Origin of the sequence: Mucilaginibacter kameinonensis, assembly GCF_003675385.1 — a bacterium.
Lineage (GTDB): Bacteria > Bacteroidota > Bacteroidia > Sphingobacteriales > Sphingobacteriaceae > Mucilaginibacter > Mucilaginibacter kameinonensis.
This window is the reverse complement of sequence record NZ_RCWZ01000001.1, coordinates 1,094,164-1,324,849: the sequence shown is the minus strand read 5'-3', so window position 1 is coordinate 1,324,849 and position 230,686 is coordinate 1,094,164. Positions and strand designations below refer to the sequence as shown.

The following is a 230,686-nucleotide window of genomic DNA, read 5'->3' as shown; positions in this document are numbered from 1 at the left end:
ATTTTTACGAGGTTGTAATCGGCATGCAGAAAAAAGTAGTTTTTACTTGTGGGCTGCTGCGGCACATAACTGCGGCGAAGTTCGTACAGGTCAAGCGCTTTATGGCAGGCTTTCAAAAAGCGGTCTAAAGGCACTGGTTTCACCAGGTAATCAACCACGTCAAGCTCAAAGCCCTCTACCGCGAATTTCTCATAAGCGGTCACAAAAATCACCATAGGCTTATGCGTAAGGCTCCGGATAAGTTGTAACCCGTTAATGCCGGGCATATATATATCGCTGAAAATAAGGTCTATTTGTTCTTTTTGCATAGCTAAGATTGCCTCGCCTGCGTTACGGCACCGTGCTACTATCTGTATGGTGTTCACGTGCTTCAGGTTATCTTCCAGCAGATCGAGCGCCAGCGGCTCATCATCAATTATTAAACATCGCATCATTTAAGTTCCAATTGCAGCATAACTATATATGCCTGCTCGTTTTTGTTGATATATAAGTTATGTTTACCGGGATACAGCAGTTCCAGTCTGCGTTTAACATTGGCCAGGCCAATACCTGAGGCATTATCCTTATTGGTTTCGGTGGCATTGTATACATTCTGCACGCTGAAGCGCAGGTTTTTTTCATCGCTAAACAGGGTAATAGCTATAGCTGGCTTCTCAATATCTCCCGTGCCATGCTTAAAAGCGTTTTCTACAAATGGGATCAGCAGCATAGGTTCAATAGATTTTTCGGGGGCTTTAATATCCGAGCTGAAGCTGACTTTCACCTGATCACGAAAACGGAGTTGCTGTAGTTCGATATAGCTGCGGAGATAGTCTTCCTTTTGATGTAGCGTAACCCTTTCGGCATCGGTTACATAAAGCATATAGCGGAGCAGCTTGGAAAGCTGGATAAGCGTAGGCTCCACCGCGGATGGGTTTAAACGGGAAAGTGCTACAGCGCTGTTAATCACATTAAAAATAAAATGCGGACTGATCTGCGAACGTAAAAAGGCCAACTCAGATATCAGCGAAGCATTATCGATATCTTTTTTCTTGTTGATAGCCTTAAACTGATCTGCCAGGTAATGATACGCGAAACTACCGGCGGTGATGGACAACAACGGAAAAATAACCAGATAAGGGCCCTGCGGCCGGTGATGCTGGCCCATCCACGGAAAATGCGGTACCGGAAAAAAGTGTCGTACCTCCATGAGTATTACATTGAATACTACAAATGATGCTATCAGCGCGAAGAAATATAGCCAGATATTGCTTTTTAAGATTTTGGGGATGAGGAAAAACGCATTAAGATAAAACTCAGCGGCCAGCACAAAATTAAAACTAATGATATGGCCCAGAGAAAAGGCCGGCTGTGGAAAACCACGCATATCCGGTCTGGAAATGATGGGCGTAAAAATGATCAGCGCCCAAAACAGTAGATGGATACAAATTTCTATGATCAGCGCCGGTTTTATCCTTTTTAACATATCATGCTAAGGTAGCCCCATTTTAAACCCGCATTCAATGTAATAGACGAGGGGGCAAAATGTGCCGACGAAAGTACAGTATCCGTTGCGTGGAAACCTAATTTTTGGCATGCTTTAACGCATATTTAACATCTATTAACATTTAAAGCCAGTTGATTGAAAGCAAGTACGTTTGCTGTGTAAAAGCAGCCAGATTTTCCGTTAAATTTGTTCATCAATTAATTACCTATGTCAATTACAAAACCTATTCTCCGGATTTTTGATTACGATAAGGCCATCGAGTTTTATATTACCTGGCTTGGCTTTAAAACCGATTGGGAGCACAAACCTGAGGGTGTGCCGGTATACATCCAGATTTCCCTGCGTGATGTGGTACTTTACCTGTCCGAACACCATGGCGATGCAAGTCCCGGGAGCCACATAGCCATTGATGATTTTACCGAGCTGAGGGATTATCATGCCCATCTCATCGCCAAAAAATACAAATACAATCGCCCCGGTTTGGAAGTACCCGAATGGAACGATAAGGCAATCATGATGACAGTTCATGATCCGTTTGGTAACAGGTTAACTTTTAGTGAGGAGTTAAAGGGATAAGATAAAAGCACCCAAAAATGAAGGCCCGAAATAAGTTTAGTTTATTTCGGGCCTTTGTCATATTGAGGGATTTTGATTAGTTATAGAAAGTCCACGATACACCAAACTTCAGGATGGCATCCTGTTGAGGGTAGCGGTTAACCGTGTAATAACCCTTGCTCCACGCGCGCTGATTAATATAATCATAAGCAAGAAACAGGTTGGTACGCTGTAGGGTAGCCTTAAAGTAAACACCAAATATAGGGTACGATGAAAAGGTTACGTTAGCTCCGTTGTAAAACTGGCCTAAGCCGGGTGCATATGAAGGTGCAACGTATTCTGTATTATACCTGCCGTTTAAACCAAAGCTGGCATTTAATACGTTAAGTAAAACCTTGTTAATGTACAGGTTGCTGTAGGCATATACTTCGGGTGTGCGAAGCGTGTTTTGATAATCGGTTTTTTGGTATACCACATAGTTATCAAAATGCAGGCTCCGGTAACTGAAATTTTTACCCAGACTTATTTTTAACAGGTTAATGGAGCTGTTAAGCTGTGCCGGACGCACATCACTACCACCATTTGGCGCAGTGAAATACAGGTAATTGCTAATTAAAAAGTATTCGGCTTTTAAATCAATCTGCAAGGCATCATTAATGTAGTTAAATGATGCGCTGGTAGTTTTTTGATTGCTGAAATCGTTATGGAAAATATAATGGTTGGAGATCCAATTATTATATACCAATGGCGGCGAACTGTTTTGTGAGTAAGCCTCTAAAATGATCTTGCCGGTTTTATTACCGCCTGCCAGGGTAAGTTTGGCATCGTAAAGATAATTGCCAAAATCGCGGCCCTGCGCAATCTGCCTGAAATCGGCATCAAGGGCAATCCGATCGCTGAAACGATAACCCAGTTTGGCCTTCAGCGTAATATCCTGGAAAGTATTGTGCTGCACCTTATCCTGGTGTATGTATTTTACCCCGTACTCGTTAAGCGTAGTATCGCTAACATATTGGTTGTATGAGTAAAAATCATGTACGAGCCCAAGGTCAAGTTTTAGCTCGTTCTTTACAAACTTTACCGATTTACTGCGGAGGTAAAAACTGTACGAAAACTCATTCTGAATATGCGTCAGCACTGTCGAATCGCGCGAGCGGTTATTGCTGTAGTAATAATCGGGGAATACATTATAGGTATCAACACCGCTTTGTTTATAAAGATACCTGCTGTTGGATATATGCAGGGTATGTGATACGCGTTGGGTAGGGAGGATCTTTGAATTATCCTTACCCTTGTTTAGGCTGTCTATCCGCCCTAAATAATAAAACTGCTTAATGTAAAGCCCTTTATCGTTCCAGTTTTCGTAGCTGTAAGGCAAACGCACCGCCGCCCTGTCTTTCGCGAAGGCATTGTTTACGTTAGTACTCGTAAATACCGAATCGTTGAGGATACTGCCGGTTTCCGGTGCTTTGAGGTTGTTGAACAACAGGTTGGCCAGCAGATTATAGCGCTTGCTTTTTGATTCGTACCAGGTAAAAATAGAGGCGTTAAGGTCGCTTACGTTTTGGCCCAATACGTTGTTGTAATTGTAAAACCCTTTCGATCCATTGAAATTCAGGTTAAAACCGAAGTTCCAGTTGGGTTTGATGTTTTGCGTATGCAGGATATTAAACAACTGAATGGCCGAACCTCCGAAAGCATTATACAAGGTAAGCCTGGTAAAGGGCACCCGCGTATTATAGTAGTTGATGTCCTGCGGCTTAAGCGCGTAAATATCAAGCGCGTGCAAACCGAGGTCGAAGCCTATGGTGCGGCTGGGTTCAAAAAGCAAAGGCCGTTGCGACAAACCAATATTACCCAAATGTATCCTCGGACTACGAGGATCAATCAGCGGGCTGTAGATTTCAAAGTTGGTAATACCAGTATCAATCTTGAACAGTTGTGTACTGTCGTTCAGCAAACGCTCATTGGTAACGCGGATAAATTTGGAACTGAAAACTACCGAATCCTTTTTGTTTTCTTCCTTACGCCTCAAGCTGTCCAGTAGCTGATCGTCGGTCATCTGTTTTTCCTGACGGCGCGCGGTATCACGGGTAGGCAGGTTGCGCGGATTGGTACGGGTACCATACTGCGCAAAAGCAGCCTGCACCGACAGGCACATCAGTAATAAAAAAATATATTTGAGCTTTTGGCGCATTAATTACCGGCTATCAGTTCTTTAAGTATCAGGGTCATTTTGGGTTCGGCTTCCTGCGCAATAGCAATGATTTCCTCAAGGGTTATTGGCTTAAGCACTTCAGGGAAACCTTCATCAGTCAACACTGAAATAGCAAAGGTTGGGATGCCCATGTGATTGGCAACAATAACTTCGGGTACGGTGCTCATACCAACGGCATCGCCACCTATAATGCGCAGATATTTATATTCGGCACGGGTTTCCAGGTTAGGACCCGTTACCGCTACGTAAACGCCTTTATGGCAGGTTATCTTATTTTTTTTGGCGATGGCCAAACCTTTTTCAATCATGTCATGACGGTAAGGTTCGCTCATATCCGGGAAACGCGGGCCAAGCTCTTCATAATTGCGGCCAACCAGCGGGTTTTGAGGCTGCAGATTAATGTGATCTTCAATGATCATCAGGTCGCCTTTTTTGAAATCGGGATTAAGCGAACCGCTGGCGTTTGATACGTACAGGGTTTTAATGCCCAGGTATTTCATTACCCTAACCGGGAAGGTGATCTGTTGCATGTTGTAGCCTTCGTAATAATGTAGACGGCCCTGCATAGCAACAACCTTAACGCCTGCAAGCGTACCAAAAATTAGCTTGCCTGAGTGAAACTCTAATGTTGAGATAGGAAAATCAGGAATGTTTGAATACATCAGTTGTTTTTCAACTTCAATTTCCTTTACCAGGCCGCCAAGGCCGGTGCCCAAAATTATACCTACTTCAGGTTCAAAGTCGCCTATCTTGTTTTTGATATACCGGGCGGTGCCTTCAATATTGTCTAACATATGTTTGTATTAATTCGTCAAATTGTTGTTGCCCGTTATTTAAAAAACTAATGCCTATGGGCAGCACCCAAACGGGCAGTTTTTTAACCATCGGAAGCAGGTCCTGTTCCCCTAAACGTTGCGCATCCTTTTCTGTTGTGATGATCACTTTTTTTTGTGAGGAGCAGGCCGAAAAATCATCGGCAAGTTTACTGATATTTTTTAAGCTAAAACGGTGATGGTCGGGATAATTATGATGTATAACCAGTTGTGTTTGCTTTTTGAGATGTGCCAGTAATGGTTTGGGATTAGCTATACCTGTGAGCAGAAAAACGGTGGTTTGGCTGTCGATGGTGTTGACGGTCGTTACGCCATCCAGAGTTTGGGCCGGCAGGTAGTTTATTGTTGTAAAAAATAGCGACTGGTGCGGATACGGTTTGATGCGTTTAATTACACGGCCCTGATCCAGATCGGTTAATGAAGCAGGGCATTTACTGATGATGATAACATCGGCCCTTTTACGGCCGCCAAATGACTCGCGCAGGTTGCCGGCCGGAAGCAGGAAATGAGGTTCGTTAACCCGACTGTAATCAAAAAGCAAAATGCTCATGCCCGGTTCAAGCGCGCGGTGCTGGTAAGCATCATCTAAAATAATAACATCATGATTGTCTTTCAGCTGCTCTACACCATCCACTCGTTTTTCGCAAACGGCTACATCAATATCCAGAAATTTATGTTTGAACTGTGCCGGCTCGTCGCCAATGTCCGAGGCTTTGCTTTCGGCAGTCGCCATTAAAAAACCTTTTGTTGCGCGACCATAACCCCGGCTAAGCGTGGCAATTTTATAACTGTTTTTTAGTAGCCTAATCAGATACTCGGTCATCGGGCTTTTTCCTGCCCCGCCAACGTCGAGGTTGCCTACTACAATCACCGGCATATCAAATCCGATACTTTTAAAAATGCCCCGGTTATAGCACCAGTTACGGATACCCACAATAAGGCCATAAATAAGCGAAAACGGAATTAAAAGCCAGCGCAGGAATTTCATATATGGTATTTCTCAGCCCGTCATTGTTTTGTTGCTTATAATGACGTTCTTCTTTGTTTATTTCTGAAGAACAACAAAGTTACTATTTGAAGCTGATTTATAGAAGTTACTGTTTAATTGAAGGACTGCAGTTTTTTCGGATAGGCATAATGAAAAGTGCATTAATCCGTTTGAAGCGAAATGACCTTTACCTTATGGAGCCGCTTCAAAATATTCAACTTACTTTCAAATGTCCTAAAACACTAAATGATCTTTCACCCTGTAACAGCGACTGGTATTGCGCCGGCTGTAACAGGATAATTATGGATTTTAGAGGAATGGAGGAATCGCGGATCCTGGACTCGCTGAACAATGGCGATAAAATACACTGTGGCATTTTTGATGCCCAAAGGATAGCCTATACACCTCAATCCAAATGGTACCGCTGGCTTTCGGCCGCATTAATAGCATTAGGACTAAATACTTTAAATAACCGCGTTTTTGCTCAGCAGAAAGTCGCTACTTCGGGTAGCGATACTACCGCTGCTAAACAAAAGGCAACAGCCGATTCTTCAGTTAACCAGGTTACCCTGGGGATATTTCTGGTTTCTGCCCAACCCGAATACCCTGGTGGGATAACCCGGTTTTATGATCGTCTCCAATCAAATTTGCACAAGGTGTCGGTCAAGGAAGCTGTCACTACCGTTGTTAAGTTTACGATAGAAAGAGATGGTACCCCGGTTAACGCCAGGCTTGTAACAAGTGGCAATGCCAAAGTAGATAAGCAATTAGTACAGCTTATCAAGACATCTTACAGATGGAAACCAGGGGTGATAAACGGGCGTCCGGTAGTTACAGATTACAACTGCACAGTTAAAGTGAACCCAAACGGAAAGTTTGATATTAATGTTGAGCAGGTAAGCCAGACAGGATCCCGGTAGTAATCAATCTATCACCCCAAACTGCTTTAAATGATGCGTAAAATGCTTACCATGCCATATGATCCATTCGTTATAATCCAGTGGACCGAAACCGCCGTGGATCACTTTAACATCATGCGTGTTGAAATGCCTGTCGAAGGTATCCAGCTCTTTCATTAATTGATTAATGGCCGTTTCCAGATCGGGGTAGGTTAACGCATCCGGCAATTCTTCCAGGATAATATTGCGTGGCATTTCATTATTGGTATAAATGCCGTTTTGCTTACGTGTGGCGGTGTTTTCGTGTGGCCCGTCCCAGGTTGGTATTCTAACGCCGTTGGTATATTGAACCTGTGTGATCAGATGTTCGATCATTTGCTGGGGCGTCATTTTACCCCAAAGTGGCTTAGCCTGTGCATCCAGGTTAAGCAATAGGCGATATAATACTTTGCGGTTTGTGATATCAACAAAATGGTTCATGTGCTACGCAAGTTTTTGTAAATATAGAAAACATAGTTTTGAGTAGTACTCGCACCTGAAACGAATGGTTGCCCGTTGTTTTAAAATTTGTATTTTCATTTTTTAAGATCGCGCATCTCATGAAATATAAATTCACCCTGTTGTTGCTGTTGTTTGCAGCATCTGCCTTTGCTCAAACCGATGGTAAACTCACTGCCAAACTTAATGATGCCGTAAAAGATTTTCACGGCCAGGTTGGCATTTATGTGCATAACCTTAAAACCGGCAAAACTGCTGAGATCAATGCCGATACCCTGTTCCCTACAGCAAGCATGATCAAGGTAAGTATTCAATGCGGGGTGATGGATAAGATAGAAAAGGGCGAACTGAAATATAACCAAAAACTGGTTTACCGCGATTCGCTGCTTTACGCAGGTGAAGACATACTGGGATCTTTTAAAGATAAAGACACCGTACAGCTAAGCAAAGTGGCTATGCTCATGATCACCATGAGCGATAACACCGCAAGCCTTTGGCTGCAAAAGCTGGTGGGGAGTGAATATATTAACAATTGGCTCGATCAAAATGGTTTTAAGGTGATGCGCGTAAATTCAAGGGCGCCGGGCCGTGAAGCTATGCGCAAAATATACGGTTGGGGCGTAAGTACTCCGCGCGAAATGTGTAGGCTGTTCACCCTGATTCGTGAAGGAAAAGCTGTTAGTGCTGCGGCCAGCGAACGGATGTACCGCAACATGGGGCGTATTTACTGGGATGAGCATGCGCTTTCGCAGATACCGCCTTATGTACATGCGATATCCAAACAGGGCGCGGTTGATGAGTCCCGCTCAGAAACGGTATTGGTTAATGCCCCGCATGGTGATTATGTGTTTTCGATCATCACCAATCATAACAAAGATACCAGCTGGACGCCCAACAATGAAGCAGGCCTGCTGATCAAAAAAGTATCGGCCCTGCTATGGCATTATTTTGAGCCTGCTGATAAGTGGCAGCCTGCCGATGGGGTGGATAAGTTTATGCTGAATGAATAGACTTTATTACTTGTTGCTATATCTCATTTGCTTCCCGCTATTGCTGAATAAGTACCAGAGAGTCCCGGGGGAATTGCGATGATGTAAAAAATATATTTTAGATGGTGTACGGGACGGCGTTAGTGATAGGAGTCGGTATCCGCTACTATCCCTAACGCAGTGTCTGAATCGGAATTCATGGAATTTATGAACTGCCGGAATGCTTAGCAAATTCAATAAATTCCAATAATTCGTTTAATTCGAGTTCAGACAAAAATCCAGGCCCTCCAAAAAAATCCGTCAAATCCAGGTTCAGACAAAATCCGAACTCAAAAATCCCAAATCCGAAATTACTCCCTGAACTCTCCCTCACTCTTCGCAATCACAATAGTAGCCACGCCATTGCCTATCACGTTGGTAATAGCCCGTGCTTCTGACATAAACCTGTCAACGCCGATCAGTATCGCCAGGCCTTCAACCGGAATTATTTTGATGGCGGTAAGCGTACTGGTGAGTACAATAAAGCCACTGCCGGTAACGCCTGCTGCTCCTTTGGAGGTGATCATCAGTATACCGATAATGGTTAGCTCCTGCCCTAAAGAAAGCGGAATGTTAAACACCTGCGCCAAAAATATCACGCACATGGACAGGTAAATGGTAGTACCATCCAAATTAAAAGAATACCCGGTAGGGATCACCAGTCCCACTACCGATTTGGAGCAGCCAAACTTTTCCATCTTCTCCATCATGGCCGGTAATGCCGACTCGGACGAAGATGTGCCCAGCACAATCAATATCTCCTGCCTGATGTATTTGAGATACTCCCAAAGACTGAATTTGAACAGCCTGCAAATGATATTCAATATCACAAAAATAAACAGGAACATGGTCAGGTAAACCGAGCCCATCAGCAGGGCCAACGGCTTAAGTGTTTGTATGCCGTATTTGCTCACCGTAAAAGCCATTCCTGCGAAAGCACCAATCGGGGCTACCTTCATCACTATTTTCATGATGTTAAAAAACACTTTCGAGAGCTTGTCAAACAGTTGGATTACGGTTTGCCCGGTTTCACCCATCTTACTCAGGCCAAAACCAAATAATATGGCAAAAAACAGGATCTGCAAAATATCGCCTTTGGCAAAAGCGTCAAACATATTTGAAGGGACTATATGTGCTATAAAATCGCCCCAATGCATTTCGGCGGCAGCTTTTTCGTATACTGCTAATTTGGTGGTGTCCATTTTGGCGGCATGGTTTTCAAACCCGGCACCTGGCTTAATGATATTGGCCACCGTTACGCCTATGATAAGCGCGAAGGTGGTCACAATCTCAAAATAAAGCAATGCCTTACCGCCTACCCTGCCAACCTTTTTCATATCGCTCATACCGGCAATACCCAGTACAATAGTTAAAAATATGATAGGCGCAATCAGCATGGTAATAAGGCTGATAAATGTCTTGCTGATCAGATCGGCAGTGGGAGCAAAACCTTTGACATAAAGACCGGCAACAACCCCAAGGGCGATAGCGATAAGTACCTGGAAAGTTAAGTTTGATAAGAGGCGTTTCATGGTTTATCTCCCGACAACCTAAAGGGGTAGCTACGGGTTAGTGCAGCAATATAGCAAGTTAATTTTCGCCTACAAAAAAGCCCCGTACCGAAAAACCGGCACAGGGCATGAACTTATTTGGCTGAAAGGTCTTTTTTATTAAGCCGGTGTTGATGTACCGGTTAACAAATCAACTAAGAATGTCTTGTTAAGGAAGGTGAGTTTAGCTTTGTGGTTACCTAGGAATGTAATGGTACCGCTGTAATCCCAGCCTCCACCATTTGTTTTACCTTCCGAATGGAAGGTTGCAGTACCGCTGGTGATATCAAAGTTATCATCGCCATGTATATAAAGGTTTTTGAACACATAAGTGTTGTGAACCCTGCTGAAGGTTTTGTACCTCGGGTATTCATTATCGGCGTAGGCTTTCATAGGGCCCTCCATCGAGAAATTGGAATTATTGGTGTTAACACCCCTTACCTTATACTTTTGAACAATGTTATACACGTAAGAGAAACCTGGCCCGCTACCTACGGTATTTAACGAATCAATTGAATCATAACCAACTGTTTTATCATTCTCGCATACAAAGTAGTATTGAACACCACCTGTTTTAGTTGCCTTTAAGGTATCACCCTGGTTAAATACATAATTCAGGGCTGTATCTACATAAAAACCGCAGCTATAGGTACTTTGTACTTTAACTTTAGATGATGAATTGATTGAAGGAGCAACGCCGTCTTTAACGCTTGAACCACCAAATGAACCTGCTAATGATTTGGCAAGGTTATCTGCAATTGCCGAGCTGGCTACGTTATCGCTTGCTTTTACGTTTGAAGTATCGGGTTTTACAGCTGCTGATTTAGTACAGGCAGAATAAAGAACAGCCACACCTGCCAGGAAAGGGAGTAAGCCGCGTAGATTTAATTTCATAAATGTGATATAAGATTTAAGTTTAGAGCCTTTTCGCTCTATTTTGGCAACAAGCATACCATTGCCAAAATAACTTTTGCAAAACCTCTCATTTTACGCTTTCATCCTGATTATCTGACAGAAGCGAAAAACAAACTCAGCTTTACAGGCTCTTATAGCATCTTAAAATAAAGCCGTTCTTATCTAAATTCCCCGCTTTGAGGAATAAAAACGGGGAACTAATTCCCCAATCCGGCAATTATTAAAAACTATGCCACCTTATTTCTAAATGGGGCTTTTAATACCTATAGAAAAGTACTACACATAAAAAAAGCCCTGCATCCTATTCGAAGAAGCAGGGCTTTTTTATTTTTTTAACTTGGTTTAGTTTACTTCGCCGGTCATCAGGTCGGCTGTATAAACTGTACCCTCGATAGTGATTTTGGCTTTGTGACCACCTAAAAAGGTTATTGTTCCTTTATAGTTCCAGGTATTTTTGCCGATATTTCCTTTACTTGCGAAAGTGGCGCTACCGCTTAAAATAAAATCAGGGTCTTTAGTAGGATCAACAACAATCGATTTAAAATTATAATTAAACGTACCTTCAACATTTGGATTATCGGTTGTTGGCTTAGTATAATCAACTTTAGCATAATAATTCACCGGACCATCAAACGAATATTGCGCATGTGCAACACCCGGATTAAGGCTTCTCAGCGTCAGGTTTTCGCCCATTTTTAAAAGCAATTTATATTCGCCGCTTACCATAGTCATGTTTAAGCTGTCGTTAGCCGTAACACCTGATGGAATGCCGTTGGTACAGGTAAGCTCATACTTAACCTTGGCCCAGATATCAAGTTTAGAGGTATCACTTTCATCTAAATTAAGCGAAATGGTAGTATCTTTTTTAGCGCCACACTCCGGTTTTGGATCAACCGATTGTACTTTGATCTTCCCTTTTTTGTTCAGGGATAGGTCGGTTGGCATACTTAAACCGTTCTTGAAATCGAAGCCGCCATTTTCAGGATTAAAAATACCAACAAGGCTTTGTGCAATTTGCACACTGGCCTCTTTTTTACTTACGGTACTTTGATTAGCAGGCGCCATATTAAGCTTATGGCACGAGGTGTAAATAGCAATAATGCCAGCAAGCAGCAATACTATAATTTTGTAGTTGTGTTTCATGTTTAGGATTTTACGGGTGCAAATTTAACTTATTATCAATTAATTAAAGAAATTTTGAAAATATTTAAGGGTAGAAGGGTTATAATCTCGTTTACATCCGCTTGTACGAAATGGCAGTGCAAAAGGTTAGCCGACGTCGCGGAGTGCAATACCGGTTAAAATACATAATTGTGCAACCATCGCGTATATCTACTCACCCCGACATCGCTACGCTTGTCACCCCTCTCTACGCAAGCGTAAAGAGGGGATCTTGTTTTTTATTTTCTTTTCCCTCTTTGCGGCGAAGCCGGAGAGAGGGTGGTCCAGCGTAGCGTAGACCGGGTGAGTAAACTATACGGCATGCCGTTTCTACTTCAAGGCCTTATCATTACTCTTAACAACCCACATACAATCACGCCTTTCTGCACACAATTCCTGCAACTAATCCATTAATAACTACTAAACTAATAGGGAAATGCTTAATTTCGCAACCTCATACGCGTAAAAAATCAAATGGACTACCAATTTAAAGAGATAGAGCAAAAATGGCAGCAGTTTTGGGCACAAAACCAAACCTTCAAAGCCGAAGACAAAAGCAGTAAACCCAAGTATTATGTGCTGGATATGTTCCCTTACCCATCAGGGGCTGGTCTGCATGTTGGGCACCCGCTGGGCTATATCGCTTCAGATATTTTTGCACGCTACAAACGTTTAAAAGGCTTTAACGTGTTGCACCCAATGGGCTATGACAGCTTTGGCCTACCGGCCGAGCAATACGCCATTCAAACCGGCCAGCATCCTGCTATAACTACCGAAGATAATATTGCAACCTACCGCCGCCAGCTTGATCAGATCGGCTTTTCGTTCGACTGGAGCCGCGAGGTACGTACCAGCTCGCCTGATTATTATAAATGGACGCAGTGGATCTTTATGCAGTTGTTTAATAGCTGGTATAATAAAGATGCCGACAAAGGCCAGTCAATTGATAAACTGGTTGCCCATTTTGAAAGCAATGGTTCGGCTGGTATCAATGCCGTTTGTGATGATGAAATTTTAAGTTTTACTGCCAGTGAATGGAAAGCGTTCAGCAATCAGCAACAGCAGGACGAACTGTTAAAATACCGCCTTACTTACCTGCGCGAAAGCACCGTAAACTGGTGCCCGGCCCTTGGTACGGTATTGGCAAACGACGAGGTAAAAGACGGCTTTAGCGAGCGCGGTGGCTACCCTGTTGAGCAAAAGAAAATGACCCAATGGAGCATGCGCATTACCGCCTATGCCGAAAGGTTATTGCAAGGCCTGGACACTATTGACTGGCCGGAACCTTTGAAAGAAATGCAAAGGAACTGGATTGGTAAAAGTACCGGAGCAAGTGTTAAATTCCCGATAGACAAATCTGGTCATAACGCCGCTTTGGATACCGATTTCATCGAAGTATTTACAACAAGGGTTGATACTATTTTCGGTGTTACTTTCCTGGTAATTGCCCCTGAGCATGAACTGGTAGCTTCATTAACCACAGCCGGGCAAAAGGCCGATATCGAAGCATACATCGCGCAAACCAAAAAGAAATCGGAACTGGACAGGATGGCTGATGCCAAGACTGTATCTGGCGCGTTTACCGGCAGCTATGTGCTTAATCCACTGAACGGTCAGCAAATTCCTATCTGGATTGCTGACTACGTATTGGCTGGTTACGGAACCGGGGCGGTTATGGCAGTACCATCGGGCGATCAGCGCGATTTCCTGTTTGCCAAACATTTTAATTTGCCGGTAGTACAAATCCTCGATATTCAAAATATCGAAACTGAAGCCGACCCAACTAAAGAAGGTGCTTACGTAAATTCCGACTTTATCAACGGCCTGGCCTATAAAGAAGCTACAGCAACTGTGGTTGCCAAACTGGAAGAGATTAACGCCGGTAAAGCCAAAGTTAACTTCAGGATGCGCGATGCCATTTTTGGTCGTCAACGTTATTGGGGCGAACCGGTTCCGGTTTACTTTAAAGATGGATTGCCGTATTTAATTGATGAAAGTCACCTGCCATTGTTACTGCCTGAAATTGACAAGTATCTCCCTACCGAAACCGGCGAACCACCACTGGGCCGTGCCGAAGATTGGAAATACGAAGGCGGTTTGGCTTATGAACTAAGCACCATGCCGGGCTGGGCAGGTTCGAGCTGGTACTGGTACCGTTATATGGATGCCCAAAATGATAAAGAGTTTGCATCGCGCGAGGCTATTGAATACTGGAAAGACGTTGACCTTTACATCGGTGGCAGCGAACATGCTACCGGGCACCTGTTATACAGCCGTTTCTGGAACAAGTTTTTGAAGGATCTTGACCTTGTTGTTGAAGAAGAGCCTTTCAAAAAACTAATTAACCAGGGCATGATCCAGGGCCGCAGTAACTTTGTTTACAGGTTGATTGATGAAGAAGGTCGCGGAACTAATACTTTAGTATCACACGGTTTAATTAAACAATATAAAACCTCGCCAATCCACGTTGATGTTAACATTGTAGAGAATGAAGTCCTGAACATCGAGAAATTTAAACAATGGCGTCCGGAATTTGCCGATGCCGAGTTTATACTCGAAGGCGGTAAATACATCTGTGGTGTAGAGGTTGAAAAAATGTCGAAATCTAAGTTCAACGTAGTAAACCCGGATGACATCATCGGCCGTTTTGGTGCCGATACTTTGCGCATGTATGAGATGTTCTTAGGTCCGTTGGAGCAGAGCAAGCCATGGAATACCAATGGTATCGAGGGTGTGTTCAAATTCCTGCGTAAATTCTGGAGGTTATTCCATAATGATGCCTGGGAGTTTGGTGTAAGCGATGCCGCGCCGTCAAAAGCCGAGTTGAAATCATTACATAAGATCATTAAAAAAGTGGAGGAAGATGTTGAGCGTTTTTCGTTCAATACATCGGTTTCAAGCTTTATGATCGCGGTTAATGAATTAACCGATCTGAAATGCAACAACCGCGCTATTTTACAGGATATGGTGATCATCCTGTCATCGTACGCACCACATATTTGTGAGGAACTATGGTCACTGTTAGGTAATGCCGATGGTACTTTATCATACGCGCCGTTCCCTAAGTTCAATGCAGAGTATTTGGTTGAGGATGAGTTTGCTTACCCAATCTCTATCAATGGCAAAATGAAAATGAACCTGAGCATCTCGTTAAGCCTTGATGTTAAAGAAATAGAAGCAACCGTTTTAGCTAACGCCGATGTACAAAAATACCTGGACGGCAAAACCCCTAAAAAACTGATTGTGGTTAAAGGCCGCATCGTTAATATGGTGGTTTAGTCGCCCCCTCCGCCCCCCTAAAGGGGGTACTTTAAAATTTTAAGCCCCGGTATCGCTCTGCGATGCCGGGGCTTTTTTGTGGCCTGTCACCCTGAGCCTGTCGAAGGGTCACGCGCAGAGGCCTGCCCGCCATGCTTCGACGCGCGCAGCATGACAAAACTTTTCATATTGGATCCTACTACTTCTTCTTCGGCAATTTAACCAACCCCGATCTGTACAGATCAATTGCCTCATTCAAAATAAACCGGATGGTATCAACGGGCAAATCATCTTCGGGATTAAAAATCATGATCTTGATCCGGGCGCGATCTTCAAATGTCAAATCGGGATGATGTAAGTGTTTACCCTCAACCATACCTAAAAATGGCCACTGCTTTTTGGAGTGCATCCACAAATAGCAAAACATTTTGCCTTTATAATAAAAGAAAGGCATGTTATATTTCCATTCGGCGGTGATATCCGCATCAAACGACAGGATAATATCGCGCAGGGCTAACAGGCAACTCCGGTTGGGTTCTTCTTTGGTGAGGTAAAATTGATCTATTGGGGTGAGCATCTACTTGAGAATATAGAGTATCTGTATTATTTTTCAAACTTTGATCCCAGATAAAAAATTAATGCACCTAATATTAGAACCCCGGCCATTTCAAAAAAACCATAAGCCCCGTAGGTTACTTTTCCCGAACCACCAAACCTTCCGTAAAGCGTGCCACCTGTCGAACTCCCGGTACAAATTGAATAGATCCCCATCCCGATCAATAGAACGATTGTGAATATGAAAATAGTTTTAAATTGTTGTACCAGTTTGCTCTTGTATTTTTCTTCGGATTTCATTCTCCACCAATTTACTAAAAATTAATGGTGAAGGAAGTTAGCTTCCCCCTACTATTAATTTGACATTCCCCTATCCCACCTTCAATTGCAAAATCCCTATCTTTGCGGCAACATAAATTACCCATCTATGCTTAAAGGATTTTTTAATGTTCCTGCACCGGTAAATGAACCCGTATTAAATTACGGTCCGCGGAGTTTGGAGCGTGTGGCGCTTAAAGCAGCTCTTGAGGCTGGTCGCGCCCAACAAATCGACATACCTATGTACATTGGCGGCAAAGAAGTACATACCAACACCAAGTTGGAGATCCGTCCGCCGCATGATCATAAACATTTATTGGCTACCTTCAGCGAAGGTGACGCGAGCCATGTTACAGCCGCTATTGACGCTGCCCTTACAGCCAAAGCCGACTGGGAAAACCTGGCCTGGGAACAACGCGCTGCCATATTCCTGAAAGCTGCTGAGCTTATCGCCGGACCATACCGCGCCGAGATCAATGCAGCTACCATGCTTGGCCAGTCAAAAAACGCGTACCAGGCCGAGATCGATTCGGCTTGTGAGCTGATCGACTTTCTGCGTTTCAACGTAGAGTACATGACCGAGATCTACAAACAACAGCCGCCTGTATCAGGCAAAGGTGTTTGGAACCGTGTAGAGCAACGCCCGCTGGAAGGTTTCGTGTTCGCGCTCACCCCATTTAACTTTACCGCTATTGCAGGCAACCTGCCTGCATCAGCTGCCATGATGGGCAACGTAGTAGTTTGGAAACCTGCTTACCCACAGATCTATGCCGCTAACGTGATCATGAAGATCTTTAAAGAAGCCGGCGTACCCGATGGCGTTATCAACCTGATTTATGTTGATGGCCCTGTTGCAGGCGAGGTGATCTTTAACCACCCTGATTTTGCAGGTATCCACTTTACCGGTTCAACCAAAGTATTCCAGAATATCTGGCAAACTATCGGTACCAATATCCACAAATACAAAACCTACCCACGTATTGTAGGCGAAACCGGTGGTAAAGACTTTGTACTTGCCCACCCAAGCGCCAATGCCGAAGTGGTAAGCACTGCACTTGTTCGTGGCGCATTTGAATACCAGGGACAAAAATGTTCGGCTGCTTCAAGGGCTTATATCCCGGCTTCATTATGGCCTGCGGTTAAAGAAAACATGCAGCGTGATATTACATCGTTTAAAATAGGTCCGGTAGAGGATTTTGAAAACTTTGTAAATGCCGTTATCACCGAAGTATCGTTTGATAAGCTGGCTAAATACATTGATGCTGCCAAAGCCGACGAGGGCGTTGAAATTGTTGCCGGCGGTAACTATGATAAAACCCAGGGCTGGTTTATTGAGCCAACTGTATTAAAAGTTGAGGATCCGTATTACGTAACCATGTGCGAGGAGCTTTTTGGCCCCGTATTAACTGTTTACGTTTACGAAGACGATAAATTTGATGAGATTCTTGACATTGTAGATAAAACTTCAATCTACGCGCTTACCGGCTCAATTATTTCGCAGGATAGATATGCTATCGAGAAAGCTACTACCCGTTTACGTAACGCGGCAGGTAACTTCTATATTAATGATAAACCTACAGGAGCAGTAGTTGGTCAGCAGCCATTTGGCGGCGCAAGGGGATCAGGCACTAATGATAAAGCCGGATCGATGATCAACCTGTTACGCTGGGTATCACCACGCACCATCAAAGAAACCTTTGATCCGCCAAAAGATTACAGGTATCCGTTTTTGGCTAAGGAGGTGTAGTTTTAGATCATAGATAATGGTTCATGGTTCATAGCTTAACAGCAATGTACCATGAACCATTTTTATTTAAAGCGGTTGAGGCTATGATCTATGAACCATCAACCATGAACTATTCTTTATTTAAATTTAAACACAGCATCCATCTTCTCGTTGCTGGATGTGCTTACCTTCATATCGTTTATAACACCTGTGCTCAGGCTGTAAACCCAACCGTGTACTGAAAGGTCCTGACCGTTTTTCCAGGCGTTTTGTACTATGGATGTTTTGCAAAGGTTGTTTACGTTTTCTATTACATTCAGCTCAACCAGGCGGTTACTGCGCTCGGTTTCATCGACAATGGCGTCAAGCTCATCGGCATGTAAACGGTAAACGTCTTTAATGTGGCGCAGCCAGTTATCAATCAGGCCGAACTGGTTGTTACCCATAGCGGCATTAACACCACCACAGCCGTAGTGACCGGTAACAATCACATGTTTTACTTTCAATACATTCACGGCATAGTCAAGCACGCTCAGCATGTTCATATCCGAGTGGATAACCATGTTGGCAATGTTACGGTGCACGAAGATCTCGCCCGGAGCGGTGTTGGTGATCTGGTTGGCAGGTACACGACTATCGGCGCAGCCAATCCATAATACCGGTGGTTTTTGACCGTTAGCAAGCTTGTCAAAATATTCAGGATCTTCGGCTAAAGCGCCTTCAATAAACTTTTTGTTTCCTTCCAGTAAGCCTTCGTAGGTGATGTGACTGGTGTCATGAATTTGAGAACTCATAATTTTTTAAGATTGATGTTTTAAGATGCGGTTTGGCGTTTGCCCGATGCAAACATACGGCTTAGTTTATGCAAAGCAAGCGGCGAAACGTCATAATACATGATGGTGAGCAAAATAACCGGGATAAAATAAAAAATGGCAAACTCGTAAAGGTTAAATAAATAACCGCCCGCCAATCCGCCAAACAGGTAAAAGCCAAGTACAGTAAACCTAACCAATATTTTATTACCTGCTGTTTCGGTGTTTTTTGTACGGGGATGAAACCACTCGGCAACCTCACTGCCCAGGTCGGTAAACAAACCGGTTAAATGACTGGATTTGATCAACCCACCCGAAATGTTAGAAACCAAACTATTCTGTAATCCCATCGAAAACAACGTAGCGCTGATCACAATCTCGCGTTCCAGTTGCGTTTCTTGATAAAAATTGTGACCATATATAGCCACCGCAAGTAAAATAATAGCCTCAATAATCATCGGCGTAGAGTTGGCCTTCCAGCGGCTTTTATCGTCGAACGAGCGGATGATAAAACTGGATACAAAAGCACCGGCGAAGAACATCATCAGCCAAACCACAAAAATGATCATCTGGTGATAGTTTTGCTCAACAATGTGCTTGGCAAGGTTGGCTACATGCCCGGTGATGTTTGACGTAAAGGCCAGAAAAGCCAGCATTCCCGCCACGTTGGTAACCCCGGCCACAAACGCGGTTGATGAGGCCAGCATCAGGTTTTCTTTCAGCGTACGTTGTTCTTTTACAGCTTTAAGCATAAATATTTCGCGGCAGAGGTTTCAGTTAAAATTACAAAAAACTTAACCGCGTTTATACTTGCTTGTTTGATGTTACGGATAATACTTTAAACGAAATGGGAATACTTTTTTTTCAACTCCCCTCTTGAGAGGGGGAGCTATAGGAAAGAGCGGTGGCAGGGGTGTGTTTCGTCGGCAAGTCATTAACCTCATTACGAAACACACCCCTCCCCCCTCTCAAGAGGGGAATCGCGCGATCCCAACCTTTTTTACGCTGCCATCCATTAATTTAAAGAATATCTTCGCCGAAGACACAAAAAAATCCCGGCCACTTCCTAAGTACCGGGATCAACTTAACAATCAAACCTCCCTTCGCCCCTTACAGCGTCGGAAGCCCTAATCAAATTGTATTTTAGTGTGCAGCCACCTCTTCAGTAGCAAACTCGTACACATAGCCTAAGTTATGCGGGCTGCTGCTGGTAACCTGCTGGTCTTTAACCAGGCCGCTGGCCAGGTCAATTACCCAGCCATGCACTTCAAGGTCATGACGTTCTTTCCAGGCGTTTTGAATAATGGTGGTTTTGCACAGGTTATAAACCTGCTCGCTCACATTCAGTTCAACCAGGCGTTTAACACGGTCGGCTTCGTCAGCAATAGCGTCAAGCTCTTTGGCGTGTAAACGGTAAACATCTTTAATGTGGCGCAGCCAGTTATCAATCAAACCAAACTGTTTGTTGCTCATAGCGGCAGCAACACCACCACAACCGTAGTGACCGGCTACAATAACGTGTTTTACTTTAAGCACATTCACGGCATAGTCAAGCACGCTCAGCATGTTCATGTCCGAGTGTACGCATACGTTGGCAATGTTGCGATGTACAAACACCTCGCCTGGTTTGGTGCCGGTTACCTCGTTTGCAGGTACGCGGCTGTCTGAGCAGCCTATCCACAGCACTTCCGGGCTTTGACCTTTGGCCAGGGTGGTGAAAAACTCGCTGTCTTCGGCCAGTTTGCGCTCAACCCAGGCAGCGTTATTTTTAATTAAATTGTTATAGCTGTTTGCCTGGGCCAGTTTAATATTGTTGATATCTATTACGGCTTTGCCGTTTGTATTTTCTTGTGTTGACATTGTCTTTTAAATTTAGTTGGGGTTATAAACCATTTCTTTCAAAGGAGGTACATCGTACTTCTCTTTTACTTCGTTCAATTGCACTATGATGCCCTTTGTATAGGCATTGTGCTTATAATTGTGGATGATCTCCAGCACATCAGGATCAATATACCTTGAGCTTGATCCGTCAATCACCACTTCGGCGCCTTGCGGTAAACTGGTAAGCGTTACCTGTATGGCAGCCTTATTCAGGAAGGATACTTCCTCGGCAAGCTTAATTCTGATAACTTTTTTGCTGCCGTTTTTCTCCAGATGATAGAAATAAGGGTTACGCAGATTAGTACGCAGAATATAAAAGATCCCCACCAGCATACCTATGCCTACACCAATAAGCAAATCGGTCATAACAACGGCTACTATGGTAACTACGAAAGGGATAAACTGGCTCAAGCCCTGATGCCACATGTGCTTGAAAAGGCTTATACGAGCCAGTTTATACCCAGTCATCAGCAGGATCGCTGCCAGACACGACAGCGGGATATGGTTAATTAAAGACGGTATTGCCAATAATGCAACCAATAAGAATATACCATGTATGATAGCGCTCATTTTAGTACGCGCACCGGCATTTACGTTTGCCGATGAACGAACGATAACCGCGGTCATGGGTAAGCCGCCAAGCATACCGCTCACTATATTGCCCGCACCTTGAGCAAGTAGTTCGCGGTTTGTTGGCGATATGCGTTTAATAGGATCTATTTTATCTACAGCCTCAAGGCTTAACAAGGTTTCCAGGCTGGCCACAATGGCAATGGTGGCAGCCGTTATCCAAACCTGTTTGTTGCCTATCTGGCTAAAATCCGGCGATTTAAACAGCCCGAAAAATTCGGCACTGCTGTTTACCAGCGGAATACGTACAAACTGCTTATCAAGCAAGGCAAGGCCTGTTCCCGAAAAGGCAAGACTTAAGCCTATGCCAGCCAGTACTACCAATAAAGGAGCAGGAACTACGGCCAATTTCTTAAACCTTGGCCAGTAGATCATAAATGCCAAAGAAACCAGGGCTATGATCACCGCGCCGTAATTGATGCGGGCAAAGGCCCGCGTTATACCCGAAAAAGTATTATGGTCGTCAACCTGGCTAAAGCCTTCATCACCTTCAAAATCGGCATCATAGCCAACCGCGTGCGGAAACTGCTTCATGATCAAAATGATCCCGATGGCCGCAAGCATTCCCTCAATAACTGATGACGGGAAGTAATTGGCGATAGTGCCGGCTTTAATTATACCCAGTATAATCTGGAAAGCACCGGCAATCACCAGGGCCAGCAAAAAGGTTTCGTAAGCACCTAATGATGTAATTCCGTTAAGTACAATTACTGTTAAACCAGCCGCCGGACCGGCAACGCTCAATTGCGAACCGCTAAGCGTACCCACCACTATACCGCCAATGATACCTGTTAACAGACCGGCAAAAAGTGGCGCGCCCGATGCCAGCGCTATACCTAAACACAGCGGCAATGCCACCAGGAATACTACAAGACTTGACGGAATGTCCCTTTTTAAGTTTTTGGACAAAAAATATTTTTTCAGGTTGAGATTGCCCATAGCAGACTCACCTTGCTTGATTTGCATAAGAATGAAAGATTGAGTAAAATTTTAAAATGAATTAAAAAGCATTGCTATCCGGATAGGGAAGTATCCGGTTAAATTCATCTTATGCGTTTGGCGGGGGCGTAGGGACTACAGGGTGATATACCTGTTTATATAATGCGTTTTCCTGGTTATGGAGAACCTTGGATTCGGTAATGAAGGTGATGAAGTTGATGGCGTGGAAATCATACGCATCGAAGGTCTTTTTCTCCTTCATCAAGTCTTTTTCCGGACTGTCCTTTTCAGTTTTGCTTTCCTGCTCTAACTGAAGGATCACCGCGCTTACAGTTTTGTTATCAAGACATGAAAACAAGGGAGCAAGCGAAATGCCCATCTTTATTACAAAGACGGTCATGAACAGCGCCACTACCCATATTTTATTATTCCTGATCTTCATCAATACAAATATATAAAAATCCGTTGTTAAACCATCGGCTTAACTAAGCAAAAGCTATTCTTACAATACAATTACCGTTTTTTAACAATTATTAACACATGCAAAAAACTAAAGCTTTATGACATAGACGCTAAAAACGAAGCCCTGTTACAAATTAAGAATCTTTTTCCGGCATAGGTGTTGAGCTACCGCCCAATGTCATTAAGTTAAGAGATTGACAGGCTGCACCAGAGGTGCAAAAGGTTTGTAGCAGTAAGATATACCTGATTTTTAGTGTGCCATAGGTACACAACTCCGGTGTTCCGTACCTATGGCACGGTTGTTTTTGGGTATATTATTGCTACAAACCTTTACCCCCTCTGGGGATTTCCTTTAACTTAATGCCATTGAGCTACCGCCAGAGCCGAGGTTGCTGTTTACACAGTAAAATATCTTATTTGTTTACTTTTGGGCTTTCATTTACCAAATTCGAAATCGAACATCCGAAATTAAAAATGTCAGAAGTATCTATAGAGCAAATTCGTCCGGAACTTACCTGGAGACTGAGGCAGCGCGTTTTGTATCCAGAAAGCAAACTTTATGAAATGGAAATGGATGAGGATAACCACGGCTATCACTTTGCTGCGTTTAAGGATAACAATATTATAGCGGTGATATCTCTTTTTGATAAAGGTACCGATTGGCAGTTCAGGAAATTTGCTGTTGACGAAACCATGCAGAACATGGGAATAGGCCGCCTGGTATTACAACATATAACCGACTTTGCCACAACAAACGGCGGCACCCGCTTGTGGTGCAATGCAAGGCTGTCTGCCATTAACTTTTATCTTAAAGCGGGCTTTAGCCACACCGGCAACCTATTTTCAAAAAACGGATTCGATTACGAGATCCTCGAAAAACCGCTTACTCCTGCTCAAGAGACGGAATAATGGCGTTTGCCCGGAAGTTTTGTTGTTTTTCGTTCGATAACTTCGCTGCCTTGAGGGCTTCTTCAATATCGCCCTGCGCTTCGTATAATACAGCAAGGTTATAGGCCGCATGGCTGGCCAGCTTCAGGTCGGGCCCATCAATAATGGGGTTCAGTATTTTAAAGGCTTCATGATACCGCTTCGCGACCATGTGGTTAATAGCTGCTTTCAGGCTGTCGTTATCAGCATAAAGCGGTCGCTGATTAGTTAAGGTAGATGGCAAATAATCCTTAATAGCGTCAATAGCCGCGTTCCCTGCCGATTGGTTTATTGCCTGCCCATTTCCCTTTACCGTAGGATGCACTATCAAAGCTGCCAATATACCGTAATAACGGCTCTCCGAATGATAATCTTTTGCTTTACCTCTCAATATCTTAAAGTAATTGCCATCGCTTTCATACAGCGTAAATTTCACGTTAACCACCGTAGTATATACTTCCATGGTGTCAACAAGCTCCATGGGTATATCAGCACTTAGCGAATCAAGGGTTAAAACGTAATTGGCACTGTACTTTTCGGCAAGCTTTTTTACCGGTGTAGTATCGGCAGATAAATTGGCAGAATCGGCAAGTACGGTTGTTTGAATATGCGGCAGCATATCAAGTTGTTTGGCGGCCATTGCAATAGCGCTGTAGGAGCCGCCTTTTAACACATTGCGTTTACGCTTATTTTTATTCGCTACCGAATCAACCGTAAACCGGTTTGCCACTACAACCCTGGTTTCGTCATGTCCCAGTTCCAGTTTTGGAGCATAGTTAACCGGCACGGTAAGTTGATAATCGACACCGCAGGATGCCAAACCCAGGGCGGCAAGCGCACAAATGATTAATAAAGTTTTCAAGGTATTTGTAATAAGGTTGGTTTAGGTTTGGGCGCTTTATTCTTTCATCAAATCAACTATAATGGCTTTAGCATAATCATTAGGTTGTTTTTGATTGGATACTTTGGCCACATCAAGCGCGGCTTCAATATCACCCTGGGCTTCATACACTACCGCGAGGTTGTAAGCAGCCCTGCTGGCAAGCTTCAGGTCGGGCCCATCAATAAGCGGGTTCAGGATCTGGAAAGCCTTATCAAACTTTCCGGCTTTGATCAGCTCGACCGAACTGCTTAACTGATCGCCGTTGGCATAAAGCGGCCTGTCGTGGTAATCGGTATATGGCAAATAATCCTTAAGTGCATCTAAAGCCGAATTTCGGATGGCGTCAAATAGTGGCCCACCGTGGGCAAGTAAACTTGATGCGCTTCCGTAGGAGTTATTATCATATAACTCGCCTTCGCCATTTAGCTTTTTAGAGTAAAGGCCGTTTGCTTCGTAAAGGGTAAAGCTTGTAGTGATAACCGTTGCACGGTAAACAGATGGCACACCGTTATAATTGTCTTGTTTCCATTTGGTTTCACCTTTAAAATCCTCAAAAGCCAGCACATAAGCAGCTTTGTATTTTTTAGCCAAAAACTTAACAGAATCGGTATTGGCGGTAAAATTAACCGAATCTACCAGTCTAACTACTTTTACACCCGGCAGAGCGTGCAATTGAATGGCAGCATTATTAATAGCGGTATAAGCAGCGGCTTTAAACGTAGCCAATACACGCTTGCCCCGGTTACGGGTTGAATCGGGCATATAATGATTAACAACCACTATAGTTGTCCTTCCCCTGCTAAAATTCAGTTTCGGAGCATAATCAACCGGAACATTTACATATTGAGGAACACTGCACGCGGCTAAAAAGCAAGCAGCAAATAAGATACAAGTAAGCCTGAATAGTTTCACTTTATTAAAAATTAAATATCGCGGAAAGGTATAACATAAGCATGAAAGCATTATGAAATAACCGGTCATTTTTGTATCAAAACAAACCAGCGTCTTTATTGTGACTAAATATTTTCAAAAACGTTTAATGTCAATCGTACATATTTAATACTCAGTTTATATCCGTCTTAATTTTAGCGCAATGTCACGAGCTTTATTATATTTGCTGTATTACACTTAGTTTGACATCAATCCGACATGGCTAAAAAGAAATCTGACGCCCCACAGCATACTTCTGTTGTAAATGAAACTTCACTCGCGTTTTTCGAAAAATATATCAACAACCCCTCGCCTACCGGCTTTGAGTGGAAAGGCCAGGAGCTTTGGCTTGAATACCTGAAACCTTATATCGATACACATTATGTTGATAACTACGGCACAGCGGTTGGTATCATTAACCCTAAGGCCGATTATAAAGTAGTTATTGAAGCCCATGCCGATGAAATTTCGTGGTTTGTAAACTACATTACCAACGATGGTTTAATATATGTTATCCGTAACGGTGGTTCAGATCATCAGATAGCTCCTTCAAAGCGTGTAAACATCCATACTGATAATGGCGTAGTTAAAGCCGTTTTCGGCTGGCCGGCTATCCATACCCGCCTGGGTGGCGATAAAGAAGAGGCCCCAACACTAAAAAACATCTTTTTAGATTGCGGGTGTACTTCAAAAGAAGAGGTTGAAAAACTGGGCATCCACGTAGGTTGCGTAATTACCTATGAGGATGAGTTTATGGTGCTTAACGACCGCTATTATGTCGGCCGCGCGCTTGATAACCGTGCAGGCGGCTTCATGATTGCCGAAGTAGCCCGTTTGCTAAAAGAAAACAATGTAAAACTACCTTTTGGCCTATATATAGTTAATGCAGTACAGGAAGAGATTGGTTTACGTGGTGCCGAAATGATTGCCCATAAAATTAAACCTAATGTGGCTATCGTTACCGATGTTACGCATGATACGCAAACGCCAATGATCAATAAAATTACCCAGGGCGATCTGGCCTGTGGTAAAGGCCCGGTAGTATCATACGCCCCTGCTGTACAAAACAACCTGAATAAATTATTGATTGAAAGCGCCCAAAAAGCGGGTATTCCATTCCAGCGCCAGGCGTCATCACGTTCAACAGGTACCGATACCGATGCTTTTGCGTATTCAAATGACGGCGTTCCGTCGGCATTAATCTCATTGCCTCTACGTTATATGCATACCACTGTAGAGATGATCCACAAGGAAGATGTTGACAATGTGATCCGTTTGATATACGAATCGCTGTTAAACATACAGGCAGGTCAGGACTTCAGGTATATCAAATAACAAAAAGTTAATATAACCCGTAAAACAATTCGGGCTAATATTCATTTCTCTCATAAAAAATTAAAACGCAACCCAAATATTAAAAATCCCCAAGAATCTACTATGAAGCCAACTTTATTGATACTCGCGGCAGGTATGGCCAGCCGTTACGGAAGCATGAAGCAAGTTGACGGTTTTGGCCCCAATGGCGAAACCATTATTGATTATTCAATTTACGACGCCATTAAAGCCGGCTTTGGTAAAGTAACCTTTATCATCCGCGAAGAGTTTGCCGATAGCTTTAAAGCTATTTTTGAGCCAAAACTGGCTGGCCGTGTTGAAACAGATTATGTATTTCAAAGTTTTGACCTTAAACCATTTGGTATTGATAAACAAATAGAACGCGCTAAACCATGGGGAACTGCCCATGCGGTACTTGCAGCACGCAACCAGGTTAACGAGCCTTTTTGTGTAATTAATGCTGATGACTACTATGGTTATGACGCATTTGAAAAAATGGCTAAATTCTTAACCACCGAAGTTAAAGACGACCTGTATTCGCTGGTAGGATACCAGATTGACCGTACACTTTCTGATTACGGTTCGGTATCACGCGGTGTATGTAAAGTTGATGATGCCGGCAACATGGTTGAAATTAACGAGCGTACCGAAGTTTATTTTAAAGAAGATGGCAGCGTAGCTTATAAAGACGCGACCGGCGAGCACCCGCTTCCTAACGATACCCGCGTATCAATGAACTTCTGGGGCTTTACTCCAGCTATCTTTAAACAAAGCGAGCAAATGTTTGTAGACTTTGTTGCCGCTAACGAAAATAACCCTAAATCAGAGTTCTTTATTCCGTTGGCTGCCGATAAACTGATTAAAGATGGTACAGCTGCATTTAAAGTGATCCCTACAGGTTCAAAATGGTTCGGTGTTACTTACAAAGAAGATAAGCCTATTGTTCAAAAAAGCATTTCTGATCTTGTAGCTAACGGCGTTTACCCTGAAAAACTTTGGGACTAAATATTTTACTACTTAAAACAAAAGCTCCCGTCGGTAACCGAACGGGAGCTTTTTTTATTGATATGCTTAATTAAAAATTAGTCCTGGTAAATAAAGAATGTTTTTTGATCGTTTTCTTCGTATACGTGCAGGTTTTTCTTAACTACCTGGTTGCCTGTTTTAACTTCCATAGTATAATCGCCATCTTCAAGTTCGGTTAAAACATAACCTCTTTCAACATCAGTTTTGGTTGATACTACATCTTTCAGCAACAACTCGTTATGTTTGCCATAAACACGTACAAATGAACGGCCGGCATCTGATTTCGCGATAGTTAGTTTAACACCACGATCGTGGTCAAGTGCGCGGAAAGATACTACCTCTTTAGCTTTTGGGGTTACATCGGCTGCTTTAGCGGCTGTAGTAGCAAAAACACCTGCAGTTAATAAGAAGAATAATGCTGATAATTTTATTGAAGTTTTCATGATTTTGAGCTTTTAAGTATGTTAAATATTTTGTGTTTGTTATTTTCAATGATCAAATGAACAACATTAATTTTAACTGCTAAAAAGTGTTATACCAGCGCTTTATAAATATAGACCAATCACAAAAAGCAATCGGCAAACGCTTAAAACGCATTAATTATCAATATTTTACGAGTTGGTCGAAAATTAAGGGGAGTTGATCGGTCAGATTAACCGATTGGTCGGGCTAAAGCAATAACAGGTTATTTAAAAACATCATGCACCTTCAGGTTTATGCTTGCAGCCCCTAATATCAACATCGCTAATATTATTAAAGGCACGGCAAGTGCATAACCATCTGATTCAGTTCTTTGATGTTCATCTTCCCATGATTTAGTGGAAGTACAAAAAATGCCCAAGCATAATGCTACGCCAATCAAAACATAATGATCATTATTAAAAATAATCCCGTTGGCATTATAAGTTCTCTTACTGATGAAGCACAGTACAAATAAATCCCGGATAAGATTGAAACTTAAAAACAACATTGCGGCAGCAATACTTTTCGCAAGGTTTGATGCGCCTTGCGAGTCGGCGCCCCTTTTTGTTCTGCTTAGTGTGTATATCGGTAATAGTATATCTTGAAGTAACTTCATTAAATAACCTTAGCGCTGTTAAAAGTAAGCAAGCAAACTCACATTTTACAAAACCAGCCCAACCAAACAACGTTGCTTTTAAGTATCCTATCTATCCGGGTACACCACAGGCATGAATTTTCAAATAGCAGGTAACGTACAGGGCTTCAAACAACAGGATGGCATATTAATCATTAAAACCGCCGAAGCCGAAGCGAGGGTTTACATCTACAGCCCAACCATTATCCGGGTAAACATCAGCAAAAACTTCGATCCGGCAGATACATCCTTCGCTGTGATCAGGCAACCGCAGCCCGATTTTGATTTTGATGAATCCTCTGCCAATATTGATATAACCACGTCGGCATTAAAGCTTAGCATCCAGAAATCACCGTTGAGGTTTAATTTTTTTACTGTCGATGGCATTTCACTTAGTGAAGATGATGCCCGCTTCGGCACCAACTGGCAGGGCGAACGGGTAACCTGCTATCGTCGAATGTTCGAAGGCGAAAGATTTATCGGGCTTGGCGAAAAAACCGGCAACCTTGACAGGCGCGGTTCTGCTTACGTAAACTGGAATACCGATGCGCCCAACCATACCCCCGAATCTGATCCGCTTTATAAAACCTTTCCGTTTTTCATAGGGCTACACAGCGGCCTCACCTACGGCCTCTTTCTCGACAATACCTATAAAAGTTATTTCGATTTCGGTGCATCTACAGATGAGGAAACAAGCTGGTTTGGTGCCGACGGTGGTGATTTGAATTATTATTTCTTCGGAGCGCAGGGAGTTGCCAAAATTATTGAGGATTATACCTGGCTTACCGGCCGGATGGAAATGCCGCCGCTCTGGAGCCTGGGTTATCAGCAATGCCGATGGAGCTATATGAGCGCCGATGAGGTGTTGAACATAGCCCAAACCTTCCGTAAAAAACAAATCCCTGCCGATGTCATGTATTGCGATATCGACTATATGGACGATTTCAAGATCTTCACCTGGAATAAAAAGACTTTCCCTAAACCCAAGCAAATGCTGGATCAGCTAAAAGCTATGCACTTCAGACTGGTTACCATTGTTGATCCGGGTATTAAGGTAGAAGAGGATTACAAAGAATATGATGAGGGCATTGAACAAGATTATTTTGCCAAATACCCCGATGGCGAAAACTATACCGGTTACGTTTGGCCCGGTCGCTGCCATTTTCCAGATTTTTTCAGGGAAGATGTCCGCGAGTGGTGGGGTGCAGCCTTTACCGCGCTTACCAATCCCGGCGTTGAAGGTTTTTGGAACGATATGAACGAACCTGCCGCATGGGGGCAAAACATTCCGTGGATAGTAAAATTTGGTGATAAGTTTATGCCGGAGGTACGCAACGCCTACGGCATGCAAATGGCCCGTGCAACTTATGATGGCACAAGGAAGATCCTGGGCAACAAACGACCATTTGTATTAACCCGTGCCGCTTATTCAGGCACACAACGTTATTCAGCTGTGTGGACAGGTGATAACACTGCCACCGACGCCCATATGCTATTAGGCCCCCGGTTGGTGAACAGTTTAGGGATTACAGGTATGGCTTTTGTCGGTGTGGATATTGGCGGTTTCAGCGGCAACCCTACGCCCGAGCTGATGGTGCGCTGGAATTCGTTGGGTACGTATACTCCTATGTTCCGCAATCATGCCATACAGGGCAGCAAAATGCGTGAGCCATGGGAATGGGGTGTAGACAATGAGCAGATCATCAAAAAAGATATCGAGCAGCGGTATATACTCCTGCCCTATTTGTATAGCAGCTTTTACCAATCAACCCAAACCGGTTTGCCGGTAAACCGCACATTGGCTATTGAGCATACAACCGATGAAAACATTTTTGACGAACGCTTTCAAAATGAATTTATGTTTGGCGATGCCATGCTGATTGTCCCGGTAGAGAGTACTAAACTTAATGAAGATGTTTACCTGCCTAAAGGTTCCTGGTACCGGCTAAGCAATGACAGATTTTATGATGGCGAACAAGTAGTGAATGTGTCGACCCCGCTGACAGATTTGCCCGTGTTTGTAAAAGCAGGCGGCATTATCCCAATGCAAAGTGTTGTGCAAAGCACCAATGAACCCGGAGATGGCATATTGCAGATCCACATCTGGAATGGAAACGAACCTAATAGCTTCGTTTACTATGAAGATGATGGTGTCTCGTATGATTATGAACAGGGTAGTTATTATAAACGCGTTATCAGTTTCAACTCCGTAGAAAAAAGCATCGGTTTATCGGCGGTTGAGGGGGCATTTAAATCGCGGTTTATGCAGTTGAAATTTGTTTTGCATGGGTTTGAGGGAGTTAAGTTGAAAGATGGGGTAATGAGGAATGAAAGCGGAGATATTGAGGTGAGGTTAAACGCCGACTAAAACTCATAGCGTCATTGCTGTAAGGTACGAAGCAACCCCAAGAGGCAGAGAGGCGATGCAAGTCCGCGCTGTACAGTCGGAGATTGCTTCGTACCTCGCAATGACGTGTAAATGGAAGATTTATCTCACAAAAAAAGCCCGGTGTGGAATTAACCAAACCGGGCTTTATACTATAGAAATAAAACTTATTATTTCACTTCTTCAAAATCAACGTCTGTAACGGTGTCAGAGTTATCCTGCGCACCGGCACCTGGGTTGCCATCACCTGGCTGACCTTGAGCACCTTCGGCAGAAGCTTTGTACATATCTTCAGATGCAGCAGTCCAGGCAGTGTTAAGCTCGGTTTGTGCAGCTTCGATAGCGTCAAAGTTTTTAGCTGAATAAGCTTCTTTCAATTTAGCTAAACCAGCTTCGATTGGAGCTTTTTTATCAGCAGGGATCTTATCGCCGTACTCTTTCAATTGTTTTTCTGTCGAGAAGATCAGGGCATCGGCAGCGTTCAGTTTTTCAACTTCTTCTTTTGCCTTTTTGTCAGCATCAGCGTTTGCTTCAGCTTCGTCTTTCATCTTTTTGATCTCGGCATCAGTTAAACCTGAAGAAGCTTCGATACGGATTTTTTGCTCTTTACCTGTAGCTTTATCTTTTGCAGATACGTGCAGGATACCGTTAGCATCAATATCGAAAGTAACTTCGATTTGTGGTACGCCACGAGGTGCTGGTGGAATACCATCCAGGTGGAAACGACCTATAGTACGGTTACCCGCAGCCATTGGGCGCTCACCTTGTAATATGTGGATCTCAACTGATGGCTGGCTGTCGCTGGCGGTTGAGAAAGTTTCAGATTTTTTAGTAGGGATAGTAGTGTTTGACTCGATCAATTTAGTCATTACACCACCCATAGTTTCGATACCTAATGAAAGTGGGGTAACGTCAAGTAATAACACGTCTTTAACCTCACCTGTTAATACACCACCTTGAATAGCAGCACCGATAGCCACAACTTCATCTGGGTTAACACCTTTTGAAGGAGCTTTACCAAAGAATTTTTGTACAGCTTCCTGGATAGCAGGGATACGGGTTGAACCACCTACCAGGATCACTTCGTCGATATCAGAAGTGCTTAAACCAGCGTTTTTCAAAGCCGATTTACAAGGCTCGATAGTACGTTTGATCAAAGTATCAGCTAATTGCTCAAATTTAGCACGGGTTAAAGTTTTAACTAAGTGCTTAGGCATGCCATCAACAGCAGTGATGTATGGCAGGTTGATTTCAGTTTGTGCTGAACTTGATAACTCAATTTTAGCTTTCTCGGCCGATTCTTTTAAACGTTGTAAAGCCATTGGATCTTTACGCAGATCAATACCTTCGTCGCTTTTAAATTCTTCTGCCAACCAGTCAATAATTACCTGGTCAAAGTCGTCACCACCTAAGTGAGTATCACCGTCAGTTGATTTTACTTCGAAAACACCATCGCCCAACTCCAGGATAGATACGTCATGCGTACCACCACCGCAGTCAAACACAGCAATTTTCATATCCTTGTGCGCTTTATCAAAACCGTAAGCCAAAGCAGCAGCTGTAGGCTCGTTAATGATACGGCGTACTTTTAAACCAGCAATTTCACCGGCCTCTTTAGTAGCCTGGCGCTGAGCATCGTTAAAGTAAGCAGGAACGGTAATAACCGCTTCAGTTACTTCGGTACCTAAGAAATCTTCAGCAGTTTTCTTCATTTTTTGAAGAATCATGGCCGAAATTTCTTGCGGGGTATATTTACGGTCGCCAATTTCAACACGTGGGGTGTTGTTGTCGCCTTTAACTACTTTATAAGGTACACGTGCCGCTTCACTTGTAACTTCACTAAACTGGTTACCCATAAAGCGTTTGATTGACGAAATGGTTTTTGTAGGGTTAGTGATAGCCTGACGTTTTGCAGGATCACCAACTTTACGTTCGCCATTATCAATAAAAGCCACTACAGACGGCGTAGTACGTTTACCCTCGCTGTTAGCTATAACTACAGGCTCGTTACCTTCCATTACAGCAACGCAGGAGTTAGTTGTTCCTAAGTCGATTCCAATTATTTTAGACATATATGATTGTTTTTCTTTTTTGATTTATTGTTTACTTACCACCGCTATTTATCAATGCGTGTGCCAATATGCCAATGGCAGTAAAAATCGCCTCTAATTGTCAGTTTGTGAACAAGGCGGCAGGATAGCTTACTTTACGGTGACAGGTTGGCAGAAATTGCGAGGCGAAAGGTAAAAGGCGAAAGGTAAAAGGTTATCCACGGTTTGCTAATTGTCAGTTTATCCCTTAATTTGAAACGCGCAATTATAACACCGCTATGAAATATATCAGGGAAGGCAATAACAAGTTTGGAACCGTGCTTTACACCATCGATGGCAGCTACGTACGGAAAGGCCAGGGCCGGTTTGGCGACATCTTATATACCATAGACGGCAAAATAGTAAAAAAGGGACAAGGGATGTTTGGCGATGTAGTTTGCAATATCGACGATAACCTGATCAGGAAAGGTCGTACCCTTTTTGGCGATGTGCTCTATAATATCGATGGCAATTTTGTACGCGAAGGGCGCAGCCGGTTTAATGATATTAAATTTTATATTGATGAGTGATCTGAACCTGAATTAAAGATTTTTTAGAATTTGCTTAGCATTCGATCAATTCTTTAATTCGTTTAATTCGAGTTCAGACAATCGCAAAAAACCTTACTTTTATACGCATAAAATAACCGCCTCTGTTACTTAACAAACCCAACAGGCTCATCACATTGCCTGGAATTGCATAACAAACAGCCACATTCCTATTGGCTGTACATTCACTTTTAAAAAGCGAACTGATTTTTTATTGTTATTTAATTCCAAACAATCCATGTTTTTTATTCAATCGCAACGGTTACAAATGATACCGTTAACACGCGCGCAATTACTATTACTTAAGCAGGATCGTAAACTGCTGGAACTGTCATTAGGCTTAAACCCTTCTGCTATGCTAATCGATCCATTATATATCAAAGAAATCGACGACGCCTTCGATAATTTCTGGCTACCTAATACCCTTGCTTTTCCCGACAAACATCACTGGTATACGGACTGGGAAATCGTTCTTAAAAGCACTAACACCGTTATCGGAGGGATGGGCTTCGCCGGATATCCTAATGAAACAGGAGAAGCGGAAATAGGCTATATGATCGATGCTAACCAGCATAACAATGGATTTGCTACCGAAGCGTTGAAATTGCTATCGCAATGGGCCTTTACTCATGATTTTGTACAGGCCATCATCGTACATACTTATGCCGATAACTTTCCATCGCGAAGGATCCTGGATAAATGCGGCTTTAGTTTGATTAATGATGTTGAGGGCCTCTTAACTTATCAATTAAAAAAATAGGTAAACAAAAAAGACTTACGGTTAATCCACAACAGATACCGTAAGTCTTTATAGCCCTAATACGTGTATTTAATTATTTTGAAGCGTTGATAAGTGGTGTTTGATCATAGTAAGCTATCTCAACAGCTATTTTCCCGGCCTTATTAAATTCATCAAACTGCACCAAATGAAATTTAGCAGTCTTCTTTGTCTTTTTGTTTACTGTAGTTATCGTCCACCACGATTGCACGGTAAAAGGGTCTTTATCATATTGAAGACCATCGGGGTAACCTACTTTAACAATTTTGATGTCTCCCCAGTCTTTAGCTATAGCAGCCCAGCCCTTTTTTTGATCGGCAAGAGAAATCTTCTTTGGACTCGTCGGGTCGTAAAATATAGCCGTGTCAGCGTATAATTTCGCCAGGCCGGCCCAATCCTGCTTAATAAACAGATCGTTTGATTTGTTAACAATGGTGATATATGGATGTTCCTTGTAAATGATGCCGTTTTTCTTTGGGGCTTGGGCCCATGTACTACCTGCTAAAAGTACCAAAAGCACGATCAAAAGATTTTTCATTGTTTTAGGATTTAAGGGTTAAACTTGATTACATTACCTCTTAAATTTAACTACAATAAATCAAAAAACACCAACTAATAAACTGATTATTAGAAATTTATACAAAAACTGTAAAGTTTCAAACAATGAAACTTCTGTAAGCAGGAGAACATTAAAACAATACCAGGAGTTAAAAATTCAGTAAAAAACATCCGGGCTGAAAAAACATACATTTACATTCCCTGTTCAAAACAAACTGCTTACAGATAAAAGAGCCTGATTAAAACAAAAGCGGCCCGCTCAATGAGCAGGCCGCTTTTAGTATCTGTTAAGATGAATAATTAATTATTCGCCTTTTTCAGCATTTTCTTCGTTTTCAGAAGGTGCAGGTGCTTCAGCAGCTGGTTCTTCTTTAACGTCTTCAACTACTACAGCTTCTTCTGCGGCTACAGGAGCAGCAGTTTTAGCTTTCGCGCCAGAACCACCACGACGACGGGTTGATTTCTTAGCAGGAGCAGCAGCGTCAGCACCGTAAACAGTGTTGTAATCAACAAGTTCAATGATTGCCATTTCAGCGTTATCGCCTAAACGGTTTTCTAACTTGATGATACGGGTGTAACCACCTGGGCGGTTAGCAATTTTCTCAGCAACTTCGCGGAAAAGGATTGAAGTAGCATCTTTATCCTGAAGGTAGCTAAATACTGTACGACGAGAATGCGTAGTATCGTTTTTTGATTTTGTTAAAAGTGGCTCAACATAACCGCGTAAAACTTTTGCTTTTGCTAATGTTGTAGTGATACGCTTGTGTAAAATAAGCGAAGTTGCCATGTTAGCCAGCATCGCTTTGCGGTGGCTGGTAGTACGGCCTAAGTGATTGTTTTTGTTTCCGTGTCTCATTGTTTTATATATTTCACGTGCATACCGTTGGGCGATAGGCTCAAGCCCTCGGAATTATGCTTTCGCTTAATTAATATTCATTTAAAAAAGAAAGGTTTGAAATAAGACTAATCTCTTATCTCAAACCTCTAATCTCTTATTATTCTTCGTCTAACTTAAATTTAGACAGGTTCATACCAAAAGATAAGCCTTTTGATTTAACCAGGTCTTGGATTTCAGTTAACGATTTTTTACCAAAGTTCCTGAATTTTAACATGTCAGCAACATCGTACGATACCAGATCAGCAAGGCTGCGGATATCAGCAGCTTTAAGGCAGTTAAGGGCACGTACAGAAAGGTCAAGATCAACCAATTCGGTTTTAAGGATCTTGCGCATGTGCAGGATCTCTTCGTCAACCTCTTTAGTTTCTTCTTTAGCCTGTGCTTCAAGCATCATGTTTTCATCGCTGAACAGCATAAAGTGCTGGATCAGGATTTTAGCTGCTTCTTTCAAAGCATCTTCAGGATGGATAGAACCATCGGTAGCAATATCCAATACTAATTTTTCATAGTCGGTTTTTTGCTCAACACGATAGTTTTCGATGGTATATTTTACGTTTTTGATCGGGGTATAGATCGAATCGATAGCTATAACACCAACGTTAGCGTCAGGATTTTTATTTTCCTCGCTTGGTACGTAACCACGGCCTTTACCTACAGTAAGCTCAACTTCAAGCGTTACCGATGGGTCCATGTTGCAAAGTACCAAATCAGGATTTAATACAGTAAAGTTGTTAGAGAATTTGGTGATATCTCCAGCTTTAAATGCATCCTGGCCATTTACAATAACAAATATTTTCTCGCTGTCGCCAGACTCTCCTGTTTTCTTAAAACGAACTTGTTTAAGGTTCAGGATGATCTCGGTTACGTCTTCAACAACACCTTTGATGGTTGAAAATTCATGCGTTACTCCCGAAAAACGTACAGAAGTGATAGCAAAACCCTCAAGTGATGAAAGTAAGATACGACGCAGAGCATTACCAATGGTTACACCAAAACCTGGTTCTAACGGACGAAATTCAAACGTACCATCAAAATCATTTGCTTTTTGCATGATAACCTTGTCTGGTTTTTGAAATGCTAAAATTGCCATTTATATCCTTTATTTATTGTTTACTAATTAATAGATCTGAGATTTGAGATATTAGGTTCAGGACATTTTTACATGCCCGTATTCAACTATCTGGTACCTAAGAACATTCTTATAATTGATTTGTTTACGTATGTAACCAGAAATGAGATTTGAGAAAAAATCCCAAATCTCACATCTAATATCCAATATCTTATTATTTTGAGTACAACTCGACGATCAGGTTTTCCTTGATGTTTTCAGGAATCTCATCGCGGTTAGGATAGTTAAGGAATTTACCTGTAAGGTTATTCGCATCCCACTCTAACCAGCTGTATTTGTTGATTCTTCTTCCGGCTACTGAAGTAGTGATAGCTTCTAATGATTTAGATTTCTCACGTACTGCAACCACGTCACCAGCTTTTAATGCATAAGAAGCGATGTTTACAACAGCACCGTTAACAGTGATGTGTTTGTGGTTAACCAATTGGCGTGCTGCCGAACGTGTAGGAGCAATACCTAAACGGAAAACAGCGTTATCTAAACGTGCTTCCAAGAATTTCAACAGGTTTTCGCCTGTGATGCCTTCTTTAGCAGATGCACGGTGAAATAAGTTTTCGAACTGACGCTCTAATACACCGTAAGTGTATTTTACTTTTTGTTTCTCTTGCAACTGAGTTGAATACTCTGATTGCTTTCCACGGCGTTTTGATGCGCCATGTTGGCCCGGTGGGTAGTTTTTACGTTCTAACGCTTTGTCCGGACCGAAGATCGGCTCACGGAAACGACGGGCAATTTTGGATTTCGGTCCTGTATATCTGGCCATTTTTGTGTGTTCTTAAAGTATCAAACAACCTGTAGTTGCTGAATCTTAGCTTTAAAAAATATGTTAATTAAACTCTTCTTCTTTTTGAAGGACGGCAACCGTTGTGCGGAAGCGGTGTAATATCTTTAATCGTAGTTACTTCGATACCCGCAGTTTGCAAAGTACGGATAGCTGACTCACGACCAGCACCAGGGCCTTTTACAAATACTTCAACTTTACGTAAACCTAAGTCATAAGCAACTTTACCGCAATCAGCAGCAGCCTGACCGGCAGCGTAAGGAGTATTTTTCTTTGAACCTTTAAAACCCATTTTACCAGCAGATGACCATGAAATTGCCTGGCCGGTTTTGTTGGTAAGGGTAATGATGATGTTGTTAAAAGTAGCATTGATGTGTGCTTCGCCAACTGGCTCAACAATTACAATGCGTTTTTTGGTAACTTTTTTAGCTTTAGCCATTTTTTTAATTTTTGAATTAATGAATTACTGAATTAGCGAATAATTCGGACTCATTAATTATAATTTTCAAATGAGGTATTCCTGGCGATCTAAAAGCGACAACTACTCACCGCTCTTTGCTCACCAATCACTTACTACTTAGTAGCTTTTTTCTTGTTAGCAACTGTTTTACGTTTACCTTTACGGGTACGTGAGTTGTTTTTAGTACGCTGACCACGTAATGGTAAACCTTTACGGTGACGTGTACCACGGTAGCAACCAATATCCATCAAACGTTTAATGTTAAGCTGTACTTCTGAACGTAAAGCACCTTCAACTTTAATTTGCTCGTTGATGATACCACGTATAGCAGCTAATTGCTCATCGGTCCAGTCTTGTACTTTAATATTTACGTCGATGCCAGCTTCAGCTAAAATTCTTTGAGCTGTTGAACGGCCGATACCGTAAATGTAAGTAAGTCCGATTTCTCCTCTTTTATTCTTTGGTAAATCAATACCTGAAATCCTTGCCATATTTCTTGTAGTTTATTGAGTTATCGAATCATTGAATTATCGAATCGCTATCATCAGTAATTCAACATTCTCCAATTCAGTAATTGTTATTAGCCCTGGCGTTGTTTAAACTTCGGGTTCTTTTTGTTAATAACGTAAAGTTTCCCGTTACGGCGGATGATCTTGCAATCAGCGCTGCGCTTTTTGATGGATGCTCTAACTTTCATCTTTTTATTTATATCTATAGGTTATTCTACCCTTTGTTAAATCGTATGGGCTCATTTCCAATTTCACCCTGTCGCCAGGAAGAATTTTAATGTAGTGCATACGCATTTTGCCCGATATGTGCGCTATAATCTCATGACCATTTTCAAGTTCAACCCTGAACATTGCATTCGACAATGCCTCTCTAATTGTACCGTCTTGCTCAATCGAAGATTGTTTAGCCATATTTTGTTGATTATTACTTAATTATCCGCCCTAAAACCGGGATGCAAAATTAATAAAAAATTATTTAATTATTATTTTTTTCTTTTAAAACATTTTCTACGTAATCAAACGTCGATAAAATGTCTGGAGTACCTTTGCGTACCGCTACAGTATGCTCATAATGCGCCGAAGGTTTCTTATCAGAAGTTGAAACTGTCCAGCCATCATCCCAGAATTTAACACCGGCACGGCCAGCATTGATCATCGGTTCGATAGCTATCACCATTCCTTCTTCCAATTTGATACCTGCACCACGTTTGCCATAGTTAGGCACTTCCGGCTTCTCGTGCAGCTTTAACCCTACACCATGGCCTACAAGTTCCTTCACCACACCAAATCCGTTCTTTTCGGCATGCTCCTGTACAGCGTAACCAATATCACCAATACGCATACCCACAACCGCTTTCTCAACGCCCAGTTTTAAGCACTCCTGCGTAACACGCATGAGTTTTTTAACCTGGTCGCTTACTTCACCAATAGCAAAGGTATAAGCCGAATCGCCGTAGTATTTATTTAAAATAACACCACAATCAACTGATACCAGGTCGCCCTCGGTTAAAACGTGCGAGCCAGGAAAGCCATGTACAACCTGATCATTCAGGGAGATACACAGGGAGTAAGGAAATCCGTGATAGTTTAAAAAGGCAGGAACACCGCCGTTATCCCGTATAAAGGTTTCGGCAAGCTTATCCAGTTCAATTGTTTTAACACCCGGAGCGATAACCTTGGCTATCTCTCCGAGTGTTTTAGAAACAAGTAAAGAACTTTCTCTTATGAGTTCTATCTCTTCGACAGACTTATAATGGATTTTTGACATTACTAATTAAATCGCTGTCGGACTGGTACCGGCAGCGGCAGGCATAGCTGTACGTCCCTTAATACGTCCGGTTTTCATTAAACCATCATAATGGCGCATCAACAAATGACTTTCTATTTGCTGTAATGTATCCAGCACAACACCTACCAGGATAATCAGCGATGTACCGCCGAAGAACCTTGCAAATATTGGAGATACACCAACCAAACTGGCCAAAGCCGGGATGATTGCTATAATAGCCAGGAATACAGATCCTGGTAAAGTTATCCTTGAAATTACGCCATCAATAAACTCGGCAGTAGTACGGCCTGGTTTGATGCCCGGAATAAAGCCACCGTTTTTCTTCATATCATCTGCCATTTGGTTAGGGTTAACCGTAATAGCAGTGTAGAAGTAAGTGAACAGGATAATCAGGATACCAAACAACAGGTTATGCTCCCATGAGTTATAATTAGCCAAAGCTATCAGTATACCATTTGATGATACGTTAGGGAAAAACTGCGATACTGTTTGCGGGATAAACATTAATGCCTGAGCAAATATGATTGGCATTACACCGGCAGCATTTACCTTTAAAGGTATATACTGACGCACGCCGCCATATTGTTTGTTACCCACAATACGTTTAGCGTATTGTACCGAAATTTTACGGGTTCCCTGTACTATCAGTATAGTAAACATTACTACGCCAATAAGCGCTACAATCTCAACAATGAACGCGATCAAACCACCGGCACCACCATTACGCGAAATGAACTCGGTAGTAAAAGCGCCCGGTAACTGAGCAATGATACCAACCATGATGATCAGTGATATACCGTTACCGATACCTTTATCAGTAATCTTTTCACCTAACCACATTACGAATAATGTGCCTGCAGTTAACACGAAAGTGTTAAGGAAGATAAAGGTGAACGGATCAGCAATAGTCCTTGCATCAGCAGCAACCTGCGATTTAAGGTAACCTATAGCTTGTAAAAAGGTAATACCTATTGTTAAATAGCGGGTCCATTGGTTTAGCTTGTTGCGTCCGCTTTCACCTTCTTTTTGCAATTTGGTAAAATACGGAACGGCAATACCCAGCAGTTGCACCACAATTGAAGCCGAAATGTAAGGCATAACACCTAACGCGAAAATAGAGGAACGTGAAAACGAACCTCCCGCAAACATATTCAGCAATCCTACTAATCCTTCTGCCTTTTGGGTTGATGCTATCGCAGCGTTAACGCCGGGTAAAACAACGAATGAGCCTACACGATATATTAAAAGAAATAAGAGTGTGTTAGTAATACGCACTCTCAGATCTTCGATTTTCCAGATATTGGATAATGTGGTGAAAAATTTCTTCATCGAAATTATAACTTAACTATGGTACCACCTGCAGCTTCAATAGCTTTTTGAGCTGTAGCAGTAAATGCATGTGCTTTAACTTCTAATTTGGCAGTAAGCTCACCACGGCCCAGGATCTTAACCAGGTCGTTACGTGATGCTAAACCGTGCTCTTTCAAAGTATCAAAATCAACACTTGTAAGCGAGAATTTTGTTACTAATTCCTGAAGTACATCAAGGTTTACACCTGTGTACTCAACACGGTTAGGGTTTTTAAAGCCTACCTTTGGCACACGGCGCTGTAAAGGCATCTGACCGCCTTCAAAGCCTACCTTGGTGCTGGTACCTGAACGTGAACCGGCGCCTTTGTGGCCACGGGTTGACGTACCGCCACGGCCAGAACCTGTACCACGGCCAATTCTTTTTCTATTTTTGGTTGAACCTTCTGCAGGTTTTAAATTACTTAAATTCATGATATTAAATATTTTCAACCGCTACCAGGTGGTTCACTTTCCTAACCATCCCAACTATAGCAGGTGTAGCCTCAACTTCCACACTGTGGTTAATTTTACGCAAGCCTAAAGCCTCGATTGTTTTTTTCTGGCGTTCCGTTCTGTCGATCACGCTCTTAATCTGTGTTATTTTGATCTTAGCCATGACTGATTATCCGTTAAATACTTTACCTAAACTAATACCGCGCTGTTGTGCTACTGTATTTGCATCACGTAACTGGGCTAATGCCGATACGGTTGCTTTTACCACGTTGTGCGGGTTTGATGAACCTTTTGATTTTGCCAATACGTTGTGTACACCTGCCGACTCTAATACGGCACGCATAGCACCACCTGCAATTACACCGGTACCGTTAGCTGCTGGTTTAATGAAAACAAAACCACCGCTAAATTTACCAATTTGCTCATGAGGTACAGTTCCGTTAATGATTGGAACTTTTACCAGGTTCTTTTTAGCATCATCAATGCCTTTAGCAATAGCTTCAGTTACCTCTTTAGCTTTACCTAAACCGTAACCTACAACACCGTTTTCATCACCTACTACTACGATAGCAGAGAAGCTGAAAGTACGGCCACCTTTGGTTACTTTGGCAACACGCTGTATGCTTACCAAGCGGTCTTTTAATTCGATCTCGCTTGTTTTTACTCTTTTTATGTTGATTGTTGACATTTCTCTTTTCGATTAAAAGTTTAAACCACCTTCACGTGCACCTTCAGCCAATGACTTAACACGGCCATGGTACAGGTAACCGTTCCTGTCGAAAACCACATCTTTAATACCTGCGGCAATAGCTTTTGAAGCTACTAATTTACCTACAGCTGTTGACTGATCTGATTTTGTACCTTCAGCGGCAAAATCTTTTGATAAAGATGATGCTGAAACTAAAGTTTTACCGGTTACATCGTCAATGATCTGCGCATAAATACCTTTATTACTTCTAAATACTGACAGGCGAGGACGCTCTGACGATCCTGAAAGGCGTTTTCTGATGCCTTTTTTAATCCTGTCTCTTCTTGATAGTTTAGCTCCCATGACGATTATTTTTTAGATGCTGATTTACCTGCTTTTCTTCTTAAAATCTCGCCCTGGAACTTGATACCTTTACCTTTGTAAGGCTCTGGAGCACGTAATGAACGGATTTTAGCTGCTACCTGACCAATTAACTGTTTGTCAATTGACTCAAGGATGATGGTTGGGTTTTTACCCTTATCAGCAGTGGTTGTAACTTTAATTTCTTGTGGCAATTCAAATACATAGTGGTGAGAGAAACCCAACACTAAATCTAATGTATTGCCTGTATTGGTAGCACGGTAACCTACACCCACTAATTCCTGGGTTACTTTGTAACCTTCGGTTACACCAATTACCATGTTATTTAAAAGCGCGCGGTATAAACCATGTAACGCTTTGTGACGTTTTTGATCAGACGGGCGTTGAACCAGTAACTGACCGTCTTCCTGTGCAATAGTGATATCGCTATCAATTGCCTGTTGCAACTGGCCTTTAGGACCTTTTACGGTAACAACATTATCTGCTGCAACTGTAACGGTTACTCCTTGTGGCAGTGCTATCGGTGCTTTTCCTACTCTTGACATTGCTTAAATTTCTTCGATTAATAAACGTAGCATAAAACCTCACCACCAACATTTTGCTGACGAGCTTCTTTATCAGACATAACGCCTTTAGAAGTTGACAGGATGGCGATACCTAAACCATTTAGTACACGTGGCATGTTTTCCATACCTGCGTATTTCCTCAAACCTGGTTTGCTGATGCGCGAAATGCTGCGGATAGCAGAAATTTTAGTTATCGGGTGGTATTTCAAAGCAACTTTGATAGTGCCCTGAGGACCGTTTTCCTCAAACTTGTAATTTGCAATGTAACCTTTGTCGAAAAGCACCTTAGTGATTTCCTTCTTCAGATTTGATGCAGGAATTTCAACAACCCGGTGGTTGGCTTTAATAGCATTCCTTACTCTTGTAAGATAATCTGCGATTGGATCTGTATTCATTTTATTGTGTTATGATGGTGGTTTCCTTTAGGTAACATCCCTAACGACCTTCCATCGGTTAATTCATGAGATTAGAGATTAGAGATAAGAGGTTAGCGAACCTAATCACTAACCTCAAATCTCTAATCTCTAAATATTTAGCTGCTTACCAGCTTGCTTTTTTCACTCCCGGGATCTTGCCTTCAAGAGCCATTTCACGGAATGTAACACGTGAAATGCCAAACTGACGCATATAACCACGAGGGCGGCCGGTTAATTTGCAACGGTTGTGCAATTTTACCGGTGATGATGCTTTTGGTAATTTATCTAAAGCAGCGTAATCGCCAGCTTCTTTTAAAGCAGCTCTTTTTTCAGCGTATTTAGCTACTAATTTTGCGCGCTTTACTTCACGTGCTTTTACACCTTCTTTAGCCATTGCTATTTTGATTTTTAAATGGTAAACCAAATTGTTTCAACAACTCCAATGCTTCAACATCGTTTGTTGCGGAGGTTACAAAGGTAATATCCATACCTTGGATTTTATTGATTTTATCAATATTTATCTCAGGGAAGATAATTTGCTCAGTAATACCTAATGTATAGTTGCCTCTTCCGTCAAAACCTTTATCGTTGATGCCTTTGAAGTCACGGATACGTGGCAGGGCAACAGCGATTAAACGATCCAAAAACTCATACATTGTGTTGTCACGCAGGGTAACACGTACACCAACCGGCATATTTTTACGCAATTTAAAGTTTGAGATATCTTTTTTAGATTTTGAAGATACTGCCTGCTGACCAGTAATGGTAGTTAACTCAGTGATGGTGTTTTCGATCAATTTCTTGTCGGTAGTAGCACCACCTACACCCTGGTTAATGGCAATTTTCTGCAATTTAGGAACCTGCATTACGCTTTTGTACTGAAATTTATCTTTCAGTGCGGTGCGGATTTCTTCCTTGTATTTTGATTTTAATCTTGGTACGTAAGTCATTACTTAATTTCCTCCCCTGATTTTTTTGCTACCCTTACTAATTTGCCGGCTTCGTTCTTTTTACGGCCAACACGGGTTGTATTACCTGTTTTAGGATCAACCAGCATTAGGTTTGAAATATGTATAGCAGCTTCTTGTTTAACAATTCCGCCGTTAGGGTTAGCAGCATTAGGTTTAGTATGTTTAGATACCATATTGGCACCTTCAACAATAGCCCTGTTTTTATCTACCAAAACCTCAACGATTTTGCCTTGTGATCCTTTTGAATCGCCGGCGATAACTTTAACCAGGTCGCCTTTACGGATCTTTAATTTTACTTTCTTTTCCATGTTACAATACCTCCGGTGCTAATGATACAATTTTCATAAATTGTTTCTCGCGCAGTTCCCTTGCAACAGGGCCAAAGATACGTGTACCTCTTGGCTCGTCCTGGTTGTTTAACAACACAGCTGCGTTATCGTCGAAACGGATATATGAACCGTCTTTTCTGCGGATCTCTTTTTTAGTGCGCACAACTACGGCCTTTGATACGGTACCTTTTTTCACGTTACCTGATGGTAAAGCGCTTTTTACGGTAACCACAATTTTATCGCCGATTGATGCATACCTTTTGCCGGTACCACCCAACACACGGATCACTAAAACTTCTTTAGCGCCGCTATTGTCGGCTACTGTTAATCTTGATTCCTGTTGTACCATCTTATTTAGCCCTTTCTAAAATTTCAACTAATCGCCAGTTTTTGGTTTTGCTCAGCGGGCGGGTTTCCATGATCAATACTGTATCGCCTACGCCACAAGTATTGTTTTCATCATGAGCCTTGAATTTGGTAGTTTTCTTTACGAATTTACCATAGATAGGGTGTTTCACCTTACGCTCAACGGCCACAACAATAGATTTTTCCATCTTATTGCTTACTACAAGGCCGGTACGTGTTTTTCTTAAATTTCTTTCCATTTTTACTAATGTTTAAAAAATTAATTCTTTTCAGAAGCGGCCGCCGCTTTACGTTTTGTTAATTCAGTATTTAACTGAGCAATTCCTTTGCGTACTTTGGTTATACGGGACGGGTTCTCAATAGCTGAAACTGCGTGAGCAAATTTCAATTTGGTAAGGGTAGCCCTTTCCTCGCTGATTTTAGCAACAATCTCTTCAGTTGATAGGCCCAAAATTTCTGAGTTCTTCATTTTTCTTTGTTATTTGTTGTCTGTTGGCAAGTTTAAACGTTGTATCGTTTTATTAATGATGGGTGAAATTCGGCATCAACTTCACAACATTAAAACTTTACAACTTTTCAACTAACTCCTCAATTTATGCTTCTACGTAATCCCTACGTACAATAAATTTAGTTTGCACTGGTAATTTCTGTGCTGCAAGGCGTAAAGCCTCTTTAGCAACTTCCAAAGGCACACCTTCGGCTTCAAAAATGATCCTTCCGGGGCGTACTACCGCAACCCAGTATTCAGGAGCACCTTTACCTTTACCCATACGTACCTCTGCAGGTTTCTTGGTTACAGGTTTGTCAGGAAATATCCTGATCCAAACCTGTCCTTCACGTTTCATAAAACGTGTTACAGCGATACGTGCAGCCTCGATCTGACGGCTGGTGATCCATGCCGCTTCGAGTGATTTAACACCAAAAGATCCGAATGAAAGTTCAGCACCACGGGTGGCTAAACCTTTCATCCTGCCTTTTTGCATCTTTCTGAACTTCGTTCTTTTTGGCTGTAGCATTTTCTTAAGCTTTTATATCGTTATTCGATATTTGTCTTGTACTTTAATTATTATCTCTTACCTGGGCCACCTGGGCGGTTTCCACCTTGTCCACCCGGACGGTTTCCACCTGGCCTGTTGTTACCACCACCACGGCGGTCGCCACCTGGTTTCCTGTCGCCACGACGCTCACCGCCGCGCTCGCCGCCTCTTTCGTTACCACGGCCACCAAAGCCTGGCGCACCGCCTTCTGGCCTGCCACCTTTGCCGCTTGCGCTGCTGGTACCGCCAATGTTTGGAGAAAGATCGCGTTTGCCATAAACCTCGCCTTTGCAGATCCAAACTTTAACACCTATTTTACCATAGGTAGTTAATGCTTCTGCTAATGCGTAGTCAATGTCAGCACGGAAAGTGTGCAAAGGAATCCTGCCTTCTTTATATTGCTCGCTACGTGCCATCTCAGCGCCACCTAAACGGCCTGAAGTCATTACCTTGATACCTTCTGCACCCATACGCATGGTTGCAGCAATTGTGGTTTTCATGGCACGACGGAAAGAGATACGTGCTTCTAATTGTTTTGCAATGCCTTCTGCTACTAATTGTGCGTCAAGCTCAGGACGTTTGATTTCGAAAATGTTGATCTGAACTTCCTTTTTAGTAAGTTTTTTCAACTCTTCTTTGATCTTGTCAACTTCCTGACCGCCTTTACCGATCACAATACCCGGACGGGCAGTGTGGATAGTTACGGTAATGCGTTTTAAAGTACGCTCGATAACTACTTTAGATACACCACCTTTAGCAATACGAGCTGAAAGGTATTTGCGGATTTTTTCGTCCTCAACTAATTTGTCGGAGTAGTTGTTACCACCGAACCAGTTAGAATCCCAACCTCTGATGATTCCTAACCTGTTACCTATTGGATGTGCTTTCTGTCCCATTTCAAATTAATTGTTTTCGTTTTTACTATCCACAACAAGTGTTACGTGGTTTGAGCGTTTGCGGATACGGTATCCCCTTCCTTGCGGAGCAGGGCGTAACCTTTTTAACTGACGGCCACCGCCTACAGATACTTCCTTAACAAAAAGGTTGCTGTCTTCAACACGTTTGCCTTCGTTTTTTGCTTCCCAGTTTTTGATGGCTGATAACAAAAGTTTCTCTACACGAATAGCAGCTTCTTTGTTAGTAAATTTTAATATGTATAACGCTTTCTCAACGTTTTCACCGCGGATCAAGTCAACCACCAAACGCATTTTACGTGGTGAAGTTGGGCAGTCCTGTAACTTAGCAACAGAAGCGCCACCTATCACAGCTTTAGCAGCTTCTTTTTGTTGCCTGATTAGTACAGACTTTTTAATTTTTGTTGTTGCTTCCATTGCCTGTTATTTTTTCTTTTCTGCGTGTCCGCGGAATGTACGGGTTGGTGCAAACTCTCCCAGCTTGTGACCAACCATGTTTTCTGTTACGTACACAGGGATAAACTTGTTACCGTTGTGTACAGCGAATGTATGACCAACGAAATCAGGAGAGATCATGGAACGACGTGACCATGTTTTTACAACTGATTTTTTATTTGCATCATTCAGCACCATAACTTTCTTATCTAAGTTATGATCGATGTAAGGTCCTTTTTTTATTGAACGAGCCATTATTTCTTCCTTCTTTCAATGATGTAACGATCCGATGTTTTCTTCTTGTCACGAGTTTTATAGCCTTTAGCCAATAAACCTTTACGTGAACGTGGGTGACCACCTGAGGCACGGCCTTCACCACCACCCATAGGGTGATCTACCGGGTTCATAGCTACACCACGTACCCTTGGCCTGCGGCCTAACCAACGGTTACGGCCTGCTTTACCTAACACCGCGTTTGCTCTCTCGCCATTTGAAACGGTACCGATAGTTGCCAAGCAAGTTGACAAGATCATACGTGTTTCGCCTGAAGGCAATTTGATGATAGCATATTTACCATCGCGTGCTGAAAGTTGAGCGTAAGTACCAGCGCTGCGGGCAATAACACCGCCCTGACCTGGGTTTAACTCAATATTGTGGATGATAGAACCTAACGGGATGCTTTTCAAAGGAAGGGTATTACCAACCTCAGGAGCAACGCTCTCGCCAGATAAAACTACCGTACCAACTGTTAAGCCTTCCGGTGCTATCATATAACGTTTTTCGCCATCAGCAAAATGCAATAATGCTATACGTGATGAACGGTTAGGATCATACTCGATAGTTGCAACTTTTGCGGGGATGTCAAATTTATTACGTTTGAAATCAATGATCCTGTATGCTTGTTTATGACCACCACCTAAATAGCGCATAGTCATTTTACCGCTGTTGTTACGACCGCCCGATTTTTTGTTAGATGCTACAACCAACGATTTTTCAGGAACGTTTGTTGTGATATCTGAATTAGATACATCAACTCTGAAGCGGGTGCCCGGGGTAACCGGTTTAAATCTCTTTACTGCCATGTCTTAATTATATATTGCTGTAAAAATCAATTACTTCTCCGTCCTTCAACGTAATGATCGCCTTCTTGTAAGTAGCTGAACGGCCTTGAACGGCGCCTGCTTTAGTATTGCGAGTTTTTAGTTTGCCGACGTATTTCATGGTGTTTACCGCTGTAACGTTAACACCGTACATTGCCTCAATGGCACTTTTAATCTGAATTTTGTTAGCCCTGTGATCAACTTTGAAAGCATAACGGTTAAGCTTGTCAGTTAACTGAGTAACTTTTTCAGTAAGTAGGGGTTGTTTTAAAATTTCCATAATTACTTAGCTAATGCTTCCTCCAAAGTTTTAACAGCACCTGTAGTAAGCAACAGTTTACCAGCGTTTAACACATCATAAGTGTTAAGCTGCTCAACTGAAATTACTTTGCTTTTTTTCAGGTTTCTGCTTGATAAATACACATTGTTATTTTCAGCGCCTGCTACTACTAATAATGTTTTATCATTAGTAACATTCAAATCGGCCTCCAACTTAATGTAGTTTTTAGTTTTGATGCTATCAAAATTAAAATCCTCTAACACTAAAATGTTGTTATCTTTTGCTTTGTATGATAAAGCAGAGTTACGGGCCAGTGATTTAAGCTTTTTATTTAATTTGAAGCTGTAATCGCGTGGTTGCGGGCCGAATACACGGCCACCACCGTTAAATAATGGTGATTTAATACCACCGGCACGGGCACCGCCTGTACCTTTTTGCTTATATAGCTTGCGGGTTGAACCTGCAATCTCATTACGCTGTTTTGATTTGTGTGTACCCTGACGTTGGTTAGCAAGATATTGCTTAACATCAAGATAGATAGCGTGATCATTTGGCTCAATACCGAAAATCGACTCAGGAAGCTGCACCTTGGCACCTGTTTGTTTACCTGATACGTTTAATACGTTAACTTCCATCTTATTTATCCACTATTACGAATGAACCCTTAGCTCCGGGGATGGAACCTTTAACTACTAACAGATTCTGCTCAGCGAAAACCTTAACTACTTCAAGGTTTTGTACTTTAACGCGAGCGTTTCCGGTTTGACCTGCCATGCGCATACCTTTAAATACACGTGATGGCCATGATGACGCACCCAAAGAACCTGGCGCACGTAAACGGTTGTGCTGACCGTGAGTTTGCATACCCACACCGCCAAAACCGTGACGTTTTACCACACCCTGAAAACCTTTACCTTTTGAGGTACCTACCACATCAACAAAATCTCCCGCAGCAAAAATCTCGACAGTAACGGTGTCGCCTAATGATTTTTGATCTTCGAAAGTTTTGAATTCAACCAATTTACGCTTTGGAGCGGTGTTGGCTTTCTGGAAGTGTCCTTTTAAAGGGGCAGAAGTGTTTTTTTCCTTTTTGTCGCCATACGCTAACTGAACAGCAGCGTACCCGTCTGCATCCACAGACTTAACTTGTGTTACCACGCAAGGGCCAGCTTCGATTACTGTACAAGGAATGTTCTTCCCTGTCTCGTCGAAAATGCTGGTCATTCCTACTTTTTTACCAATAATTCCTGACATTTTTTTAATTGTTTTTGTGCCCATCGAAGCAGTAGGGCTTCGTTCAAGGCATATTTCTCCCCCGAAAGGGACGGCAAAGATAGAAACTTTGTATTAATTATCAAATAGTTAGTAAGTTATTTTTTTATAATTTTTGCATCCACGTTTTAACATATGTTTGAAAGGTATGTCGCTAAGCATTAGCCGCTTTAATTTTTTGACTTTTTAGGTCGGTTTTGAAGCGGTTGCATCAGCACTGCCGGGTTCGCGGCGTAAAACTGACGAGGGGCCGGGGAAATTTTTTAAGATCTGCTACAATTTACCGGCAATTATCATGGACTATCGCCGGCATTATCTAATTTAGAAAACGCTGTTTATCACTACAGCATAAAATGCTATTATTTTATTGAGCCCGCGACATAAGCTCTAACGAATCTTTAAGCCGCTTCGTTTGCATATTATCAAGCAATTGATCTCGGTGTAAAAGGGCATACTGCAGCCTGGCATCCATCTCCGCCAGACTGATCTCGCCTGCCCAGATCCGGTCATGGAACTCCCTGAATCCGGGTTTGGGCATGTTAAAATCAATTATCCTGTCCTGCGTTTTACCCACCAGCATAAACACAATGAAGTAAAACAGATGCAGTAACTGCCTCATTAAAAAAAAGCGGGCTTGCTGATACTCGCTTGCTTCCTCACCAAAATATGCTTTTAAAAAAGCGGCCTCATCTTCGTCGCTTCTGACTACGAAATTAGCGGCAATAGCCAGGTCAACATAACGGTCGTTCAAAAAGGCGGCTTCCCAGTCAACCAGCCATACCCTTTCGCCATCAAATAATGTATTTTCGGGTTTAAGATCATTGTGACAGGCTACCAGGTCTTCAGCATTTCGAGGGTATATGTCTTTGATTTTTTTATAAAGATCAAAAACGCTGGCAGTCATATCAGCAGGCATTATTTCGGCCGTCTGAAATTTTTCAATAAACTCCCCTATTTTATCAATATAATCCATCCGGAACGGAAAAGGCGGTAACGCGTGCAATTTCCTGAGCAAGGCCGGGATTTTTACTTTAGCGTCATTCAGTTCAAAAGGCTTGGCTGCGATAAAATCCGTAATTGCAATCCTGTCGCCCACACTGGTATACCAAACATAAGGTGCTATCCCGACATCGGCTGCCGCTTTCATACAGGCATACTCATTTGCCGGATCGGCCATGGCATCAGTACGGGTAATGATACGGAGCAAATACGGCTTGCCGAGCACTGTCATTTTAAAAACCAGCGCCGAGGAGAGCCCCGCGGTGAGCTCACGAAGGTCATCAAATTCATGTACGCCAAAAGTTACCTGTAAGGCGTGGCTAACAGCTGCTTTTTTGTTTTCCGGGATCATAAAATATTGGGATAAATGAGGTTTATTAACCAAATGTATATGCCCGTTTGTACTTAAAACAGCTTTTTGAAGTATATTTTTTTAAGCGAAATTTATTGAAACTTTTTGCGTTAACCTTTTATAAAGTGAGGAGCCGGATACGCAAACCCGCTTTTAAATAAGGTTTATTTGCCCGGTGAAACCTAACCCGATTTATTTTTTAGGTGTTATAATAAGCGCTATCAAAAACACTAAACTGCCTAACCCAAATGCCAAAAACACCGAAAACAGTTTGTCCTTTCTGACATCGTCAAGCGAAATATCGGTTGGTAAAAAAATCACAGGTTGTGCGTCATTTAAACTATCCTTTGAACGCACCGCCGCGATGTAGTTTTCGCTTTCAGCTGGCTCAAGCCTGACAAGGTATTTAAAATCATAAAGATTTTTATTTTGTAAATTCAGCTTGCCCTCCTCAATTGCTGCCCTATATTGTTCATCTTTTTCAGGCTGCGGCGACTTGTTGTCTATAACCGCAGGGTATTCGGCCCCCAGCCAGGCTATTCCTGACTTTTCGGTATTCGCAATCCCTGCTGCTCCGCTATTGTCAAAAAGCGGAGTCACCGCGAAAATATTAATAGCGAGATAATCATGACGCTTACCGCTAACCTTAACCGTTGTTTTAAAACGGGTAAACTGCTTATCGATATAAAAATTCTTTAGCTGATAATAATAATCAGGTGGATAGTCATTAAACTGGCTTACATGGTCAAGTACTATGAGCTTTGCAGTTACAGCCTTAATATAACTTTGAATGGGGATACACGGCGCAACCATAGCTCCCCAGGCCATAAACAAACTTGACATTAAAGCTGGGCTTGTATTGCTAAAGCGTTTAAAACGAGGCAGGAGCAATGCTAAAACAAACACGAGCATAAGCACCATCGGACTGCCAATATCATCCCTGAGGTTGAGGATTTTGAGCCTGACACATATTAACCAGAATAAAAACGAGTAAGTACTTATAGCCAGTACTGCTATAGGCAAAAAAGGAATAAATAAAAATTTAATCCGGCTAACAATTTGGTTCATGACAAGGCCTTCTGTTAATTCACAAAGCTAATATATCATATTAACCACATTTAACAGCGCCCTTTCAGCAGCCTCATTTTATCAGTTTGTAACTACCGAACTTGTTGGCGCCTCATCGGCATGCGAAAATGAGCGGGTGAAGCCAGCCTTGTAGTAGGATAACTTATCTGTTCGGTTTTGTGCTTTTAAACTCTGATACATCCCCAGCATCGACCAGCCGTTGCCCGGGTTACGTTCCAGGTCTTCGCGATAAACCTGTTCGGCCTGCGGGTTGTAATCTGTTTTAAGGAGATAAGCTCCCATAAATTGCCGCGCCGGAAGTGGCCATTCGGCAGGTTCAGAGTAGATCATGTTATCTTCAACCGCGATTGCTTTTTTAAACGCGGCCATACCGTCATCAAACTTATTCCGACCAAGCAAAATGGCACCATCCAGTATATTTTCGGCAACGGTTGCACCATCCAAAGCAGTATTAAATGGGATATGCCGCTGTTTCAGCGATGGTTCATCCAACCGGCTGCGCAATAATGCCAACTGGGCAACTGCCGAATCCTGCTTGCCGGTATAAAGAAAAGCCAATCCACGCGAAAAATGGTACAGCACACGGGCATAGGCCCATTGGGTGTTGGGGCCGACGCTATCGTTCAGCAACTCATGCCATTTGCCAAGGCGCACCATGGTAATCACAGGCATCATGTAAAGATATTGCGCGTAAGTATCCCCGGCCGAAGGTTTTACCGCATTGCGGCAGCGTTGTGCAGCTTCCATCCCACGCCCGTACATGGCGCCGTTAAAGGCGCAAAGCGTTTCAACCGCGTAAAAGTGCGAGTTGATTTTTGTGAGCTTTAAGTTTTTCTCCATGTCCGAATACACAACAATGCATTTGGCAGCTTTTTCATTGGCATCTACCCCCTGAAAATACAAGCCATTACGCTGGTATACATGGCTGGACATATGTACCATGTGCCCTATACCGGGGAACAGCTTTTTTAAAGCCCCCGCATTGGCCAGCGCGACACCGGGGTTACGGGAAGCCTCGGTTAAGTGGATATAATAATGCAGCGCCGCGGGGTGATCGGGATTGGTAGTCAAAACGCCTCTGCACAGCGTAACCAGTTCGGCTGTCCACGGTTTGTCGGTACCATCGGGCACCCAAAAATCCCAGGGATGAATAAGCATTACAGCATCAATGTATAGCATTTTAAGGTCGGCATCGGCTTGGTAGGTCTGCATCAGCTTTTTCATGCCCTGGGCATAGGCTTCGTTGTCGCTGGCCTTAGTACCAGCATCCGGGTAGCGCTGGTTCATCACCTCGATTAACGCCTTCTCTTTTTCAGGAGCATTCCCGGCAGTGGCATTCATTTGTTTTAAAACAGCCGGTAAACCTGCGGGTGCAACATAAGGACCACCCGCATTATAATAAGGCCCCAGGCTTAAGGCCTGTCCCCAATAGGTCATGGCAGCCGAAGGATCAAAACGCGATGCCTCTTTAAATGAAGCAAAGGCCTCTTTCATGTGGTAACTATAGTACATGGTTAAACCCTGGTTAAAATAAAACCGGGCACTGTCGTTACCGGTAGTTATCGCATAGCTGTGATGTCCCCACCCGGGCAGGCGTTGGATAAATTTGCCATTCCTGGTTGTATCCACCTCTCCCACTATACCCGATCCGCACATTACCGGCGTTGAAGATTTTATGGCACGCGGCACCGCCGTTCTTTTACCCTGAAACGCGAACAAATACGTAGCAAATAACACTACAGGAAATACGAATAACAGCGATACCTTTTTCATCTTCGGCTATTTTAAATGAGAAATGAGGAACCGGGAGGCTATAATTGATTGGTTAAGAAAATTTACTCTAATATAAGGTATTATGGGGAGATTTGGATAGGGGAATAAATTATCACTCTCAATAATAACAAGATCGGTCGAGCGGTAACTTCAGTATTAAAGAATATATAATCCAGTGAAAACACCTATTGCGAATTATTGGAAATAACAGTAAGTTAGTAAGTCAAATCTAAAAATTACAAGGTACTTCATGTGTCCTATACCTAACTTTAATCACAATAATGTGTTACCACCTCATTTAGGTAATCCAACACATCCAAGTCATTTATCTCCTTATGAATGTACTATTTTAGAATTCTGTGAGCATTTCGCTACATCTCAAAAGAGGATTGAAATATTGAAAGGCTTTGTAGCGTTTAGACAACAGCTGACTAAAACTGGAATTTTAAACGGATTTCAATGGCTTGATGGAAGCTTTTTAGAAAACATTGAAATAAGTGGAAAACGAGACCCTCAGGATTTGGATTTAGTAACTTTCTATAGCGGCATTGATAGTCCTCAATACAAGGATATTAAACAAATCTTTCCTGAGTTTTCAAGTCCTACTTTGTCTAAAGAAAATTATCAATTGGATCACTACATTGTAGACTTTTCCTACTCCCCGGTAGTAACGATTGAAATGACGAGATATTGGGTACAGTTATTTACACATAATAGAGATGGTATTTGGAAAGGAATTTTACATATACCACTTAACACAAACAACTTTGACCAAAATGCGCTTGACTATTTAAATGAATTAGCAGTATGAGTTCATTTAGAATTATAGAAAGTATCAAGGCTCAAATTGTCGACACTGAAAGACTTTTTGAATTGGTTAAAGACCATCCCGCAATGGCCGATAGCTTGCGTGAAAAACTTATTGCTCTAAAAGCACAACTTGAACGATTCCCAAAAGAAATGATCGAACCTAAAATCCGACTCTTATTCAGCGGTAGCGCAATTAGAGGATCATTGGGAATCAAATCATCTTTTGTTGGTAAAACAGTAAAACCTTTCCAAGAAATGATTAAAACCCAATCCGCTTTGGTACGTTTTGGAAACGTCGCAAAACGGGGGCAAGCTAAGCGAAGTATCAGTACAGAATTGTTTATTACTTCCTTGCCCATCGGATCATTTGGAGTAGAATTAAGTAAATTAGAAAGTGAAGATTTATTTGCTGAGCATGATGTAGCCCATGCTATGCAACAAATTATGGGTTTGGTCAAAAACACATCTGAAAGTGATGTAACTTTCGAAGAGGCGATTAAAAGGGTTCCTAAAAGAAATCTTACAAATTTGAAAAAATTCTTAAAGGAAATAGCTGACGAGCACTCCTTTCTTAAAATGGAATCAGGTGATCTATCACTGGAATTGTCTGCACTTGATGTTAAGGACGCCTATGATCGTGTTTCTGCAACTGTAGACGTCGAAAGTGAAGTTTTTATTGAAGGCATTTTCAGAGGAATACTTCTTGATTCTGGAAAATTTGAAGCGCAGGATTTCGATGGCAATAAAATTTCAGGTTTTATTAGTGAAGAGCTTGGGGAGGATGAACTTATACAATTCGATCAAGAGTTTTTGAATAAGGAATGTAAGATTCACTTAAAGGAAGTAAAAACCAAATTTATAACGGGAAATGAAAATACAGACTATGAATTACTTGGAATAAATAATTTATGAAGCAACAATAATTTGGCTTGTCTTCACCAGTAAACAAGCCACAATAACGACACTCAAAGTAATAATCACGCTAAACACGTTTATGGATATCCACCTTTTAAAAGAGTTGCTAATCCCGATATCAACTGCTATAACTTTATTAACGATATCTACAAGTTCAATAATTGGAATTCTGGCATATCGTCTAAACCTGCGAGCTGAAGTAAGACTAAAAGAAAGCGCAAAGGCTGAAATAGACGCAAAATTGCTTGGAGTAATGATAAATTTAATTGGCAAGGCTAACGGCAGAAATGGCTATGAAGTTTCTCATGATGTTATAAAAAAAATTTTAGATTCTAAAACACTTTTGGAAACTGATTTTTTAAATCAAGAAAGCTTAAATAATCTTAATTTATCAATTCATAATCTCGCCATAATTAGCTTACCAGTTGGCTCTGCAGAACAAAACTTCGCAACCCAAGCAATTGGTGAACTGGGATATCAACATGAGTTTTTGAGAGGGATATCCCTTACAACATTGACGGAGTTAAAAAGAATTGAAACATTGACAATTCTTTGCGAAGAGCTTATTAACAAAATAAATAGTCAGTAATCTTCATATTCTTCCACCGGTCGAAGTTTAGCGATAGCGTAACTTCGTCCTAAAATAAGTTAAGCTTCCAGCTTAACCAGCCTTGCGTTATTGGCTATTTACTGACACCATGCTGTCAGTGTTCAATTTTCAAAAAACAGGGTGTTCAACTTTTGAGTAAGTAATTTCATAACAAACTGGCTATCAACAACCACACGTTCACAACAGCGAATAAACGCTTTTGCAAATTTCATAAACGGCTGACTATCAACAACAATAAAAATCAAAAAAACAACAAGTGTTCACACTTTAAAAAATTGAACACTTGATAATCAATCCGAAATCCAACATCCGAAATCCCAAATCAAAATTATTCCATCATCAACCTGCGGATCAGCTCCGCACTTTGGGCTTTCCCCTCTTCAAGCCGGTGGCTGAAAAAAGCCTGGGTATCATTAAAGTGTTTTTTATAACCCTCCATATCGCCATACCCAATAATGGCCGACCATTCCCTTACCGCCGAATGGAATTCCAGATCATCGCCACGGATGGTTTTATCATACAGGGCAGTTTCCAATGATTCTTCCAGCAGTTCTTCGTTCTTAAAAAGGTATTCGGCAATACCTAAACGCAGGCGGAAAGGCGGGGTTTGGCAAATGAGGTTATCATACGGGTTAACACCAAGATGGTACCAGGCATCAACCATGCTCAGGATACTCAGGTGCGAGTTTGGCTTTTGATGATCGGCATGTTGCGAGAGCGAAAACTCCTTCATCACCGTATCATTGAGCATAATAGGTTTGCGGCTTTCGTGGAACACAAAATCGCGCGCACGGTAAAGGCGCTGCTTAAACGCGTCAGCTTCCTCTTTGATCATCAGCTTAAACAATTCCGATTCCGATTCGGCATAACGCTTCACCTGCTGACGGGCATAAGGGTTAAGAATAGCCAACCCGGCGTAAACGTGTGCCTTGTAGCTGAATATACGCAGGGTGGTCAGGATCTTGACATTATCAATACCACCTATATATGAGGCATTTTCCCAGGGAAAAAATCCGGCAGATTTCCAGGCTGTGCCCATGCTTTCAAAACCAACATGGGTTACCGCCTGCGTATCGGCAACGATACGGTCGTGCTCGTGGTAATCAGCAATTTCAACTATGTTGCTGCCAATAGCCGTAAACAAATCATACATCCGTTGGTAAGCATCGGGTGTTGAGCGGTGCGGGATCAGAATCAGCGTTTGCCCCGCGGGTTCAAAACCGGGGCCGTGCATACCATGAAAAGTAACTATCTGGGCGTCGGCAGGCAGGTGTTTTTCAAAGGTGGCAATCTCAGGGTGTTTAACCGAAGTTTGCCCGGCTACAATGGCGCCGTACTTGGTTGAAGGGCCAAATTCGGCCACTACACGCTCCATACTTTCGGCCTCAACCGAATAGATAATCAGGTCGTTGATCCGCGCCACATCGCTGCCATGATCCATAACAGTAATGCCAAAAGGCGCGAGTTCTGCTTCAAGTTTTTCGCGGTTGGCGGGCAGGTCGCAGCCCGAAACTGTGTAACCTGCTTTGGCGAAAGCCTTCGCGTACAGACGGCCCATATCGCCCAAACCAATAATACCTATATTCATGCCGCTAATATAACTATGAGTAGGTTAATTACGTACGAAAGCTTATTTTAGCCTCAAAATAGCAGTATGTATATAATAAAAACCGTATATATCCTGTTTTGTTAATAGCATATACCTAATTTTACACTTGATGAACAAGCATTTACTACTTACGATAACGGTTTTAATAGCGATGATAACGGGCAGTGTTACAGCAACCTTTGCTCAGGACACTACTGCCAAAAAGAAACCCGCTACTTTAAAGCCTAATGCTATTCCGCCCATTGTAAAATCGAGCCCGGCAGCGCTTAAAAATCCGGCAGTAACGCCTCCGGCATCTGCAAGGCCTACTTATTACGCACAGCCAAGGGCAACAGCTGCCGACTCGGCCCTGCAAAAAGATAAAAGCCTTAATGGCCAGTATCAATATCTGCTCAGCAAATTATACCACTATCAGCAACCATTGGTTGCCGCCCTGTGGAAAAACATGAAAGATACCCTTAATACCGAGCGACGTCAACTTAAAGAAGCAAAAGCCAGTCTTGCCGAACAGGGTAAAAATGTTGAAAACCTTAAATCAGATGCCAATAACAAAGAACAGGCCCTGAACGAATCAAATGCTAAGCGCGATGAGATCAGCCTGCTGGGTATTCCGTTTACCAAGGCAACCTACAACCTGGTGATGTGGGGTTTGGTTATTGTTTTTGGTGTTGTTGCCGTTATAGTAATAGCCCGCTCAGGTGCGCATAGCCGTGAAGCCAAATACCGCATCAAACTTTACGAAGAGCTTGACGAAGAATACAAAGCCTTCAAGGCCAAAGCCAACGAAAAAGAAAAGAAACTTGCCCGCGAACTCCAAACCGAACGCAACAAACTTGACGAGCTTTTAGGCAGAGGATAGTTTGATTTCGGAATTATACCCCCATGTTATTGCGTAGCGTGGCAATCGCGAACTGCACAGAGTTGCTCTGCATCCGTGCGATTGCTTCGTCGTTCCTCCTCACAATCACATAATTTGATCATACTTTATGCCCAACACCAATCTACTTTCCCTCATAACCCAACTACGTTCTGTTGCTGATACCGGCCTGTTGTACGCCAAAAACGAATATGATATTGAACGCTACCAGGAACTGCAGCACCTAAGCACTAAAATGTTTGAGGAGGTTAGCGGCTACGGCACCGAAACCATTAACCTGTTGTTCCACAAGCTGCAGATTACCCTACCGCCAAAGTTGATTTAAGGGGTATCCTGCTTTCGCCGGATAATAAGATCCTGCTGGCCCGTGAAAGTGGTGATGGCAAATGGTCATTACCAGGCGGTTGGGGCGATATTGGCTATACGCCCAAAGAAACCATTATTAAAGAGTTTTGGGAAGAAACCGGTCTGCAGGTAACTACCGACAGGTTACTGGCTGTATTTGATAAAAAAATGCACCCACACCCACCGCAGCCTTTTTATGTATATAAAATGGTATTTTACTGCAAAGCTGTTACTACCAAGATCAATAAAGGTTTTGACGTGCTGGATGTGCAGTATTTTGATATCGATAACCTGCCCCCACTATCAGAAGACCGTATCCTGAAAAGCCAGATCGAACTGCTTTATCAAAAGATCATCAATAACGATATCAGCGTTTGGGCTGATTGATTGAGCCATTAACAAAAAACGTCATTGCGAGGTACGAAGCAATCCCCGATCAGCAGAGCCTCTCTGTATAGTTTGGGATTGCTTCGTACCTCGCAATGACGCTTTCAATAATGTATTAGCTTTTTTGAATCAAGCAGCGCCCAAAAACTATTCTTTCAAATCGGGCAAAGTACGTTTATCCGCAGGTAAAGCCTGGTATTTTTTATACGAATCGTTGATGTAAACTGCCAGCGAAGGTCCGTTGTTGTTTTTGATGAACGCGTATGATGGCCTGTAAAGGGTCATGAAATTCTCCAGTTCCTGGCCGCGCAGCGGGATAATGCTTTGCACGTAGTTCATGGTGAATACTTCGTCAACATGACGTTCTTCCTCTTCATGCTTAAAATATTTTTTCAAACGGCGGGCATCCTTGGCTTCCTTGCTAAACCACGAGGTAGGCGACAGCGGATACACTTTGGCACGGGTGTATACTTCCGGATATTCTTTATGTGCATCAAATGCTTCACGTTTGGCGCTGATGTTAACCTGCCTCAACGCGATGGTCTGGGCAACCAGTTCTATTTTCTTGTTGGTAAAATCGGTAACATATAAGGTATCTGATACATATCCCGGAGAACTGAATACCAGTGTATGTCCCGTTTCGGTGCGGATGCTGAAATTACCTTTACTATCGGTAAGCGTCATTTGCCTGTTCTGGTTGTCGCGCACAAAAACATCGCCCAATTTGTTGTTCTTGCCCGATTCAACAACGGTGCCCTTTACAGTGGTCTGGGCGTTTACAGTACAGGCTAAAAATAGTAATGCAGATAATATAAGGTATTGGTATTTCATAGTAGATTATTTGTGCTGTAAATTAAACTTATTTTTTGTTCCAAAGGTTTTCAATTTAACACTTTTTCACCCCTGCCTTATCTTAAATGACAAAAACCTGAATCGCCGCTACAATATGGTACAAAAAAAACGCTCCATCAAATTGATGGAGCGGATGGCAATTCATTATTGTTGTATTATGTCCCGGTATCTTTTTACTCAGGATTTAGGTTAATATCGGTTTACTTTAAAATCAGAGATACCGCCACTCATGTGTATCAGGATCCTGTTTTTAGCGGCATCAAAGCCATCGGTTTCGTAGTCGTTATCACTCTTTTTACTAAAGCCTGCAAACTCATTTGAAGAGAGGCCGGTATTGGATGTGATACGGCAGGCAGCGTCTTTCGGAACGCTTATAATAACCTCAGATGCACCGGTTGAAACCTCTACATTTGTGCTTCCAACAGGGGCTCCGAGCTTCACATCAAATGATGCTGCTCCGCCCTTTAAAGATAAGGTTTTTATTTTGAATTTCGAAAGATCAAAATTTAAATCTGTAGCACCTGTAGTTACGTCAATATCCCACACCGGATTTGTGTTTAGTTTGATGTCGGCTTTATTATTTTTACGATCGTTTGAATCGAAATGAAAACCTTTATTATTCTTCAAATTAAGGTTAAGCACATATACCGAATCATCTTTACTGTGGTTAAAAGTATATTTACCGTAAAGCTCCTGCGTTTGGGCACTGAATAAATCGGCAGTACTGTCGGCTAAATTATATATGGTACCACCACCGCTGATGTTAAGGCGCGCATGCTTAATATCGGCAGAATATGTTTCCCTAAAAGTTTTATCGCCGCCAATTTTTACTACACCCTGGTCGGTGTTAGTGGTATCACTGTCGTCATCGTCGTTATCATCATTATAATCGTCGCTGTGAAAGGTCCAGGCGTTTGGCCAAAAGTGGTAGCGTTTACCAAAGTTGCCAAATACCAGCAGGGCAAAGCAGCCAATTACTACCGCAAGTTTCAGGATAGTAGCCAACGGCGACCGGTTGCCCGCAAACACCAGGCTGATACCGCCCATAATTAAAAATATAGGCCACAGGTACAGGATGTTCATCCAGTCGAAATTTATTACGTGGAAGTTATCCAGCAGGAATACTACTCCCAACAACACCAGGATAGCACCTGGCACAAGTTTATCGCTTTTCATAATATTATATAGTTGGAGGTGTATCTTTAGTTTCTGTCTCGTCTTTAGTAGGTTCTGCCTCTGGAACATCAGTTACCTCGTTAGCATGCCAGTTTTGTTTTTCCCAGGGCTGTTTCTTTGCTCCGGAAACAATAAGTGCTATGCCGGCACCTACCAGCATTACAGGCCAAAGGTTTTCAAAATCCCAATCGGGCATCAGGTCAAGCTCGTTAAGCAGGAACACCGAACCCAAAAGGATCATGGCCACGCCAAATATCAGACCCACTGTTGAAGCCTGTTTTTTAGGCGGATTTACAAATGGCGGAGGATTAAAAGGCTGGCCGCCAAATTTAGGATCATTCATAAAAGGATTATCCTGTGGTGGCACCCTATAGTCAACACCCGGCGTAAAATTGTAGCCTTTTTTTGGCAGCACTATCCACAATACTATATATATAGGTAAGCTAAAGCCTTTCAAAATAAGCGTTACTAAAAATATCGCCCTGATAACTGCTACGTCCGTGCCGAAATGCTCGGCAAGGCCCGCGCAAACACCGCCTATTACCTTTCGGTGTTCATCGCGATGAAGTTTCTTTTCCATAATTTATGTTCGTTTATGTTTAAAGTTGATTTATCATAACTGGCCCGGCGCAGGTTTGATGATGATTTCGTCAACATTGGCCCCGGTGCTCATCCTGTAAATATTGATGATTGCCGATGCTATGTCTTCGGGCAGCACCATGGTATCTTTATCCACCACCGCGTCTTTCCATGAATCCGTTAACGTTGATCCGGGTATTACGGCGGTAACTTTTACACCATGCTCCTGCATCTCGAGCCTCATTACTCTTGTTAGACCTAACAGCGCATATTTTGTTACAGTATAACTACCGGCTTGTGGTACAGGATTTATAGCAGCTACCGAACATATATTAAAGAAGTGCCCTTTACCCGCATTTGCCATGGTTCTGCCAAAATAACGGTATAGCTCATAGGCGGGCATCAGGTTAGTATTCATTTGGATCTGGAGGGTATCCTCGGTATCATCCAATATACTTGAATGGATATACGTTCCCAGATTATTAACCACAACGTCAATAAAACCGAACTCAGCCTCGGCCGCGGCGGCAAATCTGAACAATTCAGCCTTTTTGCTGCCATCGGCTTTCATAGCAAAAACCTTCACTCCCGGATCAATTTGTTCTAACTCATCTTTAAAAGTTAATAATTCTTGCTCATTCCGCGAACAAATTGCCACGTTTAATCCTTCATTAGCAAAAGCAATTGCGATTGAGCGGCCCATGCCTTTAGTTGAACCGGTGATGAGTACGTTTTTCATATTGTTTAAATTAATTTTTATAGTTACTGAAGCTTTATGCCCGCAATTTACGTAAGCAGAATAATTGAAGCGCTTATAAAATTGAATTTAAATGACTTGTTTTAACACCTGACCATTTAGGCTTAAAGGTAAAAAGCGTATTTTTAACCGATTTTTTATACATCTGCATGTTTCATAGCTTAGGAAAATATATACTCTTACTGCGTTTAAGTTTCAGGAAACCCGAAAAATTCAGTGTATACTGGGCCGAGATCATGCGAGAGATGGTTTCGGTGGGTATTGGCTCTCTGGGCATTGTTGCTATCATTTCGCTTTTTATTGGCGCGGTAGCTACCATCCAGACCGCCTTCCAGCTTATCAGCGATTTCATCCCGAAAACAGTAGTAGGCGGCATTACCCGCGATTCAACCATACTGGAATTTAGTCCAACCATATCGGCACTGGTACTGGCCGGCCGTGTAGGTTCGGCCATGGCATCGCAAATTGGTACCATGCGCGTTACCGAACAGATAGACGCGCTGGAGATCATGGGCGTAAATGCGCCGGGATATTTGATATCACCAAAAATTATTGCAGGAGTTACCATGATCCCTTTGCTGGTTATCGTATCTGTAGGATTAGGGTTAACCGGTGGCTATATTGCCTGCTGGGCTTCAAATGATGTATCAACCAATGATTACCTCAGAGGGCTTACTGATGGATTTAACCCTGTAATCGCGACGGTTTGCGCCGTTAAAGCCATATCTTTTGGCTTTGTGATTACATCAATATGCTCGTACCAGGGTTTTTATGTTAACGGCGGATCACTTGAGGTTGGCCAATCGGCAACACGCGGAGTTGTGTGGAGCTGTATCATGATCCTATTCTGTGACCTTATCATTTCACGCCTGTTACTATGATCGAAATACAAGACGTATATAAAACCTTTGGTGAAAACGAAGTACTGAAGGGTATCACCGCAACTTTCCAGCCCGGAAAAAACAATCTGATCATCGGCGGTTCCGGTTCCGGTAAAACCACTTTACTTAAGTGTATAGTAGGCCTGCATGAACCAACTAAGGGAGAGGTGATTTTTGACGGCGAGAATTTTACGCACATGAATTTTGAGCAACGTGTACCTATCCGTACTCAAATAGGTATGCTGTTCCAAAACTCGGCGCTTTTTGACTCCATGACTGTTGAGCAAAATATCATGTTTCCGCTTAACCTGTTTACAGATCAATCAAAAAGTGAAAAGCAAGACCGTGCCAACTTTTGCCTGGAACGGGTTAACCTTGCAGGTAAAAATAAATTATACCCTTCCGAATTATCTGGCGGTATGAAAAAGCGTGTTGGTATTGCCCGCGCCATTTCCATGCAGCCTAAATATTTATTTGTTGATGAACCTAACTCAGGCCTCGACCCGGTAACGTCTATCCTGATAGATGAACTGATTTCCGAGCTTACACAGGAATACAGCATTACAACCGTAGTAGTAACTCACGATATGAACTCGGTAATGGGTATTGGTGATCATATTATTTTCCTGCACCAGGGCAAAAAATGGTGGGAAGGCTCAAATAAAGAAATAGCCAAAACCGATAACAAAGAACTTAACAACTTTGTATTTGCCAGTCCGTTTATGCGGGCAGCGAAGGCCTCTTTATAGTTGGCAGTTTTCAGTGGCAGTAAGCAGTATGTGCAGAGTTATCTGCATGTATTTATAATAACTATATTTGCAACCAATTTATTGACTGGGGCGTGCAAACTGCCAACAGCATACTGCAAACTGAATAAGAATGATCCAACTACTTACCCCAACGCACTGGAAAGATTACGAACTGATTGATTGCGGCGATTTTGAAAAGCTGGAACGCTTTGGGAACACCATATTAATCCGCCCTGAACCACAGGCGGTTTGGAACAAAACCCTGCCCGCTTCTGAATGGCAGCGTTTACACCATATTAAATTTAAAGGCCGCTCGGCAACTACCGGCGAGTGGGTAAAAAAAGATCTTAAAACTCCCGACCGCTGGCATATCGAATACAAAAATAAAGAAGCTGCCATTAAATTCAGGCTGGGCCTTACCTCGTTTAAGCATGTGGGGATCTTCCCCGAACAGGCTGTAAACTGGGATTATATCAGCCAAAATGTAAAACGCTTTAAAACACCCGAGCCCAAAGTACTTAACCTGTTTGCCTATACTGGCGGTGCTTCCTTAATTGGAAGGGCGGCGGGTGCCGATACCACCCACGTTGATTCGATAAAACAAGTGGTAACCTGGGCCAATGAAAACCAGGAAATCTCAGGCCTTAAAGATATACGCTGGGTAGTTGAAGATGCTTTGAAGTTTGTTAAACGCGAATTAAAACGTGGCAAAAAATATAACGGCATCATCCTCGATCCGCCTGCTTACGGCAACGGCCCTAATGGCGAGAAATGGAAACTGGAAGATAACATCACGGAAATGATGCGTGACGTAACCCAATTGCTCGACCCTGAAGAGCACTTCCTGATCCTGAATACTTACTCCCTTGGCTTCTCATCTGTAATAGTTGAAAACCTCATTAAAAGTTCGTTCCCGCAGGTGCAAAACCTCGAAATTGGCGAGCTTTACCTGCAGGCCACAGCCGGGCCAAAACTGCCTTTAGGGGTTTTTGGAAAGTTTCATAAAATTAAAAGTAATTAATTTCCAATATCTATCTTTGGCCGCAACCGAACCAACACAATTGCTGCTATATAAGTGGCTGGGAATTAATTTAATTAAACACGCCTTACATACACCTGCATTATATTGAACGTTAAAAAAATGAAATTAAAAACGCTTGTACTATCCGCTACATTTATGGCGTCGGCAGCTTTGCTTTTAAACAGCTGCTCACAAAATGGCAACAGTGCCAAAACCGACGGTAAAAAAACCGCCGCTGCAGTTAAAGGTGATTCGGCCCAGGCTGAAGCAGCAGATACCTTAAGCGTTAAAAAATCCACCTACCCTCCTATCGATAAAAAACTGTACGATTCGTTGATGAAATTCAACGCGCACGGTGATACTACCGGCAGGTGGCCTGTTAAAAATACGCCTTATCCAATTGGCGGCGCTATTTTGCCGTTTAAACGTGTGGTTGCTTATTACGGTAACTTATACTCAAAAAGAATGGGCATTTTGGGCGAATTGCCTCCAAACGAAATGCTTGCCAAATTAAAAGGCGAAGTAAAACACTGGGAGAAAGCCGATCCTAAAACTCCTGTTCAGCCTGCATTGCATTACATTGCGGTAGTTGCACAAGGCGATGGTGGTAAAGACGGCAAGTTCCGCTACCGTATGCCATTTAAGCAAATTGACAGTGTATTGGTGTTGGCTAAAAAAGCACATGCTATCGTTTTCTTAGATGTGCAGGTTGCTTTAAGTAATATCCGTGCTGAGTTGCCATTACTTGAAAAATACCTTGAATTGCCACAGGTACATTTTGGTATGGACCCAGAGTTTTCGATGAAAGACGGAACCCATCCGGGCAAAAAGATAGGTACTTATGATGCTGATGATATTAACTATGTATCAGATTACCTTGCCAAAATCGTTAAGAAAAACGGCTTACCGCCAAAAATCCTGATAGTGCACCGTTTTACTAAAAAAATGGTGACCAACTACAAGAGCATCAAATTACACCCGGAAATTCAGTTGGTAATGAACATGGACGGCTGGGGCGAACCAGACCTGAAAACCGGTACTTACCGCTACTTCATTAACCAGGAGCCGGTGCAGTTTACAGGCTTTAAATTGTTCTACAAAAATGATATCAAAAAACCACCTCACCACATGTTAACCCCTGAGGAGGTTTTATCAAGGTACAAACCATACCCGATTTATATCCAATATCAATAAGTCGAGAGTCTTAAGCTCTAAGTCTTAAGTCAGAAGTGAAAAGTCCTGAGTAAGTAATAAATTTATTTACCCGGGACTTTTGCATTTAAAGCTATATTTTCGATGATGAACTAAAAAGACGTCATTGACTTCTATATTTTAGAAAAAGAATTATGATTAAATGGGGCATTATTGGCTGCGGGCGTATAGCGCACAGATTTATGCAGGGTTTTGTTGCTGTTGATGGTGTGGAACTTGTAGCATCATACTCTCGCAGGCCTGAAACTGTTGATGCCTTTGTATCGCTATATGGAGGTATCGCTTGTCGGAGTATTGAAGAGTTGCTTGCAAGCGATATCGACGCTGTTTATATAGCTACCTTACCTGATAGTCATGCCGCTTACAGCATTGCAGCCCTTAAAGCAGGCAAGCACGTGCTTTGCGAAAAACCGGTTACCGTAAACCTTGCCGAACTGGAAGAGGTACTTGCCGTTGCCCAGCAAACAGGCCTGCTTTTTATGGAAGGTATGAAACCTCCATTTTACCCATTATATAGCAAACTGAAGGAATACCTGGTTAATGATCCCATCGGGCCAGTGGGATATGTTCGCGCAGGATCTGCCGTGGCCGATTGCCCGCCTGGCCATCCAAATTATAATCTGGACCTTGTTGGCGGTAGCCTGATGGGAATTGCTATTTATGAAGCTTTTTTAGCGCTCGACTGGCTTGGCCCTATGCAGGATATTCAAACTATGGGCAGGTTTGGCGAAACAGGAATTGATATGTTTGCCATTTTCCAAACACTGCATCAAAATGGTTACGCGCAATTATATTGTGGCTTTGATATGCACGGCAAGGGCGATGCGCTTATAGTAGGTACATTAGGACATATTACCATTCATAAAAACTGGTGGAACCCGGCAAAGGCAACTATCAGCTACCTCGACGGCCGCACGGTACAGCTTGATGAACCATTCACAGCCGGAGGATTAAACTATGAGATCATCCATTTTTGCGAACTCATAAAACAAGGCCAAACCGAAAGCCCAATACTCCCGCATGAACTATCCCGGCAAATGATAGCGATGATAGATCAGGCCCGGGAACAAATAGGATTGAAATATCCGGCGGAGAAATAAATATCTTCAACTCTGTTGTAGTAACAAAATTAGAAGACTTACGAAGTTTTAAAAACTTCGTAAGTCTGGATTCTAAAAATATCTATCTTTCTGCGCGGTAGCTAAGAATCTTCTTTCACTGGCGCAAGTTTTGTGCGATGGCCCGGACAGAGCTAACTTGTGCCTTCTTCGCCATACAAATTAGTAGAGGAATAAAGCACAAGTCAACCACACACAGACCCAGGCTCAAGACTTGCGCTAAAAATACCCGGGGTAAATCCGAAATTGAAATTCCGAAATTCGAAATACTAATTACAACTTAGCCGAGTTTAACACTGGGTTTTGGCTGGCGTTTACCTGATATGTGTAGATGGCATTTTGCTCATCCACTTCAACAATGCGATAACCTTTATAATCAGTACCCCAATCGCCGCCAATGTGCGAGTCGAAAAAGTGAGGCAATTTATCAGTGTATCGCACACCATCCAACAGATGATCATGGCCGTGAAATACCGCTTTTATGTTAGGATAAGCGTGTAACAACTGGATAGTTTCGGGGCAGTCAACAAATACATCATTCTTAACCCATTTGGTAGGCGGAATGTGCAGCACAACAAAAACGATCTTCTTATCAGTAAATTTATCTAACGATGCTTTAAGGAAGGCATTATTGGGGCAGGTATAGATACCCTTAGTATCAGCTGTGTGGGCCAATACAAAAGCGATATCACCAAATTCTACCGTGTATTTATCCTCGTAGCCGAAAGCGTTTTTCCAAACTGTGGCATCGGCAAAGTCATGATTACCGGGGATGGTATGGTAAGGAACGTTCAGTTTATCAAGGTATTTGGCTTTGATCTCCGGGAGCAGATCCGGACGGTTGTGCACCAGGTCGCCGTTTACAATCACAAAATCCAGGTGGTTTTTGCTATGGTCCTCGTTAAGCCATTTAATCATGTTGCCGGTATGCAAGGCGAAATCAGTTTCCGGCTGACCGTAATGAATATCAGATGCCAAAGCAAATCTTAATTTTAGTTTGGCTTTGGTAGCGCGGCTGTACCGGTTATTTTCGGCAGCAAAACTGTTAACGGCAGGTAAAAGACTTAAGGCGGCAACACCTGTTAAGGCAGTGCCAAAAAATTCGCGGCGCGAGGTCATAGGCTATTATTTTATTGCAAAGGTAGCCCCACCGTGTTAAATGAAAGTTAAGAATAAGCATAAATGTCATTGCGAGGAACGAAGCAATCGCATGCTATACAGGGCGACTTTGCTTCCGTGCGATTGCCACGCTTCGCTCGCAATGACATGATTTATACTTACACTTATTTTACCTCAATCCCTTTTCCTTCAAAAATTTCACCAACGCTGCCGGATGATCTGTTTGTAAACCTTTCAAACCAGTAGCAAGGGCTTTGTTCCAATCCGCCGGACCTTCGCCTGCACTTTGGATATCAGGCCAGACCGGGATGTGGTACTCCCCTGCTAATGCTACCATATCAGTGGTATATTGGTTATAAGATCCGTCAAGGATATCGGGATGGTACTGTTCAATGAAATTTTTCATACCGGCAGTATTTTTAACACTATCCGGCAGGCTTAACATCAGCGGCATTTTAGGAGCGGCTTTACGCCAGCCTGTAAACTGGGAAGCGCTGTTAATATAAATCAAAATCTGCTTTTCCATACCATATTCTTTGATCATCTGATAAGCCTGTTCAGGATCGGCAGCTTTAAAATCAAGATAGATATCTATCCTGTTTTTGCACACCTGCAGGATTTGCTTAAAAGTTGGGATGCGGTATACTTCTTTGCTTGTTGTATCCTTACTCTTTACCTTCAACTGCAATAGCCCGGCGAGTGTAAAATCCTTCAGCTGACCTTTACCATCTGTCATGCGGTTAATGCTGCCGTCGTGCATGCTAACCAGCTCGCCATCTTTTGTGGTACGCAGGTCTATCTCCACATAATCGGCTTCATTTTTTATCGCCTCTTTGTATGCCTCTATAGTATTTTCAGGATAAATGACATGATCGCCACGATGAGCGGCAACAATAAATTTATGCTTCGAAACAGGTGCTGGATTTGGCTGCCATCCATCGCCGGGAAGCAGCCATAGTAAACCCAAAATTGTTAATAGTTGAAAACGCATCGTATTTTATTTTTTTCCGGTAACACTGCCAATAGCATCACCCACTTCATGACCTGCAGCAGCCTTAAAATCAAAGCCTAATAAATTCGCGATAGTTTGGGCCAGTTGTTTATGATAAGTTGTTTCGCCTTGTTTCATTTCGCCTGATGCCGGGGTATCCGGACCAATAACGGCAAACCAGGTTTGTTCTGAATGTACCACGTCCGATCCGTGATCGTGCCATTTTTTCATCGGCTCGTCGCCCCTGCCGTGATCGCAGGTGATTATCAATGTGGTTTTGTTTTTATAAGCGGGCTCTGATTGTATGTAATCCCAAAGCTGTTTTATAAAACCATCTTCCTGTTTAATACGGTCAAGATAAAATCCGTAATTGCCTGCGTGCGCCAAATCATCTGGTTCATCAAATGAAAGGTACAGGGCACGTGGCTTGTACTGCATCATATAGTTTTTGGCAAACTCAAACGTCAGGAAATCGATCCGGGTTGAATCGCTGATATAACGCGGAGCCTCTAACTGTAGTTCATTCAGATGTTTCAGGCGGTCATTCATACCTGCAACTTCCAGCGGCATAAAGCCCGCGTTAACCAAAATATTGGCGCGCTTCGGGCTCAGGATCTGCGAAAAACGCTCCCAGGATGCAAATGCTGCTACCTTGTTTTCAAAGCCTTTTTGTTTGTTCAAAAACTCAAGCACGTTCATGTTTGGGTTATAGATGCCATCATTGGTGTTCATCCTCTTATCGGGAAAACCAGTAAATATTTCATTGTAGCCCGGGTATGAAAAATGATAAGGATTGGCCACTTCATCTTTACTACCTAAATCGCGGTTGCCGTAAAGCTGACCTTTCTCTACTAAAGTACTCCAAAAGAAAGGCATCAGCAGTTTACGACGGTCTGCAGACGCATCTGTCCAGAAATTTTTACGGGCAGCGTTTTTATCTTGAGTATCTTTTGAATTGATAATAGCCGAATCGGCACCACGGAAAACTTCCTGCCAACGTAGCCCGTCGATAGTAACGATAACTACATTTTGTGTTTTGTGCTGGGCATATAATGCCGAAAAACACAAGACGAACAAGGTAAATAAAATAGCTTTTTTCATAGTTGTTGTATTTAACGATAAAGGCCCCTGATTAGCGGGGCCTTTATGTAGATTAATTAAAACGTATAAGCTGAGATTATTTAAGCAACCACATAACACCATTAATGTCATCGCTGCCACCAAATTGAGCGGTTAACGCAGCGTTATAATTTGTAGCATTAACAGTACGCTCTGATTGAGGATACTCAAAACGTTTAGGGATACGGCTACTATTACCTGTACCCGGACCAGTAGTAAAGGTTGGCACACCGGTACGACGGTAGTTGAAATAAGCCTCTAAGCCAGAGTGACGGAACATAGCAAGATATTTCTGTTGCAGGATCTGGGTTAAACCAGTAGCACCGGTAGCATATTTCACACCAGCCTGAGCGTAGTAAGCATCCCAGTCAACATTAATAGTGTAAGTTTCGTAGTTGGTTGGTTTTGAAGGGCTGGCATCAGAACCGGTTGGTTTGTAGAAATAAGCAGTAAATGCCGCTTTACCAACTGGGATAGAATATGCCTGGAATGAAGCCTGGATACCTTTAGTATAATAGGTTTCGGCATTACCGCTTGCCCAACCGAGGTTTAAGCCTTCGGCAATGTTAAACATTAACTCAGGATAACCAATCTGGATGCTTGGCTCACCGGTATAGGTTGAGTAGTAACGTTTCCTGTTCAGGAATGAGTATTTCTGCAGGGTAGCGTTATTGTACATCACACCAAGGTCTAAGCCCGGATCGGCACCAATGAACGAAGAAAATGCTGTTGGGCTTTGTTTAAGGTCATCAACATTATAACGTGCAGGCTCAGCAGTTACAAATACACGTGGATCTTGCAATTGAGTAAGTAAACCAATATATGTTGCTGAAGTATTTTGCCTTGAACCGTTCTGACCAAAGTTATCAGGGTTTTGAGGATAATAGTTACTTGGGGCAACAAAAGTATATTGCAGGTTATCATCATTGCTACCCATCAAAGGATATTTGGTTGGGTTACCGATGATGTTGGCAAACTGAGCTTTAACATCAATATCAGCTGTTTTTTTGCTTAGCTCAATAAGCAACCTTACCCTAAAGGTATTTACCACTTTTTGCCATCTTGCAAGGTCATTACCTAAATAAATATCATTTGATAACGCTGCACCAACACCGGTACCACCAGATGATGGGTTAGCGATCAAAGCGCTCATATCGGCGTTGGCTGACTCAAGCCATGCTAAACACTGTACCATAACATCTTTTTGCGCATCATATTTTGGAGTAAGGTTATCCAAACCTTTCAATGCATCGGTCATTGGGATATCTCCTTCTTCCAGGCTCATTTTACTAAAGAAGTAAGCCCTGAAAAATTTGCCTACAGCTTCGTAAGGGTTTACAGCGGCACCACCGGTTGCCGCGGCACGTTGCTCCATTACCAACACGTTTTTTAACGCGTTGTAATAATTGTCGCCACCATTGGCAAAACCATCATAACGGTTATTGCCATAATAGTCATAGTTATAAAGGTAATACTGACCGTAGATCTCATTGCTTGACTGCGGCAGGTCGGCCATTTTGTTTAATATACCGTTGAACAATAGCGAAGCCGGTACTGTACTTGGTACGTTTGTGTTTTTTGTAAGATCCTCGAAACTTTTCTTACAGCCGGTAGTGGTTGCAAGTACAAGTGCGGGTAATACAAGAGCTTTTAATATCTTTTTCATGATCGTCTTTCGGTTTGGTTAGAATGATACATTTAAGTTGAAACCATAACTACGTACTGTAGGCGACTGCAATACAGTTGAAGAAGTAGCATAGTTATACTGATCTAAATCCACATCCTTGAAGCGTTTGTCTCCGTAGAAGTATAAAAGGTTACGGCCATAAACTGATACCGAAGCCTTTTTGATGAATGATTTATCAAGCCATGCTTTAGGGAAATCATAGCCAACTGTTACTTCACGAAGTTTTGAGAAGGTTTTGCTCATGAGGTTTGACTCATCAACATTGTAGTACTTACTTACATAATCCTGTACCAATACAGTTTGCTTGTTAGGAGCATATTGCAAAGCACCGTAGTTGGTGATTTTACCAGTAGCAGGGTCATAGTTTACAGCCGCACCGTTTGATACGGTTACACCTTCGCCTACGTAGCTGCCGTTATAGCCTGCCTTACCAAAGTTTTGCCAGTCTTTATAACGGGCATCACCCAAAGCGCCTGTAGCAGTTTCGATGTTTGAACCACCACGCATGGTTTTGTTGTGCATATAGTCTATGATCACACCACCAACCGAGCCATCAAACTGGAAACCGAAATTGATGTTTTTGTAATGTAGTTTGTTGGCAAAGCTCCACTGGTATTTTGCATTTTCATTACCTAAATACTGAGGAACCGGTAATGCTAATGGTTTACCTGCAGCATCATTGATGATTTGACCTTGAGGAGTTCTTGCAAAAGCGGTACCGTATAATTTATCTACGCGGTCGCCTTTTTTGAAGAAAGTTTGGTAAGTCTGCTGGTTTGGAGGTAACTCTTCGTAAATATCTTTAAATGTAGATACGTTAAGCAAAACATTCCAGCCAAAACCACCAAGGTTTTTGATAGGAGTACCTTCTAATGAAAACTCGTAACCGGTTTTCTTGGTTTTTAAAGCATTAAGGTATAAAGTTGTGTAACCGGTAGCGGTTGATATTGAGTTAGCCAAAATCTGTGGACCGTCAATGTATTGGAACGTTGTGGCTGATAAACCTAAACGGTTTTGCAGGAATTTAATATCGAAACCTTCTTCGTAGTTAACACGGGTTGAGGTTTTGATGTTTGGCTGATATAAAAAGTCAGAAGCAGAAGCTGCCGGCTGGCTGTTATATGGTTTACTGGTTAAGTAGAACGGATTAAGCTGATAGCTTGGGCCGTTATAAGGTGAGTTATAAGTACTACCGTAACCAAGCGGGTTTAAGAATAACGGGTTTGAATTTGGATTGCTGGTAGTTGTTGAACCGCCGTAAACCGAAATAGCGTTAAACGGAGCGGGGCCAATTGTTGCGCTTGAAGCATCGGCTTTTACGGTTGAGTAAGATGCCCTTGCTTTTAAGAATGAAATAACTTCAGGCAGTTTAACGTAATCAGAGATCACGGTTGCTGCTGATAAACTTGGATAGTAATAAGTAGTTACGTTTTGGAAAGCCGATGATTTATCGATACGGCCGGTGCTTGATAAGGTAGCATATTTACCAAATGTAGCGTCAATTGAGTAGTAACCGCTTAATACACGTTCTTGTGATGAGAAGTTGGTTGACTGTACAGCATTTTTTGAGTTGCTGAAAGCATAAACTTCAGGTACGTTCAAATAATCTGTCGAAGTCCAGCTTGAGTTATAGTTAAAGCTGCGCAGGTTTGAACCAACTAAACCTGATAAGTTCACAAAGTTTTTGATCGTATAGTTGTAGTTAACAAATAACTCGGTGTTGTTATCAAACAAGTTACGGCGGTCTTCGCGGTAATCGCCCTGGTTACCTTCACGACCGTAAGGGTGGGCCGAAAATGGCAGGTCTTCAGTACGTAGGATATTATAGGTATCAATTTGCGAACGTAAAGTAACGTTTAAGTTATCGTTGATCTTGAAGTTACCTGACAAATAACCGTAAATATCATTTTTGTAATGACCACGGGTCCATTTTTCAGTTAACAGGTAAGGGTTGTGGTAACGGGTGTACTCAGCAAATACCGATTGTACGCCTTCTTTACCTGGCTGCCAGATGGCTTTGATATCAGGTGCGTTGATATTCCAATCGGCACCAGTCCATACAGCAATGTTATAAATGATACTGTTAGGACCGTACTGTACGTCTGGGAAGTTATCAGTTGATTGTCTGTTGAAATCAACGTTTGCCTCAAATTTCCAACGTTTTGACGGAGTGAACTGACCGTAGAAGTTAGCGTTGGCTATATCAAGGTATTGAGAAGGGATATAGCTTGTTTGGTGTTGTTGTGAAACCGAAAAACGGGTTACATAAGTTTCACCAACCGAACCTAATGAAATGTTGTTATTGGTTTGGTAACCAGTTTTCAAAAAGTTTTTCAGGTTGTCTTTACCGCGTGCAACCCATGGAGTACCCTGGCGTACGCCATTAACAATAGGGCTATCATACTGAGGGATCAGCTGGCCTGCAAAGTAAGGGCCCCAAACGTCGTAATCGCTATCAACACCACCTGGTGCGCCACCTTTACCATCAACGAAGGTATAAAAGGTGTTTTCGCCTGGACCAAATGAGTTTTGAGTACGAGGGAAAGCAAGGAAACCGGTATTCATAACGGTACTGCTGTTTATATCAACAGTTAGGCCTCTTTTGTTCTTCTCGCCTTTTTTGGTAGTGATCAAAATCGCACCGTTTTGTGCACGGCTACCGTAAAGTGCCGCAGCTGATGGGCCTTTCAACACGGTGTAAGTTTCAATGTCATCAGGGCTGATGTTATAAGTATCAGTATTAATAGGGAAACCATCTACTACATATAAAGTAACTGAATTACCCCTGATCAATACAGAAGGATTACCCAGTAACTCGGCAGATGGGCCTACCGATAAACCGGCTACTTTACCTGTTAAACCTGTAATAGGGTTAGGGTCACGGGCAGTAGTAACATCGGCGCCGCTTACCGATTGCGTTGAGTAACCAATGCGGCGGGTTTCTTTCTTAACACCTAACGCGGTTACAACAACCTCGTTCAGTGCTTTGCTGTCGCCAATCATGCTTACGTTTACAGTTGTTTTGTTATCAACCACTACATAAACAGGGGCATAACCAACAAACGAGTAAATAAGTGTTTGACCGGCAGTTGCAGTAATGCTGTAACGGCCTTCAATATCAGTAACAGTGCCTTTGTTTTGTTCTTTGATCTTTACACTTACGCCCGGCAGTGGCAGGTGTTTGTCATCGGTAACAGTACCGCTTATTTTGGTTTGTCCGAATAAGATAGATGGAGCTACGCAAAATAATAAAACCGTTATTACGGCTCTTAATCTCTGGTAAATCTTGTTCATCTGCTAAAGTTTAAGGGTGAAATATTTGAGTTTTTCATACAGCAATACTAAACTTTGTTTATTATTAGTAAACCAATTTAATATTAAGCTATACTTAACTTGATGTTCACCCTGTGTTAAGCAGGCGATTTTTGTAACAAACAGGTTATATATTAATCACAAAAACTTAATATGTTATTTATTCATTTACCACTTGCAGATGTGCGAGGGCCATTGCTTTTAAGTGATCTATATTATTTACAGGCACGTGTGTCTCTTTTGCTATGTCATCCCAGTAGCGTAACCTGATGATAAGCTCTGCATCCTGGTTCAGTTCAAACTCGGCAGCTTCCTCAGCGGTCATCACACCGCCCTGAAATTCGAGGGTTGCTTTGCTGGCATCAGATAAACGGTTATAATATTCGGGGTATTTGTAGGTGAGGTATCTTTTGGCAATTACATGGCCTTGTACCAGGTTAGCAACCCTTTCAGAAAAACCACGCTCAAGCAGGTAGTCGGCACCGAGGCGTTCATGATCAACATTGCCCATGCCATCCATGCTGCCCGCTTCTTCGGCATCGGCACAAAGATGGCCTATGTCGTGGAAAAATGCGGCAAGCACCACTTCGTCGTCATAGCCTTCAGCTTCGGCCAGGGCAGCTGCCTGCGACATATGTTCCAGTTGGGAAACAGGCTCTCCTATATAATCGGCATCGCCAAATTTTTCGTATAATGAAAATACTTCATCAACCACAGCTTTCGGATTATATTGAGATGGTGCCATACTCTTAAAATTTTCAGGTGCAAATAAACAGGATAAAGGTTATTAAAATATTAAATGTTTGTGAATTATAGGCACATGTACTTACATTTAAGAATTTGTTAACACTGTTAATAATCAGTCATTAACTTGAACTAAAGCGATTTTTGTTCGTAAAAAGAAAGTACCGGTATATAGTGGTAACAAAAAAATCATTTTGGATAACTACACCTATTAATTACTTTGCGCAGCGAATAACCTGCTATAACAATACAGATAATGGAAGAAGACATACTGATACAGATCAGTAACCGGATAAAAGAACGCCGCCGCGACAAAAATATAACCGTACAGGAACTTGCCGTAAGGGCCAACGTAAGTAAAGGCCTCATTTCACAAATTGAAAACAGCCGTACCATCCCCTCGCTCATTGTATTGATAGATATTATTAAAGCTCTGGAAATAGATCTGAACGAGTTTTTTAAAGACATGCGTTCAAAAAGCGATCACATGCCTGTTTTGGTAAAACGTAAACACGAATATGATCACTTTGAAAAAGAGCATGCCGATGGTTTTCATTATCAGCGCATTTTTACGCAATCAATAAGTCAAAGTACTGTTGATATAGTAATACTTGAGCTCGAGCCCGACGCCACACGACCGCTTGTTGAAACCGAAGCATTTGAATACAAATATATATTATCGGGTACGATAGCCTACCAGTTTAACGACGATGTTATAACCCTTAATCAGGGCGACAGCATGCTCTTTGACGGTCGGATTCCTCATACCCCAAAAAACACAGGCAACATCACAGCCAGCATGCTGGTTGTCTATTTTTTTGAGGAGAAGAAGTAGGGTGGTGAATAGTTAATTAGGTTGATTAAGTGAATGGTTTTCAAGCATAGAACTTGTAAGTATAACTATCTAAAATTTCTTATTTACATGCAAAACCAACTACTCACCTAATCAACCCAATCAACCAATACATCCTCCCCTTAACCAAACCTTAACACTAATTTAGTTTAATCTTAATAAAAAAAGTTTAGTATTGCTAAACAATTATATTTATTTTTATGAGCATAAAATTAGTGTTAGCTGTATGAAACTGATTGAAAATTTACGTGCAAAAGTAGCCCAATGGCCCTATGCATTAATTTCAGTTCTGGCAGCGGTTTCGGCTTTCGGAACGTATACTTCCATGTATGCATTTCGTAAAGCGTTTGCAGCGGCTACTTTTACAGGTCATGAATATTTTCATGTAGATTATAAGGTTTGGTTAGTTATAGCCCAGGTTATAGGCTATATGAGCAGTAAGTTTTACGGCATAAAATTTATAGCCGAAGTAAACAGCAAAACCCGTGCACGCTACATTTTAACGCTGATAGGCATTGCCTGGGCAGCCCTCCTTGCGTTTGCCTTTGTGCCAGCCCCCTGGAATATCGCCTTTCTTTTTATTAACGGCTTCCCCTTGGGCCTCATCTGGGGCCTGGTGTTCGGTTACCTTGAAGGTCGCCGCTCAACTGAATTTATGGCATCCGTATTATCTATCAGCCTCATTTTCGCGTCGGGCTTTGTAAAAACAACCGGGCGTACTTTAATCAGCAGCTTTCATGTAAATGAGTATTATATGCCTTTTTTTACCGGGGCTGTATTTGCATTACCGTTGCTGTTTTTCGTAGGTTGTATGGAACTCATCCCCCAGCCTACTGCCGAGGATAAACGTTTACGAGCCGAACGCACACCAATGAATGCCGCCGAACGTAAACAATTCATCATCCGTTTTTTGCCGGGCATTATTCTTACTCTCATTGTTTATGTACTGCTTACCATTATGCGTGATGTACGCGATAATTTTGAGGTAGAGATCTGGGCCAGTCTGGGCATTAAGGATAACAGTATTTTTACTACTACCGATATTAAAATCTCATTGGTAGTACTTGTAGCTATGAGCTTGCTTATCCTGGTACGCAAAAACTTAAGGGCTTTTAGTATTATTCACTTAATGATTATTGCCGGCTGTGTACTGGTAGGTATATCAACCATCATGTTTACGTTTAAATGGATAAGCCCAACTTTATGGATGACCTGCGTTGGCCTCGGCCTTTACCTGGGCTACGTACCCTACAATGCCATATTTTTTGAACGAATGATAGCATCGTTCCACTATAAAAGCAACGTAGGCTTTATCATGTACGTTGCCGATTCGATGGGTTACCTGGGCAGCGTAAGCATTTTATTGGTAAAAGAACTTGGTCGCCCAACCATAAGCTGGGGAACCTTTTTTCAGGAAGGTGTAATGATAGTGGCCCTGGTTGGCGGTATTTGCGGCATTTTATCGCTCGTGTACTTTTTACAAAGTGCCGCACGTGATAAAAAAAAGTTAAGTGAAGACGAAGACAATCAGGAGCAGCTGAATTTTCACACGATAAGTCCACAGTCGTGAGTTCAAAGTCAAAAAAATGACCAACGACACAATGACCTAATGAAATAATATAATGAACAATAACAAAAGTGCAATCATCATTGGCGCAGGTATAGTAGGTTTAGCTACTGCCCGTGCGCTGGCCGTTCGTGGCTATAAAGTAACCGTATTTGAGCGTAATGAACGTGCCGTGGGCGCTTCCATCCGTAACTTTGGTATGGTATGGCCCATTGGCCAGGCTACCGGACCAATGTACGAACGCGCCATGCTATCAAAAAGCATCTGGAAAACAGTTTGTGCCGAAGCCGGGATCTGGCATGATGAAGTTGGCTCGTTACACCTTGCCTATCACGATGATGAATTGCAGGCAATTGAGGAATATGTTGAGGTAAATCACAAATACCGTGATTGCGCGGTACTTGATCCCGGTGCTACCGTACACAAATCATCCGCAGTAAATACCGACGGATTAAAAGGCGCGTTGTGGAGCAGTGATGAAATGATCATTGAATCGCGGGTAGCTGTTGGGCAGGTAGCTCAATACCTTGCCGAAAAGTTTGGTGTTGAATTTCACTGGAACACCGCCATCAGCCGTATCGAGCACCCTAAAGTAAGCTCAGGCACCCAAAGCTGGGAAGCCGACGAGATCTACGTTTGCAGCGGCGCAGATTTTGAAACATTATACCCGGAGTTATTTGCACAAACCCAGATCACCAAATGCAAGCTACAAATGATGCGTTTAGTTACCCAGCCCGATGAATGGCGCATTGGCCCGTCATTATGCGGTGGCTTGTCCATGATCCACTATCCTGGCTTTCAGGCAGCGGCGTCATTACCGGCCTTGCGTAAACGCTATGAAGAGCAATATGCTACTCACCTGAAATGGGGGATCCACGTAATGGTATCACAAAATGGCAGCGGCGAACTTACCATCGGCGATTCGCACGAATATGGCCTCGTTCATGATCCTTTCGACAAAGAATTTATTAATAATTTAATAATCGAATACTTACATACGTTCGCCAATTTTAAAGACTGGAAACTGCTGCAGTCATGGCACGGCATCTATCCTAAAATGACCAACGGCGCATCCGAGTTAATTGTAGATATTGAACCGGGAGTAACCGTTATTAACGGTCTGGGAGGTAACGGTATGACATTATCATTTGGCCTTTGCGAACAAGTAATAGCGCAGCGGAAAGATAATTAGATCATAGTTGATAGTTCATGGATCATAGATTTTAAAAACTTTGCTATATCTTGAAGGCCTAAAAACAACTGGGATTTGCTGATCATCACCCAGTGACCAAAAACTAAAAACACCATGATCTATCATCCATAGGCCATGAACTAAATAAAAAATACACATGTCTGATTCAAGGAGAGATTTTCTTAAAAAAGCGGCATTATTAACCGGTGCAGCCGGTTTAGCCAGCGTTTTACCCGAATCCATTCAAAAAGCGATGGCCATAAACCCGGCTCCGGGCAGCACCTATATGGATGCAGAGCACATCGTGATACTGATGCAGGAAAACCGCTCGTTTGACCATACGTACGGGATGCTTAAAGGGGTACGAGGTTATAACGATCCACGGGCTATTGATCTGCCTAACAAAAACAAGGTTTGGCTGCAATCAAACAAAAAAGGCGAAACTTACGTTCCTTTCCATCTTGATATCAAAAATACCAAAGCAACCTGGATGAGCTCATTGCCGCATTCATGGGGCAACCAGGTTAATGCCCGCAACGACGGTAAGTTTGACCAATGGCTTAATGTTAAACGCAACAGTATTAAGGAATACTCCAACATGCCTTTAACCATGGGTTTCCACAATCGTGAGGACATCCCATTTTACTATGCCCTGGCCGATGCCTTTACTGTTTGTGATCAAAACTTTTGCTCTTCCTTAACAGGCACTAACCCAAACAGGTTATATTTCTGGAGTGGTACCATCCGCGCCGAGCAGCATGAAAATTCGCTCGCCCACGTTTGGAATGATGATATGGATTATGGTACTCTAAACTGGGCCACCTTCCCCGAGCGTTTGGAAGATCATAACATATCATGGAAACATTACCAGAATGAAATTGCCATTGATACCGGTTTAGAGGGCGAAGAAGATCCGTGGTTATCTAACTTCCAGGATAATCCGCTGGAGTTTTTTGGCCAGTACAACATTAAATTGTACGATAAACACATAGCCCATCTGCAAAAAAAATCAACTGTTTTGCCAGATGAGATAGCTGCCGTAGAAAAGCAAATTGCTGCTTTGCCTGCCGGCGATGCGCATATAGACCATTTGCAAAAACAGCTTAAGCAAAAACAGCACGACCTCGAAAACACCAAAAAAGATATGGCAAGCCTTGATCCTAACAAGTTTGCCGGCCTGTCGCAGCGCGAAAAAAACTTGCACCAAAAAGGTTTTGTAACCAATACTAATGATCCGCATTATCGTACGCTGAGCCCGTTAAAATACAATGATGAAGGTACCGAGCGCGAAGTTTTAGTCCCCAAAGGCGACGTGCTGCACCAGTTCCGTGCGGATGTAAAGAGCGGTCAGTTACCTACAGTAAGCTGGCTATCGGCTCCCGAACATTTTTCTGACCACCCAAGCTCGGCCTGGTATGGTGCATGGTATGTATCCGAAGTGTTAGACATCCTCACACAAAACCCTGATGTTTGGAAAAAAACAGTTTTCATTTTAGCTTATGATGAAAATGATGGCTATTTCGATCACGTTCCGCCATTTACCGCTCCAAATCCCCATAAACCGGGTACGGGTAAAGTATCGGCCGGAATAGACCCAAGCGTTGAGTTTGTTACTTTAGAGCAGGAAAAAGCCCGCAATAACTTCCCCGAAGTGTTTGACCGCGAAAGCCCAATAGGTTTAGGTTTCCGTGTTCCGCTTGTAATCGCTTCGCCATGGAGCCGCGGCGGCTGGGTTAACTCTGAAGTGTTTGACCATACCTCGACACTGCAATTTTTAGAGAGCTTTTTAAGCCACAAAACAGGCAAAAAAGTAACCGAACCCAACATAAGCGAATGGCGCCGTACGGTTTGTGGTGACCTTTCAAGCGTTTTCCGTCCGTATAACGGTGAGAAGATCGAAAACCCAGAGTTTGTTGCAAGGGAAGCATTCTTAGAAAGCATCCACAAAGCGCAATTCAAAAAACTTCCGTCAGATTATAAACTGCTTACTGTCGATGAGATTGCGCAGATCAATAAAGATCCGCATTCATCGCCATACATGCCACAGCAGGAAAAAGGTATCAAACCATCGTCTGCCCTGCCTTATCAACTTTATGCCGATGGTAAACTGAGCGCCGATAAAAAATCATTCGAGATCAAATTTACAGCGAGTAACAAGTCGTTTGGTTCAAAAGCATTAGGCTCGCCATTCAACGTATATGCCCCAGGCAAATACGCGACTATGAATGATCCTCAGAAAATGGAAGACCTGCGCACCTGGGCCTATACCGTTAAAGCCGGTGATACCCTTGCAGATGTTTGGCCTTTACATGAATTTGAGAATGGCGAATATCATTTGCGTACCTATGGCCCTAACGGTTTCTTCCGCGAATACCAGGGTAATGCTGCTGATCCGCTGGTGGATGTTGTTTGTGAATATGAGCAGGTTAACGGTAAATTAACGGGTAACGTTAGTTTGAAGCTTACCAACCATACCAGCAAAGCACAGACTATTGCAATAACAGATCATGGCTACAAAACCGGCGATCATAAAGTTGCTGTAAAAGCAGGAGCAAGCACAACCATTGCCCTGAACCTAAGCAAAAGTCATGGCTGGTATGATTTCAGTACAAAGATTGATGGCTTTGAAAAATTTGCCAAACGCTTTGCCGGTCGCGTAGAAACAGGTAAATCAAGTTTCAGCGATCCTTTAATGGGTAAAGCATTAGCATAATAGCTAAAACAATATATAAAGCACAAAGCCGGGCTCATGAGCCCGGCTTTGTGCTTTATACGCAGTTCGAAGTCAGAGACCGCTGTCCGAAGTCTCCTGACTTCGGACGACTATGCCTGTAGTTTGCAACTACAGAATTAAAAAATGAAACCTGCCTACGCCTGTAGTTACAAACTACAGGCATAAGGATTCGAGGTCAAAGACCTCGAATAGCGATAATAGCTATAGATCTCCAATGGCAATTAGCCCAACTTTCCGCTTTACCGGCATTTATGAATTGCCGATGACATTGATTTATAGTTAACTATTGCAATTAATAAAACAACATCATACATTTGTGTAATCAGTTACATAATTAGTTACTTACCATTATGGAATTTTTTAATAAAGTAGGAAAGATGGCTATAGGTAGCCGGCTCAGGATGCTAACAGAAACCGTTGGTGAAGACGCGGCAAGGATCTACAACTTATATCATATCGATTTTCAGCCTAAATGGTTCCCGGTTTTTTATGTGTTGCAGGATGGCGGAGAATTTACCATTACATCAATTGCCAAAGAGATTGGGCACTCCCACCCTTCTGTAAGTAAAATCATTGCCGAAATGGTGAAGAACGGCTTTGTTGTAGAGAAAAAAGATAAAACCGATGGTCGCCGCAATATGGTAAGCCTTTCGGCCAAAGGACTTGATGCCGCTGTAAAAATCAAAGACCAATATGCTGATGTTACCGGCGCCGTAGAAGAAATCCTGTCACAAGCCAATCACGACTTGTGGAAAGCTATTGAAGAATGGGAATATCTGCTCGAACAAAAATCATTATTACGCAGGGTGCAGGAACATCAAAAGATCAGGGAAAGCAACAAAGTGCAGATAGTTCCCTACGAGCCACGCTACGCCGAAGCTTTTAAAGCATTGAATGAAGAATGGATCTCCAAATACTTTAAAATGGAAGAAGCCGATTATAAAGCCCTTGATAATGCCGATAGTTATATCATCAATAACGGCGGCCTTATACTGGTTGCTCTTTATAACAACGAACCTGTTGGTGTATGTGCATTGTTAAAAATGGACGATCCGGATTATGATTTTGAACTTGCTAAAATGGCCGTATCGCCAAAAGCCCAGGGAAAAAACATAGGCTTTTTATTAGGGCAGGCTATTATTGACAAAGCAAAAGCTCTTGGTGGCCACAAGCTTTACCTGGAAAGTAATACTATTTTAAAACCGGCTATCAGCCTTTATCATAAACTGGGCTTTGTTAAAGTAGCGGGCAGGCCATCACCTTACGAACGTGCCAATATTCAAATGGAACTTAAGCTAAAATAATTGCCGTTTAAACAATATGAACCAGGTAAAAATAGCTATCGTAATTAAAGACCAACTGGCAGCGTGGCAAAAGCTTAACGTTACTGCATTTTTAGCCAGCTCAGTTGCAATTGCTCATCCCGACACACATGGTGCCGAACTCATCACAGCTTCAGGAAATAATTATATGCCCTTTATGAAATACCCCGTGCTTGTTTATAAGGCAGACACCGGCGCTCAGCTACAGCGGGCCTTTAACCGGGCTAAAGAAAGAGGGCTTCACATCGGCATTTATACCCAGGGATTGTTCGCGACAAAAACCGAAACGGACAATCTCTCGGAAATAGCCCGCCACACCGATGCAGACCTTGATCTGGTTGGAATTGTTGTATATGGCGAAAGCAAGAAGGTTGATAAAGCACTGGACGGGCTCCAGCTTCATGACTAAGATTGAGCCCCTTTCCTTTAAATTGCGCATTGCCTTCAGCAATAGATATATTAACTATTGTATAACAATTGTGAATAAAATTAACAAACAGTTTACTTTATTCTTTGTTTATTGCAATTGAAACTTAAACACTATATCTATATGAAGCACAAACAACTCCTGCTCAGCCTATTAACCATAGCTGGTTTAGTCACGGGCTTTAATGCCAATGCACAATTTGGAAGCTTACTGCAAAAAGCAAAAGACAAAGCCGCTCAAAAAGCCAGCGATGCTTTTGATAAAAAAACCTCATCACCATCATCTTCTTCATCCTCATCATCTACTTCAGGCGCACCTAAAAGCAATAAGGTAATCATTAATTCGGGATTTGATTTTGTTTCGGGTGATACCGTATTATTTGCCGAAGACTTTTCTGCGATTCCGGTAGGCTCATCGGCCAAAACGTTTAAAACCAACGGATCGGCCACGATAGTTTCTGTTGGCGGCGAAAGCGGCAAATGGCTGGCCCTTGCAGATAACGCTACCTACAAATTCACCAAACAGCTTTTTTATCCAAGACACTTCACTGTTGAATTTGATATCCTTGCGGCTGCAGATAAAATAAGCGATATCTACCCGGTAAATTTTGGCTTTGTAACTGATAACAGCGTTCGCGATTACATCAGCAGTGGCGGCGCTTACGTTGCCCTTAAATATTATAACAATGATGATGTATCTATAAACAGCGAGTTCCTGAGTAAATACCTCAACAGCACCTTTGATTTAACCACGTTTACTAACCGCAAAATGCACGTTTCATTAGTGGTTGACGGTGACCGTATGGTGGTTTATCTTGATCAAACCAAACTGGCAGATACCATGGCCTTTATGCCCACAACAGCAAAAAACCTATACATAAGCGCCCCAATGCAATACAAAAACGGATCAAAAGTATTGGTGAGCAATTTCAAGATCATGGGCTTTAAAAAGGTTTAAATTTGCCTATCCGAATTGAGACTTACGAAGTTTCAAAACTATGTAAATAAGAAGCGTCATTGCGAGGAACGAAGCAATCCCAAACTATACAGGGCGGACCTGCTAATCGGGGATTGCTTCGTTCCTCGCAATGACGCTTTTTTTATGCTGCGTTCTTATACTATTTAGCTGTCAACACCAACGTTTTACTTTGTAAACCATCAGCCGATGCAGTTAAAGTTATTGTACCGGCTTTCTCTTTAGCCTGAACAATTGCAAGCGCAAGGCCATGGAACGCCTTGCGATAATCGGCCTTGAACGGATCATGACTAACAGGATCGCCGTTATCAACACTTGCGATAAAGCCTTCGCCGTTAATTTTGAAACTTACTTTATTATCGGCATCGGGTACCACATTACCGTCTTTGTCTAATATTTTCACGGTAACAAATGACAGGTCCTTACCATCGGCTTTAATTTGTGAACGATCTGCAATCAGTTCAATTTTAGCAGGAGCGCCGGCGGTATGAATTTCGCGCGTTAGAACTGTCTTGCCATTTTTACGTGATACAGCCTTAAGCGTTCCCGGCTCAAATTTCACACGCCACATTACGTGCAGGTCATCACCTTTTTTCTTTTGGATCCCTACCGATTTACCGTTCAGGTAAAGCTCAACTTCATCGGCATTGTTGTAATATGCCCAGATATCGATCATTTTACCCGGCTCCCAGTTCCAGTGAGGGAAAATATGCAGTACAGGTGTGTTTGTCCACTCGCTTTGATACATATAGTAAACATCCTTAGGGAAACCCGCTAAGTCGATAATACCGAAGTATGAACTGCGCGATGGCCATGAATATGGGGTTGGTTCGCCAAGGTAATCAAAGCCTGTCCAGATGTACATTCCCGAAAGGAAATCATACTTTTTCATGATCTTCCAGGTCATTTCATGTGTTGAGCCCCAGGGTGGTCGGGTGTTATCATATGCCGAAACATTGTTGCCCTCTTTTACAAAAGGTTTATCCCAGCTGGTAGGCCATACGCGGATGCTGTCTGATGGCATTTCATAATATCCCCTTGTTTCTAAGCCCGAAGTAGTTTCGGTAGCGATGAATTTTTTGCCTGGATAGCGGTTGTGAAATTTGGCATAATCAAATTCGTGATAATTATAGCCAATCAGGTCGATAGCGCCGGATTTAACAATTTTGTTGGTAGTATCCGGGCGATCATTAGCCGTAGTAATCGGACGGGTTTTATCCAAACTGTGAACAATAGCCGCCAATTCGGGAGCAATACGCAGCGCGCTGGTATCCGCTTGCTGAGGAATTTCGTTACCGATACTCCAGATCATAACGCTGGGGTGATTACGGTCGCGTTTGATCTGATCTTCCAAATCGCGTTTATGCCATTCTTTAAAAAACAGGTGATAATCGTAAGTAGCTTTTTTCCACTCCCAGCAATCAAATGCTTCATCCATCACAATAAAGCCCATTTTATCGCACAGGTCAAGCAGTTCGGGTGCCGGAGGATTGTGCGATGTACGGATGCCGTTACAACCCATTGCTTTCAGCATTTGTAACTGGCGCTCAAGGGCGCGATTGTTTAAAGCAGCACCAAGGCTACCCAGATCATGGTGATCACATACGCCCAGGATCTTCATCGGTTTGCCATTCAGGCTGAAACCTTTATCCGCGTCAAAGTTAAAATAGCGGATGCCTACTGTAGTAGTATACTCGTCTAATACTGTTTTACCTTCAAGCAACTGGGTAACGGCCCTGTATAGATAAGGTTTATCAACCGACCAGAGCACCGGATTTTTAACAGTAAGTGTATGAGTCACTGTTAGCGCCGCGTCTTTGCTTTTTGCTCCAGATAAAGCTTCGCCGGCTAATGATACCGGTTTGCCGGCAGCATCATAAAGTTTAGTGCTTATCTGTAGTCCGGGTGCTGTTTGGTAATTATGCAATTGCACCTGCACATTTACTTTGGCAGACGTGTTGCTCACATCAGTTGTAGTTACATAAGTACCCCAATGATCAATAGCGGTTTTGTTGGTAGTCACCAGCCATACATTACGATAAATACCCGAACCCGAATACCAGCGCGAGTTTGGCTGTACCGAGTTATCAACCTTAACCGCGATAACGTTATTACCGCCAAAATTTAAGTAAGGCGTAAGTTCATACCTGAACGAGATATAACCGTTTGGCCTGAAGCCAAGGTGATGACCATTGATCCAAACATCACTTTTTTGATATACGCCATCAAAATCAATATAAACCAGTTTACCTTTTGATGAAGCCGGAACAGTAAATGTTTTGCGGTACCACCCTATACCACCGGGCAAAGCACCACCTTCGGGCGTGGCGGGGTTATCCTTTGAAAACGTACCTTCAATGCTCCAGTCGTGCGGGAGGTTTAACGTGCGCCATTTGCTATCGTCAAGCGTTGTTTTTTCGCCGTTTTCAACAGCACCAAGATTGAAGCGCCAGCTTTTATCAAAATCAAGCTTTTGGCGGGTTTGGGCAAAAGGTTTCAGGGCGGCCAGCATCAGCAGAGCAAGCAGGCACGCGCGCAGGTAAACCTTAGCACCATGGGGTTTTATTGATGACATAATATCAGTTTGTATTAATTGTATTTTCGACACTAAATTATAAATAATAGCCAAAAAGGAAAGGAATATAAAATAAACATGTTGAATTTTCATTTCTTGTATCCGTTGGTGATGGTGACAGAAGCAAAAAGCGGGATCTGTGCGATTCGCCTCTTGGGAGGGGTGTAGGAGTGTGTTTCTGCTTTGATAAGCTAATCGAGAGGGGAATTAAAAACATTAACTTAATTTAAGTGCAGCCACCAATAACCATTGAAATCTAAAAACACGAATAAATCCTCTATTTCCTGATACTATACTCAATAACATTTCGTTTGAAAGATCGATGAAAGCAATTTCCTTTATCATGTTAATTTTTATGGTGCTCATTTCCACTATACCAGGGAAAGCCGCGCCTATGAATAACGTGTCAAAAAATTGCTGCCATCATATGGCTAATATGCCTCAGAAACAACATAGTCAGCAAAAAGGGTGTGATGGAGGCATGTGCATGACTATGCTTTCATGTAATAATTGTTGCTTTTTAAAGGTTGAACCTGTAAAAGCAGAAGCTGCTGTGGTTAACATTGATAACGATGTTGCTTTGCCTTACCTCATAGGTAATTTATCCGATTACACAGACATCTGCTGGAACCCTCCGAAAGCTTAATAAAAAGACATCTGCCTATTTCCAATAGTGTATCTTTTTATTAAAAATTCAATTTAAAAATCATGAAAAAGTTTCTTTTCATCACCACTGTGATGCTGTTTACTATATGTAATATTTCGTTTGCCAACACGCCTTGCTGCAATAACAAAATGAACCATTGCACCAAATGTGCAAAGTCATGCACCAGGCCAACGTGTTTAGACAACTGCAGCAAATCATGCAAAGCCTCGGGCGATTGCAATAAAATCTGCAGCAAATAAAAAAACGGCCCCGATTTTCATCGGGGCCGTTTTTTTATTTATTCTATTAATGAACCCTATCGGTTTTATATACTACCAGCGGGCCATCTATAACATCAGTTATTTGTTGACTGAATAACTGAAAATGTTCGCGTTTAACATGCTCATCAAGCCCATCTTGACTGGCCCAGGTTTCGTGAAAAATAAACTGGGTTTCGTCTGTTGTTGATTGATACAGCTCGTATTGCAAACAGGCTTCTTCCTGGCGGGATGCTGCTACCAGCTTATCCAAAAACTCTTTCATTTGGGCGGTAGTGCCCGCCTTACACTTCACTAAGGCTGTTAAGTAAATTTTCATGGCTTGGGTTGTTTTGGGTAAATAGTTTGTTTAAATGTTCCTGGTAGCGTTGCAGGTTCTCCTCTATATTAGCGTTTTTCATTACGTCATAAAAGTGGATGCTGTCTAATTGCTGCATGCCGGTAAAAGCGTTCATCCGATGAAAACCAAACATCGGCCCTTCATCAACACTGTGTTCATTAAAAAATTCGCCGGGCAGCGTGAAAGCAGTAACGGGCGCATTCCACGAGGTGGTAAGCATATATTTTTTACCATGCATTAACCCACCGGTACCGTAGTTAATACCTGGGTTTTCGGCTGTACGGCCATCGCTGCGGTAAATACCGTTTTGGTAACCGGCAGTAAAAACCTCATCTATATATTTTTTTAAAGCATGCGGTACCTGGAACCACCAAACCGGGGTATGGTAAATAATGATATCGGCCCATTTATAGTTTTCGGCTTCCTGCATAGCATCGTACTCATGATTAACATCGGTTGAGCGTACTTCAAAATCAGGATGTTCTGTAAAGTATTGTACTGTTGTATCTAATAATGTTTTGTTAAACTTTCCACCGGAGTGACCGAAGATCTGTCCGCCGTTTATTACAAATATGTTCTTCATTTATTTTCGTGTTTTAATTTTTGTCAAAATTACGGTCCAATAATCTACTATTAAAATAGTATAATTTATACTTTTGTATTATAATTATAATAGATTAGCTATGGTTAATTTTGAATGGTTCCGCACGTTTAAAGCGATATATGAAACCGGTTCGCTAACCGGGGCGGCCGAGGCCTTGTTTATCTCCCAGCCGGGGGTGAGCCTGCATTTAAGCTCATTGGAAAGTTATGTAGGCTATAAACTGTTTGATCGAACGTCGCGCAAAATGGTATCTACCGAGCGGGGCAAGATCCTGTACAATTATATCCAGGAGTCTATCAGCAAACTGGAAGAAGCCGAGCGGCATTTCCATAAAAGCACCGAAAAGGATGTGCCTACCATAAGTATAGGTATGTGCTTTGAAACTTTTCAGTTTACGCTTGAATCCTATCTGCCTACGCTGCCTTTTAATGTAATCATCAAATTTGGCGAATACCCCGAAATGCTGGCCGACCTGGACGGTGGTATCCTCGACATGATTGTAACTCCTCATAAAGGCGACTATAAAGGCCTGGAGTATAAACCGTTTTTTAAAGAACGGATAGTAGTGCTGGCCGGGGCGCAAACCCCAACCGAAGAGTTTAATGAATTACTAAAAACTAAAAACCTTAATCAGATCCAAACCTGGCTTAAGGCACAAACCTGGTACGGTTCATCGGGCGATATGGAACACCTGCGGCGCTTTTGGCATATCAACTTTGGCAAACGCCCCGATTTTAAGCCCAACTTTATTGTGCCTAATATGGGCTCCATTATCCGCTGCCTGAGCGATGGTAAAGGCATAGCGGTGATCCCGGACTTTCTTTCCAAAAAGGAACGCGATAGCGGTAATATCAAATTGCTTTGGGAAGGGTATAATAAGATAGAGAATACGCTATATTTCGGCACACGCAAAAAATCAATTTACGCAGAGCAGGTGGGCATGATCCAGGAAATTTTTGAGCGGGAAATGGTGTGATGAGTTAAAAACTTAAATCATGTCATTGCGAGGAGGAACGACGAAGCAATCGCATGCTATACAGAGCGGCCCTGCTCCCGTGCGGTTGCACGCTTCGCTCGCAATGACATGATTTTGCTTAACAGCACACCTCAGTTAATCTGATAGTTGATTATACCACTGGTGTCACCGTAAAAATGCTGGTATAATATTTACGGTAGGCAAACAACAGAAATACCTGTAAAATTATAACGGCAGATCCAACGGGAACACCCGCCGGTGCCAAAATGACATGAAATAGGAAAATATTAAGCGAAATAGGCAGTAGCACCAATACAAATAACGCGGTAAAGCGATTAATGAGCAGGAAAAAACCGCTTGTTATTTCTATCACCTTCATGTACTGAAAAAAATAGCCCGAACCAAACAATCCACCGCTAAAAGCTTGTGCCTTATCGGTCATGGGTGGCTGGGCCATATGCAGAAACTGGAAAAAGAAGTTTAAACCAAACACCACGAAGATGAGGCCCAGCAAAAGGCGGGCAATTAATGCTGCAATTTTCATAACTAATAGGTTTAATATAAGGTTAAACACTAAGTTTAGTAATTTAATTGACATATTCAAATCGCCCTCATAACTAACCGTTTAAACAGGCATTACTTTTGACTAAACGGGATATATGAACATTCAAAAAATAACTTTCGGCAACGGTTGCTTTTGGTGCACCGAAGCCGTTTTCCAATCGCTTAAAGGTGTAACATCAGTAACTTCAGGCTATATGGGTGGTAAAATTGCAAACCCAACTTATGAGCAGGTTTGCACAGGCGCTACCGGCCATGCCGAAGTGATCCACCTGGAATATGATGCCGATGTGATTTCATTTGATGAACTGTTGCTGGTTTTCTTTAAAACCCATAACCCAACAACGCTAAACCGTCAGGGTAATGATGTGGGCACACAATACCGTTCGGCTATTTTCTATTACAATGATGAGCAAAAACAAGCTTCAGAAGCAATGATCAAAACGCTTACCAACGAGCACGTTTTTGACTATCCGATTGTTACCGAAATAACCCCGGCAACTGATTTTTACAGCGCCGAGGATTATCATCAGAACTATTTCAACGATAATCCTAACAAGTCATACTGCGCGTTTGTTATCCAGCCAAAACTCAATAAATTTGCCAAGGAGTTTAAGGATAAAATAAAACCGGAGTTGTTATAAAGAGGCATGTTATGCTGAGCTTGTCGAAGCATAGTTGTAGGCCCTACCGCACGGGTCTTCGATAAGCTCAGACTGACATCACCTTTAATCAACCATCATGAAAAAAAGCTACAGCTATTTACTTTCAGGCCTGTTATTATTCAGCGCCTGCTCATCAGTTAAAAAAACTACCGGTTCAAATACCAGTATTACTAATGACGGTAAAATTTGGGCTTCATTATGGCAACAACGCGCGGCAGAATACAAGGCATTGTGCTTCCAGGCTTATAATATAGCCAGGCTTAGGGTTGATGAGGGCATTAAAAATCCCGGCGATAAACCGCTGGCCATTGTTACCGACATTGACGAAACCTTACTGGATAACAGTCCTTACGACGCACACCGCGCCCTGCAAAATTTAGATTACAGCGACGCCACCTGGAAACAGTGGACAGATAAAGCCATAGCCGATACCGTACCTGGTGCACCCGCCTTTTTCAAATACGCGGCATCAAAAGGTATCACTATATTTTACATCACCAACCGTAACGAAAACGAGCGGGCGAGTACTTTAAAAAATTTACAACTGTACAGCTTGCCTTTTGCCGATGATGAGCATTTGCTGCTGAAAACCTCGTCTTCAAGCAAAGAGGCACGAAGGCTTAATGTTTTAAAAACACATCAAATCCTGCTGCTCTGCGGTGATAACCTGCCCGATTTTGATATGTTGTATGATAATCACCCCACTGAGGATAGCAGAATAACAACCACACAAAGATTGCAAAAGGAGTTTGGCAGCCGGTATATTGTTATTCCCAACCCCTCATATGGCGATTTTGAAGGTGCGCTGTTTCAATTTAATTACAAGCTTACCCCTGCTCAAAAAGATTCTGTTATCCGGGCTAAGATCAAATCTGATCAATAAGGCGGGGTTCATTTAAGTGTTGATGGGTGACAGCTATGGGGTTAGGTGGTATAACTTAGTTGTATGCAATTACGTATATTTACACAATTATACCTTCGGGGCTTAATTATTTTAGTCGGCTAAAAGCTTTTTACTTAGTTTAATAAAATAATTAAATGTTTGGATGGTGTCATAATGTTGTGGCAAAATGTGCATAAAACGCAAATAAATTGCAAATTTGCATACTGCATTATTCAGTTAACCCCCTGTTTAACTATGAGTGATAGAACTATTCTGGTTTGGTTTAGAAATGACTTGCGCATAAATGATAACGAAATTTTGTTAGAAGCTGTTCGCAAGGCTGATAAAGTACTGCCGGTTTATTGTTTCGATCCTTATTATTTTCAGCCAACATCAGGTGGCGCTCCAAAAACAGGGAGTTTCCGGGCAAGGTTTTTATTGGAAGCCGTTGCCGATCTCCGGAAAAATTTACAGGGCTTTGGTGCCGAACTTATTATCCGCATTGGTACCCCTTCTGATGTGATCCCGCAGCTCGCCGAAGAATATCACGTAAATGAGGTTTACCATCACCGTGAAGTGGCTTATGAAGAAACCAACATTTCTGAAGAGGTTGAAGCGGCCCTGTGGAAAATGAGGCTTAACCTCAAGCATTTTATCGGCCATACCATGTACCATAAGGAAGATCTTCCTTTCCCGATAAAAGATATTCCCGACAGTTTCGCGGTTTTTAAAAAGAAAGTAGAGCGCGACAGCAATGTTCGTTCATGTGTTCCAACTCCTGACCATATCAGCGTTCCTGAAATTGCAGATGCCGGCGAATTGCCAACTTTGCAGCAGTTAGGCTTAACCGAACCGGTTGATGATCCCCGTGCTGCCGAATATTTCCAGGGAGGTGAAACTGCCGCACTGGTACAAATGCATAAGTACTTTTCGCAACTTGATATCGCTATAAAGCAAAAAAATGGCCGTAATGGTACCGAGTTTTCTTCAAAACTTTCTCCATGGCTTTCTATAGGCTGTATATCGCCTCGCCAGGTTTACTGGGAAATTCAGAAGTATGGCAGCAATGGCAACCTGTTAAAGCTTGAATTGCTCTGGCGCGATTATTTCAGGTTCATGTTTAAAAAGCACGGGCAAAAATTCATCAAAGCTAAAGACGAAGTACAAGACCTTGCACCCGATGCAGAGCTACTGCTCCAGAAATGGAAAAATGGCGAAACAGGCGTGCCGCTGATAGATGCCGCCATGCACGAGCTTAACGCTACCGGTTTTATCTGCAATCAAAACCGCCAGGTAGTTGCCGGCTATCTTGTAAATACCCTCAAGGCCGACTGGACCCAGGGCGCTGCTTATTTTGAAGAAAAGCTGATTGATTACTCGCCGGCCAGCAACTGGGGCAACTGGGCATTTATTGCCGGTGTTAATGATGCCAAGGAAAGCAAATACGCCATTGCCACCAAGCTTCCCAAAGAGCTTGAAGCCAAAACCGATTTTGTTAATACCTGGCAACCTTCGTCTATAGATGAGGCAGGAGACCTGGTTAGCGCCTAAATATTATCCCATCAAAATATTTTCTATCTGAAGCAAAACAACAAGCCATAATTTGAGTTTTCACCCCAAAAGATAAAATAAGCCCAATAGTGGTTAAATTTCTTTACAATTAATTATGAAGTATATAGGGGTATATGCTTACTTTTGTACCGTTTTAAAGACAATTTCACATGGATCGTCTCAATTATATAAATAGCGGAAACGCTGCCTACATATCTTCCCTATACGAACAGTACAAACAGGAACCGGAATCAGTCGATTACGGATGGCAAAAATTCTTTGAAGGATTTGATTTTGGTAAAGACACTGACGCCTCTGCCGCAATTGCGCCGTCTGCTGTTGGTGAAGCTACTCCCGAACATTTCTTAAAGGAGATCAACGTATTAAACATGATAGATGGTTACCGCTCGCGCGGGCATTTGTTTGCAAAAACAAACCCAGTTCGCGAACGCCGCCATTATTTCCCAGGCAAAGAGCTTGAAACTTTTGGTTTAAGCGATGCCGACCTTGACACCGTTTTTAACGCCGGTGTTGAAGTTGGCTTAGGCGCGGCCAAATTGCGCGATATCCGCCAGCTGCTTGAGGACACTTACTGCCGTTCAATAGGTACGGAATATAAATACATCCGTAACCCTATTAAAATAAAATGGTTTGAAGAACGGATGGAAAGCCGTCGCAATACCCCTTCTTTCACCCTTGATGAAAAGAAGGAAATGTTGAGCAAACTAAACGAAGCTGTAACTTTCGAAAACTTTTTAGGTACCAAATTCCTTGGTCAAAAACGTTTCTCGTTAGAAGGCGCGGAAGCACTGATTCCTTCAATGGACTCGGTAATTAAAAAAGGTGCCGATTTGGGTATCGAAGAGTTCATCATTGGTATGGCACACCGCGGTCGTTTGAACGTGTTGACCAATATCATGGAGAAAACCTATAAAGAGGTATTCTCGGAGTTTGAAGGTAAAAACTACGATTCAGAATCACCATTTGGTGGTGACGTTAAATACCATTTAGGTTTTTCAACCGATGTGCATACCAAAAGCGGCAAAAAAGTTCACCTGAGCCTTTGCCCTAACCCGTCACACCTGGAGGCTGTTGATCCGGTTGTTGAGGGTATTACCCGTTCAAAAATCGACTTTAAATATGGCGGCGACCATTCAAAGATCGCTCCGATCCTGATCCATGGCGATGCTTCAATTGCCGGTCAGGGTATCGTATATGAAGTTTTACAAATGGAAAAACTGGATGGCTACCGCACTGGTGGCACCATTCACCTGGTTATCAACAACCAGATAGGTTTTACCACTAACTATAAAGACGCGCGTTCAAGTACTTACTGTACTGATGTTGCCAAAACTGTGCTTTCGCCGGTTTTCCACGTAAATGGTGACGATGTTGAAGCTTTGGCTTACGTTGTAAACCTGGCTATGGAATACAGGCAGGTATTTAATGAGGATGTTTTTATCGATATCCTTTGCTATCGCCGCTATGGCCACAATGAAGCTGATGAGCCTAAATTCACACAGCCATTGTTGTACAAAGCTATCGATGCCCATCCAAACCCGCTTAAAATCTACAATCAAAAACTGATTGATGAAGGCAGCATTAATGGCGAATACCTGAAAGGCATCGAAAAAGCCTTTAAAGATGAGTTACAGCAAAAACTTGACGAAGTAAAATCAGAAGAAAGGTTTACCGATACCATCGCCATGTTTGAAGGCGCGTGGAGCGGTTTACACCTGGCAAGTCATAAAGAACTGGTAAGAGGCGTTGATACTTCGGTTCCTGAAGAAACCCTCTTAGAGATCGGTAATAAACTAACTGTGCTGCCACCTAATAAAGAGTTTTTCAAAAAAATTGAAAAACTGTTTGAAGACCGTAGCGCAATGGTAAACAAAACCAAAGTATTTGACTGGGCTATGGGCGAGTTGCTTGCCTATGGTACCTTGTTAAAAGAAGGTTATCCTATCAGGCTGAGTGGGGAGGACGTAAAACGTGGTACCTTCTCGCATCGCCATGCGGTATTAACGCTGGTTGATTCGGAGGATGAATTTACCCCGCTTGCTGCCATTAACCCGGAAGCCAAACTAAGCATCTACAACTCTTTATTATCTGAGTACGGTGTTTTAGGTTTCGAATACGGGTACGCCCTTGCAAACCCAACCGCTTTAACCATCTGGGAAGCCCAGTTCGGCGACTTCTTTAACGGTGCACAAATTATTGTTGACCAGTATATTGCCAGCGCCGAAACTAAATGGCAGCGTGGTAATGGTTTGGTAATGTTATTGCCGCACGGTTATGAAGGTCAGGGTCCTGAGCACTCTTCTGCACGTGTTGAGCGTTTTATGGAGCTTTGTGCCGATGATAATATCCAGGTAGCTAACTGTACTACTCCTGCCAACTTCTTCCATATTTTGCGCAGGCAAATGCACCGCGATTTCCGCAAGCCGCTGATCATCTTTACACCAAAAAGCTTGCTGCGCAGCCCTAAATGCGTATCGCCAATTGAAGACTTTACCAATGGTAAATTCCACGAGCTTATTGATGATACTTATGTTGATCCTAAAAAGGTGAAACGCGTATTGCTATGTACCGGTAAAGTATATTACGATTTGTTAGATAAACAACAGGCCGATAACCGTAAGGATGTAGCTATTGTACGTGTTGAGCAGCTTTATCCAACCCCGGTTACCCAAATCCTTAAAGTTAAAGCCAAATACGAAAAGGCTGAATTTATCTGGGTACAGGAAGAGCCTGAAAACATGGGTGCATGGCCTTACATTTGCCGCAAATTCCACAATGATAAATTGATTAACCTGAGCGTGATTTCAAGAATCGAGGGTAGCAGTACCGCGACCGGTTTTGCTAAACAGCACGCCGCTCAGCAGTTGTACATCGTGTCAAAAGCTTTTGAAGCACCTGCCGGTAAAACAGTTAAAGAATCAGTAAAAAAAACAACAAAGAAAATGGCTGATGCCGGTGCTGATTGATCAGTCAATAAGCATCCCGACATAATCCATTAAAAAATATAAAATCTACAAACTACAATATGAGCTTAGCGATTAAGGTGCCTACCGTAGGCGAATCAATTACTGAAGTAACCCTTGCAAGCTGGAAAAAGAAAGACGGAGACCATGTAGAAATGGACGAAGTTATTGCCGAGCTGGAATCAGACAAGGCTACTTTTGAGCTTACTGCCGAAAAAGCCGGTACTTTAAAAATCGTTGCCAATGAAGGCGATGTATTAGCCATTGGCGCCGTTGTTGCCAATATTGAAGATGGTGGCGCGCAAGCTGCTGCTCCGGCCGCACAACCACAGGCAGAAGTTGTAGCCAATGCACCTGCTCCGGCACCAGTTGCCGCCGAGCCTGTTGCTGCTGCCCCTGCTTCGTCAGGTGCATCAGTTGAAATTAAAGTACCTCCGGTTGGTGAATCTATCACTGAGGTTACTTTATCACGCTGGATCAAAAAAGACGGTGAAGCGGTTGCTATGGATGAAGCTATTGCCGAACTGGAATCAGATAAAGCTACATTTGAACTTACCGCAGAAAAAGCAGGTACATTAAAAACTATTGCTAAAGAGGGTGATGTATTGCCTATTGGTGCCGTAGTTTGTACTATTGAAGGCGCAGGCGCTTCTGCTCCTGCAGCTACCCCGGTTACTCCTGCAGTAGTTAGCGCTGCTGATGAATCACCTCGTGGTGGTGCAGCTGCCGAAAGTGCTAAAACTTACGCTTCAGGTACGCCATCACCTGCCGCTGCTAAAATATTAGCCGAAAAAGGTGTTGATCCAAAATCAGTATCAGGTTCAGGTGTTGACGGCCGTATTACTAAAGGCGATGCCCTTGGTGCGCAGGCCCCTGCAGCCAAACCAGCTGCTCCCGCTGCTCAACCTGCTGCCGCTCCGGTTGCAACCTCTACAGGTGGTGCAAGGGACGAAAAACGTGAAAAAATGACCTCGCTGCGTAAAACCGTTGCTAAACGTTTGGTATCGGTTAAAAATGAAACTGCTATGCTTACTACCTTCAACGAGGTTGATATGCAGCCGATCATGGAATTACGCGCTAAATACAAAGATAAATTCAAAGAGAAACACAATGTGGGCTTAGGCTTCATGTCGTTCTTTACCAAAGCGGTTACCGAAGCTTTGAAAGACTGGCCTGCTGTTGGTGCCCGTATTGAAGGTGAAGAGATTGTTTACAGCAATTTTGCTGATATCTCTATCGCTGTTTCTGCGCCTAAAGGTTTGGTTGTACCGGTTATCCGTAACGCTGATAGCATGAGTCTTGCCGAAATTGAAAAGGCCATTGTGGTACTTGCAGGTAAAGCCCGTGAAAACAAACTGACCATCCCTGAAATGACAGGTGGTACATTCACTATCACTAACGGTGGTGTATTCGGTTCAATGTTATCTACACCTATCATCAACGCGCCTCAATCGGCAATTTTAGGCATGCACAATATTATCGAGCGCCCGGTAGCTGTAAACGGACAGGTGGTTATCCGCCCAATGATGTATCTTGCGCTGTCATACGATCACCGCATCATTGACGGTCGCGAGTCAGTAAGCTTCCTGGTTAGGGTTAAACAATTATTGGAAGATCCTGCAAGGTTGTTGTTAGGCGTTTAATATAACCTTCAACGGATATAAATAAGAAAGCCCGGCAAAACGTCGGGCTTTCTTGTTTTCATACATGGCATTGTTAGTTCAAACAAAAAAGCTCCCGATGGTTAACCGGGAGCCCTTCATTTATTTACTTAGTGATCAGGTTGTATAACTCATCAAGCTTAGGGGTAAGCACGATCTCTATTCGCCTGTTCTTCGCACGGGCTTCGTCAGTAGCAGTAGCATCTATCGGCTGAAACTCGCTCTTACCTGTCGCGGTAAGCCTGTGCGGATCAACACCTTCTGTTTCGGTCAAGTAGCGGGTTACCGAAGTAGCACGTAAAACGCTCAGGTCCCAGTTATCTTTGATCTGGCCAAGGTTTTTCACCTTCTTATCATCGGTATGGCCTTCTACCGCCATATTGATATCAGCTTCCTTATTAACTACTGCGGCAAGCTGTTTCAATGCTGCCTTTCCTTTATCATCAATAATAATACTTCCCGAAGGGAACAATAACTTATCAGCTAATGACACATAAACCTTGCCATTTCTGATATCTACGGTTAATCCACTTTGCTGAAAGCCGTAAAGAGCTTTCTGTAATTTGTCTCGCAGGGCGTTGGTAGCCTCGTCACGTTTCTTTAAAATGTCTTCCACTTCCTTTAAACGTGCTTCGCGTTTTTTCAAATCGGCGGCCAATCTTGTGGTCTGAGCGGCCAATTCGTTAGCTTTTGACGATGTTGCATCAAGGTTACTGTTTAACACGCTGTTGTTTTTACGCAGATCGTTAAGCTGCCTGTGCAGGCGCGCCGTATCTGATTGCAGTTGTGCAACCTGTCCTTCTAAATTTGATGTACGTGTGGCTAATGAATCGCGTTCGGCAACAAGTGTTTTGTATGCTTTTGGCGACATGACCTTACATGAGTACATTGTTACACACACAGCAGCGGCTAAAATGCTATATCTAATTTTCATAGTACGTTGGGGTTTTAATATATTATTACGCAAGCGCGTTCTTCAAAAACACATTAAGCGGATGGATCCTGCTGCACATATCAATGATAATTTTCTCCGATCCAGCCTGAGTCAAATCCTTATCCGTAAGCTTATGCCAACCCACAAAGCTTTTAAGCTTTATAAGATCGAGATTCTCATTATCGGCTTCATATCCCTTCGGCAGTGATTTTAGTTGCTCCTGTGCCCTGAAATCACCAAAGAGCTTAACAAAGTCCTTGTCATCTATGATCTTTTTCAAATCGGCCGCATTATAATCAATTTCCTGGCGAATAGCTTTCAAATGCGGAGCTTCTGGCATCCAGTATCCGCCGCCAATAAATGAATTGCCGGGCTGGATATGCAGGTAGTACTCAACGCCGCCGCCCTTTAAGCCGGACGTTGGAAAACTTACCCCGAAATTATTTTTATACGGCGCTTTATTTTTACTGAAACGGATATCGCGGTAAATACGCATCACGCACTTTTTGGCATCAAGGTTTTCATCCATGCCTGCTTCTATTTTACGCACACCTTCAAGTATGGTTGTTGTAAAATCAATTACATTTTCGCGGGCTTTTTCATAACGCTCTTTATTGGCAGCAAACCACTCCCGACTGTTATGCTCCGCGAGATCTTTTAAAAAATCAAGACTTTCCTGGTATATCATCAGCATCTAAATAGCTTTGGTAATGTATTTTGGGTGATAACCAATACAACAAAAACACACGCGAATATCTGAAATTTACCGGAGCAAGCGCAAAGCAGCCTAAAATTATAGCGCCAAGGTATAACCAGGGCGAATCCTGGTTATGGGTTAAAAGATAGGTAAGCCATGCTATGCCTAACGCTTCGCCAACATTTAATGCGTAACTCACATACATGGCGGCGTAAAAGTAACCCGGTTCTATCTCAAAGAAAAGGTCACAATGCGGGCAGTTAAGATTTATTTTATTGGAGAAACTGTAAGGGCTACCCTTAAACATATCGCCCCGCCTGCAGCGGGGGCATTTACATTTAAGCATAGCCCATGACTTTGGTGTTTGAGACACGTGGAAGTATCTTATAAGATTATGACAGCGCCCATTACAGGGTCGCGATCTTTGTATTAATTCAGATTGAGTTTTTCGGGGCGCATTTCAAGCTTAACATCTTTACGACGGTATTTTTTATACCAGATGTAGCCACCTAATGCAACCGCAAAGTAAGGTGCACCCAATAAAAACAGGATGCCGTTATTTAATCCCCTTGTTTTTGAGCTACCGCTTTGCGCGTTGGTTTCAACTGTTGCAGCACACTGCGCGCATTGGGCTTTTACCGGCTCGCGCGCAATAAGCATAAGGCCAAGGGCCATTACAAAAAGGATAACTTTAAAACCTTGTTTCATAGGTACAAATTTAACTAATTATAAATTAAAAATGATAAAACGGGCGGATCATTAAGTAAACCACCACGCCGCTTGCAGTAACATATAACCATATCGGGAATGCCCAGCGTACCAGCTTACGGTGCTTTTCAACCTGCATTTGCAGGCCGCGGTGAAAGCTCAATAATATTAACGGTAAAACGGCCGCGGCAAGTATAATATGAGGTGTCAAAATAGACAAATACACCGTCCGCAAAGAACCTGCCGAAGCCCGTTCTGCTTCCGATAATACGCCGTCACCATTGATATCACCATAAATAATTTCATTACGCATCAGGTAATGAAACAGGATGTACGATAACAGGAAAAGCGACGACAGGCAGAACGTAAGAATGTTAAGACGCTTATGTAAGGTTATATTACCTTGTTTGATTTGATACAATGATAAAAGCAGCAACACTGTACAGGTGCCATTAAGCACCGCGTTAAGCATTGGCAAATACGGAGTAAATGCGGGGGCAACTGCCGGACCGGGAATGAGGTGTCGGTTGAGTAAAACAACAACCGCTATTACAAATATGGTAACACCCGCAACAAAGCGGATTATAAATTTATCGCTCATAGTTAATTAATATAGGGGCTTATCAACTTTACGCAGCTCTTCGGCTATCAACACTTTAATCTCGTCGTTAAGGCGGTTAACCTCGGGGGTTACAGCAGCCTTGTAGTACCCTCTGATGCGATGTTCCTGATCAATCAGTACAAAGTCATCGCTATAAACAAAGTCGTTACCGGCTCTTGCAGCGTTAACAAAAAGACCATTGCGCGCAAAACTGTAAACAGATGAGGTATCGCCACTACACATTAGCCAGCGGTTTGATTCGGGCTTAAATGTCTGCAGGTATTTATCGAGTACTTCCCGGGTGTCACGTTCCGGATCAACAGTAATGGTCAAAAAATAAACCATCTTGTTTTTATAGTAAGTACCTACCAGCCAGCTCATGTTTTTATTGATGGTTTGGCAAACCGTTGGGCAGTTGGCGTAAAAAAAGTTTACTACAAAGATCTTTCCTTTTAGGGTGGATAAGGTAACCGGTTTACCTTCCTGGTCGGTAAGTTTAAAATCAGGAATGGTGTGGTAAATGGTATCCGGGATATACTTACCGTGAAACTTATGGCCTGTTTTAGCAACCTCCTTGGGGCCGAAAACAGCGAGGGGTTTGTACCTGTTTTTACCCTTTGCGGTAAGTAAATAATATAAAAATCCTGGTACTGCTAAGATGAGTACCAGGATCATAATCTTTTTTAAGATGGAAGCCTTGTTCATTAGAACCTTAAGTCAACCCAGTGGTGGCTTTCGTTTGTAAGTACCAGGATTAAACCGATTATAAATATAATTGGGATTACTAAAGAAAGGATCAACCCCATTTTTTCGAACTTCAAGTGCATAAAGTATGCAACTATATAAAATGCTTTAAACAAAGTTAAAACAATATATACAGGGTTAGCATATTTCAAAAGCTCTGGGTGACTTGGAACTATAGCAAGCGCAATAATAAACTCAATACAAGTAATAAAGGTTAATATACCGGCTACTTGCCATATACGCTTTTTGCTCATTGATTCGTGCTCACCATCGTGGTGAACTTCGTGCGATTCTGCTGACATATGTAAATGTTTTTAAACTAAGTAAAAGAATGTAAATACGAATACCCAAACAAGGTCTACAAAGTGCCAGTATAAACCAACTTTTTCAACCATTAAATAACTGCCGCGTTTTTCGTATGTGCCCATTAACACGTTAACCGTGATGATAATGTTAATAATAACACCTGTAAATACGTGGAATCCGTGGAATCCCGTGATGGTAAAAAACAGGTTAGCAAACTCCTGAGAAGTCATATGCTGCACAGCCTCGGTACCACCCGTGAATAACTTTTTAAGCTCTTCTGCAGGAGGAACACTTCCCCACCAGAAACCTTCGTGATGTAAATGGCCCCACTCCAACGCCTGACAGCCAAGGAACATGAAACCACCAATAACCGTAGCTATCATCCAGCCTACTACCTCGCTCTTAGCGTTACGGTGACCAGCCTCAACAGCTAATACCATGGTAACAGAGCTTGCGATGAGGATGAAGGTCATTAAACCCACAAACACCAGTGGTGCACCGTGATCAACTAATCCCGGTACTGATTGAAAAACCTTATCAGCACCTGGCCATACGCTTGCACTGAAACGTAATGAACCATAAGCTATCAATAATGATGAAAAGGTGAACGCATCCGAAAGGAGGAAAAACCACATCATTATTTTTCCGTACTCCACGTTGAACGGGGATCTTCCTCCCGACCAGGGCGAAGTTTTTACTTCGTCAATTTGTGAAACTGTTGTACTCATCTGTACTAATCTATGGGTGTATTAATTATGATTCAAAAGTAAAAAAACATACAGATAAATCCATATAATATCGAGAAAATGCCAGAAAATGGAGGTTAATTCCATCTTAAACATATTCCGTACCTGAGGGATATTACGGTATGTACCTATAAGTGTATTTATTAGCAATAACAGCGCCGCAAAAATGTGAACCAAATGCGCGCCAACAAAAACGTAAACAAACGAACGTGAAGCATTAGGATCAACAAAATAGATCTGCATTTTGTAGGTTAACACGTAGCAGGCATAGATTTGTAAGGCAAAAAATGCCAAACCTAAACCCAACGTGATCCATAAATACAGTTTTTGTTTATCAAACTGCAATGCCTTTGCTGCCCTTGAGGCCAAAAACAACGTACCGCTGCTTAATACAATAACAATAGTGCTATACAAAAACGACTGAGGCATGATCACATTTAAACCGTGGCCGCTGCCGCCGGCATAAACAATAAAACCACTGGTAAATGCAGCAAAAAGCATAAACGATGTGAATATGAAAATCCACATGTTAAACTTCTTGGCACCCAGGTTAAGCCTGTCGTTATCTTGTTCCATCCTTGCCATCATCTCACTTAACTATAAAATCTACTAAAAACATTATCTGAACTACCGGCAGGTAAAAAAACGAGCCGAACATTAATTTGCGGGCCTCAGGTATTTGCCTGGTACGCAACAGCATGAACGATTGGTACAAAAATATCAGGCTGCATATCAGCGATACGCCCCCTACCCAGTAACCTCCGTAACCATAAATGGTTGGCAACAAGCTCACAGGTACTAATACAATGGCAAATATAAACGTAATTACCGCACTTGTTAAATCTCTTTTACCCGATGGCAGTAACCTAAAACCAGCCAGCTTATAATCATCATCCAAAACCCAGGCAATAGCCCAGAAATGAACAAACTGCCAGATAAACTGAATCGAAAATAAGATTATCGCGATCTCATCTATCCTGCCGTGTACCTGCGCAGCCACATAACCGATAAGCGGTGGTAAAGCGCCAGGAATAGCACCAACAAAAACCGCTATCGGCGATTTGCGTTTCAGCGGCGTATAGGCAAAGGCGTACAATAATATCGAGAACACCGACAATAAACCCGTCAACAGGTTTAAACTGCCCAACAGGTATGTACCTGCCATGCCCATGCCCAAACCTAATACCAATGCCTGACCAGTAGTCATTTTTCCGGAAGGAATTGGACGGTCCATAGTGCGCTTCATCAGCTTATCCAGATCTTTTTCGATGATCTCGTTAAAAGCATTAGCAGCTGATGTAACCAGGAAACCACCAATAATTAGTTTTATCCAATCAATCCAAACGATATGCCCGTTTGCACGGCTTCCGATTAAAAATGATATTGATGCCGAAAACACCACCAAAGAGGTTAGCCTCGTTTTAATTAGTTTTGAAAAATCAGCCCATTTCATTTGCTTATCTCCCTACCCTTAACACCTTGAAATAAATTCAAAAGCAAATAAAATTGTGCCCCAAATATTAAACTCGCCAATACAATATGTGCGGCCTGGGCAACCGGCGGCAAAGCGAGGTATGATAATAAGATCCCGGTTACTATTTGCAACGTGATCATTAAAAATGTAAAGCTCATCAACTGCTGTTGAATAGAATGCCTGTTAAAGCCTTTGCGGATCAAAACAAATAAAGCCACGTTAAGCACCAATACCAGGATTGCAATATCCCTGTGGTGCTGAAATATCTCGCCGGCGTTAATGATCCAATCTTTGCGGTAACCTCCCTGAAAATGGTTAGCAACCGCATCTATCTTCTCCCTAACTTCAGTACCGAATGCGATCTGCAGGATACTTACAAAAACTGCTGTAAGTGTTATGATGTAAACCAAAGGCGTTGAACCCGCAGTTTTCTTTCCGGAGATCTTAGCAATATGATAAGTATAAATACAAATCGCTAAAATGGCCAGGGCTAAAAGCATATGTACAGTAACTATCCAGGCTACTAAATTGGTAGATACCACAATTGAGCCTAACCAGGCCTGAAATCCGACCAAAACAAGATTGAATATGCTCAGGATAGCAATCCTTTTATCTGTTTTCCAATAGCTAAAAGAAAATACAACCGAAAGCAACAGGAAAAAACCGGATAACGCACCAACTAAACGGTTGATATATTCCGTCCAGGTTTTACCTGCGTTAAAATCTTCAGGGACAAGGATAGAACGGTCTTCGCGGATACGTTTAGCCAAGTCGCTATAGCCAAACACATCAAGTGTTTTGGCAAAACGCTGGTTTTTCTCCAGGCGTTTGGCAACATATTTTTGCTTGTAATCTTTTGGGAGATCGCTTATATCAGTTGGTGGGATATACCTTCCGAAACATTTTGGCCAGTCGGGGCATCCCATACCTGAACCTGAGCTACGTACAACACCACCGGCAAGAATCAAAACAAACAGCAGAACAATGGTTGTAATATTGATCTTTTGAAACCTATTTTTTGCGGCTGTGCTCATCTAAAATATTTCTAAAAATTTAGGGTACCTGCCAAGCCGGAAGTTCCAAGTAGTAAGTTCTCAGTTGTTAAACTTCGTACTTAAAACTTCCGACTTAAGACTTAACTGGTACCCTAAAAGATCAGATAAGTATTAAAATTATTTTACTTGTTCGTTTGCTTTCAGCGTACTTGTAAACTTGTTCAGTTCTTCTAAACCTGCAGGATTATCTTCAAAATCGTGAGGTACGTTTGAGCTCATTGTTTGCGAGTAAGGAACAGTTTGAGGGATGTAATCCTCTTCTGCACCCGGTTTGCTGTAATCATATGGCCAACGGTAAACAGTTGGAATTTCGCCTGGCCAGTTGCCATGCAGGTGCTCAACAGGAGTAGTCCACTCTAAAGTATTTGACTCCCATGGATTTTGAGTTGCTTTCCGTCCTTTGAAGATTGATACAAAGAAGTTATAAAGGAAACCAAACTGTGTAAGTGCGGCGATAATAGCAGCCCAGGTAACAAAGGTGTTAATGGTTAACCATTTTTGCATTGAAGCAAACTCGGTGAAAGCATAGTACCTACGTGGCACACCGTCAAGACCCATAAAGTGCATTGGGAAGAATACCAGGTAAGCACAGATAAATGTTAACCAGAAGTGCAGGTAACCTAATTTCTCGTCCATCATACGGCCGAACATTTTAGGGAACCAGTGGTAAACACCGGCAAGCATACCAAATATAGCTGCAGAACCCATTACTAAGTGGAAGTGAGCCACCACGAAATAAGTATCATGTAAGTTGATATCTAATGCAGCGTTACCCAGGAAGATACCTGTTAAACCACCAGAGATGAAGAACGACACCATACCGATAGCGAACAACATAGCAGGTGTAAACCTGATGTTACCGCGCCAAAGTGTAGCTAACCAGTTGAACGTTTTCACCGCCGATGGTACTGCGATGATTAATGTAGTAATCATGAACACACCACCCAGGAACGGGTTCATACCGGTAACAAACATGTGGTGGCCCCATACGATGAACGACAATACTGTAATACCGATCAAAGAGTAAACCATCGCATGGTAACCGAAAATAGGTTTACGTGAATTTACCGACATGATCTCAGACGAGATACCCATCGCAGGCATAATTACGATATATACTTCCGGGTGACCTAAGAACCAGAATAAGTGCTGGAACAGGATCGGGCTACCACCTTCAAATGGTTGCTGTACGCCGTTCAATACGATATCAGATAAATAGAAGCTGGTACCAACGCTACGGTCAAATATCAACAATACTACACCGGCAACTAAAACCGGGAATGCAAGGATACCTAAGATAGCTGTAAGGAATAATGCCCAGATAGTTAAAGGCATTTTCCAAAGGTCCATACCTTTTGTACGCATGTTTAATACGGTACTTACGTAGTTGATACCACCCATTAATGATGATGCTACGAACAATACCATACTGATTAACCATAAGGTCATACCTTCGCCAGAGCCCGGCATTGCTTTAGGCAATGCAGATAATGGCGGGTAAATTGTCCAACCACCACTGGCAGGGCCTTTTTGTACAAAGAATGACGACAGCATGATAACGCTGGCTAAAAAGAAGAACCAGTATGAAAGCATGTTCATGAAAGGCGAAGCCATATCACGTGCACCTACCTGCAATGGAATTAATAAGTTGGCAAAAGTACCGCTCAAGCCGGCAGTTAATACGAAGAATACCATGATGGTACCGTGAATGGTAACCAAAGCCAGGTAAAAATCGGGGCTGATACGACCGTTAGGAGCAAAACGACCTAACAGGGTAGTTAACAGTGGGAATGTTTTATCAGGGTAAGCAAGTTGGATCCTAAACAGGATTGACAAAATCATTGCGATAACCGCCATAGTAATACCTGTGATCAGGAATTGCTTGGCAATCATCTTGTGGTCCATGCTAAATACATATTTAGACAGGAATGATTGGTCATGGTGATGTTCGTGACCGTGTTCGTCGTGGTGTGTTCCTGCGTGGTCGTGAACTGCTAATGTTGACATATCTATCTTTCTTATCTTTATTAATTATTTAACGCTATCCTATTTGTTGAAGCACCGCTCTGCTCGCTGTTTGCTGTTGCAAAATGAAGCTCTTTTCTTAAAGCGTCATTCAGGTAAGGCTTTTGCCTTGACAGCCATGACTGATATTCGGCTTCGGTAACAACACGTACAACTTTTTGCATGTTGTAGTGGCTTCCACCGCATATTTTGTTGCAGTAAAGGGTATATTCAAATTTAGGATCGTCCAATTTAGTCCGCATTTGAGCGGTAGTAATAGTTGGGGTAAATTTAAAGAAGGTTGGCAAGCCAGGTACAGCGTTCAATTGAACCCTGAAGTAAGGCATGTAAACACTATGGATCACGTCCTGAGCAAGGATATTCAACCTGATTGATTTATTAACCGGCAGATACATCGTATCAACCTTTAAATCATCAAAGCTACTTTTCTTTTTGAAGTTAACACCCAGGTTATTTGCACCTGTAACCAAACGGAAATCTTTAGGGCCTAATACACCATCTTTACCAGGGTAACGTAGTTCCCAGGCAAACTGGTGACCGGTTACGTCGATGTTGATATCATCCTTAAGGTTTTCGCTGTTCATGATCTTCTGCCAGGTAAAGAAACCAAATACTACCAGGATGGTAAGAACGATAGCCGGAGCAATTGTCCAAACTTTCTCGATGGTGTTATTGTGAGGCAAGAAGTGCGCACGACGTTTATCAGAGTGACGGTACCGGAACAGGAATGTAAACAGCAAGATCTGGGTAACGAAAAATACTATCATCGTTAAAACAGTAGTGACAGTAAACATCTCATCTATTTTAACACCGTGAGCTGAAGCAGCTTCTGGTAAAGTCATGCTGCCTTGTTCGGTAAATGACCAGTAAGAACCATAAAGACCAGCAAGAAGGAAGATGATACAGATCACCGCCATGATGTTGTTCCATTTGATACCTTTTTTACCTTGCATTTTCAGGGTAAGGTCATATATCTTAAGGATTTTGCCAACAATAGCAATACCTAAACAGATCAGGAAAAATATAGCTACATAATATGCTACCCCGGTCCAGTCAACCTTAGGGGCTTCCTCCTGTGCCGCACCTGCGGCCGCAGTTTGCGCCATCAGCAGGTTTGTGCCCAGGAGCATAAACGCAGCGAAGAACGATAGTAATTTTTTAGAATTTATTAGTTTTCTGAATCCCATTTTAGTAAGCTGTTTGGTATTCTGTATTTTGGTGCAAATGTAATAATTATTATATGTGATGATGAAGGCTTTCCTGCAAGAACGGGTGTTTTTTAGGAACAAGCGACTTGAACTTGGTTAAAGCAGTCATCGCTGTGAAAGTAAATAAACCACCGAAACCTACGAATACGCCTATCTCAATCGGGCCAATTTCAGTTAACCATGATGAAGTTGGGCCAACTGTACCAGGCATGATCATCATAAAGTAATCTAACCAGTGACCAACGATCAGGATGATACACATAATCTCAACTGTACGGTAAATACGTTTAGAGTCACGTGACATCAATACCAATAACGGAGTAAGGAAGTTAACAACAATGTTAATCCAGAACCATGGCTTAAACTCTGGCTCCCAACGTTTAAAGAAGTAAACAGTTTCTTCAGGCATGTTAGCGTAGTAGATCAGCAAGAACTGAGCAAACCATACATAAGTCCAGAAGATAGAGAAACCGAAGATAAATTTGGTTAAGCTATGCATATGGTCTTCACTAACCCATTCAAAATAACCGATACGTTTCAACCTGATCAATGTAAGGGTGATAACCGATAAACCGCTTACCCACATGGCAGCAAAGTTATACCAGCCAAACATTGTCGAAAACCACTCAGCTTCTAATGACATGATAGTATCAAAAGCGTAGATAGGAGTAGTAAAACCAAAGATCACCAGGAATAGGCATGACATGTTAAAGCTCTTTTTGTAGTAGAACATACCGCCCAGATCATCTTCAGCTTCTGAATATTTAGCTAATAAACGACCGAAGATGCAATATGAACCAAGGAAACAGATCAAACGGATCACAAATCCTACTTTGTTCATGTAACCTGCTTTACCAGCGATGATAGCATTATAGTTTTCGCTGTGAGGATCAGTAACGCCAACAGCAGCCCAAATTTTATATAAGTAAGGGGCAACAACCTGCTTACCTTCTTCGTTGGTTACTGTATGTGTTAATGAAAACCCTGCAATTACAACTAAAATAAGCGTAACTGCTGCAATCGGCAAAACTTTACCGAAAGCCTGTGGGATCCTGATCATTGATGCAGACCAACCTGCCTGAGCTGCATATTGTACGGCGCAAAAGAAAATACCGCACATACAAACCGCTGCAAAGTAGTAGGTCATCAGCAATAGGTTGGCAAAAGTACGCTCGGTGTAGCCAAGCGCGAAGCCACCAAGTATGGCAACCAAACCAATCACGATGCATATTAAGCTCCATGTTTTGGCTTTGCCGACAAATTCGTATTGCCCGTCAAAATTATTATGAGTCTTCATTAATATCTTTTTCTTATAAGGTTTGTAAATGGTGAACATACATGATCACTTTCCAGCGTTCTTCGGGAGCAAGCTGAGAAGCGTATGAACCCATAGCATTTACACCGTAAGTAATGGTATGATAAATTTTACCGTCTGTAAGGTCTTTCATGTTACCACCGCGTGATGACTGGCCTTTTGAATATGATGGAGGAGCCGGATAACCGTGCTGAACCACCAATCCGTCACCCTGTCCGTTAACACCATGGCAAGGAGAGCAGAAATGCTCAAACAAAATCTTACCATCAGCGTAGTTAGCCTGGGTTTGCGCCAGTACAGTTTTAACCTCAACGCTGGCTAATTCATAACCTTCTTTGGTATTTGGATAATCAAATTTGGTAAAGCCAACCGGGATTGTTCCGGCAGGTGGCAACTGAGCCGTTTTACCATCTTTGAAATTGTTATTTTTTTGATCCGGATCGTATGCTAAATGCTCGTACATATTAGGTGCATACTCCCAACCGGTACTCCTTTTATCTTTGCACGATGTAAAAATTATCGAAGCAGCGATAACGGTAACTATTGTTCCTAATATTTTAATTTTATTCATAGCTAACATATTTTCTGTCGTTATGCTTCACTTCTGTAGCACCCGCTTCTTTTAGTAAATTAGTTATATCCTCGTGTGGAATGTTTCCTTTAGCGTTAATGGCAATTACAAACTTGTCATCTGTCGCTCTTAAATCCATTACCCTTGGCGTACGGCCCGGGAACAGGTGTGACGCGAAGAAGAACGTAAATGTCATACCAAAAGAAGTCCATAATACCGTCCACTCAAATGTAACCGGGATAAAATCGGGGATAGCGAAAAAGTTTTTACCACCGATGTTAATAGGCCAGTCATGAACAAGCATATAATACACCATTGAGAACATGATCGTGCCACCTAAACAGCCGAACATAAATGCTGCATAACCAAGACGCGAATCCTTAATGTTCAGTTTAGCCTCGATACCGTGGATAGGCATAGGGGTGTAAACATCATAAATTGGTACGCTGTTTTTTTGCAGCTTATCAATCCCGTGCATCATTTCATCGGGATCATCAAAAACGCCTAATATATATTTAGTGCTACTCATTATAGTATTATGCTTTTAAGTATTCAGACTGGTTAACACTATCAAATTTCTCAAGTGAAGCGATGTAGAACTCAGCCTCAGCCGGTTCAACATGACCTTCGTCCATAAGTTTCTTCTTAGCTTGCTCGCTTGAGCTTTTCAGCAACAGCTTCACCTCGGCCATAGCCACTGAAGGTAATACCCTGATAAACAACAGGAACATGGTAAAGAATACACCTATTGAACCGATGAACACGCTCACGTCAACCCAGGTTGGATAAAACATAGCCCAGCTTGATGGTATAAAGTCACGGTGCAATGAGGTAACGATAATTACGAAACGCTCAAACCACATACCGATGTTAACCACGATTGACAATACCCACGACAACGGAATGTTGGTACGGATCTTTTTGAACCAGAACAGCTGTGGAGTAATTACGTTACAGGTCATCATGCTCCAGTAAGCCCACCAGTACGGACCGGCAATACGGTTTGCGAAAGCATATTGCTCGTACTCGTTTTGTGAGTAGAACGCGATGAACAACTCTGTTAAGTAAGCCACACCTACTATCGAACCGGTTAACATGATGATCTTGTTCATCGATTCGATGTGGAACATGGTGATGTAGTTTTCAAGTCCTAATACTTTACGTGCGATAAGCAACAGGGTTTGCACCATGGCAAAACCAGAGAAGATCGCACCGGCAACGAAGTATGGAGGGAAGATGGTGGTGTGCCATCCTGGTTCCAACGAAGTTGCAAAGTCCATGGATACAATGGTGTGTACCGAAAGTACCAGTGGGGTTGAAACGCCTGCCAGGATCAATGATACTGTTTCAAAACGCTGCCAGGTTTTTACTGAACCTGTCCAGCCGAATGACAATACCGAATAGATGCGGCGGCGAAGACCTTGTGCACGGTCACGTATAGTAGCGATATCAGGCAATAAACCAGTATACCAGAACACTAATGAAACCGAGAAGTATGTTGAAATCGCGAATACGTCCCAGATAAGTGGTGAGTTCCAGTTTACCCATAATGAACCGTACTGGTTTGGTAACGGTAATGAATAAACAGCCATCCATGGACGACCCATGTGAGCGGCGATATAAGTAGCCGCACAAATTACCGCGAAGATTGTCATCGCCTCGGCCGAGCGGTTAATGGAGTTACGCCAGTTTTGACGGAACAGTAACAATACCGCAGAGATAAGCGTACCGGCGTGACCGATACCTACCCACCATACGAAACCGGTAATGTCCCAAGCCCATCCTACTGTTTTGTTCAGGCCCCACTCACCAAGACCGAACCAGAAAGTCCAGCTGATCGCGAAAACCCAAAGTGAGGCGCCAAGCGAAGCCACACTAAAACCGATCCACCAGGCTTTACCCGGCATATTTTCTACAGGGCGTAATACATCATTCGTAATTTGTCCATACGTGATGTCTTTACCCGTAATTAACGGTTCCCTTATTATTGATTCACTATGAGATGCCATATATCTTAATCTCTGTATATAAAAATTTATGCCTGAGCTTCAGTTTCTATTATATTTCTAACTTTTGTCTGGTAACCGATACCTGGTTGTACGTTAAGTTCTTCAAGCACGTAGTAAGTTCTTTCACTTGCAAGTGCTTTTGAAACTTCAGAGTTAGGATCATTCCTGTTACCGAACACGATAGCGTTGGCAGAACATGTTTGCTGACAAGCCATTTTGATTTCGCCGTCTTTAAGCGGGCGTTTTTCAATTTTAGCTTTCAGTTTACCAGCCTGGATACGTTGGATACACATTGAGCATTTTTCCATAACACCACGGAAACGTGTAACCACGTCTGGGTTAAGTACTAATTGTGTATGCTCACCTTGCAGGTAGTTATCAAAACGTGCATCGTTCCAGTAGTTGAACCAGTTAAAGCGACGTACTTTGAACGGACAGTTGTTAGCGCAATAACGTGTACCTACGCAACGGTTGTAAGCCATGTGGTTTAAACCTTCTGATGAGTGAACGGTAGCTAATACCGGGCACACAGTTTCACAAGGTGCGTGATCACAGTGCTGGCAAAGCATTGGCTGGTGAACAACCGATACATTGTCAAAGTTATCAAGCTTATCAATTTCCTTTTCTTTAGTAACCGCTTCTTCGCTGTTACCGTGGTCATTGTAGCTATAGTAGCGGTCGATACGGATCCAATGCATTTCACGACGACGTGAAACCTCATCTTTACCTACAACCGGGATGTTATTTTCTGCAGAACATGCAACCACACAGGCACCGCAACCGGTACAAGCGTTAAGGTCGATAGCCATTACCCAGTCATAAACAGGGCGGTCATGGTTATCCCAAAGTGATTCGGCATTGTAATCTTTACGGCCATGCTCGTTACCGCTACCTGCTGCAGGGTTCTTTTTGTATTCAACAAAAGTAGCCTCGCGGATCACGCTCCTGCCCTCATATGAGTGGTGGGTTTGTGTTTGAGCAAGCGGCGATTTGTAACCAGCCGATTTGAAAGTAGCTACCGCAGCAGTTTGGAAAGTACCATTGCTTAAGCTAAAGAATGGGAAAGCGTTTTTACCAACGTTGTTACCAACCGGACCAGCATTTGTACGGCCGTAACCTACAGCTACTGATAAAGTGCCTTGAGTTTGACCTGGCTGAGCCAATACCGGCAACTCAACTGAATAACCGTTAGCATCAATTTTTATCACGTCACCTTCTTCCAGTTTCAATTTCTTCATATCAGAAATTGACATGGCAGCGAAGTTATCCCAGGTAACTTTTGAAACCGGGTCAGGAAGCTCTTGTAACCAAGGATTGTTACCACGTTTACCGTCGCCGATAGCCTGGCTTACATAAAGCTGTAACTCAAATTTGTCGCCATCAGCAGCAACTGCTTTGCTTTGAGTTAATATTTTTTGAGTTACACCAGCAAGGTCAAGGCTAAAGCTGTAAGCACCTGCTGCTGCAGGAGTAGCTACAACCATACCTGCTTGTAATAATGCTTCCCAGCCTTTTTGACCAGACAAGCCGCCTTTTGCTAACAAGCCTGAATCCCAGGTTTTGCGAACGTAGGTGTAGTAATCTTTTATAGGATTTTCCATCCAGGCCAGTAAGCTATGCTCAGCCTGACGGGTGTTGTAAACCGGGTTAATAGCCGGCTGAATTACAGTATAGTAACCTTCAACGGCGTTAGCATCGCCCCATGACTCAAGGTAATGGTGGTTTGGCGCGTTAACGGTAGCCAATAAAGCTGTTTCGTCAGCATGATCGGCAAATGATACCGATAAACGAACGTTTTTAAGAGCAGCTTTGAATTCATCAGCTTTGTAGTAATCGTAAGCAGGGTTAGCGTTCAGGAATAATACCGCGCCAACATCACCACGTTTTACTTCGTTTACAAACTCAACAAATGCAGCATCGTTACCAGCGTATTGTTTTGATGGGTTATCAAGATCAATAGTAGTACCGTAGCTACCCAATAAAGAGTTGATGGCGTTTACCAATACTTGTGTAGCAACATCATTTGAACCGGAAACTACCAAGGCTTTACCTTTAGCAGCAACTAATTCTTTAGCAGCTAACATAATAGCGGTATCAACTTTTTTGCTGCCGGTTGCTTTTGAACCTGGCAAAGTAGTACCTGCAATAGCATTGTATAAGTTGATCAATGCAACACCAATTTCAGATGGTTTGGTAGTGATACGGGCATCGGCGTTAGTACCGGTCATGCTCATACCAGTTTCAAACTGAATGTGGCGGGACATTTTTTTGTTAGCAAGTGATTTGCTGTTACGGTTAGATACGTACTGACGTGTAAATTCTTCGCCAGAGATCCAGGTACCTAAGAAATCAGCACCAAAGCTTACAATTACATCGGCTTTATCAAAGTTGTAGTGCGGCAATACTGCTTTACCAAAACTGTTTTGATTGGCCTGGATGATACCTGTATATGATACAGTATCGTAATTGATATGTTTAGTAGTAGGGTATTTAGCTGTGAACTCAGCAATAACTGCTAAAGTTGAAGGGCTGTACACAGTTGAAGTAACCAAACGGATACCTTTACCTGAAGCGGCAACCGCGGCAAGCTCTTTCTTAATGTAAGCGTCTGTTTCTTCCCAGCCGGCCTCAACGCCTTTAATACGAGGGCCCTGCAAACGGTTTATATCATAAAGGTCAAGTACAGAAGCCTGGGCCTGTGCACTTAAACCACCTTTTGAAAATAAATCGTTAGGGTTACCTTCAACTTTGATAGGACGACCTTCGCGGGTTTTAACCAGAATAGCCTGACCTTCATAGCTTGAAGTATAATAGTTAGCCACGCCCGGTGTAACCTCTTCAGGCTTAATCAGGTATGGAATTGATTTATGCACAGGTACTTTTTGACAAGCCGCCAATGTAACTGCACCAACACCAAAGCCAAGCGCCTTTAAAAAGTCGCGACGTGGAGTTTTAGATGACAAACCAGATCCGCTAAGCACTTCCTCGATAGGAATTGGCTCTGCAAATTCGTTCTTATTTTTCTCAACAAATTCTGGTGTTCTGTTTAGTTCTTCTAAACCTTTCCAGTATTTTTTATTGCTGTCCATTTAAGCTGTATAAACTGTAATGCTAAAATTCTTTTTATTAATAGTGACACTTACCGCACTCGATACCACCTAAAACGGCGGCCGTAACTTTCTCACCTTTCTTGATCTTATCGTGTGCAGCCAGGATGCTGTCATAGTAAGCATTGCCTTTACCGTTAACTTCGGTACGTTTGTGGCACTGGATACACCATTTCATGGTAAGCGGAGAGTATTGGTAAACCTCTTTCATTTCCTGTACCGGACCGTGGCACTGCTGACATTTAATACCGCCAACTTTTACGTGTTGAGAGTGGTTAAAGTAAGCTAAGTCAGGCAGGTTGTGGATACGTACCCACTGGATTGGTTTAGCCTGGGTGCTGTCATACTTCTGTGTTTTGGGATCGTAACCCAAAGCGTCATAGATCTTGTGTATCTCTTCCGACTCAGTTTTAACAACTTTGTGGCAATTCATACATACGTTCAATGATGGGATAGAAGCATTTTTTGACTTGTATGCACCTGAGTGACAATACTGGCAATCAATTTTCATGATACCGGCGTGCAACTCGTGTGAGTATTTAATTGGTTGTACCGGCTGGTAGCCCTGGTGTACGTTGGTGTTCCATAAAGAAACCCAACCCCAGCTGCACATAGCAACAGTACCTGCAACCAATATAAAGAATACCAGTTTTTTGTTTTTAAGGATCTTGGCGATGAACTCTTTTTTAGCATCAACCGCAACAGCGCCATCTGCAGTAACTTCGTCCTCGATAACAAGGTCTTTGTTTTTAAGCAGGATACGCTCTAATGAACCTACTACCCTGTTTAATACCAGGATAACGATGAAAGCGATAACGATGATACCGATCAAACCGAAAACAACCATATCACTTGGTCCGCTTTCAACTTTGGCGTCAGGAGCAGCAGCACCGGCAGCTGGCTTAGCCTGATCTTCTTTCCATGTGTTACGAACGTAGGTAATAATGTTACCAACATCGGCATCGCTAAGGTCAGCGAATACGGTCATACCCGACTGGTTGTACTCATTGTAAATTTTGAGTGCCTTAGGGTTTTTAGCAGCAATTAATGCCTGGTTGTTCTGAATCCACTGGATAAGATATTTATCATCAGTTTCTTCAGTAAGTTGCGGGCCTAATGCCGGACCAATTAAGCGGCTTTCGATTTTGTGACAGGTAGTACATTTTGACTTGAAAATGGCCTCGCCTTTAGCAGCGTCAGTCTGCGCGTACGCATTAGATAAACTCCAAAAAGCAAACCCGGCAATCAGTAAAACCGACCTTGAGAATTGTTTAAGAATCAATGAGAAACTTCTCATACAGTGTATTTATGCTAAATAATTTTTATATTAATGATGGAAACTGTTGTAAGATGTATGTTTCATCGGATAATTACAGGCACAAAAGTATAATTTTATACACTATCGGTGACACATAAATGACACCAACCTATAATTTATAATCGTTCTAAATAGACAAAAAACCGCGTTTAAACGCTGCTAAATGCATATTAATGTCATTTGACATTTTTTTGGAATAATTACAATCCAACTTTAATTATAAAATTTTATCTATTGTTTTAGTAACCAGGCAAAAATAAGTGGTGCAACAATGGTTGCGTCGCTCTCTACTATAAACTTAGGGGTATGGATGTCAAGCTTGCCCCAGGTTATTTTTTCGTTAGGTACAGCGCCTGAATACGAACCATATGATGTGGTTGAATCAGAGATTTGGCAGAAGTAGCTCCAGAAAGGAACATCATGCATCTCCATATCCTGGTAAAGCATAGGTACAACACAAATCGGGAAGTCGCCCGCTATACCGCCACCAATCTGGAAAAAGCCGATGCCTTTGCCCGATGAATTTTTAGTATACCAGTCGGCCAGCCATGCCATGTATTCGATACCGCTTTTCATGGTTGATGCTTTAAGCTCGCCTTTAATTACGTATGAAGCAAAGATGTTGCCCATGGTTGAGTCTTCCCATCCCGGTACAACAATTGGCAGGTTCTTTTCGGCAGCAGCCAGCATCCATGAGTTTTTAGGATCTATCTCATAGTATTGCTCCAGCTCGCCGCTTAATAATATTTTGTACATGTACTCATGCGGAAAATAACGCTCGCCGCTGTCATCAGCATCTTTCCAGATCTTGTGGATATGTTTTTGCAAACGACGGAAAGCTTCTTCTTCCGGGATACAGGTATCAGTAACACGGTTGTAATGGTTTTCAAGCAGGTCCCACTCTTCCTGAGGGCTCAGGTCGCGGTAGTTAGGTACCCTTTTGTAATGCGAGTGCGCTACAAGGTTCATGATATCCTCTTCAAGGTTGGCACCTGTACATGATATGATAGCAATTTTATCCTGGCGAATCATCTCGGCCAGCGAAATACCCAGCTCGGCTGTACTCATGGCACCAGCTAAGGTTACCATCATTTTACCGCCTTCTTCAAGGTGTGTTTCATAGCCTTTAGCTGCATCCATTAATGCCGCGGCGTTAAAGTGCAGATAATTTCTTTCAATAAACTGCGAAATAGGTCCTCTTGTAGTGCTCATAATATTTCAATAAAATTTCTGCGCAAAAGTAGACATTTTAGTTAAATTGAATTTTAAATGAAACTTTATCTTTTTATAACTATTTCGTTCTGAAATTGTCATCCCTTCCCCCCTACCCTCATCCTTATATTGTCATCCTAATTTTAAAATATTGTTGGCAGAACCTTATACGCCAAAATGGGTTATATTAGCCACCGTAAACACCTATGAAAAAACTCGTTACCTTATTGCTTTTGTGCGCTATTTCAACCGGTGCCTTTTCGCAGATATCCCGTGTTGTAAAGCGGATGTATTTTGATAAAGATACCACACGCAAAAGCAGCTTCGTTATATTACCCGTTTTAAGCTCGGCCCCCGAAACCGGCCTTGAAGTTGGCGGCGCCGGATTGCTTTCTTTTTACACCGATACATCCAAACTCAATACCCGCGTATCTAATGTTTTTGCCTACGCTACTATAACCACCAAAGGCCAAAGCCGTTTAAGCCTTACCAGCAGCTACTGGACTCCGGGCAACACCTATCACCTTACGGCAGGCGTGAGTTACATCAACTTCCCGTTTGATTTTTATGGCATTGGTAATAATACCTTAAAGACCAACTCTGACAGGATTGGTCAAAAACGCTTCAAAGTAAACTTTGCCGGCGAAAAAAAGATCACCGATAATTTATACGCAGGGATAAACGCCGGTGCATGGGACTACCATTTCAGTGATGACGATAAAACCGGGATCTTTTATACCGATCCGCGTGTTGAAAATCGCGGAGGCGGGCCAAGTGTATATATAGGTCCTACCATTACATTTGATAACAGGAACAATAACACTTACACCACCAAAGGCCTTATTATAGGCGCCTATTTCCAGGCTATACATGGTATGTTTGGGAATAACGATTATAAGGGAGGTTTCTTTAATATTGAATATTCGCAGTTTTTTTTACTTGCACCTAAATGGGTGCTTGGCCTTGATGTGCAGGAACAAAGCCTTACCGGTTCTGCTTCGCCATTTTATTTACTGCCCGATCTGGGTAGCGACGAACTGATGCGGGGTTATTATAACGGCCGTTTCCGCGACCGCAACATGATAGCCGGACAAGCCGAACTGCGCTACCGCCTAAGCAATCGTATAGGCTTTGCAGGCTTTGTGGGCACCGGCGAGGTTTTTAAAAACAGCTTCAGTTCTTCGGAACTAAAACCAAACTACGGAGGTGGCCTCCGTTACTTTTTTGATGTTCAAAAAGGCCTCGCTGTCCGTGTAGATTATGGTGTAGGTCAGAAGATCCCTAACGAAAAAAGATTAACCGGATTTTATATTGGATTGGGGCAGTCGTTTTAATCTTTGAGTTTATGGTTGATGGTTCATAGCTCATGGCATAATACCCTATCATAAATGAATTGAGTGGGCTTCGACCATCAACTATGATCTATGAACTATAAGCTATCAATACCTCACCTTAAAATCCTCTTTACTCATCCCCGGTTTAAAAAACACCATCCCGATAAAATACAGATCGATAGTAGCCCTAACCTGTTGATTTAATTTAAGCTGCTCCCATGATTGTTTGGTTGCTGCGTTGCGATGGATGTTTGCAAATATTACAACGGTATCGTCATGAACAGATGGCATAACCTTTTCAAGAAAACTGGCAGCGTTCTGTTTCAAGGCATCTGCCAGGATCATGTCAGCCTTGCGGATGCCAGATGTTGCTGATGATATGCTTTGGACTTCGGGGTTAGCTTGTTTGATAACAAATGCTGAGATGTAATCCTCTGTATCAGCTAACAATACTGTTTGTGGTTTAAAGTAAACAGCAAACCGATAAAGCAAACGGTAAAATTTCAAGGGTAGTGTATTTATCACACTCTTGTCAGAATGTTGTTTCCGGCAGATTTCTTTGATATCACGGTACACTTTTTGGGAAGTATAATCGTAAATAACCGTATCAATCAGCTTGTAAACAAATGGAGAGTGTATGCCATGCCTGTTGTTGGCCAAAAAACGGTGCCGCAGGTAACTAAGCCCATACCTTATATTATACATCGCTGTAAAAATAGAAAAGGTTTAGTATTTTAGCATTACAGTGTATGATAAATCCAACTGAAGTTAATTCATTGATCCGCCTGCTGGATGATCCGGACAGCGGCATTTATGAACATGTGTATAACAAATTGTTTTCATATGGAGCCGAAGCTATCAGCTATCTTGAGTCGGCTTTTGAACAGGCTTTTGACCCTATTTTACAGGAGCGTATTGCCAATCTGGTACACGAGATCCAGTTCAGCAGCCTTAAAAACGACCTGAAACTCTGGAACCAAAGCGGCGCGTTTGATCTGCTGCAAGGTATCCTGATCATTAACCGCTACCAATACCCTGATCTTGATGAGCAAAAGATCATCAACCAGATAGAGGCCATTAAGCGTGATATCTGGCTGCAAATGATGAACGAGGCCAGTCCGAAAGAGCAGATCAAGCTCATTAACCATGTATTTTACAACATCTACGGTTTCAGCGGCAACACCTCCAATCACCTCGACCCGCAAAACAGCTACCTGAGCCAGGTATTGGAAACCAAAAAGGGCAATCAGATTTCGTTAGCCATCATTTATTCTATCATAGCGCAAAAACTGGATATTCCCGTATATGGCGTAAACCTGCCGCAACATTTCATCCTGGCCTATCTGGATGAAAGTATGCAAAGCGAATTTGAAAGCGGCATCCTGTTTTACATCAACGCTTTTAACAAAGGTTTCCTGTTTGGCCGGCGCGATGTGGATATGTTCCTGAAGCAGCTTAACCTCAAATTTGATAAGCAATTTTACGAGCCCTGCTCCAACACCGATATCATTAAACGTGTACTCCGCAACCTCATTAGCGCCTATGAAAATCTTGGCTCTGCCGATAAGGTAAGAGAATTGAATGAATTGCTGGAGATAATGGATGCCCCCCCCGCCCCCTAAAGGGGGTGCTTTTGATTTGCGCCGCGTTGTGATTTTCAACTATCGTTCCCCCTTTAGGGGGTTAGGGGGCTTCATCACACGAGGAACCGGTTTCATCCCATTTATTTATTCAGTAGTATTGTGCATTATACCTTGCGGGCATAATTCAAAACACTATGAACGATCTGTTTAAAAAAAACCTGAATCTTGGCAAAATTGAATTTTGGGCCGCAACCACCATTTATGTTTTTGCACTTATACTGCTGCTAACCAAAGTTGCCGACAGTAACTATAAAGAAATATGGACCCCATACAGGTACATGTTCAACAATTATCACCTGCATTATTCGTACTCTAAATTTTATTTTTTTCCGGAGGTATTCAGGTATACGGGCTACTATGGTGCCTTTTTACTCTGGAACTTTGTTATCATTCCGGCCTTAGCCGAAAAACGGCGCGTTGTCTGGCACATCATTTTAGGCTTGGCCCTCCTTACTGCGCTTTGGGGCTTGTTCGGCATAACCGATACCTGGCTAAAGGGCTACCTGTTTTACCACAAGTCTCCAGATTATGTATATAACCTTGTTTTCAAAACAAATGTGCTGTATGCTTTATGGGTGATGATGATGCTTACTTTTTACAGCATGATCAAGTATTCCGCAAATTTCCTGTTAAGTAACGTAGATAAAATACAAGCCAAATACCGTGTGCTTACCCACGATTGTATTATAGCGATTGTGATTTGCATGATCGTTGCCTTTATGATGGCGCTTGCCGATTTCCCGGTTGAGTTGATCACTACTTTCGTAATTATAGCACCGGTAGCCATAGGTATTTATGCCTTGTCTTTCTACAGTTTAATACCGCAAACGCTGGCCAAAAATCGTGGCATCTTTAACTACCTGCTTAAAACTGCGGGTGTTATGTTGCTGGTCAGCATCCCAATTGGCATTTTAACAAGCCTGATATTTGAATCATCAGAGCCTACATTTATTGTTGGCGGTTTTAATTGCGGTATACAACTGCTTATTACCGGCCCTTTTGCCTGGATAGTTTACAAACGCAAAATGGCCGGCAACCAGGAAATCACCTATTTAAAAACCGCCCTCGGCCGTTCAACAGCAGATCTGGACTTCCTTCGCTCACAAATTAATCCGCATTTCCTGTTTAACGCGTTGAATACTTTGTATGGTACCGCCCTGCAGGAAAATGCCGAACGCACCGCTGAAGGTGTGCAGCGCCTTGGCGATATGATGCGCTTTATGCTACAGGAGAACATGCAGGAAAAGATACTGCTGGTACGCGAAATCGATTACCTGAATAACTACATCGCCCTGCAAACGTTGCGTACCCAAACATCACCAGATATCAGCATTGTACTGCAGATTGAAGAACATGTAAACGCCCTGCAAATTGCCCCCATGCTGCTAATCCCTTTTATCGAAAATGCCTTTAAACACGGCATCAGTCTGCGCCAACCATCGCATATCAATATCAGTCTGCAAACTAAAGAAAACACGCTTTACTTTGATGTGCATAATAGCATCCACCCAAAAGTGTTTAACGATACCGAAAAATACAACAACGGCATTGGCCTGGAAAATGTGAAACAACGGCTGATTCTCCTGTACCCTAACAAACATGAGCTGGTGATCCGCGAAAGCGCCAGGGATTTTTTCATACATTTAACCATACAACTACAATAAGCTTTGATTACCGCCATAGCCATTGATGATGAACCGATAGCGCTTGATGTGATTCGCTCGCATGCCGCCAAGGTGCCATTTCTTGACCTGAAAGCCGAGTTTACTGATGCCTTTAAAGCCATGGATTACCTGCAGCGCGAACAGGTAGACCTGCTGTTCCTCGATATTAAGATGCCCGATATTTCGGGCATCGACCTGTTAACGTGCCTCAACAAAAAACCGCTGGTTATATTCACCACCGCCTACACTGAACATGCTGTAACCAGTTTCGAGCTCGACGCGGTTGACTACTTATTAAAACCCTTCGCGCTTACCCGGTTTATAAAAGCCTGCAATAAAGCCTACGAGCTTTACAATTTCAGGAACACTGCCGATGTTAAGGATTACATTTTCCTGAAAACCGGTTACGACCAGGTGCGCGTTAATTTTGATGAGATCTATCATCTGGAAGCCACTGGCAATTATGTTAATTTTATGCTGAAAGATAGCAAGGTGGTAACCCGAATGACCATTACCGAAGTGGAAAGCCTACTCCCTGCCGAAAAATTTATCAGGATCCATCGGTCGTTTATTGCCGCTGTAAGTAAAATTGATAAGATAGAACGTCACCAGGTAACGATTAATGGCTTTATGCTGCCCGTGGGCGGAGCTTACGTGCAGAATCTGGGGATGATTAAATAATATATTCGCTTACACTTGCATCAGATTTACGAAGTTTTAAAAACTTCATAAATCTTAAATATACCCGGCAATCATTACCTTTAGTTCATGCAACAACGTGAACTTATCATCAGCAATTATGTAAAGGCCTATAACAATTTTGATGTTGAAGGCATGCTTAAAGATCTTGCCCCAACTGTAAAGTTTGAAAACGTATCAAACGGCGATGTAAACATGGAGCTTGATGGTATTGAAGCGTTCAGGAACCAGGCTGAACAGGCTGTAAGACTTTTTGAGCGCCGCGAGCAAATTATCCGGTCATTTAAGCATACCGGCAGCAAAACCGAAATAGAAATTGATTACAACGACATTATAGCCATCGACCTGCCGAACGGCTTAAAGAAAGGTGATGAGATGAACCTGAAAGGGCATTCAATTTTTACTTTTGAGGGAGATAAGATTGTCGGGATAATGGATATTAGTTGAAATAAATATAAATAAAACTAATGTCACGCAAATCCGCCCTGTTTTTTGTAGTTATTAGAAAGCAAAAACAAATAACTCGAATTAGATGTCATTGCGAGGAGCAAAACGGGGAATGAGCTCCGGGAGCGACGCGGCAATCGCATGCTATATAGAGCAATCACGCTTCCGTGCGATTGCTTCGTGCCTCGCAATGACATGTTTTAATATTTTTCAACTCTACTCCACCACCAGCTTCTTCAGCGTTATTCCAATGGTAGCCGTTTTCCTTTTAACCGCGGCCCCGTAGCTAAAAGCAATCTTATACATCTTTTTTGATTTGATCCAGTTGACAAACTTAGGGTCGCATACTGGGTTCAGTTTATAAACATATTGCTCGGGCTGGGGCTTAACCTCAGACACCGCTATGTAGATAGAACCGGGCGTTTTGCAATCTGCCGGAGCGTCAGTATCCCCCAGCTGATCGGCTACGAGATATACCGCAATATTCAGCGTTTTATGATCGGTATATACATAACGCTTTTGCAGGTTATTTAAAACGTAGGTAAGGTCCTGATTGGATACGTTTTTGAATTTGATAGATTGGGCAATAACATTAAAGCAGGCACCGGCAATGAGTAACACTGCTAACAGTATTCTTTTCAACATAAAATGATCATTAAGGTCGAACTTTGCGCTTTTTGAAAAAAGACTGTTTACCTCAACAATAAAATAGGCTGTACTGTTTTATTACACAGCTAATTCTTATTTAAACTATCTTCTATGAGTTTAATAGCCTCAGCATTACCACCTTCCTTGGCCGCCGACAACACGCTATTGCCATCCTTGTCTTTAAAATGAATATCAGCGCCACTTTTTAACAAGTAGCTAATAACAGCAACATTGCCTTTATTTGCGGCATACATTAAAGCGGTGCTTCCAAACCAGTCTTTCCAATCAACTTCTGCTTTATGATCTACCAAAAGCTTAACCATTTTGGGCTGATCCTTTTGAACGGAAAGTATCAACAAACTCATTTCAAAATTCATTGCCTTATGCTTGAAATTCACATCGGCCCCTTTATTAATCAAAGTTTCGGCTAATGTTGTATCATTTACATTTACCGCCTTATAAAGTTGCTCATTAATTGTTTGGGCTTTTACATAAATGGCAGATAAAGTGAAAGCCCCCAGCAGGATAAATTTTTTCATAAATAAATTATTTTCCGCTTAAAAAGCCATTCTCTTCCAGCCATGAGGCTGCCCATTCAAACCATTTGCCTTTGTTTTTAGAATTATTCATTCCAAAACCATGGCCACCTTCCTGAAAAAGGTGCATCTCGGCCTTTACTTTGTTTTTTAACAGGGCGTCATAAAATAACAGGCTGTTTTGTACCGGCACTACGGTATCATCCTCTGCATGTACCAAAAATGTAGGCGGGGTATTAGCAGTTACCTGTTTTTCGTTCGAGTACAGCTCAAGCTGCGCTGCTGATGGGCTTTTACCGATCAGGTTTTCCCTTGAACCAACGTGGGCGTACTCGCCGAAAGAAATTACGGGATAGATCAGCATCATAAAATCAGGACGTACGCTGATGTTTTCTTTATCTTCAATAACCGGTTTATCAAAATGAGTTCCTTCGGTTGATGCCAGGTGCCCGCCTGCTGAAAAACCAATAATCCCTATTTTTGACGGATTGATATTCCACTCTGCCGCGTTTTTGCGCACAGTATAAATAGCCATTTGCGCGTCCTGCAGCGGACCGATTGATTTATCGGCCATGATATCGTCGCTTGGTAAACGGTATTTTAACACAAATGCAGTTACGCCAATTTCCGCAAATGCCCGTGCTATCGCCTTGCCTTCGTGATCAGAGGCCAATCCGGAATAACCACCACCCGGGCAAACAACAATAGCAGCGCCGTTTGCCTTACCTTTTTCTGGCAGGTAGGGCGTAAGTGTTGGTTCTGTCACCATTGAGATCCAGCTTTTGTCGTCAGTTTTTTCGACATAAGTTGCCGGAGCTTTTTTTGAATTGGGAACGCCCTTTGGATAAAGCGGCATCGGTTTTTCCTGCGCGAAGGAAGCAAAAGTTATGGCTGTCAATGCAAAGGCTGATAAAATGGTTTTCATATCTATTAAAGGCAAATTGGATCTGTCCAAAATACAATTAATCTCCCTAAAACAAAAAACGGAGTATCATTTCTGATAGCTCCGTTTTTTTTATAAAATATCGTCATCCTGAACTTGTTTCAGGATCCCACGTGCCAGTTGTAAACCATGCAGTCTGCTCAGCTTGCCTATGAGATGCCGAAATAAATTCGGCATGACCTTGCTTTTATTTCCATTTTAACTCTTCGGTCCGCCAAATTCCATGAGGTAGGCTTTCAGGAAGTCATCAAGATCGCCGTCAAGTACTGCTGCGGCGTTTGAGGTTTCATGATCTGTACGCAAGTCTTTAACCAACTTATATGGGTGTAAAACGTAGTTACGGATCTGTGAGCCCCATTCAATTTTCTTTTTATTGCCTTCAATGGCGTTGGTTAGCTCCATACGTTTGCGCATCTCAATTTCATATAATTGGGATTTCAGCAAGCGGATAGCGTTATCCTTATTTTGCAGTTGCGAGCGCGACTCCTGATTTTTGATAATGATACCTGAAGGCTTGTGATACAAACGAACGGCGGTTTCTACCTTGTTCACGTTCTGGCCACCCGCACCTCCCGACCGGAAAGTTTCAAACTCGATATCGGCAGGGTTTATTTCAATTTCAATGGTATCATCAACCAAAGGATAAACGTATACCGAAGCAAATGAAGTGTGGCGTTTAGCGTTGGCATCAAACGGCGATACACGCACTAAACGGTGTACACCGTTTTCGCCTTTCAGATAGCCGTATGCAAATTCACCTTCCAGCTGCAGGGTAACGGTTTTTACGCCGGCTACGTCACCTTCCTGGTAATCCTGTTCGGTTACTTTATAGCCGTTCTTTTCGCCCCACATAATGTACATACGCATGAGCATGCCCGCCCAGTCGCAGCTTTCGGTACCGCCGGCGCCGGCCGTGATCTGTAACACCGCGTTAAGCTGATCCTCTTCGGCCGAAAGCATGTTTTTAAATTCAAGCTCCTCAACCGCTTTTATAGCTGCATTATATTGCTCCTGCATTTCGGCTTCGGTAGCATCGCCTCCCTGGTAAAATTCAAAAAGTACGCCGGCGTCATCAACAACAGCTACTACTTTCTGAAAAGCATCTGTCCATACTTTTTTTACCTTGATGGATGCGAGTACCTTTTCGGCCTCTTTAGGATGGTCCCAGAAATGCGGGCCGATGGTTATTTCCTGTTCTTCTTGTAATAGTTCCAGCTTCTTATCAATGTCAAAGATGCCTCCTCAGGGAAGTTACTCTATCCCTTAAATCCTGAACTTGTTCTTTAGTCATACGGCAAATATATGTAATTTGAAAAATTGCTATAAATAAAAAGGCCTGCAAATTGTTCAGCAATCAGCAGGCCCATTCATTAGGCAGATGTAATAGTATGTTAGGCAACCATCAGGTCTTTCACAAGTGGGTTCAGATCGGTACGGTTACCGTTCAGCTTAGTAAGCATAGTGCCCAATGCAAATTCTTTGGCTTCGCCGCTTTTGGTTTCTTTAACCAACTCGTTCATCACAGTTGGAATTAAAGCCTTGGCAGCAGCTAAAGCATGTGCAGGATCAATGCCATAAAAATTGTTAAGCTTGTTAGCAAAACTATTGGTAATGCTCGATACTAATGAATTGTTGTAACTACCCGAAAACTGAAAGTACTTTATAAGTTCCTTAACCTTGCCGCTTTCAAGCTGGCCTTTTAATACTTCAATGATTGAACTTGAAGCTTCATTAATCACTGCCTCATGATGTTTAGCAGGGATCACCGGGTTGTTGATAACGGCCGTCCCGGCGTTATCTTTTACAAGCAAAAACAGTTTCTCAAACATAGTAATACGTGCTTTTAAAGTAAATTTACAAAATGATGATAAATACCTCATTTGATTACCATCGACACAAATATATTAAATAAAAATTTTAAACTTCAAAATATATTTGTAATTCCTTTGTAATTCTCATAATTTTTCGGTGTAAACTAAACACTATCCCAGCCGTGTTTAAACAACACTAAGACAGACAATTATTTTATTTAATAACCACCTTACAATTAACTTTTTACTTTTGTCAAAAAACAAAACAATTATGCTGCCAACTACCGATTTTACAACAACCCAGGCTTACAAATACCTAACAGATCATTACATTGATATTGTAGCAAAAAGCCTGAAGGAAATGTTTGACGCTGATGACCAGCGCTTTAATAAATTCTCGATTCAGTTTGAGGATATATTACTGGATTACTCAAAGAACCGTATCGACGATGAAACCATCGCCTTATTGATACAGTTGGCCAAAGAGTGTTCATTAAAAGAGGCGATAGATGCCATGTATTCGGGCGAAAAAATCAACGTTACAGAAGGCCGACCGGTACTGCACATCGCATTGCGTAACCGCAGCAACACGCCAATTTATGTTGATGGCAAAGATGTTATGCCAGATGTAAATAAAGTGCTTGACCAAATGAAATCTTTCAGCGAAGCCATCATTTCGGGCGAGTGGAAAGGCTATACCGGCAAAGCTATTACCGACGTTGTTAACATTGGTATCGGTGGTTCTGACCTTGGCCCGGTAATGGTTACCGAAGCATTAAAAGCATACAAAAATCATTTAAACCTTCACTTTGTAAGCAACGTGGATGGTACTCATATAGTTGAAACCCTAAAAGCGGTTGATCCTGAAACCACTTTGTTCCTGGTGGCTTCAAAAACTTTTACTACCCAGGAAACTATGGGTAACGCCCACAGCGCACGCGATTGGTTCCTGGCCAGCGGCGCTACTGAAGCTGATGTGGCTAAACACTTCGCGGCCCTTTCAACCAACGCGGCTGCGGTTGAAAAATTCGGTATAGACACCAAAAACATGTTTGAGTTTTGGGATTGGGTAGGTGGTCGTTACTCTTTATGGAGTGCTATCGGTTTATCAATTGCCCTGAGCATTGGTTTTGAAAACTTTGCCGACTTACTTGCCGGCGCACACGCTACAGATAATCACTTTAAATCTGCCGAATTTGATCAGAACATACCGGTTATTATGGGTTTGATAGGCATCTGGTACAATAACTTCTTTGAGGCAGAAACCAATGTAATTTTGCCTTATGATCAATATCTGCACCGTTTCTCTGCTTATTTCCAGCAGGGCGATATGGAAAGTAATGGTAAACATGTTGATCGTAATGGTAAAGATGTTGACTACTCAACCGGCCCAATCATTTGGGGCGAGCCTGGTACAAACGGTCAGCACGCGTTTTATCAGTTGATTCACCAGGGCACTAAACTGATCCCTGCCGACTTTATTGCTCCGGCACAATCACACAATCCGCTTGGTGAGCACCATAACATGCTGCTTTCAAACTTCTTCGCCCAAACCGAAGCTTTAATGAACGGTAAAACCGAAGAGGTAGTTATTGAAGAGCTTAAAGCAGCCGGAAAATCTGAAGAGGAAATTGCCAAAATTGCTCCGTTCAAAGTATTTGAAGGTAATCGTCCAACAAACTCATTCCTGATTAAAAAGATCACTCCATATACTTTGGGTGCGCTGATAGCTGCATATGAGCACAAAATCTTTACCCAGGGTATTATCTGGAATATTTACAGCTTTGACCAATGGGGTGTTGAGCTTGGTAAGCAACTTGCCGGCAAAATCCTTCCTGAATTGAAAGATGACGCCCAGATCAGCAGCCACGATTCATCAACCAATGGCTTAATCAATCAGTATAAAGCCTGGAGGTAAGCCCCCGTTCCCTAAAGGGGAGTTTTATAATCTTAAACAAGAAACGCCCGGAAAATCTGGGCGTTTCTTGTTTATTTAAAAATTCAAACTTACAGCAGAAGCTTTTCTGAAGATTTCGGCTAAAGCCGGTTATCTGCCTCCATTTTATTCCGTTGGTTAAAACCAACGGCAATGAATTTTAGCAACCCGCCAAGCAGTTCCTTCCGCGCGAGTAAAAGCAGGTATACAAATCAAAAGAGTTTTCATGATTGCCGTTGGTTTTAACCAACGGATCAGATCATCAACAATCAAGTGGCTTTAGCCAAAATAAACTATACCTTTATTACAAAACACAATTAACTTTAAAGCCATGTCATTTGTAAAAATCTGGATTCATTTAGTTTTCGCTACAAAAGACAGGCAGCCATTGCTTGTGCAAAATGTAAGATATCAGGTACACAAACACATCATGGAAAACTGCAAAGAGAAAGGAATATTCTTACAGGCCATCAATGGCTATACGGATCATATTCATTGCCTGATTTCTTTAGGTAAAGATCAAAATATTGCCAAAATAAGTCAGCTAATTAAAGGCGAGTCCTCTCTTTGGATAAACAAAATGAAGTTAATTGATAAGCAATTCAGTTGGCAGGACGATTACTTTGCAGTATCGGTAAGTGAATCACAAGTATCAACTGTCATTAGATATATTAACAACCAGGAAAATCACCACCAAAAGAAATCATTCACTGAAGAGGCTGAAGAATTTATGACCCGATATGGCTGGCATTACATCAATAATTAAACATCAAACGCCCGGAAAATCCGGGCGTTTGGCATTATCAAAATTCTTTCAACTTGTAATTCCCCCTTTAGGGGGTTAGGGGGCTTACGGCACCGGTACAAATTTAACCTGGTACAGGTGCGGCCATTTTTTGCCAGTTACAAACAGGCGCTGACCTTTTGCATCCCAGGCTATGCCGTTTAATACATTGTTGTTCCAATCCCTGTCCTGCGGACGGCTGGCTACCGGGTAGATCTCTTTCATATCTACAATTTGCTCCACAGCGCCGGTTTTAGGATTGATCACCAGTATACTATCAGTTTGATAAACGTTGGCGTATATTTTACCATTGATGTATTCTAACTCGTTGATAGAATCAATCTGTTGCTTGTCATCACATACATCAACGTGGCCAATTGGGCGATAGTTGTTTTTATCCAGGAACCAAAGGCGATTGGTGCTATCGTCCATATACAGTTTATTACCATCAAAGCACATTCCCCAACCTTCAGGGCCAACATTGTTGGTAAAGTTATTGAGTAGTTTCAGCGTGTTCTTATCATAAACAAAGCCAACTTTCTCTTTGTAAGTAAGCTGCACTACTTTATCGCCAACAACCGCGATCCCTTCGCCAAAGTATTTTTTATCAAGTTTGGTTTCCTGTAAAACCTTGCCCGTGTTTAAATCTACTTTACGAATTGCCGAATGTTCGTAATCTCCAATGCTTTCATATAAAACGCCGTCGACGTATTGCAGCCCTTCGGTATAAGCAGCTGTATCGTGCGGGAAAACCTTCTCCACTTTATAAGTGTACCTGGCAGGCGCTTTAGCCGCCAGTAACAGGATATTGGTTGTTACCTCATTACTTTTACCGGCTTCATAAACTTTAGCAGTGATCATCCTGATGCCTAAGCCAATGGTGTCTGTCTTGAGGCTGATACCTGAAGTATCTTTACTGGAAGCAATCTTTGCCGAATCGAGCAGGTAAACTACCGAATCAACTTTACTGCCTGCAGGATAATGTACTTTAATATCAATTTTATCACCGGCTTTGTAGTTAGTACCCGCGTCGGGGCTTATGGTGTAGTCTGTAGCCGCGCTATCAGATTTGTGTTTACAGCTGTAAGCCAAAGCCGTTAAGGCAAGGGCGGCAAAAAATAGCTTTAATTTATTGTTATTCATAAGTGTTATGTGGCCGAAGGCCAAAACGCATCTTCTATATGGTTTAGTATATAATTTCCGCTACGGTTAAACAAAATGGCAATGATATCAAACCGCACTTCGCCCTGGTGGTTCATGAGGTAGATATATTCATCGGCGGCTTCGGCCAGGAGTTTTTGTTTACGGTTATCAACAAAATCTTCAGGTTCGCCAAAACCATTGCCCGTGCGGGTTTTAACTTCGGTAAATATAATAACCTTGTCTTTATAAGCAATAATATCTATCTCGGCTTTTCCGTAAGTCCAGTTTTCGTCCAGGATTTCGTAGCCTGCTTTCTCGAGGTGGGTTTTGGCTAATGCTTCGCCGGTGCGGCCAAGTTCAAGGTGTTGAGCCATTATTTGATGATTACGGAGCCCAAAAAGTCGGATATAGATTTTTCTACTTTTTTCATACGCATATACTGGTTAAGCAGTATCTCCTGGTCGGCCTCACTGTCGGCTTTTTGAAGTTGCGAGCGCAGGTCTTCCAACATCTTGCCAACCTTATGCTTTTTGAGGTGAAAGATAGCACCAAGGATAGTGGCTTTCATATTCACCTGCTCATCATTCACGGTAATCCTGTGCATTTCGTACCAGTTTTCGCTGAGCGAGTACTTGCTGGCCAGCATATTGATGGTTAAATCAACTATGCCTTTATCTTTATGATGGATAAAATAGTTGTCATCAGGCAGCACGCCGTTTTCAACTTCGCGGCGGTAAATTTCTGTAATCTGCTTACAAACCGGGTGTTCAAAAGCAACATCGCTTAACTCGGCTATAATGAAAGGACCTATATAAGTATTGGCAATGCCATCCCAATCAATCATGCGGCCGCCATAATGTAGCAACAAACGCACAATTTCCTTTTCCTGAAAAGCATCATCCTTAGCAACAGCCGGAGCTTCCAGTTCAACAGGCTCGTCAAAAAAATGAGGCTCGTCGGGCATTTCCGCAAACCTGTTATTTTGCTGCTGCCGTTGCTGCTCCTCCTTTTTAGCCTTGGCCGCGCGCATTTTGTTAAGCTCGGATAAAAGGGCGCGCTCATCTATTTGCAACAAACCGCTACACTCTTTGATAAATACCGATGCCTTGATGCTATCCGGGATCTTGGCGATACTTTCAACCACCTCGCGGATCACGTCGGCTTTTTTTATCGGATCATTTGCAACCTCTTTAAGCAGGATCTGGGTTTTATAGAGGATGAAATCCTTTTTATTTTCCTCGATATGCTTTTTGAAGGCACTTGACCCTTTTGATTGCACAAACGAGTCGGGGTCGTGCCCATCAGGGAACAATACAACCTTTACATTAAGGCCTTCTTCCAGGATCATATCCAAACCACGTAACGAGGCTTTGATCCCGGCAGCATCGCCATCATATAATATGGTAATGTTTTTGGTGAAACGGGCAATAAGCTTGATCTGTTCGGTTGTAAGGGATGTACCTGAGGAGGCCACCACGTTTTCAACCCCGGCCTGGTGCACCGAAAGTACGTCGGCATAACCCTCTACCAGGTAGCAGTTATCCTGCTCACGGATGGCTTTTTTTGCAAAATACAGCCCGTAAAGTACGTTTGATTTATGGTAGATCTCGGATTCGGGCGAGTTAACGTATTTCGCTACGTTTTTATCTTTTTTGAGCGTACGACCGCCAAAACCGATTACCCGGCCCGTAAAACTGTGAATCGGGAACATTACCCGACCACGGTACCTATCATACAAAGCACCATTATCCCGCTTTACCGACAGACCGCTTTCAACCAGAAACGGTTCTTTGTAACCTTCGCGTAGAGCTTTACCTGTAAAGGCTTCCCATTGATCGGGCGAGTAGCCCAACTCAAATTTCTTTATGGTTTCGGCGGTGAAGCCGCGTTCTTTAAAATAGCTCAAACCAATACTTTGCCCCTCTTCAGTTTCCAGCATGGTTTCATGGAAAAACTTAGCGGCAAAAGCCGATACGATCATCAAACTTTCCCGGCGAAGTTCTTCCTCACGATTTTCCGGCGCTTCAACGGTTTCTTCTACCTCAATACCGTATTTCTTGGCCAGCCACTTCAGGGCTTCGGGGTAGCTGAACTTTTCCAGTTCCATCAAAAATGTAACTGCCGAGCCACCTTTACCTGTCGAGAAATCTTTGAAAATACCTTTAGCAGGCGACACCGTAAACGATGGGGTACGCTCATTGGCAAAAGGCGAAAGACCTACATAGTTGGCGCCACGTTTTTTTAACTGCACAAATTCCCCTATCACCTCCACAATGTCGGTGGCTTCCATAATACGGTCGATAGTGGATTTTTGAATCATGCGTTAACTGCAAATGTAAGGAAGATAGATCGTTGCCCGTAATTCGAAAACGTTAAAATACGGTTTTGTTTGATAACGAGCGGTTTAAAATTCAATCTCTATGGGCGGCAAGTTTACCGTTTTATGCTTTGAGTAAGATCCTGAGGTATACGCCAATTTCATTATTGCTACGACAGGGGTTAACAGGGTTAACACAAATTCAATAATATCAAATTAAAACACTTATTATCAGTAAATTAAAAAGAAACAGGGGTAACGTTAAATATGGCTAAAATATCAGAAAGATGATAAAACTATACTCCCGCGCATTGATAATAGCGACCTAAGCGTACAGATTATATCAAAACAGATAGGATATAGGTTTATTTGCAATACGCTTAAACCTTTAAACCATGGCATTAGCTTTTTTAACCCGTGGCTTTAAAAAAGTTACGGCTATTCCGCCCAAAACAATTACACTACCAATGATCTCGTTAAAACCTAAACGCTCCTTCAATAAAAATGCGGCCAGCAAGCCCGCAAAAACCGTTTGACTTAACAACGCGATGGATACTTTGGTTGATTCGAGGTAGCGTAATGAATAATTAATAGTGAGCCAACCCGCTAACTGGCAAATCAGGCCCATACCTATAAAACACAGCCATACCTTTAATGAAAGATGAATAATGTCATTATGCATATATCCATTTATCACCAGTAAAAAAACACTGGCGCTAAGCATGCTGTAAAACATAAAGCTAAACACATCAATACCCGTCATTATATTTTTGGTGATCATGATATAAGTAGCATAAAAAAAGCTGGCCAGCATAGCTAATAATATGCCTGCGTTTAGCTCCATGTGTAGTATATGTTCATAACCCACCAATATTACCATACCGGTAATGGCTATAAATGTGCCTATCCAGAATAGCAGCCCCGACCGCTTTCTTAAAAACAGGAAACTCATCAGCCCAACCCAAACCGGGGCCAAGTTGGCAATCAGCGTTGAAACGGTAGCACTGATTTTTAGTAAGGAAATATTCCAAACGGCAATATCCATCGCAAAAACCATTCCTGCGGCTATTGATATAAGCAACTGCTTTTTATCTACCTTAAGTTTCTTTTTAATTATACAAAAAGGCGCAAGGCAGATCCAGGCTACGAATACCCTATAAAACGCCGAACCTATAGGTGATACCCCGGCAAGCTTTACAAATATTGGCGAGAAAGAGATACATAAAATGCCAATAATGAGACTTAACCTGGGGTTCATGGGCAGTAAATTTAAATGCGGGGCAAACTTACTGAATGCCTGTATAATATGCCCCTATTTTTAAATATCTTTATATCTCCTGTACAATTAGTTAACCTGTCATCAGCAAAGCAATGAGAAATCACTGGTTTATGTTAGCCATGGCCGTGGCCCTGCTTGTTTCGGCATGTAAAAAGAAAGATTGCTGCGTCATTCCCGTTACACCTGATTTTATGCTTGCACAAAAAAACAATATGGCATGGGAGGCTATCCCGGCAGGTTCAAATACATTGGGAGATACCATTACCGTATCGGCCAAAAGCAACACTTCAGGCGAGGAAGAAGAGGTTGGTTTTAAGTTTGTATTTGATGGTGTTGGCTATTACACGCTCAAGGCAAACGAAAATTATTACCAAATTAAAAAATCAGGTACGTTAACCGCTAAATACGTTGCCGATCCAACTCACCTTAGTTCAATAACTATAATTTCATATAATCAAACCAATAAAATACTACAGGGATTTTTTGAGCTAAGGTTCCTGAAAGTGAGTGATATCACACCTGAAAGCCATCAGGATAAGGTATCCTTTAGCGAAGGTAAGTTTAAAGTCACATTCAAATATTAACTTTTGTATTACTGTAACTTAGCTTACTTATCATTCGTATTAGTTGTAAATTTGTTTTATGAAAAAAGCTCTATTATTAATCGCCTCAGTATCATTCATGTTACTGGCTGGCTGTCAAAAAAATGGCGTAGCGCCTGCACAAGACAGTGCTACTGCTAAAAAAAGCATCCTTAATCAGTCATTGAATAAAGGCAAAGACACAATTATGGTTGGCAGCAAGGCGACTCCAAGCTTACGTCGTGACACCATTATGGTATCAGGTCAATAAGCTTCAGAAAAAGAAATAGCCGGGAGCCTGATATGCTCCCGGTTGTGTTTCCCCCGCACATCTTTTTCTTCCATCTCCCCTTCCCTTAATAATTTGCCTCGTTCCGCTCCTGTCCCTCGCTGTGTTTTTTAGCTGATGTTTCAAAGTAAGCTTTGATAATTAATTGTATTTTTGCGACTCTAAAAATTATACAGTTTTATACAGAATTACAATTTATGAGTCAGCGAACTAAGATCAAAGCATTGCTGCAAAGCCAGCAAACCGAAATTGATGTAACAGTTAAAGGATGGGTGCGCGCATTCCGTTCAAATCGTTTTATTGCTTTGAATGATGGCTCAACTAATAATAATATCCAGATTGTTGTCGATTTTGAAAACACCGACCCAGCTTTGCTTAAACGCATTACCGTTGGTGCAGCGCTAAGCGTTCAGGGCAAACTGATTGCCTCTTTAGGTAAAGGTCAAACTGTTGAAGTTGTAGCAAGTGAGATTGAAATTTTAGGCGACAGCGATCCTGAAAAATATCCTATCCAACCAAAAAAACATAGCCTGGAGTTTTTGCGCGAACATGCTCACCTGCGTTTCCGCACCAGCACCTTTGGCGCTATTTTCAGGGTGCGCAACAGTCTGGCATTCGCGGTGCACCAGTTTTTCCAGGAGCGCGGGTTTGTTTACCTGCATACACCGGTAATAACCGCTTCAGACGCAGAAGGTGCGGGCGAAACATTCCACGTTACCAACTTTGACCTGGATAACATCCCGAAAACCGAAACAGGGGAGATAGATTTCAAACAGGACTTTTTTGGCCGTGCCACTAACTTAACCGTATCCGGTCAGCTGGAAGGTGAACTTGGCGCTATGGCCCTGAGCGATATTTATACCTTCGGCCCAACTTTCCGAGCCGAAAATTCAAACACAACCCGTCACCTTGCCGAGTTTTGGATGATTGAGCCCGAAGTTGCGTTTAACGACCTGGTTGACAACATGGACCTTGCAGAGGACATGCTGAAATACGTGATCAAATATGCATTGGATAAAAATGCCGATGACATTGAGTTTTTAACCCAGCGTTTAACCGAGGAAGAAAAAACTAAACCGCAAAACGAGCGTTCGGAAATGTCATTGCTTGAAAAACTGCAATTTTGCTTAAATAACGATTTTGAACGCCTTACTTATACTGAAGCTATCGACATCCTGAAGGAATCAACCCCAAACAAAAAGAAAAAGTTTGTTTACCCGATTGAAGGCTGGGGCACCGATCTCCAGAGCGAGCATGAGCGTTACCTGGTTGAAAAACACTTCAAAAAACCGGTGATCCTGACAGATTATCCGAAGGAGATCAAAGCCTTTTATATGCGCCAGAACGATGACGGTAAAACCGTGCGTGCCATGGACATCCTGTTCCCGGGTATCGGCGAAATTGTTGGTGGTTCTCAGCGTGAAGAGCGTTTAGACAAACTGGAGCAACGCATGAACGAAATGGGCATCCCTACCGAAGAACTTTGGTGGTACCTGGATACCCGTCGTTTTGGTTCTTGCCCGCATGCCGGCTTTGGTTTAGGATTTGAGCGTTTGGTGCTGTTTGTTACCGGTATGGGCAACATTCGTGATGTGATCCCATTCCCAAGGTTCCCTAAAAACGCGGAATTTTAACCGTTGATTATTTTTTGATTTTTATAATTACGCTGATTATTGCAAGGGCGTAACACTATATTTAGGCTGTCGTTAAACGACAGCCTTTTTTGTTATAGCTTATGCCGTCACAGATCTTACTTGCTACCCATATTAATGCCCCCATTGAAAAAGTATTTGACATTGCCCGTAATATCGATGTACATGTAGAATCAACCAAACACACCGGCGAGCAAGCTATTGCCGGGCGTACAAGCGGCCTCATTGAACTTGGCGAAAGCGTTACCTGGCGGGCAAAACATTTCGGTATATGGCAAAACCTCACTTCTAAAATCACCGAAATGGAATATCCCAGTCATTTTACGGATATCATGGTTGAGGGCGCATTCAAAAGTTTTACGCATGAGCATTATTTTTACCCCATCCTTAACCAAACCATGATGCGGGATATTTTTACGTTTGAATCGCCGGGCGGGATCTTAGGAGATCTTGTGAACGGACTTTTTCTTTCAAACTACATGACGAGGTTGTTGCTGAAAAGAAATGAAGTGATCAAACAGGTTGCTGAAGCCCCCCAGCCCCCTAAAGGGAGAGCTTAACTACTTTAGCCTACTACGGGCAACTGTTTAAAAATCCATATATTGAGCATTCAATGATCAGACAATTTAACACCTTACCGAAATCATGACTTTCAACGCTGATATTCTTATACATCCGGGATTGGGTAATTCAGGCCCTCAACACTGGCAAAGCATTTGGGAAAAGCAGTTCAATTTCACCCGTGTTGAACAACAGGATTGGGAAACCCCGGTTTGCAGCGATTGGGTAAAAACTTTGAACGACTATGTAAAACGCTACGATCCGTCAAACGTAATTTTAGTTGGTCACAGTCTGGCTTGCGCTGCCATAGCCTATTGGGCCAGGCAATACAATATCGGGATAAAGGGCGCATTACTGGTTGCACCGAGTGATACCGAAGCGGATAGCTATCCAACCGGTACAAGTGGCTTTACGCCGATGCCTTTAGGAAAACTGCCATTCAAATCTATAACAGTGATTAGCAACAATGATTTCTACGTAACCCCGGAACGGGCCCACCTATTTGCAGACAGTTGGGGGAGTGAAGTTGTGAATATTGGTGACGCCGGCCATATCAATGCGTCAGCAAACTATGGCGACTGGAATAAAGGGCTGGATTTATTGAAAAAACTGGATACGGGATACTAATTCATAACGTCAGCTGAAGCCATGCTTAGCTACGGACTTTAAACCTGCGACAGCGATAATTACCTTCCCTCATCCGCACACCTGAAATTTGCACATCTGCACATTTAAATCCCCGTCAAACCAGTGTAAACATCAACTCGTAAAACATTATATCGCTCCAAATTGTCGTATCTTTATATAGATTAAAACATCGGATTGAGCTCATCAACCGGTGAAATTAAAACCAATCGGAGTAATCAAAATATATGGAGTACAATCAATTAACGCCCGAAGAAGAAAGGGTAATATTATACAAAGGCACCGAACGTCCGTTCACAGGTTCGTTGCTTAACAACAAGGCACAGGGCTTATACGTTTGCAAACGTTGCGACTCGCCGCTGTACCGTTCGGAAGATAAATTTGAATCGTTTTGCGGCTGGCCAAGCTTTGATGATGAAATTCCAGGAGCTGTTCGCCGTGAGACAGATGCGGATGGCCGGAGGGTTGAAATCTTATGCGCGAATTGTGGTGCCCACCTGGGCCACGTGTTTGAAGGGGAGTACATGACAGCTAAAAACACACGCCACTGCGTGAACTCGGTATCGATGAAATTTGTTCCGCTTGAGGACGTAAAATAAATCGTAAAACTTTGAGGAATACGCCCGTAAGTTGATGACTTACGGGCGTATTTGTTTTCCACATTTTCACAGGATGTGTAATTTATTTTACAATTTTAATTTTGATACTTTCACACAGCAAAAGCATTTCACAATTGGCAATAATTGTCGGTAAAACGTCAAGTAATTTACAATGTTAAATTATCGTAATCTGCAAGTTTCGAAGGCATTAATTTATAGCTGTGATTTTAACCCCCTCTTTTCAAGTTCATTAATTTTTAGTGTTAATAACTCCCATACACATAAGTGTTGATAACTCGGCTATTTGTGAAAAACTATCATTCACAAGTACACAACTCAAACATTAACTTTGCTCAACAAGTAATAAAAAAGGCATTCAGCCGGCAGCCCGACGCACTCGTCAATCCCTAATTAAACAATTGGCTGTCAGAAAGTTACAGAACATAATTGCTAAGGAGCAATCCGATGGCATCAACAATGTAAGGCTTTATCAAAAAGTAAGGCCCGCTTTCGTGTCTGAATACCTCAACTGAAGGAAAATATAAAAAAGGTAAACGTTTATGAGTTTGGAAAACGAATTATTACTACGGGAAAACAAGGACCGGTTTGTTATCCTTCCCATCAAGTATCCCAAAATCTGGGAGATGTACAAAAAAGCGGAAGCCAGCTTCTGGACAGCCGAAGAGATCGATCTTTCGGACGACCTTAAACACTGGGAAAATCTTAATTCGGGCGAAAAACATTTCATTTCACACATCCTTGCATTTTTTGCAGCAAGTGACGGTATCGTGAACGAAAACCTGGCGGTAAACTTCATGAGTGAAGTGCAATTGCCTGAGGCTCGTTGCTTTTACGGTTTCCAGATCATGATGGAGAACATTCACTCTGAAACTTACGCCCTGCTGATAGACACCTACGTGAAAGATCCGGCCGAAAAAGATCGTCTTTTCCATGCCATTGAAACTGTACCATGTGTAGGCAAAAAAGCCGAGTGGGCATTAAAATGGATCAACAACGGCAACTTTGCCGAGCGCTTGGTTGCATTTGCGGCTGTTGAAGGCATTTTCTTTTCAGGTAGCTTTTGCTCTATATTCTGGCTTAAAAAACGTGGCTTAATGCCAGGCCTTACTTTCAGCAATGAGTTGATCTCGCGCGATGAAGGCTCACACTGCGAATTTGCCTGTTTATTATATAGCATGCTTGAAAACAAACTTCCGCAAGAGCAGGTTACCAAGATCATTACCGATGCGGTTGAGATAGAAAAAGAATTTGTAACCGACGCGTTGCCGGTTAACCTGATAGGCATGAACGCCAAACTGATGAGCCAATACATTGAATTTGTGGCCGACAGATGGCTGAGCGAACTGGGTTACGATAAATATTATAACGCGACCAACCCATTCGATTTCATGGAAATGATCTCGTTGCAGGGAAAAACCAACTTCTTTGAAAAACGCGTAGGCGACTATCAAAAAAGTGGTGTACTGAACGCATCGGCCGAAAGCAAAAGCTTTTCACTTGATGATGATTTTTAGGTTTGGAGATTAGAGGTTAGGCTTTACTCCAATATCAGGCAATCCTCAAATCAGGAAAATCAAGGTTCAGGTTCAAGAAAATAATCAAATCACAATAATATTAACTAAAAAAGCTTCGCTTTTAACGGGGCAAAAGGAGGGGGAAAATGTTCGTAATAAAAAGAGACGGTAGAAGAGAGTCCGTAAAATTTGACAAGATCACAGCACGTATTGAAAAACTGTGCTATGGGTTTCAGTTAGTTGACCCTATTGATGTGGCTAAAAAGGTAATTGAAGGTTTATTTGATGGCGTAACCACCTCCGAGCTGGATAACCTGGCTGCCGAAACCGCCGCTTCATTAACCACCAAGCATCCTGATTATGCTTTGCTGGCTTCGCGTATAGCGGTATCAAACCTGCACAAAAACACCATCAAATCGTTTTCTGAAACCATGCGCCTCCTGCATGAATACGTTGACAAGAAAACCGGTAAAGATGCCTCACTTATTGCTGATGATGTTTGGGAAGTGATCCAGGAAAACGCTGAGTTACTTGATAGCACCATCATTTATGACCGCGACTTTGGTTTCGATTACTTCGGCTTTAAAACCCTTGAAAAATCGTACCTGTTAAAAATAGACGGTAAAATTGCTGAGCGTCCTCAACATTTGTTTATGCGTGTATCGGTAGGCATCCACAAGCACGATATTGAAAGCGCTATTAAAACATACCATTTAATGAGCGAGCGTTGGTTTACACATGCTACACCAACCCTGTTCAATGCTGGTACACCAAAACCACAAATGTCGTCATGCTTCCTGTTAACCATGAAAGATGACAGCATTGAAGGTATTTATGATACTTTGAAACAAACCGCTAAAATTTCGCAAAGCGCGGGTGGTATCGGTTTAAGCATCCACAATGTAAGGGCTACGGGTTCATACATCAGCGGCACTAACGGTACCAGCAATGGTATTATCCCAATGCTGCGTGTATTTAATGATACTGCACGTTATGTAGATCAGGGTGGTGGTAAACGTAAAGGCGCTTTCGCTGTTTACTTAGAGCCATGGCATGCCGATATCTTCGAATTCCTTGACCTGCGTAAAAACCACGGTAAAGAAGAAATGCGTGCCCGCGACTTGTTCTATGCCCTTTGGGTATCTGACCTGTTCATGCAACGCGTTGAAGCTAATGAAGATTGGAGCTTATTTTGCCCGCACGAAGCACCAGGCTTAGCCGATTGCTGGGGTAAAGAATTTGAAGAGCTTTACACCAAATACGAAAAAGAAGGCCGTCAGCGCCGCACTGTAAAAGCACAAGAGCTATGGTTTGCAGTACTTGACGCTCAGGTTGAAACCGGTACACCATACTTATTATATAAAGATGCTGCCAACGGTAAATCAAACCAGCAAAACTTAGGTACCATTAAAAGCTCAAACCTTTGCACCGAGATCATCGAGTATACCGATGCAAACGAAGTAGCGGTTTGTAACCTGGCTTCATTAGCGTTGCCACGTTACATCAACAACGGTGCTTTTGACCATGATAAACTATACGAAGTAACTTACCAGGCTACCGTAAACCTTAACAGGATCATTGATGGTAACTACTACCCTGTTAAAGAAGCCGAGTATTCAAACTTACGTCACCGTCCTATCGGCTTAGGTGTACAAGGTTTGGCCGATACTTTCATCCAGCTACGTATGCCGTTTGAAAGCGACGAAGCTAAAAAACTGAACATTGAGATTTTTGAAACCATCTACTTTGCAGCAATGACAGCTTCAAAAGATATGGCTATAAAAGATGGCGCTTACGAAACGTTCAAAGGCTCACCACTGTCACAAGGTAAATTCCAGTTTGACCTATGGGGTGTAAAACCGGAAAGCGGTCGTTGGGATTGGGAAAACCTGCGTTTAGATGTAATGAACCATGGCGTACGTAACTCATTGTTAGTTGCGCCTATGCCAACAGCGTCAACATCACAGATATTAGGCAACAACGAATGCTTTGAGCCATATACCTCAAACATTTACACCCGTCGTGTATTAAGCGGTGAGTTCATCGTAGTGAACAAATACTTATTACGTGACCTGGTTAACCTTGGCTTGTGGAGCACCAGCATGAAAGACAAGATCATCAGCGCTAACGGTTCAATCCAGGAAATTCCTGAGATCCCTGCTGATATCAAAGCATTGTACAAAACTGTTTGGGAAATCAAAATGCGTAGCATCATTGATATGGCTGCCGACAGGGGCGCGTACATTTGCCAGTCGCAATCTCTGAACTTGTTCATCAACTCGCCAAACGCTTCTAAGCTAACTTCAATGCACTTCTATGCATGGAAAAAAGGTTTGAAAACAGGTATGTACTACCTGCGTACACAGGCAGCTTCGCAAGCGGTTAAATTTACCGTTGAAAACCAGGGTGGTAAAAACATGGATCCGGTTATCCCAGCCGTTGTTGACGCCGTTGCCGACGAAATTCCTGCAGGCCCAACCTGCTCAATGGAAGAAGGCTGCGTGACTTGCTCTGCGTAAGTTTTTAGTCGGAAGTCCGAGGTCGGAAAGTCCGTAAGATAATTTTGAAGCCCATAGACTACGGTTTATGGGTTTTTTTCGTTTAGTTCATGGATCATAGTTATAGGTGCACTTTATTTATGACACTTACATTTTATAATTGCCGGTACCATTATCTATTTTTGCCCTACTCATGATCTATGAACCATAGGCCATGAACTCAAACAAAGAAATGCCCAAACACGAGATCATCCGTTGCGAACGTTGCGAAACACCTTTTGAATGTAAAGCCAATTCATTCACCAAGTGTCAATGCAGTACGGTGCAGCTCACCATTAACGAGGTGCAGTATGTGAGTGAGCTGTATGAGGGATGCTTATGTGCTAACTGCCTGCTAATTCTTCAGCAGGAGTATAGGGAGAGTATGGGATTGGTTTGATACTTAATATTTAATCCATTATCTAATATAGTTATCATATCAATAAGGCAACTATATTATACTTGTCAGATATATTTATCTATACCACTGGTGCTTCTTATTAAATCTGATGCGACAAAAGAGTCAACAAATCGATATTATATAAGTCGCATATCAATTCCAATTTTGAAATAGTAAGATCTGCCTTATTACTTTCCCAACTTATATATGCGTTTCTGCTAATTTCCAGATAAGCGGCCACTGCCTGCTGTGAATAGTTATGTTTATTCCGGAGCTTACGGAGCTGTATTCCAATATTTAATTTCAAGGCTTAGGTGTTTAAAAACACTGTAATATAATAAATAATATATATAAAAATGCCAAGTTTAAGTTGGCATTAAAAAAAAGTTAAATATTATTTTTGAATTAAGCATGGCCAGCCGAGGAGAAACCGAAAACCTTATAGAGTAGGTAAATATTAAATCTAAATCTGATAAAATGGAAAAAATGCTTTTGCAGAATTTCGATGTCATCGAACTAAATGACATCGAACAACGGGAAATTCTAGGTGGTAACCTTGCAACTTTTCTTGAAAAAGCGGTAACCGTAACAGTAAAAACCATAGGTGCTGCTGCAGTAGGCTTTAAAAACGGCGTAGTAGAAGGCTACAATTATGTTATGGACCTAACAAAATAATCTATTAAATTGAAAATCATGAAACTTGAAAATTTTAACCTAAACGATGCTTCATTAGTTGAATTAACAATAGATGAATGCGATCAAACCATTGGTGGTAGCTGGTACTCAGGAGTAGAATACCTGAGCAAAGCTGTTGGCGCTGTTGTTGGAGGCGCTGCTGCCGCATTGGTTAGAAGCGTTCAGTATGGACTTGATCACCCTGCAGGTATAAACCAGGGGATGGAAAACGTTCATTAATCGTCGTTTTTTGTAAGAAATATTGTCAGAAGCTTTTTTCTGACAATATTTCCCTAATTATATATATGAAAGAAGCTTTAAGAATTTGCCAGAAAGCAATTTTTTTTTCAATAGGTTATATTTTCATCGTTGGCTCGTTTACGTATGCCGGCAGTTTGTTGACGGGTATCGATCTTGATAAATCTGCTACCCAGTCGATTTCCATGGCCGGGCTTTTTCTGAAAATATTTGAATTAACGGGAACCCTGCTTACTATTTGGATATTTATGAAATACGTTAATAAAGAACGTCTACCGGCAATACGTTTAAAATCAGGCGTAAGAAAAGAGATATTATTTGGAATCCTGACAAGCCTTGCCATAATGCTAGCCGGATTTTCTATATTATTACTTTGCAGGCAAATTGAAGTTTCGGCCATCAATTTCAACGTGGCCAATTTACTTCTAAGCATAGGTATATTTATATGTATAGCTATAACAGAAGAGGCTTTGGTAAGGGGATACATTTTAAGAAAACTGATGCGTCACTACAACAAATGGACGGCATTAATCATCTCGTCGGTGATATTCAGCCTGATGCATATACTAAACCCTCATATCACTGCTATTTCGATAGTTAATTTGTTTTTGGCGGGCATCATATTAGGATTACCTTTCATTTTTACCGGAAATCTATGGTGCTCCATAGCTTTTCATTTTGGATGGAATTTTTTTCAAAGCCTTTTCGGATTTTCAGTCAGCGGGACAAACTTCCAGTCGGTAGTTATTCAAAAGCACCAAATAAACAATCTATGGACAGGCGCTTCTTTTGGTTTTGAGGGCTCGGTAATTTGTATCTTGTTTCAGATTTTAACTATTGCCTTTTTTTATTACCTATATAAGAAAAAACTGACGACTATACCTGTAATAGCTCTTTCAACAGTTTTGAGCAATTAACCAGACTCGTTTCATCCAAAACGTCTACTCCGTCATTACCTATTTAATTAGTTAATATATATACCTAATCCAAATGCGGCCAGATAATTTAGCGAGTTATAGTGAAGAAACTATTCATCAAAACGCCCTTGTTTACAAGTTTAAGATAAGCACTAAAAGCAAGTTAATTTATTCCACTACATTATTGTGCCTGTTAACCGGCATAGTAAGCCTGCCTTTTGTTTTTATAAAAATCAGCGTTAAAAGCGAAGGCGTAATTCAGTCGGTAAATGAAAGAACAGAACTTTTTGCCCCGGTAGGCGGCCGCTTACTTGAAGTAAAAATGGCAGATAACGCAACTGTTAAAATCGGGCAAACGCTATTGGTAATAGATGCTGCTTTAGCCAATCGCGAAAGCACACTGATAACCGAAAAAACTAAAAGCCTGCAGGCTTTTATAAGTGATTTAAAAAAAATAATCTTTTGCATAAAAAAAGATAGTAAAGCAGATAGTTTAATAAAATTAACTACCGGCCAGTATTTAGCGGGCTGGCAACAATATCAGCAAGAGCTAAACAAGGCCCAGATTGATAAAAATCAGGCCGAAACAGTTTATAAGCGCTATGAAATATTGTTTCGTAAAAATGTGATCACGATAGCCGAATTCGAAAAATATAAATTTGATTTTGATCAGGCCCAGGCTTCATTAAAATTGATCAAAAAAAAGTACGAGGCCCAATGGCAAGGCGACCTCACACAATATTACAATGATTTGCGACAGGTTAGCGGAGAAATGAACTCTGTTAGTGAAAATCAGAAACAGTATATTATAAAAGCCCCCATAAATGGGTCACTGCAAAACCTGGGGGGCCTTAAACCTGGGGGGTTTGTTTTTGCGAATCAAAAAATTGCAGAAATATCACCAAACGATAAATTAATTGCCTTTTGCTATATCAAGCCTAAAGATATCGGGCTCATTCATAAAGGGCAAAAAGCGCAGTTCCAGGTCGACGCTTTTAACTATAACCAATGGGGTGTAATTTCTGGCCATGTGACAGATATTTCGGATGATATTATGATTTCGTCAAACACCAACCAACCATTTTTTAAGGTTAAGTGCGTGATGGATAAAAACTTTCTTAAACTTAAAAACGGCTATCAGGGCAATATAAAAAAGGGGATGGGCATTGTTGCGCACTTCACTGTTACTGAAAGAAGTATTTACGAACTGCTTTATGATAAAGTAGATGACTGGATCAATCCTAATTTACGCGTCAATAATTAAACGCTATTTACCCCTCACATGAATATCAAGGTAAAACAAAGGGATATTACAGATTGTGGCGCCGCGTGCTTAGCATCCGTTTCGGCCCATTATAAATTAAACCTTCCCATTGCCAAAATTCGTCAATGGGCCGGTACCAATAAACAGGGTACCAGTATCTCAGGAATAATAGAAGCAGCAAAAAAATTAAACTTCGAGGCCAAAGGCGTAAGGGCAACATTCGAAAGTCTTTTTAAAGTTCCCCAGCCTTCAATTGCTCATATCATTGTAGATGGGCGCCTCCATCATTTTGTTGTTATCCATAAAATCACCAATAAATTCATCGAAATTATGGATCCCGCCGATGGACTGTTCCATAAAAAAACGCACAATGAATTTAAGGAAGTTTGGTCGGGCGCATTAATTTTATTATTACCGGGCGATACATTTGAAATTGGTGATAAAACCGTTTCGGTTAATAAACGCTTTTTCACTTTAATCTATCCACATCGTTCTATACTCATTCAGGTATTAACAGGAGCGATAATTTATACCCTTTTAGGTCTTTCCTCTTCAATTTTTGTACAGAAAATTATTGATTATGTATTGATCGATAACAATCGTAACCTTTTGAATATTATGAGCGTTACGATGGTCCTGCTCCTGGTGGCCCAATTTTTTGTTGGCGTAATCAAGAGTGTATTTTCTGTTAAGGTGGGACTAATGATTGATGCTCAGCTAATTTTAGGATACTACAAACATCTGTTAAGGTTACCCCAGCGTTTTTTTGATAGCATGCGTGTTGGCGAAATCATCTCGAGGGTAAACGATGCCGTTAAAATCAGGACCCTTTTAAACGATGTAAGTATAAATCTCGCCGTTAATGTTTTCATTGTAATATTCTCGTTTGCAATGATGTTCACCTACTATTGGAAACTTGCTTTAATTCTGCTTATCTCCGTTCCAGTTTATTTATCGATGTACATAATAGCAAACAAGGTAAATAAACGTATCCAAAGAAAATTGATGGAAAACTCGGCCGAGCTTGAGGCCAATCTGGTAGAGAGCCTCAACTCGATAGGAACAATAAAACGTTTTGGACTGGAGGATTTCTCCAATGAGAAAATGGAGACGAACTTCGTCAAACTATTAGATAGTGTATTTAATTCAAATATCGCTTCAATATATTTTAGCAGTTCGGTCGAAACAGTTTCCCGTTTATTATCAATTATTCTGTTATGGGTAGGGGCCTATTACGTTTTGGATAATTTGATAACGCCTGGCGAGTTGTTATCTTTTTATACCCTGATCGGCTATTTTATCGGCCCGGTTTCATCTTTAATAGGAATGAATAAATCCATACAAGATGCTGTAATAGCCGCCGACAGGTTGTTTGAAATTTTTGATCTGGAGCAGGAACAGCATAAAGACATCAACCTTAACGCCGAAAACTTAGGCGATATCATTTTTACGGATGTAACATTTGCATATGAAGATAGAACCCCTGTTTTTAACAAACTAAATTTAGTTATACCTAACGGAAAACTTACTTCAATAGTTGGTGAAAGCGGCTCGGGCAAATCAACAATTGCTTCTTTACTTCAATGCCTGTATAAGATAACCGATGGAAATATTTATATCGGCAATAACAATATCAAATATGTGAGCAATAGTTCGTTGCGTAAAACCATCTCGGTGGTTCCGCAAAATATCGAACTTTTTGCAGGCAATTTAATTGATAACATAGCTGTAGGAGATCACGACCCCGACATGTTTAAAGTAATTAAAATTGCAGACTCATTGGGCATTTTAAGCTTTATTGAAAGCCTGCCCAATGGCTTCCAAACCTATGTAGGAGAAAACGGAACAGCGTTATCCGGAGGTCAGAAACAACGGATCGCAATAGCAAGGGCTTTATATCGTGATCCTGATATATTAATTTTCGATGAGGCTACCTCCTCCCTCGACTCTGTTTCGGAAAAATACATTCAGGATGTTATACAATCATTGATAAACCAGCATAAAACCATCATTATTATCGCCCATAGGCTAAGTACCATTTATAAATCAGACAAGATTGTAGTTTTAGATAAGGGCTCAGTGGTTGAAGAAGGCACACATCAAAAACTAATTGAAAGAGAGGATTTTTATTTCCGGCTGTGGCATCAGCAATTCCCGGCTCTTATCTTCCAATAATTGATAAGCGCTTGTTATATCTTCCGGATGGTTCTCTTTATATCCGATGAGCTGGCTTATCCCTATTTGTCACATTAATCCATTCCCCATTTTAATCCTTTTCAATTTCTATTAGTCATATATGTGTACATCTTCAATAAAGATGATGGATTAAAGAATTTACGCCATGAAAAGGAAATTTGTTGCTTTGGCACTATTAATATCAGCAGTAGTATCTGTAACCTCAGGTTGTGTAGTACGTGAAGATTATGGTCACCACCATAGGTACCGTAATGGATATAACAACGGTTATAATAATGGCTACCAGAATGGTAGCGATCATGGCCATTACCACGACCGCGGTTATTAAGATTGTTAATTTAAGTTTTCTATAAGTAGTTTAGTGAGTGATGAAAGAGGGCGTCGGGTTTTACCGGCGCTCTTTTTATGCTTTCCAACTGTGGCAGCGCCGAATTTTATTGCGCACCTTGTCAAATCTGGTTGTATTTTCAAAACAAAAATCAACAAAAATAAAATTTAACAAAATTTAATTCTGAATATTTTGGATTTTCAAAATCATTTTTTGTAAGTTTGAATCATACATCATAAACCTATTAAAATGACCAGCATTAAAACTACCATGAACCGTGTGTGCAGGTTTACATTTACCTTATTACTTGTAGCAAGCGCCATCACTACTATCGCCAAAACTCAAAAGCATCCAACAGCAATTATTGCGGATACCCAGCTCAAAGCCTTTGAGGGAACTTACCAGCAAACAGATAACGAATACAGGGTATATAAATTAGTAGCCGATGGTAATAAATTGATAGCCCAACAGCTTGGCGGAGATCAAAAGATAACGCTAACCCGAAAATCTGACCTTGAATTTGAGTTTTTGGATGACGACGGGGATGAAAAAGTTCCGGTTGTATTTAAAAAGGGCGAAACCGGCGAAATAAATCAGGTTATCCTGGCAGGCAAACAAACATGGACAAAGTTAAAAAGTTATACCCCACCCAAGGAGGTACAACTAAAACCTGAACAAATAAAAGTTTTGGCAGGCAAATACCAATCAGATGTAAGGACTGACCTTTCTATTCAAATCAGTGCGACAGCAGATGGCTTGATACTTAAGCAATCCTGGGATGGCAAAGAGATCAATTTTAAACCACTGTCGGAAGTGTTGTTTTTGAACTCACCGCTTTGCTTTTCATTAAAATTTACCAAAGATGCCGGTGGCAGCCCCGTTAAAGTACTGGCTTTCAACCGCGATACCTGGAATAAAATAAAAGAATAAGCTTCCTGATTAAATCCATATATAAAGTATTATGGGCCGGCCCGCTGTTACCTAAACCTGGTTACATCGGTGACCGGCCCTTTTTCTATGCACATATATCTGCAATAGGGATGGAAGTGGATACCGGCCATTGCGCGTAAGGCCTGCAGGCGTATGAACGTACAGCCCGGGCCGAAGGCATTGTCCAAGTTATCTGAACCGGGATTAAACGGATTGGCGGATTTATCGGATTTGTCTGAACTCGAATTAAACGAATTAAAGAATTTATTGAAATTATTGCTTCTGTTAATTCTTTAATTCCAGAAATCCGGGTTCAGACAAATCCGTGTTTAGAAAGAATTACAACCATCACGCCATCAACTTCTTCCCCTCAAAAAAACTTTCACACAACTACTTGAAAATCAAAAATAATGTTCGTACTTTTGCAGTCCCGAAATGCGGGATAAAATAATTAGACAAAAAAGCAAGAAATGCCTACTATTCAGCAATTAGTTAGAAAAGGTAGAGTAGCTCTGGTTGACAAGAGTAAGTCACCAGCGTTGGACAGCTGTCCACAGCGAAGAGGCGTATGCACACGTGTGTATACCACTACCCCTAAAAAACCAAACTCAGCAATGCGTAAAGTTGCCCGTGTGCGCTTAACCAACGGTAAAGAAGTAAACGCTTACATCCCAGGTGAAGGTCACAACTTACAGGAGCACTCTATCGTTTTGATCCGCGGTGGTCGTGTTAAAGACTTACCAGGTGTACGTTACCACATCATCCGTGGTGCACTGGATACATCAGGTGTAGCTGGCCGTAACCAACGTCGTTCAAAATATGGTACCAAACGTCCTAAACCAGGTCAGGTAGCAGCAGCGCCAACAAAAGGTAAAAAGAAATAATTAAGGAGGATAGAAAGCAATGAGAAAGTCAAAACCAAAAAAGAGAATTATCCTTCCTGATCCAAAGTTCAATGATACTTTGGTAACAAGGTTTGTAAACAATATGATGTATGATGGTAAAAAATCTACCGCATACGCTATATTCTACAACGCCGTTGAAATTGTTGAGAAAAAAACAAGCGAAAACGGTTTAGAAACCTGGAAAAAAGCTTTGAACAACGTAATGCCTGCTGTTGAAGTAAAAAGCCGCCGTGTAGGTGGTGCTAACTTCCAGGTACCTACAGAGGTTCGTCCTGAGCGTAAAGTAGCTTTGGGTATGAAATGGCTGATCAGCTATGCTCGTCGTCGTGGTGAAAAAACCATGATGGAGAAATTAGCCGGCGAAATCATCTCTGCAGCTAAAGGCGAAGGTGCCGCTGTTAAGAAGAAAGAAGATACGCACAAAATGGCTGAGGCTAACAAAGCGTTCTCACACTTCAGGTTCTAAAAGATTTAGATTACACCGATTTAATAATAAGATTACACCGATTATTTACGTTTACACTTTTTAATCGGTGTAATCATTAAAGGGTCAAGTGAAATCACAAAACAAATAAAATGTCAAGAGATCTAAAATATACAAGAAACATTGGTATTGCCGCTCACATTGATGCTGGTAAAACTACCACTACCGAGCGTATCCTTTACTATGCTGGTGTAAGCCACAAAATTGGTGAGGTACACGAAGGTGCCGCTACTATGGACTGGATGGCCCAGGAGCAGGAGCGTGGTATCACCATCACTTCGGCTGCAACAACCGTAAACTGGAAATACCGTAACCATAACTATCACATGAACATCATTGATACCCCGGGTCACGTGGACTTTACCGTAGAGGTAAACCGTTCATTGCGTGTACTTGACGGCCTGGTGTTCTTATTCAGCGCGGTTGACGGTGTTGAGCCTCAGTCAGAAACTAACTGGCGTTTGGCTAACAACTACAACGTACCGCGTATTGGTTTCGTTAACAAAATGGACCGCTCTGGTGCCGATTTCTTAAACGTGGTAAAACAAGTTAAAGAAATGTTAGGCAGCGTTGCTATCCCATTGCAGTTACCTATCGGTGCTGAAGACCAGTTTAAAGGTGTGGTTGATTTGATCAACTTCCGTGGTATTGTTTGGAATGAGCATGATAAAGGTATGACCTTTACTGAAGTGCCTATCCCTGCCGATATGCTTGACGAAGCTACTGAGTGGAGAGAGAAATTATTGGAAGCAGTTGCTGAGTTTGATGACTCTTTAATGGAGAAATTCTTTGAAGATCCTACAACCATCACTGAGCGCGAAGTATTGGACGCTTTACGTCAGGCTACTTTGGCCGGCAAAATCGTTCCGATGACTTGCGGTTCATCTTTCAAAAACAAAGGTGTACAAACCATGCTTGACTATGTGATGGAGTTAATGCCTTCACCTCTTGATTCAAAAGGTGTTGTTGGTACTAACCCTGACACCGGTGCCGAAATTTTGGTTAAACCAGACGTTAAAGAACCATTTGCAGCATTAGCATTTAAAATTGCTACCGACCCATTCGTAGGTCGTTTGTGCTTCATCCGTGTTTACTCTGGTAACCTTGATGCAGGTTCATACGTGTACAATATGCGTTCAGAAAGCAAAGAGCGTATCAGCCGTATATTCCAGATGCATGCTAACAAGCAAAACCCTATCCCTAACGTGGGTGCAGGTGATATTGCTGCGGTAGTAGGCTTTAAAGATATCAAAACAGGTGATACCCTTTGCGACGAGAAACATCAGTTGGTTCTTGAGTCAATGGTATTCCCTGAGCCGGTTATCGGTTTGGCAATTGAGCCTAAAACTCAGGCCGACGTTGATAAATTAGGTATCGCTTTAGGTAAACTGGCCGAAGAGGATCCAACTTTCCGCGTACAAACAGATCAAGACACTGGTCAAACAGTTATCTCTGGTATGGGTGAGTTACACCTTGATATTTTGATGGACCGTTTAAAACGCGAGTTTAAAGTGGAAGTTAACCAGGGTGCTCCTCAGGTAGCTTACAAAGAGGCTATCACAGGTACTATTCAACACCGTGAAACTTACAAGAAACAAACTGGTGGTCGTGGTAAATTCGCGGATATCCAGGTTGTTATCTCTCCAGCCGACGACAACAAAGAAGGCTTGCAATTTGTTAACGAAATTGTTGGTGGTTCAATTCCACGTGAGTTTATCCCATCTGTTGAAAAAGGCTTCAAAGCCGCTATGGACAATGGTGTACTTGCAGGTTACCCACTTACAAGCTTAAAAGTTCGTTTGATTGATGGTTCATTCCACGCTGTCGATTCGGACGCGTTATCATTCGAGATCGCCGGTCGTTCTGCTTACCGTGAGGCATTGCCTAAATGTAAACCGGTATTGCTTGAGCCAATCATGAAAATCGAGATCTTAACCCCTGAAGAAAACATGGGTGATGTTATCGGTGACATGAACCGTCGTCGTGGCCAACTGCAAGGTATGGACACCCGTAACGGTGCACAGGTAATCAAAGCAATGGTACCACTTTCTGAAATGTTTGGTTACGTAACTCAATTACGTACTATCACTTCAGGCCGTGCAACTTCAACTATGGAGTTTGACCATTACGCTGAAGCACCTCGTAACGTACAAGACGAAGTTGTTGCCAAATCAAAAGGCCGCAAACAAGTTGCTATCGACTAACAATCAATTTTGAATTACTGGATTAGCTACGATAGCTGATTCAGTAATTCAATAAATAATAAAAATCAACTATCCCTAATAAATAGCTCTTAGGGTAGTTAAAATTCAAATTAACAATGAGCCAAAGAATCAGGATCAAATTGAAATCTTACGATTACAACCTGGTAGACAAATCTGCCGAGAAAATCGTAAAAACAGTAAAGCCAACTGGCGCTGTAGTTAGCGGACCACTTCCGTTACCAACCGAAAAGAAAATCTTCACCGTATTACGTTCACCACACGTAAACAAAAAAGCACGTGAGCAATTCCAACTTTGCTCATACAAGCGCTTATTAGACATTTACAGCTCTAACTCAAAAACTGTAGATGCCCTGATGAAGCTTGAATTGCCAAGCGGTGTTGAGGTTGAGATCAAAGTTTGATAGACGACCGGCCCACTGAAAGGTGTGGGACAAAAAATAAAAAAGACCATTTGCGTAAGCGGATGGTCTTTTTTGGTTGGATATATTTATTGCATTAGCTGTAAGGAAATGAAGCAATCATCACCAGCCGTCATTGCGAGGCACGAAGCAATCCCCAACTTTACCGGACAACCATGCCAATCTCCCCTGTATAGTTCGCGATTGCTTAGTACCTCGCAATCACGTATGTTTTAACAATTTATTTAAGCAAGCTGCTGTTGGGGGGCGTTGCCTGCGGCCCGGGCTGTGCGCTCATACGCCTGCAGGCCTTATTCACGGGCCGGTATCCGCTCCCATCCCTAACGCGGAACTTTGTCTGAACCATGATTTATAGGATTTACAGGATTTTGCCTGTCTGCTTTGGTCTGAACTCGAATTTGGGTGAATTAAGGAATGACCAGAATGCTCAGCAAATTCGATAAATTCTTATAATTCCTTAAAATTCAGGTTCAGACAAAAAATCCTGCCCATCCCAAAAATCCCCCCAAATCCCGGTTCAGACAAAAATCAATCGGTGAAATCCCCGAAAAATCAACAAAATCAGCGTAATCAAAAAAATCAACGGTTATCTTTGCCGCTATGCTGATATCACCATCTACCCTACGCACATTTACCGAAGATGTATTTAAAGCCATAGGCTGCAGTCATGAACATGCTGTATTAGCTGCTGATGTGCTGCTCAAATCTGATCTGCGGGGTATTGACTCGCATGGCGTGGCCCGTTTAAGCGGCTATGTACGCCTGTGGGAGAAGAAACGCATTAATCCAACTCCCAACATCCGGATAGTTCACGAAACGCCTACAACAGCTACCATTGATGGCGATGCGGGTCTTGGATTGGTGATTGCACCTTATGCGATGGAAGTAGCCATTAAAAAGGCCGAGTTATACGGTTCGGGTTGGGTTTCGGTGCGTAATTCCAATCATTTTGGCATTGCCGGTTACCATGGATTGATGGCCGTGGAGAAAGATATGATAGGCTTTGCCATGACCAATGCCAGTCCGCTGGTGGCGCCTACTTTTTCAAGCGAACGACTTCTGGGTACCAATCCCATGTGTTATGCTTTCCCGGCAGGTAAATACCCTCCGGTGATAGTTGATTTGGCAACCTCCGCCGCGGCTAATGGTAAACTGGAAATAGCCCAACGTTTGGGAAAACAAGTTCCTGAAGGTTGGATCCAGGATAAAGAAGGCAATTACACTACTGATCCTCACGCGTTGAAAACCGGCGGCTCACTCCTTCCCCTGGGTAGCGACCGTGATCATGGCAGCCATAAAGGCTTCGGACTCAGCGCTACGGTTGATATTTTATCGGCAGTACTGTCGGGTGCAAATTATGGACCCTGGGTGCCGCCGTTTGTGGCATTTCTTGATCCGCCAAACGATCCGGTTGGCCAGGGCATTGGGCACTTTTTAGGCGCTATGCGCGTTGACGGCTTCCGCCCGGTAGATGAATTCAAAAATCACTTAGATAACTGGATAGAACGCTTTAAATCGTCGGCTACAGTCGATGCCGATCAAAAAGTAATCATCCCCGGCGAACCCGAGCTGGAAGCCGAAGCCGACAGAATGGCTAATGGCATACCATTAGTTGATTCGGTTGTTGAAGATCTAAATCAACTGGCGGAAAGGTTTGGAATAGAGCCACTACGGCGGGTTTAGCACAGCGTAACCCGTGGGGACTATGATGTGCTTACAAAAAGTTCAGCTGAAAGCTGAAACCGTGCTAAACCACGGGCTGAAAGCCCGCGGCAGTTAAGTTCTATAATAGAAAAGGCCTGTTTTGCTGAGCAAAACAGGCCTTTTCTATTGCTCCCCCTTTAGGGGGTTAGGGGGCTAATGGATCAGATTAAACAACCTGCTCCAGCGAATTTTGTGAATGAACGAAGCGTTGTCATCAACACTCATCCAGATGAATAATGCCTTGCCTACAATATGGTCTTCTGGAACAAAGCCCCAGAAACGTGAATCTTCTGAATTATGACGGTTATCGCCCATCATAAAATAATAGTTAAGTTTAAAGGTGTAGCTATCGGCTTTCTTGCCATTAATCAGAACGTCGTTACCGTTTACCTCAACCTTATTGCCTTCATAAACAGCTATAGCGCGACCGTAGATTGGGAATGTTAAGCTATCCAGTTTTACTGTCCAGCCTGCTTTAGGTACAATAATAGGTCCGTAATTATCTACGTTCCATTTATAATCAGGGGTATTTGCCCCTAATTTGTAATTAGAGAAAATGGTTGGATAAACCGGATTCATCGGATCAGACGCGCCCCTTGGTGTTAACCTTGGTGTAACCGATTTTATGTTAGAATATCCTCTTAACGCTTTCGCTGATTCCTCGGTGGTATTGGTTATAAACTCGTTGTTGTTTATAGATGAGAGATCTGACAGGTGCAAATCGGTTGCAATCTGCGGATTAAGCTCGTTTCCATCTGTTTTAACATCATAGGTAATCTCACCTTTAGGAGGCGTAATAGCGGCCTTGCCATTGATAAATACCTGCGCGTTAACAACACTCAGTGTATCACCTGGCGTACCCTGGCAACGCTTGATATAGTTCTCACGTTTATCAACCGGCCTGAAATACGGCGAATCAGCATCCATCGGGTAGTTAAATACCACCACATCACCTTTCTTGATATCAGCTAAACCAGGCAAACGGTAGTATGGCAGTTCAATGCCATCCCAATAAGCCTTAGTGTTAATAAGCGGCATGGTGTGATGTGCAAAAGGGAACGCGACAGGCGTCATGGGTAAACGTGCGCCATAGTTCACTTTGCTTACAAACAGGTAATCGCCAATAAGCAATGAGCTTTCCATCGAGGCGCTGGGAATCACATAAGCCTCAATAAATAAGGTACGGATCAAGGTAGCTGCTATTACCGCAAAAATGATAGCATCAGCCCATTCGCGTGCCTGGGTCTTCTTTAAGGCAATCTTGTATTTTGTCCTAAACTCCGGACTGGCCGATTGACCTAAATATTTAGTGTCTTTATCGTTACCCCATTTAGGGAAATAAATAAAAGGCAAAACAACACCCTGAGCATGTTCGGCAAAGGTGAACTTGCCATACGATTTCAAAAAATCAACAATCAGGCCTAAAGCTATTAAAAAGTTTAAACCGGGTATCAGCAACATGATGAACCACCACACAGGCCTTCCGGTGAGCTTAATGATGATAAAAAAGTTATAGAGCGGTACTATGCCCTCCCAACCTGGTCTTCCTGCCTTTTCAAACAGTTTCCACAAACCTGCAAATGGCAATACTATAAAAAGAACAAATGCAATTACTAATCCAATTCCGTTCACTTCAGTGTTTTTATATTTTCAATTAATGTATTCCCCTGAACAGTCTGTTCCACCTTATTTTATCAAAGAAAGTGGCTGTACTATCTATACTCATCCAGGTAAATAATGCCTTACCTACCACGTGATCTTCAGGAACAAAGCCCCAAAAGCGCGAATCTTCCGAATTATGACGGTTATCACCCATCATAAAATAGTAGTTAAGCTTAAAGGTATAAGTATCGGCTTTTTTTCCGTTAATCATGATATCCTTGCCAACAACATTTACTTTATTGTTTTCATAGATCTCTATAGCGCGACCATAAACCGGGAACGTGAGGCTATCCAATTTAACTGTCCAGCCTTTCTTAGGGATAATAATTGGCCCGTAGTTGTCCACATTCCATTTAAAATCCGGGAAGTTAGGCGTGATCTTATAACGCGGATATTTGGTTGGATAAACCGGGTTCAGCGGATCGCTGGTGCCTTTAAGCGTAACAGCCGGCACAATTGACTTTACGTTGGAATAGGTTTTCAGTGTAGCTGCCGACTCTTTCCCCATCATCATTTCGTAACGGTTACCGGTATTCCCCCTGATCTCTATTTTAAGTTCATTTAAAATAGCCGGATTAAATTCCTGGCCGTTGGTTTCAACAAAATAACCTTCCTTGCCCCTTTCCGGGCTTGGAGCAGCTTTACCATTGATATAAACCTGCGCGTCAACCACACTTAAAGTATCGCCTGGCGTACCCTGGCAACGTTTAATAATATTTTCGCGTTTATCAACCGGTCTGAAATATGGCGAATCAGCCTCTATTGGCGCGTTAAATACAACAATGTCTCCTTTTTTAATATCGCTTAAGCCCGGCAGACGGTAGTAAGGCAACTTAACACCACCCCAATAGGCCTGAGTGCCCCATGGCGTTGTATGGTGCATAAACGGAAAGGAAACGGGAGTTATCGGCATCCTTGCACCATAGTTAACCTTGCTCACAAACAGGTAGTCGCCAATTAAAAGCGAGTTCTCCATCGAACCGCTGGGGATCACGTAGGCTTCGATAAACAGCGTACGGATAAGGGTAGCGGCTATTACTGCAAATATGATGGCGTCGCCCCATTCACGGAGCGCGCTTTTTTTCTTTTTTACTTTACTTGAATCTTTCTTTTTCCAGAATTTCCAGTTCATATCCGTATTGATGTGCAAATTTCAGATGTGCAAATGTGCAGATTTTTTAATGTTTATATTTTATATATAAGATATATGTTACACGTTATATGTTACGCTCTTCAATATTAATTATTGGTTCCGAAAAATTCCTCATCTGCACATCTGAAATCTGCACATCCGCACATCTTCCCTCATCTGCAGATCTGTAATTTGCATATCTGCACATCTCCCTCTCATCTGCACATCTGAAATCTGCACATCTCCCCGCACATCTAATTAATTCTCCTAAATACCCTATCCCACCTGATCTTACACCACGACGGCGAATTAGCATCCCAGCTCATCCATACAAATACGGCTTTACCTACAATATGATCTTCCGGAACAAAACCCCAAAAGCGCGAATCTTCCGAATTGTGGCGATTATCGCCCATCATCCAATAATAGTTCATTTTGAAGGTGTAGCTGTTGGTTTTAATCCCATTGATCAGGAATTCTTTTCCATTAACCCGTACCTTGTTATTTTCATACACTTCGATAGCCCTGCGGTAAAAAGGCATGGTTGTACTGTCCAGCTTAACCGTCCATCCCACTCGCGGTATAATAATGGGACCAATGTTATCCTCGTTCCACCGGAAATGGGGATCATGCGGAAAAACCTCCGGGTCGTATACACCTCTTAATTTAATATCTGGCTTTACAGCTTTAATGTGAGGATACGCTTTCAGTTTTTCGGCCGATTTTGCTGTGGTATTGACAGTAAAATCCACCTTAGTAAACTGCTGGATATCTTCCAGGTGCAGATCATATTGTGTACCTCGGTCAAACACATTTTCTGAGCCATCTGTACGCACCCGGTATTCCATTTCTCCGTTTGGCGGATTGGCTATCAGGCGGTTGTTTACATACACCTGTCCGTATTCCATTTTTATGGTGTCACCGGGAGCCGCCTCACATCGTTTGATATAATTTTCCTGCTTATCTACCGGACGGTAAAACGGCGAATCGGCATCCATTGGATAATTGAACACAACCGCGTCGCCTCTTTTAACCTCACTAAAGCCCGGTAGCCGATAATACGGTAGCTTTACACCATCCCAATAAGCCCTGGTACCCATAAGCGGCATGGTATGATGTGCAAAAGGGAATGCAATAGGAGTCATGGGCAGGCGGGCACCATAATTGATCTTACTCACAAACAAAAAGTCGCCCACCATTAGTGAGCTTTCCATTGATGACGTGGGAATGGTGAAGGCCTCCAGGAAAAGCCCGCGAATTACCGTTGCCGCTATTACGGCAAACAAGATAGCCTCTGTCCACTCCCGTACGCGTGATTTATCCAGGTCGCGATATTGCTCCCTGAAATCACTGCTTCCCGAGGGCCCAACATAGCGGGTATTTTTATCAAAGCCCCATTTAGGGATAAAAATAAAAGGCAACAGTACCGACATGGTAATTTGCCCGATACCTACCTTCCCGAACGATTTAATGAAATCAACAAGGATACCTATGCTTATAATGAAGTTTATGCCCGGTATTAAAAGCAGCAAAAGCAACCATAACGGCCTTTGGCTTAGTTTGAGCATGATGTAAAGGTGATAGACCGGGATGAGCGCCTCCCAGCCACGGCGACCCGCCTTTTCGAAAAGCTTCCAATACCCGGCCAGTATTAAAATCAATAGCGGGCTTATCAAGATATAAAACCCAATATAGCCCGCTATTGTCATTTATGTTTTAAGCTTATTAGCTATTAAAATCAAACATGGCCTCCACCGAGTAAAAGCCTTTTTTGTCATGCAGCCATTCGGCAGCCAAAACAGCTCCTAAAGCAAAGCCATTGCGGTTATGCGCGGTATGCTTAAATTCGATGCTATCAACTTCCGAATCATAAATAACAGTGTGCGTACCAGGTACGCTATCAATCCTTAACGATTCAATAAGCAATTGGTTAGCTGATACATTAGCATTGGCATCGCTATCATCGGTGGTTAAAACATTAATCCACTCGTTTTTGGTATCGGTGTTATTGATAATGCCTTCGGCAATAGTTATGGCCGTACCGCTTGGCGAATCCATTTTTTGCGTATGATGGATCTCCTCAACCTGCACCTCGTAATAAGGATACCTGTTCATTACTTTAGCCAGTAGCTTGTTAACGTGAAAAAACACGTTAACACCAACGCTAAAGTTTGATGCCCATAGCAGCGACTTATTCCCGTCGATACATTGTTGCTTTACCTCAGGTAATTTCTCATACCAGCCGGTTGTACCTATAACAACAGGAACATCGGCATTAAAACAATGCTCAATATTTGATAATACGGATGCCGGGGTGGTAAACTCTATTACAACATCTGCTTTCTGCAGGTTTTCGGGAGTAAGGTCATGAAGGGTTTCATGATCAATGGTAAGTACAATTTCATGCTTGCGGCTAATGGCAATCTTTTCAATGATCTTGCCCATTTTTCCGTAGCCAAGTAGTGCTATCTTCATTTCAGGTATTGTGGTTTTCCTTATTAAAACGTAAAGGTAACTTTTAAACCCGGAATATAAGCATTATTAGCACCTTGCGCGAACACCGGCTGATTAATTAAACCCGGGGTTACTTTAAACGACAGGTTATTATCAACTGTGTACGAATGGATGAATTTGGCATCGATATAAGCATCAACAGCCTGGATGCCCCATACGGCCAAAAATCCGAAAATACTTAAGTCGCGGTTACGCCTTGAGTTTTCGCGGGCGTCATTCAGGTTGGCGTCTGGCACCTGGGCGTACAAAATAGATTCCTCATAATAAGGATCGCCCGGTTTAGCCGCGATACCCTGACGGTATCTTGATAATATCAGGTATTCGTGGTAGTAATGCTGGTTGTATATAATGGCCGAAGTTAACAGTCCCAAACCACCATAAATCAAAGGCACTTTCCACCACCTGTGGTTATATACCTGGCCCCAGCCCGGTACCATTAACGAATGCATTACTGCTTTATGCGGAATATGATTACTATCCGGATGATAGATTTTTTCTTTGGCAGGATCAATCTTTGGAGCAAATGAGCCTGATGGGGTTTTAACAGGGTGCTTTACTTTTAGCGTATCACTTTTTTTACTACCCGTACTGTCAGCTATCTGAGCCTGTGCGGCAAAAATAAAAAAAGTGAATACACCTAAAAAAAACAGGAATTTATACATTTTTAAAATTAACAATTACCAATCAAGCATTTCAAGGATGCGGCCAAGATCATCTTCTGAAAGGAAAGGGATCTCGATAACACCGCTACCGCGGCTGCCTACTTTTAGTTTTACCCTTGTACTAAATTTTGAAGCAAGATCATCCTGGATCTTTTGCAATTGGTACGATACCGGCTCGGGTTGTTTACCCTCCTTTTTTACAGGTGCCTTTTGCATATCCCTTACCAATTCTTCAACCTTACGAACGGATAAACCTTCCTTTATAATATGCTGATGTATAAATAATTGTTTAGCAGGATCAGTTAATGTTAAAATAGCTTTGGCATGGCCCATAGTAAGCTCACCATCACGGATAGAAGCCTGGATAACCGGCGGCAATCTTAAAAGCCTCAGGTAATTGGTAACTGTCGAACGGTTTTTGCTTACCCTGTCGCCCAGTTCTTCCTGTTTCAGGTTACACTCTTCAATCATGCGCTGAAAGCTCAGGGCTACCTCAATGGCATTCAGGTTTTCGCGCTGAATGTTTTCAATAAGCGCCATTTCCAGCATTTGCTGATCATTGGCTGTACGTACGTAAGCCGGGATCTGGGTTAAGCCAGCCAGCTTCGACGCGCGAAAACGACGTTCGCCGGAGATCAGCTGGTATCTATGAGCGCCTAATTTCCTAAGCGTAATTGGCTGAATTAAACCCTGAAGTTTGATCGACTCTGAAAGTTCGGTTAGCGCCTGCTCATCAAAATCGGTACGGGGCTGAAAGGGGTTAACCTCAATTTCGGTCAGTTTTATTTCATTAACCGAGCCAAGGTCATTAACCTCGGCAGGGCTTGCTGTTTCTTTATTTCTGTTTTGGTATGGCTGTACGTTAGGCGTGTCATTCAATAGCGCACTCAGTCCCTTGCCCAGGGCATTTCTCTTTTCACCACTCATTTACTATACTGTTGCTGTAGCTGTTGCCGATTCCCCTTTAACCAGTCCGTTTTTTTCCAAAATTTCGCGGGCAAGGTTTAAATAATTTATTGCACCCTTACATGTAGCATCATGCATAATTACCGAAACGCCAAAGCTTGGCGCCTCGCTTAAACGGGTATTACGTTGTATGATGGTATCAAAAACCATATCCTCAAAGTGAGTTTTAACCTCATCTACTACCTGGTTACTCAGGCGTAAACGTACATCATACATGGTTAACAGGATACCCTCTATCTCCAGTTGCGGGTTAAGGCGCGACTGAACAATTTTGATGGTATTTAACAATTTGCCCAAACCCTCTAACGCGAAATACTCGCACTGTACCGGTACAATTACCGAATCGGCAGCGGTTAAAGCGTTAATGGTGATCAAACCTAATGAAGGCGAACAATCAATGATGATAAAATCATACTCATCGCGCACCTTTTCAAATACCTGTTTCATTTTGTACTCGCGGCCGCTTAAATTGATCATTTCAATTTCTGCACCTACCAGGTCAATGTGTGCAGGTAATAAATCAAGATTTGGGGTATCTGTTTTCTGAATGGCCTCATGAGGATCAACCTCATTGATGATACATTCATAAATACTATTTTTAATATTACGGGGATCGAAACCAATACCCGAAGTTGAGTTAGCCTGAGGATCGGCATCAACCAGCAAAGTTTTATAATCTAATACAGCTAAACTTGCAGCCAGATTTATAGATGATGTAGTTTTCCCTACGCCGCCTTTCTGGTTGGCTAAAGCAATTATTTTACTCATTCTATAGTTTAAAAAAATTTATAGTTCTGTGATTTATAACAACGTTAAATAGAAACAGAAATTTCTACTTTCGTAAAGTTTTTATCCGGTGATAAAGATACGGAATTAAATAATGTAGAATTCCACAGCTTTTGTCTATTTACAAACAATATTGATCAATTAGTAAAATATCGGCAGGGTAAGTTTTTAATATTATTACTTAAATCATATTTAAAAACAATTAACTCATTAGCAAAAAGTTAACAGTTAAAAACCAACGATATCACTGACCAGATCATGCAGCAATTTACCAATAATAAATGATAACCATTATAGCGTCAACAAACAGGCCCGGAAGTTCAACACTTAAACTGGCGCATGTTTATCAACAAAAACTACGCGAAAAAGGTGTAGAAGCAGGCATTTTATCTCTTGCTCAACTGCCTCCAAACATTATTGAAACCGACTTATACAATAAACGCAGCGCGGAGTTTGAACCTATCCAGCAAATAGTTACCGATACTGATAAGTTTATATTTCTTATACCTGAATATAACGGCAGCTTTCCGGGTGTGCTTAAAGTTTTTATTGATGCCTGCAGTTTTCCCCAAAGTTTTTATGATAAAAAAGCCGCTTTAGTTGGTTTATCATCAGGCAAATACGGCAATATTCGTGGTGTTGATCATTTTACCGGCGTTTGTCATTACCTGCACCTTAACATTATGGCGCTTAAATTGCACATAGCAGCCATTCACAAAGAATTTGACGAAGAAGGCAACCTGTTTAAACCCGATACCATCAAGTTTGTAGACGAGCAGATTGACAAGATCATTAAATTTTGATTTTTAAACAAAATGTCATTGCTGTAAGGAACGAAGCAATCGCACGGAGGCAGAGCGGCTCTGTATAGCATGCGATTGCCACGCTTCGCTCGCAATGACATTTTTTTGACCTGCGCTTAACCAATTAAATCCCTCAAACCTATCTCATCAAAAACACCCATCCCGATATCCTTCGGGCTCCTGTTTTAAGATCGATCATATAGTAATAAGTCCCCATATCAAGGAGCGATCCGTTTCTTGTACCATTCCATGGCGTACTATAACCAACGCTTTTAAAAACAATACTTCCTCCGCGGTCATAAACTGTTAAAACACAATCGGTATAAGCTTCAAGGTTAGTGATATCCCAAACATCGTTAACGCCATCGCCATTGGGCGAAAACATGGTGGGAATAGTTAATTTGGGCGCACTCGTTATAAACTCAATATCGTCCAGCATCAGATCATTACCCGGACCGCCGGGAGCGCTGTTGCTGATTTTTAATACCAGGCTGCTTACGTCATCAGGCGTTTTAAAAACCAGGTTATATTTTTTCCAAACTGGGCCCGATGTAGCAGGAATTGGCCCGGTACGCAACGTTTCAAGTACTTCGCCGGTTGTGGTTTCAATAGAAAAAAGGATATCGGGCTGCTGAACTGTTGGTCCAATCACTGTATTTTTTAACAGGTTAAGGATGTAGGCAGAAAACTCATAAGTAGTAGCCGGGCAGAGAGAGGGCACCATACGGGTAAAAAACACGCTCGGTTCATTTGACGCGTTGATCATCATCATATAGCCGTTGCTGTTCCCGGTATGGTCATGCGTTACTTTATGCCATGATTCTTCCGAACACCCATCAGAAGCTGTAACCAGGGTATAAAATCCATCGGCAGGGCAATATGGCGTATATGTCATATTAGTAACACCTGCCGGTAAGGCAGGGCCATGACCTGTGCCAGAGCCAAAATCTTCTTTAAATAGCCAATGCCCCAACTTGCCGGTACAATCCATACTTTGGGCAAAGACATTCGTATAAAACAATATCAACAGAAAAAAAACCGGGGAAAAACGCGCCTGCATGACCAGATCAACACTTAAAACCTTAAAGGTAAGTTCAAGCGCCCGGTAAAAGGCAGAGCTCAACGGTCAGTTTTTATTTCGATATACTATACTGGTAATATCGGGTCATCAAAATCAATGCACAATAAACACCCAGCCCGATAATAATGGCGCACCATTTTTAAGGTCGATGACATAGTAGTAAGTCCCCGAAGGCAAAACATATCCTTTGTAGGCGCCATTCCAGGGTTTATCATAACCGGTAGAGGTGTATACTTTTTGCCCGCTGCGGCTAAACACATTCATTGTACTTTCCGGATACGTTGATAAAGCCTCAATATCCCAGTAGTCGTTTAAACCATCGCCATTGGGCGAAAACGTAGTTGGAATGACTATTTTTTTATAAACCCTTACAAAAACACTGACACTGACAGACCCGCATCCAATGCCCGACGAGGCTTTCAACGTATAGGTAATATCATCGGTAGGGCTGGCAACGGGGTTCATTTTTGTCGGATCATCAAGTCCCTCGGCAGGGCTCCACAGATATGTATCGGCATACTGTGTTTTGGCATCCAGCACTACCGACTGGCCTTCAAAAATCTTTTTCTGCGGGCTTATACTTGCTTCAGGAACAGGCATAACCGTTACAGTTACCTGTTTAGTTGCTGTACAACCTTCATTAGTGGTTACTGTTACCGTATAGGTAGTGGTTTCGGCAGGTTTCGCAGCCGGACTTTTTGCCGCAGGATCTGACAACCCGGTAACCGGTAACCAACTATAGCTTTTAGCGTCGGCAGCATCCGCGCTAATGATAGTCGCGCTACCCTTGCAAATTGGCGGGGGCGCATTAACCGTTATTACAGGTTTTAAATTCACAACCGCATGCAGTTTATCCGATGTTCTTGAACAGTCGCCGACCGAAAAAACGGTAACCTGGTAGTCCCCTATATCCACCGCAGATGCATTATCAATTACCAGCGGGTTCTGAGCTTTATTAGCTTCGGTAACACCCGGTCCAGTCCATTCATATCTTATTGCACCCGGCGTAGCGGTGAGTGTAAGCGCATCGCCTTCGCACACTGGGGGAGCGATGATTGATGGTTTATCTGGGTAAGCATTAACCCTTATAGTAAGCGACTGTGAATAAGTACGGCAGGTTGGTGAGTTAATGTTATTTCCGTCGGCAGCCGCAAGCCGATACTCATAAGCCCCTACAGCTGTGCTGTTTGTAACAGAAACAGGAAGTTGCGCGCCGGTTGCTCCGGGCAGATCATCCCAGTTACCGTTAGGATTTAGTTTTTGCCATTGTAGCCTTGTATCTGTATAATCGTTCCCTACCCTTGATACAAGGTTAAAATTCTTTGTTTCCCCCACACATACATCCTGCGGCATATTGGTAGCAATGTCTGAAAAGCCCACCGGCATAGTTGGGCCACAGGGCCTAAATTGGATATCATCAAGCATCAAATCGTTCCCATTTAGGCCGGGTTCATTATTGATCATTTCAATGGTAATTTCGTTATTACCAGAACCGGTAGAAAACAACATGCTGTACCGGCGCCAATCTTCCGGATCGCTGCTTGCCGGAATTTCGCCGGTATCATACATGGTTTTTTCGCCGTTGGCGTTAGTTATTACAAAAGTAATATCAGGCTCATGAACGCCAGGGCCCGCATGCGCCTGGAATATCAGGTTAAAAACCCACGCCGAAAATTCATACTTGGTATTCTGACAAAGCGTTCCGGCACTAATTTTATAAGTAAAGAATTTCTTCGGGTCTTGCGAAGCATTAACAAGCATCATGTACCCATTAGTATTGCCTGTATGATCATGAGTTACAACCTGCCATCCTTCCGGGTGGCAATTGCTGTTTCCGTTTTTTATATTAGTTGTATTTACAATTGTATATTGACCATCTTCGGGGCAACCCTGTATATAGGTAAAATCAGTTACATCATTTCCCAGGGGGGCGCCATATCCTTGTCCTGATCCAAAATCAAGTTTAAATACAGGATCGCCAAGACTTCCATTACAAACAACTGCTTGTGCGTTTACCTGCGCATGAGTAAATGCAAAGGCAAACAATATTAACAGAAATAATTTAACGGGGGTAAAACGCATTAATGGTTTGGAAAATAAAAACATCGAACCACCAAAAATATATTTTTTTGCTTACGCCGATGCATAAAAACCAGTTAAAGCGTGAATATATTACGCCCTGCAAAACAATCATTTAGCCCAAACAATCCTTGCACCTAAAAAGTTAATTATTAGTATATAAAACTCCATCGAAATGAAAAACAGCCTCATCATATTTCCTTGTATTATCGGTGCCTTGCTTGTGGCCTGCAAGCATAAAAAACCTGCCAATTATAACAATGCCGATACGGTTATTAACAAAAGCGACCAGGAGGTTAAACTGGCTGCACCATATGAGACCAAAGCCGTAAAAAACTTTTGTGAGGTTATTGGCTGGCCCAAAGGCCTAACACCTGTCGCGCCTGCAGGCTTTTCGGTAAGCCTTTATGCCGATGGATTGGATAATCCGCGTAATATTTACGCAGCCTCAAACGGAGATGTGTTTGTATCCGAAGCAAATACCGAGCTCAGCGGGCTAAAAAAGATTGGCGCGGATATTATTGGTGTAAGTAAATCACAAAATTACGGCAAAAGCGCCAACAAGATCCTGCTGTTTAAGGATACTAACGGTGATGGCATGCCAGATTCAAAAACGGTTTTTCTGAGTGGGTTGAACCAACCCTATGGTATGCTCATCGCCGGCGAATGGTTTTACGTTGCCAACACGGATGGTTTGTGGCGATACCCCTATAAAATGGGCGAGATGAAAGTAACCGGCAAAGGCATTAAAATATTAGATCTGCCGGCAGGCGGCTATAACAATCACTGGACCCGCAATATTCACCTGAGCGCCGATGGCAGTAAAATATATGTTTCGGTAGGATCAGGTAGTAATGTTGCCGAGCACGGGATTGCTAACGAGAAGCGCCGCGCCGATATCCTGGAAATTAACCTTGACGGCACTGGCGAACGTGTTTATGCTTCAGGTTTGCGAAACCCTGCAGGTATCGATATTCAGCCGGGAACCGGTGTGCTATATACAGCAGTAAACGAGCGCGACGATCTCGGAGATCAGCTTGTGCCCGATTACCTGACCAGTGTTAAAGATGGTGGGTTTTATGGCTGGCCCTGGGCCTATTTTGGCCAGCATGAAGATCCGGTGTTAAAACAGAAAGACCCAAACCCGGACATGGTTAAAAAGACGCTTGTACCGGATGTAGCCCTTGGTTCGCATACCGCATCACTTGGTTTAGCTTTCTATAACGGTACAAGCTTTCCGCAAGAATATCAAAACGGGGCTTTTATTGGTCAACATGGCTCGTGGAACAGCTCAAAACTGGTGGGTTATAAAGTAGTTTTTGTTCCGTTCAGCAGTAATAAGCCTACCGGCCAAACAACAGATTTTTTAACGGGCTTTATTGCGGATACTGCAAAGCGAAAAGTATACGGTCGCCCGGTTGGCGTGGCTGTAGCAAAAGATGGATCATTACTGGTGGCCGATGACGCTGGAAACAAGATCTGGCGGGTTGCGCGCTGATGCTGTCGCCAGGTTGAGAAACTTACGAAGTTTTTGAAACTTCGGAAGTTTAAGGCATTCGATCATCAAGATATTTACAAACCGGCGATATAGGTTTGTGAGTATAAACACCTATTTTTGGTGATGTCCCTGATCATCAACCTATGTTAAAACCGTTTACTATTATAACTTTTGCGCTGGCTGCTGCTATTTCGGCCAATGCACAAAATAAAAAGCCTGCTAAAAAAGATACCACCGAACTCAAGACGGTAATTGTAAAAGGCTATCTGAGCGATCAGCCTGTCATCAGCGTACCAGCCTCCGTGAGTGTGCTCGGTGCCGCCCAGCTCCGCATCCAGCCTGATAACTCGTTTGTAAACGCCTTAAATACCGTTCCGGGTATCCGTACCGAGGAGCGCTCGCCGGGAAGTTACCGTTTATCAATCAGGGGCAGTTTACTTCGCTCGCCTTTTGGGGTGAGGGATGTGAAGATCTATTTTGATGATATCCCGCTTACCGATGCCGGGGGTAACAGCTATTTAAACGCTATTGATATCGCGTCGATACAAAAAGTGGAGATATTAAAAGGTCCTGACGGTAGTTTGTTTGGCGCCAACTCGGGCGGCGTGGTAATCCTTAGTCCTCTTAACCGGTATAAGGACAGTACTTATATTTCGGCAGGTATAAACGACGGCTCATACGGGCTGTTCCACGAAAAAGCGGCAGTGCAGTTAAAAACTACCAATTACCTGCTCAACATTAATCAGAGTTTTCAAACCTATCATGGTTACAGGCAAAATAGCGATACCCACCGCAACTACCTGCAACTGGCCGATAGCTGGAACTACAGTGGCAAAAACACTTTAAAAGCGCTGGGTATTTATTCAGATCTGGCGTATGAAACGCCCGGAGGTTTAACACTTGCCCAATACAATACCGACCCTACGCTGGCCCGGCAGCCTACACCAACTTTGCCGGGGGCTATCCAGCAGCACATTGGCATTACTACCAAAATGTACCTGGGCGGTTTAACCAACGAGTATCATTTTAATGACCATATCCGCAACGTCCTTGCAGTATTTGGCAATCATGTTGATTTTGCCAACCCGTTTATTACCAACTATGAACAGCGCAAGGAAAACACTTATGGTTTTCGCACATATTTCGAGTTAACCGGCGATAAAAAACCAAGCTTAGACTGGAAAGTTGATCTGGGTTTTGAATGGCAGCAAACCAACTCGCATATTGCCAACTACGGCAATAAAAAAGGGGTAAAAGATACCACCCAAACTATTGATGATATCCACACTAATCAGCATTTTGTATTTGTGCGCTATGCTGCTGATGTGTACAAACGCCTGCACGTTGAGGCCGCTGTAAGTTTAAACGACTACGGGTACGATTTCAAAAACCTATACCCGCTTAATCAAAACAATTTTACTAATCGCAACTTTAGTGCACAGTTGATGCCGAGATTGGCCTTGTCATACCAGGTGAGTAATGACTTTGTTTGGAGGGCAACCATAAGTCGCGGATACTCTACCCCCACTACTGCCGAAGTAAGGCCAACCGATAATATAGTAAACACCAGCCTGCAGGCCCAATATGGCTGGAACTACGAAACCGGCTTTCGCCTGCGGAATCACGACGAGAGCTTAATGCTGGATCTATCGATCTTTTACTACCGTATTACTAATGCCATTGTACGGCGTCTGAATGCCGATGAAACAGAGCATTACATTAATGCCGGCGGCACTAATCAGCCGGGCACAGAATTATCTTTTTATTATTGGATAATAAAACAAAACAAAAATTCATTTATTAGGGGCTTACTGTTTAATGAATCATACACCTTCAATCAGTTTAAATTCAGAAGCTATGCCAATGCAACTAATAATTACAGCGGCAACAATCTCACCGGAGTGCCTGATTTTGTTTATGTAACAAGTTTGCAAATAAAGTTCCCTCAATATTTGTCATTGTTTATCCAACATAATTATACTTCCAGTATGCCCCTTAACGATGCCAACACTGTTCGTGCCGGGCATTACAATGTACTACAAGCAAGGGTAAGCTATCAGCAAACCATCGGCCGTAAAACACACTTTGAAATATTTGCTGCCGCGGATAATCTGCTTAACCAGAAGTACAGCCTGGGTAATGATTTAAATGCTGTAGGCAATCGTTACTACAATGCTGCTCCGCTGAGGAATTATTCAGTTGGGATGAATTTTATGTATTAGGTAGTGGGTAGTTCATGGTTCATAGATCATGGTGAGAGAAATAAAAAAACATGTCATTGCGAGGAACGAAGCAATCGCATGCTATACAGAGCGGCTATGCTTCCGTGCGGTTGCCACGCTTCGCTCGCAATGACATAGTTTCACAACCTATAGCCCGCTAATGAACAGCGGCAATTGTTAATTAAAAAAGCCCGGTATTTTGTTTCACAAAACACCGGGCTTTTTACAATCTGCAAACTGAAATTAAGGGTTCAGATTATTACTTCCTCCCTCAGCAATATTACTTCCCCGGCCTTTTGGATCAAAAGCGCGGAATTTGATAACACCGCCATTATAATTAACCGGGCCAGTGTATACTTTGCTTGTAGCGTCCGGATCTTTACCGTTAGTAGTATACCTGATGGTTAAGCCCGGGAACTCTACATTGCTCAGGTATTTACCATCCTGCAGACTGATGCCTGGCTTTGGTACGCGGTAATCATAACCGCCATTGTAATACGTAAGGCGCGGCAATTCGCGTTTGCCTAACACATTCAAAAAGTTTGACCAGGCTGCCTGGTATTCTTCTTTACTTTTTGCCGGATCTTTTTCGGTAGCCCAGGCCGGGTCTTGTGCCCAGGCACGTTCTGCCAAGCCAAGCAGGCGCGGGAAAATCATGTAGTCCATCCTTTCAGGACCTTTAACTGTTTCGGCCCAAAGCGCGCCTTGCAGACCTACTATATTACTTTTGCCAAAGTCGGTAAGGCGTTGTTTGCCAATAAAGATATTCCTGTTTATTGGGTTGCCTTGCTTATCAACGTCGGCGTTTTTAAAGTAATCATAAGGGATAAACGAGAAGAATTTGTCGATCCCTAAAAACGCGCCCCAGTAGTAACCCGGCTCATCAAAAGATTTGTAATTGGCCATATCAAAGTACAGGTTGGTAACACAGGTTAATACAACCTTGTAACCGCCGTTGGCTAAGCGATAAGCTAAATCTTCCTGCCCGGCACCTAAAACATTGTTCCAAACATCAACCTGTAAATGCTCCTTCGTAAAATCGGGGTTAGGCACATAAGCCGGCTGGCCATCAAGCGTGGTTTTACGAAGCGCCATCTCTTCCCAACCCGAAAGGCGGATGCCTTTCGCTTTCAGGATGTCATTAACACGACCATAGAAGTAATACCAAAGGTCGTTAGTGCTTTGTATTTCGGGGTGAGTGGCATTAAGAGCCACATAAGCTGGCGATTTTTCCCATACATTAGCAGGAACCTCATCGCCGCCAAAATGAATTGTTGGCAATGGTGCGCCAGCTTCTTTATAAGTACTGATGAGATCATTTACAACAGTCTCCACAAAGTTATAGGTTGACGGCAGCGATACATCGATCACGTTATCGTTCCAATATTGTACCGAGCGATATTCGGATTTATCATTCTGATCATACAGCAGATATTTTTCGGCTTCTGCCTTTTTACCTTCGGCCATTAACCTGTCATAACGTGCATTCATAGCCTTAATAGCTCCGCGGGCATGACCGGGCGTTTCAATTTCAGGAACTACGGTGATATGACGGTCATTGGCATATTTCAGGATCTCTATATATTCCGCCTTAGTGAAATAACCTGTACCAAAAGGATTGTTAACTTCCGGACCAGAACCATGAGATGGAGGCAGATGATGTTTGCTATCCAGCGTATGGCCACGTTTTGACGCAACCGAAGTTAGCTCAGGTAATGAGGGGATCTCTATTCTCCATCCCTCATCATCAGTCAGGTGCAGGTGCAGCGTATTCAGTTTATACAAACTCATTGCTTCCAGCAGCTTCAATACCTGTTGTTTTGACTGAAAATTACGGGCTACATCAAGCATTACCGCACGATAGGCAAAGCGCGGCGCATCGGAAACCTCAACACAAGGAATCTGTACCGAAGTCGGCGCCTTAGCCAATGCACTTGCCGGGATCAGGCTTTTGAATGATTGGATACCATAATATATGCCGGTGCTTGCAGATGCCCGGATAGTCACTACAGTTGGTTTTATGCTTAACTCATAAGCTTCATCGCCCAAACCAGCTTTATATTCAAATGAAATTACATTGCTCGAAGATTTACCTGTTTCCTTTTTTCCAAAGATTGAGGTGATATAATTACGCAAGACTGCTGCTTCCTTACTGAACCGCGCATCGGCAGATGAAACATTAACACCCGGAGCAAAAGAAAAACTACCGCTGCCCTGGTTATAACTTACTGGCGTAGGGAAAACTTTTACCAACTGATCGGCAGGGATATCGGTAACTGTTTTATTTCTGTCGTAAACAATCTCGGGGGTTATCAGGCCCTGGTAAGTAGGTTTATATGGCGTGATATCATATGAGCCGAAAGAATAGCCTTTTTCGGGGGTATTATCCCAAACCAGATAAGGGCCTTCGGGGGCATCGGTAATATTCACTACAGGATCATCACACACAAACTCAATGCGGGCGGTTCCACCTGGTTTCAGTTCTTTAAATCCTGAAGTTGGGGTGATGCTATACATATCCCCGTTTACCTGTTCAATTAAGGCATTGTTGCTTACCGCTGCCTTGGTAAAACCACGGCCGGAGTTAAAATAGATCTTCCATCCCGCTGCCGGCAATGTTTCATGACTTTTGTTGGTAATTACCAAGGCGGTGAGGGCTTCGTTTTTATTTTGATAGTTATTGTCCATCACCTGCCAGTTGAGGTGCAGTTCGGCAATGTTTGGCTTTTTATCGTCATTAATTTTAAAACCGCTGCATACAAAAACCGCCGCGATAACCATCATCATAAAAATTTTGTTCATAATTGATCCTGTGCCTGAGAGATAGCAGACAAGTAAATATATAGCTTTTTAAATTATTTTAATAAGTATTTTTATCCGTGTAGAGACGCATCACATGCGTCTTTTAACAGATGAAGAAGATAGACGCATGTGATGCGTCTCTACTGAAAACGTATTTAACGGTGTTTACAACGAAAACTTAATCCAACCCTCACCCTCATAACCAAAAATGAATTGCTTAGGTCGGATGATCTCGGCCAGGATCTCGACGGAATCAACAATGCGGGGGCCCGGGCGATTAAAGTATTGGTTACCGTCGGCTATATAAAACCTGTCGTTTTTTACGGCTTTGAGCGATGCGAAACCCGGGCGATCCAGTAACAGGTTAATTTCGCGCATGGTGCGTTCAATGCTGAAACCGCAGGGCATTACTACAATAACTTCCGGATCCTGTTGCAGAATATCGTCCCAGGCAACATAGGGAGAATGTTTGCCATCCTGCGCCAATACCGGTGTTCCGCCTGCAATGTTTACTAAACCGGGCACCCAATTGCCGGATATCATTAAAGGTTCAAGCCATTCAATACAAGCCACCGTTGGCTTACTGTCAACAAATTTTAGCTTATGTTTAATGATATCAACACGTTCCTGCAGGCTTTCAAGCAGTTCGGCACCGGCTTGCGGCACGTTTAGCGCATCGGCAACTTTGGTGATATCATTAAAAATATCGTCAAGGCTATTGGGCTGCAACGATATAATTTGAGCTTGTTTATCAAGATAGTTTTCCAGCGCTTCCTCTACATCTTTTAGCGATACGGCGCAAACCTCGCATTGGGCTTGGGTTACAACTACATCAGGTGCAAGTTCTTTAATTTGCTCACGCTTTACCGTATAAACCGAAAGCGCGTCGGCCAGGATCTCCTTTACCTTTACATCAATATCAGCACTGCTCAGGCCATCAGGAAAATTAGCTTCGGTACATACCGGCAATTGCTTTACTGCTTCCGGAAAATCGCACTCGTGCGAGCGCCCCACCAGGTTTTTCTCTAATCCTAAAGCACAAATTATTTCGGTAGCGGCTGGCAGCAATGAAACTATTTTTTCAGTTGGCATGTTAACAAGTTAAAGTTTGCAAATGTAATAATTATAGATGTGCAAATTTCAGGTGTGCAGATGTGCAAACTATTATAAGATGTGTAGATTTCAAATATGCAGATGTGCCAATCAATAAATTAAATTAGGGAGGGCATTATTGAGGTTGCGCTAATCTTTACATCTGAAATCTGCACATTTAAAATTTGCACATCTGCCCATTTGCCAACTCCAATTAACACCCTATCTTTGCTGCGATGATATTTTTGACTTTTTTCATCGGGCTTATAGCCAATTTTATAGGCTATATACCACCCGGCAACATAAACCTAACTTTAGTACAGATCACCATAAACCGTGGCATTAAAGAAGCCGTACGCTTCATAACCGCGTTCTCGGCCGTTGAATTTTTCTTTACGTATTTCATCATGCATGCCGCTCGCTGGCTTTCGGGACAGTTGAAATTGGGTACTATCATCGACTGGATCATGGTTGTTTTGTTTGGCGTAATGGGATACATTACCTGGATCCATCGTAACGCGCCACCTAAGGCTAATTACTCTGAGCATGCCAGTATTAAATATGGTATTTTATTGGGCTTCTTAAACCCCATGCAGGTACCCTTCTGGATGGTGACCGGCACTTATCTCATTACCCACGAATGGATCCTTGACGGTCGCGTAGCCTTGGTTATTTTTAGCTTAGGCTCGGCAGCGGGTGCATTCTTATGCCTGTTTATTTATGCCAAATTTGCAAAGTATATCCAGGATAAATTTGCGTTAAGCAATAAACTTATTAATACAAGCATAGCGGTATTATTTTTCGCTTTTGCAGCGTATCATATTGTGAAGCAGATCTATCTGTCGTTTTTTAAGCATTAAAAACAGAACCGTGATTTGCCTGATTTAAGGATTACCTGATACTAAGCTCAAGGTAATCCTTAAATCCTAAAAATCAAGGTTTAACACATCCACCTTATCCTGCGCCAACTGCACTTTCAGCTCGTCAAGTGATGAAAACTTTACATCGCCGCGGATATAGTGGTGAAACTCCATCCGGATGGTTTGGTTATAGATCTCCTGGTTAAAATCAAAAATGTTTACTTCGATATTACGGGTGAGGCCATTAACCGTTGGGCGGCTGCCGATATAGGCCATTCCCTTATATTTCTGATCGGCAATGATAACCGTTACGGCAAAAATGCCATCACATGGAACAAGCTTGTATTTTTCTTCAATAACGATATTGGCAGTTGGATAACCTAACTGACGGCCGATCTGATCGCCGCGCACAACATTTCCGGTAATAAAGAATGGATAGCCTAAAAAGGCGTTTGCCAGATCAATATCGCCGCTTAAAAGCGCGTTACGGATGCGGGTTGAACTAATAGCCACCTCATTGATATCCTGCTCGGGGATTTCTACCACGTCAAACCCATAAACCGGGCCAAGGCGTTGCAGGTCTTCAAAACCTCCCTGCCTGTCTTTCCCAAAACGGTGGTCGTAACCTATCACTATTTTTTTTGTACCGATCTTGTTTACCAGCACATCACGGATATAGCTTTCGGCCGATTGATTGGAGAAATCCCTGGAAAAAGGAGTAATGATCAAATGATCAACCCCAAGCTTTTCCATAAGTTCGGCCTTTTCGGCAATAGTAGTTATCAGTTTAAGGCTTTCATCTTCCGGGTGCAATATCATGCGCGGGTGCGGGAAAAAAGTAAGGATCACGGTTTCGCCGCCGGTGCTTGCAGCCAGCTCCTTAATGCCTGATATAATTTTACGGTGCCCGATGTGTACCCCATCAAATGTGCCGATGGTGACTACCGCATTGTTTACCGCTGTAAATTCGTCAATGTTATGATAAACCCTCATTAATTATATGAGTAAAACACAAAGTTAATTTTTAGTTGATGGGATTAACAACAGGAGTGTTTGCGCTTTGTAAATTTCCTTTACCGTGCCGCGTGCGTATCTGATGTCTTCAATTCCCTAACGGTATTTACCAGCTCCATTACTTCCCAGGCATCTTCAATCCTGAAGTTGCCGCTGCGTGTACGCCTTAACTTCGACAGATAAGCGCCATTACTTAAGGCAGCTCCAAAATCATTCACCAGCGACCGGATATAAGTACCCTTGCTGCACACCACCCTGAAATCAATCTCGGGCAACTCAACTCGGGTTAATTCAAATTCGGTTATAGTTACGTTGCGCAACTTCAACTCCACTTCCTCGCCCCGGCGCGCTTTTTCATATAAACGCTCGCCATCAACTTTTATGGCTGAATGTGCCGGAGGATATTGCTGTATATCGCCTATGAACTGTCCGCAGTTATTACGGAGCCTTTCTTCGGTGAGTTGGCTAATGTCAAAACTTTTGTCAGGCTCGGTTTCCATATCATACGAGGGCGTTGTAGCGCCTAATACCATTGTACCGGTATATTCCTTTTCTTCGGCCTGAAAGATATCTATCTGCTTGGTCATTTTACCTGTGCAGATGATCAGCAGACCGGTAGCCAACGGATCAAGCGTTCCCGCGTGACCAACCTTTAATTTTAGCGGTTTAAATGAATTGCGGAGCTTGCCAACCACATCAAAGCTTGTCCATTGATAAGGTTTGTTAACCAGTAAAAGCTGACCTTCAGCAAATTCCTCTATTTTAGTGTACGTATTCTTCAAATCTTTTATTTAGTCGGATCAACCCATCCGATTTTTTCGCAAAGGTACGATTTTCGACTTGATGGCGGAAGGAAGGAAAACTGCAGTAAAAAAACAAATCGGATATCCGCAAAATTTAAAACCTTTGCAGATATCCGATCCTAAAAGAAATATCCTGTTAAATATTTTGTAACTGATGACCGCTCAGCATCAAGCCAATAATTATGGCGCCAACAACAATACGATACCAGCCGAATATTTTAAAGCCTTTGCGCTCTAAAAAGGTTATGAATGTTTTTATGGCAAGCATGGCAACAATAAATGCTATAACGTTGCCTATTGCCAGTAATTTGATTTCTTCACCGGTAAATATGTGGCCTTCTTTATGGAAGTCATACAGCTTCTTAGCAGTTGCGGCAAACATAGTAGGCACAGCTAAAAAGAATGAAAACTCGGCAGCAGCTGTACGGTTTAGCTTTTGGGTCATACCGCCAACAATTGTAGCAGCCGAACGAGATGTACCAGGAATCATAGCCAAACATTGAAAAAAACCAATTTTAAATGCTGTTAAATTGCTGATATCTTTTTCTTGCTTAACGGTTGGTTTATTAAACCACTTATCAACAAACAATAAAATGATACCACCTACAAAAAGGGTAATACCAACTACATAAACACTTTCAAGCAATGCATCAATCTTTTTGCTGAATAATACTCCAAATACTGCTGCGGGTATAAAAGCGATAAACAGCTTTAAATAAAAATTAACCGACTGCAGAAACCTTTTCCAATACAGGATCACTACCGATAAAATAGCGCCCAGCTGTATGGCAACAGTAAACAGTTTAACAAAGGGATCGGCGGCTATGCCCATTACCGATGAGGCGATGATCATGTGCCCTGTCGATGAAACGGGCAAAAATTCAGTTATCCCTTCAATTATTGCAAGGATAATAACATGGATGAGATTCATTGGGGATTTAAGGGGTTGAGGTAGAAGTATACGTTATTTACAGCAGGAATGTTCGTTAGATTTGAACATACCTGCTGTAAAAACCAGCATGATTACTGTTTAATTAGCCGAAGGCTTTTTAAGAATAGCGAAGAAACCTAAAGCAAAGCCGCCCAAAACTACGATGGGAGCAATAACTATTTTGGTTGTACTGTAAATATCAGTTGTACCCGACATTAGCACAAAACCCAAAGCTACAACCGCAACGCTGATGATCAGCATACGGTAATTGCTTTTATCGAATATAAATTGCACTGGTTGCGTTGGCGCGGTAGCTTTTGCAGCACCTGCAGTTGTTGCCGAAGCTGTCGCTGCTGCTGGTTTTACAGGAGCGCTTGGTTTAAATTTTTGTGCCATATATCTTTTTTAATGACTGAATTATTGATTTAGTGAATTAGTGATTTAAAGCAGAGGAAAAACCTTTAGGCTTTATCCTTTCGCCTTTAACCTACCTATCTGTACAGATCGTATATTTTTAAACGTAAAAACTTGTTAACTGCTAAAAAGGTGCTAAAGCCCGATATAAAAATACCCAGACCAACAACACCTAAAAACACAATACCAAACTCGGTATAGTTTTGTAAAAACACCAGGTCGGGCACATTATCATAAGCAACATATAGTGTTCCTATCAGCAGGATAATAGCAATTAACCCGCCCAGTAAACCATGCCAGATACCATATAGTAAAAAAGGCTTGCGGATAAACCCTTTAGTAGCCCCAACCAACTGCATTGATTTGATCAGGAAACGCTGTGAATAAATAGCCAGCCTAATGGTATTGTTAATTAACGCTACCGAAAGCACCACAAAAATACCTGCGAAGGTAAGGATGATCAGGCTGATAGTAGTTACATTCTGGTTCATCTGATCAACCAATGATTGCTGGTATTTAACCTCTTTTATCAATGGATTTTTCAGCAGTTCGGCTTTAAATTTCTCTATATCCTTATTGTTCGCATAATCGGCTTTCAGGTAAACATCAACCGATTGTGATAATGGATTATAACCGAGAAACTTCACAAAGTCTTCGCCAAGGTCTTTTTGCAGGTTACGGGCGGCAAGTTCTTTACTCACGTATTGGGTTTGTTTTACCATTACGTTGCCATCCAGTTGTTTTTGAAGCTGTAATACATCGCTTTCGTGGGCGGCATCATCAACAAAAATATTAAGTACGATGTTTTCCTTAACATAGCTCGAAATATTTTTAGCGTATACCAGTATTAACCCCAGCAATCCTACCATTAACAGCACCATGGCAATACCAAATACAGTTGAAATGTAGATGGTTTTTGTTTTTTTAGAGGATGCGCTTGCTTCAAATTCTTCCATTTACGTTTGTTAGATGTTAGATATCCGATTTGAGATTTGAGGCCACTGCCCCTTCAAATTAATATCATATTTCTGCGAAAATAAGAAACCCACCCTAAAGGTAAAAGTTTATTGCTTATAAATATGTTTAATAGCGCCTTAGCTAACATATTTAACATTTATTAACAGCTAACCGGATCAGAATTTACAGGATTTAAGAATTAACAGAATTTATCGCTTTTGACGACTTGGCTACCCTGACAGGTAATTCTGAAAATTTAAAAATTCTGTAAATTCTGATTCAGACAATCCCGATACAGACAAATTAAAAACCAAATTCTGATATAAATCTGGAGTTAAACAAAGCATCATTGCCTTTGTTATTAAATTATGACAAAGCCAGCAAACGAAAAAGATAAACCTTCACCATCAGATACACCGACCCACAGGCCGGCCGATAATGGGCATAAAAGCAAGGTGCGGAAAGAAGATAAACAATATCATGCAGATAACCCGCATGGTGGCGATATCGCAAAAAAGCATGAAAAAGAAGAGCAGCCTGTGCATTCGGTTAAGAGTGTACCGAAGAAGTGAGTCATCTCAAAGCGTCATTTCGAGAAGGAACGACGAAGCAATCGCTTGCTATACAGGGCGGCCATGCTTCCGTGCGGTTGCCACGCTTCGCTCGCTATGACATGATGTAATATTTACCTATCTCGCAATCCCCGCCGAGTTAAACTGCAGGTCATACAACTTCCGGTAATGGCCATTCTCGATTTTAAGCAATTCCTGGTGAGTGCCCATTTCCATAATCTCGCCATGGTCAAGAACAATGATCCTGTCGGCGTTTTGAATGGTTGAAAGTCTGTGGGCTATCACGATAGCCGTACGGCCTTCCATTAATTTATTGATAGCATTCTGGATCAGGATCTCTGTTTCGGTATCAACAGATGAGGTAGCTTCGTCAAGCACCAAAATTGCCGGGTTATAAACCAACGCACGGATAAACGAGATCAGCTGCGATTGCCCTGCCGAAAGCGTAGAGCCGCGTTCCATCACATTATAATCATACCCTCCGGGCAGGCGCTCAATAAAATCATGTGCGCCAACATCTTTGGCGGCGGCGATGATCTGTTCACGCGTAATGGCCTGATTATTCAGGCTGATGTTATTGGCAATGGTATCGCTAAACAAAAACACATCCTGTATCACGGTAGCTATTTGCGAGCGCAGATAATTTATATCAAAGTCATGAATATCATGCCCGTCAACTTTAACACAACCCTGGCCTATCTCATAAAAACGGTTCAGGATATTAATAGTTGATGATTTACCGGCACCGGTGGCCCCCACCAAGGCAAGGGTTTCGCCTGGTTTAATATGAAAGCTGATGTTTTTAAGTACCCAGTTTTCGTCATTATAAGCAAACCAAACTTTATCAAAGCTGATATCGCCCTGCAACCTGCCTGTGGTAAGCGTACCCTTATTTTCAACAACCTCGTCGGTATCTAATACTTTAAAGATCCTGTCGGCGCCAACCATGCCCATTTGCAGGGTGTTAAATTTATCGGCCAATTGGCGGATAGGCCTGAACAGCATATTAAGCAACACAATAAAACTGGTGATCAGGCCCGGAGTAATTCCCTTGCCAGATACGGTGATAGTTGCCATCTGGCTGTCGGAAAGCATCCGTTTACAACCATACCAAACCAGCAAGCCCATACATATGGCAAACAGAATTTCTACCACCGGAAAAAATATCGAATAATACCAGTTTGAACGGATATTGGCATCGCGGTACTTTTCGTTCACAGCCTTAAACTTGCGCATTTCCTGGTCTTCACGGGCGAAGATCTGGATCACGCTGATACCCGAAATATGCTCGGCCAAAAAGGTATTGAGCCTCGCCACCTGTGTACGCACCTCCTGGAACGATGATTTGATGGCCTCCTTAAATACATAAGTTGAAGCAAACAGGAACGGCATCGGGATGAGGGTGATCAGGGCCAGCTTCCAGTCCTGCCAAAGCATATAGCCAATTACGGCAACTACCAGCAGCATATCACCCATGATAGAGATTAACCCTTCCGAAAAAATATCGGCAATGGTTTCCAGATCGGATACCGTGCGGGTGATGAGCATCCCGATAGGTGTACGGTCGAAGTATTTTAATCGTAAACTGGTAATATGATTAAAGATGTCAATCCTCAAATCGCGAATAACATACTGCCCCAGCGCATTGGTCGAATAGGTTTGATAATACTGGGCAATGGTTTGAATAATAAGCTGACCTATCATGAGCTCAACCATAAAAACCAGGCCGTTATAATCGTCGTTCAGGATGTTAACATCCAATGTACGCTGAATCAGGATTGGTTGTATCAAAGCGTTGACCGCAATGAAAATGGTAAGGAAGGTGGCTATAACAAATGTTTTGTTGTAAGGCTTAACATAATGCATTACCCTGCCAAGCAGTTTCCAGTCTAAAGCCTTTCCGGTTACGCCCCCCCCGCCTCCGCCAGCTGGCGGAGGTGCTGCTTGTTTGGTCGCTTCCCCATTCGTTGATGCTGAAGCTTCTTCCTTAGTATCTTTTTTTTCTTTAGCCACTATTTCAAAGTTAAAGTATAATTATATATCATCCAATCTCGCCTGCCCTCCGCCATAGTTCCCCCTTCAGGGGGTTAGGGGGCTTAAGGAGTACGGATATTTAACCTCTGTCAAATACAGCCCGCAGGCGGGTACGCTTGTACCGGCGTTTGAACGGTTTTTACTTTCAATAATCTCGCGGATAGCTTCCGGTTTCAATTCTTCGCGACCAATCATCATTAAGGTACCAACAATAGCGCGAACCATGTTGCGCAAAAACCTGTCGGCAGTGATATGAAAAACTATGCCGTTATCTGTCTTCACCCATTCGGCCCGGGTTATTTTACAGTTATTGGTTTTAACCTGGGTGTTTGATTTGCTGAAACAGCTAAAGTCAATATACTCCATCATGACAGCCGCCGCCTGGTTCATCAGCTCAAGATTTGGCACATCGCGCAACTGCCATGAATATCCCTGTAAAAATGGATCTTTATTAAAATGGATGTGATACTGATACGACCGCGCCGTAGCATCAAACCGGGCATGCGCATCGGCATGAACAGGGATCACATTTTTTATGGCGATATCGTAAGGAAGCAGGGCGTTTAGGCCCCTCACCACCTGTTCATGGTTAATAGTTGATGGTTCATAGCCATCGGCCTTACCATGATCTATGAACGATGAACCATTACCCCCAACATCAAAATGCGCGAAAAACTCTTTGGCGTGCACACCGGTATCTGTGCGGCCGCAGCCGGTTGTTTCTATTGGCTGACGAAGAATGGTGCTAAGGGCCTTATTTAACAGCTCCTGCACGCTTACGGCATTTTGCTGTACCTGCCAGCCGTGATAGGCAGTACCATTATAAGCCAGTTCAATAAAATAACGCTGATTGATGTTCACAAAGGCAAAGTTAATAATCTGCCAATGATGCAGGGTTCATAATTTGGTCATAGTATTTCGGGGCTGCAACAAATCGACTACATACTATAAGCAAAACAATTATATTTGCCCATATAATTTTAATACTATGCTTCAACGCATCCAAAGCATTTACCTTTTATTCGCCAGCCTTGTGCTGTTTGGCCTTTTCTTTTTCCCGCTTGCCCACAACGTTTATATTAATGATAAGCCGTCAAGCATTATGGTTACCGGTATTTACCAGGATGTTAATGGCGCGCAGCAACATACCCAAACTTTTGTGGCCCTTACTGCCATAACCGCTATTGTGGCCCTTGTTCCGTTAGTTATTATCTTTTTATATAAAAACCGCAAGCAGCAAATAGCATTTTGCTACAGCGCTATACTTGTGCTTATTGGCTATAGCTTTTGGATGGCGCAAACCGTTAAGGGCACAGCCGGCAGCATTACACTCGACACCCACACTATGGGTATTGGCCTGTTCCTTACCTCGTTAAGTATCATACTCATCATTTTTGCGCAAAAAAGCATTCAAAAAGATGAGAAACTGGTAAAATCGGCCGACAGGTTGAGGTAAGCTTATATTAACATTAAGTCAACAGCACTAAGCCGGAAGTCATAAGTCTGGCTTTTTTCTTTTCTATACTTTTAGTTTAGGTTAAATAACAAGCTGATCCTTGTGATCCGGATGTAAAAAAATACTGAAAAACCTGTAGCTTTCGCCGTTGCAAATAAGCTTTTGATCAAAAAAGCAAGTTCAAAAACCCTCAAAAAATAAAATCCATGTTATGAGATCATTAATTAACTGGTTTTTTTTCAGCTATTTAGTAGCTTATTCGCAATAATACCATCAAACGCAATTTTATCCTAACCAAGCTATTGGAATTGTAAAACATAAACACTATCTTTGCGCCCGATTTGACGATGTTGTCAAATTCGTTATTTTAATTCATGAACAACCCATTTATTGAACTGGGAATCCGTCATGATATTGTTAATGCCATCTCTGAATTAGGATTTGAAAATCCTACACCAATCCAGGAGCAGTCAATCCCGGTATTGTTAACAGGCAGCAACGATTTTGTCGGATTAGCCCAAACCGGGACCGGAAAAACTGCTGCCTTTGGCCTACCATTGTTGGAACTGCTTGATTTCGAAGAAAATCATCCACAGGCACTTGTTTTATGCCCAACACGCGAACTTTGTTTACAGATCGCGAACGACATTAAGAATTACGCCAAAAAAATGAACAACGTACATGTTGTTGCAGTTTATGGTGGTGCAAGCATTATGGATCAGTTACGCCAGATCAAACGCGGCGTACAGATTGTAGTTGCTACACCAGGTCGTATGCTTGATATCATAAACCGTAAGGCTATAGACTTTTCGGCTGTGAAGTATGTAGTATTGGATGAGGCTGATGAAATGCTCAACATGGGCTTTCAGGAAGACATTGATAGTATCTTATCTACCACACCCGAAGAGAAAAAAACCTGGCTATTCTCGGCCACCATGCCTGCAGAAGTTAGGCGGATCGCCAAAAAGTACATGGACAATCCGTTTGAGCTTACTATGGGCGCAAAAAACACTGGTAATGCCAATATCGAGCACGAGTACTATATAGTACGTGCCCGTGACAAGTATGCCGCGTTTAAACGTATTGTTGACTTTAACCCTGATATTTTTGGTATCGTATTTTGCCGTACCAAAATTGAAACCCAGGAAATTGCTGAGTCACTGATTAAAGACGGCTATAATGCCGATTCATTACACGGTGACCTGTCACAGCAACAACGCGATAAAGTGATGAAACGCTACCGTGAGCGCAGCCTGCAATTGTTAATTGCTACTGACGTTGCAGCACGTGGTATCGACGTTAATGACGTAACACACGTTATTAACTATTCACTACCTGATGAAATTGAAAACTACACCCACCGTAGCGGCCGTACAGCCCGTGCAGGTAAAACAGGTGTATCAATCTCTATCGTTAACGCTAAAGAATTAGGCAAAATCCGTCAGATTGAGCGTGTTATTGGTAAAAAGTTTGTAAAAGCCGAAATCCCAACAGGTTTTGATGTTTGCGAAAAACAATTGTTCTCTATTGTTCACAAAGTACATAATGTAACTGTAAACGAAGAGCAGATTGAGCAATACCTGCCACGTATTTACGACGAGTTTAAAGATTTCACCAAAGAAGATTTCATTAAACGCTTTGCTTCAATTGAGTTTAACCGTTTCCTTGATTATTATAAAAACGCTCCTGACCTAAACGCCAACATTGAAGAAGGCCGTAACAGGTTTGAAGATCGTGGCGAACGCGGTAACGGCGTGCGTGGCAACTTCACCCGTTTATTTATAAACTTAGGTTCGGTTGACGAGTTTAACCGTGGCGATTTGTTGGGTTACATCTGTAACACTACCAAAATCAGCGGTCGTACCGTAGGTAAGATCGACGTTAAAGGCGTGTATTCTTTCTTTGAAGTTCAGAACGAAGATGTTGACAAAGTGATGAGCAGCTTCAAAGAAGCAGAATACAAAGGTCGCCCGGTAAGGATTGAGATTTCAGGCGAAGGCACAAGCGAGCGCCGTGAAGGTGGATACCGTGGTGGCGAGCGCCGTGAAGGTGGTGGTTACCGTGGTGGCGAGCGTCGTGAAGGCGGATACCGTGGTGGCGAACGTCGCGAAGGCGGTGGTTACCGTGGCAACGAGCGTCGCGAACACAATGGTGGCGGTTTCCGTGATTTTTCAGGCAAGCCCCGTGAAGATCGCCCGGAACGCAGAAGGAGATTTTAATCATCCATCATAAAGAAACCACCATGTGCAAAGCATGTGGTGGTTTTCATGAGCTTCCTTTAGTAAGAAGCATTAGTTTTAGTTTAGTTTTGTTAACAAAGCCTTTTAACCGCTGCATACGGGAATAAAGGCTTTTGTTGTTTAACGGCTAAACTCAACAATATCCGAGTCGGGATAACAAAGCGTTAGCTTACTATCGGTAAGTTCCTTAATACAAAACTTGGTATAAGGCCTGCTCCCCTGGTATGAGGTGTAAATAGTATCACTTTTTACAAAATAATCCTCTTTACTGGCCTGCCCATCATCCATAATAAAATCTTTATCGGTTATGGAAAGCTTGGTTGAACCATCTTTTGACTTCCAGTTACCTTCCAGCTTTTTATTGGGGGCCGGCGCGGTTGAACAAGAATAAACCAGTAACATGCTTGCAACTGCAGCAAATATCGGAGCAAACTTTTTCATGACGGATCAGGATTTTTCAGAACGGCTTACGCCTTTATCGGATTTAATTATTGCGCAGGTTTATCAACCAGCTGAGATTTTTTTAAGTATACACGATGCCCTTTCTTATCTACATAAAAATAGTGTGAGTATTTATCAATGTAGATGGTTTCGCCATTAGGGCCAACCTTACCGGCATATTTTTTATCGGCTACCGCAGTTGCGCCTTTAACGGCAATCTCTGACGTTTTGTGCCCTATCTTTTTAGTGGTCTTGCTGATTTTACCGCCAAGGGTCGAATCTTTATGCGTTTGGGCAAAGCCGGGGCTAACCATAAATGTGCCTGCGGCAAACAAGGCTATTTTAAATAGATTTTTCATAAGTGACAGTAATTAAGTTTCTTTTAGTAAGAATCAACTCAATTTTTCGGCCAAATTTCTCATTTCTATCACAGGTGAGCGTTTTTGATATAAAATAGCATAAACGGCCTCGCAAATGGGGATGCTTACACCATATTGCTTATTAACCTCATGTAGACAATTTACTGCATAGTATCCTTCGGCAACCATATTCATTTCCAGTTGTGCCGATGTTACAGTATACCCTTTGCCTATCATATTACCAAATGTACGGTTACGGCTAAACTGTGAATAAGCGGTAACCAGCAGATCGCCCAGGTAGGCCGATTCTTTTATATCCCTGTCAATAGGATGCACAGCGGCCACAAAACGCTCTAATTCGCGAATAGCGTTGGAGATCAGCACCGCCTGAAAATTATCGCCGTAGCCAACACCATGGCAAATACCGCTGGCAATGGCATACACATTCTTTAATACCGCGCCATATTCGGTGCCGTATATATCGTCAGAAATATTGGTTTTGATATACCGGGTATTGATCATACCGGCAAATTCCGAAGCCAGCTCGGTATCGCCGGAAGCTATGGTGAGGTACGATAATTTTTCAAGCGCAACCTCTTCGGCATGGCACGGACCACTGATTACCATAAAGTCATCAAACGATATATCGTATTTTTGATGAAGAAATTCGGCAATTATCAGGTTTTCGTCGGGCACTATACCTTTTATGGCCGATACTATCTTTTTCCCTTTCAAATCGGCAGCGGTAATATCTTTTAGTGCTTCTTTCAAAAAAGCGGCAGGTACATTGAGCAGTACAATATCCGCAGCCGCTATAAGCGGCTTCAGATTGGTAGATATATTTTGCTCAGGAAGTTTGATCTCTACCGAGCTTAAGTAGTGAGGGTTGTGCGCAAACTTTTGCAGATGTTCCACAGCTTCGGCATTACGCATCCACCAAAAAATTTCTTTTTCGGTAGTGTTGTCGATAAGCATTTTAATATTGGCCGTAGCCCAGCTTCCCCCACCAACAACTGTGATCTTGTTTAATTTTTTACCCATTAATAAATAATAGAAATATCATCGCCAGGTTTTAATCGGCACAGCAAATTAATGAAATATTATGCAGATTGGCGAATAGGGAAAACTGTCTTCATACCCTTTACACTACCGCAGGTTTAGCGATAGCGTAACCTGTGGCTAGCATTGGGGAAGCTTCCAGCTTCCGGAGAATATAGTTTAAGCTGAAAGCTGAAACCATTATACACCACGGGTTACGCTATCGCTAAACCCGCGGCAGTTAATTTCTATGCATAACAAAAAACGCCCGGCTTCGCCGGGCGCTATAAAAACTAACTCTTCATTTGCACAGAAATCTGCACATCTAAAATCAATTACTTAGTATTATCAGCGTTAAATAGCTTTGATTTATCTACTTTCTGAACCATTTGACCGTCGCTCAATGTTTTTGAAATGGCTGAGTACGGAGCCGATACAACCTCTTCACCTCCTTTTAAACCAGATAAGATCTGGATATAACTATCATTCTGGATGCCGGTAGTTACCTGCACCTGTTTTAATTTACCAGCATTTAGCACAAATACATATTCCTTAGCTATCGGGCTGATCTGTGGCTTGCTCTTGTCGTCGTCAGCTTTTGGCGGACCATTCTCTTCTTTCTTCTCTTCGCGGGTGGTTACCGATTGAATTGGTACCGACAATGCTTTAGCAGAGTTAGTGCTGATATCAACAGTAGCGGTTAATCCGGGGCGGAAAGGCGATGGGTTATCAGCAGTTTTCTTTAACAAAGCAACATACGATTCAGCATTGATCCTCACTTTTACGGTAAAGTTGGTTACCTGGTCGGCAGATGTACCTACTACGTTTGCCGAGCTTCCTATTTCAGTTACCACACCGGTAAATTTCTTGCCTAAAAATGCGTCGACCTCAATTTTTGACGAATCGCCAAGCGAAATACGGTTAATGTCGTTCTCATTCACATCAACGTTAACATCCATCTTGCTTAAATCGGAAATTGTCATGATCTCGGTACCGGCAAATTGTTGCGTACCCAAAACGCGTTCGCCTTTTTCAACGGATAGTTTTGAAACCACACCATCAACCGGCGAATAAATAGTTGTTTTTGCCAGATTGTCCTGTGCTTCCTTAACCGATGCCTGCGACTGGGCTAAACCATATTGTGAACCAACCACGTTTTGCTTGGCAGCCTCAAGAGATGCTTTAGCACCTTCATAAGCAGCTTTGGCATTTTCAAATTCCGAAATGGTTAATACCTTTTTATCAAAAAGCTCTTTACTGCGTTTGTAGATACCTGCCTGATTATTATAGGTGGCTTCGGCTTGCTTAAGCATCTGGTTTGAATTACCTACGCTTGCTTTTTGCGTATTGTATGACGCGATAGCACGGTCATAACCTGATTTTAAAATATCTGGCCTGATCTTACAAAGCAGCTGGCCTTTCTTTACCACATCACCCTCTTTAATAGGCAGCTCAACCACCTCGCCAGATACTTCCGGGCTTATCTTAACCTCAACATGCGGTTTAATTTTTCCGCTGGCCGATACAGTTTCATTTATTTCACGTGTTTCGGCCTTTTCGGTAGCTACCTGGGTTAGCGCAGGCTTACCTATCAGGCCTGTTGCCTTAGCAACAATCAGCAGGACAATCAGGGCGCCAAGACCTATCAGAATATATTTAGTAGTTTTTCCCATGACGGTGAATTTGGATATTTTACGGTTAAGATTTTATTATAGTGTTATAGGGTTACCTAAATAATAGTCAATGACTTTGCTTCTGAAAACCACCTGGTATTGCGCCTCAATCATATCAAACTGCGATTTGTTGAGATTAGTTAATGATGTATTATAATCAAGTGAGTTAACCAACCCTACAGTATAGCGTTGCTGTATGATGTTAAAGGCGTCTTTATTTGCATTATAGGTTTGCGTAGCAGATACATAACGCTTGTCGGCAGCCTGCAAATCCCACACAGCCTGGTAAATGATCTTGCTCAGGTTATTGCGGGCCAACTGCGCGGTAACTTCCGCATTTTGGTTTTGCAATTTAGCTTTGCGTACCGCGGTGCGCGAAAGGAACCTGTTGAAAATAGGAATCTGCAAGCTAACCCCTACCGATTGATTAAAGTTATCGCTCAGCTGCCTGAAAAATGGATTACTTTTATAGCCAACCTTATAGTTGGGTACTACAACCGCTTGTTGCGAATTTTGAACAAAACCAACGGTATCAAATTTACCTGTTGGCGTGACACCAAAAGGTGTATTCTTCGCATCAGAGAAGTACGAACCTGCAGCACCAAACAATACTACCGATGGATAATAATTACCCCGAGCTATTTTTACACCCTGTGCGGCAGCTTTTTGGCGTTGCTCTGCTAATAATACGTCGGGGTTTACAGCGAGCGCGGTTTTCACTACTTCCTGGGCGTTATAAACGGTTTGTACATTATTGAGCTTGCTGATGTCCGGTCTTTCAACTTTAATATCTGCACCCGGATCCATTTCCATGTATTGCTTTAAGGTAAGCAATGACTGCTCCAGCTGATTCTCGGCATTGGTATAGTTAAGCTCGTTGGTAGACAGCTGTGCTTTGGCCTGTGACAGATCGGCAAGAGTTTGATTACCTACGTCGAAATTTTTCTGGGCACGATCTAAGGCTATTTTGGATACATCAATTTGTTGCTGAGCGGCAGTTACCAAATCCTGATTAGTTAGCACCAACAGGTAAGTAGTAACCACATTCAGGATCAGATCATTTTTCACCTTGGCCACATTGGTTTTATCGGCATCAAGTAAGATCTTATTCTGAATTACTGTATTACGCAATTGCCCGCCCTGAAATAAGGTTAACTGCGAGGTAAAGTTGCCGTTAACCGCCAGGATACGCTGATTGCTGAACTGGTTAGTTGAAGGGTCGATATTACGGCCAAAATTGAACGAGCCTTGCGGACTAACCGCTAAATTTGGCAGCTGGTTGTACTTCGACTGTTTAAGGTCTTCGTTAGTAACTGCTGCTGTAAATTCGGCTTGTTTAATGGTAAGGTTGCGATCAAGGGCAAGATCTACCGCTTTTTGCAGGCCTATTACTTCCTGCGCGCGGGCATTAAAGCCGCATACCGAAAATATAATTGTGCAAATGAGCGTTGCTTTAACTGATAGTAGTAATTTTAGTTTCATAAGGTTTTTCTATACAATGGTAAGCAACTGTTCATTACATTGCAGTGTTTATTTTTGTTAAATGTTGTTAATAGGGATAAAACACAAACTACCTCATCTGTATGTACCTGGTTAAAACTCCCTGGCTGCTGAAAAAGCTCTATCCCGAACTAACATGGGATATAAGATCAACTGACCGTTGCATTTATCTCACTTTTGACGACGGCCCTATACCAATTGTTACACCGGCTGTATTAAATATTTTAAAACAATATAATGCCAAAGCCACCTTTTTTTGCATTGGCGACAATGTACGCAAACACCCCGATATTTTTGAACAGGTAAAAGCCGATGGTCATGCCATTGGCAATCACACGTTCAATCACCTCAAAGGTTGGAAAACTGATACTCAGACCTATCTCGATAATTTTTTAGAAGCCGATAAATTGCTGGATACACCCTTGTTTCGGCCCCCTTACGGCAGGATAAAGAGGGCACAGGTCCGCGCCTTGAAAACGGCCAAACCCGATCTGAATATTTTTATGTGGGATGTGCTCAGCGGCGATTTTGATATCGCCCTTAAGCCCGAAGACTGCTTAAAAGGCGTGCTTAAACATACCGAAGCCAGATCAATGGTGGTATTTCATGACAGCATCAAAGCCTTTAAGCGCTTGGAGTATGTATTGCCAAGGGCTTTAGAAGTTTGGAGTAAGGAAGGGTATGCTTTTAAGAGTTTGCAGTAGGCGTGGCCGTTTGCAGCAATAAATGGCCTATTGCTATCACAAGGCACAGCCTGGCGGTAGCGGAGGATTTTCAAAGGGTAAGCCATAAATCCAACATAAAAACGTCATTGCGAGGCACAAAGCAATCGCGAACTATACAGGGCGGACCTGTTAATCGGGGATTGCTTCGTGCCTCGCAATGACGTTGAGGGCTACTCCGCTACCACCAGGCTGTATCTTGCGGTAGCAGAGGGTATGGTTTTCTATTAATGCTATGAGTTATTGTTTGTAAGCAGTCTTATTACTTCGAGTTCCCCGGAGGGGATACCCATTTGTAGAAAAATAACGCTAATAATTTTTTGCCACGTAGAGGCTACCCTCTCAGCATTAAATATAAACATCGATGATTAGGGTAGCACCGACGGTGCAAAATAAATGTTTTGAAATTCTATTCTACAAACAGGTAGCACCTAACGGCGCAAGAAACTGGAGATGTGTGCCGACAGCTTCCTCAAAAGGAAGTTTCGTATAAATCAAAAAAGCCGCATGTTCATAAAACATACAGCTTCTTGCTATTTGAAAAATGCTTTTATTTATTTTTTTGCGGCAGCATTTTCTGCTGCTTTGATAATTACAGCTGCAACTGCTTTTGGTTGAGACATAAATACCACGTGACTGCCTTTTATCTCGGTTATTATGGTATTTGAGCGTTTGTACATGGCACGTTCGATATCTGGGTTGATACTTTTATCCTCGGTAGCAACTATGCCGTAAGCAGGTTTATTTCTCCAGGCAGGGTTAGTGATAGGGGTAATAAATCCTTTAGCATAAAAGGCACCCTGTGAAGCATACATAAAATCGGCTTCTTCTTTGCTGATATCGGCACAAAAACCAGCGTGAAATTTAGCTTTGTCATAATAAACTATGCCTTTGTCATCTGGTGCTAATACACCATTTTCAGGAGCCGGAGGAGCAGTTTGCAACCATTGAACGGATGTTTCCCCCTTGTCTGGTTGTAGTGCCGCGATATAAACAAGGGCTGCTACCTTCGGGTGGTTACCTGCTTCGGTAATCACTGTACCACCCCATGAATGTCCTACCAATATAGTCGGACCATCCTGTTTGTCGAGCGCAGCTGTTACAGCTCTAACATCGTCTTCTAAAGAAGATAGTGGGTTTTGCACCACAGTAACATTATATCCTTTTTTGGTAAGTTCGTTAAACAATGCTTTATAGCCAGATCCATCGGCAAATGCGCCGTGCACCAACACCACATTTTTAACGGCCTGGGCCTGTGCAGATGATTTAAAGCCTAAAACTGTTACAAGGACTAATACAAGGCTAAGCAAACCTGCTTTGATGCTGTTTTTGAATAATGGAGTTTTCATATTGTTTTGATTTTAAATGTTGTGTTTGATTTAACAATACAAAAGTGCCCCAAATGCGGCAGGCGCGAAATGTCGCCAGTTCCCGAAAGATTGTAATTTCTTCCCGGTTTATCTAACAACCCCGGTAAAAATGAAAAAGCCGGCAAATAATTTACCGGCTCACAAAAAAAAAGATTTAATTATGCCAATACGGGCTGTGTTTTTTCGCTTCTGAATTCGGCAGGCGACTGTTTGGTATGCCGCTTGAAAAAATTGCAGAAATAGGCCGGATCCTCAAACCCCAGCTCATATGTAATTTGTTTAACCGACTTGGTAGTGTAGCTAAGTAAGCGCCTGGTCTCAACAATAATACGTGACTGGATCACCTGCTGAGGTGTTTTGTCGTTGTAAAGCGAGAAAATATTTGATAGTGTTTTGGGCGATTTATTCATCAGTCCCGCATAAAAGTTAACCGAATGCTCGTTTTTGAAATTCATTTCAACCAACAGGTTAAACTTCCGGAATATATCCAGCTTTTGATCCTGGTTATTTTCCGTTGGGATATATTCTGTGCGGGCCATCTGCGTCACCATAATGATCAACCGCTTTAACAGCATGATCAGCATGTCGTTCTGGATCTTATCTTTAATGTGCAGTTCCTGGGTAAAAATGTCAAGTAATACTTTAAGTCTTAAAGCATTAGGATCATCCAGCGGAATGAATAACAAATCACCTAAACCAAAAAGGAAGCCCACACAGCTTACTTCGGTATCATGGTCAACTATGCAGTAAAATTCGCGGTTAAACTGCCAGGCAACAATATCGGCAGGTTTTTCGAAAGTAAAGGTTTGATCAAACATCAGCGGCAGTAATGTATTCGTGTTGAATAGGTGATTGGCGCCATCTATATTGATAGTTTGCTGCCCGCCCCTGTTCCAGGCTATGGTAAAATATTTCTTTGCCTTATCCCGGGTGTAAAAAAAGCGGTCAAAACTTTCCTCACCACTTATCAACAACAGATCGCCGCCTGTTTTATGATCTGATACAGTTAACTTCATTAATTTTTTTGCTGATAAAGATAAGATAGATTGACGATGTTTTTAATCGGCCAAAAACAGAAGCATCACCTCGAGCATATAATGTACTTACATCACAGGGCAACCAACATTCAGTTGCCTGGCAATATGAATGATCTTTTGAGGGGTATTGAGTCCTTTCTTCAGATCATCAAGTTTTAAATTATTGGCTTTGCTCTTAAAAACGAATGTCTTGAAATCAAGCTTGCTTGTCTCAATGCTAAATTGCTCCTGGTGGATGTTCAATAATTCCAACGTGAATAAATCTATCCGGGCCTTTAATACCGGGATTAAATTCTCCAGCGCAGTTATCCATTTTTCCATGTTATTTAAAAATTTCCGGGCTTCTGCCTCTTCAACAAATGATAGCTTTTCCAATTGTTTTGTGATGGTGATAAACTCCATGTTAGGCCAGTCTTTAGACTTCAGAACAGGTGTTTGCCAGATCTTCTGCTCACTTTTCCAATAATCTTGCTTAGCTTTTACCTGATGAACAATAAAGCCTGGCAGCTCGATGGTCGTCAAAAAACCGCCGTGACATGCGCCGGTATCAATGCCGTAAGTATTGTGTTTTATCTGGATCATATCGCCTACCACGTGATGTCCATAAATGACAGGCTTCTCCCCTTTGTAATATTCACTCCAGTAAGTTTCAGGCAGATATTTTTTTTCTAAATAACGCTCGCCGGCTGTCGCCCCGCTCAATACCTCTTCTTTTTGCTGGCTTAAGGCTTTGTCATGTTCAAAAGCAGCGTGAACAATAATGGCCTCTTCTGTTTCATGATAATAGCCGAGCGTACCTAACCAATCTAAAAACGATTGATAATCTTGTCCAAGTTGCACTTTGACAATCTCCTGCGCATAGCTCAACACGCCGCTCATGTGTTTTCTTTCGTGATTGCCAATTAGCACTTTGGTATTAGGCCTGCATTTAAGATATTCATAAACCTCTTTCGACTTATTGCCCCTGTCAACTATATCGCCAACAGAAATAAGGGTATCTTCAGCAGTTAAGCCTATCTTTTGAACAAGCGCCATAAGCTCATCATAGCAACAGTGAATATCTCCTACAACAAATGTTTTTGGCATATCATCCTATACAAACCGGTTAATTTAAAGATATCCTTAAGATTTCCAAAAACATACCATATTAATCCGATGCCGGCTAAATGAACTTGGAACTGCAAACTGAATACTGCCTACTTTTTATACATTTGCACCCATGAGCAACGAACTCACCGACAAGGCATTTTGGGCCGGTTACTGGGAATCAAAAAAAGATCTGGCTTTTAATGTGCCGGTTAATTATACTTTTCATAAGCTGCTGAAAAACATTACAGATGCCAACAAACCAGCCTCGGCCATTGAGCTTGGTGGTTTTCCGGGTTATTTCGCTATTTTTTTGAAGAAGTATTTCGGGCTCAAAACTACATTGTTTGATTTCTACGTTCACCCAAAAGTTTTGAAAGAGGTACTGGATGCCAATCAGCTTAGCGACAAAGATATCGCGGTTATTGAAGGCGACCTGTTCAAATATCAACCCGAAACCGAATATGACCTGGTGCTTTCATGCGGATTAATAGAGCACTTTAACGACACCAAAGGCATTATCGAAAAGCACCTTTCTTTTCTGAAACCGGGTGGCACGCTGTTCATTACACTGCCTAATTTCACCGGTGTTAATGGTTGGGTACAACGCAACTACGATCTTAACAACTACGAAAAGCATAACATCAGCAGCATGAACCCTGCCTTACTGGCCGGCTACTGTAAAGAGCTTGGGCTGAAAAATGTTGAAGCTTATTACTACGGCAAATTTTCTGTCTGGCTGGAAGATAAGGCTAACAAACCTGCCATTGCTAAGGCAATTACCAAACTGGTTTGGGTAGCAGGCAAGGTTTTCACCAAAATTATCCCGATTGAATCAAGACTGTTATCGCCTTATATCGTAGTTACAGCTACTAAGTAAATCTTAATCGTTTCCTTTTAATGGGCTGTATTTTGCCAGTTTCTGGTACAGGTAACTACGCTTTTTCATTGCGTCCGAAAGCGTTTTGTCATCAGTCGGATCATCACTGAGTTTGGTTACACCAATTCTTTGCGAACCGTAGATACCGGTGTGCCCGCTGAAAAGGTAAGCAGTAAAACATGCCACGGCAAACAACAAGGCATGTTCGCCTCCAAAAAGCTCTATCCCCATAAAAGTACAAGCCAGTGGTGTGTTGGTTGCTCCCGCAAAAACAGCAATAAAGCCTAAAGCGGCAAATAGGCTTACCGGCGCATCCAGTACACTGGACAAAGTATTGCCCAAAGTAGCGCCGATATAAAACAGCGGTGTTACCTCGCCGCCTTTAAAACCGGTGCCAAGCGTTACCGTAGTATAAATTGTTTTCCAGAGCCAGCTCCAGGTATCGGCACCGCCGGCATGAAATGCCGAGGGAATAGTAATGGCACCCAAATGTTCGGCATCCACACCTAAGCTTAAATAATCGGGTTTTCCGTTAATGAAAGTAAGCGCTATGATGATCAAGCCGCCAATAAAAGGGATAAGCCAGGGCGTTTTTATGTATTTGGTAAAAAAGCTTTTAATACCATGAACCATTTTCGCAAACAGGTAACTGGCCAGGCCGAAAGCAATTGACGCTACTATCGTTTTCATGATCAGCAACAGATCGGTTGAAATATATCCCGAAAACCAATGCGGGATAAGAGGGATAATATCGATATGATAGGGCGTATGATGAACGGCCCAGGCTGCTACCGTTACGTCGCCAACTATACCAGCTATGAGGCAGGGCAGCAGTGCGTTATACTGTACCCGGCCAATGGTTAATACTTCCATGGCAAAAACAGCGCCGGTTAATGGCGTGCCAAACACTGCCCCGAAGCCCGCGGCTATACCTGCGGTAAGTACCGTCTGCGTGTCAGCATCATTCAGCTTTAGCCATTTACCTATCATCTGAGCTAAACTGCCACCCATTTGCACGGCCGTACCCTCACGCCCGGCCGAACCACCGAACAAGTGCGTGATGAAGGTAGTAATGAGCACCAGCGGGGCCATCCGTTTAGGCACCCCTCCGCCGGGGTTATGGATCTCGTCAATAATCAAATTATTTCCCTTTTCGGCAGAGCCGCCAAAAAGCTTATAGATAAAAAAGATAGCAATACCGGCCAGCGGCAACAGGTACAACAACCAGTTGTGTGCAAACCTAAAATGAATAGCCCAACTCAGCAACCACAGAAACAACGCCACCGCACTACCAATAACTACAGCTATAGGAATGATAATGACCGTCCACCGGAGGGCGTTTTTTAGAATTGCGAAATGTTGCGAAGAAAAAAGTTGGTTTTGCATACTGCTGATATTTATTTACCCACAAAAAATTAGCACAGGACAAAAGCCTGTGAGTTAATTATCTGTAGGCGCCATCAGCTTTTTAGGGCGGTTAAGTAGGAAGACACCATTTCCTTTTGTGATGCTAATATAGGTTTCTTTTTTTCTAAAACAAAATAGCCTTACTTAGCACGTGTGCATGAGTAAGGCTATTTTTCCAGGCCGGCTTGAACCGACCGGCTCAAGTTATTCTACTTAAGCAATGCTTAGTGTTTCCACATCCTTCAGAGCCAGAAGCATTAATTTACCCTGGTATTCCACCCAGATGTCGGCGAAACTATTCTCATCGTACCCCATAAATTTTAATGGATGACCTATATGCAGGTTTTTCCATTTCTTTCCGATGTACTTAAGGAGTTGTCCGCTTTTTAGTGTGTGCTTTGCCATAAGTTTTAACTTTTAGGAGTGAAAAACTAAATTAATTAACGAAACCGATAAAATTTAACTTTTTAAGAATATTTTCAGAATTGTATCAGGTTTATTACAACTGTTGGTTAAACAGCCTTAGCTTTACTTTGCTCAATTACTTCTAAATAAAAGTTCTCGTACTTGGGCAAAATGGTAGATAATTCGAACTCTTTGGCGTGCGCCAGCGCATTTTCTTTAAATTTAGCTAAACGTTCTTCATCTTCCAAAATAAATATTGCTTTTTCGGCCATACCATCTATATCGCCCGGTTCTTTCAAAAATCCAGTTAATCCGTCAACATTTAATTCGGGCAAACCTCCTGCGTTACTACTAATCACAGGCACTTTACAAGCCATCGCTTCCAGCGCCGCCAAACCAAAACTTTCTGATTGAGATGGCATCAGGAACAGATCGGATACGGAAAGGATTTCTTCAACGGCATCCTGTTTACCTAAAAAGCGTACGTTATCGGTAACACCCAAATCGCGGCAAAGCTGTTCGCACATAGAACGTTCCGGACCATCGCCCACCATCAACAATTTAGATGGGATTTTTTTAATCACCTTGGCAAAAATCTTCACCACATCTTCGGTACGTTTTACCTTACGGAAGTTGGAGGTATGTACCAGGATCTTTTCGCCCGAAGGAGCAATCGCTTTCTTAAAGTGATCTTTAGGTTTAAGGCTGAACCTGGTAAGATCAATAAAGTTAGGGATCACGAGGATGTCCTTCTTAATATCAAAAAACTTGTAAGTATCATCCTTAAGATTTTGCGAGACCGCGGTTACGCCATCGCTTTGGTTGATAGAAAAAGTTACCACGGGTTTAAAGGTGCGGTCTTTACCAACCAGGGTAATATCAGTACCGTGCAGTGTAGTTACTACCGGGATATAAATGCCATAGGTCATCAGGATCTGCTTAGCCATAAAAGCGGCCGAAGCATGGGGGATAGCATAGTGCACATGTAGTACATCCAACTGCTCATGACGCACCACATCAACCAACCTGCTTGCCAGGGCCAGCTCATAGGGCGGAAAATCAAACAGCGGATAGTTAGAAACCGAAACTTCGTGATAGAACAGGTTTTCGGAAAAGAGATCCAACCGCGCAGGTTGGTTATAGGTTACAAAATGAACCTGGTGACCACGGTCTGCAAGGGCTTTACCAAGTTCAGTGGCAACAACCCCGCTTCCGCCAAAGGTTGGGTAACAAACAATTCCGATTTTCATTAATATGAATATGTTTTAATTGGTGCAAGTTTAACAGCAATTTACATCAAATGTGTTAAGGCTGTGTAAAATGATGACCGGATGATAATATCGCTTATTGGCTCCGCAACTTAAATTTATTCCTTGTGTTTAAACGTATATTAGAAGCTCAAACAAATAGCTGATTATCAACATGGCAAACGTTATAAATTTAGCAATTAACGGCATACAACATATAGGTATACCGGTAACCAACATTGAAGTATCACAGCAATTTTACAGCAGACTGGGCTTCAACAACGTAATGCAGGCCCCGTTTACGGATAATGGCGGTACTGGCACCTGCATCATGATGCAGCGCGGCAACATGATCATGGAATTGTATCAGCTTCCCGAAGTTTCATTAGCTGAGATTCGTGCGCGTTCAAACGGGCATGTGGATCATGTGGCCTTTGATGTGGATGATATCGACCTTACATTTAAAACCGTTAAAGAAGCAGGCTTAAATATCCTTGAACCCGAACCTGTATTTCTGCAATTCTGGAAAAACGGCTGTAAATATTTTAACATTACCGGGCCGGATGGTGAGCGGTTGGAGTTTAACCAGGTTTTGTGATTTCGGATTTCAAATGTTCGATTTCGGATTTAATTTTTTTTCCTAATGAATTACCCCCCTAGTCAGACCTGTCAGTCTGAGCCTGTCGAAGACTCGCGCGCAGAGGCCCTGCCCACCATGCTTCGACAGGCTCAGTATGCCCCCCATTTTAACCGCTTGTCATGCTGAGGAACGAAGCATCTTCTTCGCCATGTAAGCCTGCTGTACTTATCGAAAAAGATGTTTTGTGTTGTAATAAGAATGAGGAACGAAGCAATCTCAAACTATACAGGGCGGACCTGCTAATCGGGGATTGCTTCGTTCCTCGTAATGACGCTTTTTTTACTGTAGTGATTTTCTTTTACTACTACTTCGCAGCCCAGGCATCCATTTTAGCTTCAAAAACAGCCATCGGCATAGCGCCATCTTTTAGTACCTGGTTATGGAATTCGGCGATATTGAACTTGCTGCCTAATTGTTTTTCATATTTGTTACGTAGCTCACGGATTTTGAGCGCACCTATTTTGTAGCTCAACGCCTGACCGGGGATAGCCATGTAGCGTTCAATTTCGGCGGTTGCTCCCTGCTCGCTGATGGCTTCGTTATCCATCATATATTTAATGGCCTGTTCGCGGGTCATGCCTTTGGTGTGGATGGCAACGTCAACTACCAAACGGATTGCGCGGTGAATTTCATCGCCCAAGGCCCCCATATGCTGGTATGGGTCGGTGTATAATCCCAGTTCTTTACCCAGGGATTCACAATACAGCGCCCAGCCTTCTACGTATGCCGTTTCTCCGGGATCAAACCGGCGGAATTTCGGCAATGATGTATTTTCCTGGGTTAGAGAGATCTGGTAATGATGACCAGGGATAGCCTCATGTAAAAACAACGACTCCATGCCTGATGTGGTATTGAACTTGGTGGCATCCAGTATCGGTACATAAAAAATGCCCGGACGGGTGCCGTCTGCCGAACCCTGGTTATACTCCGCACTGGCAGATGCCGCACGGAAAGCCTCGGTCTGCCTGATCTCGAACGGAGTTTTAGGCACATGGTTAAACATTTTTTTCAGGTTGGGCTCCATGCGTTTGTGAATATTTTCAAAAGCATCAAGCACATCCTTAGGTGTTTTATAAGGCGTAAACTTAGGGTCGGTTTTCATGTATTCGAAAAACGCTTTCAGATCGCCTTTAAAGCCAACACTGGTTTTGATACTGTCCATCAATCCGCGGATGCGGGCGACTTCTTTTAAGCCCAGCTGATAAATTTCTTCAGGGGTTTTATCGGTAGTGGTTTGCTGTTTAACTAAGTAAGTGTATTTGGCGGTACCATCCGGTAACGATGAAAAGCCTGAGGTAGCACGCGCGTGCGGCAGGTACTGGTTTTTCAGGTAATCGGCCAGTTTTTGGTATGTAGGGTTAACTATGGTAGTGATAGCTTTTTTATACGCTTCGGTCAGTTGCTTTTTGTCAGCATCCGAAAAATCTTTTGGCATGTTGGTAACCGGCCCGTAGAATAAACTTTTTTCTACATCTTTTGATACCAGATCCTGCAATTCAGGAATCATTTTAACAACCAGTGATTTCGGTAACACTACACCCGCTTTGATGCCTTTGTTAAAATTAGAGATGGCAGTATCAGCCCAGATCTGGAAAGCCGATAAGCGTTTAAGCCAGTCGTTATAATCAACAACAGTTTTAAAAGGTTGCGCTCCCGAACCCGAGCCTAATTGCCCCATGGTAATGGGTAGGGCATAAAACTGGTTGAATGGCATATACTCAAAATGGTGCTTAAAGTTATCAAGCGATAGCTGTACCTCGTAAGTGAAAATATCATAGGATAGCTGGTCGTCAGTATTCAACTCGGCTCTTTCAAAGTTTTTTACTTTCGATAGGTAAACTGAGTTGTAATCATATGCTTTTTTCAAAAACTCGGCCGAGCCGTCATTGGGTAACAGGTCATTATAGCGCCTGTCGCCAATGTAGGTGGCATTAAGCGGGTAAAGCTTTAAGCCATCCTGAAAGTAATCTTCAAAAACTTTTGCCAAATCTTTATTGGCTGGGATAGCACTGCCTGTATCGTTTGGCTTAGGCTGATTACAGGCCGCAAACGAACCTGCTATAAATAGCGCGAGTAATATTTTTTTCATGAAGGTGTTGTTAAAAAGATAAAGCTAAGGAAAGGAATGGAGATTTAGAACTTACTTGTTTTGTTTATATTCCTCAGTGCCTTGTAGTAGCCTGGCAGCATTTCTCGGATTTTTAAGAAGATAGAAAGTTTCTTCCATGCTGTCGTATTCGGCCTTCGACAAGATTACAATATCACCGTGCGAGATATCTGTAACCACAAGTGGCTTACGATCAGCACAGACCTTATCAAAACACGATTTTATATTTTTCTTAAAATGTTTAATCGTTATTGCTTCCATCTATTAAAGATATAAAACAAAAACAGCATATCCGATCAGGTATACGCTGTTAAATTATTTGTTGATTGTCCTGGATCGAATCAAACTTACGAAGTTTTTAAAACTTCGTAAGTTTGGGATAACTATTGCAATCCCATTTCTTTTTTCAGAAACTTGCCTGTGAAGCTGTTCTTTACCTTGCACAAACCTTCAGGAGTACCGGAGAACAGGATGTTACCTCCGCCTGAGCCTCCTTCGGGGCCAAGGTCAATTACGTGGTCAACTACTTTAATAACATCAAGGTTGTGTTCAATCACCAAAACGGTATTGCCTTTATCAACCAATTGATTAAGTACGCCTAACAACACGTTGATATCTTCAAAGTGTAAACCTGTGGTTGGTTCATCCAATATATAAAAGGTGTTGCCCGTGTCTTTTTTAGACAGTTCGGTAGCCAGTTTAACACGTTGTGCCTCACCACCCGATAGCGTGGTTGAAGCCTGACCTAAGGTGATATAACCCAAGCCTACATCGTTTAGCGTTTTTACTTTACGATAGATAGACGGAATGTGCTCAAAAAATGGCGTAGCATCTTCAATGCTCATATCCAGTACATCACTGATGGATTTGCCCCGGTAGCGTACCTCAAGCGTTTCGCGGTTGTAGCGTCTGCCGCCGCATTCTTCGCAAGGAACCTGCACATCGGGTAAAAAGTTCATTTCAATCACCTTCATACCAGCTCCCTGGCAAGTTTCACAGCGGCCGCCTTTTACGTTGAACGAGAAACGACCGGGTTTATAACCCCTGATCCTCGACTCGGGCAGCGCCACAAACAAGTTGCGGATATCCGAGAACACCCCGGTATAAGTAGCCGGGTTTGAGCGCGGCGTACGCCCGATAGGCGTCTGGTCGATCTCAATTACTTTATCAATATGCTCCAGTCCCTCAATTTTTTCATAAGGCAGCGGTTGTTTCTTCGCCCTGAAGAAATGGTGGTTCAGGATAGGGTATAATGTTTCGGTGATCAAACTTGATTTACCACTGCCGGATACGCCTGTTATGCCGATGAGTTTACCCAAAGGAAAATCAACAGATACTTTTTTCAAATTATGGCCCGTAGCTTTTTTCAGGCTCAGGGTTTTACCATTGCCTTCGCGGCGTTTTTTAGGTATAGCGATTTCACGCTCGCCATTAATATATGATGTGGTAAGCGTGTGTTTTTCCATTAACTGGGCCGGAGTACCTTCGGCAACAACCTGGCCGCCATGCACACCCGCTGCCGGGCCCATATCGATTACATGGTCGGCTTCCAGTATCATGTCTTTATCGTGTTCAACAACCAGTACGGTGTTACCCAAATCGCGCAGATTTTTAAGCGCGTTGATCAATCGCTCATTGTCGCGCTGGTGCAAACCAATACTTGGCTCATCCAAAATGTACATCACGTTCATCAGTTGCGAACCAATTTGTGTAGCCAGCCTGATACGTTGCGCTTCACCACCCGAAAGGGTTTTAGCCGTACGGTCAAGCGTTAAATAACTCAGACCAACATCCAGTAAAAACACAATACGTGCTCGGATCTCTTTCAGGATCTCTTTAGCAATAACATTCTGACGTTCGTTGAGGCGGTCTTCCAGGCCATCAAACCATTCCTGCAGGTGGTTGATATCCATGCAGGCCAGTTCAAATATATTTTTGCCATCTACCTTAAAATGTAGTGACTCCTTTTTAAGCCTTGCCCCTTCGCAAACCGGGCAGGTGCGGAGCACACGGTAGTTCTCCATGTCGTCCATGCCTTCGTCGTTGCGACGTTCCTGCTGTTCTTCCAGCATGCGGATGATCCCTTCAAACGTGATCTGGTAGCTTTGAACGTTCCACTTGTTATATTCAACGGCAACACTCAATGTTTCCGGTGCACCGTTCAGGATCATATCCAGCTGATCGCGGTTAAGTTTTTCGATAGGGGTTGATAACGAAAACTCATATTTTTTTGCCAGCGATTTCAGCACCTGGAAAATCCATGTTTCGCGGTACTCGCCAATAGGGGCTAAACCGCCATTCATGATGCTGAGTTTCGGGTTAGGAATTACCGAAGCTTCATCAACTTCAAAAATATAACCCAGTCCGTTACATTTTTCGCAGGCACCATAAGGTGAGTTAAACGAGAAAGTATTTGGTTGAGGTTCATCATACGAGATACCCGAAACCGGATCCATCAGGTATTTACTATAATAGGATACGTTATTGTCTTTATCGGCAATACGGATGATGCCTTTAGCAATTTTTAAAGCCTGCTGAACGGAGGTATATAAACGCTTGCTGTCCTTTTCGCTAACCACCAGGCGGTCAACCACAATATCAATATCGTGGATCTTGTAACGGTCAACCTGCATTTTGGGTTCAACATCGGCAATGGCGCCATCAACCCAAACTTTTAAAAAACCTTGCTTGCGGATAGACTCGAACAACTCACGGTAGTGGCCTTTACGTGCCTTTACCACCGGGGCCAGGATATTAACCGGCTCTCCATCAAATTTTTCGGCGATGGTTTTCAGGATTTGGTCTTCGCTCATGCGCTCCATCTTTTCACCGGTGGTGTAAGAGTAAGCATCACCCGCACGGGCAAACAGCAAACGCATAAAATCGTAGATCTCGGTAATGGTACCTACAGTTGAACGCGGGTTTTTGCTGGTGGTTTTTTGCTCAATGGCAATAACAGGGCTCAGGCCCGATACCTTATCCACATCCGGCCTTTCCATGCCACCCATAAACTGGCGCGAATAGGCTGAAAATGTTTCCATATAACGACGCTGGCCTTCGGCGTAAATAGTATCAAACGCCAGTGATGATTTACCGCTGCCGCTAAGCCCGGTAATTACCACTAGTTGATTACGCGGAAACGAAACATCTATATTTTTCAGGTTATGCACCCGGGCCCCATAAACTTCAACTTCACTTTGCTCGCCCAGGTCAACAAGAGGTTTTGTACTCATACTTTATTAATATGGATTTATTGACATTGTTTGAAGCTAATTATTATAGTTGCCAGATTTTTACAAAAGGCTGCTTTCCTAAAATTTTTGGCTTAAACCATCAATAGTTTGCTACAAATATAAGCAAAAAAGGCCGGTTATCCACTGTGGATAACCGGCCTCAAAGTGCTCCGTAATGTAATCTTTTAATTAATTTACAGTATGATTACCTGTCATTAATTAATTGCCAGCAACTGAGATGCAGGCGGGATATAAAAATAATTATCATATCCGTGCTCCTTCGGCTGCTCGATAATAGCTTTCATGGCAATCAGCTTGTAAACATATGAACCGGTTTCGCGGTTCAGCTTCATACGAAAGTAGTTATCTTCATTTTGCTTATTAATGGCTCGTGCTAATTTGATTGAGCCATTGTTGTAAGCTGCAGCCGCCAGTGTCCAGCTGTTAAATTGATCGTATAGTTCTTTGATATACTTGCAGGCTGCAATGGTTGATTTGCGAAGGTTTTTCCGCTCATCAACACCATGGCCTACTCTGAGTCCGTAGGTACGTGCTGTACCCGGCATGAATTGCCAAAAGCCCGACGCGCCTTTAGATGATGTACCCGATTTAAGGCCCGACTCGACCAATGGTACATACTTAAAATCTTCAGGGATACCGTAAAACTTCAAAATCGGTTCAATAATCGGGAACCACAACTCGGCCTTACGATGCAAAATATTGCTTTGCACACTTTTAAAGTCATGTTGCCTGAGCGATTTATTGAGTTTAAAGGTAACTCTTGCGTCATTAACTGGTAAAGCTTCATCGGCAAAGTTGTAAGTAACAGCCGATGTGCTTTTAATAAAAATAAAATCTGAGGTTCGGGGGCTCAAAGAGGCTTTTTTTGTGCCTTTTTGGGTAACAATTTTACCGAAAATATTAAGCCCGGAAATGAGAACCAGCACCAGCGTTACGGAGCACGTAAGTAAGTGTTTTTTAATCATTTCTTGTCCTATCATTTAACTATACATTGGGTAGAATGCGCTGCAAAGGTATGTCATACGAATCACATAATCAAATACTTAGCATTTTGCTAATTTTTTTAGACGTGGTTTTCGGTTCAAAAACCGCCTTTAAAACCGTTTAAACGGCGATTTTGTTTAGTGATATTTTTTTGATTTTTTTAGATGGAAATTGGCAAAAAAGCGTAACTTTGACCCTCACGCTGCGAAAGCGCTAAACAAAAAATTATGGTATTTAAGAGACCAGCAGGTAGTCGCGACGACAAACCCGGAAAGTCGTCATCAAGGAGTTCAAAATCCGACGACCGACCAAAAAAATCAGCATCAACCCCAAAAGGTAAAGCTACTCCAAACGGAGAGAAAAAAATATTTTCCAGACCGGAAAAAACATTCCAAAGCAACAGGTTCAGTGACGATAAGCCCAAAAGCAATTTTAGGGACGGTTCATCATCTGGAGATAAAAGATCTGGCGGTAAGCCAAGGCCATACTCAGGCAGGCCTGCCGGCGACGGTGAAGACAGGCCAAAAAGGAATTTCGGCGGTGACAGTACCGGCGAAAGAAAGTCATTTAGCGGTGGCCCACGTAAACCTTACAGCGGCAGACCCACAACCGGTGATAGCGAAAGGCCGAAAAGAAGTTTCGGTGGCGATGCACAAGGCGAGAAAAAACCTTACTCATCTCCGCGCACCCGCTCATCAGCAAGCTTTGAAGGTAAGCCTAAAAGAAGCTTTGGTGGTGATGCAGCCGGCGAGCGTAAGTTTGCACCACGGGGAACCGAGGGCGGTTTCAGAAAACGCGAAGGCGGTTTTAAAGAGAAATCACCATTTGGTGAAAGGCCTGCGCACAGGCCGCATGACAGGGAAAACCAACAGGATGCCCCTAAAACCATGCGTGGCCGTAAAAACGCTCCTGCTAAAAAAACAGAAGACGACGGACTGATCCGTTTAAACCGTTACATATCAAATGCAGGTATCTGCTCACGCCGTAAAGCCGATGAGTTGATTACCGCGGGCGTAGTATCTGTAAATGGCGAAGTTGTAACTGAGCTGGGCACTAAAGTGAACCCGCTTAAAGACACTATTAAATATAACGGCGAAACGCTTAAACGCGAAAAAATGGTTTATGTATTATTAAATAAACCAAAGGATTACATCACTACAACTGATGACCCGCAAGAGCGCCGTACAGTAATGCATCTGGTTGAAAAAGCTACCCGTGAGCGTATTTACCCGGTTGGCCGTCTTGACCGTAACACTACCGGTTTGTTATTAATGACAAACGATGGAGATCTGGCCGATAAGCTTTCGCATCCACGTAACAGCATCACCAAACTATACCAGGTTGAACTTAGCAAAAGTTTAAGCCAGGGCGATTTAAATAAATTAACTTTCGGTCTTGAACTGGAAGATGGTGTAATTAAGCCCGACTCGGTATCATATGTTACCGGTGGTTCAAAACGTGAGATCGGCATCCAGATCCACAGCGGCAAAAACCGTATCGTTCGCCGTATGTTTGAGCACCTTGGTTACGAAGTTGTAAAGCTGGACAGGGTGGTTTATGCCAACCTTACCAAAAAAGACCTTCCGCGTGGCCGCTGGCGTTATCTCGACGAAAAAGAGATTATCCAGTTAAAACACCTGATGAAATAAAAAAAATGCCCCGCTAAACAGCGGGGCATTTTTTTTGTCTATTTTACTATCTTGCACAGCAATAACCATCAAACAATCAACCATGAAGAAATTTCTTTTGATCATAGCTATGCTTTCTCCGGCGCTCACATTTGCACAAAATAAAAAAACGGGACCTAAAACCTTCGACCTTGTGGTGGGCACGTATACTACCGGCAAAAGCAAAGGTATTGTTGTGTACCGCTTTTACGCCGAAACCGGCAAGTTGGCTTACTTGAGTGAAATTGATGGTGTTGATAATCCATCTTACCTGACATTAAGCGCCAACAATAAATTTATTTATGCCGTTAACGAGTTGCCTAAAGGTGAGGTAAGCGCCTTTTCATTTGAGCCTAAAACCGGCAAAATGACTTTTATCAACAAACAATCAACTTTAGGTGCCGATCCGTGCTATATCTCGGTTGATAAGGCGCAGAAAAACCTGCTCATAGCTAACTACTCAAGTGGTAATGTGGCGGTGATGCCTTTAAATAAAGATGGTTCGATTGCTAATGGCATTCAAACTGTGCATGACGATGGCCATAGTATAAATAAGGAAAGACAGGAGTCGGCACACGCGCACATGGCTGTACTTACTCCCGATGAGAAGTATGTATTGTATAATGACCTTGGTACCGATAAGATAAATGTATTCCGTTACCGCCCATCAAAAGAGCCTCGTATTGAACCGGCAACACCTGCCTTTGTGAGTGTTGCGCCAGGCGAAGGCCCAAGGCACCTGGAGTTTTCGGCCGATAAAAAAACTGTGTACCTGGTAACCGAAATGGGATCGAACGTGATTGTGTTTGATTATAACAATGGTAAACTTAAACAAAAGCAATCTATCACCATGTTGCCTGATGGCTTTAAAGGTCAAACCGCAGGCGCGGCTATCCACCTTTCGCCAGATGGCCGTTTTCTTTATGCTTCAAACCGTTTAGAAACCAACGAGATCAATATTTACTCGGTAAATCCCGAAACAGGTCTGCTTACTTTTGTAGCCCGCCAGGGAACTTTCGGTAAAAACCCGCGCGATTTTGCTATCGATCCAACAGGTAACTTCCTGATTGTAGCAAACCAGAACAGCGATAACATGTGGGTGTTCAGGATAGATCAGAATACCGGTAAACTTAACCAAACAGGTATAAGAGTTGATATCGGTAACCCGGTTTGCTTAAAATTTGCACCAGCGGAATAAGCTGAAAGGATAGGAATAAGGTGAAAGGATAAAGGCAAAAGGCGAAAGGTTTTTGCCTATCGCATAAAATGAAAAAGGCGAAGTTTGAAATATCCCAAACTTCGCCTTTTTTATTTTACGGACTGGAAACGCACCTTTAACCTTTCGCCTTTATCCTTTAACCTCAATTACGGGTTTTTAGTAAATGAATATACAATATACCCTGTGCTGTTACCTACAGTAACCGGCGATTTCAGGGTCATGGCCGAGCCGTCGTTATTGGCAATATCCAAGCGGTAACCTTCGGCTACGTTTTTAGCTTTATCGCCTTCGTAAAGTTTTTTGAACTGGAATTGGGTACCGGTTGTACCCCCGTTATAAACCGACCAGAATATAGTTTGAGATGTTCCGTTAGTTAAGGTATAAATACCGTTACCGCTGTTAGTGAGTTTCCAGGTGCTGCCTACAAATGCTTCGGGAGGTGCCTGATCAAATACGCTTTGTACTGCATTTTGTACAAGGCCATCATAGCTTACATTATTACAGGTCCAGGTACCAACAAATTTTCCGCGCGATACGTTAGACGTAGTGGTGTTTTTGGTTGAAGAACAGGCCGAAATGACCAGAACAAGCGATAGGATTGCGATTGAGGTTTGAATTAGCTTTTTCATGACAGTATATTTTATGCATAAATAGCATAAATCCTGCCAAAGTGCACAATTATAAATTCACTGCTTGCTGACGTGTGCGCTTTTCTAATTCATTTAACCTTTTGTTTATAGCTTCAGCAAGCTGATCGGCCTCGCGAACCTTTTTAAGGCTGTTAACAAACTTAGGATTGGTGTCTCTGTCCGATAAAATTTTACCGATTCGTTTTATAAAGTTCATAGGTTATTCCTTATAGCTCTATTTTACGGGTTGAATACGAGGAAGGTTGCGGGAAATTTAAAAATATTGAATAAAATTCAGTTAAACGTTTTATCTAATGTTAGTGCACAGGAGTTTATAAGAAAAAATCCTGTGTAGATGTGCGTTTAAGTATTAGTTAAGTGGCGTTGGCCGTTTAGGGATTATTACTATTTATCTGCCCTGTTTAAAAAAGCAATCAGTTGCTCCATTGCTTTTGCCCGGTGGCTGATGGCGTTTTTTTCTGCCATGCTCATTTCGGCAAAAGTTATATCATAACCTTCGGGTTCAAAAATGGGATCATAGCCAAAACCACCGCTACCACTTAGTTCCTGGCGGATGGTGCCTTCAACCGTTCCTTCAAAAAAATGTTCGTCACCATTCCACATCAAAGAGATCACGGTACGGAAACGGGCTTTGCGATTTGTTTCGCCTTTTAAATTATCAAGCACTTTGCTGATGTTGGCCGCATGGTTACCGTGCGTACCCGCATACCTGGCCGAGTAAACGCCGGGCTCGCCGTTCAGGGCATCTATTTCCAGGCCGCTGTCGTCGCCAAAACAGTTAAGTTTATATTCGGCATATACGTGGTGACTTTTGATTGAGGCGTTAGCTTTAAAAGTAGTACCGGTTTCCTCTATATCATCATAGCAACCAATATCGTGCAGGGTTAATAATTGAATAGCTCCGTTGAGTTTGGCCGAAACCTCATCCAGTTTATGACGGTTATTGGTAGCGAAAACTAATTGCTGCATGGTATCTAATGATGAGTTTGGTTTATAATGTTTTTACCAGTTCCCAGAAAGCCTTTTTATTATCCACATTATCCATCATTTCATCAAACGAATAGGTGTAAAGCACGGTAATTCCGTTTGAGGTTACCGGTTTATTGGGTTTAAGCACTTTGATATCCTGCGGCAGCGCGTCTCCGCCCAAAACAAGTACCCTGGTTGGTTTAAAAAACGGCTTCAGCTGGCTAAATTTTGTGTCGCCGTAATTAGCCAGGTTAAATATCGCGATATCATCCGGGGCAAGTTCCTTGCGTTTCAGGATACTTTCAAGCGCGGCTAAATGCTCGGCCTTTATAAATTCGGTAGTTGTATAATGTGTAAGTACCAGGAAGTTCTTTAAGTTTTGGCCCATATACTTAAACTCAGCAGCTGGCGTTTGTATTACAGGCTGAGGTTCAGGAGCTAAAGAAGGACTGGTTATTATCGGTTCGGTTTTTGTGTTTTCAATAACAGGAGATGATGGGACTGCCGGGATAGGTTCAGGTTCAGCAATTTTATCATACAACATTTTATCTGCATTAAGCAGGTAAAGTTCATCCTCTAACAAAAAACGAAACGCGGCCGGGTTCTCAACTTTCACTTTAACAAATTTTAACCAAAAGTAGTTAAACGATCTCAAGCTTTATAGGCATATTAGCACAATTATAGGCGGCTGATTTTATAGAAAATATTTGTTCAGCTATAATTAATAAATTTTACCGAAATTCGTAGTTTTTAACGGGTTAGCGTATCCCGTTTTATTAGCATAACAGCGTTACATGAGAAAGTTAGGAGTATTAGTACTTAGTTTTATTTTAACAATAACATTTGCAAAGGCACAGGTAGCATCGGATACGGCAGCAAAAAAACTGGTTAAGACCGATTCGGTTGCTGCACCAACACCCGGCAAAACCCTTGATAAAATTGCAGCGGTAGTGGGTAACAGCCCGATATTGCTATCAGATATCGAATTGTCATACGCCAATTTCCTGGTACAGGGAAATCAGCCAGATCCGTCGGTTAAAGCCCGTATTTTACAAACTTTGCTAACTCAAAAACTGCTTGCACAACAGGCCGCTATAGATAGTATCGAGGTAAAAGAAGAAGATGTTGACGCCAACGTTGACCGCCGTATGCGCGAGATGACGCAACGTGCCGGTGGCCAGGAAAAACTGGAAGCCTTTTTAGGTCGTTCAGTTATCCAGTATAAAGACGAGATCAGGCCCGATTTGAAAGAGCAGATGGTTGCCCAGAAAATGCAGCAGCACATCACCGAAAAACTGAACGTTACCCCTCAGGACGTTAAAAAATATTATGATGGCATCGCTAAAGATAGTCTCCCTTCATTTAATAAGGAAGTTGAAGTTGGAGAGATCGTGTTTCAGCCTAAATTAACTAAGGAAGAAAAAGACCTTTATAAAGCTAAAGCCGAAGAATTAAGGCAGCGCGTTAAAAAAGGCGAAGACTTTGGTACACTGGCGAGGCTTTACTCCCAGGATCCGGGTTCGGCGCCTGAAGGTGGTGACCTTGGTTTTGCCGATCGTACAACTTTTGTGAAGGAGTTTACCGCTAACGCGTTTAAGCTAAAGGCGGGCGAGATTTCGCAGGTGTTTGAAACCGATTTCGGTTTCCACTTTTTACAGGTTATCGAGCGCCGTGGTGAGCAGGTACACGTAAGACATATCCTGGTTACGCCGATTGTTACGCAGGCCAGTTTAGACAGGGCCAAGGCCAAGGCCGATAGTATTTACAATTTGCTTGTAAAAGATAAAAACATGGCTATCGATTTTTCAAGCGCGGCGGCATACTACTCAGATGATAAGGATACCAAATACAACGGTGGTATGATGCTGAACGCAGAAGACGTACAAAGCCGTTCAACCTTCATCCCAACCGATAAGCTTGATCCTAAAGTAGCCTTGATTACCGATACCATGAAAGTAGGCAGTATTTCAAAACCTGATCTGTTCACCGGTGCCGATGGTAAAAAAAGCTACAAGATCTTATTGCTTAAATCGGCCACTAATGCCCATAAAGCCAACTTAGAGCAGGATTTTCCTAAACTTAAGGAATATGCCTATAATGATAAGGTTAACAGGACTGTATCGCAGTGGTTTGAAAAACGCCGCAAAGAAACCTTTATCAAAATTGATAAAGAGTACCAGCAATATGATGTGTTGAAGAAATGGGTAAACACCAACCCCACACTTGTGATCCCTGAAACCAAAATCAAATCATCGTCTAAATAATTTTATGCAACACCGTTCTGATGTAGAAGCTGCAGACGCTTTAAAGCAGGCTTACCAGCAAATTCGCGCCGAAATAGGCAAGGTAATAGTAGGCCAGGATGAAGTGATAAAATTTGTGCTGATATCTATTTTCAGTAACGGGCATTGTTTATTGGTTGGTGTACCGGGGCTTGCAAAAACCCTACTGGTGCAAACGGTATCGCAGGTGCTTGACCTTGATTTTAAAAGGATCCAGTTTACGCCCGACCTAATGCCATCAGATATCATCGGTTCTGAAATATTAGGTGAAGACCGTAACTTTAAGTTCATTCACGGCCCGGTTTTTTCAAACATTATCCTGGCCGATGAGATAAACCGTACGCCTCCAAAAACGCAGGCTGCATTGCTTGAAGCCATGCAGGAAAAAGCGGTTACAGCGGCCGGTGTAACCCATAAGCTTGCACAGCCATTTTTTGTGCTGGCCACCCAAAACCCGATTGAGCAGGAAGGTACATACCCCCTGCCCGAAGCCCAACTGGATAGGTTTATGTTTAACGTAGCCCTAAGCTATCCTTCGTTTAAAGAGGAGTTGCAAGTTGTTAAAAATACTACAAGCACTAACAAAGTAGAGGTTAATAAAATATTAAACGCCCAGCAGATTATTTATTTTCAACAATTGGTTCGCAACATCCCGGTTACTGATAATGTGATGGAATACGCGGTGAAACTGGTATCAAAAACCCGCCCCAACAGCGAGTTTGCCACACCGCAGATTAACCGCCTGCTAAGCTGGGGCGCGGGCCCAAGGGCATCGCAGTTTTTGGTGTTAGGCGCTAAATGCCATGCTGTACTTAACGGCAAATACTCACCCGATATTGAAGATGTTCAGGCGGTAGCCAAACCTATTTTAAGCCACCGTATAGTACGCAGCTACCATGCCGAAGCGGAAGGATTATCGGCTGCTGATATTATTGAGCAGTTGTTTTAATTGTCGGAATCAGAATTTACAGAATTAAAGGATTTACAGAATTTCATGAACAAGTAGAAAGCCTTGCAAATTTGCAAGGCTTTTCTGTTTTACATTATAAAAAAAGTGAATTCTCTGTCCAAACCCAGTATCCTTGCTGGGTTAAGCAAAAAAATGCCCCCGCAAAACTAATTTGTAGGGGCCGTTTTTTATATTATTCTGAAAATTCTTTAATTCTGTAAATTCTGATTCAGAACCTATTCATTCTCAATTGGCGAGAAAATCTCAAGTAGGATATTCCATCTTTTTGATTTGTCAATTTCCCATACCCTTACGTAATTGTAATTGCCTACAACATTGCCTTTAGTAATGCGGGCATGACCATAAGTATAGGCAAGGTCATTACTTGACGCGCGGCCGCCATCGGTAGTTTCGGCGGTGATGCTTATAGCTTCATTGTTGATAAACTTCATTACCACGTCGGTTCCGGTCATTGGCGGGAAGCCGGGAAAGTAATAACGGCCTTCAGGGCTTAAAAACTCTTTGTAGCTGGCCATGGCCGATAGTGTTAAGCCATGGTTGAAAGTTTTATCGGTACCAATAATAACGTTTTTGGCGCCAAATGGGTCTTTGCTTGGGCCTGAACGTTGTGCCGGATCCGGTTCTTTGAAATCGGTAACAGCTTCTTCCTCGGCTTCAGGATGCTGAATGCCTAAATCGATAAGTAGTTTCAGCTTACCATCGGTATTGGTGCGCCAGATAGATACATAATCGCCAAATACTTTATCATCTTCGGTTTTACCGTTTTGATATATATAAGGGCCAGCGGTGAAGGCAAGGTCACCATTGGCTGAGATGCGGGCAAATTTAGGCTCCCAGCTCAGTTTGCCGGCCTGTTTATCTATTTTGCTATAAAAATCAACAATTTTAACTACATCGGGCTTAAATATGATGCCTTCAGGGTCGGCAACCGCCAGGAAACCATCTTTTATTCCTTTACGTTCAACTAACTTATCAAAAGCTTGTTCAACACTAACTACCTTGTTTACATTAACAGCGTCCTGCGCGAAGGCAAAAGCACTATAACCAATAAATGTAGCAGCTAATATTATTTTCTTCATATTTATATTCGGGTTTTAGGGAGCAATTTAGTAATAAATTTTTAGTGAGGAACGCAATACTCAAAATGCGTCGGGCAGCATAACATAATTTAACACTTGCATTATTTTTATTTTATGCTGAAACGAAGATATGTGCAAATAATTGCAGCGAGCGGTTTTGATCATGTAAAATATGCGTAAATAATTAAATTTACTTAGTTATGAAATTGTACAAAAAACAGTTATCTTCATAACCAACCACGTCCGCTTTTGTTTAAACCAATATAAATTGCTTTCATGAAAAGGTATAAATTCTTTTGCATAGCTGCACTCCTGCTGTTATGTGCTCAGGCTAAGGCGCAATATTTATCTGATTACACTGGTCGCCCATATTATCTTAAAACCAATGATGGTATCCAAGGCAGCGCATTGCTTACAGATAACTGGTTGAAAGGTACCGTTGACTTTGCTAATGGTAAAACAGCTAATGCGATATTAAATTATAACGTTTATGGCGATGAGTTGCTGTTTAAAAGTCCGCAGGATTCATCGGTGCAGGCTTTTGTTGAGCCTGTAAAGAGTTTTTCAATAAAAGGTATCACCCTGGAAGGAAGCGATCAAACAGATATGAACTTCAGCAGCGGTTTTCCGGCGGTTGACGATCAGACAGCAAAAACTTTTTACCAGGTAGTAGGAGATGGAAAAGTGAAACTGCTTCACTATTACAAAAAGAAGGTGCAGGAATCAACAGGATTTGCTTCGCAGATAACTACCAAAACTTTCATAACAGCAACCAGCTACTACCTGTTTGCCGATAATAAGATGACCAAAATCAAACCATCGCAAAAAACTATCCTCGCGGCATTAGGCGATAAAGCGGACAAAATACAGGAATATGTTAAAGCCAACAAAGTTGATTTTAAAAGCGATGCTGCATTAGCCAAATTATTCAGCTATTACAGCTCGCTTTAAAAAATTGTAACTTGTTGTTATCAGGCCTTGCTCCAGGTAGTGCCTTCTTTGCTATCTTTTAGCTGGAAACCTATCTGCGACAAACCATCACGAATCTTATCTGATGTAGCGTAATCTTTATTGGCTTTAGCTCCGCTGCGCAGGTCAACAATAAAGTTTAACACTTTTGGCAAATCGTCATTGGCGGCCTGCTCGTTTTGTAAGCCAAGCACATCAACAACAAACGTATTCATCAATACCGTTAATTGCTCAAGGTTAGCCGCATCAATTTTCAGCTTACCATCATATACCGAATTAATAATGCGCGATGCTTCAAATAACTCGGCAATTAACACCGGGCTGTTAAAGTCATCATTCATGGCAGCATAGCAACGCTCCATTAACGGTGCAATTTCAACCTCAGTAGTGGCATATGCTTTTAAGCCATCTGTAAGCAGGGCAAAAGCATTCATAAGACGTTTAAAGCCTTTTTCGGATGCTTCCATAGCTTCGTTGCCAAAATCAAGCGTACTGCGGTAATGGGCCTGCAGCATGAAAAACCTAACGGTCATTGGGGTGTAGCCCTTGTTCAATATCGAGTTTTCGCCGCTGAATAATTCATGTGGCAAAAAGCTGTTACCTAACGATTTCGACATTTTTTGCCCGTTAACCGTAAGCATATTGGTATGCACCCAGTAATTGGCCGGGTTGGTACCGCAGCATGCTACGTTTTGAGCAATTTCGTTGGTGTGGTGTGTAGGTACCAGGTCAAGCCCGCCGCCGTGGATATCAAAGTGGCTGCCAAGATATTTCTGGCTCATGGCCGAGCATTCCAGGTGCCAGCCCGGAAAACCAATACCCCATGGCGAAGGCCATTTCATCAGGTGTTCGGGTTTAGCTTTTATCCACAAGGCAAAATCAAGTTTACCATGTTTCTCCTCTTGCCCGCCAAGTGTGCGGGTATTGTTAAGCAAATCGTCAAGGTTGCGGCCGCTCAGGATCCCGTAATCTTTTGTTTTGTTGTATTTTTCAACGTCAAAGTAAATGGTGCCATCTACCTCGTAAGCGTATCCTTTTTCAAGGATAACTTTTACCATTTCTATCTGCTCAATGATGTGGCCGGTTGCAGTAGGCTCGATGCTTGGCGGCAAGTTATTTAGCACCTTCATCACATCCCTGAAGCCAACGGTATATTTTTGCACTATCTCCATAGGTTCAAGCTGCGCCAGCTTGGCCTTTTTTGCAATTTTGTCTTCGCCTTCGTCGCCAGCATCACCTTCAAGGTGACCGGCATCGGTAACGTTACGTACATAGCGTACCTTGTAGCCAATGGCAGTAAGGTACCTGAACATGAGGTCGAAAGATATATAAGTACGGCAGTTGCCTAAGTGAACATCGCTATAAACAGTAGGCCCGCAAACATACATGCCAACATGTGGCGCGTTAATGGGCTTAAATAATTCTTTTTTACGTGTTAAAGTGTTGTAAACAAACAAATTTTGTTGCATGAGCGCAAACTTACGATTTTTTAAATTTTAAGCCACTGCCCGCTGGCTTTAGGCTTTATTTTTACAAATGAAGAGCAAAGATCCGGTTAGTTTAATATCAGGTCGCTGCGTACAGGGTAATGATCCGAAAGCTTTTTTTCGATAACCTTATAATTAAAAACCGAGAATTGAGGGCTGCTCATAATATAGTCTATCTGGTAATTGGGAAAATCGCCATTATAGGTACGGCCTAAACCCGAGCCTTTTTCGCGAAACGAATTATTTAGGCCTTTAGCCATTTGATTAACCGCGAAGGATGACGGGGTATCATTGAAATCGCCGGCTATGATATATGGATATGGGCATTGGGCGGCGTGTTCTTTCACTCTGATCACCTGTTCGGCCCGCCGCATAAAGGCTATTTTAAGTTTACTGCCCAGGCGCCGGGTTGATTTGATATCTGTTTTGCCTTTTTTAGATACGCTGTCGAGATATTTATAATCTACCGGATCAAAGTTGATGGATTGCAGGTGGATATTATAATACCTGAAAATTTTATCCCCCTTTTTAATATCGGCATATAAACATTGGTTGCCCGATGTTTTATCGGCCACAAGGCGGATCATGCCTTTTGAAACAATAGGGTATTTAGAAAAGATGGCCATACCAATTGCCTCAAGACTGTTGAAGTTAAAAGGCTCAAAATAAAAATTATTGCTGCCCAGAATTTTGCAGATAGAATCACGCGTTTCATACTGGCCTTTATTGCGGGTATAAAACTCCTGGAAACCTATCACGTCCGGCTGCTCGGTATTAATGATGCTCAGGATCTCCTGTTTGGTTGATATATCGTTGCTGAAACCAAAATGCTTAAAATTATGCACATTATAGGTCATCACGTGCACCGCATTAAGCCCCGGAGGTAATGAAAAGCTCGATTTAAATCTTAAGCCAATATTGTTGTTGAGTACTCCCCAGCCAAGTAAAATACTAATCAGCGAAAACAGGAACTGCCAGCGTTTACGCAGCAGCCAGTAAAGCATCATAATTATATTGACTAAAAGCAGCGGGGGGTAGGCGAGGCCAAAAAACGCAAATAACCAATATTTTCGGGGATCAACAGAGGGGGCAAAATAACTTAATAGTAGTGCAAAACAAAAAAACAGGTTTATCCATAATAAAACCCTGCTAAAAATACTTTGCTTTTTTTTAATCATTTAGTCCTGTTTGCTTGCACGCGATAAAATTTCCCGTTCCTGTTTACTTAAGCTATTGTATCCCGATTGCGATATTTTATCTAAAATACGGTCGATTTCTTCCTGACGGGGATAATCAGACGCGTTTTTACCCATATTATTTGACACTACCTTTAGCTTGGGTTTGGGCTTAAATAATTTGGCTATTCCGCCTACCCAATCATGCCCTTTTTGCAGTTGCTTAATATACACAAATCCAATTAAAGCCCCACCAAGGTGTGCGATTTCGCCGCCTGCATTTGGCCCTATAATGCTCAGGAAATCAAATACAAGATAAAACACCACCAGCCATTTAAGCTTTACAGGCCCAATGAACATCAAGGAAATGGTGTAATTGGGCAGTAAGGTTGCCGTAGCAACCACTATCGCCATAACACCTGCCGATGCACCTACAATTGAACTACCCTGCGCCGCATTTAAACTTGTAAAAGCAGGCAGCAGGTTTAAAGCCGCTACATAGAACAGCGCGCCAGCCAGGCCGCCCATTAAATATAAACCTATGGTGCGTTTGTTGCCGAGATACTCTTCAAAAATTTGCCCCATCCAGTACAGCCATAGCATATTAAACAGGATGTGGAAAATGCTTGCATGCATGAACATGTAGGTAACGGGCGTCCAGAAATGGACAAGTATATTAGGCAAATATGCCGAAAGCTTTAGGTATTTATCGGCGAATAAATATATTGAGCTATTGCCAAAACCTCTGAATAACTGCTCTAATACCGCGGGAATATTGATAGCCAGGTAAACTATAACATTAATGCCAATAAGCAGGTTAAGCCTGTTGCCGGAGCGAAGCATTTTATACTGGATATTTTGCCAAAGGGTGCTCATAATAAAGCTGTATTACAAAGATAACTACTGTTATTAATAAAAATTGTTCGGTCGTTGTAGTCGCCATATTTTAACCATAACATAACCTAATATCGCTCCCCCGATATGCGCAAAATGAGCTACTGAATCACCGGCAAATTGTTGGAAACCAAGATATAATTCTAATACAACATATACTGGAATTATATACTTTGCTTTTATGGGTACCGGTATAAACATGATCATTAATTCCATGTCGGGAAAAAGCATACCGAATGCTATTAATAATCCAAATATAGCACCAGAGGCGCCTACAATTGAAGTGTGGTATATATTATATAGTTCCTGTGCTTTTTGGCCGAAAGCCAGGTATGATTGATCAAGTTTAGGGTGGTCAATGGTAAAGGCACCGGTTATGGCGTGTACTTCATAGGCCTGTACCAGCATTTGGAAGGCTATAGCTCCTATGCCGCATATAAAATAAAAGTTGAAGAATTTTTTCGAACCCATTTGATATTCAACTATCGGTCCGAAAGAAAATAATGCAAACATGTTAAAAAATATGTGTGCGAAACCTCCATGAATGAACATGTAGGTTATTATTGCCCATAATCTGAAATTAGGCGCGTTGAAATAGAACAGACCAAAGTTGTCGGCTACCGGATTTGGGCCGTTGGGCCCTTTATCAAACATTAAAACCGGTATAAAACAAATAATGTTTATTATCAGCAGGTTTTTAACAACAGGTGTCAGGTTAGCAAAAGGAGATCTATTGTATCCGTTCATATATATTTAGCCAAGGGCTATTTTTCAAATCGTTCAATTAATTCGTTCATAGTAAAGGTACTGATTACAGGCTTACCATTCAACGCCTGGTTGGGCGATTCACAGGCAAAAAGCTGGTCGATAAGCTGGTTCATTTCCTCCAGTGATAGCCTGGTACCTGTTTTAATAGCGCCGTTACGGGCCAGTGAACGGGCAAGGTTATCACGTTTATCTAATTTAAGAATAGCCAAATTGTTTTTAAAACCTTCAAGCAAATGTTCTAAAAGTTCAAGCTCACCAACATTGTTCAGTTCGGCAGGGATCCCCTCAACCACTACGGTATTTTTACCAAACTCGCGGATGTCAAAACCCAAAGCCCTGATATCCGGCAAAAGTTCTTTCAATAACTCAAAATCGGCACCGTTTAGTGTTACCGACTGTGGAAATAAACTTTGCTGGCTTACGCCCGAATGGTTTTGTAATTGCAACAAAAAACGTTCGTACAAAATACGCTCATGAGCGGCTTGCTGATTAATGAGCATAAAGCCCGATTTAATTTGCGACAGGATAAACCGGTTATGGATCTGGAACAGTTGCCGTTCGCTGGGCTTACTTACATCCTGTTCATCAACAGCTATGGTTTTTTCCTCATGGATCTCATGCTGAAAAAGTGTTTCCTTTTTGCTGATCTCATAAAGTGTATCCCAGTTTTGAGGAATCGGATCTCTTTTGTATCCTCCGCTGTCCCTTAAAAAGGGATGCTCCTGTTTGGTGGGCTTTTCTTCCTTATCGGCAAAGGGGTTAAAATTTGGATTGAAGGAAATAGTAGGCGCGATGATCTCCTCCAATGGTTTTGGGGTGATCAGGTGCTCGATGCTGTTTTCCTGATCGAAATCCAAACTTGGAGTAATGTTATATCTTCCTAACGACCGTTTTACTGCCGAACGGATAATGGCGTAAATAGCTTTCTCGTCCTGGTATTTGATCTCCGTTTTAGTGGGGTGCACGTTGATGTCGATCTTGGAAGGATCGATATCGATGAACAGCACATAAAATGGGAAGCAATCATCCGGCAATAATTCCTCAAATGCTGTCGTTACGGCGTGATTGAGGTATGAGTCGCGAATGAAGCGGTTATTAACAAAAAAGAATTGCTCGCCCCGGGTTTTACGGGCAAATTCGGGTTTGCCTACAAAGCCGCGAAGCTTGATAATGGTTGTATCCTCTTCAACCGGTACAAGCCGTTGGTTATAGTTATTACCAAACAGGTGTACAATACGCTGTTTAAGCGTGCTGCCCGGCAGGTGATAAACCTCCTGGCTATCATGGTGAAGCGTGAAAAATATTTGCGGGTGCGCCAGGGCCACACGCTGAAACTCGTCAATAATATGACGCATCTCCACCGGGTTACTTTTTAAAAAGTTACGGCGTGCAGGCGTATTATAAAACAGGTTTTTAACGGAGATGGATGTGCCTGTATTAGCTGCACAAGGTTCCTGACTAATTACATCCGAACCTTCGATAGTTATACAACTGCCCAGTTCATCTTCATGGCGGCGGGTTTTAAGCTCAACCTGGGCAATAGCCGCGATTGATGCCATAGCCTCGCCCCTGAAACCCATGGTACGGATGGCAAACAGATCATCGGCCTTGCGTATTTTTGAGGTTGCATGGCGCTCAAAGCACATGCGGGCATCAGTAAGGCTCATGCCGCAGCCATTATCAATAACCTGTATCAGTGATTTACCGGCATCCTTAATAATAAGCTGGATCTTATCTGCACCTGCATCAATAGCGTTTTCAACCAATTCTTTTACTGCAGAGGCCGGTCGCTGAACTACTTCGCCCGCGGCAATCTGGTTGGCAACGGCATCCGGTAAAAGCTGTATAATATCTGACATCTAAAAAAAATTCCCTTCAATTTCTATTTCGATGCTAAATTAAATATTTGATGGCATAACTTTATCATTGGATAGTTGTATATACTTTTGCGGTTTGTTACAATTACAATAAACATACAATCACTTTATGAAGAGACTATTGCCCGCGCTGCTATTACTGGCAGCAGCCTGCAAACAGAAGGAATACAATGCCGATATGCTGGTGAAAAACGCGGTTGTTTATACCGTTGACAGTAATTTTACAACAGCAAGCGCATTTGTAGTAAGTGGAGGAAAAATACTTGCAGTAGGCAATGCCGATTCTCTTGAACAAAAATACAATGCCCGCGAAGTGGTCGATGCCCAAGGCGCGGCTGTTTATCCTGGTTTCATCGACGCTCATGCCCATTTTTATGAATATGGGATGGGCCTGCAGGAGGTAAACCTGGTAGGTACACATAGCTGGCCCGAAATTATCGACTCGGTAAAAACATATTCCGAGCGCAATACCGATGGCTGGATCATTGGTAATGGCTGGGATCAAAACGATTGGACAAACAAACATTTTCCGGATAAGGCAAAGCTGGACTCATTGTTCCCGGTGCGCCCGGTAATACTTAGTCGTGTTGACGGTCATGCTGCTATAGCTAACCAGGCGGCGCTAAATATTGCCGGCGTTAAACCCGGACAAACCATTAACGGTGGAGAGATAGAAACCAATAACGGGAAGCTTACCGGCATACTGGTTGATAACGCGGTAGGCATAGTTACCCGTAAAATTCCGGAACCTACGCCGGCTATGGTTGATACCGCCCTGCTTTCGGCACAAAGCAATTGTTTTACTGTTGGCTTAACCACGGTTGATGATTGCGGGTTACCCTATACCATGGTAAATACCATTAACGAACTACAGCATAAAGGCGATTTGAAAATGCGCATGTATGTGATGCTGGCCGACAGGCAGGAAAATTACGATTATCTTTTTAAGCATGGTATAATCAAAACACCTCGTTTAAATGTGAGGGCTTTTAAAGTTTATGCGGATGGCGCGCTGGGTTCGAGAGGGGCTTGCCTGCTGAAACCTTACGCCGACTCGGCCAAATGGAATGGCTTTTTATTGAGCAATCCTAAACATTTTGAAGAAATAGCGCCCAAAATAGCAGCCCATGGTTTCCAGATGTGTACACATGCTATTGGCGACTCGGCCGTGCGTGTGATGCTTAAAATTTATGCTGCTAACCTAAAAGGTAAAAATGATTTGAGGTGGAGGATTGAACACTCGCAAATTGTATCCCCGCAGGATATTGATAAGTTTGGTGAATACAGCGTAATACCATCGGTACAGCCTACGCACGCTACATCTGATATGTATTGGGCCGGAAAAAGATTAGGTAACGAAAGGCTTAAAACCGCTTATGCTTATAAACAATTGCTGAAGCAAAACGGCTGGATTCCGTTGGGTACCGATTTTCCGGTTGAGAACATTAACCCGCTTTATACGTTTTATGCAGCGGTTGAACGTAAAGATTTGAAGGGCTTTCCTGAAGGTGGCTTCCAATCTGAAAATGCATTGAGCCGGATTGAAGCCTTAAAAGGCATGACCATTTGGGCAGCCAAAGCCAATTTTGAAGAAAAGGAAAAAGGCAGCATTGAACCCGGCAAGTATGCCGACTTTGTGATTTTGAATAAAGACATCATGAAAGTAAAAGGCAGCGAGATCCCGACAACCAAAGTGACAAAAACCTATATAAACGGAGTTAAAGTATATGATAAAAAATAAATGGGCCCGTGTTCCTTTAGTACTACTGGGCTTTGCATTATTTAATAACGCTTGCGCGCAAAATCCGCCATTAACAGGGCAGGCCTTCATTGCCGAAGAAAGATTGGTTGGTAACTCAACCGTACTGCTTAATAATGCATCCTATTTAATTCCCCTTCAAAAACTGGAGGATTTAAAGATAGCCAGTGTGCATTTCAGTAATCAGTATACTGCTGTTTTTGACAGCCTTTTAAATAAATACAGCAAGGTTGATCTGTTTGACGGTAACACTTATTCGGGCAATAAAACGCTGGCCAATCTGACATCCGACCTGAAGTTTTATAATACCATTATAGTGCAGGTAAATGACGCTGATCTGAGCAACCCGGATCTGATAGATTTTATCAGTTCTAATCAAAAAAATAAAAATGTAATTGTTGCCGCTTTTGGTAATGGCGCTGTTTTGGGCAAGCTTGATGCTGTTACCGCCCCGGTAATTTGGACGGAGCGGGTATCGCAGGTATCGGCCATGTATAGCGCCGAGGCTATTTTTGGAGGGATAGGCGTATCGCAAAAGCTAACCAAAAATTACAGCTCTGTTTATAAAACGGGCATGGGTTTTATTACCGACAAAACAAGGCTGCAATACACCGTGCCGGAAGAGGCCGGTATTAATGCCGCCAATCTGCAGGGCATTGACAATATCGCGCAGGAGGCTATCCGCGAACATGCTACTCCAGGCTGTGTTGTACTGGTTGCCAAAGATGGCAAGGTAATATTTAACAAAGCCTACGGGTATCATACCTATGATAATGTAATCCCCGATAAACTTACCGATATTTTTGATCTGGCCTCCATGACCAAGGTATCGGCCACTACTATGGAAGTTATGCAGCTTACCGATCAGGGTAAGTTAAGCCTGGAGAAAACCCTTGGCGATTATATTCCGCTGGCTCGTAAAAGCAATAAGAATGATATCCAGATCCGCGAAGTAATGATGCATCAGGCGGGTTTGATCCCGGATATCAAATCGTTTGAAAAAGTAAAACCTACTGATCATAGTACTGACTCATCTGCTGCTTATCCTACCAAAGTATCAGATCATTATTATTTAAGGAAAGATTATTACAAAGATGTAATGTTTCCTGAGATGCTGAGCTCGCCGCTAAAAACGCGCGGACAATATGTGTACAGCGATGTGAGCATGCTGTTTATGCAGGAGGTAGTCGAAAATATTACCGCTGTGCCAATCAACGTGTATGTACAGCAGCATTTTTATAACCCGCTGGGGATGCAAACTGCAGGTTTTTTGCCGCTATACCGGTTTTCTCCGGATAGGATAGTGCCTACCGAAAATGACAAGGAATACCGCATGTCGCTGCTTGATGGTTATGTGCATGATCCAACAGCCGCGCTTTTAGGTGGAGTTGCCGGGCATGCCGGTTTATTTGGCAGCGCTAATGATGTGGCTATACTCTATCAAATGGTTTTAAACCGTGGCAGCTATGGCGGTACACAATATTTTAAACCGGAAGTGGTTGACCTATTTACCTCCAAGCAATCGCCGGTAAGCCGCCGTGGTTTGGGCTTTGACCGCTGGGACCCGATAGCCGAAAGGCATTACCCATCAAAACTGGCGTCAGATCAGGCTTATGGTCATACGGGCTTCACCGGTACGTGTATTTGGGTAGATCCGAAATACAACCTGGTTTATGTATTCCTGTCAAACCGTGTAAACCCATCGGTAGCCAGCAAATTGCTGAGCCTTAACATCAGGCCAAGGATTCAGGATGTGGTGTATGAAGCGATAGGTAAAGGCTTGTAAGAACAGGCAATAATATTAATAAGCGTCATTGCGAGGCACGAAGCAATCCCCTATTAGCAGGTCCGCCCTGTATAGTGTGGGATTGCTTCGTGCCTCGCAATGACGCTTTTGTCTTTTAAGCTTTTATGACGACGTCTAAAAATAAAGTCTTAACTTTATCTAAATCCGAAATCGAACATCCGCAATCCCAAATCAAACGATGCGCTATTTCACTATTCAGCCACCGGCCGAGCTTAAACCTTATGTAAGGTTTTACTGGGTGCTTGAGCATGAGCTGGGCGCTGATGAGCCGTCATATATTTACCGCTCCGTGGCCGATGGCTGTACCGAAATGGTGTTTCATTATCGTTCCATGTTTGATGAGTTGGAGAATAAAAACGGCGAAAATGCGGGCCCGTCGGGAATCCAGTTTCAAACCACACAATACCGGCGTTTTATTACAAAAGAAAGCTTTGGCATTTTCGGCGCATATATTTATCCTTTCGCGGTGCCATGCTTCTTTAATATCCCAAGCAGCCAAACCAGTAACCTCGCTTTTGATTTTGATACTTTTTTAAACAAGCCAGGCACGGAACTGGAGGAGCGGGTTGTGCTGGCTGCCGATAACTATAAGCGTGCAGAAATTCTATCCGAATTTTTAATAGCCCGATTACGTCAAAATATGTTAAAAGATGATCGCATGGCTACTGCGATCAGGGATGTAATTCACAATAAACAGTATAGAACAGTTACCCAATTGGCGGGCGCTTATAATCTATCGGCAAGGCAATTTGACCGTAAGTTTAAGGAGTACGCAGGTTTTAACCCAAAAACTTATATGCGGCTGGTTCGGCTGCAGGACGCGTTGCGGCAATACAATACCAATAAAACGCTAACCCAGATAGCTATGGAATGCGGGTATTATGATCAGTCGCACTTTATTCATGATGTAAAAGAGTTTACGGGCTATCATCCGAGCTTTTACTTTTCGGGAAAAGCTGAAGGAACAGAATACCGGAATACATAATGTCCGGTTTTTACAATTTTAAGAATTGGGAGAGGCCTAATTTTGAATAAAAAACCAACAAGCTATGGCAACAATAAACATTCCCGAAAATTACCAGGCTATAATGCCTTACCTCATCGTTAAAAACGCCGCCCAATTTATAGCCTTTACCCAAAAAGTTTTCGGCGCGACGGAGCAGTTTAAAACCATGCGCGATGAGCATACCATTATGCACGCCGAGGTGAACATTAATGGCAGCACCATTATGTTTGCCGATGCTACCGAAACCTATCATCAGCAAAACGCCGGTATGTTTGTATACGTTGAAAGCTGC

The 230,686-nt window shown here is 42.4% G+C and carries 226 protein-coding genes and 1 riboswitch (2 of these 227 running past the window's edge); of the genes, 83 read left to right on the top strand and 143 right to left on the bottom strand.

Features of this window, described 5'->3' with window-relative positions; translation table 11 throughout:
- A protein-coding gene (locus EAH55_RS06035) for a LytR/AlgR family response regulator transcription factor (RefSeq protein ID WP_121808831.1) crosses the window boundary here: on the bottom strand, positions 1 to 431 show its 5' portion. The gene continues 274 nt to the left of window position 1, outside the view; only the first 431 of its 705 coding nucleotides appear in the window; the start codon lies at positions 429 to 431; its stop codon lies off the left edge, out of view.
- Entirely contained in the window at positions 431 to 1,465 is a 1,035-nt protein-coding gene (locus EAH55_RS06030; protein ID WP_121808830.1) for a sensor histidine kinase, read from the bottom strand. The genes EAH55_RS06035 and EAH55_RS06030 overlap by 1 nt, the downstream gene beginning before the upstream one ends.
- 228 nt (positions 1,466 to 1,693) lie before the next feature.
- On the opposite strand from EAH55_RS06030, the gene EAH55_RS06025 reads away from it, so the two are divergent.
- Positions 1,694 to 2,062, top strand: a complete 369-nt coding sequence (locus EAH55_RS06025; RefSeq protein WP_208644797.1) for a glyoxalase superfamily protein — start codon at positions 1,694 to 1,696, stop codon at positions 2,060 to 2,062.
- Positions 2,063 to 2,138: 76 nt separating this feature from the next.
- Here EAH55_RS06025 and EAH55_RS06020 read toward each other — a convergent pair whose 3' ends face one another.
- Genes EAH55_RS06020 through lpxK form a run of 3 tightly spaced genes read right to left on the bottom strand, consistent with a single transcriptional unit; the run spans position 2,139 to position 6,080 of the window.
- Entirely contained in the window at positions 2,139 to 4,238 is a 2,100-nt protein-coding gene (locus tag EAH55_RS06020; RefSeq protein ID WP_244228098.1) for a putative porin, read from the bottom strand.
- Positions 4,238 to 5,053 (bottom strand): purine-nucleoside phosphorylase, encoded by an 816-nt coding sequence (locus tag EAH55_RS06015; protein ID WP_112575812.1) that lies wholly within the window; start codon positions 5,051 to 5,053, stop codon positions 4,238 to 4,240. Before EAH55_RS06015 ends, EAH55_RS06020 begins: the two co-directional genes overlap by 1 nt.
- Positions 5,037 to 6,080 carry a tetraacyldisaccharide 4'-kinase gene (gene lpxK / locus EAH55_RS06010; protein ID WP_121808829.1) on the bottom strand — a complete coding sequence of 348 codons (1,044 nt, stop codon included), beginning with the start codon at positions 6,078 to 6,080 and terminating at the stop codon, positions 5,037 to 5,039. Before lpxK ends, EAH55_RS06015 begins: the two co-directional genes overlap by 17 nt.
- Positions 6,081 to 6,229: 149 nt before the next feature.
- On the opposite strand from lpxK, the gene EAH55_RS06005 reads away from it, so the two are divergent.
- Positions 6,230 to 7,000 carry an energy transducer TonB gene (locus EAH55_RS06005; RefSeq protein ID WP_121808828.1) on the top strand — a complete coding sequence of 257 codons (771 nt, stop codon included), beginning with the start codon at positions 6,230 to 6,232 and terminating at the stop codon, positions 6,998 to 7,000.
- Positions 7,001 to 7,003: 3 nt separating this feature from the next.
- On the opposite strand, the gene EAH55_RS06000 is transcribed toward EAH55_RS06005, so the two are convergent.
- The gene (locus EAH55_RS06000; protein WP_121808827.1) at positions 7,004 to 7,459 is read right to left on the bottom strand and encodes a hypothetical protein; all 456 of its coding nucleotides are present in this window, start codon (positions 7,457 to 7,459) and stop codon (positions 7,004 to 7,006) included.
- A 119-nt stretch (positions 7,460 to 7,578) separates the two neighbouring features.
- Between EAH55_RS06000 and EAH55_RS05995 the strand changes: the two genes are divergently transcribed.
- Positions 7,579 to 8,487 carry a serine hydrolase gene (locus EAH55_RS05995; RefSeq protein WP_121808826.1) on the top strand — a complete coding sequence of 303 codons (909 nt, stop codon included), beginning with the start codon at positions 7,579 to 7,581 and terminating at the stop codon, positions 8,485 to 8,487.
- Positions 8,488 to 8,816: 329 nt separating this feature from the next.
- On the opposite strand, the gene dctA is transcribed toward EAH55_RS05995, so the two are convergent.
- From dctA to EAH55_RS05980, 3 genes are all read right to left on the bottom strand, one after another.
- Positions 8,817 to 10,037, bottom strand: coding sequence for a C4-dicarboxylate transporter DctA (dctA, locus tag EAH55_RS05990; RefSeq protein WP_112574481.1), 1,221 nt, complete (start codon positions 10,035 to 10,037; stop codon positions 8,817 to 8,819).
- 138 nt (positions 10,038 to 10,175) lie between these two features.
- Positions 10,176 to 10,949, bottom strand: coding sequence for a hypothetical protein (locus EAH55_RS05985; protein ID WP_162996757.1), 774 nt, complete (start codon positions 10,947 to 10,949; stop codon positions 10,176 to 10,178).
- A 363-nt stretch (positions 10,950 to 11,312) separates the two neighbouring features.
- A complete protein-coding gene (locus tag EAH55_RS05980) occupies positions 11,313 to 12,113 on the bottom strand; it encodes a hypothetical protein (protein WP_121808824.1) in 801 nt (266 codons plus the stop codon).
- 492 nt (positions 12,114 to 12,605) lie between these two features.
- Between EAH55_RS05980 and leuS the strand changes: the two genes are divergently transcribed.
- Complete coding sequence (gene leuS / locus EAH55_RS05975) at positions 12,606 to 15,410, top strand: leucine--tRNA ligase (RefSeq protein WP_121808823.1); 2,805 nt, start codon at positions 12,606 to 12,608, stop codon at positions 15,408 to 15,410.
- 178 nt (positions 15,411 to 15,588) lie between these two features.
- Here leuS and EAH55_RS05970 read toward each other — a convergent pair whose 3' ends face one another.
- Both EAH55_RS05970 and EAH55_RS05965 read right to left on the bottom strand, forming a co-directional pair.
- Positions 15,589 to 15,966 carry a DUF1801 domain-containing protein gene (locus EAH55_RS05970; protein ID WP_121808822.1) on the bottom strand — a complete coding sequence of 126 codons (378 nt, stop codon included), beginning with the start codon at positions 15,964 to 15,966 and terminating at the stop codon, positions 15,589 to 15,591.
- Positions 15,967 to 15,992: 26 nt separating this feature from the next.
- Positions 15,993 to 16,244 (bottom strand): hypothetical protein, encoded by a 252-nt coding sequence (locus tag EAH55_RS05965; RefSeq protein ID WP_121808821.1) that lies wholly within the window; start codon positions 16,242 to 16,244, stop codon positions 15,993 to 15,995.
- Between the two features lie 127 nt (positions 16,245 to 16,371).
- Between EAH55_RS05965 and pruA the strand changes: the two genes are divergently transcribed.
- A complete protein-coding gene (pruA, locus tag EAH55_RS05960; RefSeq protein WP_121808820.1) occupies positions 16,372 to 18,009 on the top strand; it encodes an L-glutamate gamma-semialdehyde dehydrogenase in 1,638 nt (545 codons plus the stop codon).
- A 116-nt stretch (positions 18,010 to 18,125) separates the two neighbouring features.
- Here the strand turns inward: pruA and can (EAH55_RS05955) are convergent, their stop codons facing one another.
- The 5 genes from can (EAH55_RS05955) to EAH55_RS05935 all read right to left on the bottom strand — a co-directional run bounded on the left by can (EAH55_RS05955) (position 18,126) and on the right by EAH55_RS05935 (position 22,692).
- On the bottom strand, positions 18,126 to 18,782 hold the full coding sequence (gene can / locus EAH55_RS05955) for a carbonate dehydratase (protein WP_121808819.1): 657 nt from the start codon (positions 18,780 to 18,782) through the stop codon (positions 18,126 to 18,128).
- Positions 18,783 to 18,802: 20 nt separating this feature from the next.
- The gene (locus EAH55_RS05950; RefSeq protein WP_121808818.1) at positions 18,803 to 19,552 is read right to left on the bottom strand and encodes a YoaK family protein; all 750 of its coding nucleotides are present in this window, start codon (positions 19,550 to 19,552) and stop codon (positions 18,803 to 18,805) included.
- Between the two features lie 391 nt (positions 19,553 to 19,943).
- Positions 19,944 to 20,660, bottom strand: coding sequence for a carbonate dehydratase (gene can / locus EAH55_RS05945; RefSeq protein ID WP_121808817.1), 717 nt, complete (start codon positions 20,658 to 20,660; stop codon positions 19,944 to 19,946).
- Positions 20,661 to 20,672: 12 nt separating this feature from the next.
- Positions 20,673 to 22,277 carry a SulP family inorganic anion transporter gene (locus EAH55_RS05940; protein WP_394339724.1) on the bottom strand — a complete coding sequence of 535 codons (1,605 nt, stop codon included), beginning with the start codon at positions 22,275 to 22,277 and terminating at the stop codon, positions 20,673 to 20,675.
- Between the two features lie 82 nt (positions 22,278 to 22,359).
- A complete protein-coding gene (locus EAH55_RS05935; protein WP_112574490.1) occupies positions 22,360 to 22,692 on the bottom strand; it encodes a hypothetical protein in 333 nt (110 codons plus the stop codon).
- A gap of 494 nt (positions 22,693 to 23,186) precedes the next feature.
- Between EAH55_RS05935 and EAH55_RS05930 the strand changes: the two genes are divergently transcribed.
- On the top strand, positions 23,187 to 23,621 hold the full coding sequence (locus tag EAH55_RS05930; RefSeq protein WP_121809042.1) for a GNAT family N-acetyltransferase: 435 nt from the start codon (positions 23,187 to 23,189) through the stop codon (positions 23,619 to 23,621).
- Here the strand turns inward: EAH55_RS05930 and EAH55_RS05925 are convergent.
- Positions 23,596 to 24,501, bottom strand: a complete 906-nt coding sequence (locus EAH55_RS05925; RefSeq protein ID WP_121808816.1) for a DUF6340 family protein — start codon at positions 24,499 to 24,501, stop codon at positions 23,596 to 23,598. The genes EAH55_RS05930 and EAH55_RS05925 overlap by 26 nt on opposite strands.
- A gap of 36 nt (positions 24,502 to 24,537) precedes the next feature.
- Positions 24,538 to 25,434, bottom strand: a complete 897-nt coding sequence (locus EAH55_RS05920; RefSeq protein ID WP_162996756.1) for a DUF6340 family protein — start codon at positions 25,432 to 25,434, stop codon at positions 24,538 to 24,540.
- Between the two features lie 237 nt (positions 25,435 to 25,671).
- Here EAH55_RS05920 and EAH55_RS05915 point away from each other — a divergent pair, with 237 nt between their 5' ends.
- Together EAH55_RS05915 and EAH55_RS05910 are read left to right on the top strand one after the other, a co-directional pair.
- Positions 25,672 to 26,787, top strand: coding sequence for a M42 family metallopeptidase (locus EAH55_RS05915; RefSeq protein WP_090534250.1), 1,116 nt, complete (start codon positions 25,672 to 25,674; stop codon positions 26,785 to 26,787).
- A gap of 102 nt (positions 26,788 to 26,889) precedes the next feature.
- The gene (locus tag EAH55_RS05910) at positions 26,890 to 27,792 is read left to right on the top strand and encodes a nucleotidyltransferase family protein (protein ID WP_121808814.1); all 903 of its coding nucleotides are present in this window, start codon (positions 26,890 to 26,892) and stop codon (positions 27,790 to 27,792) included.
- Positions 27,793 to 27,869: 77 nt separating this feature from the next.
- Here EAH55_RS05910 and EAH55_RS05905 read toward each other — a convergent pair whose 3' ends face one another.
- Together EAH55_RS05905 and EAH55_RS05900 are read right to left on the bottom strand one after the other, a co-directional pair.
- On the bottom strand, positions 27,870 to 28,256 hold the full coding sequence (locus tag EAH55_RS05905; protein ID WP_114940020.1) for a hypothetical protein: 387 nt from the start codon (positions 28,254 to 28,256) through the stop codon (positions 27,870 to 27,872).
- Positions 28,257 to 28,498: 242 nt separating this feature from the next.
- Positions 28,499 to 28,891 (bottom strand): hypothetical protein, encoded by a 393-nt coding sequence (locus EAH55_RS05900; RefSeq protein WP_121808813.1) that lies wholly within the window; start codon positions 28,889 to 28,891, stop codon positions 28,499 to 28,501.
- Between the two features lie 112 nt (positions 28,892 to 29,003).
- On the opposite strand from EAH55_RS05900, the gene EAH55_RS05895 reads away from it, so the two are divergent.
- Positions 29,004 to 31,277, top strand: a complete 2,274-nt coding sequence (locus EAH55_RS05895; RefSeq protein WP_121808812.1) for a glycoside hydrolase family 31 protein — start codon at positions 29,004 to 29,006, stop codon at positions 31,275 to 31,277.
- A gap of 188 nt (positions 31,278 to 31,465) precedes the next feature.
- Here the strand turns inward: EAH55_RS05895 and dnaK are convergent, their stop codons facing one another.
- Positions 31,466 to 33,367: a molecular chaperone DnaK gene (gene dnaK, locus EAH55_RS05890; RefSeq protein ID WP_112574498.1), complete on the bottom strand. Its 1,902-nt coding sequence runs from the start codon at positions 33,365 to 33,367 to the stop codon at positions 31,466 to 31,468.
- A gap of 257 nt (positions 33,368 to 33,624) precedes the next feature.
- On the opposite strand from dnaK, the gene EAH55_RS05885 reads away from it, so the two are divergent.
- Positions 33,625 to 33,915, top strand: a complete 291-nt coding sequence (locus EAH55_RS05885; protein ID WP_121808811.1) for a hypothetical protein — start codon at positions 33,625 to 33,627, stop codon at positions 33,913 to 33,915.
- 286 nt (positions 33,916 to 34,201) lie between these two features.
- Positions 34,202 to 34,693, top strand: a complete 492-nt coding sequence (locus tag EAH55_RS05880; protein WP_162996755.1) for a GNAT family N-acetyltransferase — start codon at positions 34,202 to 34,204, stop codon at positions 34,691 to 34,693.
- A 73-nt stretch (positions 34,694 to 34,766) separates the two neighbouring features.
- Here the strand turns inward: EAH55_RS05880 and EAH55_RS05875 are convergent, their stop codons facing one another.
- The 33 genes from EAH55_RS05875 to EAH55_RS05715 form a co-directional block, all read right to left on the bottom strand.
- Positions 34,767 to 35,249 (bottom strand): nuclear transport factor 2 family protein, encoded by a 483-nt coding sequence (locus EAH55_RS05875; protein WP_121808809.1) that lies wholly within the window; start codon positions 35,247 to 35,249, stop codon positions 34,767 to 34,769.
- 324 nt (positions 35,250 to 35,573) lie between these two features.
- Entirely contained in the window at positions 35,574 to 36,125 is a 552-nt protein-coding gene (rplQ, locus tag EAH55_RS05870; RefSeq protein ID WP_114940013.1) for a 50S ribosomal protein L17, read from the bottom strand.
- Between the two features lie 139 nt (positions 36,126 to 36,264).
- Positions 36,265 to 37,257 (bottom strand): DNA-directed RNA polymerase subunit alpha, encoded by a 993-nt coding sequence (locus EAH55_RS05865; protein ID WP_022833265.1) that lies wholly within the window; start codon positions 37,255 to 37,257, stop codon positions 36,265 to 36,267.
- Positions 37,258 to 37,450: 193 nt separating this feature from the next.
- Entirely contained in the window at positions 37,451 to 38,059 is a 609-nt protein-coding gene (gene rpsD, locus EAH55_RS05860; protein ID WP_112574504.1) for a 30S ribosomal protein S4, read from the bottom strand.
- Between the two features lie 67 nt (positions 38,060 to 38,126).
- Positions 38,127 to 38,516 carry a 30S ribosomal protein S11 gene (rpsK, locus tag EAH55_RS05855; protein ID WP_112574505.1) on the bottom strand — a complete coding sequence of 130 codons (390 nt, stop codon included), beginning with the start codon at positions 38,514 to 38,516 and terminating at the stop codon, positions 38,127 to 38,129.
- Positions 38,517 to 38,650: 134 nt separating this feature from the next.
- Positions 38,651 to 39,028, bottom strand: a complete 378-nt coding sequence (gene rpsM / locus EAH55_RS05850) for a 30S ribosomal protein S13 (RefSeq protein WP_091215993.1) — start codon at positions 39,026 to 39,028, stop codon at positions 38,651 to 38,653.
- Between the two features lie 89 nt (positions 39,029 to 39,117).
- On the bottom strand, positions 39,118 to 39,234 hold the full coding sequence (gene ykgO / locus EAH55_RS05845; RefSeq protein WP_022833269.1) for a type B 50S ribosomal protein L36: 117 nt from the start codon (positions 39,232 to 39,234) through the stop codon (positions 39,118 to 39,120).
- 4 nt (positions 39,235 to 39,238) lie between these two features.
- On the bottom strand, positions 39,239 to 39,457 hold the full coding sequence (gene infA, locus EAH55_RS05840) for a translation initiation factor IF-1 (protein ID WP_022833270.1): 219 nt from the start codon (positions 39,455 to 39,457) through the stop codon (positions 39,239 to 39,241).
- Positions 39,458 to 39,521: 64 nt separating this feature from the next.
- Positions 39,522 to 40,313 (bottom strand): type I methionyl aminopeptidase, encoded by a 792-nt coding sequence (gene map, locus EAH55_RS05835; RefSeq protein ID WP_112574506.1) that lies wholly within the window; start codon positions 40,311 to 40,313, stop codon positions 39,522 to 39,524.
- Between the two features lie 6 nt (positions 40,314 to 40,319).
- Complete coding sequence (secY, locus tag EAH55_RS05830) at positions 40,320 to 41,663, bottom strand: preprotein translocase subunit SecY (protein WP_121808808.1); 1,344 nt, start codon at positions 41,661 to 41,663, stop codon at positions 40,320 to 40,322.
- A gap of 5 nt (positions 41,664 to 41,668) precedes the next feature.
- Entirely contained in the window at positions 41,669 to 42,115 is a 447-nt protein-coding gene (gene rplO, locus EAH55_RS05825; protein WP_112574508.1) for a 50S ribosomal protein L15, read from the bottom strand.
- A gap of 4 nt (positions 42,116 to 42,119) precedes the next feature.
- Positions 42,120 to 42,299: a 50S ribosomal protein L30 gene (rpmD, locus tag EAH55_RS05820; protein WP_022833274.1), complete on the bottom strand. Its 180-nt coding sequence runs from the start codon at positions 42,297 to 42,299 to the stop codon at positions 42,120 to 42,122.
- Between the two features lie 6 nt (positions 42,300 to 42,305).
- A complete protein-coding gene (gene rpsE / locus EAH55_RS05815) occupies positions 42,306 to 42,824 on the bottom strand; it encodes a 30S ribosomal protein S5 (RefSeq protein ID WP_090529238.1) in 519 nt (172 codons plus the stop codon).
- Between the two features lie 12 nt (positions 42,825 to 42,836).
- Positions 42,837 to 43,187 (bottom strand): 50S ribosomal protein L18, encoded by a 351-nt coding sequence (gene rplR, locus EAH55_RS05810; protein ID WP_112574509.1) that lies wholly within the window; start codon positions 43,185 to 43,187, stop codon positions 42,837 to 42,839.
- 5 nt (positions 43,188 to 43,192) lie between these two features.
- Positions 43,193 to 43,750, bottom strand: a complete 558-nt coding sequence (gene rplF / locus EAH55_RS05805; protein WP_091215980.1) for a 50S ribosomal protein L6 — start codon at positions 43,748 to 43,750, stop codon at positions 43,193 to 43,195.
- Positions 43,751 to 43,767: 17 nt separating this feature from the next.
- Complete coding sequence (gene rpsH, locus EAH55_RS05800; protein WP_091215977.1) at positions 43,768 to 44,166, bottom strand: 30S ribosomal protein S8; 399 nt, start codon at positions 44,164 to 44,166, stop codon at positions 43,768 to 43,770.
- A 145-nt stretch (positions 44,167 to 44,311) separates the two neighbouring features.
- Positions 44,312 to 44,581, bottom strand: coding sequence for a 30S ribosomal protein S14 (gene rpsN, locus EAH55_RS05795; RefSeq protein WP_090529250.1), 270 nt, complete (start codon positions 44,579 to 44,581; stop codon positions 44,312 to 44,314).
- Complete coding sequence (rplE, locus tag EAH55_RS05790; protein ID WP_112574510.1) at positions 44,574 to 45,137, bottom strand: 50S ribosomal protein L5; 564 nt, start codon at positions 45,135 to 45,137, stop codon at positions 44,574 to 44,576. The genes rpsN and rplE overlap by 8 nt, the downstream gene beginning before the upstream one ends.
- Entirely contained in the window at positions 45,137 to 45,466 is a 330-nt protein-coding gene (gene rplX, locus EAH55_RS05785; protein ID WP_112574511.1) for a 50S ribosomal protein L24, read from the bottom strand. The genes rplE and rplX overlap by 1 nt, the downstream gene beginning before the upstream one ends.
- A gap of 1 nt (position 45,467) precedes the next feature.
- The gene (rplN, locus tag EAH55_RS05780; protein ID WP_090529260.1) at positions 45,468 to 45,836 is read right to left on the bottom strand and encodes a 50S ribosomal protein L14; all 369 of its coding nucleotides are present in this window, start codon (positions 45,834 to 45,836) and stop codon (positions 45,468 to 45,470) included.
- A 1-nt stretch (position 45,837) separates the two neighbouring features.
- Complete coding sequence (rpsQ, locus tag EAH55_RS05775; RefSeq protein WP_090529263.1) at positions 45,838 to 46,092, bottom strand: 30S ribosomal protein S17; 255 nt, start codon at positions 46,090 to 46,092, stop codon at positions 45,838 to 45,840.
- A 20-nt stretch (positions 46,093 to 46,112) separates the two neighbouring features.
- A complete protein-coding gene (rpmC, locus tag EAH55_RS05770) occupies positions 46,113 to 46,322 on the bottom strand; it encodes a 50S ribosomal protein L29 (RefSeq protein WP_090529266.1) in 210 nt (69 codons plus the stop codon).
- A gap of 124 nt (positions 46,323 to 46,446) precedes the next feature.
- Complete coding sequence (rplP, locus tag EAH55_RS05765; protein WP_090529269.1) at positions 46,447 to 46,869, bottom strand: 50S ribosomal protein L16; 423 nt, start codon at positions 46,867 to 46,869, stop codon at positions 46,447 to 46,449.
- Positions 46,870 to 46,919: 50 nt separating this feature from the next.
- Positions 46,920 to 47,786: a 30S ribosomal protein S3 gene (gene rpsC, locus EAH55_RS05760; protein ID WP_112574512.1), complete on the bottom strand. Its 867-nt coding sequence runs from the start codon at positions 47,784 to 47,786 to the stop codon at positions 46,920 to 46,922.
- A gap of 6 nt (positions 47,787 to 47,792) precedes the next feature.
- The gene (gene rplV, locus EAH55_RS05755) at positions 47,793 to 48,221 is read right to left on the bottom strand and encodes a 50S ribosomal protein L22 (RefSeq protein WP_112574513.1); all 429 of its coding nucleotides are present in this window, start codon (positions 48,219 to 48,221) and stop codon (positions 47,793 to 47,795) included.
- 6 nt (positions 48,222 to 48,227) lie between these two features.
- Positions 48,228 to 48,494 (bottom strand): 30S ribosomal protein S19, encoded by a 267-nt coding sequence (rpsS, locus tag EAH55_RS05750; RefSeq protein ID WP_022832979.1) that lies wholly within the window; start codon positions 48,492 to 48,494, stop codon positions 48,228 to 48,230.
- The gene (rplB, locus tag EAH55_RS05745; protein ID WP_112574514.1) at positions 48,494 to 49,321 is read right to left on the bottom strand and encodes a 50S ribosomal protein L2; all 828 of its coding nucleotides are present in this window, start codon (positions 49,319 to 49,321) and stop codon (positions 48,494 to 48,496) included. Before rplB ends, rpsS begins: the two co-directional genes overlap by 1 nt.
- Positions 49,322 to 49,328: 7 nt before the next feature.
- A complete protein-coding gene (rplW, locus tag EAH55_RS05740) occupies positions 49,329 to 49,619 on the bottom strand; it encodes a 50S ribosomal protein L23 (protein ID WP_090529282.1) in 291 nt (96 codons plus the stop codon).
- A 2-nt stretch (positions 49,620 to 49,621) separates the two neighbouring features.
- Positions 49,622 to 50,254 (bottom strand): 50S ribosomal protein L4, encoded by a 633-nt coding sequence (gene rplD / locus EAH55_RS05735; protein ID WP_114940009.1) that lies wholly within the window; start codon positions 50,252 to 50,254, stop codon positions 49,622 to 49,624.
- A 1-nt stretch (position 50,255) separates the two neighbouring features.
- The gene (gene rplC, locus EAH55_RS05730) at positions 50,256 to 50,873 is read right to left on the bottom strand and encodes a 50S ribosomal protein L3 (protein ID WP_112574561.1); all 618 of its coding nucleotides are present in this window, start codon (positions 50,871 to 50,873) and stop codon (positions 50,256 to 50,258) included.
- A 382-nt stretch (positions 50,874 to 51,255) separates the two neighbouring features.
- Complete coding sequence (locus EAH55_RS05725; protein WP_121808807.1) at positions 51,256 to 52,242, bottom strand: phosphotransferase; 987 nt, start codon at positions 52,240 to 52,242, stop codon at positions 51,256 to 51,258.
- A 192-nt stretch (positions 52,243 to 52,434) separates the two neighbouring features.
- Positions 52,435 to 53,310: a hypothetical protein gene (locus EAH55_RS05720; protein ID WP_121808806.1), complete on the bottom strand. Its 876-nt coding sequence runs from the start codon at positions 53,308 to 53,310 to the stop codon at positions 52,435 to 52,437.
- A gap of 81 nt (positions 53,311 to 53,391) precedes the next feature.
- Entirely contained in the window at positions 53,392 to 55,104 is a 1,713-nt protein-coding gene (locus EAH55_RS05715) for a tetratricopeptide repeat protein (protein WP_121808805.1), read from the bottom strand.
- Between the two features lie 250 nt (positions 55,105 to 55,354).
- Here EAH55_RS05715 and EAH55_RS05710 point away from each other — a divergent pair, with 250 nt between their 5' ends.
- The 3 genes from EAH55_RS05710 to EAH55_RS05700 all read left to right on the top strand — a co-directional run bounded on the left by EAH55_RS05710 (position 55,355) and on the right by EAH55_RS05700 (position 57,418).
- Positions 55,355 to 55,915, top strand: a complete 561-nt coding sequence (locus EAH55_RS05710) for a DUF6932 family protein (protein WP_121808804.1) — start codon at positions 55,355 to 55,357, stop codon at positions 55,913 to 55,915.
- Positions 55,912 to 56,826: a hypothetical protein gene (locus tag EAH55_RS05705; RefSeq protein WP_121808803.1), complete on the top strand. Its 915-nt coding sequence runs from the start codon at positions 55,912 to 55,914 to the stop codon at positions 56,824 to 56,826. The genes EAH55_RS05710 and EAH55_RS05705 overlap by 4 nt, the downstream gene beginning before the upstream one ends.
- 82 nt (positions 56,827 to 56,908) lie before the next feature.
- Entirely contained in the window at positions 56,909 to 57,418 is a 510-nt protein-coding gene (locus EAH55_RS05700) for a hypothetical protein (protein WP_121808802.1), read from the top strand.
- Between the two features lie 349 nt (positions 57,419 to 57,767).
- On the opposite strand, the gene EAH55_RS05695 is transcribed toward EAH55_RS05700, so the two are convergent.
- Positions 57,768 to 59,027 (bottom strand): prephenate dehydrogenase, encoded by a 1,260-nt coding sequence (locus EAH55_RS05695; protein ID WP_112574523.1) that lies wholly within the window; start codon positions 59,025 to 59,027, stop codon positions 57,768 to 57,770.
- Between the two features lie 130 nt (positions 59,028 to 59,157).
- Here EAH55_RS05695 and EAH55_RS05690 point away from each other — a divergent pair, with 130 nt between their 5' ends.
- From EAH55_RS05690 to EAH55_RS31135, 3 genes are all read left to right on the top strand, one after another.
- Complete coding sequence (locus EAH55_RS05690) at positions 59,158 to 59,907, top strand: hypothetical protein (RefSeq protein ID WP_162996753.1); 750 nt, start codon at positions 59,158 to 59,160, stop codon at positions 59,905 to 59,907.
- 127 nt (positions 59,908 to 60,034) lie between these two features.
- On the top strand, positions 60,035 to 60,250 hold the full coding sequence (locus EAH55_RS31140; protein WP_208644796.1) for an NUDIX hydrolase N-terminal domain-containing protein: 216 nt from the start codon (positions 60,035 to 60,037) through the stop codon (positions 60,248 to 60,250).
- 5 nt (positions 60,251 to 60,255) lie between these two features.
- Positions 60,256 to 60,657: an NUDIX domain-containing protein gene (locus EAH55_RS31135; RefSeq protein WP_208644810.1), complete on the top strand. Its 402-nt coding sequence runs from the start codon at positions 60,256 to 60,258 to the stop codon at positions 60,655 to 60,657.
- Between the two features lie 147 nt (positions 60,658 to 60,804).
- Here the strand turns inward: EAH55_RS31135 and EAH55_RS05680 are convergent, their stop codons facing one another.
- The 4 genes from EAH55_RS05680 to EAH55_RS05665 form a co-directional block, all read right to left on the bottom strand.
- Positions 60,805 to 61,488 carry a carboxypeptidase-like regulatory domain-containing protein gene (locus tag EAH55_RS05680; protein WP_114940000.1) on the bottom strand — a complete coding sequence of 228 codons (684 nt, stop codon included), beginning with the start codon at positions 61,486 to 61,488 and terminating at the stop codon, positions 60,805 to 60,807.
- Positions 61,489 to 61,698: 210 nt separating this feature from the next.
- Positions 61,699 to 62,685 carry a LiaI-LiaF-like domain-containing protein gene (locus EAH55_RS05675; RefSeq protein ID WP_121808800.1) on the bottom strand — a complete coding sequence of 329 codons (987 nt, stop codon included), beginning with the start codon at positions 62,683 to 62,685 and terminating at the stop codon, positions 61,699 to 61,701.
- Positions 62,686 to 62,689: 4 nt separating this feature from the next.
- The gene (locus EAH55_RS05670; RefSeq protein WP_114939998.1) at positions 62,690 to 63,265 is read right to left on the bottom strand and encodes a PspC domain-containing protein; all 576 of its coding nucleotides are present in this window, start codon (positions 63,263 to 63,265) and stop codon (positions 62,690 to 62,692) included.
- 33 nt (positions 63,266 to 63,298) lie between these two features.
- Positions 63,299 to 64,003, bottom strand: coding sequence for an SDR family oxidoreductase (locus EAH55_RS05665; RefSeq protein WP_121808799.1), 705 nt, complete (start codon positions 64,001 to 64,003; stop codon positions 63,299 to 63,301).
- A 167-nt stretch (positions 64,004 to 64,170) separates the two neighbouring features.
- Here EAH55_RS05665 and EAH55_RS05660 point away from each other — a divergent pair, with 167 nt between their 5' ends.
- The 5 genes from EAH55_RS05660 to EAH55_RS05640 all read left to right on the top strand — a co-directional run bounded on the left by EAH55_RS05660 (position 64,171) and on the right by EAH55_RS05640 (position 68,984).
- The gene (locus tag EAH55_RS05660; protein ID WP_112574530.1) at positions 64,171 to 64,902 is read left to right on the top strand and encodes an MlaE family ABC transporter permease; all 732 of its coding nucleotides are present in this window, start codon (positions 64,171 to 64,173) and stop codon (positions 64,900 to 64,902) included.
- On the top strand, positions 64,899 to 65,651 hold the full coding sequence (locus EAH55_RS05655) for an ABC transporter ATP-binding protein (protein ID WP_121808798.1): 753 nt from the start codon (positions 64,899 to 64,901) through the stop codon (positions 65,649 to 65,651). Before EAH55_RS05660 ends, EAH55_RS05655 begins: the two co-directional genes overlap by 4 nt.
- A 130-nt stretch (positions 65,652 to 65,781) precedes the next feature.
- Complete coding sequence (locus EAH55_RS05650; RefSeq protein ID WP_121808797.1) at positions 65,782 to 66,672, top strand: class I SAM-dependent methyltransferase; 891 nt, start codon at positions 65,782 to 65,784, stop codon at positions 66,670 to 66,672.
- A gap of 120 nt (positions 66,673 to 66,792) precedes the next feature.
- Complete coding sequence (locus tag EAH55_RS05645) at positions 66,793 to 67,866, top strand: DUF4148 domain-containing protein (RefSeq protein ID WP_121808796.1); 1,074 nt, start codon at positions 66,793 to 66,795, stop codon at positions 67,864 to 67,866.
- A 152-nt stretch (positions 67,867 to 68,018) separates the two neighbouring features.
- Positions 68,019 to 68,984 carry a Gfo/Idh/MocA family protein gene (locus tag EAH55_RS05640; RefSeq protein ID WP_121808795.1) on the top strand — a complete coding sequence of 322 codons (966 nt, stop codon included), beginning with the start codon at positions 68,019 to 68,021 and terminating at the stop codon, positions 68,982 to 68,984.
- 291 nt (positions 68,985 to 69,275) lie between these two features.
- Here EAH55_RS05640 and EAH55_RS05635 read toward each other — a convergent pair whose 3' ends face one another.
- The 6 genes from EAH55_RS05635 to EAH55_RS05610 form a co-directional block, all read right to left on the bottom strand.
- A complete protein-coding gene (locus tag EAH55_RS05635; RefSeq protein WP_121808794.1) occupies positions 69,276 to 70,121 on the bottom strand; it encodes a metallophosphoesterase family protein in 846 nt (281 codons plus the stop codon).
- 169 nt (positions 70,122 to 70,290) lie between these two features.
- A complete protein-coding gene (locus EAH55_RS05630) occupies positions 70,291 to 71,112 on the bottom strand; it encodes a glycerophosphodiester phosphodiesterase family protein (RefSeq protein WP_121808793.1) in 822 nt (273 codons plus the stop codon).
- A gap of 6 nt (positions 71,113 to 71,118) precedes the next feature.
- On the bottom strand, positions 71,119 to 72,213 hold the full coding sequence (locus EAH55_RS05625) for an alkaline phosphatase family protein (protein ID WP_162996752.1): 1,095 nt from the start codon (positions 72,211 to 72,213) through the stop codon (positions 71,119 to 71,121).
- A gap of 76 nt (positions 72,214 to 72,289) precedes the next feature.
- Positions 72,290 to 73,897, bottom strand: coding sequence for a SusD/RagB family nutrient-binding outer membrane lipoprotein (locus EAH55_RS05620; RefSeq protein WP_121808791.1), 1,608 nt, complete (start codon positions 73,895 to 73,897; stop codon positions 72,290 to 72,292).
- Positions 73,898 to 73,915: 18 nt separating this feature from the next.
- A complete protein-coding gene (locus tag EAH55_RS05615; protein ID WP_112574539.1) occupies positions 73,916 to 77,212 on the bottom strand; it encodes a SusC/RagA family TonB-linked outer membrane protein in 3,297 nt (1,098 codons plus the stop codon).
- A 178-nt stretch (positions 77,213 to 77,390) separates the two neighbouring features.
- Complete coding sequence (locus EAH55_RS05610; protein WP_121808790.1) at positions 77,391 to 77,975, bottom strand: phosphonate degradation HD-domain oxygenase; 585 nt, start codon at positions 77,973 to 77,975, stop codon at positions 77,391 to 77,393.
- Between the two features lie 255 nt (positions 77,976 to 78,230).
- Here EAH55_RS05610 and EAH55_RS05605 point away from each other — a divergent pair, with 255 nt between their 5' ends.
- From EAH55_RS05605 to EAH55_RS05575, 7 genes are all read left to right on the top strand, one after another.
- A complete protein-coding gene (locus EAH55_RS05605) occupies positions 78,231 to 78,809 on the top strand; it encodes a helix-turn-helix domain-containing protein (RefSeq protein ID WP_121808789.1) in 579 nt (192 codons plus the stop codon).
- Between the two features lie 244 nt (positions 78,810 to 79,053).
- Positions 79,054 to 80,397, top strand: coding sequence for a DUF5690 family protein (locus tag EAH55_RS05600; protein ID WP_208644795.1), 1,344 nt, complete (start codon positions 79,054 to 79,056; stop codon positions 80,395 to 80,397).
- A gap of 52 nt (positions 80,398 to 80,449) precedes the next feature.
- On the top strand, positions 80,450 to 81,586 hold the full coding sequence (locus EAH55_RS05595; RefSeq protein ID WP_121808788.1) for a TIGR03364 family FAD-dependent oxidoreductase: 1,137 nt from the start codon (positions 80,450 to 80,452) through the stop codon (positions 81,584 to 81,586).
- Between the two features lie 157 nt (positions 81,587 to 81,743).
- Entirely contained in the window at positions 81,744 to 84,299 is a 2,556-nt protein-coding gene (locus EAH55_RS05590) for a phosphocholine-specific phospholipase C (RefSeq protein ID WP_121808787.1), read from the top strand.
- 371 nt (positions 84,300 to 84,670) lie between these two features.
- Positions 84,671 to 85,624, top strand: coding sequence for a bifunctional helix-turn-helix transcriptional regulator/GNAT family N-acetyltransferase (locus EAH55_RS05585; RefSeq protein WP_121808786.1), 954 nt, complete (start codon positions 84,671 to 84,673; stop codon positions 85,622 to 85,624).
- A 16-nt stretch (positions 85,625 to 85,640) separates the two neighbouring features.
- Positions 85,641 to 86,051: a DUF2000 domain-containing protein gene (locus EAH55_RS05580; protein WP_121808785.1), complete on the top strand. Its 411-nt coding sequence runs from the start codon at positions 85,641 to 85,643 to the stop codon at positions 86,049 to 86,051.
- Positions 86,052 to 86,192: 141 nt separating this feature from the next.
- Positions 86,193 to 87,026 carry a hypothetical protein gene (locus EAH55_RS05575; protein WP_121808784.1) on the top strand — a complete coding sequence of 278 codons (834 nt, stop codon included), beginning with the start codon at positions 86,193 to 86,195 and terminating at the stop codon, positions 87,024 to 87,026.
- 160 nt (positions 87,027 to 87,186) lie between these two features.
- Here the strand turns inward: EAH55_RS05575 and galB are convergent, their stop codons facing one another.
- Positions 87,187 to 89,619, bottom strand: a complete 2,433-nt coding sequence (gene galB / locus EAH55_RS05570; protein WP_208644794.1) for a beta-galactosidase GalB — start codon at positions 89,617 to 89,619, stop codon at positions 87,187 to 87,189.
- Positions 89,620 to 89,941: 322 nt separating this feature from the next.
- On the opposite strand from galB, the gene EAH55_RS05565 reads away from it, so the two are divergent.
- Positions 89,942 to 90,265: a hypothetical protein gene (locus EAH55_RS05565; RefSeq protein WP_121808783.1), complete on the top strand. Its 324-nt coding sequence runs from the start codon at positions 89,942 to 89,944 to the stop codon at positions 90,263 to 90,265.
- A 306-nt stretch (positions 90,266 to 90,571) separates the two neighbouring features.
- On the opposite strand, the gene EAH55_RS05555 is transcribed toward EAH55_RS05565, so the two are convergent.
- Both EAH55_RS05555 and EAH55_RS05550 read right to left on the bottom strand, forming a co-directional pair.
- A complete protein-coding gene (locus EAH55_RS05555) occupies positions 90,572 to 90,862 on the bottom strand; it encodes a putative quinol monooxygenase (protein ID WP_121808781.1) in 291 nt (96 codons plus the stop codon).
- Positions 90,828 to 91,466, bottom strand: a complete 639-nt coding sequence (locus EAH55_RS05550; protein ID WP_121808780.1) for an NAD(P)H-dependent oxidoreductase — start codon at positions 91,464 to 91,466, stop codon at positions 90,828 to 90,830. Before EAH55_RS05550 ends, EAH55_RS05555 begins: the two co-directional genes overlap by 35 nt.
- Before the next feature lie 100 nt (positions 91,467 to 91,566).
- On the opposite strand from EAH55_RS05550, the gene EAH55_RS05545 reads away from it, so the two are divergent.
- Positions 91,567 to 92,463 carry a LysR family transcriptional regulator gene (locus EAH55_RS05545; RefSeq protein WP_112574550.1) on the top strand — a complete coding sequence of 299 codons (897 nt, stop codon included), beginning with the start codon at positions 91,567 to 91,569 and terminating at the stop codon, positions 92,461 to 92,463.
- A 151-nt stretch (positions 92,464 to 92,614) separates the two neighbouring features.
- Here EAH55_RS05545 and EAH55_RS05540 read toward each other — a convergent pair whose 3' ends face one another.
- Entirely contained in the window at positions 92,615 to 93,007 is a 393-nt protein-coding gene (locus tag EAH55_RS05540; protein WP_162996751.1) for a DoxX family membrane protein, read from the bottom strand.
- A gap of 115 nt (positions 93,008 to 93,122) precedes the next feature.
- On the opposite strand from EAH55_RS05540, the gene msrA reads away from it, so the two are divergent.
- The 5 genes from msrA to odhB all read left to right on the top strand — a co-directional run bounded on the left by msrA (position 93,123) and on the right by odhB (position 100,750).
- Positions 93,123 to 93,668 (top strand): peptide-methionine (S)-S-oxide reductase MsrA, encoded by a 546-nt coding sequence (gene msrA, locus EAH55_RS05535; protein ID WP_121808778.1) that lies wholly within the window; start codon positions 93,123 to 93,125, stop codon positions 93,666 to 93,668.
- A 97-nt stretch (positions 93,669 to 93,765) separates the two neighbouring features.
- Entirely contained in the window at positions 93,766 to 94,572 is an 807-nt protein-coding gene (locus tag EAH55_RS05530) for a 5'-nucleotidase, lipoprotein e(P4) family (RefSeq protein WP_208644793.1), read from the top strand.
- A gap of 255 nt (positions 94,573 to 94,827) precedes the next feature.
- A complete protein-coding gene (locus tag EAH55_RS05525) occupies positions 94,828 to 96,123 on the top strand; it encodes a DASH family cryptochrome (protein WP_121808776.1) in 1,296 nt (431 codons plus the stop codon).
- Between the two features lie 170 nt (positions 96,124 to 96,293).
- Positions 96,294 to 99,110 carry a 2-oxoglutarate dehydrogenase E1 component gene (locus EAH55_RS05520; RefSeq protein ID WP_121808775.1) on the top strand — a complete coding sequence of 939 codons (2,817 nt, stop codon included), beginning with the start codon at positions 96,294 to 96,296 and terminating at the stop codon, positions 99,108 to 99,110.
- Between the two features lie 59 nt (positions 99,111 to 99,169).
- Positions 99,170 to 100,750 (top strand): 2-oxoglutarate dehydrogenase complex dihydrolipoyllysine-residue succinyltransferase, encoded by a 1,581-nt coding sequence (gene odhB / locus EAH55_RS05515; RefSeq protein WP_121808774.1) that lies wholly within the window; start codon positions 99,170 to 99,172, stop codon positions 100,748 to 100,750.
- A gap of 124 nt (positions 100,751 to 100,874) precedes the next feature.
- On the opposite strand, the gene EAH55_RS05510 is transcribed toward odhB, so the two are convergent.
- From EAH55_RS05510 to EAH55_RS05415, 20 genes are all read right to left on the bottom strand, one after another.
- Entirely contained in the window at positions 100,875 to 101,702 is an 828-nt protein-coding gene (locus EAH55_RS05510) for an OmpA family protein (RefSeq protein WP_223818084.1), read from the bottom strand.
- A gap of 25 nt (positions 101,703 to 101,727) precedes the next feature.
- A complete protein-coding gene (locus EAH55_RS05505) occupies positions 101,728 to 102,396 on the bottom strand; it encodes a DUF2461 domain-containing protein (protein ID WP_244228097.1) in 669 nt (222 codons plus the stop codon).
- Positions 102,368 to 102,772, bottom strand: coding sequence for a DUF983 domain-containing protein (locus EAH55_RS05500; RefSeq protein ID WP_208644792.1), 405 nt, complete (start codon positions 102,770 to 102,772; stop codon positions 102,368 to 102,370). The genes EAH55_RS05505 and EAH55_RS05500 overlap by 29 nt, the downstream gene beginning before the upstream one ends.
- A gap of 56 nt (positions 102,773 to 102,828) precedes the next feature.
- The gene (locus EAH55_RS05495) at positions 102,829 to 103,107 is read right to left on the bottom strand and encodes a hypothetical protein (RefSeq protein WP_112574705.1); all 279 of its coding nucleotides are present in this window, start codon (positions 103,105 to 103,107) and stop codon (positions 102,829 to 102,831) included.
- A gap of 25 nt (positions 103,108 to 103,132) precedes the next feature.
- A complete protein-coding gene (locus EAH55_RS05490) occupies positions 103,133 to 103,708 on the bottom strand; it encodes a DUF420 domain-containing protein (RefSeq protein ID WP_121808771.1) in 576 nt (191 codons plus the stop codon).
- A gap of 6 nt (positions 103,709 to 103,714) precedes the next feature.
- The gene (locus EAH55_RS05485; RefSeq protein ID WP_244228096.1) at positions 103,715 to 104,383 is read right to left on the bottom strand and encodes an SCO family protein; all 669 of its coding nucleotides are present in this window, start codon (positions 104,381 to 104,383) and stop codon (positions 103,715 to 103,717) included.
- Positions 104,384 to 104,412: 29 nt separating this feature from the next.
- A complete protein-coding gene (locus EAH55_RS05480) occupies positions 104,413 to 104,754 on the bottom strand; it encodes a cytochrome C oxidase subunit IV family protein (protein WP_112574708.1) in 342 nt (113 codons plus the stop codon).
- Positions 104,755 to 104,766: 12 nt separating this feature from the next.
- The gene (locus EAH55_RS05475; RefSeq protein WP_112574709.1) at positions 104,767 to 105,486 is read right to left on the bottom strand and encodes a cytochrome c oxidase subunit 3; all 720 of its coding nucleotides are present in this window, start codon (positions 105,484 to 105,486) and stop codon (positions 104,767 to 104,769) included.
- 21 nt (positions 105,487 to 105,507) lie between these two features.
- Positions 105,508 to 106,080, bottom strand: coding sequence for a cytochrome c oxidase subunit 3 (locus tag EAH55_RS05470; protein WP_317127560.1), 573 nt, complete (start codon positions 106,078 to 106,080; stop codon positions 105,508 to 105,510).
- 13 nt (positions 106,081 to 106,093) lie between these two features.
- Positions 106,094 to 106,957 (bottom strand): heme o synthase, encoded by an 864-nt coding sequence (gene cyoE, locus EAH55_RS05465; protein WP_121808769.1) that lies wholly within the window; start codon positions 106,955 to 106,957, stop codon positions 106,094 to 106,096.
- Positions 106,954 to 108,012, bottom strand: coding sequence for a COX15/CtaA family protein (locus EAH55_RS05460; RefSeq protein WP_121808768.1), 1,059 nt, complete (start codon positions 108,010 to 108,012; stop codon positions 106,954 to 106,956). Before EAH55_RS05460 ends, cyoE begins: the two co-directional genes overlap by 4 nt.
- 138 nt (positions 108,013 to 108,150) lie before the next feature.
- Positions 108,151 to 110,040, bottom strand: coding sequence for a cytochrome c oxidase subunit I (locus tag EAH55_RS05455; protein WP_208644791.1), 1,890 nt, complete (start codon positions 110,038 to 110,040; stop codon positions 108,151 to 108,153).
- A 20-nt stretch (positions 110,041 to 110,060) separates the two neighbouring features.
- On the bottom strand, positions 110,061 to 111,245 hold the full coding sequence (locus EAH55_RS05450; protein ID WP_244228095.1) for a cytochrome c oxidase subunit II: 1,185 nt from the start codon (positions 111,243 to 111,245) through the stop codon (positions 110,061 to 110,063).
- A 49-nt stretch (positions 111,246 to 111,294) separates the two neighbouring features.
- Entirely contained in the window at positions 111,295 to 112,563 is a 1,269-nt protein-coding gene (locus tag EAH55_RS05445) for a quinol:cytochrome C oxidoreductase (RefSeq protein ID WP_121808766.1), read from the bottom strand.
- A gap of 13 nt (positions 112,564 to 112,576) precedes the next feature.
- Positions 112,577 to 113,161, bottom strand: a complete 585-nt coding sequence (locus EAH55_RS05440) for a c-type cytochrome (protein WP_121808765.1) — start codon at positions 113,159 to 113,161, stop codon at positions 112,577 to 112,579.
- A complete protein-coding gene (locus EAH55_RS05435; protein ID WP_112574715.1) occupies positions 113,145 to 113,681 on the bottom strand; it encodes a DUF3341 domain-containing protein in 537 nt (178 codons plus the stop codon). Before EAH55_RS05435 ends, EAH55_RS05440 begins: the two co-directional genes overlap by 17 nt.
- A 7-nt stretch (positions 113,682 to 113,688) precedes the next feature.
- Positions 113,689 to 115,161 carry an NrfD/PsrC family molybdoenzyme membrane anchor subunit gene (gene nrfD, locus EAH55_RS05430; protein ID WP_112574716.1) on the bottom strand — a complete coding sequence of 491 codons (1,473 nt, stop codon included), beginning with the start codon at positions 115,159 to 115,161 and terminating at the stop codon, positions 113,689 to 113,691.
- Positions 115,162 to 115,187: 26 nt separating this feature from the next.
- Positions 115,188 to 118,250 carry a TAT-variant-translocated molybdopterin oxidoreductase gene (locus EAH55_RS05425; RefSeq protein ID WP_121808764.1) on the bottom strand — a complete coding sequence of 1,021 codons (3,063 nt, stop codon included), beginning with the start codon at positions 118,248 to 118,250 and terminating at the stop codon, positions 115,188 to 115,190.
- Between the two features lie 37 nt (positions 118,251 to 118,287).
- Entirely contained in the window at positions 118,288 to 119,565 is a 1,278-nt protein-coding gene (locus EAH55_RS05420) for a cytochrome c3 family protein (RefSeq protein WP_121808763.1), read from the bottom strand.
- 252 nt (positions 119,566 to 119,817) lie between these two features.
- Positions 119,818 to 120,798 (bottom strand): deoxyhypusine synthase family protein, encoded by a 981-nt coding sequence (locus EAH55_RS05415; RefSeq protein WP_090530168.1) that lies wholly within the window; start codon positions 120,796 to 120,798, stop codon positions 119,818 to 119,820.
- A 206-nt stretch (positions 120,799 to 121,004) separates the two neighbouring features.
- On the opposite strand from EAH55_RS05415, the gene EAH55_RS05410 reads away from it, so the two are divergent.
- The gene (locus EAH55_RS05410) at positions 121,005 to 122,132 is read left to right on the top strand and encodes a BamA/TamA family outer membrane protein (RefSeq protein WP_121808762.1); all 1,128 of its coding nucleotides are present in this window, start codon (positions 121,005 to 121,007) and stop codon (positions 122,130 to 122,132) included.
- Positions 122,133 to 122,237: 105 nt separating this feature from the next.
- Here EAH55_RS05410 and EAH55_RS05405 read toward each other — a convergent pair whose 3' ends face one another.
- Entirely contained in the window at positions 122,238 to 122,837 is a 600-nt protein-coding gene (locus EAH55_RS05405) for a hypothetical protein (RefSeq protein WP_121808761.1), read from the bottom strand.
- Positions 122,838 to 122,881: 44 nt separating this feature from the next.
- Here EAH55_RS05405 and EAH55_RS05400 point away from each other — a divergent pair, with 44 nt between their 5' ends.
- The 4 genes from EAH55_RS05400 (at position 122,882) to EAH55_RS05385 (ending at position 126,585) form a co-directional block, all read left to right on the top strand.
- Positions 122,882 to 123,754: a transglutaminase family protein gene (locus tag EAH55_RS05400; RefSeq protein WP_114939960.1), complete on the top strand. Its 873-nt coding sequence runs from the start codon at positions 122,882 to 122,884 to the stop codon at positions 123,752 to 123,754.
- 155 nt (positions 123,755 to 123,909) lie between these two features.
- Entirely contained in the window at positions 123,910 to 125,439 is a 1,530-nt protein-coding gene (locus EAH55_RS05395; protein WP_208644790.1) for a sensor histidine kinase, read from the top strand.
- Positions 125,440 to 125,442: 3 nt separating this feature from the next.
- Positions 125,443 to 126,120 (top strand): LytR/AlgR family response regulator transcription factor, encoded by a 678-nt coding sequence (locus EAH55_RS05390; RefSeq protein WP_244228094.1) that lies wholly within the window; start codon positions 125,443 to 125,445, stop codon positions 126,118 to 126,120.
- A gap of 87 nt (positions 126,121 to 126,207) precedes the next feature.
- Entirely contained in the window at positions 126,208 to 126,585 is a 378-nt protein-coding gene (locus EAH55_RS05385) for a nuclear transport factor 2 family protein (protein ID WP_121808760.1), read from the top strand.
- 216 nt (positions 126,586 to 126,801) lie between these two features.
- Here EAH55_RS05385 and EAH55_RS05380 read toward each other — a convergent pair whose 3' ends face one another.
- The 5 genes from EAH55_RS05380 to EAH55_RS05360 all read right to left on the bottom strand — a co-directional run bounded on the left by EAH55_RS05380 (position 126,802) and on the right by EAH55_RS05360 (position 130,541).
- A complete protein-coding gene (locus tag EAH55_RS05380; RefSeq protein WP_121808759.1) occupies positions 126,802 to 127,230 on the bottom strand; it encodes a hypothetical protein in 429 nt (142 codons plus the stop codon).
- 89 nt (positions 127,231 to 127,319) lie between these two features.
- The gene (locus EAH55_RS05375) at positions 127,320 to 127,772 is read right to left on the bottom strand and encodes an ankyrin repeat domain-containing protein (RefSeq protein ID WP_121808758.1); all 453 of its coding nucleotides are present in this window, start codon (positions 127,770 to 127,772) and stop codon (positions 127,320 to 127,322) included.
- A gap of 7 nt (positions 127,773 to 127,779) precedes the next feature.
- Complete coding sequence (locus tag EAH55_RS05370; protein WP_121808757.1) at positions 127,780 to 128,694, bottom strand: alpha/beta hydrolase; 915 nt, start codon at positions 128,692 to 128,694, stop codon at positions 127,780 to 127,782.
- 216 nt (positions 128,695 to 128,910) lie between these two features.
- Positions 128,911 to 130,003, bottom strand: a protein-coding gene (gene prfB / locus EAH55_RS05365) for a peptide chain release factor 2 (RefSeq protein WP_112574726.1) whose coding sequence is annotated in 2 segments (ribosomal slippage) — positions 128,911 to 129,942 and positions 129,944 to 130,003 — 1,092 coding nt in all. Because the reading frame shifts where the segments join, the coding sequence is not laid out codon by codon here.
- 100 nt (positions 130,004 to 130,103) lie between these two features.
- Positions 130,104 to 130,541 carry a hypothetical protein gene (locus EAH55_RS05360; RefSeq protein WP_162996750.1) on the bottom strand — a complete coding sequence of 146 codons (438 nt, stop codon included), beginning with the start codon at positions 130,539 to 130,541 and terminating at the stop codon, positions 130,104 to 130,106.
- A gap of 253 nt (positions 130,542 to 130,794) precedes the next feature.
- Here EAH55_RS05360 and pgi point away from each other — a divergent pair, with 253 nt between their 5' ends.
- Together pgi and tnpA are read left to right on the top strand one after the other, a co-directional pair.
- Positions 130,795 to 132,441, top strand: coding sequence for a glucose-6-phosphate isomerase (gene pgi, locus EAH55_RS05355; RefSeq protein ID WP_112574728.1), 1,647 nt, complete (start codon positions 130,795 to 130,797; stop codon positions 132,439 to 132,441).
- Positions 132,442 to 132,790: 349 nt separating this feature from the next.
- Positions 132,791 to 133,225, top strand: a complete 435-nt coding sequence (gene tnpA / locus EAH55_RS05350; protein ID WP_121808755.1) for an IS200/IS605 family transposase — start codon at positions 132,791 to 132,793, stop codon at positions 133,223 to 133,225.
- 84 nt (positions 133,226 to 133,309) lie between these two features.
- Here the strand turns inward: tnpA and EAH55_RS05345 are convergent, their stop codons facing one another.
- The 4 genes from EAH55_RS05345 to EAH55_RS05330 form a co-directional block, all read right to left on the bottom strand.
- A complete protein-coding gene (locus EAH55_RS05345; RefSeq protein WP_121808754.1) occupies positions 133,310 to 134,386 on the bottom strand; it encodes a glutaminyl-peptide cyclotransferase in 1,077 nt (358 codons plus the stop codon).
- A gap of 5 nt (positions 134,387 to 134,391) precedes the next feature.
- Positions 134,392 to 134,760, bottom strand: a complete 369-nt coding sequence (locus EAH55_RS05340; RefSeq protein WP_121808753.1) for a YraN family protein — start codon at positions 134,758 to 134,760, stop codon at positions 134,392 to 134,394.
- Positions 134,760 to 136,706 (bottom strand): DNA primase, encoded by a 1,947-nt coding sequence (gene dnaG, locus EAH55_RS05335; protein WP_121808752.1) that lies wholly within the window; start codon positions 136,704 to 136,706, stop codon positions 134,760 to 134,762. The genes EAH55_RS05340 and dnaG overlap by 1 nt, the downstream gene beginning before the upstream one ends.
- Before the next feature lie 385 nt (positions 136,707 to 137,091).
- Positions 137,092 to 137,961, bottom strand: coding sequence for a DMT family transporter (locus tag EAH55_RS05330; RefSeq protein WP_121808751.1), 870 nt, complete (start codon positions 137,959 to 137,961; stop codon positions 137,092 to 137,094).
- A 113-nt stretch (positions 137,962 to 138,074) separates the two neighbouring features.
- On the opposite strand from EAH55_RS05330, the gene EAH55_RS05325 reads away from it, so the two are divergent.
- From EAH55_RS05325 to EAH55_RS05285, 9 genes are all read left to right on the top strand, one after another.
- Positions 138,075 to 138,566 (top strand): DUF6252 family protein, encoded by a 492-nt coding sequence (locus EAH55_RS05325; protein WP_121808750.1) that lies wholly within the window; start codon positions 138,075 to 138,077, stop codon positions 138,564 to 138,566.
- 58 nt (positions 138,567 to 138,624) lie between these two features.
- Positions 138,625 to 138,834 carry a hypothetical protein gene (locus EAH55_RS05320; RefSeq protein ID WP_121808749.1) on the top strand — a complete coding sequence of 70 codons (210 nt, stop codon included), beginning with the start codon at positions 138,625 to 138,627 and terminating at the stop codon, positions 138,832 to 138,834.
- A 215-nt stretch (positions 138,835 to 139,049) separates the two neighbouring features.
- Positions 139,050 to 140,486, top strand: coding sequence for an asparagine--tRNA ligase (asnS, locus tag EAH55_RS05315; protein ID WP_121808748.1), 1,437 nt, complete (start codon positions 139,050 to 139,052; stop codon positions 140,484 to 140,486).
- Between the two features lie 101 nt (positions 140,487 to 140,587).
- A complete protein-coding gene (locus EAH55_RS05310) occupies positions 140,588 to 141,064 on the top strand; it encodes an SRPBCC family protein (RefSeq protein ID WP_121808747.1) in 477 nt (158 codons plus the stop codon).
- Between the two features lie 85 nt (positions 141,065 to 141,149).
- Entirely contained in the window at positions 141,150 to 141,692 is a 543-nt protein-coding gene (locus tag EAH55_RS05305) for an RBBP9/YdeN family alpha/beta hydrolase (RefSeq protein WP_121808746.1), read from the top strand.
- A gap of 245 nt (positions 141,693 to 141,937) precedes the next feature.
- Positions 141,938 to 142,309: a methionine-R-sulfoxide reductase gene (locus EAH55_RS05300; protein WP_121808745.1), complete on the top strand. Its 372-nt coding sequence runs from the start codon at positions 141,938 to 141,940 to the stop codon at positions 142,307 to 142,309.
- A gap of 560 nt (positions 142,310 to 142,869) precedes the next feature.
- Complete coding sequence (locus EAH55_RS05295; protein WP_091212919.1) at positions 142,870 to 143,844, top strand: ribonucleoside-diphosphate reductase small subunit; 975 nt, start codon at positions 142,870 to 142,872, stop codon at positions 143,842 to 143,844.
- A gap of 146 nt (positions 143,845 to 143,990) precedes the next feature.
- On the top strand, positions 143,991 to 146,363 hold the full coding sequence (locus EAH55_RS05290; protein ID WP_112574739.1) for a ribonucleoside-diphosphate reductase subunit alpha: 2,373 nt from the start codon (positions 143,991 to 143,993) through the stop codon (positions 146,361 to 146,363).
- Positions 146,364 to 146,556: 193 nt separating this feature from the next.
- The gene (locus EAH55_RS05285) at positions 146,557 to 146,781 is read left to right on the top strand and encodes a cysteine-rich CWC family protein (protein ID WP_244228093.1); all 225 of its coding nucleotides are present in this window, start codon (positions 146,557 to 146,559) and stop codon (positions 146,779 to 146,781) included.
- 100 nt (positions 146,782 to 146,881) lie between these two features.
- Here the strand turns inward: EAH55_RS05285 and EAH55_RS31485 are convergent, their stop codons facing one another.
- On the bottom strand, positions 146,882 to 147,088 hold the full coding sequence (locus tag EAH55_RS31485) for a helix-turn-helix transcriptional regulator (RefSeq protein ID WP_121808744.1): 207 nt from the start codon (positions 147,086 to 147,088) through the stop codon (positions 146,882 to 146,884).
- Positions 147,089 to 147,258: 170 nt separating this feature from the next.
- Between EAH55_RS31485 and EAH55_RS05275 the strand changes: the two genes are divergently transcribed.
- The 12 genes from EAH55_RS05275 (at position 147,259) to EAH55_RS05220 (ending at position 159,065) form a co-directional block, all read left to right on the top strand.
- Positions 147,259 to 147,456 (top strand): hypothetical protein, encoded by a 198-nt coding sequence (locus tag EAH55_RS05275; RefSeq protein ID WP_121808743.1) that lies wholly within the window; start codon positions 147,259 to 147,261, stop codon positions 147,454 to 147,456.
- 18 nt (positions 147,457 to 147,474) lie between these two features.
- Entirely contained in the window at positions 147,475 to 147,696 is a 222-nt protein-coding gene (locus EAH55_RS05270) for a hypothetical protein (RefSeq protein ID WP_121808742.1), read from the top strand.
- A gap of 65 nt (positions 147,697 to 147,761) precedes the next feature.
- Entirely contained in the window at positions 147,762 to 148,631 is an 870-nt protein-coding gene (locus EAH55_RS05265; protein WP_121808741.1) for a CPBP family intramembrane glutamic endopeptidase, read from the top strand.
- A 73-nt stretch (positions 148,632 to 148,704) separates the two neighbouring features.
- Positions 148,705 to 149,895, top strand: a complete 1,191-nt coding sequence (locus tag EAH55_RS05260) for an HlyD family secretion protein (RefSeq protein WP_121808740.1) — start codon at positions 148,705 to 148,707, stop codon at positions 149,893 to 149,895.
- A gap of 18 nt (positions 149,896 to 149,913) precedes the next feature.
- Positions 149,914 to 152,070, top strand: a complete 2,157-nt coding sequence (locus EAH55_RS05255) for a peptidase domain-containing ABC transporter (protein ID WP_121808739.1) — start codon at positions 149,914 to 149,916, stop codon at positions 152,068 to 152,070.
- 166 nt (positions 152,071 to 152,236) lie between these two features.
- Positions 152,237 to 152,419 carry a hypothetical protein gene (locus tag EAH55_RS05250; RefSeq protein WP_112574741.1) on the top strand — a complete coding sequence of 61 codons (183 nt, stop codon included), beginning with the start codon at positions 152,237 to 152,239 and terminating at the stop codon, positions 152,417 to 152,419.
- Between the two features lie 249 nt (positions 152,420 to 152,668).
- Positions 152,669 to 153,349 carry a hypothetical protein gene (locus EAH55_RS05245; RefSeq protein ID WP_121808738.1) on the top strand — a complete coding sequence of 227 codons (681 nt, stop codon included), beginning with the start codon at positions 152,669 to 152,671 and terminating at the stop codon, positions 153,347 to 153,349.
- Positions 153,350 to 153,819: 470 nt separating this feature from the next.
- Positions 153,820 to 154,233: a 30S ribosomal protein S12 gene (gene rpsL / locus EAH55_RS05240; RefSeq protein WP_073405808.1), complete on the top strand. Its 414-nt coding sequence runs from the start codon at positions 153,820 to 153,822 to the stop codon at positions 154,231 to 154,233.
- A gap of 19 nt (positions 154,234 to 154,252) precedes the next feature.
- Positions 154,253 to 154,720 carry a 30S ribosomal protein S7 gene (gene rpsG, locus EAH55_RS05235; RefSeq protein WP_110585619.1) on the top strand — a complete coding sequence of 156 codons (468 nt, stop codon included), beginning with the start codon at positions 154,253 to 154,255 and terminating at the stop codon, positions 154,718 to 154,720.
- 110 nt (positions 154,721 to 154,830) lie between these two features.
- Positions 154,831 to 156,942 carry an elongation factor G gene (fusA, locus tag EAH55_RS05230; protein WP_091212900.1) on the top strand — a complete coding sequence of 704 codons (2,112 nt, stop codon included), beginning with the start codon at positions 154,831 to 154,833 and terminating at the stop codon, positions 156,940 to 156,942.
- Between the two features lie 116 nt (positions 156,943 to 157,058).
- Positions 157,059 to 157,364 carry a 30S ribosomal protein S10 gene (rpsJ, locus tag EAH55_RS05225; protein ID WP_022830652.1) on the top strand — a complete coding sequence of 102 codons (306 nt, stop codon included), beginning with the start codon at positions 157,059 to 157,061 and terminating at the stop codon, positions 157,362 to 157,364.
- A gap of 618 nt (positions 157,365 to 157,982) precedes the next feature.
- Positions 157,983 to 159,065, top strand: coding sequence for an Ldh family oxidoreductase (locus EAH55_RS05220; protein WP_121808737.1), 1,083 nt, complete (start codon positions 157,983 to 157,985; stop codon positions 159,063 to 159,065).
- Positions 159,066 to 159,239: 174 nt separating this feature from the next.
- Here EAH55_RS05220 and lepB (EAH55_RS05215) read toward each other — a convergent pair whose 3' ends face one another.
- From lepB (EAH55_RS05215) to EAH55_RS05185, 7 genes are all read right to left on the bottom strand, one after another.
- Complete coding sequence (lepB, locus tag EAH55_RS05215) at positions 159,240 to 160,718, bottom strand: signal peptidase I (RefSeq protein ID WP_121808736.1); 1,479 nt, start codon at positions 160,716 to 160,718, stop codon at positions 159,240 to 159,242.
- A 22-nt stretch (positions 160,719 to 160,740) separates the two neighbouring features.
- Complete coding sequence (gene lepB / locus EAH55_RS05210; protein WP_121808735.1) at positions 160,741 to 161,880, bottom strand: signal peptidase I; 1,140 nt, start codon at positions 161,878 to 161,880, stop codon at positions 160,741 to 160,743.
- Between the two features lie 254 nt (positions 161,881 to 162,134).
- A complete protein-coding gene (lepB, locus tag EAH55_RS05205; protein ID WP_121808734.1) occupies positions 162,135 to 163,589 on the bottom strand; it encodes a signal peptidase I in 1,455 nt (484 codons plus the stop codon).
- A gap of 16 nt (positions 163,590 to 163,605) precedes the next feature.
- Positions 163,606 to 164,355: a 4-hydroxy-tetrahydrodipicolinate reductase gene (gene dapB / locus EAH55_RS05200; protein ID WP_112574747.1), complete on the bottom strand. Its 750-nt coding sequence runs from the start codon at positions 164,353 to 164,355 to the stop codon at positions 163,606 to 163,608.
- Between the two features lie 23 nt (positions 164,356 to 164,378).
- The gene (locus EAH55_RS05195; RefSeq protein ID WP_121808733.1) at positions 164,379 to 165,056 is read right to left on the bottom strand and encodes a DUF5683 domain-containing protein; all 678 of its coding nucleotides are present in this window, start codon (positions 165,054 to 165,056) and stop codon (positions 164,379 to 164,381) included.
- Positions 165,057 to 165,071: 15 nt separating this feature from the next.
- Positions 165,072 to 165,983, bottom strand: a complete 912-nt coding sequence (locus EAH55_RS05190) for a ParB/RepB/Spo0J family partition protein (protein ID WP_121808732.1) — start codon at positions 165,981 to 165,983, stop codon at positions 165,072 to 165,074.
- A 3-nt stretch (positions 165,984 to 165,986) separates the two neighbouring features.
- Entirely contained in the window at positions 165,987 to 166,790 is an 804-nt protein-coding gene (locus EAH55_RS05185; protein WP_121808731.1) for a ParA family protein, read from the bottom strand.
- A 299-nt stretch (positions 166,791 to 167,089) separates the two neighbouring features.
- Between EAH55_RS05185 and EAH55_RS05180 the strand changes: the two genes are divergently transcribed.
- Positions 167,090 to 167,611, top strand: coding sequence for an NADPH-dependent FMN reductase (locus EAH55_RS05180; protein ID WP_112574751.1), 522 nt, complete (start codon positions 167,090 to 167,092; stop codon positions 167,609 to 167,611).
- A 139-nt stretch (positions 167,612 to 167,750) separates the two neighbouring features.
- Here the strand turns inward: EAH55_RS05180 and EAH55_RS05175 are convergent, their stop codons facing one another.
- Both EAH55_RS05175 and EAH55_RS05170 read right to left on the bottom strand, forming a co-directional pair.
- The gene (locus tag EAH55_RS05175; RefSeq protein ID WP_121808730.1) at positions 167,751 to 168,734 is read right to left on the bottom strand and encodes a gliding motility-associated C-terminal domain-containing protein; all 984 of its coding nucleotides are present in this window, start codon (positions 168,732 to 168,734) and stop codon (positions 167,751 to 167,753) included.
- Between the two features lie 51 nt (positions 168,735 to 168,785).
- Positions 168,786 to 170,774 carry a gliding motility-associated C-terminal domain-containing protein gene (locus EAH55_RS05170; RefSeq protein ID WP_162996749.1) on the bottom strand — a complete coding sequence of 663 codons (1,989 nt, stop codon included), beginning with the start codon at positions 170,772 to 170,774 and terminating at the stop codon, positions 168,786 to 168,788.
- A 172-nt stretch (positions 170,775 to 170,946) separates the two neighbouring features.
- Between EAH55_RS05170 and EAH55_RS05165 the strand changes: the two genes are divergently transcribed.
- Positions 170,947 to 172,269, top strand: coding sequence for a PQQ-dependent sugar dehydrogenase (locus tag EAH55_RS05165; protein ID WP_121808728.1), 1,323 nt, complete (start codon positions 170,947 to 170,949; stop codon positions 172,267 to 172,269).
- Between the two features lie 143 nt (positions 172,270 to 172,412).
- Positions 172,413 to 174,491 carry a TonB-dependent receptor gene (locus tag EAH55_RS05160; RefSeq protein ID WP_121808727.1) on the top strand — a complete coding sequence of 693 codons (2,079 nt, stop codon included), beginning with the start codon at positions 172,413 to 172,415 and terminating at the stop codon, positions 174,489 to 174,491.
- Positions 174,492 to 174,734: 243 nt separating this feature from the next.
- On the opposite strand, the gene EAH55_RS05155 is transcribed toward EAH55_RS05160, so the two are convergent.
- Positions 174,735 to 177,293, bottom strand: coding sequence for a family 20 glycosylhydrolase (locus EAH55_RS05155; protein ID WP_121808726.1), 2,559 nt, complete (start codon positions 177,291 to 177,293; stop codon positions 174,735 to 174,737).
- Between the two features lie 165 nt (positions 177,294 to 177,458).
- Positions 177,459 to 178,385, bottom strand: coding sequence for a cobalamin-binding protein (locus EAH55_RS05150; RefSeq protein WP_121808725.1), 927 nt, complete (start codon positions 178,383 to 178,385; stop codon positions 177,459 to 177,461).
- A 236-nt stretch (positions 178,386 to 178,621) separates the two neighbouring features.
- Between EAH55_RS05150 and EAH55_RS05145 the strand changes: the two genes are divergently transcribed.
- Positions 178,622 to 179,245 carry a LysE family transporter gene (locus tag EAH55_RS05145; protein WP_121808724.1) on the top strand — a complete coding sequence of 208 codons (624 nt, stop codon included), beginning with the start codon at positions 178,622 to 178,624 and terminating at the stop codon, positions 179,243 to 179,245.
- 66 nt (positions 179,246 to 179,311) lie between these two features.
- Here the strand turns inward: EAH55_RS05145 and EAH55_RS05140 are convergent, their stop codons facing one another.
- From EAH55_RS05140 to EAH55_RS05120, 5 genes are all read right to left on the bottom strand, one after another.
- Complete coding sequence (locus EAH55_RS05140; RefSeq protein WP_121808723.1) at positions 179,312 to 180,238, bottom strand: bifunctional riboflavin kinase/FAD synthetase; 927 nt, start codon at positions 180,236 to 180,238, stop codon at positions 179,312 to 179,314.
- Positions 180,239 to 180,318: 80 nt separating this feature from the next.
- On the bottom strand, positions 180,319 to 181,041 hold the full coding sequence (truB, locus tag EAH55_RS05135; RefSeq protein ID WP_121808722.1) for a tRNA pseudouridine(55) synthase TruB: 723 nt from the start codon (positions 181,039 to 181,041) through the stop codon (positions 180,319 to 180,321).
- Positions 181,042 to 181,198: 157 nt separating this feature from the next.
- Entirely contained in the window at positions 181,199 to 181,993 is a 795-nt protein-coding gene (locus EAH55_RS05130; protein WP_121808721.1) for an undecaprenyl-diphosphate phosphatase, read from the bottom strand.
- Positions 181,994 to 182,092: 99 nt separating this feature from the next.
- The gene (locus EAH55_RS05125) at positions 182,093 to 182,389 is read right to left on the bottom strand and encodes a DUF3098 domain-containing protein (protein ID WP_121808720.1); all 297 of its coding nucleotides are present in this window, start codon (positions 182,387 to 182,389) and stop codon (positions 182,093 to 182,095) included.
- A 95-nt stretch (positions 182,390 to 182,484) separates the two neighbouring features.
- Positions 182,485 to 183,363, bottom strand: a complete 879-nt coding sequence (locus EAH55_RS05120; protein WP_112574763.1) for a cell division protein FtsX — start codon at positions 183,361 to 183,363, stop codon at positions 182,485 to 182,487.
- A 369-nt stretch (positions 183,364 to 183,732) separates the two neighbouring features.
- Between EAH55_RS05120 and EAH55_RS05115 the strand changes: the two genes are divergently transcribed.
- The gene (locus EAH55_RS05115; protein WP_121808719.1) at positions 183,733 to 183,936 is read left to right on the top strand and encodes a hypothetical protein; all 204 of its coding nucleotides are present in this window, start codon (positions 183,733 to 183,735) and stop codon (positions 183,934 to 183,936) included.
- A 117-nt stretch (positions 183,937 to 184,053) separates the two neighbouring features.
- Here EAH55_RS05115 and EAH55_RS05110 read toward each other — a convergent pair whose 3' ends face one another.
- Both EAH55_RS05110 and truA read right to left on the bottom strand, forming a co-directional pair.
- The gene (locus tag EAH55_RS05110) at positions 184,054 to 185,802 is read right to left on the bottom strand and encodes an ABC transporter ATP-binding protein (RefSeq protein WP_121809036.1); all 1,749 of its coding nucleotides are present in this window, start codon (positions 185,800 to 185,802) and stop codon (positions 184,054 to 184,056) included.
- Between the two features lie 213 nt (positions 185,803 to 186,015).
- Positions 186,016 to 186,831 carry a tRNA pseudouridine(38-40) synthase TruA gene (gene truA, locus EAH55_RS05105; protein ID WP_121808718.1) on the bottom strand — a complete coding sequence of 272 codons (816 nt, stop codon included), beginning with the start codon at positions 186,829 to 186,831 and terminating at the stop codon, positions 186,016 to 186,018.
- Between the two features lie 127 nt (positions 186,832 to 186,958).
- On the opposite strand from truA, the gene EAH55_RS05100 reads away from it, so the two are divergent.
- Positions 186,959 to 187,426 (top strand): DUF4293 domain-containing protein, encoded by a 468-nt coding sequence (locus tag EAH55_RS05100; RefSeq protein ID WP_121808717.1) that lies wholly within the window; start codon positions 186,959 to 186,961, stop codon positions 187,424 to 187,426.
- Positions 187,427 to 187,800: 374 nt separating this feature from the next.
- Entirely contained in the window at positions 187,801 to 189,645 is a 1,845-nt protein-coding gene (locus tag EAH55_RS05095; RefSeq protein ID WP_121808716.1) for a DEAD/DEAH box helicase, read from the top strand.
- Between the two features lie 141 nt (positions 189,646 to 189,786).
- On the opposite strand, the gene EAH55_RS05090 is transcribed toward EAH55_RS05095, so the two are convergent.
- From EAH55_RS05090 to EAH55_RS05070, 5 genes are all read right to left on the bottom strand, one after another.
- Positions 189,787 to 190,107, bottom strand: a complete 321-nt coding sequence (locus tag EAH55_RS05090) for a hypothetical protein (protein ID WP_121808715.1) — start codon at positions 190,105 to 190,107, stop codon at positions 189,787 to 189,789.
- 47 nt (positions 190,108 to 190,154) lie between these two features.
- Positions 190,155 to 190,466, bottom strand: a complete 312-nt coding sequence (locus EAH55_RS05085; RefSeq protein ID WP_121808714.1) for a hypothetical protein — start codon at positions 190,464 to 190,466, stop codon at positions 190,155 to 190,157.
- A 33-nt stretch (positions 190,467 to 190,499) separates the two neighbouring features.
- Complete coding sequence (locus EAH55_RS05080; RefSeq protein WP_121808713.1) at positions 190,500 to 191,507, bottom strand: NAD(P)H-dependent glycerol-3-phosphate dehydrogenase; 1,008 nt, start codon at positions 191,505 to 191,507, stop codon at positions 190,500 to 190,502.
- Between the two features lie 332 nt (positions 191,508 to 191,839).
- Positions 191,840 to 193,177 (bottom strand): efflux RND transporter periplasmic adaptor subunit, encoded by a 1,338-nt coding sequence (locus EAH55_RS05075; protein ID WP_114939915.1) that lies wholly within the window; start codon positions 193,175 to 193,177, stop codon positions 191,840 to 191,842.
- A 36-nt stretch (positions 193,178 to 193,213) separates the two neighbouring features.
- Entirely contained in the window at positions 193,214 to 194,659 is a 1,446-nt protein-coding gene (locus EAH55_RS05070) for a TolC family protein (RefSeq protein ID WP_121808712.1), read from the bottom strand.
- Between the two features lie 101 nt (positions 194,660 to 194,760).
- Here EAH55_RS05070 and EAH55_RS05065 point away from each other — a divergent pair, with 101 nt between their 5' ends.
- Positions 194,761 to 195,381 (top strand): polysaccharide deacetylase family protein, encoded by a 621-nt coding sequence (locus tag EAH55_RS05065; protein ID WP_121808711.1) that lies wholly within the window; start codon positions 194,761 to 194,763, stop codon positions 195,379 to 195,381.
- A gap of 572 nt (positions 195,382 to 195,953) precedes the next feature.
- Here the strand turns inward: EAH55_RS05065 and EAH55_RS05060 are convergent.
- The 3 genes from EAH55_RS05060 to EAH55_RS05050 all read right to left on the bottom strand — a co-directional run bounded on the left by EAH55_RS05060 (position 195,954) and on the right by EAH55_RS05050 (position 198,892).
- Positions 195,954 to 196,748 (bottom strand): alpha/beta hydrolase, encoded by a 795-nt coding sequence (locus EAH55_RS05060; RefSeq protein WP_121808710.1) that lies wholly within the window; start codon positions 196,746 to 196,748, stop codon positions 195,954 to 195,956.
- A 179-nt stretch (positions 196,749 to 196,927) separates the two neighbouring features.
- On the bottom strand, positions 196,928 to 197,785 hold the full coding sequence (locus EAH55_RS05055) for a helix-turn-helix domain-containing protein (protein WP_121808709.1): 858 nt from the start codon (positions 197,783 to 197,785) through the stop codon (positions 196,928 to 196,930).
- Positions 197,786 to 197,872: 87 nt separating this feature from the next.
- Positions 197,873 to 198,892, bottom strand: coding sequence for a metallophosphoesterase (locus EAH55_RS05050; RefSeq protein WP_121808708.1), 1,020 nt, complete (start codon positions 198,890 to 198,892; stop codon positions 197,873 to 197,875).
- Between the two features lie 133 nt (positions 198,893 to 199,025).
- Between EAH55_RS05050 and EAH55_RS05045 the strand changes: the two genes are divergently transcribed.
- Entirely contained in the window at positions 199,026 to 199,772 is a 747-nt protein-coding gene (locus tag EAH55_RS05045) for a class I SAM-dependent methyltransferase (protein ID WP_121808707.1), read from the top strand.
- Between the two features lie 3 nt (positions 199,773 to 199,775).
- On the opposite strand, the gene EAH55_RS05040 is transcribed toward EAH55_RS05045, so the two are convergent.
- The 3 genes from EAH55_RS05040 to bshA form a co-directional block, all read right to left on the bottom strand.
- Positions 199,776 to 201,158 carry a voltage-gated chloride channel family protein gene (locus tag EAH55_RS05040; protein WP_121808706.1) on the bottom strand — a complete coding sequence of 461 codons (1,383 nt, stop codon included), beginning with the start codon at positions 201,156 to 201,158 and terminating at the stop codon, positions 199,776 to 199,778.
- Positions 201,159 to 201,216: 58 nt separating this feature from the next.
- Positions 201,217 to 201,281, bottom strand: a riboswitch (Fluoride riboswitch).
- 111 nt (positions 201,282 to 201,392) lie between these two features.
- Entirely contained in the window at positions 201,393 to 201,584 is a 192-nt protein-coding gene (locus tag EAH55_RS05035; RefSeq protein WP_091215242.1) for a hypothetical protein, read from the bottom strand.
- 107 nt (positions 201,585 to 201,691) lie between these two features.
- Positions 201,692 to 202,834 (bottom strand): N-acetyl-alpha-D-glucosaminyl L-malate synthase BshA, encoded by a 1,143-nt coding sequence (gene bshA / locus EAH55_RS05030; RefSeq protein WP_121808705.1) that lies wholly within the window; start codon positions 202,832 to 202,834, stop codon positions 201,692 to 201,694.
- 172 nt (positions 202,835 to 203,006) lie between these two features.
- On the opposite strand from bshA, the gene EAH55_RS05025 reads away from it, so the two are divergent.
- Complete coding sequence (locus tag EAH55_RS05025; protein WP_121808704.1) at positions 203,007 to 203,429, top strand: VOC family protein; 423 nt, start codon at positions 203,007 to 203,009, stop codon at positions 203,427 to 203,429.
- 346 nt (positions 203,430 to 203,775) lie between these two features.
- On the opposite strand, the gene EAH55_RS05020 is transcribed toward EAH55_RS05025, so the two are convergent.
- The 4 genes from EAH55_RS05020 to EAH55_RS05005 form a co-directional block, all read right to left on the bottom strand.
- Positions 203,776 to 205,560, bottom strand: coding sequence for a DUF885 domain-containing protein (locus EAH55_RS05020; protein ID WP_121808703.1), 1,785 nt, complete (start codon positions 205,558 to 205,560; stop codon positions 203,776 to 203,778).
- A 51-nt stretch (positions 205,561 to 205,611) separates the two neighbouring features.
- Entirely contained in the window at positions 205,612 to 205,839 is a 228-nt protein-coding gene (locus EAH55_RS05015; RefSeq protein WP_121808702.1) for a type II toxin-antitoxin system Phd/YefM family antitoxin, read from the bottom strand.
- Between the two features lie 122 nt (positions 205,840 to 205,961).
- Complete coding sequence (gene uvrA, locus EAH55_RS05010; protein WP_121808701.1) at positions 205,962 to 208,811, bottom strand: excinuclease ABC subunit UvrA; 2,850 nt, start codon at positions 208,809 to 208,811, stop codon at positions 205,962 to 205,964.
- 215 nt (positions 208,812 to 209,026) lie between these two features.
- Positions 209,027 to 209,797: a lytic transglycosylase domain-containing protein gene (locus EAH55_RS05005; protein ID WP_112571526.1), complete on the bottom strand. Its 771-nt coding sequence runs from the start codon at positions 209,795 to 209,797 to the stop codon at positions 209,027 to 209,029.
- Positions 209,798 to 210,043: 246 nt separating this feature from the next.
- Here EAH55_RS05005 and EAH55_RS05000 point away from each other — a divergent pair, with 246 nt between their 5' ends.
- Together EAH55_RS05000 and EAH55_RS04995 are read left to right on the top strand one after the other, a co-directional pair.
- Positions 210,044 to 211,465, top strand: coding sequence for a pseudouridine synthase (locus EAH55_RS05000; protein ID WP_121808700.1), 1,422 nt, complete (start codon positions 210,044 to 210,046; stop codon positions 211,463 to 211,465).
- 82 nt (positions 211,466 to 211,547) lie between these two features.
- Positions 211,548 to 212,681 carry a lactonase family protein gene (locus tag EAH55_RS04995; protein ID WP_121808699.1) on the top strand — a complete coding sequence of 378 codons (1,134 nt, stop codon included), beginning with the start codon at positions 211,548 to 211,550 and terminating at the stop codon, positions 212,679 to 212,681.
- 167 nt (positions 212,682 to 212,848) lie between these two features.
- On the opposite strand, the gene EAH55_RS04990 is transcribed toward EAH55_RS04995, so the two are convergent.
- The 4 genes from EAH55_RS04990 to EAH55_RS04980 form a co-directional block, all read right to left on the bottom strand.
- Positions 212,849 to 213,331, bottom strand: a complete 483-nt coding sequence (locus EAH55_RS04990) for a hypothetical protein (protein ID WP_112570720.1) — start codon at positions 213,329 to 213,331, stop codon at positions 212,849 to 212,851.
- A 49-nt stretch (positions 213,332 to 213,380) separates the two neighbouring features.
- Positions 213,381 to 213,548: a hypothetical protein gene (locus EAH55_RS30810; RefSeq protein ID WP_154402448.1), complete on the bottom strand. Its 168-nt coding sequence runs from the start codon at positions 213,546 to 213,548 to the stop codon at positions 213,381 to 213,383.
- A 188-nt stretch (positions 213,549 to 213,736) separates the two neighbouring features.
- On the bottom strand, positions 213,737 to 214,321 hold the full coding sequence (locus EAH55_RS04985) for a non-canonical purine NTP diphosphatase (protein WP_121808698.1): 585 nt from the start codon (positions 214,319 to 214,321) through the stop codon (positions 213,737 to 213,739).
- A 22-nt stretch (positions 214,322 to 214,343) separates the two neighbouring features.
- Positions 214,344 to 214,937, bottom strand: a complete 594-nt coding sequence (locus tag EAH55_RS04980) for a hypothetical protein (protein WP_162996748.1) — start codon at positions 214,935 to 214,937, stop codon at positions 214,344 to 214,346.
- Between the two features lie 178 nt (positions 214,938 to 215,115).
- Between EAH55_RS04980 and EAH55_RS04975 the strand changes: the two genes are divergently transcribed.
- Together EAH55_RS04975 and EAH55_RS04970 are read left to right on the top strand one after the other, a co-directional pair.
- A complete protein-coding gene (locus EAH55_RS04975; RefSeq protein WP_121808696.1) occupies positions 215,116 to 216,585 on the top strand; it encodes a peptidylprolyl isomerase in 1,470 nt (489 codons plus the stop codon).
- Positions 216,586 to 216,589: 4 nt separating this feature from the next.
- Positions 216,590 to 217,552, top strand: a complete 963-nt coding sequence (locus EAH55_RS04970) for an AAA family ATPase (protein WP_121232581.1) — start codon at positions 216,590 to 216,592, stop codon at positions 217,550 to 217,552.
- A gap of 236 nt (positions 217,553 to 217,788) precedes the next feature.
- Here the strand turns inward: EAH55_RS04970 and EAH55_RS04965 are convergent, their stop codons facing one another.
- Entirely contained in the window at positions 217,789 to 218,652 is an 864-nt protein-coding gene (locus EAH55_RS04965) for a Cif family virulence factor (protein ID WP_121808695.1), read from the bottom strand.
- Between the two features lie 276 nt (positions 218,653 to 218,928).
- On the opposite strand from EAH55_RS04965, the gene EAH55_RS04960 reads away from it, so the two are divergent.
- A complete protein-coding gene (locus tag EAH55_RS04960; protein WP_121808694.1) occupies positions 218,929 to 219,603 on the top strand; it encodes a hypothetical protein in 675 nt (224 codons plus the stop codon).
- Between the two features lie 20 nt (positions 219,604 to 219,623).
- Here the strand turns inward: EAH55_RS04960 and cysS are convergent, their stop codons facing one another.
- The 5 genes from cysS to mutL all read right to left on the bottom strand — a co-directional run bounded on the left by cysS (position 219,624) and on the right by mutL (position 225,804).
- Positions 219,624 to 221,090 (bottom strand): cysteine--tRNA ligase, encoded by a 1,467-nt coding sequence (gene cysS, locus EAH55_RS04955; protein WP_121808693.1) that lies wholly within the window; start codon positions 221,088 to 221,090, stop codon positions 219,624 to 219,626.
- An 86-nt stretch (positions 221,091 to 221,176) separates the two neighbouring features.
- Complete coding sequence (locus EAH55_RS04950) at positions 221,177 to 222,115, bottom strand: endonuclease/exonuclease/phosphatase family protein (protein WP_162996747.1); 939 nt, start codon at positions 222,113 to 222,115, stop codon at positions 221,177 to 221,179.
- A gap of 171 nt (positions 222,116 to 222,286) precedes the next feature.
- Positions 222,287 to 223,159: a rhomboid family protein gene (locus EAH55_RS04945; RefSeq protein WP_121808691.1), complete on the bottom strand. Its 873-nt coding sequence runs from the start codon at positions 223,157 to 223,159 to the stop codon at positions 222,287 to 222,289.
- 33 nt (positions 223,160 to 223,192) lie between these two features.
- Entirely contained in the window at positions 223,193 to 223,831 is a 639-nt protein-coding gene (locus tag EAH55_RS04940; protein ID WP_244228092.1) for a rhomboid family intramembrane serine protease, read from the bottom strand.
- A gap of 110 nt (positions 223,832 to 223,941) precedes the next feature.
- Entirely contained in the window at positions 223,942 to 225,804 is a 1,863-nt protein-coding gene (mutL, locus tag EAH55_RS04935) for a DNA mismatch repair endonuclease MutL (protein WP_121808689.1), read from the bottom strand.
- Positions 225,805 to 225,931: 127 nt separating this feature from the next.
- Here mutL and EAH55_RS04930 point away from each other — a divergent pair, with 127 nt between their 5' ends.
- The 4 genes from EAH55_RS04930 to EAH55_RS04915 form a co-directional block, all read left to right on the top strand.
- A complete protein-coding gene (locus EAH55_RS04930) occupies positions 225,932 to 227,563 on the top strand; it encodes an amidohydrolase (RefSeq protein WP_121808688.1) in 1,632 nt (543 codons plus the stop codon).
- Positions 227,550 to 229,367, top strand: a complete 1,818-nt coding sequence (locus EAH55_RS04925) for a serine hydrolase domain-containing protein (RefSeq protein ID WP_121808687.1) — start codon at positions 227,550 to 227,552, stop codon at positions 229,365 to 229,367. Before EAH55_RS04930 ends, EAH55_RS04925 begins: the two co-directional genes overlap by 14 nt.
- A 199-nt stretch (positions 229,368 to 229,566) precedes the next feature.
- The gene (locus tag EAH55_RS04920) at positions 229,567 to 230,373 is read left to right on the top strand and encodes a helix-turn-helix transcriptional regulator (protein WP_121808686.1); all 807 of its coding nucleotides are present in this window, start codon (positions 229,567 to 229,569) and stop codon (positions 230,371 to 230,373) included.
- Between the two features lie 64 nt (positions 230,374 to 230,437).
- A protein-coding gene (locus tag EAH55_RS04915; protein ID WP_208644789.1) for a VOC family protein crosses the window boundary here: on the top strand, positions 230,438 to 230,686 show its 5' portion. 132 nt of this gene lie beyond the right edge of the window; 249 of the gene's 381 nt are visible here — the first part of the coding sequence; it begins with the start codon at positions 230,438 to 230,440; the stop codon falls past the right edge of the window.

Coding starts and splice junctions, on each gene's coding strand:
- EAH55_RS06030 (WP_121808830.1), bottom strand. CDS start 1,465: ATGTTAAAAAGGATAAAACCGGCGCTGATCATAGAAATTTGTATCCAT.
- EAH55_RS06025 (WP_208644797.1), top strand. CDS start 1,694: ATGTCAATTACAAAACCTATTCTCCGGATTTTTGATTACGATAAGGCC.
- EAH55_RS06020 (WP_244228098.1), bottom strand. CDS start 4,238: ATGCGCCAAAAGCTCAAATATATTTTTTTATTACTGATGTGCCTGTCG.
- EAH55_RS06015 (WP_112575812.1), bottom strand. CDS start 5,053: ATGTTAGACAATATTGAAGGCACCGCCCGGTATATCAAAAACAAGATA.
- lpxK (WP_121808829.1), bottom strand. CDS start 6,080: ATGAAATTCCTGCGCTGGCTTTTAATTCCGTTTTCGCTTATTTATGGC.
- EAH55_RS06005 (WP_121808828.1), top strand. CDS start 6,230: ATGAAAAGTGCATTAATCCGTTTGAAGCGAAATGACCTTTACCTTATG.
- EAH55_RS06000 (WP_121808827.1), bottom strand. CDS start 7,459: ATGAACCATTTTGTTGATATCACAAACCGCAAAGTATTATATCGCCTA.
- EAH55_RS05995 (WP_121808826.1), top strand. CDS start 7,579: ATGAAATATAAATTCACCCTGTTGTTGCTGTTGTTTGCAGCATCTGCC.
- dctA (WP_112574481.1), bottom strand. CDS start 10,037: ATGAAACGCCTCTTATCAAACTTAACTTTCCAGGTACTTATCGCTATC.
- EAH55_RS05985 (WP_162996757.1), bottom strand. CDS start 10,949: ATGAAATTAAATCTACGCGGCTTACTCCCTTTCCTGGCAGGTGTGGCT.
- EAH55_RS05980 (WP_121808824.1), bottom strand. CDS start 12,113: ATGAAACACAACTACAAAATTATAGTATTGCTGCTTGCTGGCATTATT.
- leuS (WP_121808823.1), top strand. CDS start 12,606: ATGGACTACCAATTTAAAGAGATAGAGCAAAAATGGCAGCAGTTTTGG.
- EAH55_RS05970 (WP_121808822.1), bottom strand. CDS start 15,966: ATGCTCACCCCAATAGATCAATTTTACCTCACCAAAGAAGAACCCAAC.
- EAH55_RS05965 (WP_121808821.1), bottom strand. CDS start 16,244: ATGAAATCCGAAGAAAAATACAAGAGCAAACTGGTACAACAATTTAAA.
- pruA (WP_121808820.1), top strand. CDS start 16,372: ATGCTTAAAGGATTTTTTAATGTTCCTGCACCGGTAAATGAACCCGTA.
- can (WP_121808819.1), bottom strand. CDS start 18,782: ATGAGTTCTCAAATTCATGACACCAGTCACATCACCTACGAAGGCTTA.
- EAH55_RS05950 (WP_121808818.1), bottom strand. CDS start 19,552: ATGCTTAAAGCTGTAAAAGAACAACGTACGCTGAAAGAAAACCTGATG.
- can (WP_121808817.1), bottom strand. CDS start 20,660: ATGTCAACACAAGAAAATACAAACGGCAAAGCCGTAATAGATATCAAC.
- EAH55_RS05940 (WP_394339724.1), bottom strand. CDS start 22,277: ATGCAAATCAAGCAAGGTGAGTCTGCTATGGGCAATCTCAACCTGAAA.
- EAH55_RS05935 (WP_112574490.1), bottom strand. CDS start 22,692: ATGAAGATCAGGAATAATAAAATATGGGTAGTGGCGCTGTTCATGACC.
- EAH55_RS05930 (WP_121809042.1), top strand. CDS start 23,187: ATGTCAGAAGTATCTATAGAGCAAATTCGTCCGGAACTTACCTGGAGA.
- EAH55_RS05915 (WP_090534250.1), top strand. CDS start 25,672: ATGGCTAAAAAGAAATCTGACGCCCCACAGCATACTTCTGTTGTAAAT.
- EAH55_RS05910 (WP_121808814.1), top strand. CDS start 26,890: ATGAAGCCAACTTTATTGATACTCGCGGCAGGTATGGCCAGCCGTTAC.
- EAH55_RS05905 (WP_114940020.1), bottom strand. CDS start 28,256: ATGAAAACTTCAATAAAATTATCAGCATTATTCTTCTTATTAACTGCA.
- EAH55_RS05900 (WP_121808813.1), bottom strand. CDS start 28,891: ATGAAGTTACTTCAAGATATACTATTACCGATATACACACTAAGCAGA.
- EAH55_RS05895 (WP_121808812.1), top strand. CDS start 29,004: ATGAATTTTCAAATAGCAGGTAACGTACAGGGCTTCAAACAACAGGAT.
- dnaK (WP_112574498.1), bottom strand. CDS start 33,367: ATGTCTAAAATAATTGGAATCGACTTAGGAACAACTAACTCCTGCGTT.
- EAH55_RS05885 (WP_121808811.1), top strand. CDS start 33,625: ATGAAATATATCAGGGAAGGCAATAACAAGTTTGGAACCGTGCTTTAC.
- EAH55_RS05880 (WP_162996755.1), top strand. CDS start 34,202: ATGATACCGTTAACACGCGCGCAATTACTATTACTTAAGCAGGATCGT.
- EAH55_RS05875 (WP_121808809.1), bottom strand. CDS start 35,249: ATGAAAAATCTTTTGATCGTGCTTTTGGTACTTTTAGCAGGTAGTACA.
- rplQ (WP_114940013.1), bottom strand. CDS start 36,125: ATGAGACACGGAAACAAAAACAATCACTTAGGCCGTACTACCAGCCAC.
- EAH55_RS05865 (WP_022833265.1), bottom strand. CDS start 37,257: ATGGCAATTTTAGCATTTCAAAAACCAGACAAGGTTATCATGCAAAAA.
- rpsD (WP_112574504.1), bottom strand. CDS start 38,059: ATGGCCAGATATACAGGACCGAAATCCAAAATTGCCCGTCGTTTCCGT.
- rpsK (WP_112574505.1), bottom strand. CDS start 38,516: ATGGCTAAAGCTAAAAAAGTTACCAAAAAACGCATTGTAATTGTTGAG.
- rpsM (WP_091215993.1), bottom strand. CDS start 39,028: ATGGCAAGGATTTCAGGTATTGATTTACCAAAGAATAAAAGAGGAGAA.
- ykgO (WP_022833269.1), bottom strand. CDS start 39,234: ATGAAAGTTAGAGCATCCATCAAAAAGCGCAGCGCTGATTGCAAGATC.
- infA (WP_022833270.1), bottom strand. CDS start 39,457: ATGGCTAAACAATCTTCGATTGAGCAAGACGGTACAATTAGAGAGGCA.
- map (WP_112574506.1), bottom strand. CDS start 40,313: ATGTCAAAAATCCATTATAAGTCTGTCGAAGAGATAGAACTCATAAGA.
- secY (WP_121808808.1), bottom strand. CDS start 41,663: ATGAAGAAATTTTTCACCACATTATCCAATATCTGGAAAATCGAAGAT.
- rplO (WP_112574508.1), bottom strand. CDS start 42,115: ATGAATTTAAGTAATTTAAAACCTGCAGAAGGTTCAACCAAAAATAGA.
- rpmD (WP_022833274.1), bottom strand. CDS start 42,299: ATGGCTAAGATCAAAATAACACAGATTAAGAGCGTGATCGACAGAACG.
- rpsE (WP_090529238.1), bottom strand. CDS start 42,824: ATGTCAACAATCAACATAAAAAGAGTAAAAACAAGCGAGATCGAATTA.
- rplR (WP_112574509.1), bottom strand. CDS start 43,187: ATGGGAGCTAAACTATCAAGAAGAGACAGGATTAAAAAAGGCATCAGA.
- rplF (WP_091215980.1), bottom strand. CDS start 43,750: ATGTCAAGAGTAGGAAAAGCACCGATAGCACTGCCACAAGGAGTAACC.
- rpsH (WP_091215977.1), bottom strand. CDS start 44,166: ATGAATACAGATCCAATCGCAGATTATCTTACAAGAGTAAGGAATGCT.
- rpsN (WP_090529250.1), bottom strand. CDS start 44,581: ATGGCTAAAGAAGGTGTAAAAGCACGTGAAGTAAAGCGCGCAAAATTA.
- rplE (WP_112574510.1), bottom strand. CDS start 45,137: ATGACTTACGTACCAAGATTAAAATCAAAATACAAGGAAGAAATCCGC.
- rplX (WP_112574511.1), bottom strand. CDS start 45,466: ATGGAAAAGAAAGTAAAATTAAAGATCCGTAAAGGCGACCTGGTTAAA.
- rplN (WP_090529260.1), bottom strand. CDS start 45,836: ATGGTACAACAGGAATCAAGATTAACAGTAGCCGACAATAGCGGCGCT.
- rpsQ (WP_090529263.1), bottom strand. CDS start 46,092: ATGGAAAGAAATTTAAGAAAAACACGTACCGGCCTTGTAGTAAGCAAT.
- rpmC (WP_090529266.1), bottom strand. CDS start 46,322: ATGAAGAACTCAGAAATTTTGGGCCTATCAACTGAAGAGATTGTTGCT.
- rplP (WP_090529269.1), bottom strand. CDS start 46,869: ATGCTACAGCCAAAAAGAACGAAGTTCAGAAAGATGCAAAAAGGCAGG.
- rpsC (WP_112574512.1), bottom strand. CDS start 47,786: ATGGGACAGAAAGCACATCCAATAGGTAACAGGTTAGGAATCATCAGA.
- rplV (WP_112574513.1), bottom strand. CDS start 48,221: ATGGAAGCAACAACAAAAATTAAAAAGTCTGTACTAATCAGGCAACAA.
- rpsS (WP_022832979.1), bottom strand. CDS start 48,494: ATGGCTCGTTCAATAAAAAAAGGACCTTACATCGATCATAACTTAGAT.
- rplB (WP_112574514.1), bottom strand. CDS start 49,321: ATGGCAGTAAAGAGATTTAAACCGGTTACCCCGGGCACCCGCTTCAGA.
- rplW (WP_090529282.1), bottom strand. CDS start 49,619: ATGGAAATTTTAAAACAACCCCTACTTACTGAAAAAGTTACTCAGTTA.
- rplD (WP_114940009.1), bottom strand. CDS start 50,254: ATGGAAGTTAACGTATTAAACGTATCAGGTAAACAAACAGGTGCCAAG.
- rplC (WP_112574561.1), bottom strand. CDS start 50,873: ATGTCAGGAATTATTGGTAAAAAAGTAGGAATGACCAGCATTTTCGAC.
- EAH55_RS05725 (WP_121808807.1), bottom strand. CDS start 52,242: ATGATCCCGGAAAACAAAAAAGCAGCTGTTAGCCACGCCTTACAGGTA.
- EAH55_RS05720 (WP_121808806.1), bottom strand. CDS start 53,310: ATGAACCAAATTGTTAGCCGGATTAAATTTTTATTTATTCCTTTTTTG.
- EAH55_RS05715 (WP_121808805.1), bottom strand. CDS start 55,104: ATGAAAAAGGTATCGCTGTTATTCGTATTTCCTGTAGTGTTATTTGCT.
- EAH55_RS05710 (WP_121808804.1), top strand. CDS start 55,355: ATGTGTCCTATACCTAACTTTAATCACAATAATGTGTTACCACCTCAT.
- EAH55_RS05705 (WP_121808803.1), top strand. CDS start 55,912: ATGAGTTCATTTAGAATTATAGAAAGTATCAAGGCTCAAATTGTCGAC.
- EAH55_RS05700 (WP_121808802.1), top strand. CDS start 56,909: ATGGATATCCACCTTTTAAAAGAGTTGCTAATCCCGATATCAACTGCT.
- EAH55_RS05695 (WP_112574523.1), bottom strand. CDS start 59,027: ATGAATATAGGTATTATTGGTTTGGGCGATATGGGCCGTCTGTACGCG.
- EAH55_RS05690 (WP_162996753.1), top strand. CDS start 59,158: ATGAACAAGCATTTACTACTTACGATAACGGTTTTAATAGCGATGATA.
- EAH55_RS31140 (WP_208644796.1), top strand. CDS start 60,035: ATGCCCAACACCAATCTACTTTCCCTCATAACCCAACTACGTTCTGTT.
- EAH55_RS05680 (WP_114940000.1), bottom strand. CDS start 61,488: ATGAAATACCAATACCTTATATTATCTGCATTACTATTTTTAGCCTGT.
- EAH55_RS05675 (WP_121808800.1), bottom strand. CDS start 62,685: ATGAAAAGCGATAAACTTGTGCCAGGTGCTATCCTGGTGTTGTTGGGA.
- EAH55_RS05670 (WP_114939998.1), bottom strand. CDS start 63,265: ATGGAAAAGAAACTTCATCGCGATGAACACCGAAAGGTAATAGGCGGT.
- EAH55_RS05665 (WP_121808799.1), bottom strand. CDS start 64,003: ATGAAAAACGTACTCATCACCGGTTCAACTAAAGGCATGGGCCGCTCA.
- EAH55_RS05660 (WP_112574530.1), top strand. CDS start 64,171: ATGTTTCATAGCTTAGGAAAATATATACTCTTACTGCGTTTAAGTTTC.
- EAH55_RS05655 (WP_121808798.1), top strand. CDS start 64,899: ATGATCGAAATACAAGACGTATATAAAACCTTTGGTGAAAACGAAGTA.
- EAH55_RS05650 (WP_121808797.1), top strand. CDS start 65,782: ATGATCCAACTACTTACCCCAACGCACTGGAAAGATTACGAACTGATT.
- EAH55_RS05645 (WP_121808796.1), top strand. CDS start 66,793: ATGAAATTAAAAACGCTTGTACTATCCGCTACATTTATGGCGTCGGCA.
- EAH55_RS05640 (WP_121808795.1), top strand. CDS start 68,019: ATGATTAAATGGGGCATTATTGGCTGCGGGCGTATAGCGCACAGATTT.
- EAH55_RS05635 (WP_121808794.1), bottom strand. CDS start 70,121: ATGACCTCGCGCCGCGAATTTTTTGGCACTGCCTTAACAGGTGTTGCC.
- EAH55_RS05630 (WP_121808793.1), bottom strand. CDS start 71,112: ATGCGTTTTCAACTATTAACAATTTTGGGTTTACTATGGCTGCTTCCC.
- EAH55_RS05625 (WP_162996752.1), bottom strand. CDS start 72,213: ATGAAAAAAGCTATTTTATTTACCTTGTTCGTCTTGTGTTTTTCGGCA.
- EAH55_RS05620 (WP_121808791.1), bottom strand. CDS start 73,897: ATGAAAAAGATATTAAAAGCTCTTGTATTACCCGCACTTGTACTTGCA.
- EAH55_RS05615 (WP_112574539.1), bottom strand. CDS start 77,212: ATGAACAAGATTTACCAGAGATTAAGAGCCGTAATAACGGTTTTATTA.
- EAH55_RS05610 (WP_121808790.1), bottom strand. CDS start 77,975: ATGGCACCATCTCAATATAATCCGAAAGCTGTGGTTGATGAAGTATTT.
- EAH55_RS05605 (WP_121808789.1), top strand. CDS start 78,231: ATGGAAGAAGACATACTGATACAGATCAGTAACCGGATAAAAGAACGC.
- EAH55_RS05600 (WP_208644795.1), top strand. CDS start 79,054: ATGAAACTGATTGAAAATTTACGTGCAAAAGTAGCCCAATGGCCCTAT.
- EAH55_RS05595 (WP_121808788.1), top strand. CDS start 80,450: ATGAACAATAACAAAAGTGCAATCATCATTGGCGCAGGTATAGTAGGT.
- EAH55_RS05590 (WP_121808787.1), top strand. CDS start 81,744: ATGTCTGATTCAAGGAGAGATTTTCTTAAAAAAGCGGCATTATTAACC.
- EAH55_RS05585 (WP_121808786.1), top strand. CDS start 84,671: ATGGAATTTTTTAATAAAGTAGGAAAGATGGCTATAGGTAGCCGGCTC.
- EAH55_RS05580 (WP_121808785.1), top strand. CDS start 85,641: ATGAACCAGGTAAAAATAGCTATCGTAATTAAAGACCAACTGGCAGCG.
- EAH55_RS05575 (WP_121808784.1), top strand. CDS start 86,193: ATGAAGCACAAACAACTCCTGCTCAGCCTATTAACCATAGCTGGTTTA.
- galB (WP_208644794.1), bottom strand. CDS start 89,619: ATGTCATCAATAAAACCCCATGGTGCTAAGGTTTACCTGCGCGCGTGC.
- EAH55_RS05565 (WP_121808783.1), top strand. CDS start 89,942: ATGAAAGCAATTTCCTTTATCATGTTAATTTTTATGGTGCTCATTTCC.
- EAH55_RS05555 (WP_121808781.1), bottom strand. CDS start 90,862: ATGAAAATTTACTTAACAGCCTTAGTGAAGTGTAAGGCGGGCACTACC.
- EAH55_RS05550 (WP_121808780.1), bottom strand. CDS start 91,466: ATGAAGAACATATTTGTAATAAACGGCGGACAGATCTTCGGTCACTCC.
- EAH55_RS05545 (WP_112574550.1), top strand. CDS start 91,567: ATGGTTAATTTTGAATGGTTCCGCACGTTTAAAGCGATATATGAAACC.
- EAH55_RS05540 (WP_162996751.1), bottom strand. CDS start 93,007: ATGAAAATTGCAGCATTAATTGCCCGCCTTTTGCTGGGCCTCATCTTC.
- msrA (WP_121808778.1), top strand. CDS start 93,123: ATGAACATTCAAAAAATAACTTTCGGCAACGGTTGCTTTTGGTGCACC.
- EAH55_RS05530 (WP_208644793.1), top strand. CDS start 93,766: ATGAAAAAAAGCTACAGCTATTTACTTTCAGGCCTGTTATTATTCAGC.
- EAH55_RS05525 (WP_121808776.1), top strand. CDS start 94,828: ATGAGTGATAGAACTATTCTGGTTTGGTTTAGAAATGACTTGCGCATA.
- EAH55_RS05520 (WP_121808775.1), top strand. CDS start 96,294: ATGGATCGTCTCAATTATATAAATAGCGGAAACGCTGCCTACATATCT.
- odhB (WP_121808774.1), top strand. CDS start 99,170: ATGAGCTTAGCGATTAAGGTGCCTACCGTAGGCGAATCAATTACTGAA.
- EAH55_RS05510 (WP_223818084.1), bottom strand. CDS start 101,702: ATGAAAATTAGATATAGCATTTTAGCCGCTGCTGTGTGTGTAACAATG.
- EAH55_RS05505 (WP_244228097.1), bottom strand. CDS start 102,396: ATGCTGATGATATACCAGGAAAGTCTTGATTTTTTAAAAGATCTCGCG.
- EAH55_RS05495 (WP_112574705.1), bottom strand. CDS start 103,107: ATGAAACAAGGTTTTAAAGTTATCCTTTTTGTAATGGCCCTTGGCCTT.
- EAH55_RS05490 (WP_121808771.1), bottom strand. CDS start 103,708: ATGAGCGATAAATTTATAATCCGCTTTGTTGCGGGTGTTACCATATTT.
- EAH55_RS05485 (WP_244228096.1), bottom strand. CDS start 104,383: ATGATCCTGGTACTCATCTTAGCAGTACCAGGATTTTTATATTATTTA.
- EAH55_RS05480 (WP_112574708.1), bottom strand. CDS start 104,754: ATGTCAGCAGAATCGCACGAAGTTCACCACGATGGTGAGCACGAATCA.
- EAH55_RS05475 (WP_112574709.1), bottom strand. CDS start 105,486: ATGAGTACAACAGTTTCACAAATTGACGAAGTAAAAACTTCGCCCTGG.
- EAH55_RS05470 (WP_317127560.1), bottom strand. CDS start 106,080: ATGGAACAAGATAACGACAGGCTTAACCTGGGTGCCAAGAAGTTTAAC.
- cyoE (WP_121808769.1), bottom strand. CDS start 106,957: ATGAAATGGGCTGATTTTTCAAAACTAATTAAAACGAGGCTAACCTCT.
- EAH55_RS05460 (WP_121808768.1), bottom strand. CDS start 108,012: ATGAGCACAGCCGCAAAAAATAGGTTTCAAAAGATCAATATTACAACC.
- EAH55_RS05455 (WP_208644791.1), bottom strand. CDS start 110,040: ATGTCAACATTAGCAGTTCACGACCACGCAGGAACACACCACGACGAA.
- EAH55_RS05450 (WP_244228095.1), bottom strand. CDS start 111,245: ATGGGATTCAGAAAACTAATAAATTCTAAAAAATTACTATCGTTCTTC.
- EAH55_RS05445 (WP_121808766.1), bottom strand. CDS start 112,563: ATGAAGACTCATAATAATTTTGACGGGCAATACGAATTTGTCGGCAAA.
- EAH55_RS05440 (WP_121808765.1), bottom strand. CDS start 113,161: ATGTTAGCTATGAATAAAATTAAAATATTAGGAACAATAGTTACCGTT.
- EAH55_RS05435 (WP_112574715.1), bottom strand. CDS start 113,681: ATGAGTAGCACTAAATATATATTAGGCGTTTTTGATGATCCCGATGAA.
- nrfD (WP_112574716.1), bottom strand. CDS start 115,161: ATGGCATCTCATAGTGAATCAATAATAAGGGAACCGTTAATTACGGGT.
- EAH55_RS05425 (WP_121808764.1), bottom strand. CDS start 118,250: ATGGACAGCAATAAAAAATACTGGAAAGGTTTAGAAGAACTAAACAGA.
- EAH55_RS05420 (WP_121808763.1), bottom strand. CDS start 119,565: ATGAGAAGTTTCTCATTGATTCTTAAACAATTCTCAAGGTCGGTTTTA.
- EAH55_RS05415 (WP_090530168.1), bottom strand. CDS start 120,798: ATGAGCACTACAAGAGGACCTATTTCGCAGTTTATTGAAAGAAATTAT.
- EAH55_RS05410 (WP_121808762.1), top strand. CDS start 121,005: ATGAAAAAACTCGTTACCTTATTGCTTTTGTGCGCTATTTCAACCGGT.
- EAH55_RS05405 (WP_121808761.1), bottom strand. CDS start 122,837: ATGTATAATATAAGGTATGGGCTTAGTTACCTGCGGCACCGTTTTTTG.
- EAH55_RS05400 (WP_114939960.1), top strand. CDS start 122,882: ATGATAAATCCAACTGAAGTTAATTCATTGATCCGCCTGCTGGATGAT.
- EAH55_RS05395 (WP_208644790.1), top strand. CDS start 123,910: ATGAACGATCTGTTTAAAAAAAACCTGAATCTTGGCAAAATTGAATTT.
- EAH55_RS05385 (WP_121808760.1), top strand. CDS start 126,208: ATGCAACAACGTGAACTTATCATCAGCAATTATGTAAAGGCCTATAAC.
- EAH55_RS05380 (WP_121808759.1), bottom strand. CDS start 127,230: ATGTTGAAAAGAATACTGTTAGCAGTGTTACTCATTGCCGGTGCCTGC.
- EAH55_RS05375 (WP_121808758.1), bottom strand. CDS start 127,772: ATGAAAAAATTTATCCTGCTGGGGGCTTTCACTTTATCTGCCATTTAT.
- EAH55_RS05370 (WP_121808757.1), bottom strand. CDS start 128,694: ATGAAAACCATTTTATCAGCCTTTGCATTGACAGCCATAACTTTTGCT.
- EAH55_RS05360 (WP_162996750.1), bottom strand. CDS start 130,541: ATGTTTGAGAAACTGTTTTTGCTTGTAAAAGATAACGCCGGGACGGCC.
- pgi (WP_112574728.1), top strand. CDS start 130,795: ATGCTGCCAACTACCGATTTTACAACAACCCAGGCTTACAAATACCTA.
- tnpA (WP_121808755.1), top strand. CDS start 132,791: ATGTCATTTGTAAAAATCTGGATTCATTTAGTTTTCGCTACAAAAGAC.
- EAH55_RS05345 (WP_121808754.1), bottom strand. CDS start 134,386: ATGAATAACAATAAATTAAAGCTATTTTTTGCCGCCCTTGCCTTAACG.
- EAH55_RS05340 (WP_121808753.1), bottom strand. CDS start 134,760: ATGGCTCAACACCTTGAACTTGGCCGCACCGGCGAAGCATTAGCCAAA.
- dnaG (WP_121808752.1), bottom strand. CDS start 136,706: ATGATTCAAAAATCCACTATCGACCGTATTATGGAAGCCACCGACATT.
- EAH55_RS05330 (WP_121808751.1), bottom strand. CDS start 137,961: ATGAACCCCAGGTTAAGTCTCATTATTGGCATTTTATGTATCTCTTTC.
- EAH55_RS05325 (WP_121808750.1), top strand. CDS start 138,075: ATGAGAAATCACTGGTTTATGTTAGCCATGGCCGTGGCCCTGCTTGTT.
- EAH55_RS05320 (WP_121808749.1), top strand. CDS start 138,625: ATGAAAAAAGCTCTATTATTAATCGCCTCAGTATCATTCATGTTACTG.
- asnS (WP_121808748.1), top strand. CDS start 139,050: ATGAGTCAGCGAACTAAGATCAAAGCATTGCTGCAAAGCCAGCAAACC.
- EAH55_RS05310 (WP_121808747.1), top strand. CDS start 140,588: ATGCCGTCACAGATCTTACTTGCTACCCATATTAATGCCCCCATTGAA.
- EAH55_RS05305 (WP_121808746.1), top strand. CDS start 141,150: ATGACTTTCAACGCTGATATTCTTATACATCCGGGATTGGGTAATTCA.
- EAH55_RS05300 (WP_121808745.1), top strand. CDS start 141,938: ATGGAGTACAATCAATTAACGCCCGAAGAAGAAAGGGTAATATTATAC.
- EAH55_RS05295 (WP_091212919.1), top strand. CDS start 142,870: ATGAGTTTGGAAAACGAATTATTACTACGGGAAAACAAGGACCGGTTT.
- EAH55_RS05290 (WP_112574739.1), top strand. CDS start 143,991: ATGTTCGTAATAAAAAGAGACGGTAGAAGAGAGTCCGTAAAATTTGAC.
- EAH55_RS05285 (WP_244228093.1), top strand. CDS start 146,557: ATGAACTCAAACAAAGAAATGCCCAAACACGAGATCATCCGTTGCGAA.
- EAH55_RS05275 (WP_121808743.1), top strand. CDS start 147,259: ATGGAAAAAATGCTTTTGCAGAATTTCGATGTCATCGAACTAAATGAC.
- EAH55_RS05270 (WP_121808742.1), top strand. CDS start 147,475: ATGAAACTTGAAAATTTTAACCTAAACGATGCTTCATTAGTTGAATTA.
- EAH55_RS05265 (WP_121808741.1), top strand. CDS start 147,762: ATGAAAGAAGCTTTAAGAATTTGCCAGAAAGCAATTTTTTTTTCAATA.
- EAH55_RS05260 (WP_121808740.1), top strand. CDS start 148,705: ATGCGGCCAGATAATTTAGCGAGTTATAGTGAAGAAACTATTCATCAA.
- EAH55_RS05255 (WP_121808739.1), top strand. CDS start 149,914: ATGAATATCAAGGTAAAACAAAGGGATATTACAGATTGTGGCGCCGCG.
- EAH55_RS05250 (WP_112574741.1), top strand. CDS start 152,237: ATGAAAAGGAAATTTGTTGCTTTGGCACTATTAATATCAGCAGTAGTA.
- EAH55_RS05245 (WP_121808738.1), top strand. CDS start 152,669: ATGACCAGCATTAAAACTACCATGAACCGTGTGTGCAGGTTTACATTT.
- rpsL (WP_073405808.1), top strand. CDS start 153,820: ATGCCTACTATTCAGCAATTAGTTAGAAAAGGTAGAGTAGCTCTGGTT.
- rpsG (WP_110585619.1), top strand. CDS start 154,253: ATGAGAAAGTCAAAACCAAAAAAGAGAATTATCCTTCCTGATCCAAAG.
- fusA (WP_091212900.1), top strand. CDS start 154,831: ATGTCAAGAGATCTAAAATATACAAGAAACATTGGTATTGCCGCTCAC.
- rpsJ (WP_022830652.1), top strand. CDS start 157,059: ATGAGCCAAAGAATCAGGATCAAATTGAAATCTTACGATTACAACCTG.
- EAH55_RS05220 (WP_121808737.1), top strand. CDS start 157,983: ATGCTGATATCACCATCTACCCTACGCACATTTACCGAAGATGTATTT.
- lepB (WP_121808735.1), bottom strand. CDS start 161,880: ATGAACTGGAAATTCTGGAAAAAGAAAGATTCAAGTAAAGTAAAAAAG.
- lepB (WP_121808734.1), bottom strand. CDS start 163,589: ATGACAATAGCGGGCTATATTGGGTTTTATATCTTGATAAGCCCGCTA.
- dapB (WP_112574747.1), bottom strand. CDS start 164,355: ATGAAGATAGCACTACTTGGCTACGGAAAAATGGGCAAGATCATTGAA.
- EAH55_RS05195 (WP_121808733.1), bottom strand. CDS start 165,056: ATGTATAAATTCCTGTTTTTTTTAGGTGTATTCACTTTTTTTATTTTT.
- EAH55_RS05190 (WP_121808732.1), bottom strand. CDS start 165,983: ATGAGTGGTGAAAAGAGAAATGCCCTGGGCAAGGGACTGAGTGCGCTA.
- EAH55_RS05185 (WP_121808731.1), bottom strand. CDS start 166,790: ATGAGTAAAATAATTGCTTTAGCCAACCAGAAAGGCGGCGTAGGGAAA.
- EAH55_RS05180 (WP_112574751.1), top strand. CDS start 167,090: ATGATAACCATTATAGCGTCAACAAACAGGCCCGGAAGTTCAACACTT.
- EAH55_RS05170 (WP_162996749.1), bottom strand. CDS start 170,774: ATGCGTTTTACCCCCGTTAAATTATTTCTGTTAATATTGTTTGCCTTT.
- EAH55_RS05165 (WP_121808728.1), top strand. CDS start 170,947: ATGAAAAACAGCCTCATCATATTTCCTTGTATTATCGGTGCCTTGCTT.
- EAH55_RS05160 (WP_121808727.1), top strand. CDS start 172,413: ATGTTAAAACCGTTTACTATTATAACTTTTGCGCTGGCTGCTGCTATT.
- EAH55_RS05155 (WP_121808726.1), bottom strand. CDS start 177,293: ATGAACAAAATTTTTATGATGATGGTTATCGCGGCGGTTTTTGTATGC.
- EAH55_RS05150 (WP_121808725.1), bottom strand. CDS start 178,385: ATGCCAACTGAAAAAATAGTTTCATTGCTGCCAGCCGCTACCGAAATA.
- EAH55_RS05145 (WP_121808724.1), top strand. CDS start 178,622: ATGATATTTTTGACTTTTTTCATCGGGCTTATAGCCAATTTTATAGGC.
- EAH55_RS05140 (WP_121808723.1), bottom strand. CDS start 180,238: ATGAGGGTTTATCATAACATTGACGAATTTACAGCGGTAAACAATGCG.
- EAH55_RS05130 (WP_121808721.1), bottom strand. CDS start 181,993: ATGAATCTCATCCATGTTATTATCCTTGCAATAATTGAAGGGATAACT.
- EAH55_RS05125 (WP_121808720.1), bottom strand. CDS start 182,389: ATGGCACAAAAATTTAAACCAAGCGCTCCTGTAAAACCAGCAGCAGCG.
- EAH55_RS05120 (WP_112574763.1), bottom strand. CDS start 183,363: ATGGAAGAATTTGAAGCAAGCGCATCCTCTAAAAAAACAAAAACCATC.
- EAH55_RS05115 (WP_121808719.1), top strand. CDS start 183,733: ATGACAAAGCCAGCAAACGAAAAAGATAAACCTTCACCATCAGATACA.
- EAH55_RS05110 (WP_121809036.1), bottom strand. CDS start 185,802: ATGCATTATGTTAAGCCTTACAACAAAACATTTGTTATAGCCACCTTC.
- EAH55_RS05100 (WP_121808717.1), top strand. CDS start 186,959: ATGCTTCAACGCATCCAAAGCATTTACCTTTTATTCGCCAGCCTTGTG.
- EAH55_RS05095 (WP_121808716.1), top strand. CDS start 187,801: ATGAACAACCCATTTATTGAACTGGGAATCCGTCATGATATTGTTAAT.
- EAH55_RS05090 (WP_121808715.1), bottom strand. CDS start 190,107: ATGAAAAAGTTTGCTCCGATATTTGCTGCAGTTGCAAGCATGTTACTG.
- EAH55_RS05085 (WP_121808714.1), bottom strand. CDS start 190,466: ATGAAAAATCTATTTAAAATAGCCTTGTTTGCCGCAGGCACATTTATG.
- EAH55_RS05080 (WP_121808713.1), bottom strand. CDS start 191,507: ATGGGTAAAAAATTAAACAAGATCACAGTTGTTGGTGGGGGAAGCTGG.
- EAH55_RS05075 (WP_114939915.1), bottom strand. CDS start 193,177: ATGGGAAAAACTACTAAATATATTCTGATAGGTCTTGGCGCCCTGATT.
- EAH55_RS05070 (WP_121808712.1), bottom strand. CDS start 194,659: ATGAAACTAAAATTACTACTATCAGTTAAAGCAACGCTCATTTGCACA.
- EAH55_RS05065 (WP_121808711.1), top strand. CDS start 194,761: ATGTACCTGGTTAAAACTCCCTGGCTGCTGAAAAAGCTCTATCCCGAA.
- EAH55_RS05060 (WP_121808710.1), bottom strand. CDS start 196,748: ATGAAAACTCCATTATTCAAAAACAGCATCAAAGCAGGTTTGCTTAGC.
- EAH55_RS05055 (WP_121808709.1), bottom strand. CDS start 197,785: ATGAAGTTAACTGTATCAGATCATAAAACAGGCGGCGATCTGTTGTTG.
- EAH55_RS05050 (WP_121808708.1), bottom strand. CDS start 198,892: ATGCCAAAAACATTTGTTGTAGGAGATATTCACTGTTGCTATGATGAG.
- EAH55_RS05045 (WP_121808707.1), top strand. CDS start 199,026: ATGAGCAACGAACTCACCGACAAGGCATTTTGGGCCGGTTACTGGGAA.
- EAH55_RS05040 (WP_121808706.1), bottom strand. CDS start 201,158: ATGCAAAACCAACTTTTTTCTTCGCAACATTTCGCAATTCTAAAAAAC.
- EAH55_RS05035 (WP_091215242.1), bottom strand. CDS start 201,584: ATGGCAAAGCACACACTAAAAAGCGGACAACTCCTTAAGTACATCGGA.
- bshA (WP_121808705.1), bottom strand. CDS start 202,834: ATGAAAATCGGAATTGTTTGTTACCCAACCTTTGGCGGAAGCGGGGTT.
- EAH55_RS05025 (WP_121808704.1), top strand. CDS start 203,007: ATGGCAAACGTTATAAATTTAGCAATTAACGGCATACAACATATAGGT.
- EAH55_RS05020 (WP_121808703.1), bottom strand. CDS start 205,560: ATGAAAAAAATATTACTCGCGCTATTTATAGCAGGTTCGTTTGCGGCC.
- EAH55_RS05015 (WP_121808702.1), bottom strand. CDS start 205,839: ATGGAAGCAATAACGATTAAACATTTTAAGAAAAATATAAAATCGTGT.
- uvrA (WP_121808701.1), bottom strand. CDS start 208,811: ATGAGTACAAAACCTCTTGTTGACCTGGGCGAGCAAAGTGAAGTTGAA.
- EAH55_RS05005 (WP_112571526.1), bottom strand. CDS start 209,797: ATGATTAAAAAACACTTACTTACGTGCTCCGTAACGCTGGTGCTGGTT.
- EAH55_RS05000 (WP_121808700.1), top strand. CDS start 210,044: ATGGTATTTAAGAGACCAGCAGGTAGTCGCGACGACAAACCCGGAAAG.
- EAH55_RS04995 (WP_121808699.1), top strand. CDS start 211,548: ATGAAGAAATTTCTTTTGATCATAGCTATGCTTTCTCCGGCGCTCACA.
- EAH55_RS04990 (WP_112570720.1), bottom strand. CDS start 213,331: ATGAAAAAGCTAATTCAAACCTCAATCGCAATCCTATCGCTTGTTCTG.
- EAH55_RS30810 (WP_154402448.1), bottom strand. CDS start 213,548: ATGAACTTTATAAAACGAATCGGTAAAATTTTATCGGACAGAGACACC.
- EAH55_RS04985 (WP_121808698.1), bottom strand. CDS start 214,321: ATGCAGCAATTAGTTTTCGCTACCAATAACCGTCATAAACTGGATGAG.
- EAH55_RS04975 (WP_121808696.1), top strand. CDS start 215,116: ATGAGAAAGTTAGGAGTATTAGTACTTAGTTTTATTTTAACAATAACA.
- EAH55_RS04970 (WP_121232581.1), top strand. CDS start 216,590: ATGCAACACCGTTCTGATGTAGAAGCTGCAGACGCTTTAAAGCAGGCT.
- EAH55_RS04965 (WP_121808695.1), bottom strand. CDS start 218,652: ATGAAGAAAATAATATTAGCTGCTACATTTATTGGTTATAGTGCTTTT.
- EAH55_RS04960 (WP_121808694.1), top strand. CDS start 218,929: ATGAAAAGGTATAAATTCTTTTGCATAGCTGCACTCCTGCTGTTATGT.
- cysS (WP_121808693.1), bottom strand. CDS start 221,090: ATGCAACAAAATTTGTTTGTTTACAACACTTTAACACGTAAAAAAGAA.
- EAH55_RS04950 (WP_162996747.1), bottom strand. CDS start 222,115: ATGATGCTTTACTGGCTGCTGCGTAAACGCTGGCAGTTCCTGTTTTCG.
- EAH55_RS04945 (WP_121808691.1), bottom strand. CDS start 223,159: ATGAGCACCCTTTGGCAAAATATCCAGTATAAAATGCTTCGCTCCGGC.
- EAH55_RS04940 (WP_244228092.1), bottom strand. CDS start 223,831: ATGTTTGATAAAGGGCCCAACGGCCCAAATCCGGTAGCCGACAACTTT.
- mutL (WP_121808689.1), bottom strand. CDS start 225,804: ATGTCAGATATTATACAGCTTTTACCGGATGCCGTTGCCAACCAGATT.
- EAH55_RS04930 (WP_121808688.1), top strand. CDS start 225,932: ATGAAGAGACTATTGCCCGCGCTGCTATTACTGGCAGCAGCCTGCAAA.
- EAH55_RS04925 (WP_121808687.1), top strand. CDS start 227,550: ATGATAAAAAATAAATGGGCCCGTGTTCCTTTAGTACTACTGGGCTTT.
- EAH55_RS04920 (WP_121808686.1), top strand. CDS start 229,567: ATGCGCTATTTCACTATTCAGCCACCGGCCGAGCTTAAACCTTATGTA.